At 68.1% G+C, this 229,624-nt stretch carries 208 protein-coding genes and 2 riboswitches (2 of these 210 cut by a window edge); of the genes, 118 read left to right on the forward strand and 90 right to left on the reverse strand.

Going from position 1 to position 229,624, the window contains the following annotated elements:
* Positions 1-91: the 5' end (the start) of a peptidylprolyl isomerase gene (locus ACQPYH_RS14980; protein WP_432891542.1), read on the reverse strand. Its footprint begins 482 nt before the window's first position; the window shows 91 of its 573 coding nt (coding positions 1-91); it begins with the start codon at positions 89-91; its stop codon lies off the left edge, out of view.
* Positions 92-136: 45 nt separating this feature from the next.
* Positions 137-631 (reverse strand): hypothetical protein, encoded by a 495-nt coding sequence (locus ACQPYH_RS14985; protein WP_432891544.1) that lies wholly within the window; start codon positions 629-631, stop codon positions 137-139.
* Between the two features lie 253 nt (positions 632-884).
* On the opposite strand from ACQPYH_RS14985, the gene ACQPYH_RS14990 reads away from it, so the two are divergent.
* Together ACQPYH_RS14990 and trmB are read left to right on the forward strand one after the other, a co-directional pair.
* Positions 885-3,806 (forward strand): bifunctional [glutamine synthetase] adenylyltransferase/[glutamine synthetase]-adenylyl-L-tyrosine phosphorylase, encoded by a 2,922-nt coding sequence (locus ACQPYH_RS14990; protein WP_432894404.1) that lies wholly within the window; start codon positions 885-887, stop codon positions 3,804-3,806.
* Between the two features lie 178 nt (positions 3,807-3,984).
* Positions 3,985-4,692: a tRNA (guanosine(46)-N7)-methyltransferase TrmB gene (trmB, locus tag ACQPYH_RS14995; protein ID WP_432891547.1), complete on the forward strand. Its 708-nt coding sequence runs from the start codon at positions 3,985-3,987 to the stop codon at positions 4,690-4,692.
* Here the strand turns inward: trmB and ACQPYH_RS15000 are convergent.
* Complete coding sequence (locus tag ACQPYH_RS15000; protein WP_432891550.1) at positions 4,676-7,261, reverse strand: family 78 glycoside hydrolase catalytic domain; 2,586 nt, start codon at positions 7,259-7,261, stop codon at positions 4,676-4,678. The two genes, trmB and ACQPYH_RS15000, sit on opposite strands and share 17 nt — an antisense overlap.
* A gap of 185 nt (positions 7,262-7,446) precedes the next feature.
* Between ACQPYH_RS15000 and ACQPYH_RS15005 the strand changes: the two genes are divergently transcribed.
* The 6 genes from ACQPYH_RS15005 to ACQPYH_RS15030 are packed head-to-tail and all read left to right on the forward strand — an operon-like array spanning position 7,447 to position 11,711.
* Entirely contained in the window at positions 7,447-7,533 is an 87-nt protein-coding gene (locus ACQPYH_RS15005; RefSeq protein WP_363867744.1) for a putative leader peptide, read from the forward strand.
* 52 nt (positions 7,534-7,585) lie between these two features.
* Positions 7,586-8,500, forward strand: a complete 915-nt coding sequence (locus ACQPYH_RS15010; RefSeq protein ID WP_432891553.1) for a sulfite exporter TauE/SafE family protein — start codon at positions 7,586-7,588, stop codon at positions 8,498-8,500.
* 33 nt (positions 8,501-8,533) lie between these two features.
* Complete coding sequence (locus tag ACQPYH_RS15015) at positions 8,534-9,604, forward strand: ABC transporter substrate-binding protein (RefSeq protein WP_432891556.1); 1,071 nt, start codon at positions 8,534-8,536, stop codon at positions 9,602-9,604.
* A gap of 25 nt (positions 9,605-9,629) precedes the next feature.
* Positions 9,630-10,397, forward strand: a complete 768-nt coding sequence (locus tag ACQPYH_RS15020; protein ID WP_432891558.1) for an ABC transporter ATP-binding protein — start codon at positions 9,630-9,632, stop codon at positions 10,395-10,397.
* Positions 10,387-11,259, forward strand: a complete 873-nt coding sequence (locus ACQPYH_RS15025) for an ABC transporter permease (RefSeq protein ID WP_432891561.1) — start codon at positions 10,387-10,389, stop codon at positions 11,257-11,259. The genes ACQPYH_RS15020 and ACQPYH_RS15025 overlap by 11 nt, the downstream gene beginning before the upstream one ends.
* A gap of 26 nt (positions 11,260-11,285) precedes the next feature.
* Complete coding sequence (locus tag ACQPYH_RS15030; RefSeq protein WP_432891564.1) at positions 11,286-11,711, forward strand: PLD nuclease N-terminal domain-containing protein; 426 nt, start codon at positions 11,286-11,288, stop codon at positions 11,709-11,711.
* Between the two features lie 10 nt (positions 11,712-11,721).
* Here the strand turns inward: ACQPYH_RS15030 and ACQPYH_RS15035 are convergent, their stop codons facing one another.
* From ACQPYH_RS15035 to ACQPYH_RS15060, 6 genes are all read right to left on the reverse strand, one after another.
* Complete coding sequence (locus ACQPYH_RS15035) at positions 11,722-12,009, reverse strand: WhiB family transcriptional regulator (protein WP_432891566.1); 288 nt, start codon at positions 12,007-12,009, stop codon at positions 11,722-11,724.
* Positions 12,010-12,208: 199 nt separating this feature from the next.
* On the reverse strand, positions 12,209-12,574 hold the full coding sequence (crcB, locus tag ACQPYH_RS15040; protein ID WP_432891569.1) for a fluoride efflux transporter CrcB: 366 nt from the start codon (positions 12,572-12,574) through the stop codon (positions 12,209-12,211).
* Positions 12,571-12,954: a fluoride efflux transporter FluC gene (locus ACQPYH_RS15045; protein WP_432891572.1), complete on the reverse strand. Its 384-nt coding sequence runs from the start codon at positions 12,952-12,954 to the stop codon at positions 12,571-12,573. Before ACQPYH_RS15045 ends, crcB begins: the two co-directional genes overlap by 4 nt.
* Positions 12,941-13,495 (reverse strand): histidine phosphatase family protein, encoded by a 555-nt coding sequence (locus ACQPYH_RS15050; protein ID WP_432891574.1) that lies wholly within the window; start codon positions 13,493-13,495, stop codon positions 12,941-12,943. Before ACQPYH_RS15050 ends, ACQPYH_RS15045 begins: the two co-directional genes overlap by 14 nt.
* Before the next feature lie 9 nt (positions 13,496-13,504).
* Entirely contained in the window at positions 13,505-13,795 is a 291-nt protein-coding gene (locus tag ACQPYH_RS15055; protein ID WP_432891577.1) for a hypothetical protein, read from the reverse strand.
* A gap of 131 nt (positions 13,796-13,926) precedes the next feature.
* Positions 13,927-14,442, reverse strand: a complete 516-nt coding sequence (locus ACQPYH_RS15060) for a GNAT family N-acetyltransferase (protein WP_432891579.1) — start codon at positions 14,440-14,442, stop codon at positions 13,927-13,929.
* A gap of 207 nt (positions 14,443-14,649) precedes the next feature.
* Between ACQPYH_RS15060 and ACQPYH_RS15065 the strand changes: the two genes are divergently transcribed.
* Genes ACQPYH_RS15065 through ACQPYH_RS15075 form a run of 3 tightly spaced genes read left to right on the forward strand, consistent with a single transcriptional unit; the run spans position 14,650 to position 19,216 of the window.
* Complete coding sequence (locus tag ACQPYH_RS15065) at positions 14,650-15,741, forward strand: 3-deoxy-7-phosphoheptulonate synthase (protein WP_432891582.1); 1,092 nt, start codon at positions 14,650-14,652, stop codon at positions 15,739-15,741.
* 53 nt (positions 15,742-15,794) lie between these two features.
* Complete coding sequence (locus ACQPYH_RS15070) at positions 15,795-17,897, forward strand: phosphocholine-specific phospholipase C (protein WP_432891584.1); 2,103 nt, start codon at positions 15,795-15,797, stop codon at positions 17,895-17,897.
* A 26-nt stretch (positions 17,898-17,923) separates the two neighbouring features.
* Positions 17,924-19,216: a glycoside hydrolase family 32 protein gene (locus ACQPYH_RS15075; RefSeq protein ID WP_432891586.1), complete on the forward strand. Its 1,293-nt coding sequence runs from the start codon at positions 17,924-17,926 to the stop codon at positions 19,214-19,216.
* Here ACQPYH_RS15075 and ybaK read toward each other — a convergent pair.
* Positions 19,203-19,691, reverse strand: coding sequence for a Cys-tRNA(Pro) deacylase (gene ybaK / locus ACQPYH_RS15080; RefSeq protein ID WP_432891589.1), 489 nt, complete (start codon positions 19,689-19,691; stop codon positions 19,203-19,205). The genes ACQPYH_RS15075 and ybaK overlap by 14 nt on opposite strands.
* On the reverse strand, positions 19,678-20,364 hold the full coding sequence (locus tag ACQPYH_RS15085) for a helix-turn-helix transcriptional regulator (protein ID WP_432891592.1): 687 nt from the start codon (positions 20,362-20,364) through the stop codon (positions 19,678-19,680). The genes ybaK and ACQPYH_RS15085 overlap by 14 nt, the downstream gene beginning before the upstream one ends.
* 76 nt (positions 20,365-20,440) lie before the next feature.
* On the opposite strand from ACQPYH_RS15085, the gene folE reads away from it, so the two are divergent.
* Positions 20,441-21,052 carry a GTP cyclohydrolase I FolE gene (folE, locus tag ACQPYH_RS15090; RefSeq protein ID WP_130446910.1) on the forward strand — a complete coding sequence of 204 codons (612 nt, stop codon included), beginning with the start codon at positions 20,441-20,443 and terminating at the stop codon, positions 21,050-21,052.
* Positions 21,053-21,079: 27 nt separating this feature from the next.
* On the opposite strand, the gene ACQPYH_RS15095 is transcribed toward folE, so the two are convergent.
* Positions 21,080-21,403: a hypothetical protein gene (locus tag ACQPYH_RS15095; RefSeq protein ID WP_137254287.1), complete on the reverse strand. Its 324-nt coding sequence runs from the start codon at positions 21,401-21,403 to the stop codon at positions 21,080-21,082.
* A 217-nt stretch (positions 21,404-21,620) separates the two neighbouring features.
* Here ACQPYH_RS15095 and ACQPYH_RS15100 point away from each other — a divergent pair, with 217 nt between their 5' ends.
* The 10 genes from ACQPYH_RS15100 to ACQPYH_RS15145 all read left to right on the forward strand — a co-directional run bounded on the left by ACQPYH_RS15100 (position 21,621) and on the right by ACQPYH_RS15145 (position 34,841).
* Positions 21,621-23,021 (forward strand): 3' terminal RNA ribose 2'-O-methyltransferase Hen1, encoded by a 1,401-nt coding sequence (locus tag ACQPYH_RS15100; protein WP_432891596.1) that lies wholly within the window; start codon positions 21,621-21,623, stop codon positions 23,019-23,021.
* A complete protein-coding gene (locus tag ACQPYH_RS15105; protein WP_432891599.1) occupies positions 23,018-25,540 on the forward strand; it encodes a polynucleotide kinase-phosphatase in 2,523 nt (840 codons plus the stop codon). Before ACQPYH_RS15100 ends, ACQPYH_RS15105 begins: the two co-directional genes overlap by 4 nt.
* A gap of 208 nt (positions 25,541-25,748) precedes the next feature.
* Positions 25,749-27,599, forward strand: a complete 1,851-nt coding sequence (locus ACQPYH_RS15110) for a glycoside hydrolase family 127 protein (protein WP_432891602.1) — start codon at positions 25,749-25,751, stop codon at positions 27,597-27,599.
* Positions 27,599-29,296 (forward strand): ABC transporter substrate-binding protein, encoded by a 1,698-nt coding sequence (locus ACQPYH_RS15115; protein WP_432891604.1) that lies wholly within the window; start codon positions 27,599-27,601, stop codon positions 29,294-29,296. Before ACQPYH_RS15110 ends, ACQPYH_RS15115 begins: the two co-directional genes overlap by 1 nt.
* Positions 29,293-30,246 (forward strand): ABC transporter permease, encoded by a 954-nt coding sequence (locus ACQPYH_RS15120; protein ID WP_432891607.1) that lies wholly within the window; start codon positions 29,293-29,295, stop codon positions 30,244-30,246. Before ACQPYH_RS15115 ends, ACQPYH_RS15120 begins: the two co-directional genes overlap by 4 nt.
* Complete coding sequence (locus ACQPYH_RS15125; protein ID WP_432891609.1) at positions 30,243-31,226, forward strand: ABC transporter permease; 984 nt, start codon at positions 30,243-30,245, stop codon at positions 31,224-31,226. Before ACQPYH_RS15120 ends, ACQPYH_RS15125 begins: the two co-directional genes overlap by 4 nt.
* Positions 31,223-32,023 carry an ABC transporter ATP-binding protein gene (locus ACQPYH_RS15130; RefSeq protein WP_432891612.1) on the forward strand — a complete coding sequence of 267 codons (801 nt, stop codon included), beginning with the start codon at positions 31,223-31,225 and terminating at the stop codon, positions 32,021-32,023. The genes ACQPYH_RS15125 and ACQPYH_RS15130 overlap by 4 nt, the downstream gene beginning before the upstream one ends.
* Positions 32,020-32,841 (forward strand): ABC transporter ATP-binding protein, encoded by an 822-nt coding sequence (locus ACQPYH_RS15135; protein ID WP_432891614.1) that lies wholly within the window; start codon positions 32,020-32,022, stop codon positions 32,839-32,841. Before ACQPYH_RS15130 ends, ACQPYH_RS15135 begins: the two co-directional genes overlap by 4 nt.
* Entirely contained in the window at positions 32,834-34,111 is a 1,278-nt protein-coding gene (locus ACQPYH_RS15140; protein ID WP_432891616.1) for an alpha/beta fold hydrolase, read from the forward strand. The genes ACQPYH_RS15135 and ACQPYH_RS15140 overlap by 8 nt, the downstream gene beginning before the upstream one ends.
* A 43-nt stretch (positions 34,112-34,154) precedes the next feature.
* A complete protein-coding gene (locus ACQPYH_RS15145; protein ID WP_432891618.1) occupies positions 34,155-34,841 on the forward strand; it encodes a GntR family transcriptional regulator in 687 nt (228 codons plus the stop codon).
* On the opposite strand, the gene ACQPYH_RS15150 is transcribed toward ACQPYH_RS15145, so the two are convergent.
* Positions 34,829-35,422: a TetR/AcrR family transcriptional regulator gene (locus ACQPYH_RS15150; protein WP_432891621.1), complete on the reverse strand. Its 594-nt coding sequence runs from the start codon at positions 35,420-35,422 to the stop codon at positions 34,829-34,831. The genes ACQPYH_RS15145 and ACQPYH_RS15150 overlap by 13 nt on opposite strands.
* 79 nt (positions 35,423-35,501) lie before the next feature.
* Between ACQPYH_RS15150 and ACQPYH_RS15155 the strand changes: the two genes are divergently transcribed.
* Positions 35,502-35,924 carry an ester cyclase gene (locus tag ACQPYH_RS15155; RefSeq protein ID WP_432891624.1) on the forward strand — a complete coding sequence of 141 codons (423 nt, stop codon included), beginning with the start codon at positions 35,502-35,504 and terminating at the stop codon, positions 35,922-35,924.
* Between the two features lie 6 nt (positions 35,925-35,930).
* Here ACQPYH_RS15155 and ACQPYH_RS15160 read toward each other — a convergent pair whose 3' ends face one another.
* The gene (locus ACQPYH_RS15160) at positions 35,931-36,905 is read right to left on the reverse strand and encodes a carbohydrate kinase family protein (RefSeq protein WP_432891626.1); all 975 of its coding nucleotides are present in this window, start codon (positions 36,903-36,905) and stop codon (positions 35,931-35,933) included.
* A 105-nt stretch (positions 36,906-37,010) separates the two neighbouring features.
* Between ACQPYH_RS15160 and ACQPYH_RS15165 the strand changes: the two genes are divergently transcribed.
* From ACQPYH_RS15165 to ACQPYH_RS15185, 5 genes are read left to right on the forward strand one after another with little or no spacing between them, the layout of a single operon-like run.
* Positions 37,011-37,646: an O-methyltransferase gene (locus tag ACQPYH_RS15165; protein ID WP_432891629.1), complete on the forward strand. Its 636-nt coding sequence runs from the start codon at positions 37,011-37,013 to the stop codon at positions 37,644-37,646.
* A complete protein-coding gene (locus ACQPYH_RS15170) occupies positions 37,643-38,320 on the forward strand; it encodes an ABC transporter ATP-binding protein (protein WP_432891632.1) in 678 nt (225 codons plus the stop codon). The genes ACQPYH_RS15165 and ACQPYH_RS15170 overlap by 4 nt, the downstream gene beginning before the upstream one ends.
* A complete protein-coding gene (locus ACQPYH_RS15175) occupies positions 38,317-39,861 on the forward strand; it encodes a DUF6297 family protein (protein ID WP_432891635.1) in 1,545 nt (514 codons plus the stop codon). Before ACQPYH_RS15170 ends, ACQPYH_RS15175 begins: the two co-directional genes overlap by 4 nt.
* Positions 39,862-39,906: 45 nt before the next feature.
* Positions 39,907-40,248 carry a PadR family transcriptional regulator gene (locus ACQPYH_RS15180; RefSeq protein WP_432891638.1) on the forward strand — a complete coding sequence of 114 codons (342 nt, stop codon included), beginning with the start codon at positions 39,907-39,909 and terminating at the stop codon, positions 40,246-40,248.
* Positions 40,245-40,805 (forward strand): HAAS signaling domain-containing protein, encoded by a 561-nt coding sequence (locus tag ACQPYH_RS15185; protein ID WP_432891640.1) that lies wholly within the window; start codon positions 40,245-40,247, stop codon positions 40,803-40,805. Before ACQPYH_RS15180 ends, ACQPYH_RS15185 begins: the two co-directional genes overlap by 4 nt.
* Here the strand turns inward: ACQPYH_RS15185 and ACQPYH_RS15190 are convergent.
* From ACQPYH_RS15190 to ACQPYH_RS15200, 3 genes are all read right to left on the reverse strand, one after another.
* Positions 40,793-41,098: a pyrophosphatase gene (locus ACQPYH_RS15190; protein WP_432891642.1), complete on the reverse strand. Its 306-nt coding sequence runs from the start codon at positions 41,096-41,098 to the stop codon at positions 40,793-40,795. The genes ACQPYH_RS15185 and ACQPYH_RS15190 overlap by 13 nt on opposite strands.
* Positions 41,099-41,155: 57 nt before the next feature.
* Entirely contained in the window at positions 41,156-42,025 is an 870-nt protein-coding gene (locus ACQPYH_RS15195; RefSeq protein WP_432891644.1) for a hypothetical protein, read from the reverse strand.
* Between the two features lie 109 nt (positions 42,026-42,134).
* Positions 42,135-43,187, reverse strand: coding sequence for an LLM class flavin-dependent oxidoreductase (locus ACQPYH_RS15200; protein WP_432891646.1), 1,053 nt, complete (start codon positions 43,185-43,187; stop codon positions 42,135-42,137).
* Positions 43,188-43,270: 83 nt separating this feature from the next.
* On the opposite strand from ACQPYH_RS15200, the gene ACQPYH_RS15205 reads away from it, so the two are divergent.
* The 4 genes from ACQPYH_RS15205 to ACQPYH_RS15220 all read left to right on the forward strand — a co-directional run bounded on the left by ACQPYH_RS15205 (position 43,271) and on the right by ACQPYH_RS15220 (position 48,244).
* Positions 43,271-44,677, forward strand: a complete 1,407-nt coding sequence (locus ACQPYH_RS15205) for a DUF2252 domain-containing protein (protein ID WP_432891649.1) — start codon at positions 43,271-43,273, stop codon at positions 44,675-44,677.
* Positions 44,678-44,767: 90 nt separating this feature from the next.
* Positions 44,768-45,214 carry a DUF4234 domain-containing protein gene (locus ACQPYH_RS15210; protein WP_432891652.1) on the forward strand — a complete coding sequence of 149 codons (447 nt, stop codon included), beginning with the start codon at positions 44,768-44,770 and terminating at the stop codon, positions 45,212-45,214.
* 105 nt (positions 45,215-45,319) lie between these two features.
* Positions 45,320-46,288 carry an aldo/keto reductase gene (locus ACQPYH_RS15215; protein ID WP_432891655.1) on the forward strand — a complete coding sequence of 323 codons (969 nt, stop codon included), beginning with the start codon at positions 45,320-45,322 and terminating at the stop codon, positions 46,286-46,288.
* Between the two features lie 78 nt (positions 46,289-46,366).
* Entirely contained in the window at positions 46,367-48,244 is a 1,878-nt protein-coding gene (locus tag ACQPYH_RS15220; RefSeq protein ID WP_432891658.1) for a glycoside hydrolase family 76 protein, read from the forward strand.
* A 9-nt stretch (positions 48,245-48,253) separates the two neighbouring features.
* Here ACQPYH_RS15220 and ACQPYH_RS15225 read toward each other — a convergent pair whose 3' ends face one another.
* Positions 48,254-49,267, reverse strand: coding sequence for an aldo/keto reductase (locus tag ACQPYH_RS15225; protein ID WP_432891661.1), 1,014 nt, complete (start codon positions 49,265-49,267; stop codon positions 48,254-48,256).
* 121 nt (positions 49,268-49,388) lie between these two features.
* Between ACQPYH_RS15225 and ACQPYH_RS15230 the strand changes: the two genes are divergently transcribed.
* Both ACQPYH_RS15230 and ACQPYH_RS15235 read left to right on the forward strand, forming a co-directional pair.
* On the forward strand, positions 49,389-50,222 hold the full coding sequence (locus ACQPYH_RS15230) for a helix-turn-helix transcriptional regulator (RefSeq protein ID WP_432891664.1): 834 nt from the start codon (positions 49,389-49,391) through the stop codon (positions 50,220-50,222).
* Positions 50,223-50,323: 101 nt separating this feature from the next.
* The gene (locus ACQPYH_RS15235; protein ID WP_432891666.1) at positions 50,324-51,709 is read left to right on the forward strand and encodes a mercuric reductase; all 1,386 of its coding nucleotides are present in this window, start codon (positions 50,324-50,326) and stop codon (positions 51,707-51,709) included.
* Between the two features lie 26 nt (positions 51,710-51,735).
* Here the strand turns inward: ACQPYH_RS15235 and ACQPYH_RS15240 are convergent, their stop codons facing one another.
* The gene (locus ACQPYH_RS15240) at positions 51,736-52,305 is read right to left on the reverse strand and encodes a TetR/AcrR family transcriptional regulator (RefSeq protein ID WP_432891668.1); all 570 of its coding nucleotides are present in this window, start codon (positions 52,303-52,305) and stop codon (positions 51,736-51,738) included.
* A 72-nt stretch (positions 52,306-52,377) separates the two neighbouring features.
* Here ACQPYH_RS15240 and ACQPYH_RS15245 point away from each other — a divergent pair, with 72 nt between their 5' ends.
* Positions 52,378-53,256 (forward strand): aldo/keto reductase, encoded by an 879-nt coding sequence (locus ACQPYH_RS15245; protein ID WP_432891670.1) that lies wholly within the window; start codon positions 52,378-52,380, stop codon positions 53,254-53,256.
* On the opposite strand, the gene ACQPYH_RS15250 is transcribed toward ACQPYH_RS15245, so the two are convergent.
* From ACQPYH_RS15250 to ACQPYH_RS15260, 3 genes are all read right to left on the reverse strand, one after another.
* Positions 53,246-54,934, reverse strand: coding sequence for a sialidase family protein (locus ACQPYH_RS15250; RefSeq protein WP_432891673.1), 1,689 nt, complete (start codon positions 54,932-54,934; stop codon positions 53,246-53,248). The two genes, ACQPYH_RS15245 and ACQPYH_RS15250, sit on opposite strands and share 11 nt — an antisense overlap.
* A 320-nt stretch (positions 54,935-55,254) precedes the next feature.
* The gene (locus ACQPYH_RS15255) at positions 55,255-55,806 is read right to left on the reverse strand and encodes a hypothetical protein (RefSeq protein WP_432891676.1); all 552 of its coding nucleotides are present in this window, start codon (positions 55,804-55,806) and stop codon (positions 55,255-55,257) included.
* Between the two features lie 102 nt (positions 55,807-55,908).
* Positions 55,909-57,087 (reverse strand): helix-turn-helix domain-containing protein, encoded by a 1,179-nt coding sequence (locus ACQPYH_RS15260; protein ID WP_432891679.1) that lies wholly within the window; start codon positions 57,085-57,087, stop codon positions 55,909-55,911.
* An 81-nt stretch (positions 57,088-57,168) separates the two neighbouring features.
* Between ACQPYH_RS15260 and ACQPYH_RS15265 the strand changes: the two genes are divergently transcribed.
* Positions 57,169-57,348 carry a hypothetical protein gene (locus ACQPYH_RS15265; RefSeq protein ID WP_432891682.1) on the forward strand — a complete coding sequence of 60 codons (180 nt, stop codon included), beginning with the start codon at positions 57,169-57,171 and terminating at the stop codon, positions 57,346-57,348.
* A 4-nt stretch (positions 57,349-57,352) separates the two neighbouring features.
* Positions 57,353-57,628 (forward strand): hypothetical protein, encoded by a 276-nt coding sequence (locus ACQPYH_RS15270; RefSeq protein WP_432891685.1) that lies wholly within the window; start codon positions 57,353-57,355, stop codon positions 57,626-57,628.
* 786 nt (positions 57,629-58,414) lie between these two features.
* Here ACQPYH_RS15270 and glnA read toward each other — a convergent pair.
* Positions 58,415-59,839: a type I glutamate--ammonia ligase gene (gene glnA / locus ACQPYH_RS15275; protein ID WP_432891688.1), complete on the reverse strand. Its 1,425-nt coding sequence runs from the start codon at positions 59,837-59,839 to the stop codon at positions 58,415-58,417.
* Between the two features lie 190 nt (positions 59,840-60,029).
* Here glnA and ACQPYH_RS15280 point away from each other — a divergent pair, with 190 nt between their 5' ends.
* Positions 60,030-60,485 carry an RDD family protein gene (locus ACQPYH_RS15280; protein ID WP_432891691.1) on the forward strand — a complete coding sequence of 152 codons (456 nt, stop codon included), beginning with the start codon at positions 60,030-60,032 and terminating at the stop codon, positions 60,483-60,485.
* A gap of 12 nt (positions 60,486-60,497) precedes the next feature.
* On the opposite strand, the gene ACQPYH_RS15285 is transcribed toward ACQPYH_RS15280, so the two are convergent.
* The 3 genes from ACQPYH_RS15285 to lipA form a co-directional block, all read right to left on the reverse strand.
* On the reverse strand, positions 60,498-61,790 hold the full coding sequence (locus ACQPYH_RS15285) for a class I SAM-dependent methyltransferase (protein ID WP_432891694.1): 1,293 nt from the start codon (positions 61,788-61,790) through the stop codon (positions 60,498-60,500).
* A 101-nt stretch (positions 61,791-61,891) separates the two neighbouring features.
* The gene (locus ACQPYH_RS15290; protein ID WP_130446879.1) at positions 61,892-62,587 is read right to left on the reverse strand and encodes a DUF4191 domain-containing protein; all 696 of its coding nucleotides are present in this window, start codon (positions 62,585-62,587) and stop codon (positions 61,892-61,894) included.
* Between the two features lie 2 nt (positions 62,588-62,589).
* A complete protein-coding gene (gene lipA, locus ACQPYH_RS15295) occupies positions 62,590-63,528 on the reverse strand; it encodes a lipoyl synthase (protein ID WP_130446878.1) in 939 nt (312 codons plus the stop codon).
* Positions 63,529-63,584: 56 nt separating this feature from the next.
* On the opposite strand from lipA, the gene ACQPYH_RS15300 reads away from it, so the two are divergent.
* Positions 63,585-64,895: a sensor histidine kinase gene (locus tag ACQPYH_RS15300; RefSeq protein WP_432891698.1), complete on the forward strand. Its 1,311-nt coding sequence runs from the start codon at positions 63,585-63,587 to the stop codon at positions 64,893-64,895.
* Positions 64,888-65,562 (forward strand): response regulator, encoded by a 675-nt coding sequence (locus tag ACQPYH_RS15305; RefSeq protein ID WP_432891700.1) that lies wholly within the window; start codon positions 64,888-64,890, stop codon positions 65,560-65,562. Before ACQPYH_RS15300 ends, ACQPYH_RS15305 begins: the two co-directional genes overlap by 8 nt.
* On the opposite strand, the gene ACQPYH_RS15310 is transcribed toward ACQPYH_RS15305, so the two are convergent.
* Positions 65,559-66,860, reverse strand: coding sequence for a hypothetical protein (locus ACQPYH_RS15310; protein WP_432891703.1), 1,302 nt, complete (start codon positions 66,858-66,860; stop codon positions 65,559-65,561). The genes ACQPYH_RS15305 and ACQPYH_RS15310 overlap by 4 nt on opposite strands.
* Before the next feature lie 197 nt (positions 66,861-67,057).
* Between ACQPYH_RS15310 and ACQPYH_RS15315 the strand changes: the two genes are divergently transcribed.
* The 3 genes from ACQPYH_RS15315 (at position 67,058) to ACQPYH_RS15325 (ending at position 70,189) form a co-directional block, all read left to right on the forward strand.
* Positions 67,058-67,939, forward strand: coding sequence for an ABC transporter ATP-binding protein (locus tag ACQPYH_RS15315; RefSeq protein WP_432891705.1), 882 nt, complete (start codon positions 67,058-67,060; stop codon positions 67,937-67,939).
* Positions 67,936-69,114: an ABC transporter permease gene (locus ACQPYH_RS15320; RefSeq protein WP_432891708.1), complete on the forward strand. Its 1,179-nt coding sequence runs from the start codon at positions 67,936-67,938 to the stop codon at positions 69,112-69,114. The genes ACQPYH_RS15315 and ACQPYH_RS15320 overlap by 4 nt, the downstream gene beginning before the upstream one ends.
* A 109-nt stretch (positions 69,115-69,223) precedes the next feature.
* A complete protein-coding gene (locus tag ACQPYH_RS15325) occupies positions 69,224-70,189 on the forward strand; it encodes a LysR family transcriptional regulator (protein WP_432891710.1) in 966 nt (321 codons plus the stop codon).
* Between the two features lie 3 nt (positions 70,190-70,192).
* On the opposite strand, the gene ACQPYH_RS15330 is transcribed toward ACQPYH_RS15325, so the two are convergent.
* A complete protein-coding gene (locus ACQPYH_RS15330) occupies positions 70,193-71,653 on the reverse strand; it encodes a hypothetical protein (RefSeq protein WP_432891713.1) in 1,461 nt (486 codons plus the stop codon).
* A 109-nt stretch (positions 71,654-71,762) separates the two neighbouring features.
* Here ACQPYH_RS15330 and ACQPYH_RS15335 point away from each other — a divergent pair, with 109 nt between their 5' ends.
* Positions 71,763-73,079, forward strand: coding sequence for a sulfatase-like hydrolase/transferase (locus ACQPYH_RS15335; RefSeq protein ID WP_432891716.1), 1,317 nt, complete (start codon positions 71,763-71,765; stop codon positions 73,077-73,079).
* Positions 73,080-73,084: 5 nt separating this feature from the next.
* On the forward strand, positions 73,085-74,464 hold the full coding sequence (locus tag ACQPYH_RS15340; RefSeq protein WP_432891719.1) for a sulfatase family protein: 1,380 nt from the start codon (positions 73,085-73,087) through the stop codon (positions 74,462-74,464).
* Here ACQPYH_RS15340 and lipB read toward each other — a convergent pair.
* The gene (lipB, locus tag ACQPYH_RS15345; RefSeq protein WP_432891721.1) at positions 74,453-75,169 is read right to left on the reverse strand and encodes a lipoyl(octanoyl) transferase LipB; all 717 of its coding nucleotides are present in this window, start codon (positions 75,167-75,169) and stop codon (positions 74,453-74,455) included. The two genes, ACQPYH_RS15340 and lipB, sit on opposite strands and share 12 nt — an antisense overlap.
* 102 nt (positions 75,170-75,271) lie before the next feature.
* On the opposite strand from lipB, the gene ACQPYH_RS15350 reads away from it, so the two are divergent.
* Entirely contained in the window at positions 75,272-77,161 is a 1,890-nt protein-coding gene (locus ACQPYH_RS15350) for a protein kinase domain-containing protein (RefSeq protein ID WP_432891724.1), read from the forward strand.
* Between the two features lie 45 nt (positions 77,162-77,206).
* Here the strand turns inward: ACQPYH_RS15350 and ACQPYH_RS15355 are convergent, their stop codons facing one another.
* The 3 genes from ACQPYH_RS15355 to lpdA form a co-directional block, all read right to left on the reverse strand.
* A complete protein-coding gene (locus ACQPYH_RS15355) occupies positions 77,207-78,094 on the reverse strand; it encodes a TIGR01777 family oxidoreductase (protein ID WP_432891727.1) in 888 nt (295 codons plus the stop codon).
* Positions 78,095-78,216: 122 nt separating this feature from the next.
* On the reverse strand, positions 78,217-80,169 hold the full coding sequence (gene sucB, locus ACQPYH_RS15360) for a 2-oxoglutarate dehydrogenase, E2 component, dihydrolipoamide succinyltransferase (protein WP_432891729.1): 1,953 nt from the start codon (positions 80,167-80,169) through the stop codon (positions 78,217-78,219).
* Between the two features lie 126 nt (positions 80,170-80,295).
* Entirely contained in the window at positions 80,296-81,711 is a 1,416-nt protein-coding gene (gene lpdA, locus ACQPYH_RS15365) for a dihydrolipoyl dehydrogenase (protein ID WP_432891732.1), read from the reverse strand.
* Positions 81,712-81,896: 185 nt separating this feature from the next.
* Here lpdA and ACQPYH_RS15370 point away from each other — a divergent pair, with 185 nt between their 5' ends.
* Positions 81,897-82,214, forward strand: a complete 318-nt coding sequence (locus tag ACQPYH_RS15370; protein ID WP_432891735.1) for a hypothetical protein — start codon at positions 81,897-81,899, stop codon at positions 82,212-82,214.
* Here the strand turns inward: ACQPYH_RS15370 and ACQPYH_RS15375 are convergent.
* Complete coding sequence (locus tag ACQPYH_RS15375) at positions 82,211-83,026, reverse strand: carbon-nitrogen hydrolase family protein (protein ID WP_432891737.1); 816 nt, start codon at positions 83,024-83,026, stop codon at positions 82,211-82,213. The two genes, ACQPYH_RS15370 and ACQPYH_RS15375, sit on opposite strands and share 4 nt — an antisense overlap.
* Positions 83,027-83,055: 29 nt before the next feature.
* On the opposite strand from ACQPYH_RS15375, the gene ACQPYH_RS15380 reads away from it, so the two are divergent.
* The 3 genes from ACQPYH_RS15380 (at position 83,056) to ACQPYH_RS15390 (ending at position 84,830) form a co-directional block, all read left to right on the forward strand.
* Positions 83,056-83,694 carry a GntR family transcriptional regulator gene (locus tag ACQPYH_RS15380; RefSeq protein WP_432891739.1) on the forward strand — a complete coding sequence of 213 codons (639 nt, stop codon included), beginning with the start codon at positions 83,056-83,058 and terminating at the stop codon, positions 83,692-83,694.
* 125 nt (positions 83,695-83,819) lie between these two features.
* Positions 83,820-84,497, forward strand: coding sequence for a DUF2848 family protein (locus ACQPYH_RS15385; RefSeq protein ID WP_432891742.1), 678 nt, complete (start codon positions 83,820-83,822; stop codon positions 84,495-84,497).
* Between the two features lie 3 nt (positions 84,498-84,500).
* The gene (locus ACQPYH_RS15390) at positions 84,501-84,830 is read left to right on the forward strand and encodes a cupin domain-containing protein (protein WP_432891745.1); all 330 of its coding nucleotides are present in this window, start codon (positions 84,501-84,503) and stop codon (positions 84,828-84,830) included.
* On the opposite strand, the gene ACQPYH_RS15395 is transcribed toward ACQPYH_RS15390, so the two are convergent.
* Positions 84,819-86,312 carry a leucyl aminopeptidase gene (locus ACQPYH_RS15395; protein ID WP_432891748.1) on the reverse strand — a complete coding sequence of 498 codons (1,494 nt, stop codon included), beginning with the start codon at positions 86,310-86,312 and terminating at the stop codon, positions 84,819-84,821. The genes ACQPYH_RS15390 and ACQPYH_RS15395 overlap by 12 nt on opposite strands.
* A 97-nt stretch (positions 86,313-86,409) precedes the next feature.
* Here ACQPYH_RS15395 and gcvT point away from each other — a divergent pair, with 97 nt between their 5' ends.
* The 6 genes from gcvT (at position 86,410) to ACQPYH_RS15425 (ending at position 93,963) form a co-directional block, all read left to right on the forward strand.
* A complete protein-coding gene (gcvT, locus tag ACQPYH_RS15400) occupies positions 86,410-87,510 on the forward strand; it encodes a glycine cleavage system aminomethyltransferase GcvT (RefSeq protein WP_432891750.1) in 1,101 nt (366 codons plus the stop codon).
* A gap of 332 nt (positions 87,511-87,842) precedes the next feature.
* Positions 87,843-88,850 carry an ABC transporter permease gene (locus tag ACQPYH_RS15405; protein WP_432891753.1) on the forward strand — a complete coding sequence of 336 codons (1,008 nt, stop codon included), beginning with the start codon at positions 87,843-87,845 and terminating at the stop codon, positions 88,848-88,850.
* 41 nt (positions 88,851-88,891) lie between these two features.
* Positions 88,892-90,649 (forward strand): ABC transporter substrate-binding protein, encoded by a 1,758-nt coding sequence (locus tag ACQPYH_RS15410; RefSeq protein ID WP_432891756.1) that lies wholly within the window; start codon positions 88,892-88,894, stop codon positions 90,647-90,649.
* Positions 90,650-90,746: 97 nt separating this feature from the next.
* Positions 90,747-91,739 carry an ABC transporter permease gene (locus ACQPYH_RS15415; protein WP_432891759.1) on the forward strand — a complete coding sequence of 331 codons (993 nt, stop codon included), beginning with the start codon at positions 90,747-90,749 and terminating at the stop codon, positions 91,737-91,739.
* Between the two features lie 47 nt (positions 91,740-91,786).
* Complete coding sequence (locus ACQPYH_RS15420) at positions 91,787-92,914, forward strand: ABC transporter ATP-binding protein (protein WP_432891762.1); 1,128 nt, start codon at positions 91,787-91,789, stop codon at positions 92,912-92,914.
* Positions 92,915-92,943: 29 nt separating this feature from the next.
* Positions 92,944-93,963 carry an ABC transporter ATP-binding protein gene (locus ACQPYH_RS15425; protein ID WP_432891765.1) on the forward strand — a complete coding sequence of 340 codons (1,020 nt, stop codon included), beginning with the start codon at positions 92,944-92,946 and terminating at the stop codon, positions 93,961-93,963.
* A 64-nt stretch (positions 93,964-94,027) separates the two neighbouring features.
* On the opposite strand, the gene ACQPYH_RS15430 is transcribed toward ACQPYH_RS15425, so the two are convergent.
* Positions 94,028-94,588, reverse strand: a complete 561-nt coding sequence (locus ACQPYH_RS15430; protein WP_432891768.1) for a hypothetical protein — start codon at positions 94,586-94,588, stop codon at positions 94,028-94,030.
* 141 nt (positions 94,589-94,729) lie between these two features.
* Here ACQPYH_RS15430 and ACQPYH_RS15435 point away from each other — a divergent pair, with 141 nt between their 5' ends.
* On the forward strand, positions 94,730-96,742 hold the full coding sequence (locus tag ACQPYH_RS15435; protein WP_432891770.1) for a sensor histidine kinase: 2,013 nt from the start codon (positions 94,730-94,732) through the stop codon (positions 96,740-96,742).
* Positions 96,739-97,422 carry a response regulator gene (locus ACQPYH_RS15440; RefSeq protein WP_432891772.1) on the forward strand — a complete coding sequence of 228 codons (684 nt, stop codon included), beginning with the start codon at positions 96,739-96,741 and terminating at the stop codon, positions 97,420-97,422. The genes ACQPYH_RS15435 and ACQPYH_RS15440 overlap by 4 nt, the downstream gene beginning before the upstream one ends.
* On the opposite strand, the gene ACQPYH_RS15445 is transcribed toward ACQPYH_RS15440, so the two are convergent.
* The 13 genes from ACQPYH_RS15445 to ACQPYH_RS15505 form a co-directional block, all read right to left on the reverse strand.
* Positions 97,385-98,689, reverse strand: a complete 1,305-nt coding sequence (locus tag ACQPYH_RS15445; RefSeq protein WP_432891775.1) for a sugar ABC transporter permease — start codon at positions 98,687-98,689, stop codon at positions 97,385-97,387. The two genes, ACQPYH_RS15440 and ACQPYH_RS15445, sit on opposite strands and share 38 nt — an antisense overlap.
* The gene (locus tag ACQPYH_RS15450; protein ID WP_432891778.1) at positions 98,686-99,510 is read right to left on the reverse strand and encodes an ATP-binding cassette domain-containing protein; all 825 of its coding nucleotides are present in this window, start codon (positions 99,508-99,510) and stop codon (positions 98,686-98,688) included. Before ACQPYH_RS15450 ends, ACQPYH_RS15445 begins: the two co-directional genes overlap by 4 nt.
* Before the next feature lie 124 nt (positions 99,511-99,634).
* Positions 99,635-100,711 carry an ABC transporter substrate-binding protein gene (locus tag ACQPYH_RS15455; protein ID WP_432891781.1) on the reverse strand — a complete coding sequence of 359 codons (1,077 nt, stop codon included), beginning with the start codon at positions 100,709-100,711 and terminating at the stop codon, positions 99,635-99,637.
* Between the two features lie 79 nt (positions 100,712-100,790).
* Complete coding sequence (locus tag ACQPYH_RS15460; protein WP_432891784.1) at positions 100,791-101,966, reverse strand: ROK family transcriptional regulator; 1,176 nt, start codon at positions 101,964-101,966, stop codon at positions 100,791-100,793.
* Positions 101,967-102,115: 149 nt separating this feature from the next.
* Positions 102,116-102,817 carry an adenosylcobinamide-GDP ribazoletransferase gene (gene cobS, locus ACQPYH_RS15465; RefSeq protein WP_432891787.1) on the reverse strand — a complete coding sequence of 234 codons (702 nt, stop codon included), beginning with the start codon at positions 102,815-102,817 and terminating at the stop codon, positions 102,116-102,118.
* Between the two features lie 128 nt (positions 102,818-102,945).
* Positions 102,946-103,473 carry a bifunctional adenosylcobinamide kinase/adenosylcobinamide-phosphate guanylyltransferase gene (locus tag ACQPYH_RS15470; protein WP_432891790.1) on the reverse strand — a complete coding sequence of 176 codons (528 nt, stop codon included), beginning with the start codon at positions 103,471-103,473 and terminating at the stop codon, positions 102,946-102,948.
* A complete protein-coding gene (locus tag ACQPYH_RS15475; RefSeq protein WP_432891793.1) occupies positions 103,466-104,272 on the reverse strand; it encodes an ECF transporter S component in 807 nt (268 codons plus the stop codon). The genes ACQPYH_RS15470 and ACQPYH_RS15475 overlap by 8 nt, the downstream gene beginning before the upstream one ends.
* On the reverse strand, positions 104,269-105,879 hold the full coding sequence (locus ACQPYH_RS15480; protein ID WP_432891795.1) for an ABC transporter ATP-binding protein: 1,611 nt from the start codon (positions 105,877-105,879) through the stop codon (positions 104,269-104,271). Before ACQPYH_RS15480 ends, ACQPYH_RS15475 begins: the two co-directional genes overlap by 4 nt.
* Positions 105,876-106,889 (reverse strand): energy-coupling factor transporter transmembrane protein EcfT, encoded by a 1,014-nt coding sequence (locus tag ACQPYH_RS15485; RefSeq protein ID WP_432891797.1) that lies wholly within the window; start codon positions 106,887-106,889, stop codon positions 105,876-105,878. The genes ACQPYH_RS15480 and ACQPYH_RS15485 overlap by 4 nt, the downstream gene beginning before the upstream one ends.
* 74 nt (positions 106,890-106,963) lie before the next feature.
* Positions 106,964-107,683, reverse strand: coding sequence for an SCO2322 family protein (locus ACQPYH_RS15490; RefSeq protein ID WP_432891798.1), 720 nt, complete (start codon positions 107,681-107,683; stop codon positions 106,964-106,966).
* A 105-nt stretch (positions 107,684-107,788) separates the two neighbouring features.
* Positions 107,789-107,923: riboswitch (cobalamin riboswitch) on the reverse strand.
* On the reverse strand, positions 107,923-108,132 hold the full coding sequence (locus ACQPYH_RS15495) for a hypothetical protein (protein WP_130446846.1): 210 nt from the start codon (positions 108,130-108,132) through the stop codon (positions 107,923-107,925). (Overlaps the previous riboswitch by 1 nt.)
* Positions 108,132-109,142 carry an aldo/keto reductase family protein gene (locus tag ACQPYH_RS15500; protein WP_130446845.1) on the reverse strand — a complete coding sequence of 337 codons (1,011 nt, stop codon included), beginning with the start codon at positions 109,140-109,142 and terminating at the stop codon, positions 108,132-108,134. The genes ACQPYH_RS15495 and ACQPYH_RS15500 overlap by 1 nt, the downstream gene beginning before the upstream one ends.
* 21 nt (positions 109,143-109,163) lie before the next feature.
* The gene (locus tag ACQPYH_RS15505) at positions 109,164-109,751 is read right to left on the reverse strand and encodes a DUF3043 domain-containing protein (protein WP_432891801.1); all 588 of its coding nucleotides are present in this window, start codon (positions 109,749-109,751) and stop codon (positions 109,164-109,166) included.
* A gap of 166 nt (positions 109,752-109,917) precedes the next feature.
* Between ACQPYH_RS15505 and ACQPYH_RS15510 the strand changes: the two genes are divergently transcribed.
* The 4 genes from ACQPYH_RS15510 (at position 109,918) to ACQPYH_RS15525 (ending at position 113,400) form a co-directional block, all read left to right on the forward strand.
* Entirely contained in the window at positions 109,918-110,742 is an 825-nt protein-coding gene (locus ACQPYH_RS15510; protein WP_432891803.1) for a PspA/IM30 family protein, read from the forward strand.
* Positions 110,739-111,014 (forward strand): PspA-associated protein PspAA, encoded by a 276-nt coding sequence (gene pspAA / locus ACQPYH_RS15515; protein ID WP_328998620.1) that lies wholly within the window; start codon positions 110,739-110,741, stop codon positions 111,012-111,014. The genes ACQPYH_RS15510 and pspAA overlap by 4 nt, the downstream gene beginning before the upstream one ends.
* Before the next feature lie 380 nt (positions 111,015-111,394).
* Positions 111,395-112,771, forward strand: coding sequence for a sugar transferase (locus ACQPYH_RS15520; RefSeq protein ID WP_432891807.1), 1,377 nt, complete (start codon positions 111,395-111,397; stop codon positions 112,769-112,771).
* Between the two features lie 86 nt (positions 112,772-112,857).
* The gene (locus ACQPYH_RS15525) at positions 112,858-113,400 is read left to right on the forward strand and encodes an RNA polymerase sigma factor (RefSeq protein WP_432891809.1); all 543 of its coding nucleotides are present in this window, start codon (positions 112,858-112,860) and stop codon (positions 113,398-113,400) included.
* Positions 113,401-113,439: 39 nt separating this feature from the next.
* On the opposite strand, the gene ACQPYH_RS15530 is transcribed toward ACQPYH_RS15525, so the two are convergent.
* From ACQPYH_RS15530 to ACQPYH_RS15580, 11 genes are all read right to left on the reverse strand, one after another.
* Entirely contained in the window at positions 113,440-113,817 is a 378-nt protein-coding gene (locus tag ACQPYH_RS15530; RefSeq protein WP_432891812.1) for a hypothetical protein, read from the reverse strand.
* Positions 113,817-115,451: a right-handed parallel beta-helix repeat-containing protein gene (locus ACQPYH_RS15535; protein ID WP_432891814.1), complete on the reverse strand. Its 1,635-nt coding sequence runs from the start codon at positions 115,449-115,451 to the stop codon at positions 113,817-113,819. Before ACQPYH_RS15535 ends, ACQPYH_RS15530 begins: the two co-directional genes overlap by 1 nt.
* A gap of 13 nt (positions 115,452-115,464) precedes the next feature.
* Positions 115,465-116,667, reverse strand: coding sequence for a glycosyltransferase (locus ACQPYH_RS15540; RefSeq protein ID WP_432891816.1), 1,203 nt, complete (start codon positions 116,665-116,667; stop codon positions 115,465-115,467).
* Positions 116,664-117,911 carry an O-antigen ligase family protein gene (locus tag ACQPYH_RS15545; protein ID WP_432891819.1) on the reverse strand — a complete coding sequence of 416 codons (1,248 nt, stop codon included), beginning with the start codon at positions 117,909-117,911 and terminating at the stop codon, positions 116,664-116,666. The genes ACQPYH_RS15540 and ACQPYH_RS15545 overlap by 4 nt, the downstream gene beginning before the upstream one ends.
* Complete coding sequence (locus tag ACQPYH_RS15550; RefSeq protein WP_432891822.1) at positions 117,908-119,545, reverse strand: YveK family protein; 1,638 nt, start codon at positions 119,543-119,545, stop codon at positions 117,908-117,910. The genes ACQPYH_RS15545 and ACQPYH_RS15550 overlap by 4 nt, the downstream gene beginning before the upstream one ends.
* Positions 119,542-120,756 carry a Wzz/FepE/Etk N-terminal domain-containing protein gene (locus ACQPYH_RS15555; protein ID WP_432891825.1) on the reverse strand — a complete coding sequence of 405 codons (1,215 nt, stop codon included), beginning with the start codon at positions 120,754-120,756 and terminating at the stop codon, positions 119,542-119,544. Before ACQPYH_RS15555 ends, ACQPYH_RS15550 begins: the two co-directional genes overlap by 4 nt.
* 88 nt (positions 120,757-120,844) lie before the next feature.
* A complete protein-coding gene (locus tag ACQPYH_RS15560) occupies positions 120,845-122,794 on the reverse strand; it encodes an alginate lyase family protein (RefSeq protein ID WP_432891828.1) in 1,950 nt (649 codons plus the stop codon).
* Positions 122,791-125,241, reverse strand: a complete 2,451-nt coding sequence (locus ACQPYH_RS15565; RefSeq protein ID WP_432891831.1) for a bi-domain-containing oxidoreductase — start codon at positions 125,239-125,241, stop codon at positions 122,791-122,793. Before ACQPYH_RS15565 ends, ACQPYH_RS15560 begins: the two co-directional genes overlap by 4 nt.
* A gap of 19 nt (positions 125,242-125,260) precedes the next feature.
* Complete coding sequence (gene asnB, locus ACQPYH_RS15570) at positions 125,261-127,180, reverse strand: asparagine synthase (glutamine-hydrolyzing) (protein ID WP_432891834.1); 1,920 nt, start codon at positions 127,178-127,180, stop codon at positions 125,261-125,263.
* 1 nt (position 127,181) lies between these two features.
* Complete coding sequence (locus ACQPYH_RS15575; RefSeq protein WP_432891837.1) at positions 127,182-128,417, reverse strand: glycosyltransferase family 4 protein; 1,236 nt, start codon at positions 128,415-128,417, stop codon at positions 127,182-127,184.
* Complete coding sequence (locus tag ACQPYH_RS15580; protein ID WP_432891840.1) at positions 128,414-129,736, reverse strand: UDP-glucose dehydrogenase family protein; 1,323 nt, start codon at positions 129,734-129,736, stop codon at positions 128,414-128,416. The genes ACQPYH_RS15575 and ACQPYH_RS15580 overlap by 4 nt, the downstream gene beginning before the upstream one ends.
* A gap of 200 nt (positions 129,737-129,936) precedes the next feature.
* Here ACQPYH_RS15580 and ACQPYH_RS15585 point away from each other — a divergent pair, with 200 nt between their 5' ends.
* The 18 genes from ACQPYH_RS15585 to ACQPYH_RS15670 all read left to right on the forward strand — a co-directional run bounded on the left by ACQPYH_RS15585 (position 129,937) and on the right by ACQPYH_RS15670 (position 148,320).
* Positions 129,937-130,998, forward strand: a complete 1,062-nt coding sequence (locus tag ACQPYH_RS15585; protein ID WP_432891842.1) for an NAD-dependent epimerase/dehydratase family protein — start codon at positions 129,937-129,939, stop codon at positions 130,996-130,998.
* Entirely contained in the window at positions 130,998-132,233 is a 1,236-nt protein-coding gene (locus ACQPYH_RS15590) for a class I SAM-dependent methyltransferase (protein ID WP_432891845.1), read from the forward strand. Before ACQPYH_RS15585 ends, ACQPYH_RS15590 begins: the two co-directional genes overlap by 1 nt.
* Positions 132,234-132,258: 25 nt before the next feature.
* Complete coding sequence (locus tag ACQPYH_RS15595; RefSeq protein ID WP_432891847.1) at positions 132,259-133,113, forward strand: glucose-1-phosphate cytidylyltransferase; 855 nt, start codon at positions 132,259-132,261, stop codon at positions 133,111-133,113.
* Positions 133,113-133,763 (forward strand): PIG-L deacetylase family protein, encoded by a 651-nt coding sequence (locus ACQPYH_RS15600; RefSeq protein ID WP_432891850.1) that lies wholly within the window; start codon positions 133,113-133,115, stop codon positions 133,761-133,763. Before ACQPYH_RS15595 ends, ACQPYH_RS15600 begins: the two co-directional genes overlap by 1 nt.
* Before the next feature lie 14 nt (positions 133,764-133,777).
* Positions 133,778-134,917, forward strand: a complete 1,140-nt coding sequence (locus ACQPYH_RS15605; RefSeq protein ID WP_432891853.1) for a methyltransferase C-terminal domain-containing protein — start codon at positions 133,778-133,780, stop codon at positions 134,915-134,917.
* A gap of 19 nt (positions 134,918-134,936) precedes the next feature.
* On the forward strand, positions 134,937-135,671 hold the full coding sequence (locus ACQPYH_RS15610) for a class I SAM-dependent methyltransferase (protein ID WP_432891855.1): 735 nt from the start codon (positions 134,937-134,939) through the stop codon (positions 135,669-135,671).
* 18 nt (positions 135,672-135,689) lie between these two features.
* Positions 135,690-136,970, forward strand: coding sequence for a hypothetical protein (locus ACQPYH_RS15615; RefSeq protein ID WP_432891858.1), 1,281 nt, complete (start codon positions 135,690-135,692; stop codon positions 136,968-136,970).
* On the forward strand, positions 136,967-137,890 hold the full coding sequence (locus ACQPYH_RS15620; RefSeq protein WP_432891860.1) for a glycosyltransferase family 2 protein: 924 nt from the start codon (positions 136,967-136,969) through the stop codon (positions 137,888-137,890). Before ACQPYH_RS15615 ends, ACQPYH_RS15620 begins: the two co-directional genes overlap by 4 nt.
* Positions 137,887-138,822 carry a glycosyltransferase family 2 protein gene (locus tag ACQPYH_RS15625; protein ID WP_432891863.1) on the forward strand — a complete coding sequence of 312 codons (936 nt, stop codon included), beginning with the start codon at positions 137,887-137,889 and terminating at the stop codon, positions 138,820-138,822. Before ACQPYH_RS15620 ends, ACQPYH_RS15625 begins: the two co-directional genes overlap by 4 nt.
* Positions 138,819-140,063, forward strand: coding sequence for a polysaccharide pyruvyl transferase family protein (locus ACQPYH_RS15630; RefSeq protein ID WP_432891865.1), 1,245 nt, complete (start codon positions 138,819-138,821; stop codon positions 140,061-140,063). Before ACQPYH_RS15625 ends, ACQPYH_RS15630 begins: the two co-directional genes overlap by 4 nt.
* Positions 140,060-140,617 (forward strand): dTDP-4-dehydrorhamnose 3,5-epimerase family protein, encoded by a 558-nt coding sequence (locus ACQPYH_RS15635; protein WP_432891868.1) that lies wholly within the window; start codon positions 140,060-140,062, stop codon positions 140,615-140,617. Before ACQPYH_RS15630 ends, ACQPYH_RS15635 begins: the two co-directional genes overlap by 4 nt.
* A 29-nt stretch (positions 140,618-140,646) precedes the next feature.
* The gene (locus ACQPYH_RS15640; RefSeq protein ID WP_432891871.1) at positions 140,647-141,618 is read left to right on the forward strand and encodes an aminotransferase class IV; all 972 of its coding nucleotides are present in this window, start codon (positions 140,647-140,649) and stop codon (positions 141,616-141,618) included.
* 56 nt (positions 141,619-141,674) lie between these two features.
* Positions 141,675-142,568 carry a hypothetical protein gene (locus ACQPYH_RS15645; RefSeq protein WP_432891874.1) on the forward strand — a complete coding sequence of 298 codons (894 nt, stop codon included), beginning with the start codon at positions 141,675-141,677 and terminating at the stop codon, positions 142,566-142,568.
* A gap of 286 nt (positions 142,569-142,854) precedes the next feature.
* Positions 142,855-144,339, forward strand: a complete 1,485-nt coding sequence (locus ACQPYH_RS15650; RefSeq protein ID WP_432891877.1) for a sugar transferase — start codon at positions 142,855-142,857, stop codon at positions 144,337-144,339.
* A gap of 1 nt (position 144,340) precedes the next feature.
* Complete coding sequence (locus ACQPYH_RS15655; RefSeq protein WP_432891880.1) at positions 144,341-145,270, forward strand: GDP-L-fucose synthase family protein; 930 nt, start codon at positions 144,341-144,343, stop codon at positions 145,268-145,270.
* A complete protein-coding gene (gene gmd, locus ACQPYH_RS15660) occupies positions 145,267-146,250 on the forward strand; it encodes a GDP-mannose 4,6-dehydratase (RefSeq protein WP_432891883.1) in 984 nt (327 codons plus the stop codon). The genes ACQPYH_RS15655 and gmd overlap by 4 nt, the downstream gene beginning before the upstream one ends.
* A 3-nt stretch (positions 146,251-146,253) precedes the next feature.
* Entirely contained in the window at positions 146,254-147,042 is a 789-nt protein-coding gene (locus tag ACQPYH_RS15665) for a WecB/TagA/CpsF family glycosyltransferase (protein WP_432891886.1), read from the forward strand.
* 9 nt (positions 147,043-147,051) lie between these two features.
* Positions 147,052-148,320: a hypothetical protein gene (locus ACQPYH_RS15670; protein WP_432891889.1), complete on the forward strand. Its 1,269-nt coding sequence runs from the start codon at positions 147,052-147,054 to the stop codon at positions 148,318-148,320.
* Between the two features lie 235 nt (positions 148,321-148,555).
* On the opposite strand, the gene ACQPYH_RS15675 is transcribed toward ACQPYH_RS15670, so the two are convergent.
* The 3 genes from ACQPYH_RS15675 to ACQPYH_RS15685 form a co-directional block, all read right to left on the reverse strand.
* Positions 148,556-149,488 (reverse strand): type IV toxin-antitoxin system AbiEi family antitoxin domain-containing protein, encoded by a 933-nt coding sequence (locus ACQPYH_RS15675; protein ID WP_432891892.1) that lies wholly within the window; start codon positions 149,486-149,488, stop codon positions 148,556-148,558.
* A gap of 250 nt (positions 149,489-149,738) precedes the next feature.
* Positions 149,739-151,268, reverse strand: a complete 1,530-nt coding sequence (locus ACQPYH_RS15680) for a fibronectin type III domain-containing protein (RefSeq protein ID WP_432891895.1) — start codon at positions 151,266-151,268, stop codon at positions 149,739-149,741.
* A gap of 144 nt (positions 151,269-151,412) precedes the next feature.
* A complete protein-coding gene (locus tag ACQPYH_RS15685) occupies positions 151,413-153,629 on the reverse strand; it encodes a LamG-like jellyroll fold domain-containing protein (protein ID WP_432891898.1) in 2,217 nt (738 codons plus the stop codon).
* A 139-nt stretch (positions 153,630-153,768) separates the two neighbouring features.
* On the opposite strand from ACQPYH_RS15685, the gene ACQPYH_RS15690 reads away from it, so the two are divergent.
* Both ACQPYH_RS15690 and ACQPYH_RS15695 read left to right on the forward strand, forming a co-directional pair.
* Positions 153,769-155,391 (forward strand): Wzz/FepE/Etk N-terminal domain-containing protein, encoded by a 1,623-nt coding sequence (locus ACQPYH_RS15690; RefSeq protein ID WP_432891901.1) that lies wholly within the window; start codon positions 153,769-153,771, stop codon positions 155,389-155,391.
* Positions 155,391-156,692, forward strand: a complete 1,302-nt coding sequence (locus tag ACQPYH_RS15695) for an O-antigen ligase family protein (RefSeq protein ID WP_432891904.1) — start codon at positions 155,391-155,393, stop codon at positions 156,690-156,692. The genes ACQPYH_RS15690 and ACQPYH_RS15695 overlap by 1 nt, the downstream gene beginning before the upstream one ends.
* Here ACQPYH_RS15695 and ACQPYH_RS15700 read toward each other — a convergent pair.
* Both ACQPYH_RS15700 and uxaC read right to left on the reverse strand, forming a co-directional pair.
* On the reverse strand, positions 156,678-158,177 hold the full coding sequence (locus ACQPYH_RS15700) for a right-handed parallel beta-helix repeat-containing protein (RefSeq protein WP_432891906.1): 1,500 nt from the start codon (positions 158,175-158,177) through the stop codon (positions 156,678-156,680). The two genes, ACQPYH_RS15695 and ACQPYH_RS15700, sit on opposite strands and share 15 nt — an antisense overlap.
* A 70-nt stretch (positions 158,178-158,247) precedes the next feature.
* On the reverse strand, positions 158,248-159,651 hold the full coding sequence (uxaC, locus tag ACQPYH_RS15705) for a glucuronate isomerase (RefSeq protein WP_432891909.1): 1,404 nt from the start codon (positions 159,649-159,651) through the stop codon (positions 158,248-158,250).
* Between the two features lie 247 nt (positions 159,652-159,898).
* Between uxaC and ACQPYH_RS15710 the strand changes: the two genes are divergently transcribed.
* From ACQPYH_RS15710 to ACQPYH_RS15735, 6 genes are all read left to right on the forward strand, one after another.
* Positions 159,899-160,897: a LacI family DNA-binding transcriptional regulator gene (locus ACQPYH_RS15710; protein ID WP_432891912.1), complete on the forward strand. Its 999-nt coding sequence runs from the start codon at positions 159,899-159,901 to the stop codon at positions 160,895-160,897.
* 91 nt (positions 160,898-160,988) lie between these two features.
* Positions 160,989-162,197: an ABC transporter substrate-binding protein gene (locus ACQPYH_RS15715; protein WP_432891914.1), complete on the forward strand. Its 1,209-nt coding sequence runs from the start codon at positions 160,989-160,991 to the stop codon at positions 162,195-162,197.
* Positions 162,194-163,240, forward strand: coding sequence for an ABC transporter ATP-binding protein (locus ACQPYH_RS15720; protein ID WP_432891917.1), 1,047 nt, complete (start codon positions 162,194-162,196; stop codon positions 163,238-163,240). The genes ACQPYH_RS15715 and ACQPYH_RS15720 overlap by 4 nt, the downstream gene beginning before the upstream one ends.
* Positions 163,237-164,154 (forward strand): ABC transporter permease, encoded by a 918-nt coding sequence (locus ACQPYH_RS15725; RefSeq protein WP_432891920.1) that lies wholly within the window; start codon positions 163,237-163,239, stop codon positions 164,152-164,154. The genes ACQPYH_RS15720 and ACQPYH_RS15725 overlap by 4 nt, the downstream gene beginning before the upstream one ends.
* Positions 164,151-164,993: an ABC transporter permease gene (locus ACQPYH_RS15730; RefSeq protein WP_432891923.1), complete on the forward strand. Its 843-nt coding sequence runs from the start codon at positions 164,151-164,153 to the stop codon at positions 164,991-164,993. Before ACQPYH_RS15725 ends, ACQPYH_RS15730 begins: the two co-directional genes overlap by 4 nt.
* Complete coding sequence (locus tag ACQPYH_RS15735; RefSeq protein ID WP_432891926.1) at positions 164,990-166,378, forward strand: mannitol dehydrogenase family protein; 1,389 nt, start codon at positions 164,990-164,992, stop codon at positions 166,376-166,378. Before ACQPYH_RS15730 ends, ACQPYH_RS15735 begins: the two co-directional genes overlap by 4 nt.
* Here ACQPYH_RS15735 and ACQPYH_RS15740 read toward each other — a convergent pair.
* Positions 166,353-167,903 (reverse strand): right-handed parallel beta-helix repeat-containing protein, encoded by a 1,551-nt coding sequence (locus ACQPYH_RS15740; RefSeq protein ID WP_432891929.1) that lies wholly within the window; start codon positions 167,901-167,903, stop codon positions 166,353-166,355. The genes ACQPYH_RS15735 and ACQPYH_RS15740 overlap by 26 nt on opposite strands.
* Before the next feature lie 150 nt (positions 167,904-168,053).
* Complete coding sequence (locus tag ACQPYH_RS15745; RefSeq protein WP_432891932.1) at positions 168,054-169,760, reverse strand: right-handed parallel beta-helix repeat-containing protein; 1,707 nt, start codon at positions 169,758-169,760, stop codon at positions 168,054-168,056.
* A 70-nt stretch (positions 169,761-169,830) separates the two neighbouring features.
* On the opposite strand from ACQPYH_RS15745, the gene ACQPYH_RS15750 reads away from it, so the two are divergent.
* From ACQPYH_RS15750 to ACQPYH_RS15775, 6 genes are all read left to right on the forward strand, one after another.
* Complete coding sequence (locus ACQPYH_RS15750; RefSeq protein ID WP_432891935.1) at positions 169,831-171,054, forward strand: glycosyltransferase family 4 protein; 1,224 nt, start codon at positions 169,831-169,833, stop codon at positions 171,052-171,054.
* A 79-nt stretch (positions 171,055-171,133) separates the two neighbouring features.
* A complete protein-coding gene (locus ACQPYH_RS15755) occupies positions 171,134-171,559 on the forward strand; it encodes an adenylyltransferase/cytidyltransferase family protein (protein WP_432891938.1) in 426 nt (141 codons plus the stop codon).
* A 5-nt stretch (positions 171,560-171,564) separates the two neighbouring features.
* On the forward strand, positions 171,565-172,281 hold the full coding sequence (locus tag ACQPYH_RS15760; RefSeq protein ID WP_432891941.1) for a CDP-alcohol phosphatidyltransferase family protein: 717 nt from the start codon (positions 171,565-171,567) through the stop codon (positions 172,279-172,281).
* Positions 172,281-172,697, forward strand: coding sequence for an adenylyltransferase/cytidyltransferase family protein (locus tag ACQPYH_RS15765; protein ID WP_432891944.1), 417 nt, complete (start codon positions 172,281-172,283; stop codon positions 172,695-172,697). The genes ACQPYH_RS15760 and ACQPYH_RS15765 overlap by 1 nt, the downstream gene beginning before the upstream one ends.
* Complete coding sequence (locus tag ACQPYH_RS15770) at positions 172,697-173,884, forward strand: glycosyltransferase (RefSeq protein WP_432891946.1); 1,188 nt, start codon at positions 172,697-172,699, stop codon at positions 173,882-173,884. Before ACQPYH_RS15765 ends, ACQPYH_RS15770 begins: the two co-directional genes overlap by 1 nt.
* A gap of 97 nt (positions 173,885-173,981) precedes the next feature.
* On the forward strand, positions 173,982-174,839 hold the full coding sequence (locus tag ACQPYH_RS15775) for an SCO6745 family protein (RefSeq protein WP_432891949.1): 858 nt from the start codon (positions 173,982-173,984) through the stop codon (positions 174,837-174,839).
* Here ACQPYH_RS15775 and nadA read toward each other — a convergent pair.
* Positions 174,836-176,026, reverse strand: coding sequence for a quinolinate synthase NadA (gene nadA / locus ACQPYH_RS15780; RefSeq protein ID WP_206751455.1), 1,191 nt, complete (start codon positions 176,024-176,026; stop codon positions 174,836-174,838). The two genes, ACQPYH_RS15775 and nadA, sit on opposite strands and share 4 nt — an antisense overlap.
* Before the next feature lie 73 nt (positions 176,027-176,099).
* On the opposite strand from nadA, the gene ACQPYH_RS15785 reads away from it, so the two are divergent.
* From ACQPYH_RS15785 to ACQPYH_RS15820, 8 genes are all read left to right on the forward strand, one after another.
* Positions 176,100-176,723, forward strand: coding sequence for a nucleotidyltransferase family protein (locus tag ACQPYH_RS15785; RefSeq protein ID WP_432891952.1), 624 nt, complete (start codon positions 176,100-176,102; stop codon positions 176,721-176,723).
* Between the two features lie 38 nt (positions 176,724-176,761).
* Complete coding sequence (locus tag ACQPYH_RS15790; RefSeq protein WP_432891955.1) at positions 176,762-177,637, forward strand: AAA family ATPase; 876 nt, start codon at positions 176,762-176,764, stop codon at positions 177,635-177,637.
* Between the two features lie 5 nt (positions 177,638-177,642).
* Positions 177,643-178,752, forward strand: a complete 1,110-nt coding sequence (locus ACQPYH_RS15795; protein ID WP_432891958.1) for a vWA domain-containing protein — start codon at positions 177,643-177,645, stop codon at positions 178,750-178,752.
* Complete coding sequence (locus ACQPYH_RS15800; protein ID WP_432891961.1) at positions 178,745-180,103, forward strand: XdhC family protein; 1,359 nt, start codon at positions 178,745-178,747, stop codon at positions 180,101-180,103. The genes ACQPYH_RS15795 and ACQPYH_RS15800 overlap by 8 nt, the downstream gene beginning before the upstream one ends.
* 74 nt (positions 180,104-180,177) lie before the next feature.
* Complete coding sequence (locus tag ACQPYH_RS15805) at positions 180,178-180,648, forward strand: (2Fe-2S)-binding protein (protein ID WP_432891963.1); 471 nt, start codon at positions 180,178-180,180, stop codon at positions 180,646-180,648.
* Positions 180,645-183,029 carry a xanthine dehydrogenase family protein molybdopterin-binding subunit gene (locus tag ACQPYH_RS15810; protein ID WP_432891966.1) on the forward strand — a complete coding sequence of 795 codons (2,385 nt, stop codon included), beginning with the start codon at positions 180,645-180,647 and terminating at the stop codon, positions 183,027-183,029. Before ACQPYH_RS15805 ends, ACQPYH_RS15810 begins: the two co-directional genes overlap by 4 nt.
* Positions 183,026-183,880, forward strand: a complete 855-nt coding sequence (locus ACQPYH_RS15815; RefSeq protein WP_432891969.1) for an FAD binding domain-containing protein — start codon at positions 183,026-183,028, stop codon at positions 183,878-183,880. The genes ACQPYH_RS15810 and ACQPYH_RS15815 overlap by 4 nt, the downstream gene beginning before the upstream one ends.
* The gene (locus ACQPYH_RS15820; protein ID WP_432891971.1) at positions 183,877-184,569 is read left to right on the forward strand and encodes an SRPBCC family protein; all 693 of its coding nucleotides are present in this window, start codon (positions 183,877-183,879) and stop codon (positions 184,567-184,569) included. Before ACQPYH_RS15815 ends, ACQPYH_RS15820 begins: the two co-directional genes overlap by 4 nt.
* On the opposite strand, the gene ACQPYH_RS15825 is transcribed toward ACQPYH_RS15820, so the two are convergent.
* From ACQPYH_RS15825 to ACQPYH_RS15835, 3 genes are read right to left on the reverse strand one after another with little or no spacing between them, the layout of a single operon-like run.
* Entirely contained in the window at positions 184,540-185,055 is a 516-nt protein-coding gene (locus tag ACQPYH_RS15825) for an NUDIX domain-containing protein (RefSeq protein WP_432891974.1), read from the reverse strand. The genes ACQPYH_RS15820 and ACQPYH_RS15825 overlap by 30 nt on opposite strands.
* On the reverse strand, positions 185,045-185,704 hold the full coding sequence (gene nfi / locus ACQPYH_RS15830; RefSeq protein ID WP_432891977.1) for a deoxyribonuclease V: 660 nt from the start codon (positions 185,702-185,704) through the stop codon (positions 185,045-185,047). Before nfi ends, ACQPYH_RS15825 begins: the two co-directional genes overlap by 11 nt.
* Positions 185,701-186,096, reverse strand: coding sequence for a VOC family protein (locus ACQPYH_RS15835; protein ID WP_432891980.1), 396 nt, complete (start codon positions 186,094-186,096; stop codon positions 185,701-185,703). The genes nfi and ACQPYH_RS15835 overlap by 4 nt, the downstream gene beginning before the upstream one ends.
* Before the next feature lie 194 nt (positions 186,097-186,290).
* Here ACQPYH_RS15835 and ACQPYH_RS15840 point away from each other — a divergent pair, with 194 nt between their 5' ends.
* The 6 genes from ACQPYH_RS15840 (at position 186,291) to ACQPYH_RS15865 (ending at position 191,599) form a co-directional block, all read left to right on the forward strand.
* The gene (locus ACQPYH_RS15840; protein WP_432891983.1) at positions 186,291-187,385 is read left to right on the forward strand and encodes a glycerate kinase family protein; all 1,095 of its coding nucleotides are present in this window, start codon (positions 186,291-186,293) and stop codon (positions 187,383-187,385) included.
* 158 nt (positions 187,386-187,543) lie between these two features.
* Positions 187,544-187,900, forward strand: coding sequence for an iron-sulfur cluster insertion protein ErpA (gene erpA, locus ACQPYH_RS15845; RefSeq protein WP_184833982.1), 357 nt, complete (start codon positions 187,544-187,546; stop codon positions 187,898-187,900).
* Positions 187,901-187,997: 97 nt separating this feature from the next.
* Positions 187,998-188,657, forward strand: a complete 660-nt coding sequence (locus tag ACQPYH_RS15850; protein ID WP_432891987.1) for an ABC transporter permease — start codon at positions 187,998-188,000, stop codon at positions 188,655-188,657.
* The gene (locus ACQPYH_RS15855) at positions 188,650-189,819 is read left to right on the forward strand and encodes an ABC transporter ATP-binding protein (protein ID WP_432891990.1); all 1,170 of its coding nucleotides are present in this window, start codon (positions 188,650-188,652) and stop codon (positions 189,817-189,819) included. Before ACQPYH_RS15850 ends, ACQPYH_RS15855 begins: the two co-directional genes overlap by 8 nt.
* Entirely contained in the window at positions 189,816-190,631 is an 816-nt protein-coding gene (locus ACQPYH_RS15860; RefSeq protein ID WP_432891993.1) for an ABC transporter permease, read from the forward strand. Before ACQPYH_RS15855 ends, ACQPYH_RS15860 begins: the two co-directional genes overlap by 4 nt.
* Positions 190,628-191,599 carry a glycine betaine ABC transporter substrate-binding protein gene (locus ACQPYH_RS15865; RefSeq protein WP_432891996.1) on the forward strand — a complete coding sequence of 324 codons (972 nt, stop codon included), beginning with the start codon at positions 190,628-190,630 and terminating at the stop codon, positions 191,597-191,599. The genes ACQPYH_RS15860 and ACQPYH_RS15865 overlap by 4 nt, the downstream gene beginning before the upstream one ends.
* Here ACQPYH_RS15865 and ACQPYH_RS15870 read toward each other — a convergent pair.
* Positions 191,586-193,085 (reverse strand): MFS transporter, encoded by a 1,500-nt coding sequence (locus ACQPYH_RS15870; protein ID WP_432891999.1) that lies wholly within the window; start codon positions 193,083-193,085, stop codon positions 191,586-191,588. The genes ACQPYH_RS15865 and ACQPYH_RS15870 overlap by 14 nt on opposite strands.
* A gap of 86 nt (positions 193,086-193,171) precedes the next feature.
* On the opposite strand from ACQPYH_RS15870, the gene ACQPYH_RS15875 reads away from it, so the two are divergent.
* Together ACQPYH_RS15875 and ACQPYH_RS15880 are read left to right on the forward strand one after the other, a co-directional pair.
* Positions 193,172-193,882 (forward strand): TetR/AcrR family transcriptional regulator, encoded by a 711-nt coding sequence (locus ACQPYH_RS15875; protein ID WP_432892002.1) that lies wholly within the window; start codon positions 193,172-193,174, stop codon positions 193,880-193,882.
* 147 nt (positions 193,883-194,029) lie between these two features.
* Complete coding sequence (locus ACQPYH_RS15880) at positions 194,030-195,430, forward strand: MFS transporter (protein WP_432892005.1); 1,401 nt, start codon at positions 194,030-194,032, stop codon at positions 195,428-195,430.
* A 160-nt stretch (positions 195,431-195,590) separates the two neighbouring features.
* Here ACQPYH_RS15880 and ACQPYH_RS15885 read toward each other — a convergent pair whose 3' ends face one another.
* The gene (locus tag ACQPYH_RS15885) at positions 195,591-196,844 is read right to left on the reverse strand and encodes an aspartate aminotransferase family protein (protein ID WP_432892008.1); all 1,254 of its coding nucleotides are present in this window, start codon (positions 196,842-196,844) and stop codon (positions 195,591-195,593) included.
* A gap of 95 nt (positions 196,845-196,939) precedes the next feature.
* Between ACQPYH_RS15885 and ACQPYH_RS15890 the strand changes: the two genes are divergently transcribed.
* A complete protein-coding gene (locus ACQPYH_RS15890) occupies positions 196,940-198,400 on the forward strand; it encodes an NAD-dependent succinate-semialdehyde dehydrogenase (RefSeq protein WP_432892011.1) in 1,461 nt (486 codons plus the stop codon).
* Positions 198,401-198,448: 48 nt separating this feature from the next.
* Here ACQPYH_RS15890 and ACQPYH_RS15895 read toward each other — a convergent pair whose 3' ends face one another.
* Positions 198,449-199,096 carry a GntR family transcriptional regulator gene (locus ACQPYH_RS15895; RefSeq protein WP_432892014.1) on the reverse strand — a complete coding sequence of 216 codons (648 nt, stop codon included), beginning with the start codon at positions 199,094-199,096 and terminating at the stop codon, positions 198,449-198,451.
* A complete protein-coding gene (locus ACQPYH_RS15900) occupies positions 199,093-199,827 on the reverse strand; it encodes a maleate cis-trans isomerase family protein (protein WP_432892017.1) in 735 nt (244 codons plus the stop codon). Before ACQPYH_RS15900 ends, ACQPYH_RS15895 begins: the two co-directional genes overlap by 4 nt.
* Positions 199,828-199,872: 45 nt before the next feature.
* Here ACQPYH_RS15900 and ACQPYH_RS15905 point away from each other — a divergent pair, with 45 nt between their 5' ends.
* Positions 199,873-202,725 (forward strand): FAD-binding and (Fe-S)-binding domain-containing protein, encoded by a 2,853-nt coding sequence (locus ACQPYH_RS15905; RefSeq protein ID WP_432892020.1) that lies wholly within the window; start codon positions 199,873-199,875, stop codon positions 202,723-202,725.
* On the opposite strand, the gene ACQPYH_RS15910 is transcribed toward ACQPYH_RS15905, so the two are convergent.
* The 3 genes from ACQPYH_RS15910 to ACQPYH_RS15920 are packed head-to-tail and all read right to left on the reverse strand — an operon-like array spanning position 202,714 to position 205,812.
* Entirely contained in the window at positions 202,714-203,901 is a 1,188-nt protein-coding gene (locus ACQPYH_RS15910) for a PLP-dependent aminotransferase family protein (protein WP_432892023.1), read from the reverse strand. The genes ACQPYH_RS15905 and ACQPYH_RS15910 overlap by 12 nt on opposite strands.
* 4 nt (positions 203,902-203,905) lie before the next feature.
* On the reverse strand, positions 203,906-205,060 hold the full coding sequence (locus ACQPYH_RS15915) for a M24 family metallopeptidase (RefSeq protein ID WP_432892025.1): 1,155 nt from the start codon (positions 205,058-205,060) through the stop codon (positions 203,906-203,908).
* Complete coding sequence (locus tag ACQPYH_RS15920) at positions 205,057-205,812, reverse strand: maleate cis-trans isomerase family protein (protein ID WP_432892028.1); 756 nt, start codon at positions 205,810-205,812, stop codon at positions 205,057-205,059. Before ACQPYH_RS15920 ends, ACQPYH_RS15915 begins: the two co-directional genes overlap by 4 nt.
* A 66-nt stretch (positions 205,813-205,878) precedes the next feature.
* Here ACQPYH_RS15920 and ACQPYH_RS15925 point away from each other — a divergent pair, with 66 nt between their 5' ends.
* From ACQPYH_RS15925 to ACQPYH_RS15935, 3 genes are read left to right on the forward strand one after another with little or no spacing between them, the layout of a single operon-like run.
* Complete coding sequence (locus tag ACQPYH_RS15925) at positions 205,879-207,003, forward strand: D-2-hydroxyacid dehydrogenase (RefSeq protein ID WP_432892031.1); 1,125 nt, start codon at positions 205,879-205,881, stop codon at positions 207,001-207,003.
* Complete coding sequence (locus ACQPYH_RS15930; protein ID WP_432892034.1) at positions 207,000-208,385, forward strand: amidase; 1,386 nt, start codon at positions 207,000-207,002, stop codon at positions 208,383-208,385. Before ACQPYH_RS15925 ends, ACQPYH_RS15930 begins: the two co-directional genes overlap by 4 nt.
* Positions 208,382-208,879, forward strand: coding sequence for a DUF3830 family protein (locus tag ACQPYH_RS15935; protein ID WP_432892037.1), 498 nt, complete (start codon positions 208,382-208,384; stop codon positions 208,877-208,879). Before ACQPYH_RS15930 ends, ACQPYH_RS15935 begins: the two co-directional genes overlap by 4 nt.
* Positions 208,880-208,944: 65 nt before the next feature.
* Here the strand turns inward: ACQPYH_RS15935 and ACQPYH_RS15940 are convergent, their stop codons facing one another.
* The 11 genes from ACQPYH_RS15940 to ACQPYH_RS15990 all read right to left on the reverse strand — a co-directional run bounded on the left by ACQPYH_RS15940 (position 208,945) and on the right by ACQPYH_RS15990 (position 223,002).
* The gene (locus ACQPYH_RS15940) at positions 208,945-209,757 is read right to left on the reverse strand and encodes a MerR family transcriptional regulator (RefSeq protein WP_432892039.1); all 813 of its coding nucleotides are present in this window, start codon (positions 209,755-209,757) and stop codon (positions 208,945-208,947) included.
* A 9-nt stretch (positions 209,758-209,766) separates the two neighbouring features.
* On the reverse strand, positions 209,767-211,050 hold the full coding sequence (locus ACQPYH_RS15945) for an amidase family protein (protein ID WP_432892042.1): 1,284 nt from the start codon (positions 211,048-211,050) through the stop codon (positions 209,767-209,769).
* 346 nt (positions 211,051-211,396) lie between these two features.
* Positions 211,397-212,560 (reverse strand): amidohydrolase family protein, encoded by a 1,164-nt coding sequence (locus ACQPYH_RS15950; protein ID WP_432892045.1) that lies wholly within the window; start codon positions 212,558-212,560, stop codon positions 211,397-211,399.
* A 45-nt stretch (positions 212,561-212,605) separates the two neighbouring features.
* Positions 212,606-213,901, reverse strand: coding sequence for a M20 family metallopeptidase (locus ACQPYH_RS15955; protein WP_432892046.1), 1,296 nt, complete (start codon positions 213,899-213,901; stop codon positions 212,606-212,608).
* A 17-nt stretch (positions 213,902-213,918) separates the two neighbouring features.
* Entirely contained in the window at positions 213,919-215,496 is a 1,578-nt protein-coding gene (gene atzF, locus ACQPYH_RS15960; protein ID WP_432892049.1) for an allophanate hydrolase, read from the reverse strand.
* Complete coding sequence (locus ACQPYH_RS15965) at positions 215,493-217,454, reverse strand: 5-oxoprolinase/urea amidolyase family protein (protein WP_432892052.1); 1,962 nt, start codon at positions 217,452-217,454, stop codon at positions 215,493-215,495. Before ACQPYH_RS15965 ends, atzF begins: the two co-directional genes overlap by 4 nt.
* On the reverse strand, positions 217,448-218,065 hold the full coding sequence (locus ACQPYH_RS15970) for an urea amidolyase associated protein UAAP2 (RefSeq protein WP_432892055.1): 618 nt from the start codon (positions 218,063-218,065) through the stop codon (positions 217,448-217,450). The genes ACQPYH_RS15965 and ACQPYH_RS15970 overlap by 7 nt, the downstream gene beginning before the upstream one ends.
* Entirely contained in the window at positions 218,062-218,715 is a 654-nt protein-coding gene (locus ACQPYH_RS15975; RefSeq protein WP_432892058.1) for a DUF1989 domain-containing protein, read from the reverse strand. Before ACQPYH_RS15975 ends, ACQPYH_RS15970 begins: the two co-directional genes overlap by 4 nt.
* Positions 218,712-220,283, reverse strand: a complete 1,572-nt coding sequence (locus ACQPYH_RS15980; protein ID WP_432892060.1) for an amino acid permease — start codon at positions 220,281-220,283, stop codon at positions 218,712-218,714. Before ACQPYH_RS15980 ends, ACQPYH_RS15975 begins: the two co-directional genes overlap by 4 nt.
* A 56-nt stretch (positions 220,284-220,339) precedes the next feature.
* Positions 220,340-220,454: riboswitch (guanidine-I (ykkC/yxkD leader) on the reverse strand.
* A gap of 137 nt (positions 220,455-220,591) precedes the next feature.
* Positions 220,592-221,530 carry an NAD-dependent epimerase/dehydratase family protein gene (locus ACQPYH_RS15985; RefSeq protein ID WP_432892063.1) on the reverse strand — a complete coding sequence of 313 codons (939 nt, stop codon included), beginning with the start codon at positions 221,528-221,530 and terminating at the stop codon, positions 220,592-220,594.
* A 71-nt stretch (positions 221,531-221,601) separates the two neighbouring features.
* Positions 221,602-223,002 carry a serine hydrolase domain-containing protein gene (locus ACQPYH_RS15990; RefSeq protein WP_432892065.1) on the reverse strand — a complete coding sequence of 467 codons (1,401 nt, stop codon included), beginning with the start codon at positions 223,000-223,002 and terminating at the stop codon, positions 221,602-221,604.
* Positions 223,003-223,038: 36 nt separating this feature from the next.
* On the opposite strand from ACQPYH_RS15990, the gene ACQPYH_RS15995 reads away from it, so the two are divergent.
* A complete protein-coding gene (locus ACQPYH_RS15995; RefSeq protein WP_432892067.1) occupies positions 223,039-223,935 on the forward strand; it encodes a diacylglycerol/lipid kinase family protein in 897 nt (298 codons plus the stop codon).
* On the opposite strand, the gene sigJ is transcribed toward ACQPYH_RS15995, so the two are convergent.
* Complete coding sequence (gene sigJ, locus ACQPYH_RS16000; RefSeq protein WP_432892068.1) at positions 223,909-224,790, reverse strand: RNA polymerase sigma factor SigJ; 882 nt, start codon at positions 224,788-224,790, stop codon at positions 223,909-223,911. The genes ACQPYH_RS15995 and sigJ overlap by 27 nt on opposite strands.
* A gap of 87 nt (positions 224,791-224,877) precedes the next feature.
* On the opposite strand from sigJ, the gene ACQPYH_RS16005 reads away from it, so the two are divergent.
* Positions 224,878-225,249, forward strand: a complete 372-nt coding sequence (locus ACQPYH_RS16005) for a DoxX family protein (protein ID WP_432892071.1) — start codon at positions 224,878-224,880, stop codon at positions 225,247-225,249.
* A 12-nt stretch (positions 225,250-225,261) separates the two neighbouring features.
* Positions 225,262-226,239, forward strand: a complete 978-nt coding sequence (locus ACQPYH_RS16010) for a serine hydrolase domain-containing protein (RefSeq protein ID WP_432892073.1) — start codon at positions 225,262-225,264, stop codon at positions 226,237-226,239.
* Here the strand turns inward: ACQPYH_RS16010 and pulA are convergent, their stop codons facing one another.
* Positions 226,240-229,624, reverse strand: partial view of a pullulanase-type alpha-1,6-glucosidase gene (pulA, locus tag ACQPYH_RS16015; protein WP_432892076.1) — the 3' portion only. It continues 2,267 nt past the right edge of the window; the window shows 3,385 of its 5,652 coding nt (coding positions 2,268-5,652); the start codon falls outside the window, past its right edge — the gene reads right to left on this strand; it ends in the stop codon at positions 226,240-226,242.

The following is a 229,624-nucleotide window of genomic DNA, read 5'->3' on the forward strand; positions in this document are numbered from 1 at the left end:
ATGCGGCCTGGGCGCGGGCTGCCCAGCCTTCGACGACGAGCGCGATGGCGGCGACCAGCAGGACGGCGACGACCCGTTTCCAGTGACGCATAGTTCCGAAGGTAACACTGAGTGCAGTTAATGCAACAGAGCGTGTTCAGACTCCGGCGGTCTGCGGTGGTGCGTCGTCCGAGGCGTGCTTCGAGGTCCAGCGCGATGCCGCCGTCGAGTGCCGGTACGGCGGTTCGGTCGGCGCCACCTCAGCCGTCAGAGCATCGACAACCGGCTCGACCACGGGAACGATCGGCGTACCGTCCGGAGCGAGCGCGTACACCTCTTCGACCGTGAGCAGCCCGACCGGGCGGACGCCTTCGGTGACGATCACGATGCAGCCGGGGATCACCTGCTGGGCGCGATTCCCCTTGGCCGGAACGAGAATCCCCTCGGCCGGCGTACGCCAGGCGCCCGGCGCGAACCGGCGCAGCGCGATCCCGGCCTGACCGTCCTCGGGCGTTCGCGGTGGGAGGTACGCCGTCGCGGTGTAGTCGTAGTCGTAATCCGGCTCCGGCGGACCCGACACTCGCCCGCCCTGCTGGGGTGTCAGCCAGAGCACCGTTCCGCGCACGGCGAGCGACCCCGTCATCATGACCATGAGAAGCCATCATGCCGACTACTGAGCGAATCCGCTACACGACACCGTGTATTCCCCGCGATCTTCCCGCGATCCAGCTGAGACTTTGTGAACACGCCAACCATTGTGCGCCTCCCGCAGTGGTTGATGGGTGCCCAAGGAGCCTTCGTGACGCGAGGTTGGATAGGTTGTGGGGGTGGCTGAGGGTCGGAGAGGGTCGTGGGAGGGACGGCTGGTCCGGCTCGGGTTCGAGGACCCGCAGCGGGCGGCGGGGATGCTCGAGGAGTTGGACGCGCTCGACTCGCACAGCCCGATGGCCACCGAGCAGCTGATCACGACGCTGGGGGAGTCGGCCGATCCGGATCTCGCGCTGCACGGGCTCTGCGGGATGGCGGAGGCGCTGCACCGGCACGGGTACGACGTGGCCGCGTTCGCGCGCACGCTCGAGATGGACGAGGGCTTCCGCCGCCGGCTCGTGTACGTGCTCGGCGCCAGCGAAGCGCTCGGCCGGCATCTCGCCGTACATCCGCGCCATTGGTACGACCTCGCCGACCCGGCGTTGGCCGGTTCCCGCCCGTCGGTCGAGGATGTCGCCGCCAAGCTCGCCACGGCGGTCGACGCCGAGAATCCGATCGACGCACTGCGGGTCGAGTACCGTCGCCTGCTGCTCCGGCTGGCCGCGCGTGATCTCGCCGAGGGCCTGCTCGTCGACGAGGTCGCCGCCGTACTCGCGGATCTGGCCGGCGGAGCGCTCGAGACCGCGCTGCACCTCGCTCGCAACGAGTACTTCGCCGCGCACCCCGGCGCCGCCGACTGCCGGCTCGCGATCATTGCCATGGGCAAGTGTGGCGGCCGGGAGCTCAACTACGTCAGCGATGTCGACGTGCTGTTCGTCGCCGAGCCGCACGACGGCGAGCCCGAACTGCCCGCGCTGAAGACCGCGACCCAACTCGCCGCCGCCACGATGCGGATCTGTTCGGCGCACACCGGCGAGGGCACGCTCTGGCCGGTCGATGCCGCGCTCCGCCCGGAGGGCAAGTCCGGTCCGCTCGTCCGCACCCTCGACAGCCACCTCGCGTACTACCAGCGCTGGGCCAAGACCTGGGAGTTCCAGGCGCTCCTCAAGGCCCGTCCGGTCGCGGGCGATGCGGCACTCGGCCGGGAGTACTCCGAGAGGATCGGCGACCTCGCCTGGTCCGCAGCCGACCGCGAGGGCTTCGTGGACGACGTGCAGGCGATGCGCCGTCGCGTCGTCGACCACATCCCGGCCGCGGACGTCGATCGCCAACTGAAGCTCGGCCCCGGCGGGCTGCGGGACGTCGAGTTCGCAGTACAGCTGCTGCAGCTCGTGCACGGGCGCAGCGACGAGTCCGTCCGCAGCGGTACGACGCTCGTCGCGCTCGAGTCCCTCACCACCAGCGGGTACGTCGGACGCACCGACGGCGCCGTACTGGCGGATGCGTACCGCTTCCTGCGCTCCATGGAGCACCGCATCCAGCTGTATCGCCTGCGCCGTACCCATCAGGTCCCCGACGACGAAGCCGACCTGCGCCGCCTCGGCCGCTCGCTCGGCTTCACGAAGAACCCGGTCAAGGACCTGACCGCAGCCTGGAAGAAGCACGCGCTCGAGGTACGGCGGCTGCACGAGAAGCTCTTCTACCGGCCGTTGCTGGCCGCGGTCGCGCGCATCCCTGGCGACGAGGTACGCCTGACGCCGGAGGCAGCCAAGCAGCGGCTCACCGCGCTCGGGTACGCCGATCCCGCGTCGGCGCTGCGGCACATCGAGGCGCTGTCCGAGGGAGTGTCACGGCGTTCGTCGATCCAGAAGGCGTTGCTGCCCGCGATGCTCGGCTGGTTCGCCGAATCACCGGATCCTGACGCCGGCCTGCTCGCGTTCCGCACGATCTCCGACGCGCTCGGCTCGACACCGTGGTACTTGCGCCAGCTCCGCGACGAGGGCGCATCCGCCGAACGCCTCGCGCACCTGCTGGCCAGCGGCCGGTACGCCGTCGACCTGCTGCAACGCGCGCCCGAAGCAACCGCGATGCTCGCCGACGAACGCGAACTCACACCGCGGACCCAGGACGCTCTGCTGGCCGAGATGTCCGCCGCCGCCCGTCGGCAGGACACGCCCGAGGCTGCGGTGCAGGCGATCCGAGCAGTACGCCGACGGGAACTGTTCCGCATTGCCGCAGCCGATCTGTCGGGCCTTGTCGATGTGGAGACCGTAGGCCGAGCGCTGACTGTCATCTCGGTCGGAACGCTGACCACCGCGCTCGAGGTCGCGCGGCGAGCCGTCGCACAGCGTCTGATTCCTGAGGGCGAGCCCGAGCCGACACGGATGTCGATCGTCGCGATGGGCCGCTTCGGCGGGCACGAGCTCGGTTACGGCAGCGACGCCGACGTGATGTTCGTCCACGACCCGAAGCCCGGCGCGGACGAGAAGGCGGCAACCGACTTCGCGACGCAGGCCGCGACCGAACTGCGCCGCCTGCTGGCGTTGCCGGGCACCGATCCTGCGGTCGCGGTTGACGCGGACCTGCGGCCGGAGGGTCGGCAGGGACCGCTGGTCCGGACGCTCGCGTCGTACGCCTCGTACTACGCGAGATGGTCGGCGGTCTGGGAAGCGCAGGCCCTGCTGCGGGCCGACCCGTTGTGCGGCGACGCCGACCTGTGCCAGTCGTTCCGCGAACTGATCGATCCGCTGCGCTATCCGGAGAACGGGATCAGCGAGCGCGACGTGATGGAGATCCGCCGGATCAAGGCCCGCGTCGACGCCGAACGGCTCCCGCGAGGCGCCGACCCGGCCACCCACACGAAGCTCGGGCGAGGCGGTCTCGCCGACATCGAGTGGACCGTCCAGCTCCTCCAACTCCGCGAGGCGCATCGCGTTCCCACTCTCCGTACGACGCGCACGCTCGGCGCGCTGTACGCCGGCGTCGACGCCAACCTCGTCGACCCGACCGAGGCCGACACGCTCCGCGCCGCGTGGGAAATGGCGACCCGCATCCGCAACGCGATCATGCTCGTCCGCGGCCGCCCGAGCGACTCGCTGCCGCGCGATCCCCGCGACCTCGCCGCCGTGGCCCAGATCTGCGGTTACCCGCCGGGCGAATCCAGCCGCTTCTCCGACGACTACCTCCGCACCACCCGCCGCGCCCACAACACCGTCGCCCACCTGTTCTGGGACGACTGAGGTCCTGTCTGGTGATCCAGCGCCTACTGCGGGGCACTCGGCACGGCACCTCGCCGCACGGGTGCAAAGGGAACGATGCTCCGCATCGACCCCTTCGCCCCCGCGCGCCGATGCACCGCACCGAGCACCTCCTCGCTACGGCGCTGGATCACCAGACAGGACCTATACACTCCTGGCGGTGGAAACAGTGGATCACGTCAGGCAACCGGGAGTCTTCAGCACGGTCCGGCGCAGTGTTCGGATGACGGCTGGGCAGACGCGGGTCTGGCAGACACACTGGTCGGAGCTCGGCCGTACGGAGGAGGACCTGCCGTCGGGTGAGCTGGATCTCACCAAGTGGTTCGGCCGGGAAGCGCCTACCGTGCTGGAGATCGGTTCCGGCATGGGCGAGGCGACGGCGCAGCTCGCCGTCGCCGCGCCCGAGGTCAACCATCTCGCCGCCGAGGTGTACCCGGCCGGCCTGGGACAGCTGATGCTGTGGGTGGAGAAGTACGACCTGGACAACGTCCGGCTGCTCAAGGGCGACGCGCTCGACTTCCTCCGCGATCACGTCGCGCCGGGCACGCTGGCCGGCGTACGCATCTATTTCCCCGACCCGTGGCCGAAGAAGCGCCACCACAAGCGCCGCCTGGTCAGCCCGCCGTTCGTCAAACTGGTTGCCTCCCGCCTCCAATCCGACGGAACGTTGCACCTGGCAACGGACTGGCAGGACTACGCCGATCGCATGCTCGCCGCCTGCGAAGCCGAGCCGTCGCTGCGCAACCAGTACGACGGCTGGGCCCCGCGTCCCGAATGGCGCCCGGTCACCAAGTTCGAGTCCCGCGCCCAGGCCGAGGGCCGCGACGTGCGCGACCTCATCTATACCAAGGTCACGCAGACCGACTAGTGAAGTGCCACTGCCCGGCCGGCACGGTGAAGATCGTGTACCCGTCGTCGTACGTCGCGTCGCCCGCAAACGACTGCGGTACGGCGGCAACGTCCGCGGCAGCCGCTGACGGCACATGGACCTCTGCCGTCGTACCGACCGGCACCTGCACCTCCAACGACAGCACCCGACCGGTCCGCTGCCAGGAGACTGATACCCGCCCGCGGATCGTCTCGGTCCGGATGCTCGCCGAGTTCACCTCGTCGCGCGCGTCCGGCCGGACCACGATCCGCTCGCAGCCCGCATCGACCACGCGCAACCCGGCGACGTTCTCGAAGATCCACTGCACGACCGTGCCCTGGAAGTAGTGGTTGCGCGACCGCGAGTCGTCCTCCCACTTCTCCCACATCGTGTCCGCGCCGAGATCGAACCAGTAACCCCAGCTCGGATAACTCCGCTGCAGCGCGACCTTCGTTGCCACATCGCCGTACCCGTGCGCAGTCAGCACGGGCAGCAGTACGCCGACGCCCAGGCATCCCGTGTTGAGATGGAATCCGCGCGCCTCGACGTCAGCGGCCAACCCGGCCGCCACCTGCGCAACCATGTCGTCCGGCACCATCCCGAACGCGAGCGGCACGGCATTCGACGTCTGCCGATAGTCCGGATCCTCAGCCGACCGGTACCATCCCGCCGATCGATCCAGGAAGGCCGCGTTCAACCCGTCGGCGAGCTCGCCGGCTGCCTTCCGATAGTCGTTGGGCTGCCCAATCAAGTCGCCGATCTCCGCCGCGACCACGACCGCCCGATACAGGTACGCCGTACCCGTCAGCCGCCGGTCTTCCGGTGCCGGACCGCTCCCGTATCCCGGCGGCAGCCAGTCGCCGAGCACGCTCACCGACAACCCGTCCTCGACCCGGCCGAGCTCCCAGGACAGATAACGAGTCAGCGATTCCCAGTGCTCGCGCAGCAGCCGCTCGTCGCCGTACCAGCGGTACATCTCGCGGAGCAGGAACGGATACACGGTCGGCCACTCGGTCGCGGGGGAGAGGTCGATGAACCCCCACCCGCTCGTCGGCACGATCACCGGCAACTGCCCGGAGTCTGCCTGGCTGTCCCGGATGTCGCCCAGCCACTTAGTGAAGAACCGCGCCAGATCGAGCGTCGCCAGCATCGTCGGCGAACCCACCTGCGCATCGCCGGTCCACCCGTTCTTCTCGAAGAACGGCGTGTCCGTCGGGATCCCGTGCAAGTTGCTCAGGACCGTACGCCGCATCGCGTGCTCGAACTGTTCGTACGGCGCCTGCGACGAAGCGAACCGGGTCACACTGCTGACGTCCGAGTTCACCACCCGCATCTGCACCTCGGCTCGCGCACCTTCGAGTTGCACGTACCGAAAGCCCTTGTACGAGAACCGCGGCTCCCAGACCTCGACAGCACCGTTGCCGGCCGCAACATACTCGTCGCGCTGGATCCGATCGCCGTCGACGTGCCCGTTCTCCGCCACCACGTTGCCATCAGCAACCGTCTCGCCGTGCGTCAGGCTGATCATCGTACCGGCCGGCGCTGTCACGGAGAGCTTCGTCCAGCCTGCGACGGTCCGCCCGAAGTCCACGATCCACACACCCGGCCGGACCTCGGTGACGTCGACCGGGTCCACGGTCTCGACCACCCGGATCGGCTCGTGCGCCTGCGCGGTCACCTTCCCCTTCGGCGCCTCGACAACGGCGGCCGTCGTCCAGGACGAGTCGTCGAATCCGGGCGCGTCCCATCCCGGCAGCGCGCGACGGGCGTCGTACGTCTCGCCCAGATAGAGCGAGTCGGAGAGCGTCGGTCCGCCGGTGATGCGCCACGACTCGTCCGTGACGATCTCGTCCACGCGCCCGTCGTCGTACTCGACAACCAGCCGGGCGATCAGCCGTGGGTCCGCGGTCCATGGCGCCTGATGCCAACGCCAGACATTGACCGAGGTCAGGCCGAAGAACCCACGCCCGAGCTCAGCCCCGACCACGTTGTCGCCGGGCACGAGCAGCTCGGTCACATCGTGCGTACCATACAGTACGGTATGGTCGTAGGCCGTGAAGCCGGGATCGAGTACGGCGTCACTCACCGCCTGCCCGTTGAGCCGCAGGTCGGCATACCCGAGACCGCTCGCATACAACCGCGCCCGGCGCACGGTCCCGTCGACCGCGAATCCGCGCCGCAGCAGGGGAGCGCTGTCGGTCGCCCCTCCGATCCACTGCGCCGAGCCGAAACCCTCCTCACGCAGACCGGTCTCGAACCATTCCGGTGCTGCCCACTCACCGGCCTGCTCGTCCCACAACCGGACGGTCCAGTGGTACTGCGTCCGCGCCGCCGTCGGCCCGTCGTACTCGACGCCGAAGGTCCGCGCCGAGTCGACCTTCCCCGAGTCCCAGACATCCGCGGTGTCCGGAGTCAACAGCTCCGGCGCGGACGCGACGAGGATCTGGTACGCCGTCTGCGTCGCGCCGTACCCGGGAGCGGTGGCGACCCAGCTGAACCGCGGCCGGTTCACGTCGACACCGAGCGGTCGGACGGCGTACTCGGTCTTCAGAGAGCGGGGAGTCAGCACGCACAGGACCGTAGGCAGCAGGCCGCGCGGCATTCAACCGTATGACCAGATCTGGCCGATGATCGGCAGTGCACATTGATGACTCGCTGCGCTCGTCAGGTGATCGTTTGTCTCGATTAGTGATTCACCGTCCCAAATGCTGAAACCTGAGCATCTTGCTCGACTTTGTGCGCTTTCATGGATGTGTGCAGATCACCTCGAACGCTCCCGGCGATGCGCTGACGCGCCGTCGGCACGTTGATCTGCTCCGCGTGAACTCCTCGGGTTGTTGACCTTCGGCGTACCACTCCGCCTGTCTCCTCCCCGACCCGTAGGAGTAGTTCTGTGCGTCGTCTCATTCTGATCGCCTTGCTGGGCTCGATCGCCCAACTCGTCGACGGCACGCTCGGCATGGCATACGGCGTCACCGCCAGTACGGCCCTGCTGATGACCGGGATCTCCCCGGCCGTCGCTTCCGCCTCGGTGCACCTGTCCGAGGTCGGCACCACGCTCGCCTCGGGCCTGTCGCACTGGCGTTTCGGCAACGTCGACTGGCGCGTGGTCGCGCTGATCGGTGCGCCGGGCGCGGTCGGTGCGTTCGTCGGCGCGACGTTCCTGTCCAGCCTGTCGACCGAGTCGGCGTCGTTGTGGGTGGCCGGTCTGCTGCTCCTGCTCGGCGTCTACATCCTGGTCCGGTTCGGCACCGGGAAGGTCCGCGCCGTGATCGAGGGCCGTCCGGCCGGGAGGTTCCTCGGTCCGCTCGGTCTGGTGGCCGGCTTCATCGACGCCACCGGCGGTGGCGGCTGGGGACCGGTCGCGAACTCCGCGCTGCTGTCCAGCGGCAAGCTGGCACCGCGGCGCGCGGTCGGGTCGGTGAACGCGGCCGAGTTCCTGGTCTCGGTCGCCGCGAGCATCGGCTTCCTGTTCGGCCTCGGCCGCGACAACCTGCCGTACGGCATCGTGGCCGCACTGCTGATCGGCGGCGTCATCGCGGCCCCGATCGCCGCCTGGCTCGTGTCCCGGCTGGCGACCCGCTGGCTCGGGGTCGCGGTCGGCCTGGTGCTGATCCTGACCAACGCACGGACCCTGCTGAACGGCCTCGACGTCGCCACCGGCCCGCGGTACGCCGTCTACACGGCTCTCGTCGCCGCCTGGGCAGGGCTGGTCGTCTACGGCGTCCGGATCAGCGGCCGCCAGGCAGACACCCAAGCAGACACCGAGGCCGTCACGGTCGAGCGCGAGCTCGAGCCCGCTTCCTGAAGCTTCGCCTTCCTTCAAGACAAAGGTCTTCTCGTGAGCATCTCCGCCATCCGTCCGTTCCGCCTGCTCGCCGCCACTGTGGCCCTGACCCTCGCCGCTGCCGGCTGCTCGCGCGCCGGCGGCAGCGACGACACGGCCGCCGCGTCGAGCGACAAGGGTCCCGCCACCGAGCTGCGGCTCGGCTACTTCCCGAACGTCACCCATGCCGCCGCGCTCGTCGGTCTCGGCAAGGGTCTGTTCACCAAGGACCTCGGCAGCACGAAGCTGGTGCCGACCAAGTTCAACGCCGGTCCCGAGGAGGTCGGTGCGCTGCTCGGCGGTTCGCTCGACGCGGGCTTCATCGGCTCCGGTCCCGCCATCAACGCGTACGCGAAGTCCAACGGCGAGGCGGTCCGTCTGATCGCCGGCGCGACGTCCGGCGGCGCTCAGCTCGTGGTGAAGCCGACGATCACCAAGCCGGAGGACCTGATCGGCAAGACCGTGGTCACTCCGCAGCTCGGCAACACCCAAGACGTGTCGCTGAAGAAGTGGCTCGCCCAGAAGGGGCTGACCGGCAAGGTCAAGGTCACCAACCTGGAGAACGCGCAGACGCTCGACGCGTTCAAGAAGGGTGACGTGGACGCCGCCTGGCTCCCGGAGCCCTGGTCGTCGCGGCTGGTTCTCGACGCGGGCGCGAAGGTGCTGCTCGACGAGGCGTCGTTGTGGCCGGACGGGAAGTTCCCGACGACTGTTCTGATCGTCCGGACCCAGTTCCTGCAGGAGCACCCCGAGACCGTCAAGGCCCTGCTGACCGGGCTCCTCGCGGCGATCGACTACAGCAGCACGAACCCCGCCGACGCGAAGGCCATCGTGAACGACCAGCTGAAGGCAGCGACCGGTAAGGCCCTGAAGCCGGCCGTGATCGATCGGGCGTTCAAGAACATCCAGATCACCGCGGACCCGATCGCGAGCACGTTCCCGCAGTTGGCCAAGGACCAGGTCACGGCCGGGATCGCGAAACAAGCCCCGGCGGTGGCCGGCTTCGCGGACCTCGGCCCGCTGAACGACGTACTCAGCAAGGCAGGAAAGCCGACGGTGGACGCCGCCGGTCTGGACTCGAAGTAGCCGGACGAGTAGTAGGAGGCAGGCCATGACCGCGACCATCGAAACCTTGCCGGACGTGCTGAGCCCGGTGCGCTTTCATCAAGTAGGCAAGACGTTCGGGACCGGCCGGAAGTCGGTGGTCGCGCTGGACGGCGTCGATCTCGAGGTCGAGCCCGGCGAATTCGTCTGCCTGCTCGGGGCGTCCGGCTGCGGCAAGACCACGCTGCTCAATCTCGTCGCGGGCCTGGACCAGCCGACGGCGGGGCGGATCGAGCTGAACTCGTCGCGCCCGGCGGTCGTCTTCCAGGAGGCGGCGCTGATGCCGTGGCTGACGGCGGCCGGGAACGTCGAGCTGCCGTTGCGGATGGCCGGCGTACCGAAGGCACAGCGGCGCGCGAAGGCGGCCGAGCTGCTCGAGCTGGTGCGGTTGGCCGGCCTGGGGGACAAGCGCCCGCACGAGCTGTCCGGCGGCATGCGGCAACGCGTTGCTCTCGCACGGGCGCTTGCGTCGACCACGGACAGCACCGATGGGAAGCCGTCGTTGCTGCTGATGGACGAGCCGTTCTCCGCCCTCGACGCGATCACCCGCGACGTCCTGCAGGGCGAGCTCTTGAGGATCTGGCGAGCGACCGGTACGGCGATCCTGTTCGTCACCCACGACGTCCGCGAAGCGGTGCGACTCGGCCAACGCGTCGTACTGCTCTCGTCGCGACCGGGCCGCGTCGTACAGGAGTGGGATGTCGAGGACGCCCCCGAAGCAGTCGACGAGATCAACACCGCACTGCGCAAGGTGATCAGCAGTCATGCCGCTTGACGTTCAGGAAGGATCTGTCGAGGCCGGTCTCGACGCGCTCGACACTCCGGTCAGCACGACCGAGGGTTCCCAGGTATGGCGGATCGCCGCGCGCGTGCTGCCGCCGATCGGAGCGATCGTCGTCCTCGTCGCGATCTGGCAGGCGTTGTGGGCCGCGGCGTTCTGGCCCGAGTTCAAACTGCCGGCACCGGCGGCCGTCTGGAGTCAGATCTGGCAGCTCGTGACCAGCGGCGACATCGCCGAACTCTTCTGGGTATCGGTCCACCGCGCGGTGATCGGCTTTGCGATCTCGCTGGTGATCGCCGTACCGCTCGGGCTCGCGATCGCCAACATCACCGTCGTACGCCGAGGCATCGGGCCGCTCATCTCGGGCCTGCAGAGTCTGCCCTCGGTCGCGTGGGTGCCGGCCGCGATCCTGTGGTTCGGGCTCAACGACCGCGCCATCTACTGGGTCGTTCTGCTCGGCGCGGTGCCTTCGATCGCCAACGGGCTCGTCTCGGGTCTCGATCAGGTGCCGCCGATCCTGCCGCGGGTCGGCAAAGCCCTCGGTGCCGGTCGGCTCGGCGGCATCCGGTACATCCTGCTGCCGGCCGCGCTGCCCGGGTTCCTCGGCGGACTCAAGCAGGGCTGGGCGTTCTCGTGGCGCTCGCTGATGGCCGCCGAGCTGATCGCGACCTCCCCGGAGCTCGGTGAGGGCCTCGGGCAGTACCTGCACAACGGCATGTCGCTGTCGGACATCTCGATGGTGTTCGCCGGCATCGTGCTGATCTTCGTGGTCGGCGTCGGCATCGAACTACTCGTGTTCCGCCCGCTCGAGAATTCGGTTCTGCGCGCGCGGGGACTCACCACGTCCGCCCGCTGATCGGGTCCGAGCCGTACTGTTGGAGCGTGGTTCGATTCCTGCCGTTCCTGATCAGCCTGGTGCTCAGCGTGTATGCGCTGTTCTCCTGCATCCAGACACCCGACGAGGACGTGCCGCACCTGCCCAAGCTGGTGTGGATCGTCCTGATCGTGTTCGTCCCGTTCGTGGGGCCGATCGTCTGGCTGCTCATGTCGCGCACGCAGGGCGGTGGCGGCCGCGAGGCCGTCGTACGGCCGTCGCGGCCGGTCAGCCGCCCGTTGGCGCCCGATGACGATCCGGACTTCCTGAAGTCACTGGACCGCTACCGGGACCCGCGTACGACGATCAAGCCGCCGGAGCCCGAAGACCCCACGAACAAGGCCCCGAAGAACCCGAAGAGCCCGAAGAGCCCGAAGAGCAAGGACGACGATTCCCCGTCCGAGAACGACGAGGGAACTGCCACAGGTTTGTAGCGGGCAGCTCCTACGCCGATTTCCGCTCGGGGAGGTCGTTGTCGCGCTCGGACTCCGTGGTGCCGCCCCAGACGCCGTACGGCTCTCCGACGGAGAGCGCGTGCTGCCGGCACTCGGGCTGGACCGGGCAGGTACCGCACAGCGACTTGGCCACCATCTCGCGGGCGCGTTTGCGAACGCCACGCTCCGATTCGGGTGAGAAGAAGAGCTCCGGGTTGACGTCCCGGCATGCGGCTTGTGACTGCCAGTCCCACAGATCCATGAGCGGGCGGGGCAGGCGAGGCATCCCTCTCGACATGGCAACCTCCTTGACTCACCGTGAGCGCGGACGGGCGCTCGGTGAAAACTATGCTCATCTCTTACGTAGTTCAACCCTTGTTGTCTCGAAGTTCGGGCCATTCGTTATCACCACGTGCCGTTGCGGCCCGTGATCGGGGCTCAATCAGGCGCACAACAGGCGGTGTAGGTGTTCACGTCATCACGTCGTGTGACATGAGTCACTTGCTCAGCCACGCTCCGAGAACGGCCGCGACCAGTCCGGTACCCAGGTTCAGCACCACGTTGAGCAACGCCTTACGGCGATGTCCGGAAGCGGCCAGCGCCGTCGTCTCGGCCGCGAACGTGCTGTACGTCGTGAACGCGCCGCAGAACCCGACGCCGACGAGCAAAGCGATCGTGTGATTGCCGACGCCGGTCAGCAACCCGAGCAGAAAACTGCCGAGGATGTTGACGGCGAAGGTTCCCAACGGCAACGGGGTCTCGATCCGGGCACCGAGCAACAACCGGGCCACCATGTGCTTGTCCACCAGGAACCTGAGCGGTGCACCGACCGCGGCGCCGAGTGCGACCAGCAGGATGTTCATCGCGTCCGACCGCCGACGTGCTCGCCGATCGTTGCCGCTGCCAACGCCGCAGCGATCGTGCCGAAGAAGTAGACGAATGCAACAACCATCTGCACGTGCAGCAGCTTCTCGGTGTCGACCGCGAACGTCGAGAACGTCGTGAAGCCACCGAGGATGCCGGTGCCGAGGAAGGGTCTCAGCAGCGGATGATGTCGCGGGGTCAAACGCGCCAGCAGAACGCCGATCGCGAAGCATCCCAGCACGTTGGTGACGAACGTCGCCCAGGGGAAACCGGTCGCTCCGTGCGGCACCGCTTCGGCCAGTCCGTAGCGGGCCAGTGACCCGATCACACCACCGAGAGCGACGACGCCCAGGATGCGCGGGAGCTCAGACTCCGGCATCGGAAGCCGGATCGTAGTGGTAGTACTCGTGGGCGCCGTGGGCCGTGTCCTTCTCGCCGGTCAGCGCCCGGATCACCGTTGCGTGGGTGATCGCGAGGACCGGTCCGTCGGTGCTGGCGGTGTGCCGGGCGAGGGCGGCGCGGGCACGCTCGCGGACCTGGGACAGCGGCTCCCACGGTCGTTGGACGCCTTCCGGCCACTCCCCGTCGTACTCCTCGAACTCCGCCTGTGCGGCGTGGACGTCGGCGATGCTGCGCCACAGGCCGGTCTGGTCCGGCAGCCAGTCGCGCAGGTCGTAGTCGACCCGTACGCCGAGCGCGAGCCGGTGGCCGATGATCGCGGCGCTGTGCAGGGCGCGGGTGAGCGGCGAGCTGACCAGGTACGTCGCGCGGATGCCGCCGAGCAGGTCGGCAAGCTCCTCGGCCTGCTTCATCCCGACGGCACTGAGCGGGGCGGAGTCGGCCGCCATCCCGGGCAGCCCCCGGGAATCGATCGGCTCGTAGTCCGGCTCACCGTGCCGGACGAGGTAGATCTGTGTCACGGCCACGTTCTACCTCAGATGCCTGGCCCCTGCCCATCCACGGGCGTGGCCGGGCGGCGGCGGAAGCGGATCGGTCAGTGACGACGGCGGCTTGACCTGGTGCAGTTCGTCGAACAGGTTGTCGAGGCCGGCGCGGGGCGCCGACGGGCTCTGACCCTCGACCCAGCGGACCTCGGTCGCCCCTTGGTGCCCGTGCACAGCGAGCACCGAATCGAGGTTGGGCCAGACGGCGGTGGCCGGGTTGTCACCCCGCCATCGCAAGGCCACCGAGCCGTCGCTGAACTCACATCCCTCAGCCACCACTCCGGTCCCCGAAACCCCACTCGGATCCCGATACCGAACCAACTCAAAGGTCCGTGGCCTCACCACCTGCAGCACTCCCCGTCGTCTAGCCGGTCTTGCAGCCATCAACGAGCCCACACCGCATCCGGTTACTGACCGGCAACCGCCCGCCGCATGAAGATCCGCTCCGCCGGGTCCAGTCCGAACGCCGTTTCCGCGGCCTGGATCCGCACCAATCCCGGCGTCAACTCGTCGCCGGCCAACTCCGAGAATCCGAGCCGCGCGTAGTACGGCCCGTTCCACGGCACACTGCGGAACGTGCTGAGCGTCAACGCTGCAAGCCCTTCGCCGGCCGCCCATTGGTCGACGTACGCGATCAGTTCCCGTCCGATCCCGCGACCCTGGTGTTCGGGATGCACGCTGACCTGCTCGATGTGCGCGGCCCCGTCGACGAGCTCGACCAGGACGAACCCGGTCACCCGGTCCGCCTCGTCGGCCGAGACCCAGAGCCGGCCGTCCCGGCGGTACTCCTCGAAGGCCTCCAGCGCGGGCGGCGGGTGGTCCGCGACGTCGGTCATGCCGATGTCGCGGAAGAGGACGCCGGCGGCTGTCTCCAGGTCCTGGAGAGCGGGGAGTTCGTCTCGATGGGCGGTACGGATGTTCACGGGTGCTATTGTCGTCGACGTGAAGCGCAGCTATTGGCGATTTTTTGAGTGGCCGGCTCTGGTGCCGGGCAGCTCAGCCGATCGCTGACGCCCAACCGCAGACACCGCAGCCGGCCCGAAGCCAAGGACATCCGTCCTTGGCTTTTCTCGTCCCACCAGCCGGCTGCCTGCGCTGCAACGCGAGCGGACCGGCGGAAAGGTCCCCCGATGAACACCCTCCCCAGACCGACCGAACAGACGACCGAACAGGCGCGTGTCGTCGATCGGCGGATCGAGAAGACCGTCCCGCTGATCACCCCGCAGGCGTTGCACGACGAGTTCCCGCTCAACGACGAGCTCGCCGGGCGCGTGGCCGACGGACGGCAGGCGGTGGCCGACGTACTCAACGGCGTCGACGACCGGCTGCTCGTGGTCGTCGGCCCGTGCTCGGTCCACGACGCGAAGGCGGCCCTCGAGTACGCCGAACGACTGCGACCGGTCGCGGAGCGCCTCTCCGACGGCCTGCTGATCGCGATGCGCGTGTACTTCGAGAAGCCGCGCTCCACCCTCGGCTGGAAGGGCCTGATCAACGACCCGGGCCTCGACGGCTCCGGCGACGTCAACCGCGGTCTGCGCATCGCCCGCCAGCTCCTCGTCCAGGTGACCGAGCTCGGCCTGCCCGCCGGCTGCGAGTTCCTCGACCCGATCACCCCGCAGTACATCGCTGACACCGTCGGCTGGGGTGCGATCGGCGCACGCACCGTCGAGAGCCAGGTGCACCGGCAGCTGTCGTCCGGCCTGTCGATGCCGATCGGGATGAAGAACCGCCCCGACGGCTCGATCGCCACGGCCGTCGACGCGATCAAGGCCGCCGCCGTACCGCACGTCTTCACCGGTATCGACCACGACGGCGCGCCCGCGATCCTGCACACCCGCGGCAACCCGGACTGCCACCTCGTACTGCGTGGCTCCGACAGCGGCCCGAACTACGATGCGGAGTCCGTCGCCGGCGCCGTCGAGCTCCTCCGTAAGGCAGGACTGCCGGAGCGGGTCGTCATCGACGCGAGTCACGGCAACAGCCGCAAGGACCACCGCCGCCAGCCGGTCGTGGCCGAGGAGATCGGCGCGCAGGTCGCGGCCGGCGACAAGTCGATCGTCGGCGTGATGCTCGAGTCGTTCCTGCAGGAGGGTCGCCAGGACCTCGACCCGACCCGGGAGCTGACCTACGGGCAGTCGATCACCGACGCCTGCATGGGCTGGGAGACGACCGAGCAGACGCTGCAAGATCTGCGGGATGCAGCAATCGTTCGACGGGGATAGGTGTTCATCTGGAGGTCTCCGAGCGGTCAAAGGGCGAACCTAACGTCCGGACCATGACTGAGATCTCCCGGCGCCTGGTGCTCGGTTCGGTGGCGGGTGGGGTAGCGGTCTCGCTGCTCCCACCGTCGCTGCACACCGCGATGGCCCAACCTGTGCGACGTGGTGGTCTGCGCGCGATCGAGCACGTGATCGTGCTGATGCAGGAGAACCGATCGTTCGACCACTACTACGGGACGCTGAGCGGGATCCGCGGGTACGGGGACCGCCAGCCGCTGCGGCTGCGCAACGGCAAGAGCATCTTCCACCAGCCGAAGACGGGCGGCGGCGAGGTATTGCCGTTCTCGCTGAGCAAGGCCGCCGCCGACGAGGGCCGCAACCTCGACGACATCCAGTACCTCGGCGCGCTGGCCCACGGCTTCAGCGACGCGACGCAGGCCTGGGCCGACGGCTGGAACGACGCGTGGGTGCAGGCCAAGACGGCCGCCACCATGACCCACTACGAGCGCGGCGACCTCCCGCTGCAGTACGAGCTCGCCGAGACGTTCACGATCTGCGACGCGTACCACTGCTCGGTCAACGGATCGACCAACCCGAACCGCAACTACCTGTGGTCCGGAACGACCGGCTACGAGCCCGGTACGACGCAGCGCGCGGTCACCAACGCGGCGTACGACTACAACCACGTCGGCTACGACTGGACGGCGTACCCGGAACGGTTGGAGAAGGCCGGCGTCTCCTGGCAGATCTACCAGGAGTGGGACAACTTCACCGACAACGCGGTCGAGTACTTCAAGACGTTCAAGGACATCGGCCACCGGATCCTGGCCAACGTGCCGGGCTACCGGACGACCGAGGAGTTCTACGACAAGCTGTTCGCGAAGACCGACGCCGAGCGCGCGGACGCGCTGAAGCTGCTCGACGCGGCCGTCGAGAAGCTGCCGATCAAGGACCAGAAGCTGTTCCGCAACGCGATGTACCGGTCCGAGCCGGAGTCGCTCGTTCCGCGGCTGCGCGCCGATATCAAGGCCGGCACGCTGCCGAAGGTGAGCTGGCTCGTCCCGTCCGCGGTCGACTCCGAGCACCCCGGCTCGTCGACGCCGATCGGCAGCGCGAACCTGATCTACGACGTCCTCGACGCGATCGCCTCCGACCCCGACACCTGGTCGAAGACCGTGCTGCTGATCAACTTCGACGAGAACGACGGGTACTTCGACCACGTGCCGCCGCCGGTCGCCCCGCAGCCCGCCTCTGGTGAAGGCGACGACTGGTACGCCGGTCAGCCGATCGGTCTCGGCCCGCGTGTCCCGATGACCGTGGTCTCGCCGTGGTCCGTCGGCGGTCACGTGAACTCGCAGGTCTTCGACCACACCTCGGTACTGCGCTTCCTCGAGCAATGGACCGGCGTCCGCGAGCCGAACATCAGCACCTGGCGCCGGACCGCGTGCGGCGACCTGCTGTCGACGTTCGACTTCGACCGCACGTACCGGCAGCCGTCGGTCGACCAGCCGGGTCCGGTGCCCGCGCCGATCACCCGCTGGCACCCCGCGCCGCCCGCCGATCAGGCGATCCCGGTACAGGAGCCCGGCCGCCGTCCGGCCCGCGCATTGCCTTACGGGCCGTCGGTTTCCGGGTCAGTTGCCAACGGCAAGCTGATGCTGGCCCTGAGCAACCATGGCTCGCAGTCGGCCCACTTCGCCATCTACCCGTACGGCGGGGAGCTTCCGGCGCCGACCCACCTCGACGTACATCACAGCCACGCCGACAAGAGCCCGAGTCAATCGCCGACCGCTGTCGCGATCCCGGTCGACGGCCCGTTCGAAGTCGCAGTCCAGGGGCCGAACCGTTTCTGGGCGGAGGTGGCCGGTTCGTCGGACGGCGCCGCGGCAGCCCTCGACGTACGCATCGAGAACCGCGCCGGCGCACTCCAGCTCCACCTCGTCAACGGCTCGCGGAAGTCGCTGACCGTGAAGCTCAAGTCCCGCGGGTACGGCAGCAAGACTACGACGATCGAGCTGCGCGGTAAGCAGACCAGTCCGATCTTCTGGCCGACCGACCACGGCTGGTACGACGTCGAGGTCACGTCGCCGGACGATACGACGTACCGCCGTCGCCTGTCGGGTCACCTGGAAACGGGGAAGCCCGGCATCACTGGCTGAGGTGCAGATGGGGTAGGTGTGGAGCCATGACCTACCCCTATCCAGCGACGAACTACCAAGAAGACAACCGCGGGCAGTTCCACTTCAGCACGCGCGCCGGCTGGATGAACGACGTGAACGCGCCGCTGTACTACCGCGGCGTGTATCACCTCTACTACCAGCACGCGCCGAGCAGCCTGGTCTGGGACACCATGCACTGGGGTCACGCGACCAGCACCGACCTCGTGCACTGGACGCAACAACCGATCGCCCTCGACCCACAGCTCCACCCCGGTGACTTGTGGTCCGGTGGCGGGGTCGTCGACCTCGAGAACGTCAGCGGTCTGAAGGCCGGCGAGGACGACCCGATCCTCGTGTCCTCCGGCACGAACGGCGTGACCGTCTTCTACAGCCTGGACGGCGGCAACACGTTCCTGACGTACGCCGACGGCAAGAAGGTCGTCACCCCCGGCGGCACGAGCCGCGACCCGAAGGTGTTCCGGGACCCGGTCTCAGAGACCTGGGGGATGGTCGTGTGGTCGGACGAGGGCGGGAACGGCGTCGACTTCTACACCTCGATCAACCTGCTCGACTGGACGTTCACGTCGCGCTACTCGGCCGACTGGCTGTTCGAGTGCCCGAACCTGATCCGGATGCCGATCGACGACGGCTACCGCTGGCTCCTGCACGGCGGCAGCGGCAAGTACGTCGTCGGCGAGTGGGACGGTACGACGTACCACTCGGACTGGACCGAGCCACAGAAGCTCAACCAGACCGAGACGTTCGCCGGAGCTGGGTACTACGCGGGCCTGACCTTCGAGAACGTGCCGGACGGGCGCATCGTGTCGATGGCCTGGCAAGGCGAGAACAAGGGCTCGATCTGGACCGGCAACGCGTCGTTCCCGGTCGATCTCACCCTGCACCACACCGACGACGGCCTCCGCGTCTTCAGTACCCCGATCCCGGAGCTTGCGTCGCTCCGCGAAAGCACGCAGACCTGGGAGAACCTGACGGTCGCCGACAGCTGGCAATTCCCGGCAGGCAGTACCTACGAGCTGGAAGCGACTGTCGACGTCAGCCAAGTCACGAGCTTCACGCTGAAGGTCGGCCGCGACGTGACGTACCAGGACCAGAAGCTCGACGGCGCCAAGCTCGAACCGGTCAACGGCCGGATCAAGCTCCACCTACTGGTCGACCGGGATCAGCTGGACGTGTTCGGGAACGACGGTGCGGTCTACCAGAGCTACAACGTTCGTCCGGCCGAGCTCGAGCTGGTGGCCGAGGGGCGGGCGATCGTGGAGCAGCTGACGATCCACGAGCTCGGGTCTATCTGGCGATAGCCGCCGTACGAGCCTTGGTCACGGTAATCAGGTCGGCGGGGGACAGGCCGATGTCGAAACCGCGCCGGCCGCCCGACACGTAGACCGTTGGGTGGTCGGCAGCGGTGCTGTCGACGACCGTGGGCAGTGCGCGCTTCTGGCCGATCGGGCTGATGCCGCCGACGACGTACCCGGTCGTGCGCTCGGCGGCGGCCGGGTCGGCCATCACCGCCTTCTTGCCGCCGGCCGCGGCCGCGATCGCCTTCAGATCAAGCTGCTTCCCGACCGGTACGACGCCGACCGCGAGCTTGCCGTCGACCTCGACGAGCAGCGTCTTGAACACCTGCTCCGGGTCCAGGCCGAGCGCCTCGGCGGCCTCCAGCCCGTACGACTTCGCCGCCGGGTCGTGCTCGTACGCGTGCGCCGTGAACTCGACCTTCGCCTTCGTCAGCGCAACCGTCGCCGGAGTGCCCTGACTCTGCTTACTCTTCGCCACCCGGTGAGCTTAATCCCGCAGGCACGAGCCGAACGCAGCAGTGACCTGGAGACGGGTCCAAGCGGGCCTCGTACGGGAGGTCGAGTGCGTCGACGATGCCGGCCAGCAGGTGCAGGTTCATCCCGCAGACCAGCTTGGGTTGCTCCTGGGCGATGCGCTGGAAGGGGCAGTTGACCAGCGCGATGCCGTCCTTGTCCGCGCGCGGTTCGAAGCCGTGCGACGCCAGGATCTCGATCACCGGGCCGTCCCCGGCATCGCGGCCGATCGCTTCGCCGTACTCGCGGGCGCGGTGATTGACCGCCGCGCGAGGCGACGTACCGCTGGCTTCGGCGTCTTCGATGGCGGCGGCGAGCAGGCGGCCGGCAACGGCGTACTGACGCTCGGGGAGGGTGATCTCGATCTCGCGGTTGGAGCGCAGGTACAGCTTCGCGGGTCGTCCGGCGCCCGGGCCGGTGCGTCCGCTCCGGCGCTCGAAGCAGGTGTCGAGCAGGCCCTCTTCGGTGAGCCGGTCCAGATGGAACGCGACCGTCGTCCGGGGGATGCCGAGCTCGGCCGCGGCCTCGTCCCGGCTCACCGGGTCGGCCGAGCCGACGACGTACTCGTAGAGCCGGCGGCGGGTCGGCTCCTCCAATGCGGCGACTGCCTGAACCTCTGTGTCCCACGACGTGTCCACGGGATGATTCTATCGACAACTTGGGTTGATGTAACAGTTATAGTGGCAGTTCGTTGAGACCTCAGGGAGTGTGCAGATGGCGATCTCGGCCGACCTCGAGTCCGTCCCCCTCCATATCGTCGCGCGGCGGGCGGAGATTGACCTTCCGGCCGCGCAGCGCGCGGTGGCGGATCTGCTGACCGCGCTCGGGCGGGACCCGGAGAGCGCACACCTGGCGGACACCCCGCGCCGGGTCGCGAACGCGTACGCGGAGATGCTCACGCCGCGGGAGTTCGAGCTGACGACGTTCCCGAACGACGAGGGGTACGACGAGCTCGTCCTGGCCAAGGACATCCCGGTGCAGTCGTTGTGTGAGCACCACCTGCTGCCGTTCCAGGGCGTCGCCCACGTCGGGTATCTGCCGGGGGACCGCATCCTCGGGCTGTCGAAGCTGGCCCGGGTGGTGGAGCTGTTCGCGCGTGACTTCCAGGTGCAGGAGCGGCTGACGAAGCAAGTCGCCGACTGGCTGCAGGACCACCTCGACCCGAAGGGCGTCGGCGTGGTGATCGAGGCCGAGCATCAGTGCATGTCGCTGCGCGGCGTACGGGCGGCCGGCTCGAAGACGGTCACGTCGTCGCTGCAGGGGATCCTGCGCGACAACCCCAGTTCACGGCAGGAGTTCTTCGCGCTGACCGGCCTCACCCCGTAGGCTGGGCGGTCAGTCCCGAAGGTCCGGTCAGGCCGACGCTACGGCCGGCGGGTGGTGGTGGGTGCGGCGTCCGGTGGCGAGGATGTGCGTGAGCTCGCCCGGCAGCAGGTCGGTGCCCGGCACCGGCTCCATCTCCGAGACGTCCAGCCAGCGCACCACGGTCGCGCCGCAGTGGCCGTGAACGGCGAGGATGGAATCCAGGTCCGGCCAGACGGCCGTGGAGGGGTTCGCGCCGTGCCAGCGGAGCGCGACCGAGCCGTCGGTGAAGACACAGCCTTCGGCGACGACGCCGGTACCGGAAACCCCGCTGATGTCGGTGTACCGGACGAGTTCGAATGTCTGGGGTTTCACCGGCTACACCCCGGGAGGCGACAGATTGGTGCCATGATCCTTTCCCCGTAGTCACGTGCTTGGGCTCTCGCCACAAACCGGGGACATTTACCGACTGTCAGCGGGGAAGGACGGTCTGTAGCGACTCATCTTCTCAACACAAGCTAGATCCAAAGGGCCGAACACGCCAGCCCTCAATCCGCGTGTCTCATTCCTCGACCCGTGATCGAATAGCGCGGTGTTCCTGACGCTTGGTACCGACCTGACCGGAATAGACGCGCCTGCGAGTGATTTCGGGTTCCTGTTGCACAAGAACCCGGCCCGGCCGCAGCTGATCGAGGTCACCGGCGGATCGGCCCATGTCTTCTACCCCGAGGCGACCGACGCGCGGTGTACGGCGGCGGTCCTGCTGGAGATCGACCCGATCGCGCTGGTCCGGTCCGGCCGCGGCAAGGCGGCCGAAGGATTCACGCTCGGGCAGTACGTGAACGATCGCCCGTACGCCGCCTCGAGCCTGCTCGCCGTGGCCTTGGCGAAGCTGTTCCGGACGGCGATGAACGGTCGCTGTGACGCGCGTCCGGAGTTGGCGGCGCGCGCGATTCCGCTCGAGATCCACGTGCCTGCGTTGCCGTGCCGGGGCGGGTCCGATCTGGCCGAGCGGTTGTTCGCGCCGCTTGGGTGGACCGTCGACGCGCGCCCGGTGCCGCTCGATCCGGAGATCCCAGCCTGGGGTGATTCGCGGTACGTCGACCTGCGGCTGACCGGCGTACTGCGGCTGGCCGATGCGCTCAACCACTTGTATGTGATGCTGCCCGTGCTGGACGACGCCAAGCACTATTGGGTCGGCTCGGACGAGGTCGACAAGCTGGTGCGTGCCGGCGAGGGGTGGCTGGGTGCGCATCCCGAGAAGGAGTTGATCTCGCGTCGCTATCTCGCGCACCGGCGGTATCTGGCCGATGCGGCGCTCGAGCGGCTCGCCGAGGTCGACGGCGTGGAGCTGGCTGACGAGTCGTCCGACGAGGGCTCGGTGTCGCTCGCGGTCGAGCGTCGCGGCGTGGCGGCCGGCGTACTGCGTGAGCTCGGCGCGCGACGTATCGCGGACATCGGCTGTGGCGAGGGCGCGCTCGTCGGCGAGCTGTTGAAGGACCCGATGATCGGTGAGCTGATCGCGACGGACGTGTCGGCGCGAGCGCTGATCGGTGCCAAACGACGCCTGCACTACGACGACCTGCCCGATCGACAACGCGACCGGTTGCGTTTCCTGCAGTCATCAGTCACGTACTCCGACGAGCGCCTCGCCGGCCTGGACGCCGTCGTCCTCATGGAGGTCATCGAACACGTCGACCCACCACGCCTACCCGCCCTGGCCCATTCCGTCTTCCACGCCGCCCGCCCAGCAGCCGTCGTAGTCACCACCCCGAACAGCGAGTACAACGCCCTCTTCTCCTCCCTCCCCGCCGGCAACTACCGCCACCCCGACCACCGCTTCGAATGGACCCGCCCCGAATTCGAATCCTGGTCCCACGAAGTCGCCACCCGCTACAACTACTCAGTCGAATTCCGCCCCGTAGGCCCACCCGACCCCGAGGTAGGCCCACCAACCCAGCTAGCACTGTTCCGACGGGAGGACGCACGATGAAGATCGACGTACCAGCGCTCTCCCTGGTGGTTCTGGTGGGAGCGAGCGGCTCCGGGAAGTCGACGTTTGCGCGGGAGCACTTTCTGGCGACTGAGGTGATTTCGAGTGACTTTTGTCGTGGGTTGGTGTCGGACGATGAGAATGATCAGGCTGCGACCAAGGACGCCTTCGAGGTGTTGAACTTCATCGCGGGGAAGCGGCTTGCTGCCGGGCGGTTGACGGTGATCGACGCGACCAACGTGCAGCCCGACGCGCGCAAGGAGCTGGTGAATCTCGCGCGGGAGTACGACGTACTGCCGGTCGCGATCGTGCTCGACCCGCCGGAGCGGGTGTGTATCGAGCGCACCGAGCAGCGTGCGGACCGGCAGTTCGGCGCGAAGGTGATCACCCGGCAGCGCTCACAACTGAAGCGCGGCCTACGAAGCCTCAAGCACGAAGGCTTCCGGACCGTTCACGTGCTGAACAGCGTCGACGAAATCGATGCCGTCAGCATCGAACGCACGCGACTGTTCAACGACCTGAAGGACCAGACCGGCCCGTTCGACGTCATCGGCGACGTCCACGGCTGCCGTCCCGAGCTCGAGCAGCTGCTCACGGACCTCGGCTACACGATCACCCGCGACGACGCCGGCCGCCCGACCGACGCCGCACACCCGGACCGCCGCGCCGTATTCGTCGGTGACCTCGTAGACCGCGGCCCCGACAGCCCCGGCGTACTGCGTCTCGTTATGGGCATGGTTGCCAACGGCAACGCGTACTGCGTACCCGGCAACCACGAGGACAAGCTGCTCCGGGCGCTCCGCGGCAAGAACGTGAAGATCAGCCACGGCCTCGAAACCACGCTCGAGCAGCTCGCGCTGGAGCCGCAGGAGTTCCGCGGCGAGGTCGAAACCTTCATCGACGGGCTGATCTCGCACTACGTGTTCGACGGCGGCAAGCTGGTCGTCTCGCACGCCGGCCTGGTCGAGCGCATGCACGGTCGTGCGTCCGGGCGCGTCCGCTCCTTCTGCCTGTACGGCGAGACGACGGGGGAGACGGACGAGTTCGGCCTGCCCGTGCGCTACCCGTGGGCGAACGACTACCGCGGTCGTGCGATGGTCGTCTACGGCCACACGCCGACGCCCGAGCCGGAGTGGATCAACAACACGATCTGTCTCGACACCGGCTGTGTCTTCGGTGGCTCGCTGACCGCGCTGCGTTATCCCGAGCGCGAGCTGGTGTCGGTGAAGGCCGCCGAGGAGTACTACGCGCCGGCCAAACCGTTGCATGTGGCAACCGCCCCGTCGCGCGAACCCGACGTACTCGAGTTCACCGACGTGACCGGACGCCGCGTGATCGAGACCGCGACGCACGGGCGACTGAGCGTCCGCGCCGAGCAGGCCGGTGCGGCGCTCGAGGTGATGAGCCGGTTCGCGATCGATCCGCGGTTCCTGCTGTACCTGCCGCCGACGATGAGCCCGGTCGCGACGTCGCCCGAGCCGGGGCTGCTGGAGCACCCGCGGCAGGCGTTCGAGACGTACCGCGCGCAAGGCGTCACCGAGCTGGTGTGCGAGGAGAAGCACATGGGTTCGCGCGCGGTCGTGCTGCTGACGCGGGACGATGACGTCGCGGAGAAACGCTTCGGCCTTGCCGGCCGGGGTGCGATCCACACTCGCACCGGGCGGTCGTTCTTCGACGCGGACCTGACCGACGAGCTGCTGCTCCGGCTGCGCCGCGTCGCCGCCGATGCCGGCATCTTCGAGGAGCTCGACACGTCGTGGCTCTTGCTCGACGCGGAGCTGCTCCCGTGGAGCGCGAAGGCCGAGGACCTGCTCCGCAACCAGTACGCCGCAGTCGGCGCGGCCGCACGTACGTCGTTGCCCGCAGCAACCGCCGCGCTACGGTCCGCGGTCAATGCCGGGCTGGACGTGGGGGAGCTGCTGGCCTCGATGGAGCGCCGTACGACGAACGCCGCAAAGTTCACCGAGGCGTACCGCCGCTACTGCTGGCCGACCGACGGGCTCGACGGAGTACGGCTGGCGCCGTTCCAGGTGCTGGCGTCCGAGGGGGCGACGTACCAGGACCGGCCGCACGCGTGGCACCTCGATGTCGCCGACCGGATGGTGGCCAAGGGTCCGGAGCTGATCACGCAGACGCGCCGGCTGTTCGTCGACGCGGACAACTGGGACGCCGGAATCGCCTGGTGGGAAGAGCTCACCGGGGCCGGCGGGGAGGGCATGGTCGTCAAGCCGGCCGCGAACCTGACCCGCACCGGGAAGGGCCTCGCCCAGCCCGGTCTGAAGGTCCGCGGGCAGGAGTACCTGCGCCTCATCTACGGCCCCGACTACACAGACCCCGCCAACTTCACCCGCCTCCGGGACCGCAACCTGGGCCACAAGCGCTCACTAGCCCTGCGCGAGTACGCCCTAGGCCTCGAGTCCCTCGACCGAGCCGCCCGCGGCGAGCCCCTCTGGCGCATCCACGAATGCGTCTTCGCCGTCCTAGCCCTCGAATCAGAACCGATCGACCCGCGCCTGTGATCGGCGACGGTCGGGCAGCTCGACAGGACGTATACGCCCACTACCCGGCAATCCACGCGCGGCTCAGGCGTGAGCGGGCCGGCTGTGGACATATACGTCCTGTCGAGCTGCCGCTCCTGAAGGTTTCCAGCGTGTAAACGTCCTCGGGAATCTCTTGGCAAGGTGTGACATTGCACTTAAGGTCAGTGCAATGTCACACGGTACTGAGGTGAGGGTAGAGCTGACCGGTGGGCTGCTGGGGAGTTGGCAGCGGCGGAACCGGGTCGCGACGATCCCGCATGTCATCGGGGAACTGCGGAAGGCCGGGAACCTGGAGAACCTGCGCCGGCTCGCCGATCCGTCGGTCGGGCCGTACCGCGGACGGTACCCGTTCCTGGACACGGATCTGTACAAGACGCTCGAAGGGCTCGCGTACGAGGTGGGCCGCGAGGACGCGCCGGCCGGCGCGCGGGAGTTCTTCGACGAGGTCGTCGTACTGCTGGAAGAGGCGCAGGCCGAGGACGGCTACCTGAACTCGTACTTCCAGGACCCGGACCAGCCCAAGCAGCCGTGGTCCGATCTCGGCTGGGGGCACGAGCTGTACAACCTCGGCCACCTCATCCAGGCCGCCGTCGCCGCGAACCGCCGGCTCGGCGACGACCGGCTGCTGACGATCGCCTGCAAGTTCACCGACCTCGTGGTGAGCAAGTACGGCGAGCACGGCGAGGAGGTCGTCGACGGGCATCCCGAGGTGGAGATGGCGCTCGTCGAGCTTTATCGAGAAACCGGCAACCAGGACTACCTGACCCAGGCGCAGCTGTTCGTCGATCGGCGCGGGCACGGGAAGCTCAAGCACACGATCTTCCCGGGCGAGTACTTCCAGGATCACGTCCCGTTCCGCGAGCTGCCGTCGGTCATCGGGCACGCCGTCCGGATGGCTTATCTGGCGGCCGGCGCGACGGACGTCTACCTGGAGACGGGCGATCAGACGCTGCTGGCCGCGCTCGAGCGGCTCTGGGACGACATGGTCGCGACCAAGCTCTACCTCACCGGCGGGCTCGGCAGCCGGCACTCCGACGAGGCGATCGGCGATCGGTACGAGTTGCCGTCCGAGCGTGCGTACGCCGAGACGTGCGCCGCGATCGCGACGATGCAGTGGGCGTGGCGGATGTTCGTTGCCACCGGCAAGGCGTCGTACCTCGATGTCTACGAGACTGTGCTCTACAACGCTTATGCCGTTGGGCTTTCGGCGGACGGTACGGCGTTCTTCTACGACAACCCGCTGCAGCGGCGACCGGATCACGAGCAACGATCCGGCGCCGAAGACGGCGGTGAACTGCTGCGGCGCGCATGGTTCGGGTGCCCATGCTGCCCGCCGAACATCGTCCGCTGGATGTCCGAGCTGCAGGACCAGGTGGCAGTCGCCCGCGACGACGTGCTGTACGTCGGGGTGTACGCCGACGCTCACATCACCGCCGGTGACCTGGCAATCAGCGTCTCCACCAACTACCCGTGGGACGGCGAGATCACCCTCACGGTCGAGAACGCGCCGGCCGAGGAACGCACGATCGCGCTCCGGATCCCCGTGTGGGCGACCGAGGCGACGCTCGCCCTGCCCGGCGCCGAGGTCGAGGCTCCGGCGCCGGTCGACGACGGATGGGTCGTCGTCCGCCGCACCTTCGTCCCCGGCGACATCGTGCGACTGACGTTGCCGATGGCACCGAGAGCGCACGGGTCGCACCCGTACCTGGATGCGACCCGGGATGCGATCGCGGTGGCTCGTGGTCCGCTGGTTTATTGCGTCGAGCAACAAGATGTGGACGCGCCGGTCGACGACCTGTTGCTGACGCCGAGCGCTGTCAGTACGGCGATTGCGCGGCAGCGCGAAGACCATCTCGTCCTCGAGCTGACAGCCGGGGTCGCACCCGAGCCGCCGGCCGAGCTCTATCCCGTCCTCACCGAAGCAAGCAAACAATCCGCCGTCCAAGAAGTGCCGGCGACATTCGTCCCGTACTTCCTGTGGGGAAACCGTCAGGCCTTGGCCATGCGTGTGTGGCTGCGAACTGAAAGAGAAGGCTAATGAAGAGAACTTCAATGCTCGTCGGGCTGGTGGCAACCGCCGCGCTCACCCTCAGCGCGTGCGGTGGCGGCACGTCCGGTACCAGCGGCCAAACGGCCGCCGGTCCGGGTGCCAAGGCGGAACAGGGCGGCACCTTGCAGGTGCTCGCGAACGCGGCCTTCTCGCACCTCGACCCGGCCCGCGGCTTCGACGGCGGCGTCAACAACTTCTACCGGTTGATCTACCGGACGCTCACCACCCAGGGCGCCGCACCAGGTGCCGAAGGCACCAAGATCGTCCCGGACCTCGCCACCGACACCGGCAAGCCCAGCGACGGCGGCAAGACCTGGACGTTCACGCTGAAGGACGGAGTGTTCTTCGAGACCGGCGCGCCGATCACCAGCGCCGACGTGAAGTGGGGTGTCGAGCGCGCCTGGGATCCCGAGCTCGGCATCGGCTCGCCGTACGCGAAGCAGCTGATCGAGGCGCCGGCGTCGTACCAGGGCCCCTACAAGTCGGGTGACCTGGCAACGATCGCGACGCCGGACGCGAAGACGATCGTGTTCCACCTGAAGAAGCCGTTCGCGGACTTCGGCAGCGTGGTCGCGCAGAACACCTTCACCCCGGTGCCGAAGGGCCAGGGCGCGGGCAACCAGCTGGACAGCAAGCCGATCTCGTCCGGTCCGTACAAGCTCGCCGACTACAAGCCGGGCGCGTCGCTCAAGCTCGTCCGCAACGACAAGTGGGACAAGAAGACCGACAACGTCCGGACGGCGAACCCGGACGCGTTCCAGTGGACGTTCGGCCTCGACCCGGCCACGATCGACGAGCGCATGCTCGCCGGCCAGGGCACGGACGCCGATGCGATCGCCGGTACGGTCCAGGCCGCGACCGTCGCCCGGATGCAGACGCCGCAGCTCAAGCAGCGCACGATGACCGGCATCAACGGCTGTACGACGTACATGGGTCTCAACACCACGAAGAAGCCGCTGGACAACGTCAAGGTGCGGCAGGCGATCAACCTCGCGATCAACAAGCAGACCGTGCGCGACGCGGACGGCGGATCGGCCCTCGCCGAGATAGGGAACACGATCCAGCCGCCGACGATCCTCGGCCGGGTGGACTACGACCCGTATCCGAGTCCGGACAACAAAGGCGATGTCGACGGCGCCCGCAAGCTGCTGACCGAGGCCGGTCTGGCGAACGGTTTCACGATGACGCTGGACACCCGGGCGCAGCCGAAGATGCAGGCGATGGCGGTCGCGATCCAGCAGGCGCTGGAGCCGCTGAAGATCACCGTGAAGATCAACACGATCGACACCGCGACGTACTACGAGGTGATCGGTACGACGTCGCAGCAGCACGACGCGGCGATCACCGGCTGGTGCCCGGACTGGGCGTCCGGTGCGACGTTCCTGCCGCCGCTGTTCGACGGCCGCAACATCACCCCGAAGGGCAACACGAACCTGTCGCAGCTGAACGACCCGGGCGTCAACGCGAAGATCGACGAGATCGCCAAGCTCACCGACGTCAACGCGGCGAACGCGGCGTACGGCGAGCTGGACAAGCAGATCATGGCCCTCGCGCCGGTCGTCCCGCTGCTGTACGAGAAGGTGCTGATGCTTGTCGGTAGCAACATTGGCGGCGCCTACCTGCACGACGGCTTCTCCGGCGGGATCGACCTGGTCTCGGTCGGCCTCAAGGACGCAGGGAAGTGACAACCAGCCCGACGCTTGTCGAGGTCGAGGAGGCGGTGCCATCAGGGCCGTTGGCACCGCCCACCTCGGGCAAGCGGGTGCTCACCACGATCACCCGGGACAAGGGCGCGCTGGCGTGCCTGGTGTTCCTGGCGATCGTGGTGCTGATGGCGGTCGCCGCTCCGCTGATCACGAAAATCAGCGGGTGGGGGCCGTACCAGTTCGACTCGGCGGCGATCAACTCCGACCTCGGCGGCGTACCGCATGGCTCGCTCGGCGGGATCAGCGGCTCGCACTGGTTCGGCGTCGAACCGCAGAACGGCCGCGACCTGTTCGCCCGGATCGTGTACGGCGCCCGCGTGTCGATCACGATCTCGTTGTCTGCAACGTTGCTCACCGGGATCCTCGGCGTCGTACTCGGCATGCTGGCCGGGTTCTACCGCGGCTGGGTCGACCAGGTGATCTCGCGGCTGATGGACTTCCTGATGGCGTTCCCGGCGCTGATCTTCATGATCGCGATCCTGTCGTCGCTGCCGTCGGGCAACCGGCCGGTGCTGCTGGTCGTGGTGATCAGCGTGTTCGGCTGGCCCTACCTGGCCCGGGTGATCCGCGGGCAGACGATGACGCTGGCCAACCGGGAGTTCGTCGAGGCGGCGCGGGCGTCCGGGGCCAAGGACACCCAGGTGGTGTTCCGGGAGATCCTGCCGAACCTGCGCGGCTCGATCGTGGTGATGACGACACTGGCGATCCCCGGCTTCATCGGCACCGAGGCCGGCCTGTCGTTCCTCGGCGTCGGTGTCTCGCCGCCGACCGCGTCGTGGGGCCAGATGATCGCGAGCTCGGTCAGTTGGTACTCCGTCGACCCGATGTTCTTCGCGATCCCCGGCGCGTTCCTGTTCCTCACCGTGCTCTCGCTGACGGTGCTCGGCGACAAGATCCGCACGCTGATCGACCAAGGAGAGGCGGCATGACGCGCTATGTCCTGGGCCGGCTCGGCAGCGTCGTACTGATCCTGCTGGCCGTGTGCCTGTTCACGTATCTGATCTTCTTCAAGCTGTCGCCGGATCCCGCGGTGATGATCTGCGGCAAGACGTGCACGCCGGACCGGATCAACTCGATCCGCGACGTACTCGGGCTGAACCAGCCGATCCTGACCCAGTTCTGGGAGTTCCTGCACGGCATCTTCGCGGGCCGTCAGTACGGCTCGGTGCACTGCCCGGCGCCGTGTCTGGGCTACAGCTTCCAGACCAACGAGTCGGTCTGGAGCATGATCACCGCGCGGCTGCCCGTCAGCATCACGGTCGCGGTCGGCGCCGCCGTACTGTGGCTGCTCGTCGGCGTCATCGGCGGTCTCGTCAGCGCCGTGAAGCAAGGTACCTGGTGGGACCGTACGGCGATGGCGCTCGCGCTCGGCGGCGTGAGTATCCCGAACTACGTGCTCGCGCTGCTGCTGCAGTACGTGCTCGTCGTGAAGCTGCAGGTGCTGCCGTTCCCGTCGGCGGTGCCGTTCGCGGACAACCCGGTGTTGTGGTTCGAGTCGTACCTGATGCCGTGGGTCGTCCTGGCCGTCGGCTACGCCTGCCTGTACGCACGCCTGACGCGGAGCAATGTCATCGACACGTTGTCGGAGAACTACTTCCGTACTGCGCGCGCAAAGGGACTGAGCGGTTCGCTGATCATGCGCCGGCATGCACTGCGGCCGGCGTTGACGCCGATCACGACGATCTTCGGGATGGACTTCGCCGGGCTGCTCGGCGGCGCGCTGATCACCGAGACCGTGTTCGGGCTGAACGGGATCGGCAAGATGGCGGCCGACTCGATCGCCAAGAACGACCAGCCGGTGATCATGGCGGTGACCCTGCTGGCTGCGTTCTTCGTTGTCATCGGCAACGTCGTGGTGGACCTGCTGTACACGGCACTGGATCCGCGGGTGCGGGTGGTGTCGTCGTGAGCGATCTCTTCATTGTCGACAATCTGACTGTCACCTTGCCGACAAGTCGTGGTCCGGTGGAGGTGGTGAAGAATCTGTCGTTCACGGTCGGTCGCGACGACACGCTCGGGATCGTCGGCGAGTCCGGATCGGGCAAGTCGATGACCGCGCTCGCCGTCCTCGGCTTGTTGCCGCGTGGTGCGCAGACGTCCGGGAGTGTCCGGCTGGACGGCACGGAGTTGCTCGGCAAGTCGGAGCGAGACCTGAGAGCCGTTCGCGGCAACGCGATCTCGATGGTGTTCCAGGACCCGCTGTCGTCACTGAATCCCTACTACACCGTGGGTCTGCAGATCTCGGAGATGTACCAGACGCACCAGGGCGGATCGCGACGCGCGGCCAAGCAGGTCGCGATCGAGGCGCTCGAGCGGGTCGGGATTCCTGATCCTGGGCGGCGGGTCGATCACTACCCGCACCAGTTCTCCGGTGGCCAACGGCAACGAGTCATGATCGCGATGGCGTTGTGCTGCTCGCCCTCGTTGCTGATCGCGGACGAGCCGACGACGGCGCTCGACGTGACCGTGCAGGCACAGATCCTGGAGTTGCTGGCCGAACTGCAGTCGACGACCGGGACCGGGATGATCTTCATCACCCACGACCTGGCTGTGATCAGTTCGATCGCGCAGCGAGTGCTCGTGATGCGCGAGGGTGATCCGGTCGAGTACGGGACGGCTGAGCAGGTGTTCTCAGACCCCCAGCACGACTACACGCGGATGCTGCTGGACGCCGTACCCAGGATCGATGACGAGGTGTCAGCATGACGTTGCTGCAGGTCCGCGGTGTGACGAAGCAGTTCGTCACGCGGGGCGAAGGCGCGATGGCGAAGAAGTCCACGTTCACTGCGGTGGACGACGTGAGCTTCGAGGTCGAGCTGGGCGAGACGCTCGCGATCGTGGGGGAGTCGGGCAGCGGGAAGTCGACCACGGCGCGGATCGCGGCCCGGTTGCTGGAGCCGACGAACGGGTCGGTCGTGTTCGACGGGCAGGACGTGACACGGGCCAAGGGCAAGGAGTTGGCGACGTTCCGGAACAACGTGCAAGTGGTGTTCCAGGACCCGTTCTCGTCGCTGAACCCGCGGTACACGGTCGAGCGGATCATCACCGCGCCGCTCAGCTACCAGGGGATCGCGCCGGCCGGCGGGCGTCGCGCGTTCACGCAGGAGCTGATGGAGCGCGTCGGGCTGAACCCGGATCACTACCGGCGGTACCCGGCGCAGTTCTCCGGCGGGCAGGCGCAGCGGATCGGGATCGCTCGTGCGCTCGCGGTGAACCCGAAGCTGGTGATCTGCGACGAGGCGGTGTCGGCGCTCGACGTGTCGATCCAGGCGCAGGTGCTGCAGTTGCTGATGCGGTTGCAGCGGGAGAGCGGGTTCAGCTATATCTTCATCGCGCACGACCTGGCCGTGGTGCGGCAGATCTCCCAGCGCGTGGCCGTGATGAACAAAGGCCGCATCGTCGAGGTTGGGTCGCGGGACCGGGTGTTCGGCGATCCGCAGGACGAGTACACGAAGACGCTGCTGGCCGCCGTACCCCGGATCAACCCGGAGTGGGACGCCAGACGGAGGAGGCGCAATGGTTGAGTACACGATCCCTGGGATGCATGTCCGCGAGCACACGCTGGAGGTGCCGCTGGACTGGTCGGCTCCTTCCGAGCGGATCACGGTGTTCGCCCGTGAGCTCGTCGACCCGGTCCGCAAGGACGAGGATCTGCCGTGCCTGCTGTTCCTGCAGGGCGGGCCCGGTGGCAAGGGTCCGCGGCCGACCGGACCGGCCGGATGGGTCGGGCAGGCGCTGAAGAAGTACCGGGTCGTGCTGATGGATCAGCGCGGCACAGGGCGCAGTACGCCGGTCACCGGGCGGCGGATTGCGGCGATGTCGGCCGAGGACGGCGCCGACTACCTCGCGTGCTTCCGGGCGGACTCGATCATCGCGGATGCCGAGCACCTGCGGAAGACGGTCTTCGGCGACAAGCCGTGGTCGACGCTGGGGCAGAGCTACGGCGGCTTCCTCACGCTCACCTATTTGTCCAAGGCGCCTGAGGGTCTGACCGCCTGCTACGTGACCGGCGGGCTGGCGTCGATCGATCCGTCGGCGGCTGAGGTGTACCGGCGTACCTATCCCCGCGTCGAGGCGAAGAACCGCGAGTTCTACCGGCGCTACCCGCACAACGTGGAGCAGGTCGCCGCGATCGCGGACCGGCTGGCGGCGGACGACGTACGGCTGCCGGACGGTGATCGGCTGACGGTACGGCGGTTCCAGTCGCTCGGGATCGACTTCGGGATGAAGCCCGGGTACGAGCGGATCCACTGGCTGATCGACGAGGCGTTCGACGGTGACGAGCTGTCGAGCACGTTCCTCGGACAGGTGCTGGGATCGTCGTCGTACCTCGGGAATCCGCTGTTCGCGGCGCTGCAGGAGAGCATCTACGGATCCGGCGAGGGCGCGACGGGGTGGGCGGCTGAGGCCGAGCGGGCGCGGCGGCCGGAGTTCGCCGAGGACGCACGGCCGCTGCTGTTCACCGGCGAGATGATGTACCCCTGGATGTTCGAGGAGATCGGCGGGCTGCGGCCGTTCCAGGGCGCGGTCGAGCTGATGGCGCAGCGGCCGCGGTGGCCCGAGCTGTACGACCTCGAGCGGCTCGCGGCGAACGACGTACCGGTCGCTGCAGCGGTCTACTTCGACGACATGTACGTCGACTCCGGGCTGCAGCTCGACACCGCCGGGCGGGTCGGGAACCTGCAGGCCTGGGTGACGAACGAGTACGAGCACGACGGCCTCGGGTCGGACCGCGTGTTCGAGCGGCTCACCGACTTGGTGGCGTCCGTCGGGGGTGGCATCCCGGCGCGGTGAGGGATGGTGCTTCACAATAGGCGGCGACCCTGGGAGGTGAATGATGACTGCCGATTCGACCGAGCCGATGCCGAGCGTACGGCGGCTCGCACAACGCGAGAACCTGCGTGACAGCGTTGCCAACGCACTGCGCGCGGCGGTGATCTCCGGTGAGCTGAAACCGGGGGAGGTGTACTCCGCGCCGACGCTCGGGGCGCGGTTCGGCGTCTCCGCGACACCGGTGCGCGAGGCGATGCTGGACCTCGTCCGCGAGGGCCTGGTGATCTCCTTGCGGAACAAGGGCTTCCGGGTCACCGAGGTGTCCGACGAGGACCTCGATAACGTGGCCGCGGTCCGGCAGCTGATCGAGCCGCCGACGATCCGTGACGTCGTACCGGTGATTCCGACGGCGGACTACCCGCGGCTGCGCCGGCTGGCCGAGGACATCGTGGTGGCGGCGCAGGCGGGCGACCTGATCGCGTACATCGAGGCGGATCGGGTCTTCCACGTCACCCTGCTCGCGTACTCCGGCAACCAGAAGCTCGTCGACGTCGTCTCGGACCTGCGTTCCCAGACCCGCCTGCTCGGTCTCACGCCGCTGGTCGAGAGCGGGCGGCTGCTTCCGTCGGCCACCGAGCACCACGAGCTGATGGACATGGTCGAGGCCGGAGACGGCAAGGGGGCCGAGCAGCTGATGCGTCAGCACATCGGCCACGTCCGCGGATTGTGGGCCCGATCTCAGAGCAGCTGACGATGGAGTGAGTCGGCGACAAACGCCTTGAACTCGTCCGGAGTCCAACCGGACTCGTCGACCAGCTCCTGATAGACCCCGGGCGCGGCGAGCGCGCGATAGATGGCCTGCGCCTGCTTGAGCGGGATCTGCAACTGGTCTTCCAGCGAGGCGATCATCGCGTCCATCACTTGGTTGCGTCCGGCAAGCTTCGAGCGCAGCAAGGCCTTTGTTTCCGGGCTTTCGTCGGTCGCGGCCTCGAAGATCAGTACGACGTCGAAGCCGGCGGCGTACAGGTTGGTGAGCCAGCCGGCCGCGCCGCGGAGTCGCTGGGCGGGGTCCTCGATCGCCAACACCTGCTGGGCTCGCTCGATGGCGCCGGCCTCGCTCAGCCATTGGTCGCAGATCAGCGAGAGGATCTCCCGCTTGGTGCCGAACGCCGAGTAGACGGTCCGGGTCGCGACGCCGGCCTCCTTGGCGATCGCGTCGATGCTGGTGGCGCCGTACCCCTGCGCGGCGAAGAGCGCACGGGCCGCACGGGCGATCCGCAGGCGGGTCTCTTCGGCCTGCACCTGGCGATAGGACTTGACAGCCTCGGGCATGTCGGCACACTATCACTGTGTTGAGTGCAGTGACACTGCATCGAGTGCACTACTAGTGCAATAACTCCGAGGGGGAGTCATGGAAGGACCACGTGAGGTGCTGGAGCGGATCCTGCACGAGGGATTCGCGACCGGGAACGAGGCGATCGTCGACGAGCTCTGCGCGCCGGATCTGATCGAGCACCAGTTCCGCCTGGCCGGGACGGGTCAGCAGGCCCGCGACCTGGTCAAGGCCGCGATCCGGCAGGTGCACGAGCTGATGCCGGACATCGTGTACACGCTGGAGGAGTCGGTCGTCGTCGGCGACGTCGTCTGGGCCCACGGAAGGGCGCGGGGAACAGCTACCGGATCGTTCTTCGGCCCACCGAGCAATGCCGCCGTCGATATCGCGCTGTTCGAGGTGGCGCGCGTCGTCGACGGCCGGATCATCGAGCACTGGGGCTGCCCGGACCGCTTCGCTCTCCTCGAGCAGACGGGCGCACTGGCCCGCCTGGCCGCCTGACAGCTACTACTTGAGCGCCTGCTTTGCGGTGGTGGCGGCGTCGGCGCCGTATGCGGTGGTGAGGCGGTCGAGGAAGACGGCGTGGTCGAGCGTGTACTCCTGTGTCCCGACCGTTTCGAGGACCGTGGTGGCGAGCGTGCAGCCGAGGTGGGCGGCCGCTTCGTGGTCGAGTCCCGAGGCGCGGCCGGTGAGGTAGCCGGCGCGGAACGCGTCGCCGCCGCCGGTCGGGTCCACGAGGCCCGGAGCGGGCACGGCCGGGACCTTGACCAGTACGCCGGTCGTGTCCTCGATCACCACGCCGTCGCCGCCGCGAGTGGTGACGCGCACGCCGACCCGCTCGAGGATCTCGTTGTGGCTCCAGCCGGTCTTCTGCACCATCAGGCCCGCCTCGTACTCGTTGCTGAACAGGTACGCCGCTCCCTCGATCAGCCGGCGGATGTCCGCACCCTCCATCCGCGCCAGCTGCTGTGACGGGTCCGCCGCGACGGCGATCCCGTGCTGCTTGGCCAGCTCGGTGTGCTTGATCATCGCGTCCGGATCGTCGGCGCCGATCAGCACCAGGTCGACGCCGCCGGTGGCCTGGTGGATCGCGCCCAGGTCGAGCTCCCGCGCCTCGGCCATCGCACCGGTGTAGAACGAGGCGATCTGGTTCGCGTCCTGGTCCGTCGTACAGGTGAACCGCGCGGTGTGTACGTTCTCGCAGACGCGGACATGCGACACGTCCACGCCGGCCGCCGTCAGCGCCTCGCCGTACTCGGCGAAGTCGGCGCCGACCGACCCGACGAGCAGCGACCCGAACCCGAGCTGGGCCATGCCGTAGCAGATGTTCGCGCCGACACCGCCGCGGTGCACCACCAGCTCGTCGACCAGGAACGACAAGGAGACCTTGTGCATCTGCTCCTCGAGGAACTGGTCCTTGAACTTGCCCGGGAACGTCATCAGGATGTCGGTCGCGATCGATCCGGCGACAGCGATGCGCATGCGGGGTGCTCCCTCAGAGTCGGTAGAGCTGGGGTGGGTGTGCGGCGTGACGACAGCCAATAGAGACTACAGGCGACCGAACAAATACACGGAGGGCGGGAATTCATGGGCCATCAGGTACCGGTGACCGAGGAACTGCACGACTACATGGTCGCCCACGGCATGCCGCTGGACGAGATCGCGACCGAGCTGCGCGCCGAGACCGAGAAGCTCGGCAACCCCGCGGGGATGCTGACCACCGCGGACCAGGCCGGTCTGCTGACCACCCTGACCCGGCTGATCGGCGCCCGCCGTGCGGTCGAGATCGGCACCTTCACCGGCTTCTCCGCGCTGGCGATCTCGCGCGGGCTGCCGGACGACGGCGAACTGATCTGCCTGGACGTCAGCGACGAGTGGACCTCGATCGGCCGCAAGTACTGGGAGCGGGCCGGCGTCGCGGACAAGATCGACCTGCGGATCGGTGACGCGCACGACTCCGCGGCGAAGCTCGACGGCGAGTTCGACCTGGCGTTCGTCGACGCCGACAAGGACTGGTACATCAAGTACTTCGAGACCGTCCTGCCGCTGATCCGCCCGAACGGGCTGATGCTGTTCGACAACACGCTGGCCGGCGGACGGGTGATCGAGGCGGACGGCCCGGCCGACCGCAAGGAGTTCAACGCGCATGTCGCGCAGGACGATCGCGTCGACGTGGTCATGCTCGGCATCGGCGACGGGCTGACTCTGGTCCGCAAGAAGTGAGCAAGTCGGGGAGCAGGTCAGGGAGCAAGCCGGGCAGCAAGCCGGTGCCGCGGCTGGCGGTGCAGGGTCTGCAGCACAAGTACGGCGACCGGCCGGTGATCGAGGGGCTGACCTTCACGCTGGCCGCCGGGCAGGCGATCGCGCTGGTCGGGCCGAACGGCGCCGGCAAGACGACCGTACTCAAGTGCATCGTGGGTTCGGCCGAGCCGGCCGCCGGCAAGATCCTGCTCGACGGGGTGCCGATCGACGAGCGGGTCGAGGTCGTCCGTCGTGATGTCGCGACGCTGCTCGACGACCTGGACTTCTTCCCGGATCTGACCGCGGCCGAGCATCTCGACCTGCTCGCCCGCGCGCACGGCAACGCGTCGCCGGAGGATCTCGTCGACACCACGCTCGACGACATCGGGCTGCTGACGGCCGCCGACCAGCTGCCCGGCTCGCTGTCGTCGGGTCAGCGCCGTCGCCTCGCACTGGCGACGGCGCTGGTCCGGCCGCGCAAGCTGATGGTGCTCGACGAGCCGGAGGCGCGGCTGGACACCGACGGTGTGCAGTGGCTGTCGAACCGGCTGCTCGAGGAGAAGAAGTCCGGCACTTCGATCCTGTTCGCGAGCCACGATCCCGCGCTGGTCGAGACGGTCGCCGACTCCATCGTCACGTTGACTCCGCTGCCATGACGGACGGGCCCGTTGTCTTCGATCCCAGCGACTTCGGCGCGATCCCGACGTCGCGGTCGTTGCGGCAGTGGATGCGCACGACCCGCCGACGGCATGCGGATCGGTCGTTCTGGCAGATCTTCGAGGACGTGTACCTGGTCCTGTTCACGTTGGCGATGGTCGGCGCGACGGCCGGCAACGTCGTACGGCACCTGAACTCGGACGCGGCCCGCTGCTCGTCGTACACCTGCGGGCAGCTCACCGAGTGGATGCCGTGGATCATGGTGCCGTTGCTGTTGGCAATCACCGTGCGGATGCTGCTCGCGGTCGGGCCGGTGTCGGCGTCGCGGGCCAGCGGGTTCTGGCTGCTCGCTACGCCGGTCAACCGAGCCGCGCTACTGCGCCCGGCGTACCGGCTGGTGACGGCTGCGGTCGCGGTCGCCGGGCTCGTCGCGGCGGCGGTCGTCTGGGCTCTGATCGGGTCGAGCTTCGGGGTTGTGCTCGAGGCGGCGGTCCTGATCAGCGCACTGCTGGTGTGCGCGGCGATCGGCACGGTCTGGGCACAACAGTCGACCCGACGCTCCCGGTGGACGCTTCGGGTGGCCGACCTGCTGCTGATCGCCGCCCTGGTCCCCGCCGCGATCCTGGCCTTCCGGCACGACCCGACGCGAAATGTGCAGACCGCCAACGTCATCCTGACGTTTGCGGAGGCGGAGCAGGTGTCCGCCTTCGACCCAGGTGGGCTGTATCTGGTGGTGATCTGCGTGGTCGTCGTCGTGCTTTGCCTCGGCCTGACGACGATCACCTCGCGGACGCTCGACAGGCTCGGGCGGTCGAGTGTGATCGCGGGCGGCGAGCTGCTGGCCGGCCTCGCGGGTGCGGCGAGCAGTCTGGACATCAGCATGCTCGGCGACGTGATCTCCGGGCGGCACTGGCGGTTGAAGGGGCGGGTGCGTTCGCGGCGCGGCATGGGTTCGCGCGGCGGTGCGATCGTGCAGCGCGAGTTCTGGCGGATCCTGCGCTGGCCGCGGCGGCTCATCATCGCGGGCGCGTTGCTCGTTGTCCCGTACGCCGTCGCGGGCGCGGGGTTCGACGTACTTGTCCCGATCGCGGCCGCGTTCGCCGGGTTCATCGCCGTACGGCCGATGCTCGACGGACTGCGGTCGGTTTGCCGCTCGACCGGCCTGGTGCGCGCGATGGGGATGGATCTGCGCGACTTGCGCGTGGTGATGGCGGTGGTTCCGGGGCTGTTCGCGGTGCTCTGGGCGGGGCTCGCGTTCCCCGCGATCGGCAGTCTCTCGGCGACGTTCGCGGTCGCGGGCGGCGTGATCTCCGGGGCGGTGCGGCAGGCGTCCGCGCGGCCTCCGACGTATGCCGGTCCGCTGGTCGCCTCGCCGATGGGGGCGATCCCGCCCGGACTGTTCTCCCAGCCGGCCCGCGGGTTCGACCTGCTGCTCCTGTGTCTGGCGCCGGTGCTGCTCAACCTGCCGCCGCTGTGGGTCGTGGCCATTCCGGCCTTCGTCCTGACCGTGATGTTCTCGGTGCGCCCGAAAACTGACTGATCCTCGACTTGGCTTATCTTGGCGTGAACAGGTACCTTGTCTCGCATGGTAGCCGAGAAGGTCTTCACGCAGTTGCGCCGCGGGACGCTGGAGTACTGCGTCCTGGCGCTGTTGCAGGGAGAGCCTCGTTACGGTTTCGAGTTGGTCAAGGCGCTGAGTGACGTCGACGGAATGGTCACGACCGAGGGCACGATCTACCCACTGCTGGCCCGGCTGCGTCGTGAAGGCCTGGTCGAGACGAGCTGGCAGGAGTCCGGATCGGGCCCGCCGCGGCGGTATTACACCTCGACACCCGAGGGCAGCCAGGCGCTGGCCGCGTTCACCGCGGACTGGCAACGGTTCTGCACCTCGGTCGACAAGATCTTGCAGAGTGGGAGACGGGGATGAACATGGAACTGGACAGCAATCGGCTGGTCGACGCGTACCTGGACGAGCTGGCCACAGAGGCCGCGGTGCTGCCGGCCGGACGGCGCGACGAGCTCCTCGACGACATGAAGACGCACATCGCCGAGGCACGCGCGGCAGGTGCCACCTCCGAGGACGAGATCCGCGAGGTCCTGCAGCGGCTCGGCCGGCCGAGCGAGATCGTCGCCGCCGCCACCGACGGCCTGGTGCAGGTCGAGGTAGGGCCGCGCCTGCGTCCGCAGGACTTCGTCGCGGTCGGACTGCTGCTGGTCGCGCCGTACCTGCTGTCGCTCAGCTTGATCGTGGCCGTTGTTGGCTGGGGGATCGGCCTCGGGCTGCTCTGGACGTCGAACCGCTGGACCACGATCTGGAAGCTGATCGGCACCCTGAGCTGGCCGCTCGGGTACGCCGTGGCGCTGGCGCTCGACATGTTCGTCCAGCCCCCGATCGGGATCATCCTGGCGGCCGACACAGTGGTCTCGGTCGGCCTGATCGCCGCCCTCGTGCTGAACGCCCGCGCGCCGCGTCAGACTTCGTAGACCAGCCACTTGCGTTCGATCTCGGTCGGTAGGTCGACGTCGTGCCGGCGTGCGAACAGCAGGAGCTGGCAGAAGACGTCGGCGAACTCCTGGTGGAAGGTGTCGCGGATCTGGTCGGGGGTTGCGCCTTTGGAGCGGGCACGGCCGGTGTGTTGGAGGTAGGCCTGCGTCAGCTCGCCGACTTCCTCTTGCAGCTTGAGCAGGAACCAGTCCGGGTCCCGCTCGAACCCGAGGCGCTCGCCGTACCGCACGGACAACTTCTCCAACCGCTCCGAGAGCGTCTCAAGATCCACCGCAACACCTAAACAGGCCCCACCGACAATCGCGGTGGGGCCTGCGGTGGGGGCGTGCTAGGCCGGCTTGTCGCCGTTCGGGGTCGCGTCGACCGTGGGGAACGGGTCCAGGTCGGGGAGGCTCGGCTCGGGGTCGGTGGTGGGGTCGGGGCTGACCGGTTCCTGCGCCGGGTCGCCGTCGACCTGGATGCTCTTGGGCGCGGTGGCCCAGACGGCGGCGGCTGCGCGGGCGGCGTCGGCCGCGTCGGTCTGGCGTTCGTAGTTCTTGATGTCGAGTGCGTACGCCTTCACCACCGCGGTGAGGTCGCGGCGCAGCTGCTTGTGCACCCAGAGGGCGTAGGCCTGCGAGCGGGCCTCGATGAAGTTCTTGAGTTCCTGCATCTGGGCGGGGGTCATGTCGTCGTCCTCCGAATGGCCGGGGGTGAATTCGCCGCGGGCGATCGCGGCACGGGCTGGATCGCCGGGGCAGTCGGTCGGCTCCGGACGGACCGCGGAGTGCGGCCGGATCGCCGTACCGCGGGGGTAGAGCTTGCGGAAGTCGGCGATCACCGCGCGGGTGGTCGCCTTCATCGCGGCGGACGGCTGCTCGCCGGTGACCAGCACCAGCAGGATCGCGCCGTACCGTTCGTTCACGTCGTTGTCGCCGTTCGCACCGGACTGGGTCCGCAGCCCGCGCAGCGTCCAGGCCCGCCCGGACTGGTCGACCGCGATCTGGTACGCGATGTCGGACCAGCCGCGGCTGTCCATGTGGTAGTCCTGCCACCCGCGCAACGCGGACGCGACCGCCGCCTGGGTGTGGATCACCTTCGTCGACCCGGTGCCCGGCCAGTGGATCACCGCGCCCTCGACCCGGGACACGGTCAGGTTCCCCGGCCCGTCCTTCGGCGGTCGCGCATTCCACGCAGACCGGGGCAGATAGTTGACCATCGATACTCCTCACGTGCCTCACAGCGCCACATACCCACCGCTGGCGCTCGGTAATCAACCGATCACACTGGGCACGCAGCAGTCAAGCGGTGAGGAGCATCCTTTCAGCTCACTGGCGCAAGAGGGGAAGGAGTCGGTCGCCGATGCGGATGGTTTCTTCGCCGTACGGCGTGTCGGAGAGGATGAAGTGGGTGATGCCGAGGTCGCGGTATCTGTGCAGGGACTTGGCGACGTCGTCGGGGGAGCCGACCAGCCAGGTGGTGCCGGCGCCGCCTCCGCCGTACTTGCCGGGAGCGGTGTAGAGGTTGTCGTCGAGGACCTCGCCGCGTTCGGCGAGGTCGAGGAGGCGTTGCTGGCCGACGGCCTTGAACCAGCGGCGGTCGCGGTTGCCCCGGGCCTCGGCCATCGTCGCGACCTTCGCCTCGGCGTCGGCCCACGCCTCCTCGGCGGTGTCCCGAACCAGCGTCGTGATCCGCAGCCCGAACTCCAGCGGCGCATGCTCGCGACCGAGCTCGAGCTCCAGGTCCCGCAGGTGTGAGATCCGCTCGGCGATCCCGTCCAGCGGCTCGCCCCAGAACAGTTGTACGTCGGCATCCGTCGCGGCCACCCGTTGCGCCGCGTCCGACGCGCCACCGAAGTACAGCCGCGGATGCAACCGGCCTTCCCGTACGACGGGCCGTGTCGCGACCGTCGACCCGGTGACCGAGAAGTACTCGCCCGCGAACGTCACGTCCTCCTCGGTCCACAACCGCCGTACCAGCTGGAGGAACTCCTTCGTCCGGGCGTAGCGCTGCGGCTGATCGCCCTCGCTGTCGCCGTACGCCTCGAGGTTGTCCTGGCCGGAGACGATGTTGATCAGCAACCGTCCGCCGCTGAGCTGGTCGAGCGTGCTCGCCGCGGACGCGAAGTGTGCCGGATGCCAGTACCCGGGCCGGATCGCGGCCAGCGGCTGGAACGTCGTCGTACGCGCGGCGAGTGCGGTCGCGACCGTGAATGTGTCCGGCCGGCCCCACCCGGTGCCGAGCAGCGCGCCGGACCAGCCGTGGTCCTCGGTGAGCCGGGCGAGCTCGGTCAACCGCTCGAGGCTGTTGTGTCCCTGGACGGTGTCGTCGCCGCGGTGACCGGGGTCGACCTGGTTCGGGATGTACCAGAGGAAAGTCATGCAAATCAGCTTAAGTTCACTCGATTAGTCGACTTAGGATGTCTTGCTGGTCAAGATGGCACCGTCGGGGCGACCCTGGAGAGATGGACGAGCACCTTGGCAAGCAACTGACTGCGAAGGAACGGGCGACGCGGGGCAAGGCGGTGCGGGAGGAGGTGCCGCTCGAGTCGCACGCCGAGGTCAGGGTGAGCGCCACGCGCGATCCGGTCGGGCTGCTGCTCACCCAGGCCGAGGGACGCGTGCCGGAGCTGGTGCCGATCCGGCACGGCCGCATGCTCGTCTCGCCGTTCACGTTCTACCGCGGCGCCGCTTTGGTGATGGCGGCCGATCTCGCGGAGACGCCGGCGACCGGGCTCGAGGTGCAGCTGTGCGGAGACGCTCACCTGTCGAACTTCGGTGCGTACGCGTCGCCCGATCGGCGGCTCGTGTTCGACGTGAACGACTTCGACGAGACGCAGCCGGGGCCGTTCGAGTGGGACGTGAAGCGGCTCGCGACGAGCTTCATGGTGGCCGGAGAGGACAACGGATTCCATCCGAAGAAGTGCCGCGAGGCCGTGTTCACCGTCGTACGCACGTATCGCGAGACGATGCACGAGTTCGCCGGGCAGCCGATCCTTGCTGTCTGGTACGCACGGCTGGACATCGAGGATGTGGCCAAGCGGTTCAAGGCGTCGCTCCCGTCGGGTCAGCGGAAGGGGCTGAAGGCGGCGCGCGGGAAGCTCGCGAAGGCGTACACCCGCGACAGCATGCAGGCGATCGGCAAGCTCACCACGACCGTCGACGGCCACCGGCGGATCGTCTCGAACCCGCCGCTCGTCATCCCGATGAACGACCTGGTCGACATCGACGGCGCGCTGGTGCTCTCCAGGCTGCAGAAGCTGATGACCGGCTACCGCGGCACCCTCGAGCAGGACCGCCGCCATCTCCTGGATCATTTCCGGCTGACCGACGTCGCGCACAAGGTCGTCGGCGTCGGGAGCGTCGGCACCCGCGCGTGGATCATGCTGCTGGAATCCACGATCGCCGACGAGGCCTTGGTCCTCCAGGCGAAGCAGGCGGGCCCGTCGGTGTTGTCGTCGTACGCCGGATCGTCCGAGCGGATGACCCAAGGCGAGCGCGTGGTCGTCGGCCAGCGGATGATGCAGGCCACCAGCGACATCTTCCTCGGCTGGCTGCGCGCCGATACCGCCGACGGCGAGCAGGACTACTACGTCCGCCAGCTCCGCGACTGGAAGATGTCGGCCGACATCGAGAGCCTCACCCCCGAGGCGATGGTCCTGTACGCCCGTCTCTGCGGCTGGACCCTCGCCCGGGCCCACGCCCGCTCCGGCGACCGCTTCGCCCTCGCCGCCTACCTGGGCAAGTCCGACCGCTTCGACCACGCGGTCACCGACTTCGCCCACACCTACGCCGAGCAGAACACCCAGGACCACGAAACCTTCGCCAAGGCCGTGGCCGACGGCCGCGTCGAAGCCCGAACCGGAGTTTGATCAGGTCCCGTTGTAACGCATCGTGACGAGAACACGATGTAGCGGCCGACAGGGTCGCGCTCTGTGACCCGATCGTAGGGGGGAACACTCGTGGGACAGCACATCGTCCTGCCGAGCCGAGCGGGTACGCCGGTCGCGCAGGGAATGCAGATGAAGCTGCGGCACCCGGTCGGTGTCTGGCTCGGTCTGCCGTTGATCACGCTCGGGATCTACCACCTGGTCTGGTACTACAAGATCCACAAGGAGCTCGCGCACTTCGACCGTCGGCGCGTGGTTCCGGTGGCCGGCCCGATGCTGGTGCTGCTCTTCCTGAGCTGGACCTTGATCGCGCCGATGATCTCGTACTTCCGCACCGGGCAGCGGATCGCGGAGGGTCAGCGGGCCGCCGGCCTGCCGGTCACGTGCAGTGCCGGTCTCGGGCTGCTGCTGATGTTCGTGCTCGGTCTGGGGACGCTGTACTACCAGCTCGAGCTCAACAAGGTGGTCAACTCGTACGGCGATGCCCCGGTGGGTGCGCCGATCTCGTTGTACGTCTGACTCATCGCTGGGGCTTGTCGGGGTCATGAGTAACACCTGTTGGACTCCTGTGCGGGAGCGTGATCTGGTGGCTGGAAACGTTCCCGCTCTAGGTCGGAGGGTGTTATGGCGCAGGCAGCGCAGCGTTCGTTGGGTGCAGGGGGAACGGCGGTCAGTGCGCTGGGCATGGGGTGTTGGGCGATCGGGGGACCGCATGCCCGGCAGGGGAGTCCGGTCGGTTGGGGTGTCATCGACGACGGCGAGTCGAAGCGGGCGTTGCGGCGCGCGTACGAACTGGGGGTGACGTTCTTCGACACCGCCGACGTGTACGGCTGTGGGCACAGCGAGAAGCTGATCGCGGACGCGCTCGGGGACGTCCGCGACGACATCGTGATCGCCTCCAAGGCCGGCTACACGTACGTCGAGGAGACCCGCGAGGCGCCGGGTGAGAACGGCAACCCGGACTACATCCGCTGGGCCTGCGACGAGTCGCTCCGGCGCCTCGGTACCGACCGGATCGACCTGTACCAGTTCCACCTCGGCGGATACGACCTCGCGAAGGCAGACGACGTACTCGCGGTGTTCGAGGAACTGGTTGCCGCGGGCAAGGTCCGTGCGATCGGGTGGAGCACGGACGATCCGGAGCGGGCCGCACTGTTCGCGAAAAGCTCGCACTGCAAGGCGATCCAGCAGCACTTCAATGTGTTCGGCGGGAACGCCCACGTACTGGCGTTGTGCGAGGACAAGGGTCTCGCGAGCATCGTTCGCGGTCCGCTCGGGATGGGCCTGCTGACCGGGAAGTTCGACCAGGACAGCAGCCTGCCCGAGGACGACGTACGGCACGGCTGGAACTTCCGGACCGGCGACCAGGCCGAGTCGCTGCGCCGCCTGGACGCGATCCGTGACGTACTCACGTCCGACGGCCGGACGCTCGCGCAGGGTGCGCTCGGCTGGCTGTGGGCGCGCAGCGAGGCGTTCGTTCCGATCCCGGGCTTCAAGACGGTCGCGCAGGTCGAGGAGAACGCCGGTGCGCTGCAACACGGTCCGCTGGCCCCGGCGCAACTGGATGAGATTGCCACGATCCTGGGCCATTGACATCGTTGTCTGGTACGACGACGATGTCTCCTCGGAAGCTCGGTGAAACGTTTCCAAGCCGCTCGAGGAGATCCGCCCATGGTCTTGCACCGTCGTACCTTCCGTCTGCTCGTGGCCGGGGCGGTGACACTGGCGATCGGGCTGGTGTCGCCGCCGGCCGGAGCCACTCCGCCGCACGCCGACGGCCCGACCGCCACCGCGCGGGCCCGGGTCGCGGCCGACGAACTGATGAGCTCCTACGAGCCGAACAAGGCGTGGTTCCCCTCCAGTTGGTGGAACTCCGCGGTCGCGTTGCAGACCATCGGCGACTACATGCAACGCACCGGCGACCGCCGCTACCTGGCGCAGCTGGACAACACGTTCGAGAAGGACAAGGGCAAGTTCCCGGCCGGGTACCTGTCCGGTGACGAGCTGCTGGGCAACTTCACCAGCCGCGCGATCGACGACTCCGAGTGGTGGGGTCTGACCTGGATCCAGGCGTACGACCTGACGAAGAACCGCAAGTACCTCGACATGGCGGTCAAGATCGCGGAGTACGTCGAGGGGTACTGGGACCCGAGCTCGTGCGGCGGCGGAGTCTGGTGGAACGGCGAACGCACGTACAAGAACGCGGTCACCAACGGCCTCTGGATCCGCATGACCGCCGAGTTGCACAACCGCATGCCGCACGACACGCGCTGGCTCGGCCGCGCGCAGGAGGGCTGGAACTGGTTCACCGCGAGCGGCATGATCAACTCCGCCGGCCTGGTCAACGACGGCCTGAAGGACGACTGCACGAGCAACGGCGACACGGTCTGGAGCTACAACCAGGGCCTCGCGATCGGCGCCGGCCTCGAGCTCTACCGAGCCACCCACGACGCCAAGATCCTCCCGACAGTACGGCGGTTGGCGGACGCGGCGATCGCTCCGGGCGGACTCGTCACCGACGGCGTCCTGACGGAGTACTGCGATGCGCCGGGACGCACGTGCGACGACAACGGCAAACAGTTCAAGGGCATCTTCATGCGCTACTGGATGGACCTCGCCGACACCACGCACGACCCGCGCTACACGGCCTTCGTCGCGCAGCAGGCCGCCACGGTCTGGGACAACGACCGCGACGCGTCCGACCGGCTGGGGGAACGGTGGTCCGGCGCCGAGCCGAACGTCTTCGACTGGCGTACTCAGGCCAGTGCGCTGAGCGCCCTGATCGCCGCCGTACCCACCGTGCCGCCGACTCGATCGTTGTCAGCGACAACCAACCCGGCGTTGCCCGTGGTGATGCCCGCGACCGGTAGCGCGACGCACGTGAAGGTCCAGGTCGACGTCCAGGCAACCGGCGCCGATCCTCTGCAGGTCGTAGTGCGGCCGGCCGCCCCTTCCGGGTGGACGGTGACCCCAGCGAAGGCGACTGTGACACTGCGCCCGCACGGCAACGCTTTGCCTGTGCATACCTCCGTTCCCCTCGACGTCACGATCCCGGCCGGGACCGCGGACGGCCTCCACTCGGTCACCGCGACCGCGACGTCCGGGTCCCTGTCGTTCAGTACGCGGTCGGACATCCTGGTCGCGCACAACGTCGACTTCGACACCGGTACGGCGGCCGAGACCCCGTGGCTGTTCGACGCGGACGGTTCGCAGAGCAACGGCGTACAGAACCGGTTCGCCGACGGGCATTCGTACTTCGTGTACCGCTTCCCGTTCCCGGCCGACACCACCAGCGCGTCCGCGACGTTGACGATCGACAACGAGTTCGTCGTACAGGTCAGCGGCGACGGGCAGACCTGGACGACGGTCGCCACCGAGACCAACCCGTACCACGACGGCGAGAACAAGGCCGCCCGCACGTTCGACCTCACGCCGTACCTCGGCCCGGCCGCCGGATCGAGCAGGGCCGGGTACGTGCGCGTGTCGGACTCCTTCCCCGACGACGGCTGGGGCGGCCGCGTCTACCACGTGACTGCGACGTACAACTAAGGCTTACAGCTAGGCCGCGGCGCGATCGGTGATCGATCGGCGGCGCAACGATGCGTCGAGGATTGCCGGGGTGTCGTAGTCCATGTCGAGCCGGCCGACATCGGTGCCCGGCGGGACGATCTTGTCGATCTGGTCGAGGATGGCGTCATCGAGGGTGACGTCCATCCCGGCCAGGGCGTCGTCGAGGTGCTCCATGGTCCGCGGGCCGATGATGGCTGACGTGACGCCCGGGTGGGCGATCGCGAAGGCCATGGCCAGGTGGGTCAGCTTGAGTCCAGCCGCGTCGGCGACCGGGATGAGCTGCTCCGCCACCTCGAGCCGCCGCGCGTCGCTCATGTGCTTGAAGATCGCCGTACGCCGAAGATCCGCCGGCGCCCGCCCGGTCAGCTGCCCCTGAGCGAGCGGGCTCCAGACCAGCGCGCCCATCCCGTACTTCTGCACCATCGGCAGTACCTCGCGCTCGATCCCGCGATTGAGGATCGAGTACGGCGGCTGCTCGGTCCGGAACCGCTCCAGGCCGCGACGTTCCGCGACCCACTGCGCCTCGACGATCTCGCTCGCGGGTGTGGCCGATGAGCCGATAGCGCGGACCTTCCCGCTCCGGATCAGATCGGTCAAAGCGGACAGGGTCTCCTCGATATCGGTGTCCGCATCGGGCCGGTGCATCTGGAACACGTCGATGTAGTCGGTCTGCAGACGACGCAGCGAGTCCTCGACCGCGGTGATGATCCACCGCCGCGAGTTGCCCCGCTGGTTGGGGTCGTCGCCCATCGGCAGGTGCGATTTGGTGGCGAGTACGACGTGCTCGCGGCGGCCCTTGAGCGCCGCGCCGACGATCTCCTCGGACTCGCCGTGGGAGTAGAAGTCCGCCGTATCGACGAAGTTGATCCCGGCGTCGAGTGCCTTGTCGATCATCCGGAGCGACAGGTCGCGGTCGTTGTTGCCGACGGCACCGAACATCATCGCGCCGAGGGCGTAGGGGCTGACCTTCATACCGGTCCGGCCGAGCGTGCGGTAGTGCATGGGTGTTCCTCCTTGGGTTCTCCTTCACCCTCTGCCGGCCGCGGGCGGCGGAGAAGGCCCACTTCATCCACGGACAGGTTGTCCCTGGATAGGCCTTGGGCCGTCGCGGATGATGGACGGTGTGATCGATCGTGACGGCCTGGCCGACTTCCTCCGCCGACGCCGGGAGGTGCTGCACCCGGCCGACGTAGGACTTCCCGACGGCGCCCGACGCCGTACGCCGGGACTGCGGCGTGAGGAGGTAGCTCAACTGGCAGGCATGTCCACGGACTACTACTCGCGGCTGGAGCAGTCCCGCGGCGCGAACCCGTCCGAACCGATCATCGCCGGCCTCGCCCGCGCCCTTCGCTGCGACCTGAACGAGCGCGACCACCTGTACCACCTGGCCGGCCTCACGCCGCCACTACGCCGAGCCGGCCGCCACATCCCACCCGGCCTGCTCGCGCTGGTCACCCGCCTCACCGACGTTCCGGTCGTGATCTGCACGGACCTCGACGAGGTCCTCTGGCAGAACGCGCTCGCCGATGTCGTCATCGGTCCCAGCGTGGGGCGAAACCTGACCTGGCTCTGGTTCACCGACCCGACGATCCGGCAGATCTTCCCTGCGGAGGACTGGGACGCCCATTCGGCCTTCCACGTCGCTGACCTACGCGCGACGTACTCCCGCCGGATGGGTGACCGCGACGTCACCGAGCTGGTCGACGCCCTCACCGCGGACAGCGAAGAGTTCCGCACGCTGTGGTCCCGCCACGACGTCGCCGTCCACCTACCGCGCAAACGCTTCGTGAGCACCGAGGTCGGCAACCTCGACCTGACCTGCGAAACCCTGCTCACCCCGGCCGCAGACCTTCGCGTGCGCGCCTTCCTCCCGATCGAAGGCACCGACGCCCGCGAAAAACTCGACCTCCTCCGCGTGATCGGCACGCAGTCCTTCGAGACCACGCCACACGACTAGCGCGTTCGGCAGGCCAGTGCACAGTCCGGTGCACCAGCCTGCCGTGAGACCGTTCGCGCAGAGCGCAGGTGAGCCGCTTGTGCGTGACCGGAGGAGTCGCAATGCCTGGTGAGTACTACGACGCGATCGTGATCGGGACCAGCCAGGGCGGCCGGTTCCTCCCGGTCGAGCTGGCGAAGGCAGGCCGGAGAGTGGCGCTCATCGAGCGCGGCCAGCTCGGTGGCGTGTGCGTCAACACCGGATGCACCCCGACCAAGACGATGGTCGCGAGTGCGCGGCTCGCCTACCAGGCGCGTCGTAGCGCGGAGTACGGCGTACGCACCGGCCCGGTCTCGGTGGACCTGGCCGCCGTGCGTGAGCGCAAACGGGCCATGGTCGCGGGAGCGCGGGAGAACTACGCGAGCCGGCTGGCGCAGGACGGCCTCGACCTGATCGAGGGCGAGGCCCACTTCACCGGGCCGAACTCGGTCGAGATCGCGCTGTCGGACGGCGCGACCCGGCAGCTGGATGCGCCGGTGATCGTCATCGACGCAGGCACTCGGTCGAAGCCGCTCGACATCCCAGGCGCGGACGTCGTGCCTGTGCTCGACTCGACCTCGATCATGGAGCTCGATGAGTTGCCGGATCATCTGATCGTGCTCGGTGGCGGTTACATCGGGCTGGAGTTCGGCCAGATGTTCCACCGGTTCGGCAGCAGAGTCACGATCGTCCAGAGCAACGCACGCCTGCTGATGCTGGAGGACGACGACGTCTCGGACGAGGTCGCTACCCTCTTGCGTGACGAGGGAATCACGGTGCTGACGTCGTCATCGCCGTTGCGGGTCGAACCGGTCGACGGTGGCGGAGTCCGGCTGATCATCCGCACGGAGGACGGCGAGGAGCAGATCGAAGGGTCGCACCTGCTGTCGGCCATCGGCCGGATCCCGAACACGGAGGCGCTGACGCCCGGGGCGGCCGGCATCCAGCTTGACGGCCGCGGCTTCGTCGAGGTCGACGAGTACCTCGAAACCAGTGTCCCCGGCGTGTACGCGATGGGGGACATCAAGGGCGGGCCCGCCTTCACCCATCTGTCCAACGACGACTACCGCATCCTGCACGCGAACCTGATCGGTCACGAGAAGCGGAGTACCCGGGAGCGGACCGTTCCGTACGCGGTGTTCATCGACCCGCAACTCGGCCGCGTCGGCATCACCGAGCGCGAGGCCAGGGCGCAGGGACGCGCGATCAAGGTGGCCAGACTCCCGATGAGCATGGTGATCCGGGCCCTCGAAACCGGTGAGACACGCGGCTTCATGAAGGCGGTCGTCGACGCGGACAGCGGTCAGATCCTCGGCTGCGCAGTCCTCGGCACCGAGGGCGGCGAGATCATGACGATGATCCAGGTCGCCATGCTGGGCAAGCTCACCTACACCGCGATGGCCGACGCGGTCTTCACCCACCCGCTCCTGGCCGAAGGCCTCAACACTCTGTTCTCGACGTTCGACTGAACGCACCGAGGCACCCAGAGCTTCGCCTAACGGACCCGGAGACCGTCCACCAGCAGCTTCAGCAGGCGTTGCGTCTGCTCGCGTTGCTGCTGTGGGTCGGCCGCGATCACGGCACCGGCCATCGCCGCGACCACATCCTCCGGCGGTACGTCGGCCCGCAGGACGCCGTCCTTAGTGCCGGCGCTGAGGAAATAGGCGGCCGCCTCGGTGAGCCGGGCACGGGTGTCCGACTGAGTGACGGCCCCCGAGGCAACCATGGAGCGCAGGCTGACGCCCATCGCCCGCTTGGAGTCGACAAAGTCGAGGTAGCGGTGCATCCAGGTGAGCAGCCTCTCATCCGCCGACCCCTCGGCGGCCAACCCTGGAGCAGCGTCGCACAACCGTGTGAGATCCTGGTGGTAGACCGCCTCCAGCAGCGCCTCCCGGGTCGGGAAGTGCCGGTAGAGCGTCGCCACGCCGACCCCTGCCCGGGCCGCGATCTGGTCCAACGAGAGCCGGACCGAGTCGCCCTTGCGCGCGGCCACGGCGAGCTCGGCCAGCTCGTCCACGGCCGCCTCGACCACCTGCTCACGCTTCCGCGTCGCGTCAGCCCGCATAAGTGGAGAAACCTCCAGTTAGTGTTACGGTAATTGGAGAAACCTCCACTTACTCTACCTGAGGACACCGCTATGACCTCCGAACGACCAGGCGGCACCGTCACGCTCGGCCAGTACGAGATCGCCCGGATCGGGTACGGGGCGATGCAGCTCGAGAAGCTGGACACGACGGCGGCGGGTGCCGTCCTCCGGCGCGCCGTCGAGCTCGGCGTCAACCATCTCGACACCGCCTCGTTCTACGGCCACACGACAGTCAACCAACACATCCGGGCCGCCCTGCACCCGTACGCCGACGACCTCGTGATCGTCAGCAAGGTCGGCGCCCGCCGCGTCGACGCACCGGTGCGCCTGGCCCTGGCCCAGCATCCTTCGCAGCTGCGCGAGCAGGTTCAGCTCGACCTCACGTCCCTCGGTCTCGACCAGGTCCCGGTGGTGAACCTGCGGCGCGCCGACCAAGGCCCGGGACTCATCGCCGAAGGAGACCAAGTCGTCCCGCTCGACGACCAGCTCGCCGAACTGATTGCCCTACGCAACGAAGGCCTGATCGGCGCGATCGGTCTCAGCAACATCAGCACCGAGCAGCTGAAGCAGGCCCTGCCGGCCGGCATTGTCTGCGTCCAGAACGCCTACAGCTTGATCAACCGCTCCTCCGAAGAGCAGCTCCAACTCTGCGCGACCAACCACATCGCCTGGATCCCGTACTTCCCCCTCGGCTCTGCCTTCGACCAGATCCCGTCACCCGCCGAGCACCCCGTCGTACTGCAGATTGCCGCCCGGCTCGGCGCCACGCCCGCCGCGATCTGCCTCGCCTGGATCCTTGCGCACAACAACCACACCGCCCTGATCCCGGGCACTCGCAGCATCGCCCACCTCGAGGACAACCTCCGCACCGCGGACGTCGAGCTCGACGAGGACGCCCTCGCCGAGCTCGACGCTGTCGTCAGTGCCTGAGCTGGATGCTCTGCGTGTAGGCGTCCTGGTTCGGCGTATTCACGCCGGGCCGGCCGCGGAAGTCGGTCCAGCACGGGTGGATCCGGAGGTCATTGCCGATGGCAACTGCTGAGTAGTCGCCGATGAACACTCCCTGTACCTCGGTGCCGTCCGGGTCGACGGCGAGGAACTGGACCTGCGGGTTCTGTGAGGCGGTGGTGATCCGCTGGGTGGCGGCCCGGCTGAGCGACTGGGTGCCGGAAGCGGCCCAGTACGCGTAGTCGAGGTTGATCCCGTTGCGGTCGTAGTGCCTCGTGTACGACGCGATCGCGACCTTGCCGTCGCGCGCGGCGACCGCGCTGAAGAACTCGTCCTGCGGCGTACCGATCACCAACGGCCGCGACCAGCTCTTGCCGTTGCCGGACGAGGACACGACGTTGTCACCGTTGGTCTTGACCGATGCGCCGGTGGTCGCGTCGTACAGACCGTTGCGGTCGTCGGACCACACCACGGTCAGCTTCTCGTTCACCCGGTCGTAGGCCAGTTGCGGATAGCTGTTGAGCCGGAAGTTCTCGCCGGTCAGCGTGTCCGGGAAGTCGTAGTTCGTGTCGACGATCGCGTGCCGGAACGTGCGTCCGTGGTCGGTCGAGGTCGCCACCACCGTGGCGTCCCGGTCGCCCGCGGCGTCACACGCGGCGGTCGCGCAGACCGAGGCCTCGTAAGCGACGTACAGCTGCCCGTCGTTGCCGACCTGCGGGTTCGAGCCCTGGTCGTACGGCGTGATGCCGCCGTGGAACCCGTTCAACGACGGCGGGATCCGGACCGGTGTCCCGAAGTGCGCGCCGAAGTCGACGCTGGCCGACAGCATGATCGGCGACTCGAGGTAGTTGTCATCGGTGTCGTAGGTGAACTTGGTCCAGCTCACGTACACCCTGCCGCTGGACGGATCGGCGGCCATCCACGGCTTGTCGTTGAAGATGTGCGTCACGGCCGGCGTGCCGTCAGGGTTCACGCCGTCCATCGCGATGACGTGAGGACCGCCCCAGTGCAGCCCGCCGTCGTGCGACACGTTGACGACGATCGCGGTCGCGTCCTGTCCGCCGAGCGGTGCCGAGCGACTGAACACGATGCTGGCGAAGTAGACGGTGTTGTTCGGACCGAACGCGACCACCGGGTCGCCGGATCCGTCGAACCAGCTGAAGGCGCCGGTACCGCCCGCGGCGATGGTCAGCCCGGGGATCTCCACGTTCGTCCAGGTCCGGCCGCCGTTGAACGACGTGTACGCGAAGCTCGAACTGTCGTTGCGGTTCTCCCGGGCGTTGAACAGCCGGTAGTCGTTCGCGCCGGCGACGATGTTGTTCGGATTGCGCGGGTTGACCGCGATCGTGGTCTCGTTCTGCGCGGAACTGCACCCGGCTTGCGAGCCCACCGTGACCACGGTGTCGCCGACGATCTGGTCGACGTTCGGCGCGGGGTTCGCGTACGGGTTCGGATGGCCGAGATACGACTGGCACAGCGCCGACTGCGCCGGGTCGTCCGTACCTTCCTCTTCCTCCTCCGCCAGCGCTTGTTTCAGCAACGGATTGTGTACGGCGACGGCGCTCGGCGCCGCGGTGGCGGGCGTGGCGACCAGTGCGAGCGACCCCACCAGGGCGATCGCCCCGAGCATCGCGGACCGGCGCATGGTTGACGGCCTCACTTGTTCCCCCTTCCCAGCCCCCGAGGGATATCAAGCGCATTGTGCGCCTCACCCCGAAGCCGGTCCAGAGCACAAGGAAGCCCCACCCGAACTGGCCGAATGGGGCTTCCTCAGCTACGTCTCAGACAAACTCAGACGTCGTGGTACAGCCAGAACTCCTCCCACGGTGGTGGTTGTCGTTGGTTGTGCATGGCTTTGAACGTCTGACCTGGGCACTTACGGTTGGCAGTCGTTGACATGCGTCGGTGCCAGATGGCTGTCTAACGGAACAAAGACGGAACAGCGAAGGTGGCTCGGCAGACCTGATCGGTCGAACAGCCTTAGCCTTCGCCTTCGTTGTGCTTCGATCTGGCGGCGCGGATCCCCCTGCGCCGACCGCCGCCCACGACATACCAGCTGGACCGGACCTGCGACCACGCCTGGGTCCATAGGGGCACGCCCGGCACACCGAGGTCGCGCCTCATCAGCTCCGCCAGCTCCGCAATCCTGGACTCGATCGCGTGCAGGTGCAGCATGGTGACTTCCAGTTGCCCCTCTGCCTGGTCGATTTCGACAGTAGTGAGCTGGCTGTGGACTTTGTCCCAGGACGCCGTGATCGGGCCACTGGCATACAGGCGGATGCGCGCTCGCGTCACTTGGTACGTCGACGGATCTCGTGCCGGAAGTGCGTAGGCCTCGCCGAGCCCCGCGCGCTCTCTGACCTCGTTGAATCGATGCTGGAGCGTGTCGAGCATGTCCTGGTACAGGGTCTCGACCCGCGCATGATGACGGGCCTCACGACCGGGTTGGCGGGAGTTGGCGTACGCGACGAATAGACCACCGAGCCCGATCGCGATCGGGCCGACATCCTTGACGAACTCACCGACACTCATCAGCCGCGTTCCTCCTCGGGGTTCCGTGGAGCATCCCACCACAGCGCCGCCAGTGCGCGCGAGATTCTGAGGTACGACTGCGCGGACTGAGCCCGAAAGTGCTCAGACGGCGTGCAGCGTGTCTTCGAATTCGGTCACGAGCCCTTCGCCGGGGAAGCGGTCCCTGAGTTCCCGGTCGAGTTCCCCGGCGATCATGAGGAGATGGACCTTGCTCTGTCGGCCGTTCTTGAGTCCGGTCTTGCCGAGTTCCACGGCCTGTTCCAGTTCGCCTTCCCGACCCGCCATGATGCCGAGGGTGATCCGGCACTCAGACACCCGCATCGGGCTTAGTTCGTTGCCGTCCGGCGAGGTGTTGTCCCGGATGACGGTCCTCGCGTACTCCGTGGCCAACTCGTCGTCACCGGCGATCCGGTGCACGTCCATCACGTAGTAATCCCATTTAGCCGGGTCGACCTTGAAGTGGTTCTCCGGACGGTCTGGGTAGGGCAACCGGTCGAGCATTTCTTTGCCCGAGGCAAGCAATGCACTCAGGCCGGCTTCACCGAGTCGGGCTTTCGCCTTGGCTTCCTGGGCGATCAGTTGGACGTGGACGCTGGCGGTCTGCGCGACTGCCTGACCGCGTTGGGCAGCTTCGACGGCCTGCCTGTACCGGCCTTGGGTGAGGGCGAACCACGCGGTCATTTCGTGGCCCCATCCGGTGATCTCGGGGTGTCCGGCCTCTAGGCCGAGTTGCAGTGCCGCCGTCCGGGTGGACTCGGCCGCCGACCGCATGCCGAGGTCGTACTCCACGCACCCGGCCAGCAGGGCGAGCCAGCCCCCGGCCACCAAGAGTTCCTGATGGGCCTTCAGGCCAACTGGACGCCGCAACAGCCCGCCGACGTGCTGCAGCCAGTCATGAGCCTCTCGGCGCAGTTCCAGGGCGTCGCGGTAGCTGTACTGGCAGCACAGTTCCTCGATGGTCGATTGCAGGGCCTCCAACGTGTGCCCGGTCGTGTCGCTGGCCTGCATCCGCTGCACCAGTTCGGCGGTCTGCCACGGGGTGCGATCCAGCCGCGCTGCGACCTCCTCGCGGGCAGCGGCGATCAGCTCACCCTTCGCTCTCAGCGCCTCATCGCACAGCCGGGCCAGGTCGTCGGTTGGGGCCTTGCGGCCGTTCTCGATGTTGCTCAGGTACGACCGGCTGTAGTGCGTGGCTTTGCAGAGGTCAGCAAGGGACCAACCACGGTGGTCCCGGTACTCGCGTAGACGGCTCCCGAACGACACGCCACCAGTGTCGCCCATGCCCTTGTATCCCTGCATCCCGAACCAGCGGGATACGCGGGAATCATCGTCCAGGACAGCGGACTAGGCCAAGCTGACGGCATGAACACCGAGACACCCACCAGCGCCACGGGGACGGACGACCGCAGTTGGCCGGTGCTCAAAGCCGCGCTGACCGAGCCGTGCGACGGGTGCAACCCGATCACGGGGCGGCCGTGCACGCTCGGCCACCACTCGGGCTATCACCGGGATTCGTCCGGTACCGAGTGGCTGGACGAGTGACGCGGTGCGGAGCGAAGTGAAGGACTGGTCATGCAGCGTGGAGTTCACCCTCACGAGGGCCAACCTCAGCCGGGAAGCTGACGCCCATCTGACCCGAACAGGCGTGCGCGCCGACCCACAGAAGACGGGCCACTACGTGTTCAACAACACCGACTCGCACGAGGACTACCTCCAGGCACTCATGAGCACGGTCGGAGAGCTGGACGCGATCCTGAAGCCGTACGGCATCGCGCGTCAGATCTACGCGTGCCAAGTGATCGAGCTGAACTACCACCACTAGACCGCAGGGGCGTGCGTGCTGAGCCCTGACCTCCGCGCACGTCCCTGCCGCCACTATTCGAGCGGCCACGACCGTCACGGGCTGGTCGCTGGAGTTCCCTAGCGGCCGCAACCTGATCATGACTCGTCAGATGCCCGGGGGCATCGTCGCTCCCGCACCGTCTCGACTCGCACTCCGAGGCCGCTTGGTTCGTCGAGACCGACGAGGTCAAGCACCAGTGCGCGCAGCGTGGCGTTCACTACCGCGACGTGCGCGCCGTCGTGAGCCTTGCATCCGGCAAGAAAGTCAAGGCAAAGCGTCGCGGCATCGGTCTGGAGTAGCCGCACCCACCTACCGCTTCGTTGACGCGACTCAGAACGCTCGGGGAGAGAAGGCGACTGGCGCGGGGGTCGCCGGGGGTCCAGATTTTGTCGCCCTTAGCAACTACTTCGTTGAGTTGGCGTACGCCGAGTTCGGGCACGGACCATTGACCTACCCGCCTGACACCCATGGCCCGCTGAACTCGGCGTACGCCGCTCTGTTGGCCTAGCCGAACAACCGTCCGTAGTCGTCGTCCGGTGGCCCTTCACCGACCGCATCGAGAGCGCCGGTGTAGCCGATCGGTCCGGGCACGCGTCTGCGAAGACGACGCTCGATACCTATTCGCACCTCTGGCCGGACGCAGATGAGCCGACCCGTGCCGCCGTTGGTGCTGTGCTGGCGGCACGGGTCGGGGGTCTCACGGAACAGCCACGGAACGCGGGGGAGTCATGACGACGTTCCCGCAGGTCAGCGGCCTATCGCCGATCAGACGTCGTAGTACAGCTCGAACTCGTGTGGGTGGGGGCGGAGCTGGATCGGGGCGATTTCCTGCTCGCGCTTGAGGTCGATCCAGGTCTCGATCAGGTCGGACGTGAAGACGTCGCCCTCGAGGAGGAAGGCGTGGTCGGCCTCGAGGGAATCGATCACGGCCGGCAGCGAGGTCGGGACCTGCGGGATGCCCGCGTGCTCCTCCGGCGGCAGCTCGTACAGGTCCTTGTCGACCGGGTCGGCCGGCTCGATCTTGTTGCGGATGCCGTCCAGGCCGGCCAGCAGCTGGGCCGAGAAGGCCAGGTACGGGTTCGCCGACGGGTCGGGGCAGCGGAACTCGATCCGCTTCGCCTTCGGGTTCGATCCGGTGATCGGGATCCGGATGCAGGCCGAGCGGTTGCGCTGCGAGTAGACCAGGTTGACCGGCGCCTCGAAGCCCGGCACCAGGCGGTGGTACGAGTTCACCGTCGGGTTGGTGAAGGCCAGCAGCGACGGGGCGTGCTTGAGCAGGCCGCCGATGTACCAGCGGGCGATGTCGGACAGGCCGCCGTACCCGGACTCGTCGTAGAACAGCGCGTCACCGTTGGAGAACAGCGACTGGTGGACGTGCATGCCCGAGCCGTTGTCGCCGAAGATCGGCTTCGGCATGAAGGTCGCGGTCTTGCCGGCCGCCCACGCGGTGTTCTTGACGATGTACTTGAACTTCATCAGGTTGTCCGCGGTCTTCAGCAGCTCGTCGAAGCGGAAGTTGATCTCCGCCTGACCCGCGGTGCCGACCTCGTGGTGCGCCCGCTCGACGACCAGACCGGCCTTCTCCAGCGCGATCGTGATGTCGTCCCGCAGCTCGCCGAAGTGGTCGGTCGGCGCGACCGGGAAGTAGCCGCCCTTGTAGCGGACCTTGTAGCCGCGGTTGCCGCCGTCCTCGACCCGGCCGGTGTTCCAGGCGCCGGCGACGGAGTCGATCGAGTAGTGGGCCGCGTTCGCCTTGGTCTCGAACCGGACGTCGTCGAAGACGTAGAACTCGGCCTCGGGCGCGAAGAACGCGGTGTCCGCGATACCGGTCGACTTCAGGTACTCCTGCGCCTTCCGCGCGATGTTGCGCGGGTCACGCGAGTACGCCTCGCCGGTCAGCGGGTCGTGCACGAAGAAGTTGATGGCCAGCGTCTTCGCCCCGCGGAACGTGTCGAGGAAGGCCGTGGTGGGGTCGGGCAGCAGCTTCATGTCCGATTCGTGGATCTGCTGGAACCCGCGCACCGACGAACCGTCGAACATCAGGCCCTCTTCGAAGACCTCGGGCCCGAACGACGACACCGGGACGGTGAAGTGCTGCATGATGCCCGGCAGGTCGGAGAACCGGACATCGATGATCTCGATGCCCTCGTCCTTGACGTAGGCGAGCAGCTCCTCAGCGCTGGAAAACATACGTACTCCTAGGGTGGCTCAGAGATTGCATCTGAACGTAGGGCCCGCCGGTTTCTCCGTCGTGACCCCGATGTTTCGCGGATGTTACGCCCAGCGTGTCCGCGCTGACCCACTGGTGTACGGCGCTTACGCCCTGAGATCTTACGGTCCGCCTGAAGCGGCCCAGGGGCTGGTCCGTAGGCTAGTCATCATGGCATCGTCGGCGCAGCCGGGCACAGGACCCACCGAAGAATACCGTTTTCCGGGGAGCCGGCTGGGTCTGCCCGAGGAGGGTGCGGGCTCGGTGGCGGGCTGGGGCCGCCGGCTGCTGGCCCTGCTGGTGGACTGGCTGATCGCCGGTCTGATCGCGTCGGTCGTGGTCGGCAAGCCGATGTGGGGAGGCGGCAATGACTACAACACGTCACACCTGGCGATCTTCTTCCTGGTGACGGCGATCCTGACCGGCCTGGCCGGCGGCACCATCGGTCACCGGCTGTGCGGCCTGCGCGTGCTCAACCTGAAGAACAAGGACGTCCAGCAGGTCGGGCTGCTCGGGGGAGTGACCAGGTCGTTCCTGATCTGCCTGCTGATCCCGGCGGTGATCTTCGACCGTGACCACCGCGGCCTGCACGACCTCGCCGCGAAGACGGTCGTCGTACGGCGCTGATCAGGCGGCGAGTCAGCGGCGCGTGAGCCGCAGTTGTACGTCGTCGAGGTACCCGGTGCGGAAGCCGGCCTCGGAGTACGCGAGGTAGAACTCCCACATCCGCCCGAACGTGTCGTCGAACCCGAGCGCGGAGATCTCCGGCCAGCGCTCGATGAAGCGGTTCCGCCAGACTCGCAGCGTGCGCGCGTAGTCCGCGCCGAGGTGCCGTACGACGTCCGCCCGCAGCCCGGTGTGCTGTGCGGTGACGTCCTCGATCACCTTGATCGAAGGGATCAGGCCGCCCGGGAAGATGTATTTCTGCACCCAGGTGAACGTGTTCCGGGTCGCGAGCATGCGCTCGTGCGGCATCACGATCGCCTGTACGACGCCGACGCCGCCCGGCGCGAGCCGCCGCTCGATCGCCTCGAAGTACACCGGCCAGTACTTCTCGCCGACCGCCTCGATCATCTCCACACTCAGCACGGCGTCGAACTCGCCGATCTGGTCGCGGTAGTCCCGCAATGCGACCTGCACCCGGTCGCCGACACCCGCATCCGCGATCCTGCGCTGCGCCAGCAACGCTTGCTGCGAAGCGATCGTGATCGCCGTCACCCACGCGCCCCGCTGAGCTGCCCGGATCGCGAGACTCGCCCAGCCGCACCCGATGTCGAGCACGCGCGACCCGGACTGAATCCCGGCCGCGTCGAGGATCGAGTCGAGCTTGCGCAGCTGGGCCGCGGTCAGCTCGTCGTACGACGCTGTGGCCAGGTCGCTGTGAGCAGCGTCACCGAAGTACGCCGCGGAGTACGTCAGGGTCGGATCGAGGAACTCGCCGAACATCGCGTTGCTCAGGTCGTAGTGGCGGCTGATGTTCTCGCGCGCGCCGGCCCGGTCGTTCTCCTGGTCACCCGGCTGGGAGCGGGTGACCAGCCAGCGCAGTGACTGCGCCCACTTCGGCAGCAGGTGCCGGGTCTCATCATTGCTGAACCGCTCCGCGAACGGGACCAGCAGATCGGCCAGGTCGGTGCCCGGCTCCGGGTCCCAGTCGCCGGCCAGGAACGCCTCGCCGAACCCTGACCCGGCGTCGTGCCCGAGCCGGTCCAGGAACGGCAACGTCCGGTGCACCCGCATCGCGGGGCCGCCGAGACCGTACGAGCGGTTGCTGTCGAGGTGGATGGTGGCGGGCAGGTCCTTGGCGATCAGCTTGATCGCGGTCGCCGCGCCGTACCTCCGGACCGGATTCGAGCGTGGTCGCGCCAAGGTCGGCCACGTCTCGGCCACCGGTTGGTGCACACGTCGGCGCACTGGCGGCATCAGATCCGTCATGTCAGCTGTTCCCCTGTAATCCGTCCTGGTCGCACCCTAAGGGCTCCCAGCCTCCCCACGGCGCATGTCTGAACAGATCAACTGTCGAGCATGCCGCTTGGTTACCGTCCCCGCATCGCCTGGCGGGCGCCCTTCAGGCTGCTCGGCACCGGCCCCTTCGGCATCGGCACCTGCGGCCGGACCGCGTCCAGCGCCTTCAGCCGCTGCAGCAGGTCGGTGATCTCCGACGGCTGCATCACCGCCGGCAGCTTCATGACGTACTTGGTCAGCTTGCGGATGTCGATCTCGCCCTCGCCCTGACCGGCGATGACCTGCGTCACCGGCGCGCCGCCGGCGACCCGGTTGTGCTTCTTGGCCTCGGCCGTCAGCAGGTTCTTCACCCGGCTCGCCTGACCCTCGCCGACCAGGACGATGCCCGGCCGTCCGACCACACGGTGGACGATGTCGGCGTTCTTGGTGACCGCGATCGCGGGCGTCACGTTCCAGCCGCGGCGCAGCGTCTGCAGCGCAGAGGCGGCCGCACCGGCCTGCCCCTCGATCTGGCTGTACGCCGCCTTCTCGACCTTGCGGCCGAACACGAGCGTCGCGGCCAGGAAGCCGAGCGCGACACCGAGCGGGATCCAGATCAGCAGCGGGCCGACCAGGAAACCGCCCAGCACGGCCAGCCCGACGATGCCGAGGAAGATCCCGGCGAGCACCAGCCCGACCGTCGGGTCGGACTTCTGGGTCAGCTTGTACGCCGAGACGATCTGCTTGAGCCGGCTGGTCTTCTCTTCGGGCGCGTCGTTCTTGGCCATGTCTACCTGTCCTGGTTCTTCATACGTGACTCAACGGCCTGACGGTACAGCCGACCGGCCCGGTACGACGAACGCACAAGCGGCCCGGACATGACTCCGGCGAAACCGATCTCCTGCGCCTCGGCGTCCAGCTCGACGAACTCCTCGGGCTTGACCCAGCGTTCGACCGGGTGGTGCCGCACCGAGGGACGCAGGTACTGCGTGATCGTGATGATCTCGCAGCCCGCCGCGTGCAGGTCCTTCAGTGCCTGGCTGACCTCGTCGCGGGTCTCGCCCATGCCGAGGATCAGGTTCGACTTGGTGACCAGGCCGTAGTCGCGGGCCTGGGTGATGACGTCCAGCGACCGCTCGTAGCGGAAGCCGGGCCGGATCCGGCGGAAGATCCGCGGCACGGTCTCGACGTTGTGCGCGAACACCTCGGGCCGGGAGGAGAACACCTCGGCCAGCTGCTCGGGTACGGCGTTGAAGTCGGGCGCGAGCATCTCGACACCGGTGCCCGGGTTGAGCTCGTGGATCTGGCGGATCGTCTCGGCGTACAGCCAGGCGCCGCCGTCGTCCAGGTCGTCGCGGGCGACGCCGGTCACGGTCGCGTAGCGCAGGCCCATGGTCCGGACCGACTCGGCCACGCGGCGCGGCTCGTCGCGGTCCAGCTCCTCCGGCTTGCCGGTGTCGATCTGGCAGAAGTCACAGCGCCGCGTGCACTGGTCACCGCCGATGAGGAAGGTCGCCTCGCGGTCCTCCCAGCACTCGAAGATGTTCGGGCAGCCGGCTTCCTGGCACACCGTGTGCAGTCCCTCGGATTTCACGAGCTTCTGCAGCGCCTGGTACTCCGGGCCCATCTTGGCGCGGGTCTTGATCCACTCGGGTTTGCGCTCGATCGGGGTCTCCGCGTTGCGCACCTCGAGCCTGAGCAGTTTCCGTCCTTCTGGGGCGATGGTCACGTCCCCAAGGGTACGCGTCCCCGCTCACCAGCGTTTCACCCGTACGCTCATGAGCTATGTCATGGACGAGGCCGGCGCCAACACCCCGGGAGCAGCGGTACGACGTACTCCTGGGACTCGGGATGGCGCTGGCGTCCCTGCTCGGCACCGAGCTTGCCCGCGGCGGCTCGCCGACGCACGTCAACCTCGGTATCGGCGGAGTTGAGCCGTACGTGCTGAGCGCGGCGATCGCCCTGCCGATGTGCTTCCGGCGCCGGTGGCCGATCCCGGTGGTCCTGGTGGTCGCGGTGCTGTTCGTGGTCAACGGTGAGCGGGCGCTGTTCGCCTTCGGCGGCAACCTGGTGACCCAGGCGACGATGTTCATGGCGATCTACGCGGCGGTGGCCTGGTCCCGCGACCGGCGGCTGATGAAGGCGGCGGTCGCGGTCGTTTTCCTGGCGATGTTCGGCTGGCTGACGATCAACTTCGTCAAGGCGCTGCAGAACAACGCGATCGAAGGGCCGAACCACGCGCTGTTCTCGCCGTACGTCTCGAATGTGGTGCTCGCCGTCGCGTTGAACGTCCTCTACTTCTTCGGCGCGTACTTCTGGGGCCGTACGGCGTGGGGGACCGCCCGGCAGCGGGCCGAGCTGGAGCAGCAGGCGACCGAGCTGGCCGCACAGCAGGAGGCGAACTCGCGGCGTGCGGTGATCGACGAGCGGCTGCGCATCTCACGGGAGCTGCACGACGTCGTCGCGCATCACATCAGCAGCATCGGCGTCCAGGCCGGGGGAGCCCGGCGGGTGATGGACGCCGACCCGGACGCCGCGAAGAACGCGCTGAACGTGATCGAGGAGTCCAGCCGGAGCGCCGTGAACGAGATGCGCCAACTGCTCGGCATGCTCCGCGCGGCGGATCCCGACGTCGATGTCACCGCGCCGGACCCGAAGGCGCCGCAAGCCGGGGCCGACCGGCTGCCCGCGCTGATCTCGGAGGTGAACGGCCAGGGTCTCGAGGTCGGTTTCCACCAGATCGGTGCGCCGGCCGAGCTGCCGAAGACCGTGTCCGTGTCGGTGTACCGGATCGCCCAGGAGGCGCTGGCGAACGTCCGGAAGCACTCGACGGCGCGGAGTGCACATCTCACGCTGCGTTATCTCGGTGACACGGTCGAGCTCGAAGTACTCGACGACGGCCGCCCGAAGCACGCGCCGGTCGGCAGCCGGCTCGGCCATGTCGGGATCCGGGAACGGGTCGGCCTGCTCGGCGGCGAGAGCGAGATCGGCCCTCGGCCCGTGGGAGGATTCCGGGTCCGGGTCCGCATCCCGCTGGATCACCCGATGCTGGACCAACCCGTGCTGGATCGACCGTCTGGAGGGCTCGATGGCTGACGACCCGATGCGGGTCCTGCTGGTGGACGACCAGGATCTGGTCCGCGCCGGGTTCCGGATGATCCTGTCGGTCGAGCCGGACATCAAGGTCGTCGGGGAGGCGGCCGACGGCGAGAAGGCGATCGAGCTGGCGCTGGCGTTGCGGCCCGACGTCGTACTGATGGATGTCCAGATGCCCGGCATGGACGGGATCACAGCGACCCAGCGGATCGTGTCGGAGGACGCCGGGAAGGTGGTCATCCTCACGACCTTCGACCGCGACGACTACCTCTTCGAGTCGCTCGGGGCCGGAGCGAGCGGCTTCCTGCTCAAGAACACTGCGCCCGAGGACCTGGTCGAGGCGATCCAGATCGTCCACTCGGGGCACGCGCTGCTCGCACCCGAGGTGACCCGCCGCGTCATCAAGCGATTCACCGGTGGCGGCGAGCGCGTGTACCGGCCGGACCTCCTCGCCGAGCTCACCGAGCGCGAACGCGAGGTCCTCGGCCTGATCGCCCGCGGCCTCACCAACACCGAGATCGCCACCCAGCTCTTCGTCGGCGAGGCCACCGTCAAGACCCACGTCTCCCGCGTCCTCCTCAAGCTCGGCCTACGCGACCGCGTCCAGGCCGTCGTCTTCGCCTACGAGTGCGGCCTGGTCACCCCGGGGGACGACACCTCCGCCTAGGCACCGTCGTGCAACGAGGTGGCGGTTTCCCAGAGTCGCTCAGCTTCGCCACGGAACTGGTCGAATCCGATGTCGCCCGCCTGGAGCACAAATTTCGGCTCGCCGGGCTCCTGATACGTGTAGTACTCAACAAACAGCACGCCGGGGTCGTCGGCGCCATCCGGGTGCAAATTCACGCCGACGACCCCGGCCGCCATCGGATGCGATGTCAGCCTGACCTGTAGTTGTCCTTTGGTTGACGCCGCCAGCGCCTCGAGGAGGCGGACCGAGTGCTCGATACGACCCGCGGCCGACCTTGTCTCGCGCCCGGCGTAGTACCGTTCGGCGGCGATGTCGAGGGTGCGCGCATCCGGCGCCATCAGCAGCACCCGGATCCGGCACCCCGCGTTGAGTCGTTCCTCGAACATCCCGTAGTTGGCGGTCAGCAGCGTATTTCGAATGATTCCGGTGATGAAGAGGTCGTCGGCGGACCTCATCGCGTCTAGGAACTCTGGCCCGAACTGCTCGGTGAACTGAGGCCGGATCGATGATCTGAGGCGGTGCTCGAGGGACGGCGGCCATGGCGTTCCGGTCGTCCACATCCGCTCTGCCTGCTGCTCGTACCGCGTGAACCAAGGACCGTCGGCTGGACTCAGATGCAGGATCGGACCAGGCTCGCCGCTTGGCTTGAACTCCGCATGCTGCACCGCCAATGTGGCCGAACCGGACCCACGGAGTAGGTTCACACCGATTGCGGGAACGAACTGTGCCACTCGGATTTCGAGGTTGCCGCCCGTGCTTTGCTTCAGCTCTACCAACTCGTCGAGAGTGCCCCGAACTCGCTGTGCAAGCAGAGCAGAGCGGCCCGGTGACCGGTGCTTTGCAGCCTCGGCGACGATGCGCTCGTCGGTCGGGTCGATCAGGAGAACTCTCAACCGGGCGCCGCGGACGAGTGAACGGTAGAACTCGTCTCGGGAGCCCTGAATCGTGCGAGCCATCGCCATGCCGATCAGCAGTACGTCGTTGGCCTCTGTCCTGGCATGCGCCAACTCGGGGCGGAAGGTCGTCTCCAGCTGAACCGAGGAGCCGTTTCGTTGAGCCTTTGCGATCTCGTCGACGAGCTTCCGAGAGCGGATCTGGGAGAACGCCAGTGCGGCCAGCAGCGCCAGGATGGCTGCGCTCAGCACGCTGATGCTGACCACGCTCACGATTCCGAGAACCGTGAACACCCCAGCCGTGGCGGTCAGCAGCCACAGATCGACGTTCTCGTCCGAAAGTACCGCGCGAATACTGCGAAGCCACCCACGGAGAAGTCTCACGGTGGTCATGCTACGGATTCGGGCGGTGCGCTCGGCAATCTGAACGTCGCTGATCGTGTGCGGTCCGCCCGGGTCCATCGCGCGGATGACGGCGGCGATCACCCTCGCGGGCGACGTACCGGGAGGCATGTCCTCACTAGGTTTGTCAGTGTCGGGTGCACGCCCGGCGGGGGCTGACCTGTAGGAGACGGTGACACATGCTGAGGGTGGCTGGGCTCACCCGGCGGTTCGGTGATCATCTGGCGCTGGACGACGTGACCTTCGACGTCGTACCTGGACGGATGACCGGATTCGTCGGGGCCAACGGTGCCGGTAAGACGACGACGATGCGGATCATTCTCGGCGTCCTGGCCGCGAACGCCGGCGAGGTGCGCTGGAACGGCGAGCTGCTGACCCAGGAGGTACGGCGCGACGTCGGGTACATGCCCGAGGAACGCGGGCTGTACCCGAAGATGAAGATCCGCGACCAGCTGGTGTTCTTCGGCCGGCTGCACGGGCTCTCGCCGGACAAGGCCTTGGAACGGACCGACAAGCTGCTCGAACGGCTCGGGCTCGCTGAGCGGGCGACTGACGCGCTGGAGACGCTGTCGCTGGGCAACCAGCAGCGGGTCCAGATCGCGGCCGCGCTGGTGCACGAACCGATCGCACTGGTGCTCGACGAGCCGTTCAGCGGGCTCGACCCGCTCGCGGTCGACGCGATGGTGGACCTGCTCCGCGAGGAGGTTACGGCCGACGTGCCGGTGCTGTTCTCGAGTCATCAGCTCGACCTGGTCGAGCGGCTGTGCGACGACCTCGTCGTACTGTCCCGCGGCAAGGTAGTCGCCGCCGGTTCGGTCGCGGATCTCTCGGCTGGCTCGACGACGACGTACCGGCTGGTGGTTGACGGGGACGCGGGCTGGTTGCGCGACGTGCGGGGCATCGAGGTACGGGATGTGGCCGGCGGTACGGCGCTCTTCGACGTACTGGACGGTGCCGTCGAGCAAAAGATCCTTCAAGAGGCGCTCAGCCGCGGGCCGGTCCGGCAGTTCGGGCCGGAGCGGGTGGCGCTCAGCGACGTCTTCCGGGAGGCGACTCGATGAACGTGCCGACGAACCCCATGGACAGGCCTTGGGCGCTGATTGCCGAGCGCGAGATCAGCACCAAGCTGCGGGACAAGACCTTCATCGGCTCGACCCTGGTGATGCTGTTCATCGTGATGGTCGCGGTGATCCTGCCGGCGATCCTCGCGGGCCGGGGCGGCGCGGACAAGATCGCGGTCGTCGACGACGCGGCCGCGAAGGTGGTCCAGCAGGCGTCGACCACTGCGGGCGGCGATGGGTACGAGGTGGTCCGGGTTGCCGACCGCCCGGCGGCCGAGAAGCAGGTAACTGATGGCGACGTCAAAGCCGCGCTGCTGCCCGGCGACAACGGGTACGTCGTCCTCGGCAAGGATCGCGTCGACACGGGGATCGAGAGCGCGCTGCGCGAGGCGGCCGCGAGTGTCGGCATGGAGACGAACGCCTCGAAGGCAGGGTTGACTCCTTCGGAGTTGCGCGCGGGTACGAAGGTCGACGTACAGCTGCTGAAGCCGGGGCCGTTGCCGGAGCTCGTGTCGGATTTCGTCAACATCGGGCTCGCGCTGGTGTTCTACATGACCGCGCTCGGCTTCGGCATGATGATCGCGCAGAGCGTCGTACAGGAGAAGGAGAGCCGGGTCGTCGAGATCCTGGCCGCGGCGGTGCCGATCCGGTCTCTGCTGTGGGGCAAGGTGCTCGGCAACACCGTGCTGGCGCTGTCGCAGATCGTGGTGATCGCGGCCGCGTCGCTGATCGGGCTGCTGGCCACTGATCAGGCCGACATCCTCGAGGTGGTCGCGCCGGTGGCCGGATGGTTCGTGGTGTTCTTCGTGCTCGGATTCGTTGCGCTGGCCGGGCTGTGGGCGGTCGCGGGTTCGCTGGCCACGCGGCAGGAGGACCTCGGGTCGACCACGCTGCCGGGACAGATGATCCTGATGATCCCGTTCTTCTTCTCGGTGTTCGCGGGGTCGTCGGCCAAGACGGTGGCGTCGTTCGTGCCGATCGCGTCGTCGATGTCGATGCCGGGCCGGATGCTGACCGAGGACGTGCCGATCTGGCAGCCGCTGGTCGCGATCGCGCTGCTGCTCGGCGCGACCGTGCTGATCGTCCGGCTGGGCGCGCGGCTGTACGAGCGGACGTTGCTGCAGACGGGCCGCCGGCTCGGTTACCGCGAAGCCCTGGCCCTCGAAACTTCGTAGCACATCGTTACAGCCAGGCCTGGCGTTACAGCTCCGGGCCTGGCTGTGACGAAACCGCAATGTTGGGTACCTGTGTGCTGTGCCTACACCTGGACTACGGTCACAACGCATGAACGTCGAGCTGCGCCACCTGCGGGTGGTGGTCCTGGTGGCAGAAGCGGGGTCCGTCGGTCGGGCCGCCCGCTGGCTCAAGGTCAGCCAACCGAGCCTGACCGCGCAGCTGAAGCGGATCGAGGCCGCGTTCGGCGGGGAGCTGTTCGAACGCTCCCGCACCGGGGTCACCCCGACACCTCTTGGCCGGTACGCCGTGGATCGCGCGCGAGCGATTCTGGTCGACGTCGACCACCTGTCCGCGACGGTGTCCGCGATGACCGCGGTCGAGTCGTCCGCGGTACGGCTCGGTGGATTCCCGACCGCGCCGATGTCCGGGATCGCGTCCCGGCTGCGCTCGCACGGCGAGATCGAGCAAGTCAGCATCGAGGTCGAGTGGTCCACCAGTGTGCTGCTGCAGCAGCTGGAGAGCGGGCGGCTGGATTTTGCCCTGCTCCGTGAGTTCCCGGGGTTCGAGCTGCGGCTGCCGACGGGGGTCGAGTCCACCACGGTCGTCGAGTCGGAGTCGGCGTACGTCGCACTCTCGGCCGATCACCCGGTCGCGGAGTCGACCCGGACGCGCGGCGAGATCGAGCTGGGTTTGTTGTCGGAGGAGGAATGGATCGGGGAGCCGCCGGACGACAGCGGGTTCCATGTGCTGTTCCGCGCGGCCTGCGAGGCGGCCGGCTTCCAGCCGAAGGTCGAGCACCACTCGGTCGACACGTCGGTGCTGATGGGCTTCGTGACGAGCGGTCAGGGCGTGGCGCTGATCTCGCCCACGTCGTACCGGATGTTGTCGTCGGATGTCACGACGCGCACGTTGGTGGGCGATCCGATCCACAGGAAGCTGGTGCTCGCGTGGAGCACGGAGTCACCGCGCGCCCAGATGTCCGGCGACGTCCTCGGCATGGCCAGCGCCGCTTACGACGAGGCGATCACCGAACACGCCCGCCGAGGCGCCCACCAACGCATGCATGTCGCCTGAGCACTAGGCGGGCTTGACCACCGGATTCTCGAACGCCAGGTGAAACTCCCCGGTGTCCTCGGGGTCCTCCATCCGCTCCCGGTACTGCGACCCCACCTGCTCCTTAGGAGCCACCCGCCTCTCCGCCTTGGGCTGCTGGGCCTGCGGCTCGGGCTGCTCGACCTGGGCCTGCGGCTTGGGCTGCTCGACCGGCTTGGCCTCTTCCGCCTTCGGCTCCACCGACTTCGCCTCGGCGGGCTTGGGCTGCGCCACCGGCACCGCCTGCGTCTCCGCTACGGGCATCGCCTGCGTCTCCTCGACCGGCTCGGCGTCCTTGGCCTCAGGCGCGCTCGCCTCGGCGGGCTTGGGCTGCGCCACCGGCACCGCCTGCGTCTCCGCTACGGGCATCGCCTGCGTCTCCTCGACCGGCTCGGCGTCCTTGGCCTCAGGCGCGCTCGCCTCGGCGGGCTTGGGCTGCGCCGCCGGCACCGGCTGCGTCTCCTCGACGGGCTTGGTCTCTGCGACCGGCGTTGCCTCTTCGGCCTTGGTCTCCGGCGCCTTCGGCTCGTCCGGCTCGGACGGCGGGACCGGCACCGGCTGCGTCTCCTCGACGGGCTTGGTCTCCGCGACCGGAGTTGCCTCTTCGGCCTTGGCCTCCGGCGTCTCGACCTCATCCGACTCGGACTGCGAGACCGGCATCGCCTGAGTCTCCTCCGCTACGGGCTCTTCCTGCGCGGGGGCTTCCTGCTCTTCAACCTGCGCCTCGGCGGCGGCTGATTCGTCCTCCTGCATCGGGGCGGCCACCGTCTCGTCACCGACGTAGTTGCCCCGAGCATCAGCCTCCGGGAACTGCCGCGTCTGCTCGAACTCAGCACCGACCGGGAACTGCCGCGTCTGGTCATCCGCCTGGTTCCGCGGCTGCACCGGCTCGGGCTCGTCGAACAGGTCGTCGTACCGCGAGTGGCTCTCGTACGCGATCGGCTCGGCATAGGTGCTCCCGGCAACCGGGTACACGGCCGCGACGTCCGCCTCCTGCTGCGCCTGCGCCGCCTCCTGCTCGCGCTGCAGCCGCTCGTCCTCGGCGCGCTCGCGCCGACGCCGCTGCACACTGCGGACGATCAGCTGGATCGCGTACACCAGAGAGATCACCGCGAGGATCGGTACGACGCCGTTCAGCGTGTACTGCTTCGACCCGTCGATCATCCCGTTGGTGACGCCGGGGACGTCGTTCAGGAAGTTCGTGGTCCGGTTCGGGATCCAGAGCCAGCAGTAGATCATCGCGCCGAAGGCGAGGAACGCCCCCAGCGCGCCGGCGCCGGAGAAGTACGACACCACGGCCCAGAAGACCAGCGCGCCGATGCCGAAGGCAAGCGCCAGCTCCTTCGCATTCAGCTCGATACCACCCGGGGCCGCGAGTACTCCGAAAACGGCCGGTCCGGCCAGAGCAACGGCTACGCCGAGCAAGAACCCAAGAAATTTGGCCACAACCCCAAGGTAGCGACGATCGGCCGTCACGCCGTGCAGACACTTCGGTACGCCACACCAGACACATCCGCCCCAAGCGCACCGGCAATCGCTTGCCTAGGCTGTCCCCGTGGACCGTCCTCCGAACATCCTCGTAGTCCTGTCCGACGAGCACACCGCGGCCGCAGCCGGGTGGGCCGGCCATCCGCACGTACAGACGCCGCATCTGGACCGCCTGGCCGCACAGGGCGTTTCGTTCGACCGCGCGTACACGAACAGCCCGATGTGCGTCCCCTCCCGGCTCTCGCTGATGTCAGGGCAGTACGTGCATCAGATCGGGGCCTGGGACAACGGCGTGATCCCCGGCCCGGCGTACCGCACCTGGGGTCACCATCTGCGCGAGGCCGGTTACACCTCGCTCATCGCAGGACGCACGCACTTCAACGGACCAGACCGCTTGCTGGGCTTCGACAAGCGCCTCACAGACGACCTGGACTTCTGGCTGGACCACACTGGCCGCCCACCCCGTCGTACGCCGGACTGGCGGCGCCCGTCCAACTCACACGTCACCGAACAAGGCGCAGGCGACCACGTCCACACGCAGCACGACATAGCCGCAACCGACGCAGCAGTGGACTTCCTGCGTGCTCCCGGCGAGAACCCGTTCCTGCTGTACGTCGGCTACATGCACCCGCACTTCCCGTTGGTCGCCCCACCGGAGTTCCGTGCGCTGTACGACGCCGCCGATGTCGAACTGCCCTCTGTTGCCGACGAGCAGCACCCGGTGATCTCGTTGCTGCGCCACGGTTTCCGCAACGACGAACCGCTGACAGAGGAGCAGATCCGGGAGGCAACGGTCTGCTACTGGGCACTGATCAGTCACCTGGACCACCAGATCGGCCGACTGCTCGATGCGGTCCCGGACGACACAGTGGTCATCTACACCAGTGACCACGGCGAGATGGCCGGTCATCACGGCATCTGGCAGAAACAGTGCTTCTACGAGCCCGCAGTACACATTCCTCTCCTGCTACACCACCCAGCGCAGTCGCCTGCCCGCACTGATGCCAACGTCAGCCTCATCGACCTACTGCCAACCCTCAGAGACATTGCTGGGCTAGCGTCTGATCCTGCTCTGCCAGGCCATTCGTTGCTCGACCCAATGGATCGGCCAGTGCTCTCGGAGTACCACGCCCAAGGCATGCTCGACGGCGGCTTCATGCTCAAGTCCGGCCCCTGGAAGTACTGCTACTACGGCCCCGCCAACCCTCCGCAGGTCTTCAACCTCGACGCCGACCCGCTCGAGCAGAACGACCTGTCCGCCGACACAGCTCTGGCGCAACGCCTGGACGCCGAGCTGAGATTGCTGCTGGACCCCGATGCGACCGATCTACGTGCGAAGACAGATCAGACCGAGCGCCTGGCTGCTTCGACCTCGAGAGGATGAGTGTGGTGCCTGCTCCGAACATTCTGCTGATCGTTTCCGACGACCACGGGTACGCCGACCGCGGTGGCCTCGGACTGCACTCCGACGTACACACCCCTTCCCTGGACCGACTCGCCGCGGAGGGCGTGACCTGCACAGACGCATACGTGACAGCGCCGATCTGCAGCCCGTCCCGCGCCGCGATCATCTCGGGGCTGTATCAGCAGCGGTGGGGCGGCCAATGGTTCGACTCGGCCGCCTTCCCGCCGGACGACGTACCGAGCCTGGCGGAGATCCTGCAGAACCAGGGGTACCGCACGGGGTACTTCGGCAAGGTGCATTACGGCAAGGAAGACGTGGGGGACAGGGCCTGCCCACCGCACCACGGCTTCGAGGAGACGCTCTACGGCTTGGCAGGGCAGTCCTCCGGGCGCCTGAACTACCTGCACCACTCAGAGGACGCGATGACGTCGTACGGGCAGCCGGCGGCGCACCACATGGCTGTGCAACCGCTGCTGTCGGGTGACACCCCGGTTGAACACGAGGGCTTCCTGACGGCCGAGTTCGGCCGACGGGCAGCCGATTTCATCAGTACTGCGGACGAGCGCCCGTACTTCTGCATGGTCGCGTTCAACGCAGTACACAACTTCTGCTGGCAACTGCCTGAGTCCGAGCTGGAGGCGCGCGGCCTGCCTGCTTTCCGGGACTGGTCGCCAGACACGGACGGCGCGTTCATGGAGTGGTACGACGACGTGATCGTGCCGAACCTCCCGCACGGACGCGAGTACTACCTCGCTCAGCTCGAGCTGATGGACGCGGAGATCGGTCGCCTCCTCGACGCGGCCGACGAGAACACCATCGTCGTTTACCTCACCGACAACGGCGGATCGACCTGCAACTTCGGCGACAACGCCCCGCTCCGCGGCACGAAGTACACGCTCTGGGACGGCGGCATCCGCATCCCGATGATCTGGCGCTGGCCGGCTCAGCTGCCCGCGGGCCGCAGTACCGACGCCTTGGTCAGCAGCATGGACCTGGTGCCCACGCTGGCCGGCGCAGCCGGCGCGACCGTCACCGAAACGGACGGCCTGGACATTCTCCCTGCCCTGGCCGGTACGTCAGCCACGGCCCACGACACCCTCCACTGGGACTGCGGCTTCCAATGGGCTGTCCGGTCAGGCTCCTGGAAACTCAGCTGGGTCGCCGACGACACCAACACCCAGCACCTGAAGAGCTACGAACACGCACCCATGGGCAACGGCTGGTCCCTGACGGACCTGTCCACCGACATAGCCGAACAAACCAACCAGTACGCCGAGCATCCGGACGTCGTCGCCCGCCTCCAGGACCTGCACACCACCTGGCGCGCTGAAGTGGGTCTAGCTAACGGCCACTCAGACGGTTAGCCCGTAGGTGATCGCTGTCGGACCCTCGTCTGCGTGCTCGATGTCCGGGCTGCGCTCGTACTCTTCCCAGGCGAGGAGTTCGTCGAGATGCCGACGTACCGAATCCAGCACCTCGGTCACCGCCACCTCGCGGCCGAGCTCGTTGGACAGCGTCGTCACGTCGGCGTCCGAGATCCCGCACGGCACGATCCGGTCGAACCAGGCCAGGTCGTTGTTGCAGTTCAGCGCGAACCCGTGCATCGTCACGCCCTGCGCGACCCGGATCCCGATCGCGGCGATCTTCCGCTCCCGACCACGCTCGTCGGCCGCGACCCAGACACCGCTACGCCCCTTGACCCGCCCGGTCCTCACCCCGAAGTCTGCGCAGACTGCGATCAGCGCTTCCTCGAGCCGCCGCACGTAGTCCACGACGTACACATGTGAGGCGAGCTTCACGATCGGGTACCCCACGAGCTGTCCCGGTCCGTGCCACGTGATCTTCCCGCCGCGGTCCACGTCGACGACCGGCGTACCGTCGAACGGCCGCTCCTGAGGCTCGGTCCGCTTGCCGGCCGTGTAGACCGGCGGGTGCTCGAGCAGGATCACCGTGTCCGATCCGGTGCCCTCGGCAACCTCCGCATGCAGCCGCCGCTGCTCCGCCCACGCAGTCTCGTACTCCACCGCGTCGGCTCCGAAGCCCGCTTCCACATACTTGATAGCCCTCACCCGATCGAGTGTAAGCGCCCCCGACCGCGCGCTCCGCCGAGCCCCGGTAGCACCTGTGGATAACTTCGACGGCGGATGTCGCGATCGGTGCATCCTCTTGGCATGGACCTCGCCGACTTCACCGGGTACAGCCTGCGCCGGCAGCTCGGGTCCGGACCGGCCGGCACCGTCTGGCAGGTGCGGGACCGTACGTCGGGCCGCAACGCCGTACTCAAACAGATCCCGCTCACCGCCGTGCCCGACCTGAGGAGACTCCGTGAAGACCTGAGCCTGCTGACCGGCATCCGCCACCCGCACATCGCACGCCTGATGGAGTTCCGCGAGACCGAAACACACCTGATCGTCATCAGCCAGTACGTCCCCGCCGGCAGCCTCGCCACGCTCCTGTCCCGCCGCGGCTCCCTATCTCGTGGCGAGCTGGTGACCCTCCTCACACCTCTCGCCGAGGCCGTCAACTACCTCCACCGCTCCCACCTCACCCACGGCGCCATCACCCCCCACAACGTCCTCTTAGATGCCGATGGCCGCCCCGTCCTCACCGACGCAACCCTCCACCCCGCGCCACCAGCCACCGACCTAACCGCGCTACTCACCCTGTCCCACCAGGCAGGCGCAGACCCCACCGTCTTCACCCCAGCCCTCTTCGCCAAAACCCCACTACCCCGCCACCTCCTATCCCTAGCCGCCCCCACCCCCATCGACCTATCAATCCCCGACCCCCCAACTGCATCTGCCGCGTCCACTGGCGATCTGCCCGCGATGCCTACTGGCACTCCGGATGACCCGGCCGTCACGCCTCCCGCCCCGCCCACCGCCCCGGATCTCTCCGCCCTCCTCAGCGCCCCCCGCCCCAAAACCTCCGACGAGACCCCCGGCGACGACGATCCCATCGCCCTTTCCCGAGGCCCACTAGCCGCCCCTCAACCCAAGCCGCCCACACCACCCCCCACCCCGCCCGCGCGCCCCGAACAGTCCTCAACCCCAACAGGAGGCCCAAAGCGCACCCGCCCAAACCGCCGCACCAAATCCCGCCGCGACCGCGCACTCCGCCGCCTCCCACACCCGCCCCACAACACCCTCCTCGCGACCATCCGACACCTCATCCGACGCCCGCTGCCCGACCCCCTCGCCGTACCCGCCAGCCGCGTCCACCAGCGCTCGCCACGTAGCCGCCTCGCGGCAGCCGTCGGCCGAGTACCGCGACGCCCGCCGTACGGCACGCTCGCCGCAGTTGGGCTAGGTGCTGTCGTCGTGCTCGCCATCGGCACAGTCACGTTCCGGACCCTGGACGCACCCGCGACCGCCCAAGCAGATCCCGCCCATCCCCAGTCCACGCACCCACAGGGCACGCAGCCAACCTGCACCGAGTCGCAACCCGCCGAGCCAACCTGCGCCGTTCCGCCGTCGAACCAGCCCAGCCCCACGCGGCCGCAGCCCATGGAGCCGACCACAGCGCCGTCTCAACCCACCCGCTCGCAACCGACCGGCGCGCAAGCTACCAGCGTGCGACCGACCGGCGTGCCGTCGAACGGCCTGCAGTCGGCGGCCCCCGAGCGGACGGCGGGGCCTGCGCGGTCTGCGGCTGCGGAGCGGACTTCTTCCACGCAATCGGTTGCCTGGACGAGGACTCTTCAAGCGCTCGACGCCCAGCGGGCTCAAGCGTTCTGGACGCTCGACTTAGAAGCCCTCGACCGCATCTATGTGCCCGGCAGCTCGCCTTGGCGGTCCGACCATGCGCTTCTGTCCAGCTACCGCGAACAGCAGATCCGAGTGGAAGGTCTCCGGGTTCAGATCGACAGCTCCACAATCACCCGCCGCACCCCAACCACCGTCACCCTCAAGACAACCGACCACCTAGCCGCCGGCCAAGCGGTCGATCAGACCGGCGCCAAGACCCCACTTCCGCCCGGATCCCCGACAACCAAACTCATCACGCTGACAACCAACCCAACCACCAAGGCCTGGCGAATCACGGCCATCACCCAAGCCTGACCCACACCAAGCAACAGAACCGAGCAACAGAACCGAGGGAGGTTGTCAGGCCAGCGCAGCGGAGAGGGCGGTGGTGACGGTCGGGTGGTGGAAGGGGAAGCCGGCCGATTGGAGACGAGTTGGCAAGGCTCGCTTGCTTCCGAGGAGTTCCCACGCGAACTCGCCCAAGGCGACCTTCATCAGGAAGGCCGGGACCGGCACGAACGCCGGTCGGTTGAGCGCCGTAGCGAGCGCCTCGGTGAATTCCGTGTTGGTGGCCGGGGTAGGGAGAGCGACGTTCACCGGACCGCTGACTGCGTCGTTCTCGGCGACGAAGCGGACGGCTCGGATCCAGTCGGTCAGCGAGACGACGGGGAAGTACTGGCTGCCGGACCCCAGGCGCCCGCCGAGGCCGACACGAAAAGGAAGGGAGAGGAGCTGGAACGCAGGAGCCTTGCGATCGAGTACGACGCCGGTACGGAGTGCGGCGACCCGGCTGCCTGCGGCACGGGCGGGCTCGAGCGCGCCTTCCCACAGGCGAACGACGTCGGAGAGGAAGCCCTCGCCGAGTTCGGAGTCCTCGGTCAGGATGCGGTCGCCGAGATCCGTCCCGTAGCCGCCGACTCCGCTCTGCGTGATCAGTACCGGACGCCGGTCGAGCTGCGACGCAGCCGTCGCCAGCGTTGACGTCGTACTGACGCGGCTCTCGCGGATCGTGTTGCGGTACGTCGGGGTCCACGGGCGGCCGATGTTCGCGCCGGCCAGGTTGACCAGGACGTCGGGGTCGCCGAGGGAGGCGGGGTCGAGTTCACCGCCGGCCGGGTTCCAGCGGATCTCGTCGGGCGTGGACGGCGTCCGGCGTACCAGGCGGAGGACCTGGTGGCCGCCGGCAACCAAGTCGCGGGTCAGGGCCTTGCCGAGGAAGCCGGATGCCCCGGCCAGCACGTACTTCATCCCGCTTTGCTCCTTGTCTGGTTCGAACACAGTCGAGTTCGCTGAACACAAAAGCGCCGGTGCCCGTCTCCGGGGAGACAATGCACCGGCGCCTCAGCTGATTGGATCAGAAGCCGATCGGATCAGACGTCGAACTGGGCCTCTTCGAGGCGCTTCTTGACCGCGGTCAGGTAGCGGGCCGCGTCGGCGCCGTCGACCAGACGGTGGTCGTAGGTCAGCGCCAGGTACACCATCTGCCGGATCGCGATCGTCTCGCCGAGCTCCGGGTGGGTGATGACGACCGGCCGCTTCACCACGGCACCGGTCCCGAGCATGCCGACCTGCGGCTGGTTCAGGATCGGGGTGTCGAACAGCGCGCCCCGGCTACCGGTGTTGGTGATCGTGAACGTGCCGCCTGCCATCTCGTCCGGCAGCACCTTGTTGTTGCGGGTGCGGTCGGCGAGGTCGGCGATCTTCTTCGCCAGGCCGGCGATGTTCAGGTCACCGGCGTTGTGTACGACGGGGACCATCAGGCCGCGCTCGACATCCACCGCGATGCCCAGGTGCTCGGCAGCGTGGTAGGTGATCTCGCCCTTCTCCTCGTCGATCGAGGCGTTGAGCTTCGGGTACTGCTTCAGGGCGTCGACCGTGGCGAGCGCGAAGAACGGCAGGAACGACAGCTTCGTGCCCTCGCGGGCCTCGAACTCGGCCTTCTTCGCGTTGCGCAGCTTGGCGATCTCGGTGACGTCGACCTCGACCACGGTGGTCAGCTGGGCCGAGACCTTCAGCGAGTTGACCATGTGGGCCGCGATCGCCTTGCGGATCCGGCTCATCTTCTCGGTCGTGCCACGCAGCGGGCTGATCGTCGCAGCCTGCGCCGGCGCCGCGGCCGGAGCAGCAGCCGGAGCGGCCGGCGCTGCGGCGGCAGCCTTCTTGGCCTCGGCGGCAGCGATCACGTCCTGCTTGCGGATCCGGCCACCGACGCCAGTTCCCTGTACGGCGTTGAGGTCCACCTGGTGCTCCGCGGCGAGCTTGCGGACCAGCGGAGTGACGTAGTTCGGACCGTCAGTCGCAGCACCGTTCGGCGACGGAGCAGCTGCTGCCGGAGCTGCCGCAGGTGCCGGCGCCGGGGCGGCCGGAGCCTGCGCCGGGGCGGACTGCGGAGCGGGAGCGGCAGCAGCCGGAGCCTGCGGCGCGGGGGCTGCGGCCGGCGCCGGGGCAGGAGCGGGAGCAGCCGCCGGAGCCGGGGCCTGCGCGGGTGCGGCCTGCGGGGCCGGAGCGGCAGGAGCCTGCGCGGCGGGGGCGGCAGCCGGGGCTGCAGCCGGAGCCGGGGCGGCAGCGGGAGCGGCCTGGGCAGGAGCTGCGTCGCCGGAGCCGACGATCGCCAGCTCTGCGCCGACCTCGACGGTCTCGTCCTCGGCGACCTTGATCTCGAGGAGCTTGCCGGCGATCGGCGACGGGATCTCGGTGTCGACCTTGTCGGTGGAGACCTCGAGCAGGGGCTCGTCGACGGCGACGTCGTCGCCGACCTGCTTGAGCCAGCGGGTGACCGTACCCTCGGTGACGCTTTCGCCGAGCGCGGGCAGCGTCACCGACGTACCGGAAGCGGCACCGGAACCACCCGACGGGGCAGCAGCCGGAGCTTCCTGCGCGGCGGCAGGCTGCTCCTGCGCGGGAGCGGGCGCGGGGGCGGCCGGTGCGGGGGCAGCCTGCGCCGGAGCGGCCGGCTGCTCAGCGGCAGGTGCAGCTTCGGCAGGTGCAGCCTCGGCAGGCGCGGCCTCGGCCGGAGCGGATTCGGCGGGGGCGGATTCGGCGGGGGCGGATTCGGCGGGGGCGGCCGGAGCGGAGGTGGCTTCGCCCGCGTCGCCGATGACGGCCAGTTCGGCGCCGACCTCGACGGTCTCGTCCTCGGCGGCCTTGATCTCGAGCAGCGTGCCGGCCACCGGCGACGGGATCTCGGTGTCGACCTTGTCGGTCGAGACCTCCAGCAGGGGCTCATCGACGGCAACGGTGTCGCCGACCTGCTTGAGCCAGCGGGTGACGGTTCCTTCGGTGACGCTCTCCCCGAGGGCCGGCAGGGATACAGAGGTCGGCATGACGGTCGTTGCTCCTTCGTCTGATCGGTCGAGTGTCAGCCTACGGTGCCGCCGGAGCGGGCGAGATCCGGGTCACGGGCCCGTCACGCTCCAGCAGCTCAAACCTACTGGGACCAACCAGCAGGGTCAGTCATGGAAGTGCAAAGGTTTCCCCGCGAGCGCCAGGTGCGCTTCGCCGAGGGCCTCGTTCTGGGTCGGGTGGGCGTGGACCAGCGGCGCGACATCGGCCGGGTACGCCTCCCAGTTGTAGATCAGCTGCGCCTCGCCGATCAGCTCACCGACACGCGAGCCGACCATGTGCAGCCCCACGACCGCGCCGTCCCGAGCGCGGACCAGCTTCACGAAGCCGGACGTCTTCAGGATCTGCGACTTGCCGTTGCCGCCGAGGTTGTAGTTGAGGATCTCCACGTCGCCGTACTGCGCGCGGGCCTGCTCCTCGGTCAGTCCGACCGACGCGACCTCCGGCTCGGAGTACGTCACCCGCGGGATACCGGCCTCGTCGATCGGCGTCGGCGCGAGACCCGCGAGGTGCTCGACGACGAAGATGCCCTGCTGGAACCCGCGGTGTGCGAGCTGCAGCCCCGGCACGATGTCGCCGACCGCGTACACGCCCGGCACGCTCGTCTGCAGTGTCGAGTCGACAGTTACGAACCCGCGATCCAGCGCGACCCCGACCTCTTCGTACCCCATGCCCGCGGTGTTCGGTGCGCGGCCGACGGCGACGAGCAGTACTTCGGCCTCGATCACCTCACCGCCCGCGACCGTCACCTGCACGCCGGAATCCGTTACCGCGACGGACTCGAACGGCGTACCCGTCTTGAAGGCGATCTTCCGCTTCCGGAACGCCCGCTCGAGCGTCTTCGAGCAGTCCGCGTCCTCGGCCGGGACGAGCCGCGGCAGTGCCTCGACGATCGTCACGCGAGTGCCGAACGACGTCCACGCCGAAGCGAACTCGACCCCGATCACGCCACCGCCCAGTACGACGGCCGACTCCGGGACCCGGTCGAGCGTCAGCGCGTGCTCGCTCGCGATCACCCGGTGCCCGTCGATCTCCAGCCCCGGCAACGAACGAGAGTAGGAGCCAGAGGCAAGGATCACGTTGCGACCGGTGTACGTCGTGTCGCCGACCTGGACCGTGGTGGGGGAGGTGAGCCGCCCCTCGCCCTCGACGACCGTGATCCCGCGCGCCTTCAACTGCCCCTGCAGGCCCTTGAAGAGCCGGTCGACCACGCTGTCCTTGTACTTGTTCACGCCGCCCATGTCGACGCCCTCGAGCGTCGTCCGGACACCGAACTGCTCACCCTCACGGGCCGAGTCGGCGATCTCAGCGGCGTGCAGCAGTGCCTTGGTCGGGATACATCCGCGATGCAGACAGGTCCCGCCGACCTTGTCCTTCTCCACCAGCGCCACCGACATACCGAGCGTCGCGGCACGCAGTCCGGCGGCGTAGCCACCGCTGCCGCCGCCCAGAATCACCAGGTCGAACGTCGTACCAGTGCCAGTCGAGGTGCCAGTCGAGGTGCCGGTCGGGGTATCAGTCACAGGTTCCTCCGTGAGTCAGGTCCAAGGCAGGCGGTCCCGGATCGCGGTTCCGGCCCGGCGCAATCTTGTCACCGATCCGGCCCCGATCCACGCCGGGGCCACACCGGCGCGGGCAGATCGCTACTGCCCGCAACCGTTATCCAGGATTTCGGCCACGACTTGCACACATAGTGGACACTTACCTCATGAAGTGGTTCGGTCGCCGGCAGAAGGCCGGAACGATGCGCCGGGCGGAAACTCCGGACCAGGCGCACCTGAAGGAGTTCGTCCAGACCCGCCAGGGAGTCGAGGGATTCGTCGAGCCGCGCACGGCGGTCACGGAGTACACCCTGCTCCTGGTCGCGATCGACGGTGAATGGACCCGCCGCCGGGTCCCGTCGGTGCAGTGGGCCCACAACTTCCTCAACAAGCTCGGCATCCCGTCGTACGACGCGGCCGTGGTCGGCTATCCGCCCCGGATGCGCGAGTACAACGCCCGGATGAAGAAGAACGGTCTGCCTTAAAGGATTGGCACAGCAAGGATCGGCACAGCAAGGATCGGCACAGCAAGGATCGGCACAGCGGAGCGGACGGCAGCGACTACCTCGGTATCGACCGCTCCCAGCAGCAGGTCAGCAGAAGCGGACAGGCGGGCCACCGCGTGGCCGGTCGGTGTGATCAGCGCGCTGCGCCCGATGCCCAACGGGTCGGTGCCGGACGGCGGCGCGTACGCCTGGCCGCAGGCCAGCAGCCACGCCTGCGCGTCCGCGGCGCGCGCCCGCGTCAGCAGATCCCACTGGTCCTCCTTGCCAGGCCCCGCACCCCACGACGCCGGTACGACGACCAGCTCCGCGCCGGCCCGTCCGAGCGCGCTGAACTGATCCGCGAACCGCAGGTCGTAGCAGGTCGACAGCCCGATCACGGCGCCGCCGAAATCGAACGGGACAATCTCGTTGCCCGGGGCAACAAGATCCGATTCGCGCGACCCGAACGCGTCGTACAGATGGATCTTCCGGTACGAGGCCTCGACCCCCGGCCCCGTCGCGAGCAAAGTGTTGTGGACCCGCCCGTCAGCTGCCGGCTCGAACAGACCCGCGACGACCACGACGCCGAGGTCGGCGGCCACCTTCCGCAGCCCGGTGGCGAACGGCCCGTCGAGCGGTTCGGCGACCGCGCGGAGATCGGAACCGAAGCAGGCCAAAGTGGCTTCGGGGAGTGCGATCAGCTCGGCTCCGGCGTCCGCCGCCCGGCGTACGGCATCGGTGGCGAGCCGCAGATTGGCGACCGGATCCCGGCCGGTGCCGAGCTGGGCGGCGGCAACCCGTAGAACTGTCATCGAGCCCTCCTAGGCTGTATACATTCGGTATGCGACTGAGTGGGGATTCCGGCCGGGATCGCGCCTATCAATACCTCCGCGGGACCGTGCTGAGCGATCCGGCGGTGTCCGGCACGTTCATCAACGAACAGGCGGTCGCAACCGAGGTCGGGATCTCGCGTACGCCGGTCCGTGAGGCATTGCTGATGCTGGCCGCCGAGGACCTGGTGCAGCTCGTCCCGCACCGTGGCGCATTCGTCGCGCCTGTGCCTGGCCGGGAGATCGCGGAGATGATGCAGGCGCGTGGCGTAATCGAATGCTGGGCTGCAACCACCTCGCTCGCGTCCGGTCACCCACCGGTCGAGGCGATGTCCGACGTACTCGGGCAGCAGCGGGCGATCGTCGACAACAGCGACCCCAAGGAGTTCATCGAACTGGACAGCCAGTTCCACGCGCTGCTCGTCGAAGCAGGCGGGAACTCGGTGCTCGGTCGTCTGTACGAGAGCCTCCGCGCCCGCCATGTCCTGCTCGGCGTGGTCGCGCTGCAGCGCAGTACTACCCGTCGGCAAGACGTGCTCGCCGAGCATCAGGCGATCGTGGACGGTCTGGCGGCGGGCAAGCCGGCCGCGGCCGAGAAGGCGATCCGGCGCCATCTGGACACCACCGGATCGATCCTCATGCAGGGCTGACACCAGCTCGCCCTGCATCGCAATGACCGTCACCGGGTGGACCTCCTACCGTCGATGCTTCATACTCGTTGTATACGACGTGTTCACGCAAGTGCCGACGGAAGATTGCATGGGAGGACTTCGCGATGACCCTGACCTTCGTGCTGCCGAACGGCCAAGAGCGCGAGATCGCCGTCCGCTACGCCCTGAACGCGGGGTACGCCGGTCGCGACGCCGATCAGGTCAGGCGGCATGTGGACGAGTTGGCCGAGCACGGTGTGCCGGCCCCGAACCGGATCCCGACGCTCTACCCGCTGTCCTCGTCGCTGGTCAGCCGGCCGGCCGCCGTCCAGGTCGCGCATGGCAAGACATCCGGGGAAGCGGAATGGGCCCTGATCGTCGGTGCAGACCTGGACGATCTGTTGCTGACCGTTGCCTGCGATCACACCGACCGGGCGCTCGAGGCGCATGGTGTTGCCTGGAGCAAGCAATCCGCGCCGGACGTGGTCGGCGACGTGGCCTGGCCGCTCCAAGCGATCGAGCACGAGCTGGATCAGTTCACCTTGAAGGCATGGGTGAGGCATGGTGATACCGACACGTTGATCCAGGACGGGACGCTCGAGCAGTTGTTGCCCCCGTCGTACTGGATCAAGGAGCTCGGTGAGCGGCTGGTCCCGGGGACTGTGTTGTTGGGCGGGACGATTCCGATGGTGGCGGGCGTCGACCAGTTCGGTGAAGGGTGGCGGGTGGAGATGACAGATCCGCGGGGTGTCACGAGCCGGATCGCCTACCAGGTCGAACTGCTCGAGCCGGCCTGGGACTGAGGGATGAAGGACGAGAAGGAGTTCTTCGCCACCGGCGAGCTTGCGTGGGTTGACACAACAAACGGGATCTCGGAGCGCGTGCTCAGCGAGGGCCCCGACGGGATGCTGACCAGGCTGGCACGCTGGGCGCCCGGCACGTTGTCAGGCGAGGAAATCATCCGCCATGAGTATGTCGAAGAGGTCTACTTGCTCGAGGGTGAGCTGACCGATCTCACCCTCGAGCAGACGTTCCGGCCCGGCGACTACGCCTGCCGGCCGCCGGGCATGCCGCACGGTCCCTACCGAACAGAGACCGGCTGCACCATGCTGGAGATTCGTTACTCAGCTCGCTGACGCGGCCAGCTCGACCAGTGTGCGGACCGCGTAACCGGTGCCGCCGTTCGGGATGTAGCCGGACGCGCCGCCGTCGTTGAAGGCCGGGCCGGCGACGTCCAGGTGCACCCAGTCGATGCCCTCAGCAACGAAGTCGCCGAGGAAGGCGGCCGCGGCGAGGGCGCCGCCCCAGGCCTCGCCGGTGATGTTGGCCAGGTCCGCGACCTTCGAGTGCGACTTCAGCTTGTCGAGCATCTCGGCCGGGATCGGCAGCGGCCACATCGACTCACCGGCAGCGATCGCGGCGTCGACGACGCGGTCGCGCGCGGTGTCGGTGTTCGCGAACGCGCCGGCCACCTTGGTGCCCAGGGCAACGACACACGCGCCGGTCAGGGTCGCCACGTCGACGATCAGGTCGGGCTGGTCTTCCGACGCCCGTACCAGCGCGTCGCCGAGCACGAGCCGGCCTTCGGCGTCAGTGTTCAGCACCTCGACGGTCTTGCCGCCGTACATCGTCAGTACGTCGGACGGCCGCGCCGCCGAGCCGGACGGCATGTTCTCGGCCATCGCGGCGTACGTCGTCACCTGCACCGGCAGGCCGAGCCGCGCGATGGCGAGCGTCGCGCCGATGACCGCGGCGGCACCGGCCATGTCGGACTTCATGCTGACCATGCCGGTCGAGGTCTTCAGCGACAGACCGCCCGAGTCGAACGTGATGCCCTTGCCGACGAACGCGAGATGCGTGACCGGCTTCTTCGGCGTGTAGGTCAGCCGGACCAGCCGCGGCGGGTTGGTCGAGCCCTGGCCGACACCGAGGATGCCGCCGTACCCGCCCTTGGCGAGCGCCTTCTCGTCGAGCACCTCGACCTTGACGCCGTACTCCTTGCCGAGCTTGACCGCGTCGGCGGCGAACTCGACCGGGTGCAGGTCCGACGGCGGGGTGTTGACCCAGTCGCGCACCTGCGCGACGGCGTCCGCGGTCACCTCGGCGCGCTCGAGCGCGGCCTTCGCGTCCTTGTTGCGGGCCAGGTCGGTGAGCAGCGTCAGGTTGCCCGGCGCTTCAGAGCTGTCCGAGGACTTGTACGCAGTGAAGGCGTAGCGCCCCATCAAGGCGCCCTCGGCCACCGCGCGGACGCAATCCGCATCCGGGGTCGGCAGCGCGAGCGCGACCGACTGCGAGATCTTCACCGCGCGCACGCCGGTGCCGGCCGCGGTGCGGAGGTCCTCGGTCTTCAGCGCGCCGTCGGGGGCCGCGCCGAGGCCCACCGCGATCAGCGTGGCCGACTTGCCCGGCTTCGGCCCGGGCACCTTGGTCACCTCCCCGGCCTTGCCGGTGGCGCCGAGTCCGGACAGCACCTCCACCAGCTTCCCGCCGTACGCGGCGTTCAGCGACTCGGTGCCGGCCGGCAGAGTGACGCCGCCGTCGAGTTTGACCACGCCGATGACCACGGCGTCGGTCTTGACGCCGGCGGCATCTGACTTGCTCAGGGTGATGGTGGTCACGAAATCCTCAGTCCTCCTTGACCGGCTGGCAGATGGCCGGTCGTCACGGTACGTGCAAGCTGCCTGAGCATGCTACGCGTCCGGTAGTTTCCCCTCCATGACCGAGTCGACCGATTTGAAGAAGTCCCCGATGCACGAGCGCCACGTCGCGCTCGGTGCCAAGTTCGCCGAGTTCGGCGGCTGGGAGATGCCCCTGGAGTACAGCGGGGTGGTAGCCGAACATACTGCGGTCCGTACGTCGGTCGGCGTCTTCGACGTGAGCCACCTGGGCAAGGCGACCGTGAAGGGCCCGGGCGCCTCGGCGTACGTGAACGCGTGCCTGACCAACGATCTGGGCAAGATCGTGCCGGGCCAGGCGCAGTACACACTGTGCTGCAACGAGCGCGGGGGAGTGGTCGACGACCTGATCGCGTACCTGCACGCCGACGACGACGTGTTCCTGATCCCGAACGCGGCCAACACCGCCGAGGTCGTCCGTCTGCTGCAGGCCGATGCCCCCGACGGCGTCGAGGTGACGAACGTCCACGACGACTACGCGATCCTCGCCGTCCAGGGCGCGAACAGCGACGAGGTCGTCGCCGCGATCGGCCTTCCGACCGGACACGACTACATGGCGTTCGCAACAGCCGACTTCGGCGGTACGCCGGTTGTCGTGTGCCGCACTGGTTATACGGGCGAGCGCGGGTACGAGCTCGTCGTACCGAACGCTGCCGCCGTTGCGGTGTTCGACGCGCTGCTGGAGGCCGGGAAGCCGCACAACATCGTGCCGGCCGGCCTCGGCGCGCGCGACACGCTGCGGACCGAGATGGGGTACCCGCTGCACGGCCAGGACATCACGCCGGACATCACGCCCGTCCAGGCACGCTCCGGATGGGCTGTCGGCTGGAAGAAGGAGCACTTCTGGGGCGATCAGGCCCTGCGCGCAGAGAAGGAGGCCGGACCGGCGAAGATCCTGCGTGGTCTCCGGGCGGCCGGCAGGGGTATTCCGCGGCCGCATATGACCGTTCTGGACCAATCCGGAACGGCGCTCGGTGAAGTCACCTCCGGGACGTTCTCGCCGACCTTGAAGAAAGGCGTCGCGCTGGCACTGCTGGACGCGACGGTAAAGGAAGGCGACCAGGTATCGGTCGACATCCGGGGACGCCAGGAGTTGTTCGACGTCGTCAAACCGCCGTTCGTCACCGTCCACGTCCGCTAAGGCCATTTTGGTCACGTTCTGTAATATCGTGGCACAAATTGGCCACTGTCGGTACTGTGCCGACGCGTTTTGCGAAGAATTGACTGCGAACAGTGACGATTCGGGGCAAATGTTCCGTTCCAGTACCCGTTCCGGTAACGATTTGTGCACTGGTGCCGGGCACCGCTGGTTTGGTGTCACAGTGTCAGGCAGGCTAGCCCGCGGTTGTGGGGGATCGGCTCTGTCAAGGGGATTTGACGCGAGCCTCCACAGAGCAAAGGCTCGGCACGCTATCCACCGATAAGTGCCGGATCTGCGGACCGAAATCCGGCCGACTGACTGACGGAGTGCGAATGAGTATTGGGTCGCCCGACTCGACCGTAGGGATCGAGGACCACCCGGCGTCGGCAGAGCCGGTGCGCACCGCGGCCACCCCGCACGGGAAGTCGCCGAGCCGGATCGCGTTCGACCGGTTGCGCAAGGACCGGGTTGCGGTGATCTGCGCGTCGATCGTGCTGTTCTTCATTCTGATCGCGATCTTCGCGCCGCTGCTGGCCAAGCTCGAGGGCCAGGACTACAGCACCTTCCACACCGACCTGATCGACGAGTACGGGTACCCGACGATCGGGATCAACGGCTCGCACTGGTTCGGCGTCGAGCCGAAGACCGGCCGGGACAACTTCGCCCGCTGGGTGTTCGGCGCCCGCCCGTCGCTGATCATCGCGTTCCTGGCGACTGTTGTCGGCACCGTGATCGGCGTCGTGATGGGTCTGCTGGCCGGCTTCCTCGGCGGCTGGGTCGACCGCGTGATCTCCTGGCTGATCGACTTCGTGCTGAGCCTGCCGTACCTGCTCTTCGCGATCGCGCTGGTGCCGATCGTCGAGTCGATGCGCGGCGGTTCGTTCAACCTGACGCCGCAGGAACAGGCGTCGATCCGCTTCTATGTCTTGATTTTCGTCCTCTCGTTCTTCGGCTGGGCCGGCTTGGCCCGGATCATCCGGGGCGAGGTGCTTTCGCTGCGCGAGCGTGAGTTCGTGCTCGCCGCCAAGGCGATCGGCGTACCGACCCGGCAGGTCCTGTTCAAGGAACTGCTGCCCAACCTGGTCGCTCCGATCGTCATCTCGGCCTCGCTGGCGCTGCCCGCCTATGTGACCGCGGAGGCTGGACTTTCCTTCCTCGGTGTCGGACTGGTCGAACCGATCCCCTCGTGGGGTCAGACGATCTCCGTCGCCACAAACTGGTTCAAGGCCGACCCGATGTACCTCTGGCTGCCCGTGATCGGGATCACCGCTCTGGTGCTCGCCCTCGCGCTGCTCGGAGACGCCATCCGGGACGCCTTCGACCCCAAGACTCGCCGGTAGTTCGGCGATTGCCCCAGCGGCAGAAAAGGAGAAACCCGACCATGCAGTGGAAACGGATAACCGCGGTTGCGGCGACGGTCATGCTGGCCGCCGTGGCCTGTGGCAGCCCGTCCTCGAACAGCGGCAACAAAGGTGACACCAACAGTGTGGGGGGCGCTCAGGTCAAGGCTACGGACCCCACTGCGAAGGGCCCTGCCGCTGACGTTGACGGCGCGAAGAAGGGCGGCACGATCACCGTCCTCAGTGATGTGACGCCGGACACCTTCGACCCGACGAACATCTACTACGTCGATGGCAACCAGATCGGCAAGCTGTTCTACCGCGCGCTGACCCAGTACCGCCTGGACGGCCCGGACCACAAGCCGGTCCTGGTTCCGGACCTGGCGGAGGACCTCGGCACGAAGTCCGCGGACGGCCTCACCTGGACGTTCAAGCTGAAGCAGGGCATCAAGTACCAGGACGGCACGCCGGTCAAGGCTGCCGACTACGCGTACGCGATCAAGCGCTCCTTCGCGCACGACCTGTACGACGCCGGACCGACGTACCAGCTGCAGTTCTTCCTGGACGGCGACAAGTACAAGGGCCCGTACGGCCCGAACGGCGCCGACTACAAGGGTGTCGAGACGCCGGACGACAACACGCTGGTCATCCACCTGGCGAAGAAGTTCGACGACCTGCCGTACTACGTCGCGTTCCCGATGTTCGCGCCGATCCCGCAGGCCAAGGACACCCAGAAGAACTACGAGCAGCACCCGATGGTGACCGGTCCGTACCAGGTCCAGTCGTACACCCCGGGTACCGAGCTCAAGCTCACGAAGAACCCGAGCTGGGACCCGAACACCGACCCGGTGCGGCACCAGTACGTCGACGGCTGGGACTTCAAGTTCAGCCAGGACCTGATCAAGGCCCAGCGTCAGGTGCTGGCCAGCTCCGGTCCGGACGCCGACGCGCTGAACTACTCGAACCTCGACGTCTCGCTGCTGCCTGAGGTCAAGGACCAGTCGCAGCTCGTCAAGGGCCAGTCGCCGTGCACGATCATGTACACCATGGACACCCGGAAGATTCCGCTGGAGGTCCGCAAGCTGATCGCCAAGGCGCACCCGTACGACGCGTGGCGCAAGGTTGCCGGTCTGAACCCGACCGACGACCCGCCGGCCTCGACCATCCTGCCGCCGGCTGTCCCGGGCTTCGACAAGTACGAGCTCCCGGGTCTGACCGGTACCGGTAAGGGTGCCGAGGACGACGCGGTGGCCGCCGAGGTCAAGTCCGAGCTGGCGAAGATCGGCAAGTCGAACTTCGAGCTCAGCTGGTACTACTCGATCGACGACAAGATCTCGACCCAGACGACGCAGCTGCGCAAGCAGATGTTCGAGAAGGCCGGCTTCAAGGTCCGCGCCATCGGCGTCCCGAAGGCCAAGATCCGTACCTTCACCGGTGACCAGAACGCTCCGGTGAACATCGGCAAGACCCCGACCGGTTGGTGCTCCGACTGGCCGAGCGGCACCAGCTGGTTCCCGGTGCTGTTCAAGTCCGACGCGATCCCGCTGGGCAACAGCGTCGGTCAGCTGCAGGACAAGGCCCTCGACGCCGAGATCGACGCCGTGACGGCGAAGAGCCCGGACGAGCAGCTGACGGAGTGGAAGAACATCGACAAGGAGATCCTGGAGAAGTACCTCCCGGTCCTGCCGCTGTACTACAGCTCTACGAACTCGCCGGTCGGTAAGAACATCGGGCACGCGATCAACGACCCGACACAGGGCATGCCCGAGTTCACCTCGATGTTCCTGAAGCAGCCCTGATCCAAGTCCGTTCTGAAGTAGTAGTCAGTCATTGAACGGTGATGTGGTGCCCGGACCACCGTCCGGGCACCACATCGATCGGTGAGGAGACAACCCCGTGCTCTATTTCGTGGCGCGCCGAATGGTCAGCGCGCTCAGTGTCGTGTTGGCGACGCTCATCGCCACCTTCGCGTTGTTCTTCGTCGCGCCGACCGATCCGGCCGGTGCGATCTGCGGCGAGCGCCAGTGCACCCAGCAGCGCTACAACGAGATCAGGCAGAACCTGCATCTCGACCGGCCGAAGGTGCAGCAGTTCGCGGAGTACACGGCGGGAATCTTCACCGGCCGCGACTTCACCACATCGGGCGTGACGCAGCACTGCGCTGCGCCGTGTCTCGGCTTCTCGTTCAAGAACGACCGCCCGGTCACGGAGATGATCAAGACCCGGTTCCCGGTGACGGTCTCACTCGTGCTCGGGTACGCCGTCCTGGTGCTGACGATAGGCGTGTTCGTCGGATCCATGGCGGCGAAGAGACGCGGGACCCTGGGCGACCGGGCACTGATGACCAGCACGCTGGTGGTCAGTTCCGTGCCGTACTACATCGTCGCCCTGATGGTCGCCCTCTACCTGACCGTGCTCTATCCGATTCTTCCACGGGGTGAATGGACACCACTCTCGGAGAATCCGGCGAAATGGGCAGCCGGTCTGCTGACACCCTGGCTGGTGCTCGGCGTCTACAACTGCACCGCGTACGCGCGGTACTCACGCGGCTCCATGGTCGAGACGCTGAGCGAAGACTTCATCCGAACCGCGCGGGCCAAGGGCCTGTCCGACCGCGTGGTCACCTACAAGCACGCGCTGCGCTCCGGGTTGATCCCGGTCGTGACGATCTTCGGTCTGGATGTCGCCGGCAGCCTCGGCGGCGCGATCTTCACCGAACGGATCTTCGACCTCCCCGGTCTCGGCGTCCTCGTGCTCGACAGTTTGAACAGCTACGACCTGCCGGTGATCATGGGCACTGTGCTGGTCGCCTCCGTCATCATCGTTGTGATGAACCTGCTGGTGGACATCGGCTACAGCCTGATCGACCCGCGGGTGAGGCTTTCGTGAGCAACCCAGCGCCCCAGGACAGGGGTCCCGAAGACCGGAAGGACAGCATGGCCGAGAGTGCAGCCACTCCGGCGGACGCCACAGCGGCCGCCAAGCGTGGCCCGTCGGTCGCCACCCGTGAGCGTCGCGACGGTTCGATCAACCCCAGCGGCGAGACGCCGTACTTGGTGGTTGAGGACCTGAGTGTGAAGTTCCCGACCGCGGACGGTCTGGTCAGCGCGGTGAACGGGCTGAGCTACTCGGTCCCGCTCGGCCGCACGCTGGCGATCGTCGGCGAGTCCGGCTCCGGTAAGTCGGTGTCGAGTATGGCCGTGATGGGCCTGCACGACCGCAAGCGCACCCGTATCAGCGGGTCGATCCGGCTCGGCGGTGACGAACTCATCGGCCTGTCCGAGAACGACCTGATGAAGATCCGCGGCGACGCGGTGTCGATGGTGTTCCAGGACCCGCAGTCCTCGCTGCACCCGCTGTACACGATCGGCAACCAGCTGGTCGAGGGGTACCGCGTGCACCACAAGGTCTCCAAGGACGTCGCGAAGAAGCGGGCGCTGGAGATGCTCGAACTCGTCGGCATCCCGAACCCGCCGCGGCGCTTCGCGCAGTACCCGCACGAGTTCTCCGGCGGTATGCGGCAGCGCGCGATGATCGCGATGAGCCTGATCAACGACCCGAAGCTGGTGATCGCCGACGAGCCGACCACCGCGCTGGACGTGACCGTGCAGGCGCAGATCCTGGATCTGCTGAACAACCTGCAGAAGGAGTTCGGCTCCGCGATCGTGCTGATCACGCACGACCTCGGCGTGGTGGCCGAGATGGCCGACGACGTCCTGGTGATGTACGCCGGGCGCTGCGTCGAGTACGGCACCGCGGCCGACGTACTGGCGAACCCGCGGATGCCGTACACCTGGGGTCTGCTCGAGTCGATCCCGACCGTCTCCGCGGCGAACGAGCGGCTGCGCCCGATCAAGGGTCTGCCGCCGTCCCTGTTGAACCTGCCGGACGGCTGTTCGTTCAGCGCCCGGTGCCCGTATGTCGAGCGGGTGAAGGGTGAGCTCTGCACCACCCAACTGCCGGACCTGCTGCCGGTGGACGGCGCCGGTGCCCATACGTCCCGTTGTCACCTGCACGACAAGGCCTCGATCTACGAGGCCGAGGTCGCGCCGCGACTGGGCTGACGGCAGAGACTGACAGGGACTGAGGAGATATGAGCGAAACTCTGTTGCAGGTCCGCGACCTGAAGATGCACTTCCCGATCAAGGAAGCGGCGGGTCTGGGCCGGACCAAGAAGGTCGTGCAGGCCGTCGACGGCGTGAACTTCGAGCTGAAGGCGGGCGCGAGCCTGGGCCTGGTCGGCGAGTCCGGCTGCGGCAAGTCGACCACCGGCCGGATGATCACCCGGCTGCTGACCCCGACGGCCGGCGAGATCGTGTTCAAGGGCACCGACATCGCGCAGCTGAAGGAGCGGGAACTGCGCCCGTTCCGCCGGCAGCTGCAGATCGTGTTCCAGGACCCGTACAGCTCGCTGAACCCGCGCCAGACGGTCAGCAACATCATCAGTACGCCGCTGCGCGTGCACAACCTGGTCAAGAAGGGCAAGGAACTCGCCCGGGTCCAGGAGCTGCTGGAGCGGGTCGGGCTGAACCCGGAGCACCACAACCGGTACCCGAACGAGTTCTCCGGCGGTCAGCGGCAGCGCATCGGTATCGCCCGGGCGCTCGCGGTCGAGCCCGAGGTGATCATCGCCGACGAACCGGTGTCCGCACTGGACGTGTCGATCCAGGCCCAGGTGATGAACCTGCTCGAGGACCTGCGGCGCGATCTCGGGATCGCGTTCGTGTTCATCGCGCACGACCTCGGCGTGGTCCGGCACTTCTGTGACGAGGTCGCGGTGATGTACCTCGGCAAGATCGTCGAGCAGGGCTCGCGGGACCAGATCTACAACGCCCCGCAGCACCCGTACACGCAGGCTCTGCTGTCGGCGGCGCCGGACCTCGGCACGATCCGCGGGGTTCCGCCGAAGGAGCGGATCCGCCTGGTCGGCGACGTACCTTCGCCGATCGACCCGCCGAGCGGCTGCCGGTTCCGGACCCGCTGCTGGAAGGCCGAGGACATCTGCGCCACCCAGGAGCCCCTGCTGGAGATCAAGCCGCAGTCGACCCCGGGCCACACGGCCGCCTGCCACTTCGCGGAGCCCAAGGTCGACCTGACCGCCGCCACCGCGTAACCAACGGAGAAAGCCCCCGTCAACGACGACGGGGGCTTTCTCGTGCGCTGACTTACTTATGGGCCTACTTGTGGGTCCAGGCAACAGGATCGCTCAGGTGGAGCAGGAGTCGGCCGAGGAGAGTCCAGCAGACGCCCCATAGCGCGATGGCCACGAAGTGGGGTACGTCGCCGAGGGCCAGGCCGATCGGGATGGTGAGGGGCCAGAGTCCTGTGAGCAGCGGCAGTGCACGGGCCGGACCGGTCCACAGGCGGGCTCGGAGGATCGCGATGCCGGCGACGATCAGGCCCAGGGCGGAGAGCATCATGAACGCGCTGAAGAACGGGATGGCGCGGTCCTGGTCTGCGACCGCGTAGAAGTGGGCCAGCGCGAAGAGCGTCATCGTTACAGAGACGACGGTCAGGGTCTTGCGGGCAAGCGGTACGGCGGCGCTACGCAGGCCGAGTACGCCGGCGGTGGCCAGCAGCGCGCTGGCGCCGGCGAACCCGAACCAGGCGCTGTCGGCGATGTTCGCGTCGATCGCGGCGACGGTACCGGCCGCGACGATGCCCAGTCCGCCGACGATGGTCGTCCAGCCGAGCGGACGCAGTGCGGGGCGGGCGGCGGTTGTTGTGATGGTGCTCATCGGAAGTTCCCCCTCAAGAAGCGGCTTGTGATGTCTCCAGGCTCGGTGCGGGTCGACCGAGGTCGACAGGGGAGGGAACCCGGGTCGGCCGGGACATTTGCCTAGAGACAGCGGGTATCCCGGCACCGCACCATGGGCACTGTGAGCATCGATCGCAGAACCTGGGTGGGGATTCTGCTCGGCCTCGTCCTGGTGGAGGCCGTGGCTGCGGTCGGCGGTGCGGTCGCGACCGGGCTCAGTTTCGCGTCGGCGCGGGACAGCTTCATGATTCCCAACCTCGCTGTCGGGCTCAGCAGCGCGGTGTCGGGCGGTCTGATCGCATGGCACCGGCCGCGGAACTGGCTGGGCTGGCTGCTGCTGGGTGCGGGGATCGCGCAGACCGGTACGCCGGCCGTGACGCCGTGGCTGATCCACGCGCTCGAAGGCCCTGGTTCGGCACAGTTGCCTGCGACCCTGTATTCCGCGCTGTGGCCGTGGTCGGTCAGTCTGTTCGTCCCGCTCGCGTTGCTCGTCTTCCCGGACGGCAGGCTCCCGGGTCCTGCCTGGCGTCCTGTGCTGGTTGTTGCCCTCGTCAACGCTCCGTTGCAGATCCTGCTGTTCAGTGCAGACCGCAATCCGCTGGCCGCGGTGCAGGTGCTCGGTCCGGCGGCGCGGGACCGAACTGTGTCGTGGTTCCGGATCCCGGCGCTCGACGGGCTGATTCCTCTGCAGACAATCTCGGACGTGTTGCTGGCCGGGACGTTGCTGGCGGCAATCGCGGGACTTGTGGCGCGCTACCGGCGTGGTGACGAGCGGGTCCGTCGGCAACTCCTCTGGCTGTTGCTGGCAGCAACGATTGCGGCGGTGCTGATCGCGTCGTTGCGGTTCGCCGGGCCGATCGACACCACCGGGTTCCCGATCATCTTGCTGATACTGGTCGCGCTGATCCCGGCCTCGATGACGGTCGCCGTACTGCGGTACCAGTTGCTCGACATCCGGCTGGTCTGGTCCCGGACGGTGACGTATGTGCTGCTGACGGCCGCGGTCGCGGCGACGTACCTCGGGCTCGTGGAATTGGCCGACCGTTTGCTCCGTCCGCGGATCAGCGCGAGTGGAGCCGTGCTGGCGACGTTGCTGGTGGCGATCGGGTTCAATCCGGTGCGCCTCCGGCTGCAGCGCCTCGTGGATCGCCTGTTTTATGGGGATCGGGGCAACCCGGTGCGCGCGGCATCGTCGGTTGCGGCCCAGTTGGCGGGGGCGTCGGAGCCGGCCGACGTACTGCCGGCTGTGTGTCAGGCCTTGCGCCTTCCGTACGCCGCGTTGACGGATGAGGCCGGCGTGATTCGCGGGGAGCATGGGAGTCGGACTTCGTTGCTGGTGGCAATTCCTCTGCTGCACGCAGGTAAACGGGTCGGTGAGCTTCAGGTCGGCGTGCGTCCGGGGGAGAGCCGGTTGTCCGCGGCTGATCGGGTCGTGCTCGAGTTGATGGCGGCGCCGCTCGGTGTCGCGTTGCGGGCGCAGGCGTTGTCGGACGCCGTACAGCAGTCGCGGCGGGAGCTCGTCGCAGGGCGCGAGGAGGAGCGACGTCGGTTGCGGCGGGATCTGCATGACGGGCTGGGTCCGGCGCTGACCGGGATCGGGTTCCGCGCCGACGCGGTGATGAACCTCGCCGACGATCCGGTGCGACCGCTTGCCGCTGAGATTCGTGCGATTGTTGACAATGCGATTGCCGACGTACGACGGCTGATCAATCAGCTACATCCGTCCGCGCTGGACGACGTCGGATTGGTGGAAGCGGTACGACGGCATGCGGCGCTCGTCGACCGTCGGGGCGATGGATCGCCTTTGCGGGTGACCGTCGAGGCCGATGACGTGCCTGATGCCTTGCCGGCGGCTGTTGAGGTCACGGCGTACCGGATCGTCACGGAGGCGCTGACGAATGTCGCGCGGCATTCGCGGGCGGGGGAGGCCGAGGTTCGGATCAGTGGCGATGCGCAGACGCTCAGATTGTCGATTGTCGACGATGGACCTGCAGTCAATGGTCGGTGGGTGCCGGGCGTGGGGCTGACGTCGATGCGCGAACGGGTGGCCGAGTTGGGTGGCACGCTGGTGGCGGAAGGTACTGCGACCGGTGGCCGGGTTCAGACCTGTCTGCCGTTGGAGGTTTCGCGATGACGGTCCGGGTGGTGCTGGCCGACGATCATCCGGTCGTACGGGACGGGTTGCAGGTGCTGCTCGCCTCGGTGGACGGGATCTCCGTGGTGGGCGTGGCGGAGAACGGGCCGGAGGCTGTCCGCGCTGCGGTGACGCTGCAGCCCGACGTACTCGTGATGGATATCCACATGCCCGGCGGAGACGGTGTCGCGGCGACGAAGGAGGTCGCTCGCGTGGCGCCGGCGGTCGGCGTACTCATGTTGACAATGCTGGACGACGACGAGACCGTCCGGGCCGCAGTACGGGCGGGTGCGGCCGGCTATGTGTTGAAAGGGTCGTCGCAGCAACAAATCGTGCGGGCGATCCAAGCGGTTGCCGCGGGCGACTCGATCCTCGGGTCCGGGGTCGCCCGACACGTCCTCGACGCGGCCGCGGGGCGGGTGAGCGCACCGCCGGATCCCTTGCAGGCATTGACGCCACGCGAACGTCAGATCCTCGGATTGTTGGCCGGCGGATTGTCGACAACCGCCATGGCGGCCCGGCTCGCCCTCACGCCGAAGACCGTCAACAACAACCTGTCGACGATCTTCGGCAAACTCGGCGTAGCCAACCGAACCGAAGCAGCCCTTTTCGCGCGCGGCGCCCTCAGGCCCGACTCTGCGCTCAGGCCCGCCCGTGCGCCTGACGACTCCGCCGACTGAGCGAGTCGATAGTGACGGCGATCAACAGAACGCCGGCGGTCACCATGTAGCGGACGCTCGAGTCCAGGCTCAGCAGTGCGAGGCCGTTGGAGATCGACATGATCACCAGCGCCCCGAGGAGCGCGGAGTACGCCGAGCCGCGGCCGCCGAACAGACTGGTGCCGCCGATGACGGCTGCCGCGATCGCGTTCAGGTTGGTGTCCGCGCCACCGCTGCTCTGGTTCACCGCGACCAGCCTGGCCGCGGCGAGCAGACCGCCGACGGCGGCGAACGTCGAGCAGGCCGCGAACACGGACAGGTAGATCATCCGCACGTTGATACCGGCCCTCCGGGCGGCCTCCACGTTGCCGCCGACGGCGACGACGGAGCGGCCCCACCGGGTACGCCGTACCGTCAGATCGGTCGCGACCACGAGCGCGAGGAAGAGCAGGAACATCGACGAGACACCGCGGTCACCGTTCAGGATCAGCACGGGGATCAGCAGCACGAGCGCCAGCGCGCCGGCCTTGATCGCGATCATCGAGGTCGGCGCCGTCGAGAGACCGGCCGTGGCCCGGGCGCCCCGGGTGCGGAGCCGCGTCAGCACGTAGAGCGCGACGACGACCGCGATCAGGGCGTAGGCGAGCGCGGGGGAGAGGAAGCTTCTCGTCGCGAAGCCGACCAGCGCAGAGTCGTACGGAAGGTTGAGCGAGCCTTCCTTGCCGAGCACCAGCAACTGCAGGCCCAAGAATCCCAGCAGACCGGCAAGCGTGATCACGAAGCTCGGCACGCCGAAGCGTGTGTAGAGCGCGCCGTAGAACATGCCGATCACCAGGCCGAGCGCCACACCGGCCACCAGCGAGAGCACGAGCGGCCAACCCTTGTTGACGAAAGTGACTCCGAGCACCGCGGCCGACAGGCCGCTGACGGAACCTACCGAGAGGTCTATCTCGCCGAGGAGCAGGACCAGGACGATGCCTAGGGCAATTACTCCGACGGAGGTGGTTTGCAGGGTCAGGTTGACCAGGTTGCGGCTGGAGAGGAAGGAGCCGTTAGCGATCTGGAACACCGCCCAGATGATGATCAGACCGACGACCACCGGTACCGAACCCAGGTCGCCGGAGCGCAGCCGGGCGGTGAAGGCGGAGACGGCGCCGCTGAGGCCGCTGCTCGCGATCAGCCGTTCGTCCTGCAGGTCGGCGGGTAGCTGTTCGATCCCGTTCGCTTCGGGTGTGGCCGGCGTGCTGGTGACGTCCTGGGGACGGGTGCCCGATCCGTGCAGGCTCATGATGCGGGACCCTCCTCCCGGCTTCGGCGCGCTGCACGCTCCGAGACCGCGTTGTCGGTGGCGCCGGTGATGGCGGCGATGATGTCTTGCGTCCTGGTCTCGCTGACCACGAAGACGCCGTTGTTGCGGCCGAGACGCAGTACGGCGACCCGGTCGGCGACCGCCATCACGTCGGCCATGTTGTGGCTGATCAGGATCACGGCCAGGCCGCGTTCGCGCAGCCGCTCGACCAGGTTGAGGACCTCGGCGGTCTGAGCGACGCCGAGGGCCGCGGTCGGTTCGTCCAGCATCACGACCTTGGGCCGGCCGAGCAGACTGCGGGCGATCGCGACGGTCTGCCGCTGGCCGCCGGACAGGCTGGCGACCGGGATCCGGACCGACGGGATCTTCGCGGACAGCTGCCGGAGCAGCTCCCACGACTGGCGTTCCATCTCGACCTCGTCGAGGACGCGGCCCTTGCGGAGCTCGCGGCCCAGGTACAGGTTCGCGACGACGTCGAGGTTGTCGCACAGCGCCAGGTCCTGGAACACGGTGGCGATCCCGAGCTGCTGCGCCTCGGCCGGGCTGCCGACGCGGACGGCGCGGCCGTCGAACACCATCGTCCCGTCGTCGGCGGTGTAGACGCCGGCGATGGTCTTCACCAGCGTCGACTTGCCGGCGCCGTTGTCTCCGACCAGCGCCAGGACTTCGCCGGCCCGGACCTCCAGCTCGATGTTCTTCAGGGCCTGTACGGCGCCGAACCGCTTGGAGATGCCCTGCAGCGTCAGCACGGTACCGGCGCCGATGTCGGGAGGAGCCGGGGTAGCCGAGGGAAGTGTCACGAGATCAGCCTCCAGGACTTATTTCACGCCATGATCCTCGCCGGGGGCGCGGTTGGGGAGAGGGCCCGGCGTAGCCCCCCGCACCTCACTGCGGGGGGCTACGCCGAGGGCGGGCCGGTTTCGGCTAGTTGCTGGACAGTCCGGCCGCGGCGCAGGCGGCGGCGAACGACGCGGTGCAGATGTCGCTGACCTTGTAGATGTTGTCCTTGATCACGGTGTCCTTGATGTTGGCCTTGGTCACCGCGACCGGGTCGAGGATCGTCGACGGAACGCCGCTCTTGTCGGTGGTCGACTCGGGCTTGCCGCCGTTCGCCAGCGCCACCGCACCCTTCGCGGCGGCCTCGGCCTGCGGCTTGACCGCCTTGTAGATCGTCATCGCCTGGTCGCCGGCGACGATCCGCTGGATCGCGGCCAGCTCCGAGTCCTGACCGGTGACCGGCGGCAGCGGCGTCACGCCACCGCCCTTGAGTGCTGCGATCGCACCGCCGGCGGTGCCGTCGTTGGCGGCGTACACGCCGACCAGGCCGTTCTTGATCGCGCTCAACTGACCTTCCATCCAGGCCTGCGCCTTGTCCGGGCTCCAGTCCGGGGTGTCGAACTCGGCGGCGATCTTGAACCCGCTCGAGTCGAGCACGCTGTGCGCGCCCTTCTTGAAGTCGGCCGCGTTCGGGTCGGTCGGCGAGCCGTTGATCATCGCGATGTTGCCGGACGTCTTACCGGCCGCCTTCAGATCGTCGACCAGAGTCTGGGCCTGGAGCTTGCCGACTGCCTCGTTCTCGAACGAGACGTAGTAGTTGGCGTTCTCGATGAACCGGTCGTACGCGACCACCGGGACGTTCTGCCCCTTGGCGGAGCTGACCACGGCGGCGGCCGCCTTGCCGTCGACCGGGTCGAGGACGAGCACGTTCGCACCTTGGGTCAGCGCGGCCTCGGCCTGCTGTTGCTGCTTCGACGCGTCCTGGTCGGCGTTGCTGTAGATCAGCTCGCAGTCGGCGCAGGCAGCCTTGAGGGCCTCGGTGAACAGCGGGCGGTCGAGCGCCTCGTAGCGGGTGGTCTTGGACTCGGGCAGCAACAGCGCGATCTTCTTCGCGCCGCCTGAGCCGCTGCCGGAGTCGTTGTCGGAGCCGCAGGCCACCAGGGAGACGGCCAGGGCCGAGACGGCGATGCCGAGCCCGACGAGACGAGTTGCTGAGAAGGACATATGGCGGCTCCTTGACGAGACGGCCCGATTGGCCTGCCCGAAGTCAAGCTCCCCTGAGTCTTGGCGTCAAGACTTGAATTCAAGAAATGGAGATATTGATGTGACTCAGCACCGACGCTCGGTGGATGGCGCCGACGATATCGGCCTCGTCGCCGAGTTCGGCCGGGCGGAGTTCGACCGTCGCGGCGGCGCTCGGGATCGCGCAACGGTCCAGCGCTTCACGGAGCGGGGCCAGGATGAGTTCGCCGGCCTCGGCCATCAGGCCGCCGACGACGACAACTTCCGGGTTGAGCAGGTTCACCACGCCGGCCACCGCCACGCCGACCCGGCGGCCGGCGTCCTCGATCACGCGACGGCAGCCGACGTCGCCGCCGAGCGCGCGGATCACGATGTCCTTCAATCGCAGCGGTCCGTGCGAGGCGGCCAGGCTGTTGATCAGTGCTCGCGAGCCGACGAACGTGTCCAGGCAGCCGCGGTTGCCACACCGGCAGATCGGCCCGTTCTCGTCGATCGTGACGTGCCCGATCTCGCCCGCCGTACCGGCCGAGCCGCGGAACACGTCGCCGTTGATCACGATCCCCGCGCCGACGCCGTACGAGAACTTCAGATAGCAGCCGTTCCGTACGCCGCGGAGCGCGCCGGCCCGCAATTCGCCCAGCGCAGCAAGGTTTGCGGTGTTGTCGAGGGCGACCGGGGCGCGCAGGTGACCGGCCATCGCCTCGGTCACATTGACGCCGCGCCAGCCGGGCAGTACGGCGTCGGAGCCGGCCTCGCCGCTGATGGAATCGACCGGCATCGGCAGCCCGAACCCGATCGCGGAGATGTTCTCGACGCCGGAGCTGACCGTCTCGGCCAGGTCGGCGAGCAGCCGGGCGGCGCGCTCCATGCCGTCGTCGGCGACGTGGTCGGCCTGCAGCGGCATCAGCTGCTGGGCGAGGATCTCGCGGGACTCGTCGGCGATCGCGACCCGGACGTCCCGCTCGCCGAACGCGACGCCGGCGAGTAGACCGCCGCCGGACGCGAGCGAGACGAGTACGGCGCGGCGGCCGTTGCGGATGCTGCGGGAGAGGCCGACCATGCCGGCCTGGTCCAGCTCCTTGACCATGTTCGACACGGTGGCCGCGGACAGGCCGGACGCGGCGGCGATCTCGACCTGGGTGAGCGGGCCGTGCTGCCGGACGACCCCGAGAACGCGCGCACGGTTGGCTTCGCGGAGCGAAGCCTGCGATCCCGGCGCCGGGCGGGTTGCGTTCATTACATAAAGATAACGGATCGCGGGCCGAGCGCGGTCGCTCCGCGCTCGTGAACCAGGAACATCGTCTGCAACCTCGCTGTCACTACCCCACTAGAACGTTCAACGGCGACAGTAGACCACTTCGGTTTGAGGGTGGTGGAGGCAGGCTTTCAGACCGTCAGAGCGAGGGTCAGCAGGGCCAGCGGGAGGGCCAGTTCGATGGTCGCGCCGAGGACGTCGCCGGTGGTGCCGCCGAGGGCTGTGCGGGCGCGGCGGGTGGTGGCGAGGCTCGTTGCGACGGCCAGGAGGACCGCGGCGGCGGAGCCCGCGAGGCGGTTCGGGGACGGCCAGGTCACGGCGAGGGCGGCGGCGAGTACGACGGCCGCGGCAACGCCGGCTGTGAGCGGGCGGACTGTGCCGGCGACGAACGTACCCAGGCCGTCGGGGCGGGCTGCGGGGACCGACGTACGGCAGGACCAGGGGAGGGTGAGGCGGCTCGCGGTGGTGGCGATCAGGACGGCTTGCCAACCGAAGCCGGACTGGATGCAGGCGGTGAGGGCGGCGACGTCGAGGAGCAGTACGCCGACGATCGCGACGACACCGAACGGGCCGATGTCGCTCTGCTTCATGATCCGCAACATGGTCTCGCGATCCCGCCGGGACCCGAGCGCATCCGAGAAGTCAGCCAGGCCGTCAAGATGCAATCCACCGGACAGCCCAGCAATCACCAGCACTCCCAGCACAGCCGCCAGCAGGTCCGCCTCCGGCTTCACCAGCTGAGCCACCGCGATCACACCCGCCGCAACCCCGCCAATCACCACCCCCACAACCGGCGCCAGCACCATCGCCCGCCCGCCAACCACCCGATCCACCCGCGAGGGAACCCCCGCCGGAAGCACCGTGAGCGTCCCGAACGCGAGGCGCCCACCATCAAGCCACCCGCTCGAGGCCGGCCGGGGGTCGTCTGGTGCGGCCGGGGGTGGGTCTTGGGGTGGCGGCGTCATGTGAGGGGGATTGTTCGGCCGGCGATGGTCCAGAGGACCTGGTCGGAGGCGAGGGAGATGGTGGTGTTGAGGCGGCCCATCAGGTCTCGGAAGAGGCGGGTGCCGGGGTCGGCGGGGACTATGCCGGAGCCGACGTCGTTGCTGACGGCAACCACTCGCCGGGGAGTGGCGGACCAGGCGTCGGCCAGTTCCGCGATCTGTTGTTCGACGGCGTCGGCGCGGTGCAGGTTGGTCCAGACGTCGGCCGCGTCCATGGTCCGGGAGAGCCAGAGAGTCAGGCAGTCGATCAGGACGGGCGGGCCGGGAGTGGCCAGGAGTGGGACCAGGTCGATCGTCTCGGCCAGACCCCAGGACGCCGGGCGGCGGGACTGATGCTTGGCGACGCGAGCGGCCCACTCTGAGTTGCCGGAGTCGTCCCCGCCGGTGGCGACGTACAGGACGTCAGACTCCAAGGACAGCAGGCGTTCGGCGGCGATGGACTTGCCGGATCGGGCTCCGCCGAGGATCAGCGTTCGGTCAGGCATCGGTCCTCCGCTCGAAAACCACAGGCGCCTCGAAGGCCGCCTTCCGCGCCGTACGGCGGAACGCGTTCAGGATGGGCCGCCCCAGCAGCAGGACGAGTACGGCGGACAGGATGCCGCGCGGGATGTCCCAGCCCAACGAGGTCGCCACCACGAACAGCAAGTACCGGTGCAGGTTCGCCGCCAGCTCGTCACCGGGCACGAATGAGAAGTCGCTGCCGAACGTCGCGTACGGCCAGAACCACAGGTTCATCATCACGCCGTACAGCACCCCCGACACCATCGAGTACGCCGCCAGCAGCAGCAACTCCAACCGCCCGCCGACCCGCGGCAACAGCCCCGCCAGACACCCCACCCACGCGCACGCGAACATCTGGAACGGCATCCACGGCCCGACCCCGCCGCTGATCAACGCCCCGCCCAGCAGCGACACCGCCCCGAGCACGAACCCGAACCCGGCGCCGAAGGCCCGCCCCGCCAGCACCAGCACGAAGAACCCGGGCTCGAGCCCCGCCGTACCCGGACCCAACGCCCGCAAGGCCGCACCGACCGCCGCGAGCATGCCGACCAGCGAGATCACCTTCGCGTCGATCCCGGACTCGGACAGCTCCGCGAGTACGACGGCCACCAGCAACGGCAGCAGCAACACGAACAACCACGGGGCGTCGGTCGTGTGACCGATCGCGGATGCACCCGTCTGCGATGTCCGGAAGAACAGCGGCCATGCGAACGCGAGTACGCCAACGAGCGACGCGACCAGCAACGTCGCCGTACTCCGCGGCTTGAGCCGGATCAGCCTCACGACGCCCGGTCCAATGCTTCGGCGACCTCTCCGACGGTCAGGAACGGCAACGGAGCAAGGATCTTCGCCACCTGTGGCGCGAACGCCGGCGACCCGGCAATCACCTCTGCCGTCTCGCCGTCGCTGACCAACTCGCCCTCGGCGAGCACCATCACCCGAGTGGCGACCTCAGCGACCATCTCGACGTCATGCGTCGACAACACGACCGCATGCCCGGCCGCGGCCAGCTCGCGCAGAATCGCCACCAGGCGGCGCTTGGCGCCGTAGTCCAGCCCGCGTGTCGGCTCGTCCAGCAACAACAACGGCGGAGCGCCGCACAGTACGACGGCCAGCGCCAGGCAGAGCCGCTGTCCCTCGGACAGGTCCCGCGGATGCTGGTCCAAAGCCACATCTGGTGCCAGCCGCTCGAGGAGCGCCCGGCAACTACCCGCGGGCACCTTGAAGTCGGAGTCCGCGGCAGAACACTCGTCGGCGACCGTCGCGGCATAGAGGAGGTCTGCAGGCTCTTGTGGGACCAGTCCGACCGCCTTCACCAGTTGCGCGGGCTTCATCTGGTGCGGGTCAGTCCCGGCCGCGACTGCAGTGCCCGACCGAGCCGGCAGGATGCCGACGAGCGCATTGAGCAGCGTCGACTTGCCCGCGCCGTTGCGGCCCATCAGCGCGACGACCTCACCGGCCTTCACACTGAGCGACACGCCACGCAGCGCCATCACGTTGCCGTAGCCAACGACCAGATCACTACACCGAGCCAGCTCAGCACCTAGCGCAGCAGCCGACCGCACCGGTGCAGCACTGTCCAGCTGGCGCCGTAGCGCGACGGCAGCCCGCCGAGCGTCCCGCACGGACAGGGGGAGTGGCGACCAACCGGCCAACCGTCCCAGCTCGACTACAGGCGGCGCGACCGGTGCGGTGACCATGCGCTCACCGGGCAGCCCTGTCGACACAGCAGCCGCACCACCCGGTACTTCGATCACGCGGTCGGCGTACTGGATCACACGCTCGAGCCGATGCTCAGCCAGCACCACTGTGACGCCCAGGTCGTGCACCAGCCGCTGCAGCGCAGCCAGCACCTCTTCGGCTGCCTGTGGGTCGAGTGCAGACGTCGGCTCATCCAGCACGAGTACCGCCGGATGCGACGTCAGCGCTGCTCCGATAGCGGTCCGCTGCCGCTGGCCACCCGACAACGACGTCAGTGCACGGTCCCGTACGTCGGCCAGCCCCAGCAGGTCGAGCGTCTCCTCGACGCGTCGCCGCATCACGTCCGGAGCCATGCCCAGCGACTCCATGCTGTAAGCCAGCTCGTCTTCGACCGTGTCGGTGACGAACCCCGCCATCGGGTCCTGACCGACCATCCCCACCACGTCCGCGAGGTCCCGCGGCCGGTACTCCCGGGTGTCCCGTCCGTCGACGAGCACCCGACCGGACAGCGTGCCGCCGGTGAAGTGCGGCACCAGTCCGTTGATTGCCCGCAGCAACGTGGACTTGCCGGACCCGGTCCGCCCGATCACCAGCGCCAGCTCGCCCTCCGGCACGATGAGACTCACGTCGCGGAGCGCCGGCTCACTGGCCCCGTGGTACCTCACAGATACGCGGTCGAACTCGATCATGCGACCGCCTTCTTCAACGGCGGTGCGGCCAGCGCAGGCACCAGTCCGATCAGTACACCGACAACCGGCAGCAGGGGAACCGGTGGTACGACCAACGGACCGTCCAGCAACAGCCCGTGCACACCACGTGCTGCGGCGGTCACCATCGCACCCGCAGCCACCGCACCGGCCGCCACGACCAGCCACTCAGGCAAAGCCCACGGATCGGGCCGGTACCTCGTCCTGGCCACCCGCTGACGTCCGATGGCCATCGCTCCGACCGCGAGCAGTACGCCGACGGCCAGTGCGCCCGCGGCGAGCGGGAACGACATGGAGTCGGTCAGCAGCGCGTAGACGCCGAGCAGGATGCCCAGCAGTCCGAGTAGCACGCTCAGCGCTGTGAGCCGACGCTGAGCGCGCGGGGCATGCGCCGTACGGCCGTAGCCGCGGGAGTCCATCGCGGCAGCGAGCTCCACCGACCGGTCCAGGGCGCCTTCCAACACGGGCATGGCCGTCGTACGGAAGGAGGCGCGGGTGCGGCCGCGCAAACGGCGTGCGGCGCGGATGCGGCGACCGTCGGTCACCAGTTGAGGTGCGAAGGTCAGTGCGACTACACAGGCCACGCCCATCTCGTAGAGCGCTCCGGGCAACGACTTCAGCAGGCGCCGTGGACTGGCCAGTGCGTTAGCAGCACCTATGCAGCACAGCATGACGGCCAGTTGCGCACCGTCGTACAGGGCGGTCACCAGAGCCTCTGCCGTCACCTCTCCGCCGAGCTTGACGCCCGCAGCCCAGGCAGGCAAAGGGATCTGCGGCAGCGTGAACAGCACGGTGTTCCCCTGCGAGCGGGTCGACAAGAGCGCCTGCAGCACCACGCGGACGCCGATGACCACCAGACCGAGCTTCAGGAACGCAGTGAAGCTGTGTGCCCACGGCGCATCGCTCCGGCGCGCTGCCACGACGAATCCGGTGACCGCGAGGATCAGGGCCAGCAGGACCGGGTTGCGGGTCCTGCTGGCCGCCACAGCCATACAGAGCGCCCACAACCACCAGGCCCCCGGGTGGAGCGCCCGGGGGAGTGTGAGGTGGTGGACGGCGCGCACGACTACTTAGCCGCAGTACGACGGCGGTTGAGAACGAACCCGCCTCCGCCCAGAAGGACCACGACGATTGCCGCGATGATGATGCCGGTCCAGGGCGCTCCGCTGTCGTCCTTCGAGGACGCGGCCGGTGTCGGCTGGACGGCAGTCGATCCCACTGCCGGGCCGACCTGCAGCGTGACAGGGGCGTCGGTAGCTGGGACGTTGATGCTCTTCACCTGGTCGCCGCAGCCCTTGGACGGGTAGCCGGCGACGCCGCAGGTGAGGCCCTTCTCGATCCGGACCGGCGCGACGGCGGCCAGGACCTGCGCGCCGTTCGACTTCGGATCCGTGACCACACAGGTGCCGGTCGGCTGGGCCGGCGTGTCACCGGTGACCGCGTCCTCCGGCGTACCGGGGTCGACGACCAGCGCCACCCGCTTCTTGCCGGTCTCCGCCGGGGTCTTGCCGCAGATCGCGTCGAAGTCGCCCGCTGCGCGCGGCACCCGCGGCTTCGCGCCGCCGACGGCGAACCGCCAGCCCTCGACGCCGCCGTCCGCCGGGACGTAGGCGTCCGCGCCCTTCTGGGAGAAGGCCCAGGTGCCGTTGGTCCACTGGTAGTAGCCCCAGAACCGGTAGCCGTCCTCGGCCTGGGCTGCGCTTGTTGTAACGGTTGCGACAGTCCCAGCCAGCAGGAGACCCGCCAGCAGGCTGAAGACCAGTCGTACGGTCCGATGTGCAGTCATTCTCGTGTCCTCGTTCGGGCCGCAGCCCGGTGGAGGAGATCCCGCCTGCACCGGCAGGGTAGGGGCTCCACCCGCGGACCACGGCGGGTAGGTGAGCCTGTCTGCCTGCGTCACAGTGGTCCGGCTCGCCACCCGGCTCCAGTTGGAGACGGGTGGCCTACGGTTGCGGGTCAGCGCCGGACTTCGACCGGCTTCCCTGTGACGCAGACGTGTGGTTCGACCGGAACTCTACTCTGTGACTATTCGGCCGACGACAGACTCATCGGCCCGTAGACCTCACGGTTGTCCTCGAGCAGGTAGACCTGGCTGACGCCGCGGTCGGCCAGATCGCGCCAGACCTCGCCCAGCCAGCTCTCCGCGTCACCCTGGGCCGAGAACTCCGCCCCGCCGACCTCACCCGGGTCGACCAGGGCGCCGGAAGCGGTCTCGAACCGCCAGTTCCAGCTCATCACGCCACCCGCGCTTGCGGCGAGTTCTGCGCGGTCTTGGCCGGGTCACGCTCGACGATGCCGCCGAGTACCTCGTCGATCCGCTTGAGCAGACCGTCGTCCAGCTTCACGCCGGATGCCTTCACGTTCTCGGTGACCTGCTCGGGCCGGGAGGCGCCGACGATCGCGGAGGAGACGTTCGGGTTCTGCAGCACCCAGGCGACCGCCAGCTGGGACAGGGACAGGTCGACCTCGGCCGCGATCGGCTTCAGCTCCTGGACCCGGGTCAGCACGTCGTCGGTCAGGAAGCGCTTGATGAACGTCGCGCCGCCCTTCTCGTCGGTGGCCCGGGAGCCCTCCGGCGGCTGCTGACCGGGCAGGTACTTGCCGGTGAGCACACCCTGTGCGATCGGCGAGAACACCACCTGGCCGATGCCGAGCTCCTCCGAGGCCGGGACCACCTCGGCCTCGATCACCCGCCAGAGCATGCTGTACTGCGGCTGGTTGGAGACGAACGGGATCCGCAGCTCGCGGGCCAGCCGGTGGCCCTCCTGCAGCTGCTCCGCGGTCCACTCCGAGACACCGATGTACAGCGCCTTGCCCTGCCGGACGACGTCGGCGAACGCCTCCATCGTCTCCTCCAGCGGCGTCTCGGTGTCGTACCGGTGCGCCTGGTAGAGGTCGACGTACTCCGTGCCGAGCCGCTTCAGCGAGCCGTTGATCGACTCGTGGATGTGCTTGCGGGACAGGCCGGTGTCGTTCGGGCCCTTCGGGCCGGTCGGCCAGTACACCTTGGTGAAGATCTCCAGCGACTCGCGTCGCTCACCGGCCAGCGCCTCGCCGAGCACCGACTCGGCCGCCGTGTTGGCGTAGGTGTCCGCGGTGTCGAACGTCGTGATGCCGGCGTCCAGCGCCGCCCGCACGCAGGCCTTCGCCTGCTCGTTCTCCACCTGCGACCCGTGCGTGAGCCAGTTCCCGTACGAGATCTCGCTGACCTTCAAACCGCTGTTGCCGAGAAAGCGAAAGTCCATACGCCTGACCCTACAGTCAGGTCAGGACGGCTTCTCGCCGCGTTTCACCATCGGCTTCGGCAGCCGCCAGCGACGCATCTGCATGGTCCGGCGAACGGCGTAGAACCCGAGGCCCTTGGTCGACTCCTTCGGGAACTTCACCCCGACCGACTTCTTCAGGCCGGCCGTCAGCAGGAACCAGTCCGCCGCGATCAGCAGGATCATCGCCAGGAACAGCAGGTTGACCATCCCGGCCAGCCACGGGAACTGCGGCGAGAACACCACGCCGACCAGCGACACCACCAGCAGGATCGGCAGCGCGAACTCCATCACGGAGTACCGGGCGTCGACGTAGTCCCGGGCGAAGCGGCGCACCGGGCCCTTGTCGGCAGCGGGCAGGTACCGGTCGTCGCCGGTCTGCATGGCCGACTGCATCTTGCCCCGCTCGGTCCGCACCTTCTCCCGGCGGATCGCCGAGGCCTCTTTGCGGTTGCGTGGCTTTTTGAACGCCGCCTTGCGCGCCGCCTCGGCGTCGCGGCGGCTCGGGGTCGGGCGACCCTTGCCTCCCGCCTTGCCCTGGGGCTCGGCGGGTACGGTGGTATCTGTTTCAGACTTGGAACGACGGAACACGGGGTCAGAACCTCATTCGCAGGGCAGGTCGCGACTCGGGGTGGTCCCCGGACCTCCTTACCACTTTATCGGGGCCGGTCCTGATGGTGTGGTGACCCATAGGGACATAGGGTGGATGACACGCACGCCGGGTCGTCAGTCCGGCACAGAAGGGGTACGGATATCGATGAGCATCTTCAAGCGGATGTCGACGATCTTCAAGGCCAAGGCGAACTCCGCCCTGGACAAGGCCGAGGATCCTCGCGAAACCCTTGACTACTCGTATCAGAAGCAGCTCGAGCTGCTCCAGAAGGTACGGCGGGGCGTGGCCGACGTGGCCACCAGTCGCAAGCGGGTGGAGTTGCAGGCCTCCCAGCTGCAGTCCCAGTCGGCGAAGCTGCAGGAGCAGGCCCAGAAGGCGCTCTCGATGGGCCGTGAGGACCTGGCCCGGGAGGCTCTGACCCGCAAGTCCGGGCTGCAGGGCCAGATCGACGACCTGACCACGCAGCACGCCCAGCTGCAGGGTGAGGAGGAGAAGCTGACGCTCGCCTCCCAGCGGCTGCAGGCCAAGGTCGAGTCGTTCCGGACCCGCAAGGAGACCATCAAGGCCACCTACACCGCGGCCGAGGCGCAGACCCGGATCAACGAGGCCTTCTCCGGCATCTCCGAGGAGATGAGCGACGTCGGTCTCGCGGTCCAGCGGGCCGAGGACAAGACCCAGCAGATGCAGGCCCGGGCCGGTGCGATCGACGAGCTGCTCGCCTCCGGCGCGCTCGACGACGCCAGCGGCACGGTCAAGGACAACATCACCCTGGAGCTGGACCGGATGTCGTCCGGCTCCGACGTGGAGAACGAGCTGGCCGCGATGAAGGCCCAGCTCTCCGGCGGCAGCGCGCCGAAGGAGATCTCCGGTGAGGCACCGGGCGCGGCCCAGCAGTCCGCCCAGACCGCCCAGCAGCCAGTGCAGCCGGCCGCCGAGCCGGTGAGACCTCAGGACGGAGATGTTCGGTGATCGTTCGCATCATGGGTGAGGGTCAGTGGCGACTGGCCGACGAGAAGCTCGACGCGCTCAACACCGTCGACGGCGACCTGGAGAAGGCCGTGTCGTCGGGTGACGAGACCGCGTACCAGTCCGCCTTCGGCGCGTTGCTGGACTTCGTCCGGTCCGGCGAGAAGGTGCCGGACGACGAGCTGCACGACTCCGACGCCATCCTGCCCCCGTCGGACAGCTCGCTCGCCGAGATGCGTGAACTGATCAGCGGCGACGGCTTGATCGCCGGCTGATCACTTGAAGTAATCATTTGAGACCCCTGGGGCCCCGAAAACGGGTCCCAGGGGTCTTTTGCTGTGAGCGGGGTGGCGCGCCGGTAAACACTGGTGATCAGTGCTTTTGTCCGCCGCGTTCCCGTAGTACTGTCTGGGTCACGCCGTTGTGGGGGCGGCGTTGGGCGAAGTCCGTGACGGGGAGTGGGTTGGTCACGGGTTTCGGTATCACCTGTGGGGGGTGACTGTGCGTGACTGAGTTTGTCATGTCCGAAGGGCTCGCTGAACCGGCTGATCTAAGGCCGGCGCCGTCAGGGGAGCGTCGTCGGCCGGTCTGGGTTGTTCCGGACGAAGTGCCGGCAGTGTTGCCGCGCTCGGCCCGGTTCACCGAGGCACGCTGGGTGGCGAAGTACCGTCGGGCATCGTTCGCGGCTGATCTCGGCGCCGGGGTGATCGGTGCCGCGCTGGCGCTGGTGGCCCGGTTCGGGGCCTCGATCAACCTCGGCTACTTCGTGCTGGGCGCATTGCTGCCGATCGCGTGGATCGCGTGTGTGGCTTTGCAACGCGGCTACGAGACCAGGTACTTCGGCACCGGACCGGAGGAATTCCGCTCGATCATCCGGGCCGCGGTCGCATTGACCGCGGTGGTCGCGATCACGTCGTACGCGACCAAGAGTGAGGTGGCCCGAGGGTTCGTGATCCTCGCGGTGCCGACGACCTGTATCGCGGCGATGGTCGGCCGGTGGTTCCTGCACCGGCAGATCTCCTGGCGGCGGTTCGCCGGCCGGTGCATGCGCCGAGTACTCGTTGTCGGACGCAACGACCAGGTGATGACGCTGACGCGGCACCTGGAGGAGCGGCCGGCCGACGGGTACGTCGTGGTGGCGAGCTGTCTGCCACGCGGCGACGTGTTCGAGGACGCCGAGTTCGAACGGCTGGGCCGGACCGAGATGGACATCCTGGCCGGCGTCGACCAGTTCGACGTCGAAGTGGTCGCTGTAGCTGCCGATCCGGAGCTGGCCGGGCACTCGCTGCGCAAGCTGTCCTGGGCGCTCGAGCAGCGCGGGGTCGAGCTGATCGTCTCGCCGGGCATCGTCGAGGTAGCCGGTCCGCGGATCTCGATCCGGCCGGTCGCCGGCCTGTCGTTACTGCACCTGGAGCGGCCGTCGGTGAGCGGCGGACCGCACATGCTGAAGACCATCTTCGACCGCGTGGTCGGATGCCTGCTGCTGCTCGGGATCTCGCCGATCCTGCTGGTCACCGCGCTGCTGGTGAAGCTCACCAGTCGTGGGCCGGTGCTGTTCCGGCAGATCCGGGTGGGCCGCGGCGGGGAGCAGTTCCAGATGCTGAAGTTCCGCACGATGGTGGCCGACGCCGAGGCCCGCAAGGCCGAGCTGCACGCGTTGAACCAGGGCAACGGGATCCTGTTCAAGATGCGTGACGACCCGCGGATCACGAAGGTCGGCAAGTACCTGCGGCGGTTCTCGATCGACGAGCTGCCACAGCTGGTGAACGTGCTCCGGGGGGACATGTCACTGGTCGGACCGCGGCCGCCGCTACCGGCCGAGGTCGCGCAGTACGCGATCGACGACGCACGCCGGATGCTCGTCAAGCCGGGCCTGACCGGCCTGTGGCAGGTCAGCGGTCGCAGCGACCTGACCTGGGAGGAGTCCATGCGGCTCGACCTGCGGTACGCCGACAACTGGTCGATCGCGCTGGACCTGCTCATTTTGTGGAAGACCGCTCGTGCCGTGCTGGGGAGCGACGGCGCGTACTGAGGCAACGCATTTCATGGCTGTGCATTTTTTATGGAAGTGCATTCCCGAGGGGGGAATTCGTGACTGCTGTACTGGAAGGATCAGCCGTGGCTCGATCCGAAGCCGCGACCTTGGTGATCGAGGCCGCGGCGGGGGACCAAGGGGCCTGGAGCCGGCTGGTCGACCACTATGCACGGCTCGTCTGGGCCGTAACCCGCAGTTTCCGGCTGAGCGACAGCGACGCCGCTGACGTCTCGCAGATGGTCTGGCTGCGGTTGCTCGAACACATCAACCGGGTCGACCCCGAGCGGGTCGGCGCCTGGCTGGTCGTCACCACCCGGCGCGAATGCCTGCGGGTGCTGGCGTTCCGCAAGCGGGTGCTGCTGACCTACGAGGCGACGGCGTTCGAGGACGTGGCCGGTGACCTGCCCGAGCTGGACGCCGACCTGCTGGCCGGCGAACGGGCCGACGACGTACGACGCGCGCTGGAAAGCCTGCCGGACCGCTGGCAACAGCTGCTCGGCATGCTGATGTCCGACCCGCCGGCGCCGTACGCCGAAATCTCCGCGACGATCGGGATCCCGATCGGCAGCATCGGCCCGATCCGCGGCCGCTGCCTGGAGAAACTCAGACTGCTGCTTGCCTCCTGAGGCAGCAGAGCCCGGTCCGGGTCGCAGATCATGTTCTGTTCAGAGCATGATCCACGCGGTCCGGACCGGGCGTTGTGCTGTGCCCGGCCAGCGGAGCAGGAAGCTGACCAGCCGGGCGCCGTTCGGTCCCTCGGCGTCGCCGCCGCGGGACTCGACCACGACCGGACCGGACGGCGAGACCCGCAGCTCGATGGTCAGACCGGTCCGGCCGCTCTCGTGGATGTCCACGTCGAGCGTGGTGCCGTGACCGGAGAACCGCAACCGGCGTACGTCGCCGGAGCCGGGGGCGTCGAGGATGCTGTCGAAGATCAGGTCGAGTACGTCGAGATCCCGCTCGTGCCGCCCGAACGCGGCGTAGCCGACCGAGCGGAGCAGGGCGATCTGCTCACCGACCGCACGCTCCGGCGGCCCGATCATCACCGCTCACCGCTGACTTTGATCACGCTGTCGGTGTCCTGCCCGTACGGCGCACCCTGCCAGCTGGCCCAGTTCACCCCGTTGCCCTGCTCGTGCACGATGAAGTTCCACGGGCCGGCATACGTGTTGTTGAAGAACCGGTTGCCCTGGTGGAACGTGATCGCGTCCTGGATCGTGGCCTTCTGGTACGGCGACCAGGTCGGGAACGTGCCCCAGTTCGAGAACAGCCCGTTGTAGCCGCAGCCGGTGCGGACCGCGCAGGTCTTCCCGATGTTGTCCGGGTCGAGCGCGAAGACGTTGTCGTGCACCCGCACGTTCTGTGTCTTCCACCGGCAGTCGCTGATGTACGGCGGGTTCTTGATCGTGGTCGCGTTGCAAGTCTTGGCCGTGACGACCGACGGGTTCACCAGGGTGCCCGAACCGGTGCTGGTGTTCGCGGCCGACCCGGCGAATCGGTCGGCGTTCTCCCAGAGCACGACGCCGGCCCAGTTGTCGGTGAAGGCGTTGCCGCTGATCTCGAAGGTCTGGTTGAACACCCCGGGCGCCCGCGGGTCGCTGCCGGACTCGGAGATGTACAGCGCCGGCGTCGGGAAGCCGGCGTTCTCCGGACCCTTGCCGAGGCCGTTGCGGACGAAGGCGTTGCCGCGGATCCCGGCGTTGTAGCTGGTCTCGTAGATCAGGCCCTCGGCCGCGTTGCCGGAGATGTAGTTGCCCTCGATCACGAAGCCGCTGTTGTTGGTGTCGGCCCACAACCCCGCGCTGTGGTTGTCGTGCACCCAGTTCGCGCGCACGACCGCGCCGGTGACCTCCCAGAACTTGCCCCCGCCGGTGCAGCCGCAGCCGCCCTTGAGCCGCTCCCAGTCGTCGGTGTTGTTACCGGCGATCTCGTTGTGGTCGATCGTGATGCCGGCCACCTTGCCCGGGTTGTAGGCGTTGAAGCCGTACTGGCCGTTCTCGGAAAGACAGTTGCTGCGGACAACGTTGTGGTCGCCGATCATCAGCCCGGCGCCGGCGTTGTGCTGGATCGTGTTCGCCTGCACCGTCCAGCGGGCGGCCGCGTCGTGGTTGACGACGCCCTCGTCGTTGTTGGTCCGCGGCGCCCCGAAGTTCTGGATGGTCAGGTTCCTGATCGTGACGCCGGTCGCGTACCCGGTGAACGCGTACCGGTTCTTCTTGCCGCCGTCGAGGATCGCTCCGGGCGCCCCGAGGTACACGTTGCCGTCCTTCGGGATGACCTGGGCGAACTGTGCGGTGCCGAGCCGGTGCGTGCCCGGTGCCAGCCAGAACGTGGTACCGGCCGGGTTCTGGGTGGTGAGGTCGTTCACGTTCTGAGTGGTGCTGACCACGACCGCACCGGCCGGAGCCGTGGCCGGGCCGTCAAGTACCTTCGTGTTCCCGCAGATCCTCGCCGGTGGTGCCGTCGGCGCGGGCGGGGCGGGCGACGTGGTGGAGCCGGGCGCGGACGGGACGGCGTCGGCCTTGTCGGACGAGCCGTTGTTGAGAACGGTCAGTCCGGCAGCGACCAGGGCGGCCGCTACAACAAGCCCCCCGGTCGCCAGGACGGGCGGACGGCGGTACCACGCGCGAGCTGTGGGCGGCTCGCGGCGTTGGGTGCTGTTTCCTTCGGGGGGCATGGCGTCCTCGACCTCAACGGTGGGCGGTGACAGGGTGTTCGATCGCGTACCGGTAGATCTCGAGCAATTGCTCGATGCTCCGCTCCGGCCGGTGTTTCGTCTCGTACGTCGTGCGCGCCTGCCGGCCGAGCTCGTCGTACCGCGCGGGGGACGCGTCGACGTCCAGCAGCAGCTTGGCGAGCGCATCCGGACGGCCCGGCTCGAACAGCGCGCCGTCGACTCCGTCGGTGATCAGTTCCGGGAACGACCCGTGCGCCGAGGCCAGCGGCGGTACTCCGACCGCCATCGCCTCGATCACCACCAGGCCGAACGTTTCCTCCCACTCCGAGGGCAGCACGACCCCGCGCGACTGCCCGATCAGCTCGAACACCTGCTCCTTGCTCATCAGCCCGCGGAGGTCCACCGACGGCCGGGTGGCCGCCCAGGCGGTCACCTCGTCGAGCATCGGCCCGCCGCCGGCGATCACGAGCTTGAGCGCGTCGTCACCGGCGACAGCGCGGTACGCGTCCCAGCCCTTCATCAGCAGCGGAGCGCCCTTGGCCGCGTCCAGCCGGCCGACGTACGTCACCTGGCGTTGCCGCGGTCCGCCGACGGGCCCGTCGTACGGCACGGCGTTGGGCTTGATGAACGACCGCTCCGGATCGAAGTTCATTGCCCCCAGCAACCGACGCTGCGACTCGGAGATGAAGATGTACGCCGACACGAGGTTGCGCCAGCTGCGGCGGTGACCGCGGGCGTTGAGCACCGTGGTCGACGTCGCGAGCGCGGATCCCCGGTAGCAGCGATGGACGACCGCGGGGGTCGGGTTGCCGCCGGCGCAGTCGTGGCACACCTCGCCGTTGCGGAAGAAGTCACCGCTGGCGCACAGCAGTTTGTAGTTGTGCAGCGTGATGACCACGGGTACGCCGGCCGAGCGGCACGCGTACAGCACCGACGGGCTGAGCAGCGGGAACGTGTTGTGGACGTGGACGACGTCGGGCCGGTGTTCGGCCAGCGCCGTCGCGAGATCGCGCCGGCTGGTCGGGTTCCAGACCACCCGGCCGGGCAGCGTCGCCTTCTGTAAGGCGGACCAGTTCTCGATGTCGTCGCTGTGCCGTTCGAAGTGCCGGACGTCGTGCCCGAGTGCGGTCAGCGCCGCGCTCTCCTGATCGACGACCCGGTTCTCGCCGCTCGGTGCGGTCGACCGGTATCTGTTGTGTACCAGCAGGATCTTCATCGTGGTCCCTCGCGGGTCGACGTGTTGTAGACGAGTGAAGCGGCCAGCGTCAGGTCGAGCAGGTACGACGACGCCTCGCTCAGCCCGCTCTCGGTGAACGAGGCGATCACGCAGTACGTGACCAGGAAGAGTGCGAGCGCCCGGTGCGGGCCCTGCGGGCGGAACCAGGCGGCGATCAGCACGAACAGCACGAGCATGATCGTGATCGCGACACCGACCAGCCCGACGTCGTAGTAGGTGCCGAGCCAGTTGCTGTCGATCGGCAGGCCGTTGAACGATTTGTTGGACAACCCGAAGCCGAACAGGGTCTCGAAGGTCGAGCGTGGCTGGGCCAGGATCGCGTCCCACACCGCCTTGCGTCCGGTCAGTGCGCCGAGCTCCTGGGCATCCTGTCCGCGGGCGAGCCAGGTTGTGACGACCGAGCTGAGCGTGAGCGCGCCGACCGAGAAGACGACGATGCCGATCGTGAAGGCCTTGCGTACCCGCGAGCGTCCGGTGAACAGACTCAGCCCGGCGATCAGTACGCCGACCACCAACGCGAGCAACGCGGTCCGGGTATGCGTGAGCAGCAGAATCGGGAAGCACACCACCACGCTGGTGAGCGCGATCCAGCGGCGGAGGTGGCCGGACATCCAGAGCACGATCGACAGGCCGGCGGCGCCCGCGGTGTAGTGCCCGACCTGGGTCGGCGGGATCGGCCAGAGGACGCCGGCGAGGCGGTTCTCGGTCATCGCCAGACCCGGTGCGACGAGCAGGCCGACGACCACCGAGCCGACGATCGCCCACAGGACCATCAGGTGGGTCCGCACCAGCAACATGTCGCGGCGGGGCCACCACGGCGTCAGCAGCCACAGCACCACAGCGAATCCGCACAGCCGTCCGGCCCGGAACAACGCACCGAACAGGAACTCGGCCCGGATGCTGGCCAGCAGCGCTTCGGCGGCCAGGACCATCACCAGGAAGACGAAGACGCTCGGCCGGATCCGGACCGGCCGGTTCACCGACAACGCCACCATCAACGCGCCGACCAGCGCCCCCTGGGCGATCAGCTTGCCGACCGATCCGGGGATCGGCAGGATGTGCGGCGCACCCGGGAAGAACGTCATCACGTTCAGCACCAGCAGCGCCCACGCCAGCTGCACGCGGTGCCGCCGCCGTACCTCCGGTGCGACGACCCGCCGGGTGGGGCGGTGGCCGATCCGGGTGGTCAGCTGGGTACCGAGGCGGGTGGTGATCGTCGTCATCGGCGGAACATCTCGACATCCACGCTCAGCGGACGTCCGGACTCGGCCTCGGTCACGCCGACACCCTCGTCGGTGCGGTCCGGACGCAGTACGACGGCACTGTTGATCTCGAGCCCGGCCAGCCGCAGCATCTCGCCGGTGGCCTGGATCTTGGTCGTGGTCGACTGACCCGCGGTCACCACGACGGTGGCGTTGGACGCCCACGTGGCCAGGTGATCGGCGCCGAGCTCCGGCGTCAACGTGGCAAGAGTCAGGACGACGTCGGCGACCTCCCAGGCCGAGTCGAGCGCGATGTCACCCGAACCCGACGGCCGGTTGCTGTCGCTCAGGTGCAGGTAGCAGCCCTGGGCCGGGCCGCGGGTCTGGTCGGGCCGGTGGACGTCGACACGCTGCCCGGGCGCGCTGAAGCGCGACTCGTGCGTTCCCGGCGTCTTGACTCCGAGGACCCCGGCCAGCCGGCCGGTCTCGGTCAGGTCGGCAACCAGCACATGCTTGCCGTCCTCGGCCAGTGCCACCGCCAGCGACGCCACCACGAGCGCACAGGTGTTCACGTCGTCGACGCTGACCACGGCCATCGCCGGTGTGGGGTGCTCACCCCAGAAGATGCGCTGATCGAGGTGCTGCATCATCAGCTGCACTTCCGGCGCGGTCCGCTGCGAGGGACGCAGGTACCGCGGCCGGGGGAGCAGCTGCAGACGCGAGGGTCGCGGGCTGCTCAGCCGGATCCGGGCGCCCAGCGCCTGCGAGATGTCCTGTCGCTTCCACAGCCGGTCCGAGATCAGCGCGCGTACGACGACGAACGCCAGGCCGATGAACAGACCGGCGATCAGGCCGGTGCCGGCGTTGATCACCAGCGTCTTCTTGAGCGAGACCGGTACCGGTGCGGCTAGGTCGAGCACCCGGCTGCTGTTCATCCGCAACGCCTCGACCTGCGAGTCGAGCAGCTGCTGCCGGACGTACACGTACTGGTCGCGGGCGGCGCCGAGCCGGACCCCCTCCGGGCTGTTCGGGTGCTTCAGCTCGTTCGCGGTCGGGTCGTCGCCGGTTGCGCGGACTGCCTGCTCGGCCACGGCCAGGTCGTTCTTGGCCTGGGCCTCGTCACGCACGAGCGGGGCGTCCTGCAACGCGATCTGCTCTTTGCGGTAGATCAGGAAGACCTGCGCGATCACGCCGGCCAGCTTGGTCGCGTCGTCGCTGGTCTTCCCCGCCGCGTTGATCTGGAGCACCCGGTCGGTGTTGGCGACAACGGTGTACTCCTTCAGCAGGTCGTCCTGGCTGATCGGCAGCTTGAGCAGGTCGATCACCCGCTGCGCCACGGTGTGCGTGGTCGCCAGGCTGACGTCGGTCGCCATCGCCTTGGTCGGGTCCTCACCGTCGCGATGGGTGATCAGCAACCGGGTGGCGGACACGCTCGGAGCGGGCAGCGCGAAGGTGGATCCGAGTCCGACGAGAAAGCCCACCATCGCGAGCACGACCCAGACCCGCAGGTGGCGGCGGATCGCGTCGCGGAGGAACCGCAGCGTGACCAGTGCGTCCGGCGGGTGCGCGTTCGTCGGCTGGTCGTCGAACAGCCCGTCGTCGTCCGCCCAGGCTGGATCGCTCACCACTGGTTCCGTGTACGGCTGGTTGCTCATTTGGTCCTCCTCGCGGTGCCGGTGAGGAGGGTGGGCAGCCGCGAGCTCGACCGGCGCATCGACTGGGAGACGCGCCCGATGGTGCGGTCCGTCGGGTCCGGATCGGTGACGACGATGCCGTCGATGGAACGGTCGTCGGCCGCCGCGGCAACCGCGAGCCGGGCGAGTTCCTCGGCGGTGACGGTGCCGGCCGACAAGGCGATGATCGTGTTGGTCGTCGGCTCGGAGCCGACCACGATCGGGTCCTCCCGGTCGACGACGATCAGATGGATGCTCAGCGTCGGGTCACCCGACGGTTCCTGGTGCGAGTCGACCACGATCGAGGTGGTGATGCCGATGGAGTTGGCCAGCGTGGCCAGCTGCGGGCCGAGCGGCAACGCCTTGTCGTCGCCGGCGAACGAGAGGACGGCCAGCGAGACCGGTGCCTGGCCCTTCACGTCCAGGCCGAGGTGGTGCAGCGTCTTGCGCAGCCCCCATGCCTCGACCGCTGTCGGTGAGTAATGCTCGAGAAGATAGGCCCAGTCGGACACGTCGTTGGCCTGGTACGACGAGACCGACGCCAGCACCGGCAGCCCGACCGCGTCGGCGATCTCGTCCCGCAGCCGCAGCCGGCGGTCGCCGCGCTCCTTGGCCAGGACGCCGATCGATCCGACCACCGCGCCGATGAGGGCGCCGAGAAGTCCGTAGATGCCGAGATGAATCGGCACGTTTCCACCACGTGCGGTTGTCGCCTGCTCCAACACCCGTGCCCCCGTTTTCTTCCCCAGATCGCCGGGCAGGTTCTGGTCTGTGGTGACGAAGACCAGGTAAACCCCGGCAACAGCGTTCGCCAGTGCCATCGACTGGCTGGCCGTCGTACCCTTGGCGTCGATCTTGATGACGTCCTCGGTGACGGCGGTGACCTTGACCCGGCTGCGGACGACCTCGGTCGTCAGCGGCGGGTTCAGGTTCTGCCCGGCGCTTTTCAGCACCGGCTCGCTCTCCGCGATGAACACCTGCGTGTCGGTGCTCTGCGTACCGGCGGCCTTCTCCGCGTCGGTCGTCGGCGCCGGCGGCAACACCACCAGCGAGGTGGCGGTGTGCAGCGGCGGCACGAAGAACCCGATCGCGACCCCGGCGAACAGGCCGGCTGCCGCCACGGCCGCAACGATCCAGCGATGCCTGCGAATTGCCCGCCAGGACTTCTTGACGTCGAGCTGCTGTGCGCTCACAGTCCCCTCCAGTCGAACGCCACGTTCGGTCTTGTTAATAGAGGGCGGCGAACGGAGGGTGATACAGCCTGATCGGGCCGAATGGCGGTCAGGACCGGAATCGGAAGATGCTTACCGCCGGCTGCTCCGGCAGCAGGGTTCCGGTACCGACGAGTGTCGTGATCGGGACCTTGCGGCCGAATCGCGGTGAGTACCAGCCCAGCAACGGATCGTCGCCACCGCGGTGTGCTGTCCAGGTCAGTCCGGCCGGCAGTTCGACGATCGCCGACCCGGTGGACCACTCCAGCCGTCCGGTCGACCGGTCCAGCTCGACGGACACCTCTGGCCCCAGATGCCAGGCAATACGTACGTCGGACCCCGCATCCAGCCGGTCCTCGACCCGCAGTACGCCGTGGTCGAGTACTGCGGTACGCCGGTGCGTGACAGGTGAATCGCCGACGCGGTAGCCGTCGTGTTCGGCTTCCCAGGTGTTGGGCGCGTGCCGGCGTACCTTGCCTGTCGCGCCGCGCAGCCAGAGGAACGCTCCGCCCAGGGTGGACTGTTCGGCGCCTCCGACCTCGACGGTGTTGTGGGCGATCGTGGAGCGGAAGTAGTTCCGCCACTCCTCTTCACCGTGGTAGCAGTACGTGCCGGGGTCGGCCAGGATGTCGACGCCGTCGACGCGGACCTCGAGCGAGAGGGCGTCGGAGTGCGCGTGCGCGGCGATAGAGAGGAAACCGTGCGGACCGGCGTCGGCGCGGCACCAGATCTCCGGGCCGTCGTCGTCGCTGCGCAGAATCGTCAGACCGGCGTCCTCGAAGTGATCCGGTCGTACGGCGGGGCGGTCCGGCTGCTGGGCTTTGACCAGCGAGCTGATGATGTACGACGTCGCAGTGGGCGGGCTGTCCGGCCACCACGGCGCTGCACCGACGGCAGCCGCGCCGAGCGACAGGAACGCCGACCAGTGGTGGATGTCCGGCGGATCAAGGACCAGGACCATGCCCTCGTCGTCATCGCCCTGGCGTGGTGGCCGGAGCGAGGTGTCGACGATTGCTGCGGCCACGTCGATCGTGCGGGTGAGCAGCGCCCACGTGTGCTGGCTGAGCGGGTGACCGGACCAGTCTGCCTCCAGAGCGGCGTACAGGCCGAGCTCGGAGACGAAGCGGTGGTAGTCGGTGGCCAGCTCGCGGTTCACGCCGGAGGGGAACGTGTTGGCGTCTAGTTCCTTCTCCAGCAGCGCTGCCGCGTCCTGGCGCCAGCGGTTGCTCTTGGTGAACCAGGGGAACGCGCAGGCGGCGACAAGCTGACCTGCGGCCTCGGCGATCACATGGTTGTTGGCCGAGGACCCGTGACTCTGGAACGCGGCCAGGTAGCGCTGGTGCCAGTAGATCTGCTGGTGCGCCAGCTCGTTGTGCTCGAACAGGTCGGTGATCTCCGGCCAGTCGTTCAGCAGCCGGCGGATCCACGTCCAGCTGATCAGGCGGATGCCGATCTCGATACCGCTGGCCCAGTGCACTCCGGACAGGAACGGGTTCGTCCGCCACCAGTCGTTGAGGTGGTCGGCCACACGTTCGGCGTACCGGTCGTCGTGGGTCAGGAACCAGGCGGCGGCCAGCTGGGTCAGGTGGTGGTGGCGGGACAGCTCCCACACCTGCTTGATGTTGCCGACCGCTTCCTCGTTGCGGTGGTTCAGCTTGAAGACGTACTGCGCCGGGTCCGACCGGCGGCCCGTGATCGGGTCGCGGAACCAGTCCGGTTTCGTCAGGTCGGTCCGGTCGACGCCGAGTACTTCGAGATTGCCGGCCATGATCGCGTCGGCCGTCTGGATGACGGCCTTGCGGGCGTCCTCCGGTACTGCGCAGGCGGTGTGCGCTGGCAGCGTCGTACTGAACGTCAGCTCTTTGCGGAGCGGAAGGTGAACGGCCGTGTTCTGCCCGGGCCTGACCTGTTGGTAGGCCCAGGCAGTACGGCGTCCGGTATCGCGAGCGCGCAGGATGAGTTCGGTGGGGGACATCCGGCGCAGGCGGCGGACGTACCAGCCCAAGGGCTGGCGGCTCACACCTTCCCCTGACCGGGGCGGTGGGGTGGGGACAGAATTGACTCAGCTTTGCCTGAGGCCAGGCTCCGGTCTACTGCGATGGTGGCGCGGGTGGTGGCGACGAGCTCGTCGAAGGAGATCGGCATCGGGCCGCCGGACTTCACCGCGGCGACGAACTGTGCCAGCTCGGTCTGCTGGCCCTTGTCGGTGCTGCGGGACTTCTTCGTCGACGGTTTGCGGCCGGCCCACACCGAGGCGCTCTGGAAGTTGTCCAGGCGCCCGTTGCGGCCGCCGCCGGTGATGTCGAGCGTCTCCTTCGGGGAGCGCGAGTTGCCGCCGGCGACGTAGTTGATCGTGCCGACCGAGCCGTTCGCGAACCGGAGTGTGACGATCACGTCGCCGGTGTCGGGTCCGGGTACGGCGTACACCTCGGTCGGGAGGCTGTTCAGCCACCAGGTCAGGGTGTCGATGAAGTGCCCGCCCTCACCGGCGAACCGGGTGCCTTCCTTGCCGGCGTCGAGGTACCAGCTGGTGGAGTCGAGCTTGCCGGCGTTGACCAGGTAGCGCAGCGAGAAGGCGCCGCCCGGGTCGCCGAAGCGGCCCTTCAGGTCGGTCAGCAGCGGGGCGAACCGGCGGTTGAACCCGACCATCAGCCGATCGTTGCCGGTGGCATCAACCGTGGCGACGATCCGGTCCAGCTCCTCGTCGGTCAACGCCAACGGCTTCTCGACGAAGACCGCCTTCCCGGTCTCGAGCGCCCGGCACGCCAGCTCGGCGTGCGTACTGTGCCGCGTCACGACGAAGATCGCGTCCAGGCTGTCGTCGGACAGGACCTCCTGCGCATCCGTAGAAATCTGCTCAAACCCGAACCGCCGCTGAGCATTAGCCGCCGACAACGACTTGTTGGTAGCAACCCGAGCCAAGACGGCGTCTTCGTCCTTCTGCAAATGCGGCAGAAGCATGCTCGACGCATAGTTCCCCGCCCCCACAAACCCCAACCGGGCGGCGCCGGCGGGAGCCGGTCGCCCGGCCGGCTCCCGCCGGCGGTTGTCATCAAGCCCCGAGCCACTCCTGCTACCGGCCAGCGTGCCCGCCCCGGCGCTACCCGCCGCGCCGCCTACCGATCCGGCGCCGTGCGCCGCGCCGTTCGCGCCGGCGACCGTGCCGGCTGCGGCGCTATGCGGCGCGCCGTTCGCGCCTGCTACGGCTCCGTTGGCACCGGCCAGCGTGCTCGCTCCGGCGCCACCTGCCGTGCCTGCTGCACTACCGGATGCTGCCTCTTCGGTCTCTGTCTTTTCCGGGCCGGCTTCGGCGCGGAGCGCCGGAGCCGGCACGTCGTTTGGGTATTCGAAGAGGAAGCCAACGCCTGGGAGGGCGCCGGAGCTGAGTTGTTGGTAGACGTTTGTGGCGTCGGTGATGGGGAACTGGCCGGCGATGAGGCTGGCTACGTCGATTTGTTCGCGGGCGATCAGGTCGATGAAGCATTCGAGGTTGCGGCGTTCGGTCCAGCGGACGTAGCCGGCCGGGTAGTCGATGCCCTGGAGTTCGTAGCGGTCGTCGTAGCGGCCGGGGCCGTAGGAGCGCGAGAACCGGACATCCAGTTCCTTGTCGTAGTACGCGTTCCAGGGCAGATCCAGCTTGGTCTTGCCGATGTCGACGACCCGGGCCCGGTCGCGCGCCAGCCGCGCAGCCGTCTCGACCGGACCGTTGGAGTGACCGCCCGCGGCCAGCAGGATCCGGTCGGCACCCAAGCCGTTCGATGCCTCAAGCAACGACCGTTCCAGCGAAGCGATACCTGCCTCGTCGGGGGAGGAGCACGCGAGCGCACCTGCCTTCTCCGCCATCCGGCAGCGGTCCGCGACCGTGTCGATGCCGAACACCCGCACCCCGGCCGCGACCAGCAGCCGCACCACGAGCTGCCCGACCAGACCGAGCCCGATCACCACAGCCGTCTCGCCGAGCTGCACCTCAGCCTGCCGCACACCCTGCATCGCGATCGCACCAACGGTCGAGAACGCCGCCTGCTCAGCCGGCACGCCGTCCGGCACCGGCACGCACAGGTTCAACGGCACCCAGTTGTACTCCGCATGCAACGCGAACTCGTTCCCCGCCGCGGCCACCAGTTGCCCGACACTGAACTCCTCCGCGCCGGCGCCCACCTCGACGACCACACCGCACAGCGAGTACCCGAGCGGCGTGTACGAGTCGAGCTTGTTCATCACCTTCTTGTAGGTGTTCAACGCGCCCTGCTGCGCAACGGAGTCCAGCACCTTCCGCACCTGGTCCGGCCGCGCCTTCGCCTTGCCGACCAGCGACAGCTTCGCCTCGCCGACCTTCATCAGCTCGGTACCGGTCGAGATCAGCGAATACAGCGAACGGATCAGCACGCCACCGGGCGCACAGGTGGGCGGAGGCACGTCCAGCACAGCCAGCTCACCGGACTTGTAGTTCTGTGCAACCTGCTTCATGTCCGTCCTTGCCAAATTGTCAGAGGGAAGTGATGGTGACGCCCAGCGACCGCATGTGGCGGGTCCAGGTCTCCAAGGTCAGCAACTGCCAGATCTGCTTCGAGTAGTCCTCGCGCCCGGCCCGCTCGTCGTCGACGAGCTTCTGTACGGCGGCCCGCTGCAGGAACCCGCTGCCGACCAGCTCACCGCGCAGCAGCGTGTCGTCGACGAGCTCGCGCAGGTCGTTCCGCACCCACGCGCGCAGCGGCGCACTGAACGACGCCTTCGGCCGGTAGATGATCTCCTTCGGCAGCCACGCCTCGGCCGCCTTCTTCAACGCCAGCTTGCTGACCCGGCGGTGGATCTTCTCGCTGCCCGGGATCGAGAACGCGGCACGCGCCACGATCGGGTCGACGAACGGCGTCCGTACCTCGGTCGACGCCGCCATGCTGGACCGGTCCGTGTAGGCGAGGTTCAGCCCCGGCAGGAACATCCGCGAGTCCGCGAGGCACATCCGGTTGACGTGATCGTCGAGCGTGGTGTCGTGGTAGATGTCGGCGTGCTCGGACAGCAGCTTCCCGACGTACGGCTCCAGGTCAGGGCTTAGCAGTCCGGCCAGCTGGTCCCCGTCGTACATCGTGTAGCTGCGCCGGAACGCCGTCTCCTCGGACAGGTTCGCGAACGTCTCGAACCGCTTGGCCCACCGCGCGTACCGCAATCCGCGCCCGTTCACGGTCACCGGCAACCGTCGTACGGTCGGGCCGATCACACCGTTCCGCAGTACGCCGGGAAGCCGCTGGTACTGCGCTCCCATCACGCACGCGAGGTGCTTGCGGTAACCGCCGAACAGCTCGTCGGCGCCCATCCCGGACAGCAGAACCTTCACGCCGGCGTCCCGCGCGGTGTCGCACATCAGCAGCGTGTTGATCGCGGCCGGGTCACCGATCGGCTCATCGAGGATGTCGACGATCCGCGGAAGCAACTCGACGACATCCGGAGCGATCTCGATCTCGTGCAGGTCGATCCCGAACTGCTGCGCCACCTTGCGTGCGTAGATCGCGTCGTCGGGCATCGCCTCGAGCTTCTGGTCCTGCGCCCGGAACGTGATCGTGTACGAGTCGACGCTCGGATCCATGCGCTTGGCCAGCACGGTCACCAGACTGGAGTCCAGCCCGCCGCTGAGGAACGTGGAGACCGGTACGTCGGCGACCATGTGCGCGGCGACCGACTCCTCGATGACCGTGCGCAGGTCGGCGCGCGGACCGGCCGCGGCCTCGGTCGCGACGTCGGTCACCCGCCAGTACAGCTCGTGCCGGCTGCTGCCGTCCGGCCGGAACTCGGCCCACGAACCCGGCGGAAGCTTCTCGACACCGTCGATCGCGCAACGCTGCTCGGGCAGCCAGTAATAGAGCATCGACGCGATCAGCGCGCCTGGCTCGGTCCGCAGCTCGGACCCGACGGCCGTGACGAGTGCCTTCAGCTCGGACGCGAAGACGACTCCGCCCTGTCGGCGGAGGAAGTACAGCGGCTTGATGCCGAGCGGGTCGCGGGCGAGGTACATGCTGCCGCTGTCCTCGTCGAGCATCGCGAACGCGAACATGCCCCGGAACCGCTTCAGCGCGTCCGGACCCCAGCGGCGCCACGCTTCCAGCACCACCTCGGTGTCGCCGTTGGTGCGGAAGCCGACGCCGGCCTTGGACAGCTCGGCACGCAACTCCTTGTAGTTGTAGAGCTCGCCGTTGTAACAGATGGTCAGACCGCGCTTGCTGAACGGCTGGTCGGCTTCCGACGACAGATCGATGATCGACAACCGGCGATGCGCGAGGAACGCCCGTACGTCGCCCTCGTCGAACGCATAGACCCGGTCGGCGTCCGGACCGCGGTGGGCGATCCGGTCGCTCATCGCCTCGGCGAGCGCAAAACCGTCGTGCTGCTGGTAGCAGCCGGCGATGCCGCACACGTCAGGACCCCGTCGCGCGTGCGACGTCACCGATGTGGCTGACGTGACCGGTCAACGCGTCGTACACCTGCAGGTACGCCTTCTGCTGGTGTTTCCACGCCAGCACCTGCTCGACCCGTTCGCGGCCGAGCTTGCCCATCCGCCGCCGCCGTACCTCGTCGTCGAGCAGCTCGACGATCGCTTCGCCGTACTGCGCGACGTCGTTCGGCTCGACGTACACCGCCGCGTCCGCGGCGGAGACCTTGGTCTCGATCAGGTCGAAGGCGACGACGGGCAGCTCGAACGCCATGTACTCCATGGTCTTGTTCATCGTCGACACGTCGTTGAGCGGATTCTTCGGGTCGGGGGACAGGCCGATGTCCGCGGTCGACATCACCGCGCGCACGGTCTCGTCCGGCACCCGGCCGGTGAACTCGATGTAGTCCCTCAGACCGAGGTCGTCCCGCAACGCGACCACCTCGTCGAACGAGTCGCCGCCGCCCATCAGCGTGAACGCGATGTCCTTGCGGCCAAGATTGTTGACAATGTGATCCGCGGCGCGGATGACGATGTCGACCCCGTCCTGCGGGCCCATCACGCCGATGTACGTGACCAGGTAGCGGTGGCCGCGGCGAAGCGTCTCGTCGGCGGCGGCCGGGTCACGCTGCAGCTTGTCCGGGTCCGGCCCGGTGCGGACCACGGTCACGTCGTGGTTCGCCTTGCCGCTGCGGGTGATCGCGATCCGGCGGTACGAGTCGTTCGTCGAGGTGACGTGGTCGGCCGTGCGGTGCGTCGTCCGCTCGAGGAACCGCAGTCCCTTGTACGGCAGGCTCGTCGTACCGCCGAAGCGGGACTGGAACAGCTCCGGGCACAGGTCGTGGTGGTCGAAGACGAACTTCGTCCCGTCCAGGCGGCGCAGCAGCATCGCGATCGGCCAGAAGATGTCCGGCGGGTTGCAGGCCTGCATCACCTTGAACTTGCCGGCCTTGCGGGCGCGGAAGACCAGCCGCAGCGTCAGCAGGAACGAGTACGCGTACTCCCAGACGAAGCTGACCTTGCTGCCGCCCGGTGCGTAGGCCTTGTACTTGTGCACGGTCACGCCGTCGATGACCTGGTACGCCGGGTCGCCCGGCCCCTTCGGGCAGACCACCGTCACGTCGTACCCGGACCCCACCAGCGCCTGGCACTCCAGCCAGACGCGGCGGTCGAACGGCACCCAGAGGTTCTGGATGATGATGAGGACCCGCGGACCGCTCACCAGCCCACTCCTTCGTATCCGGGCAGCGCCTCCACGTCGGTGCCGAGCCGGCCGATCAGGTCGATCGTCCGTGCGGGCGGCGCTTCGAGCAGGGCGTTGATCGCGGCAGTATCGGTGGCCGAGACGATGGCCAGGTCGGCACCGGCGAGGGCCGCCGTCGGGTCGTCGGTGAGGACGCGCTGGAGGTGCGGCAGCTTCGACTGCACGTGGCGCAGGTTCGCGCCCACCAGCCGGGTCGGGTTCACGATCGCGTCGTAGATGCGCAGGTTGTAGCCCTTGCCGATCAGGCGCTCGGCCAGCTCGACGTTCGGGCTCTCGCGCAGATCGTCCGTCGCGTGCTTGAAGCTCAGGCCGAGCAGCGCGATCTCACGGCCGGGGCCGGCGATCACGCGGTCGACGACGTCACGGACGCTCCGCTCGTTGGTGGCGAGCGTGCCGGCCAGCAGCGGGAGCTCGGTGTCGTTCATCCGCGCCAGGTGCAGGACCGAGCGCAGGTCCTTCGGCAGGCACGAGCCGCCGAACGCGAAGCCGGGCTTCAGGTAGTACGGCGAGATGTTCAGGCTCTTGTCCTGGACGAAGATCTTCATCACCTCGCGCGAATCCACCCCGAAGTGCCGGAAGATCCGGCCCATCTCGTTCGCGAACGAGACCTTGGTGGCGTGGAACGCGTTGCAGGCGTACTTGAGCGCCTCCGCCGTCCGGACGTCGACGACCTCCACGTCCGTGCCGAGGAAGCTGAACAGGTCGGTCAGAGCGGTACCGACCTTCGGGTTACGGGTGCCGACGACAACGAACGGCGGCGCGTAGAAGTCGGCCAGGCCGGATCCTTCGCGCAGGAACTCCGGGCACATCGCCGTACCGAAGGTCAGACCCTCCGGCGGCGGTACGTCGGCCAGCACCTTCTCGACCACCTCGTCGACCGTCCCCGGCGGAACCGTCGAGCGGACCACGATGCTGTGGAACCCCGACGTCGGCCGGACGACGGTCTGCGCGGCCTCCGCGATATCGCGGACCGCGCGTTTGATGTACGTCAGATCGGTACTACCCGCCGGAGTCGACGGTGTACCGACACAGATCAGCGAGACATCTGCCCGCTCGAGCGCGACCCGTGGATCGGTGGTCGCGTGCAGGCGACCCGAGGTCGCACCGTCCGCCACCAGCTCGTCCAGACCCGGCTCGACCACCGGGCTGTGTCCCTGAGTGATCGGATCGACCTTCGCAGTATCGACATCGACCCCCCAGACGTCGTGGCCGGCGGCAGCCAGGCACGCGGCCGTAACAGATCCGACGTACCCCAGGCCGAACACGGCAACCTTCATAACGCCCCCCACAGGCTCATGACGCGGCATCCCCACGTCCGCAGCGCCCATGAGAGCACCGTGGCGGACCCCCTGATACACGCCCGCCGAAATCAGGCCGGAGAAATTTGAATCGGCCGGTAAAGAAATTGCGTGTATCAGGCGCTTGTCCGGGGGTTCTGTATTGGGCGACAGGGCTGCACTGGGGTGAGGGGAAACAGATGAGGGTTCTGGTCACCGGGGATCGGGGTTATATCGGGGCCGTCATGGTGCCGTTCCTGCGGGCTGCCGGGCATCAGGTGGACGGTCTGGATACGGGCCTGTACGAAGGGTGTGACCTGCTCGGCGGGCCGGACCCGATCGGGGACAGGGCGCCGCGGGACATGCGGGACGTGACCGCGCGCGAGCTCGAGGGGTACGACGCCGTGGTCTGTCTGGCCGCGCTGTCGAACGATCCACTCGGCAACCTGGACAAGGCGGCGACGTACTCGGTCAACCTGGACGGCACGCTGAACGTCGCGCAGGCGGCCAAGGACGCGGGCGTCGAGCGCTTCCTGTTCGCGTCGTCGTGCAGCTTGTACGGCGCGGCCGGCTCCGAGGCGGTCGGCGAGGACGCCGAGATGTTCCCGGTCACGGCGTACGGCGAGACCAAGGCGCTGGCCGAGCAGGAGCTGTCGAAGCTTGCCGACGACACCTTCAGCCCGACCTACCTGCGCAACGCGACCGCGTACGGCGCGTCGACCCGGCTGCGGCTGGACATCGTCGTCAACAATCTGACCGCGATTGCGCTGACGTCCGGCCAGGTCCGGCTGGAGAGCGACGGTACGCCGTGGCGCCCGCTGGTCCACATCGAGGACATCAGCCGCGCGTTCCTGACCGTGCTCGAGTCGCCGCGGGAGACGATCCACGACGAGGCGTTCAACGTCGGCCGGTCCGAGGACGTCGTCCAGGTCCGCGACATCGCCGAGATGGTCCGCGAGGCGGTGCCCGGCTCGACGCTGTCGATCGCCGAGGGCGCCGGCCCCGACCTGCGCAACTACAAGGTCGACTTCAGCAAGCTCAACGACACGTTCCCGGAGCTGCAGCTGCAGTGGACGGTCCGCAAGGGCGTCGAGGAGATGTACGACGCCTACCAGCGGCACGGCCTCACGCTGGACGACTTCAACTCCGCCCAGTTCGTCCGCCTGCGCCGGATCCAGCAGCTGCTCAGCGCCGGACTCGTCGACGGCCAGCTGCGGCGCCAGACCGACGGGCAGTTCCCGGGACCGAAGGAGATGCAGTGATGAACACCCGGATGAACAGCTGCCGGATCTGCGGCGCGGAGCTCACGCGCACGTTCGTCGACCTCGGCATGTCGCCGCCGTGCGAGAGCTACCTGCGCGCGGACCAGATCGACAGCGGTGAGACGTTCTACCCGCTGAACGTGCGGATCTGCGACAACTGCCTGCTCGTCCAGCTCCCTGCGTACGTCGCCGCGGACGACGTGTTCAGCGACTACCTGTACTTCTCGTCGTACTCGACCAGCTGGGTGGAGCACGCCCGCCGGTTCGTCGTCGACATGCAGGAGCGGCTGGACCTCGGCGCGGAGAGCCTGATCGTCGAGGCCGCCAGCAACGACGGGTATCTGCTGCAGCACGCGACCGCCCTCGGCATCCCGGTGCTCGGCATCGAGCCGGCCGCGAACATCGCCAAGATCGCCAACGAGAACGGCATCCGCACCGAGAGCTACTTCCTCGGTGAGGAGACCGGCAAGGACGCGGCGGCCCGGCACGGGCAGGCGGACCTTGTCGTCGGCAACAACGTGTTCGCGCACGTGCCGGACATCGTCGACTTCGCCAAGGGCCTGCGCGCGCTGGTGAAGGACGACGGCCTGGTGTCGCTGGAGTTCCCGCACCTGCTGCGGCTGATCGAGCGTCGCCAGTACGACACGATCTACCACGAGCACTACCAGTACCTGACGCTGAAGACCGCCGCGCTGGCACTGGAGAAGGCCGGCCTCAAGGTCGTCGACGTACAGGAGCTGGCCAGCCACGGCGGGTCACTGCGGTTGTTCAGTACGCCGATCGAAACCGCCGGCGAGCCGACCGAGCTGGTCGGCAAGGTGCTGCAGGACGAGGCGGACGCCGGGCTGCACACGGTCGAGGGCCACCTCGGGTTCGCCGACGAGGTGTTCGCGATCAAGTCCGACCTGCTCGAGTTCCTGATCCAGGCCCGCCGCGAAGGCAAGACGGTGGCCGGGTACGGCGCTCCCGGCAAGGGGAACACGCTGCTCAACCACTGCGGCATCCGCGAGGACCTGCTGCCGTACACGGTCGATCGCAGCCCGCACAAGCACGGGATGTACCTACCCGGTACGCACATCCCGATCTTCGCCCCGGAGCGCCTGGCCGAGACGCGCCCCGACTACATCGTGATCCTGCCGTGGAACCTGCGCGCGGAGATCGTCCAACAGCTCGGCTACGCACGGGAATGGGGCGCGAAGTTCGTCGTACCCATCCCGCAGCTCGAAGTGATCTGAAAGCCGTGGGGGGAAGGAAAGTCAGATGAAGGTCGTGATCTTCTGCGGGGGGCTCGGGCTGCGGATGCGCAGCGGCGTCGACTCCGCACCGAAACCGATGATGACGATCGGCGACCGGCCGGTCCTGTGGCACATCATGCGGTACTACGCGCACTTCGGCCACACCGAGTTCATCCTGTGCCTGGGCTTCGGGGGGTCCGCGGTCAAGAACTACTTCCTGAACTACGAGGAGACCGTCTCCAACGACTTCGTCATGACGAAGGGCGGCGAGCACATCGAGCTGCTCGACTCCGACATCAGCGAGTGGAAGATCACCTTCGTCGACACCGGCATCGACACCTCGATCGGTGAGCGGCTGCGCCGGGTCCGGCCGTTCCTCGAGGACGACGACGCCTTCCTGGCCAACTACGGTGACGTGCTCACCGACGCGCCGATGGACAAGATCGTCGATCACGTGATGACCAGCGACATCACCGCCAGCCTGCTCGCGGTGCCACCGCAGGCCTCGTTCCACACGGTCGAGTTCGGCACCGACTCCCGGGTCACCGGGCTGCGTTCGGCGGTCGACCTGAACGTCTGGATCAACGGGGGGTTCTTCGTCATCAAGAAGGAGATCTTCGACGTCCTGAACGAGGGTGAGGATCTGGTCGGCGACGCTTTCCCGCGGCTGGCCGCGATGCGCAAGCTCGAGGCCATCCCGCACCACGGGTTCTGGGCGCCGATGGACACGCTCAAAGAGCGCAGCCAGCTCGAGGAGCTGTACCGGTCCGGCAAGAAGCCATGGGCGCTGTGGAGCCACCAGGTCCGCCAGCAGCAGGCACAGGTGCTGGACAAGGAACCCGCGGTGTCGGTGGATGCGCCGGTAGTGGTGGCGCTCTGATGCTTCCGTTCCAGCTCGGCCTGATCGACGGGCCGGTCCACCTGGTTGCCCTCGGCGCCCATCCGGACGACATCGAGATCGGCTGCGGCGGCACGCTGCTGAAGCTGGCCGAGTCGGTGCCGGAGCTGACCGCCGAGTTCGTGATCGCGACCGGTACGCCGTTGCGCCTGGAGGAGGCCCGCCGCGCGGCGGAGCTGTTCCTGCCGGACTGCGAGGTCAGCGTCACGTCGGCCGAGCTGCCGGACGGCCGGCTGCCGGCGTACTGGAACCAGACCAAAGAGTTGCTAGAGGCAACGGCTCGGGGGAGCCGTCGTCCCGACCTGGTGTTTGCCCCGAGCAAGCATGACGCGCACCAGGACCACCGGCTGATCGCGGAGCTGGCGCCGACGGTGTGGCGCAGCCACCTGGTGCTGCATTACGAGATCCCGAAGTGGGACGGCGACATCAGCCGGCCGTGGCTGTACGTCGAGCTCACCGAGGAGCAGATGCAGGAGAAGATCGCGCTGCTGCACAAGGCGTACCCGTCCCAGGTCCCGCACGACTGGTTCGACGGAGAGGTCTTCTCCGGGCTGGCCCGGTTGCGCGGGATGGAGTGCCGGGCGACGTACGCCGAAGCCTTCACGACGGCCAAGGGCATGTTGACATGGTGACTGAGGGAGATGCGGTGAGCCTCAAGTGTCGCGGGTGCGCGTCGGAGAACGTCGTACTCGTGGTGGACATCGGCGACCAGCCGCTCGCCGACTACTTCCCGCCGGCTGACAACCCCGGTCCCGATCCGCGCTGGCCGCTGTCGCTCTGGCTCTGCCGGGAGTGCACGTTGGTGCAGCTCGGTCCGGTGCAGGCACAGCTGGCCGAGGAGCCGCTGGCGGTCGAATCCGCGACCAGCCGCGCGCACGCGGAGGCTTCCGTCAAGGAGATCCTGCGGGACTACCCGGAGCTTCTCGGGACCGTGGTGTTCGAGTTCGGCAGTCCGCACGGCGGGTCGTGGCTCGATCACCTGTTCGCGGCGGGTTCGCGGCTGGCGGGTGAGGACGAGAAGGCCGGCCTGGTGATCGACGTTCACGGGATCGTGCACGAGCCGCAGTACGGCGACTCGCTGAAGCTGCGGGCGGACCGGCTCGCACCGGGCGGCCTGCTGGTGATGGAGTTCCACCACCTGCTGCCGTTGTTCATCGGCAACCAGTTCGACACGATCCGGCACGGCCACTGGGCCTACGTCTCGCTGCGTGCGCTGCAGAACATCGCCGCGCTGCACGGTCTGACCATCGAGTCGGTGCAGCAGGCCGAGATGTACGGCGGCAGCCTGATGGTGATGCTGCGGCACACCGCGGACGCCAAGCCGGACGCATCGGTCGACGTGGTCCTGGACGACGAGGAAGCGGCCGGGATCGCGGACGAGGTCCAGCTCGGCAGCCTGCACGAGGCTGCCCGGCACGCGGCCGGCGCACTGCACGAAGAGCTGACCCGCCACAAGGCTGCGGGCCGCACGGTCCTGGGGTACGGCGCGCCGTCGAAGGCGCCGGTGCTCCTGGACCTGAGCAAGGTGACGACGGACCTGCTGCCGTTCACCGTCGATCTGGCGCCGGGCAAACACGGCCGCCGGATCCCCGGTGCCTGCATGGTGCCGATCCGCCCGATCGAGGAGCTGAAGGCCGCGCGGCCGGATGTCGTCCTCGTGCTGACCTGGGATATCGCCGACGAGATCGTCGCGCAACTGGAAGCCGACGGCGGCTGGGGTGCCACCTACCTGGTCCCGTTGCCGGAGCCGCACGAGATGGGGACTCGTCGTCAAGACGCAAGGTGAACTGGGGAGAGGAACCGGAATGACATCCGTTGTGAGCAGCCTGCGCAGTTCGGGGCTGGATATCGTCAAGCGCGTACTCCGCGGGCCGATGGCCCGATTGACAGCGATCCACCGGCTGCGGTGGCGGGTGACGTCCCGAGAGGCGCTGTTCACGCAGGTCTACGAGTCGTCGGGATGGGACAGCACCGAGTCCGGGTCCGGCACGGGATCCGAGCTGCGGGCCACCGTCGACATCCGCGAACGCCTGCCGGAGATGCTGACCCGGCTCGACGTGAAGACGATGCTCGACGCCCCGTGCGGCGACCTGAACTGGATGCGCCACATTCCGCTCCCGGTGGAGAAGTACCACGGTGTCGACATCGTCGCGAGCGTGATCGAGAAGAACCGGGAGGAGTACGGCAACGAGCAGCGGGACTTCGCGGTCGCCGACCTGACCAAGGACAAGCTGCCTGAGGTCGACCTGATCCTGTGCCGGGACTGCCTGGTGCACGTCTCGTTCCAGGACGCGGCGGACATTCTGGAGAACTTCCGCGCCACCGGTGCGAAGTGGCTGGTGATCAACACCTACGCGAACGTCGAGCGGAACCACAACCAGTTCACCGGCCGCAACTGGCGGCAGCTGAACATGTCGCTCCCGCCGTTCAACTTCCCCGCGCCGCTCGAGTCCTTCCCGGACGGCGGCGAGGTCGACCCGAACCGGCTCGGACTGTGGCGCCTCCAGGACCTGCCGGCCGTCCAGCGAAGCGCCCTGTGAGCCGACTGTGAGCCGACCATGAAAGCTGTCCTGCGCCGCCTCACCTGGGGTCTCGCCGACCAGGCTGTGACCAGCCTGGTCAGCTTCCTGGTGGGCGTTGTCGTCGCCCGGCAGCTGGGCGCGCTGGAGTTCGGCGCGTTCAGTCTGGCCTGGGTGACGTACGGCGTGGTCCTGAACATCTCCCGCGGCCTGGGGACCGATCCGCTCGCGGTCCGGTTCAGCGGCCTGGAGCGGCCGGTGTGGCGGACCGCGGTCGCGAAGTCGTCCGGGATGGCCATCGTCGTCGGTCTCGGCACCGGTGCGATCTGCGCGCTCGTCGGGCTGCTCCTCGGCGGGCACGCCGGCCAGGCATTCATTGCCCTGGGCATCGTGTTGCCCGGCCTGATGCTGCAGGACAGCTGGCGGTTCGCGTTCTTCGCCTCGGGACAGGGCGGCAAGGCTTTCATCAGCGACATCACCTGGGCGCTCGGCCTGGTGCCGCTGCTCTATCTGGCGTCCCAGCACGCCAGCGTGACCCGGTTCGTGCTGGCGTGGGGTGGGGCCGGCGTGTTCGCGGCGCTCGTGAGCGGGCTGCAGGCGGGCATCCTGCCGCGGCCGGCGCTGGCTCGCCGCTGGCTGTCCGAACACCGCGATCTCAGCCTGCGCTACCTGACCGAGAACGTCACGCTCAGCGGCGCCTACCAGCTCCGGATGTACGGACTGGGCGCGTTCGCAGGCGTCGCGGCCGTCGGTACGGTGCGCGGCGCGGAGATGCTGCTCGGACCGTTCTTCATCGTGCTGTCGGGCATCGGGCTGGTCGCCGTACCGGAGGCCGCGAGGGTTCTGCGAAGGTCTGTCCGGGCGTTGCCGTGGTTCTGTCTGGCACTCGGAGGTGCGCAGGCGCTCGCCGCGCTGGCCTGGGGTCTGCTCCTGCTGTTCGCGCTGCCGGACAAGTGGGGCCACGCACTACTCGGCGAGGTCTGGCTGACCGCGTCCGTATTGGTGCTGCCGGCAACTTTGTCGGTGGCGTGCGCCGGTTTCAACACCGGGGCCGCGGCGGGTCTGCGTGCGCTCGGTATTGCCCGCCGCAGTCTGAAGGCTCAGCTATGTGCGTCGGCGTTCTACCTCGTCGGCGGGGTCGTGGGCGGTGCGCTCGACGGTGCGCGCGGGTCGGCCTGGGGCGCTGCGTGTGCGACGTTCGCAGCGGCTTTCGTGTGGTGGTACACGCTGCGCGTCGGCGTCCGGGAGCGCAAGCAGCTCGAGTCGGCGGTGGATTCCGAGGAGTCCCAGCCGGCCGTTCCCGAAGTGAGAAGCACATGAACGCCGTACCGCGGCTGACCGTCGGGCTGCCGGTCTACAACGGCGAGAAGTATCTCGCCGAGTCCCTCGACGCCCTGCTGGGACAGTCGTACGGCGAGTTCGAGCTGATCATCTCCGACAACGCCTCGACCGACGCGACCGAGGCGATCTGCCGCGAGTACGCCGCCAAGGACCCGCGGATCACGTACCTGCGCCAGCCGGCCAACATCGGCGCCACGCCGAACCACAACTTCGTCTTCGAGCAGTCGCACAGCGAGCTGTTCAAGTGGGCCTCGTACGACGACCTGTACGGACGCGAGTTGCTGGCGCGCTGCATCGATGCGCTCGACAACGATCGCGAACTCGTGCTCGCCCACTCCTGGGAGGCGTTCATCGACGCGGCCGGCGAGATCCTCCTCACGGTCGACTATCCGCTCGCGACGGCCTCGCCGGATCCGGTCGAGCGGTTCCGGAGCATGCTGTTCGCCGTCGGCGGCGACGACTTCTACGGCGTGATGCGCTCGGAGACGCTGCGCCGTACGCCGCTGCACGGCAGCTACCACCACGCGGACCGCACGTTGATGGCCGAGATCGCGCTGTCCGGGCGGTTCTACCAGGTGCCCGAGGTGCTGTTCTTCCGCCGCGACCACCCCGACCGCGCCGAGCGGGCGAAGCCGACGATCCGCAGCCGCAGCGCAAACATGGAGCCGCGGCGCGCGCGCCGGCTGAGCAACCCGACCGCGCGGTTGCTCGCCGAGTACGTCGGCGGCTTCGTCGGCGCGATCCGGCGGGCGCCGCTCTCGTCGGCCGAGCGCCGTCGTTGCTACACGCACCTGCTGCGCTGGCTGGCGAGCCGGGCGGCGCACAGATCGTCGGCCCGGATCGAAGACACGGTTCCCGCCAGGCACCCGCAGGCTCTCGCAGAGATGAGGAGAAGATGAACGCAGTACCGCGGCTGAGCATCGGCCTGCCGGTGTACAACGGCGAGAAGTACCTCGCCGAGGCGCTCGACGCGCTGCTCGGGCAGACGTACGCCGACTTCGAGCTGATCATCTCCGACAACGCCTCGACCGACGGCACGGAGCGGATCTGCCGGGAGTACCTGGCCCGCGACCCGCGCATCCGCTACATCCGCCAGCCGGTGAACGTCGGTGCGTCGCCGAACCACAACGTCGTCTTCACCGAGTCCCGCGGCGAGCTGTTCAAGTGGGCGTCGTACGACGACCTGTACGCGCGGGATCTGCTGGAGCGTTGCATCGAGGCGCTCGACGAGCACCCGGACGCGGTGCTGTGTCACTCGTGGAGCGCGATCATCGACGAGGCCGGCGACATCGTGGCGAAGGTCGGCTACCCGTTGACCACCGACTCGCCGGACCCGGTCGAGCGGTTCCGGAGCCTGCTGTTCGACGTCGGCGGTGATGACGACTACGGCGTGGTCCGGGCCGACGTACTGCGGCGGACCGCGCTGAACGAGAGCTTCTACCACGCCGACCGGACGATCGTGGCCGAGATCGCGCTGCACGGCCGGTTCCTCCACGTGCCGGCGTCGTTGTTCTTCCGCCGCGATCACCCGGACAGTGCGCTGCGGTCGAACCGCACGGTCCGTTCCTGGTGCGGCAACCTCGACCCGCGCCGCCGGAAGCACTCGACTGTCCGGCTGCTCGCGGAGTACCCGCTGGGTTACGTCCGGATGCTGTTCCGCGCGCCGCTGACCGGCGGCCGGCGAGTGCGTTGCCTCTGGCAACTTGTTCGCTGGATGACCAGCCGGGCCGTGCCACCGTCCATGCGACGGCAGGACACCCCGGTCGAGCAGGTCAGCGAGGTCGTGTCGGTATCCATGGTGGTCGCAGGCCAGAGCGGACGAATCGCATGAACGACAAAGGATTGCGGATCGGGTTCTTCGGCCTGCTGGGCCACGGGAACCTCGGCAACGACGGGTCGCTGGAGGCGTTCCTCGCCTACCTGGCCAAGTCGTACCCGGACGCGGAGATCGACTTCCTCTGCTCCGGTCCCGAGGTGGTGGAGAAGCGCTACGGCCTGGCCGCGACCCGGATGAACTGGAACCGCGACGAGTACAACACGGCCAGCAGCCTGCGGTCGGTCGCGCTCAAGGGGATCGGCAAGATCGTCGACTTCTTCTGGACCGCGTCCTGGGTCCGGCGCCACGACGTCGTGGTCGTGCCCGGAATGGGCGTGCTGGAAGGCGGTCTGCCGCTGCGCTGGTGGGGCTTCCCGTACTCGCTGCTCCTGCTGACCGCAGCCGGTCGCCTGACCGGTACGAAGGTCGCGCTGGTCAGCGTCGGCGCCAACACGTCGGGACGGCGGATGACCCGTCGTGTCTTCACGCTGGCGGCCCGCCTGGCGTACTACCGCTCGTTCCGCGACCAGCTGTCGAAGGACGCGATGCGCGCCACCGGCCTGGGGATCGCGGACGACCCGGTCTACCCGGACCTGGCGTTCTCGCTGCCGATTCCCGCCGTACGGTCGGCGACTCCGCCGGGAGAGCCCACGACCGTCGGCGTCGGCGTGATGACCTACCGGGGCACCGACGACGACCGCGACCGCGCCGAGGAGGTCTTCGACGAGTACGTCGCGAAGATGACTCGCTTCGTGCACTGGCTGGTCGACCACGGGCACCGGGTCCGGCTGCTCACCGGCGATCACGAGGACGAGCTGGTCTCGGCCGCGATCCTCGCCGACGTACGCGAGAACCGGCCCGACCTCGATCCGTCCTGGGTCGTCGAGGACCCGCCGAAGTCGCTGGACGACCTGATGGCGCAGATGGCAGCGCTCGACACGGTCGTCGCCACCCGGTTCCACAACGTCGTGTGCGCACTGATGCTGTCCAAGCCGACCGTGTCGATCGGGTACGCCGCGAAGAACGACGTACTAATGGCCGACATGGGCCTCGCGGAGTTCTGCCAGAACATCCGCTCACTCGATGTGGATCGGCTGATCGCCCAGTACACCGCGCTCGAGTCCCGTCGCGACGTGGTCGGACCGGCGATGGACGAGCGGAACGCCGTCAACCGCAGCCGGCTCGAGGACCAGTACGACGTCCTGTCGTCGAAGGTCTTCCCGGCGCAGGCGGAAACTTTGGAGGGACGCTCATGAAGGTGACGCAGGTACCCGAGATCGCCGGGGTCTATCTGTTCGAGCCCACACCGCACGTCGACGACCGCGGCTTCTTCAGCCGGACCTTCGACGCCGAGATCGCCCGGTCGGTGGGGATCGACCCGGACGGGTTCGCGCAGGACAGCCTGTCGCGGTCCCGCAAAGGCGTGCTGCGCGGGATGCATCTGCGCTCCGGACAGGGCGAGGCGAAGCTGGTCCGCTGCTCGGCGGGTGAGGTGTTCGACGTCGTGGTCGACCTCCGGCCGGACTCCCCGACGTACCTGGGGCAGGCGCACTTCACGCTGTCGGGGGACACCCAGGCTTCGGTGTACATCCCGGCCGGATGCGGGCACGGTTTCCAGGCGCTCACCGAACCCGCGGACATCGCGTACCGGATCGACCGGCCGCACGATCCGTCCGAGGACGTCGTGATCGCGTACGACGACGCCGATCTCGCCATCCCGTGGCCGTTGCCGGTCACGCTGATGTCGGCCCGCGACCAACGGGCCGTATCTGTTGCGGACCTCGCCGCGGGCGTCCTGAGCGCCCGCTGATCGATCACCAACTCCGGAAGGGGGCCCTCATGGCTCACACCGCATCGATATCGCAGCTCCAGACGCCGCCCTGGGCGCTCGTCAACGGCGAGCTCGTGCCGTACACCGACGTCAAGATCCACATCGGCGCCGAGGCGCTGACCCGCGCGCTGAGCGTCTTCGAAGGCGTGAAGGGCTACTGGAACTCGGCCGGCGAACTCTTCTCGATCCGGACTCCGCGCCGTCACTACGACCGGCTCCGCCGTTCCGCGACGCTGTTCCACATCCCGGTCCGATTCAGCTATGAGGAGTTCGTCGCCGGGCTCGAGAAGCTGGCCGGCGAGCTGCTGGTGCCGGACAAGGACCTGTGGTTCCGGCCGACGATGTACGTGACCCACGGGCACTGGGGTGAAGCGACCGAGGCCGACCTGGTGGTCACCGCCTTCAGCCAGCGCAAGCTCGACCCGGACCCGATGCGGCTCGGCGTGACGAGTTGGCGGCGGGCCGGCGACCTGGTCCTGCCGACGCGGGTGAAGAGCAGCGCGAACTATGTCGGCGCCCGGATGGCCCGCATCGAAGTACGCCGCCTCGGCTACGACGACGCGATCATGCTCAACGACGCCGGCCGGGTCGCGGAGGCGACCGGTGCCTGCGTGCTGATCGTCCAGCGCGGACGGATCGTGACGCCGCCGACCAGCGAGTCGTGCCTGGACAGCATCACGGTCGACATCCTCGAAGAGGTGGCCAAGGACCTGGGGATGCCGTTCGACCGGCGCCCGATCGAGCGGACCGAGTTGCTCGCCGCCGACGAGTGCGGCCTGGCCGGCACCATCTCGGAGCTGACGCTGGTCTCCGAGCTCGACGGTGTCGAGTACGACCAGTCCGGACTGCTGGCGCAGCTCCGGCAGCGTTACCTGGAACTCATGCGTGGCGACCTGGCCCTGCCGGGTGTCGAGCTGATGCCGTTGCCCGGCGCGTCACGTGAACTTCAGGCGGCGGATGCGGGCGCATCGGCCGACTGAGTCCGGCAGCTACCGGACGGGGGAAATCTCGCAGTACGACCAGGAGGGGGACTCCATTGCATTCCATTTATGTCGACGCCGAATTCAGTGATGACGAGCGTAGGCAGAAGCTGTACGAGGGCGACCTGTTCGTCTACTCGCCGCGCCCGTCGACCCTGGCACTGACCGAGTTCGCCGGTGAGATGGCCAAGCAGGCCTTCGCTCCGCTGGACCCGGAGACGGCTCAGTTCGACATGCCTGTGGAGGAGTACGCGGCGCTGCTCGCCGAGCTGAAGCCGCGCTTCATCCACCACCCGGAGTCGAAGCGGCTGATCCAGGAGATGCTGGTCGACTTCGGTTGCGACCAGGATCAGGTGTACTTCGACGTGCCGCGGATGCGCAGCTCGACCTCGGACGACTACCTGACGACGGGGATCGCGTTCGCGTTCCATCCGCACCGCGACACCTGGTACTCCGCGCCGTACACCCAGCTGAACTGGTGGCTGCCGATCTTCCCGATCAGCCACGACAACGGGCTGGCCTTCCACCGGCGGTACTGGGAGACGCCGGTGAAGAACAGCTCGCGGGTGTACAACTACGCCGAGTGGAACGCGACCAGCCGGAAGATCGCGGCGACCCAGATCGGCGTCGACACCCGCGTGCAGCCGGTGCCGGAGGAGGAGGTCGAGCTGGTGCCGCAGATCCGGCCGATCTGCAAGCCGGGCGGGATCATCCTGTTCTCCGGGGCGCAGCTGCACTCGAGCGTGCCGAACACCTCGGGGCGGACCCGGTTCAGCATCGATCTGCGCACCGTGCACCTCGGTGACACGATCGCGGGCCGGATGGCTCCGAACATCGACTCCGAGTGCACGGGGACGACGATGGGCGACTACCTGCGGGTGAGCGATCTCGAGCACATGCCGGCCGAGCTGATCGCGGAGTTCGACACACCGAGTCGCGAGGCTGTCTGAGAAATCTCTGGCCAGTCGTCAAGCTTTTGGTCCGGCCGGCGTCAGCGCGACGCCGGCCGGACTGCCTTGTTTTCTTGATCATTTCGTGATGAAGCAACCGGTTCGCGGCTCACAATGCAAGTTCTCCACAAGGAAGGCGGCCTGGTGGTCGCCGAGGCCCGTGGTGCGTAGTAATCTTCGGTGACTCGTCGCCGACGCGCGGGTGAATTCTGGGGATGGACAGCTGCGGGAAGCCCTGGGCACGGAGCGTGTCCGAGTGGCCGCAACGTGAGACCGAAGGACTGGTGTGAGCGGAGCCGAGGCGCCCGGCCGGATGGACGGGCACGGACCGCTCTGGGTCGTGCCGCATGAGGTCCCGGCGATCGTCCCGCTGTCGTCGCGCTCGACCGAGCCCCGCTGGGTCGGTGTGTACCGCTGGGCCGCTGTCGGCGGTGACCTGCTGGCCGCGATGCTCGGCGTCTCGATCGCGCTGCTGACCAGGTTCGGATACCACGTCGGTCCCAGCTATCTCGTCGTGAGCAGTCTGCTGCCGCCGGCGTGGGTCGGTGTCGTCGCGCTGTCAAAGGGCTACGACCCTCGGTACTTCGGCGCCGGGCCGGACGAGTTCCGGTCGCTGATGCGTTCCGGCGTCGGCCTCACGGCCGCCGTCGCGATGACGTCGTACGTGACGAAGACCGAGATCGCCAGGGGCTTCGTGGTGCTGGCGATCCCGGTGATGGTGATCTCCGCCCTGCTGCTGCGGTATGCGTTGCGGAAGGACCTGCATCGCCACCGCGTCAGAGGTCGCTGCATGCACAGGGTTCTCGTGGTCGGGCGAAGTGGCCCGGCCGCGACGCTTTGTGAGCACCTGGAGAAGCGTCCGACCGACGGCTACCGGGTGGTGGCGACGTGCCGGCCGCGCGGCGACGGTCACGGACACCTGCAACCTGACGAGCTGGACGAGCCGGACATCCTCGCCGCCGCGGATCGTCACGCGGTCGACGTGGTTGCCGTCTCGACCGATCCGGAGCTGGTCGGCCAGTCGCTGCGCCGCCTGTCGTGGGCGTTGGAGCAGCGCGGCATCGAACTGATCGTGTCGCCCGGCATCATCGAGGTGGCCGGTCCGCGGATCTCGGTCCGCCCGGTCGCCGGTCTGTCCTTGCTGCACCTGGAGCGGCCGTCGGTCAGCGGCGGGCCGCACCTGATGAAGGCCATCTTCGACCGAACCGTTGCCCTCGGCTTCATCGCCGTACTGTCCCCGTTGCTGATCGGCCTCGCGCTCGCGGTCAAGGTGTCCAGCCCGGGGCCGGTGCTCTTCCGGCAGCAGCGGATCGGCCGCGGCGGCGTCGAGTTCACCATGCTGAAGTTCCGGAGCATGTACTCCGACGCCGAGCAGCGGCTCGGTGATCTGTACGCGTTGAGCGACGGCAACGGCGTGATCTTCAAGATGCGCGACGACCCGCGGATGACACCGCTCGGCCGGTGGATCCGGCGGTTCTCGCTCGACGAGTTGCCTCAGCTGTTCAACGTGCTGCGCGGCGACATGTCGCTGGTCGGTCCGCGGCCGCCGCTGGCCGAGGAGGTCGCGCTGTACGCCGCCGACGACTCGCGGCGGATGCTCGTGAAGCCCGGCATGACCGGCCTGTGGCAGGTCAGCGGCCGCAGCGACCTGTCCTGGGACGAGTCGGTCCGCCTCGACCTGCGCTACGTCGACAACTGGTCGATGACCCTGGATCTGCTGATCCTCTGGAAGACCGTGCGCGCGGTGGCCTACGGCGCGGGGGCGTACTGACATGGACCTTCACGCACCCGTGTACGTCGCGGGACACCGCGGCCTCGTCGGCTCCGCGATCTGGCGGCGTCTGGAAGCTGCCGGGTTCACGCAGCTGATCGGCGCGACCTCGTCGGAGCTCGACCTGCGCGACCGTGATGCCACGTTCGCGTTCCTGGCCGAGCACAAGCCCGCCGTGGTCGTCGACGCAGCGGCTCGGGTCGGCGGGATCCTCGCGAACCGCGACCACCCGACCGAGTTCCTCAGTGACAACCTGCGGATCCAGGTGAACCTGATGGACGCGGCCCTCGAAGTACGGACGCCGCGGCTGTTGTTCCTCGGGTCGTCGTGCATCTACCCGAAGTACGCCGAGCAGCCGATCCGCGAGTCGAGCCTGCTGACCGGCGAGCTCGAGCCGACCAACGACGCGTACGCGATCGCGAAGATCGCCGGCATCATGCAGGTCCAGGCGGTCCGCCGGCAGTACGGTCTGCGCTGGATCTCGGCGATGCCGACCAATCTCTACGGGCCGAACGACAACTTCGATCCGGCCACGTCGCATGTGCTGCCGGCTCTGATCCGCCGCTTCCACGAGGCGCATGAGTCGGATGCTCCCGAGGTTGTGCTGTGGGGGAGCGGTACGCCGCGACGCGAGTTCCTGCACGTGGACGACCTGGCCGACGCGTGCCTGCACCTGCTCGAGCAGTACGACGCACCGGAGCCGATCAACGTCGGCGTCGGCGCGGACATCTCGATCCGTGAGCTCGCCGAGCTGGTCGCCCGCGTCGTCGGGTACACGGGTGCCTTGAGCAACGATCTGTCCAAGCCGGACGGCACCCCGCGCAAGCTGCTCGACGTGAGCAAGCTGCTGGCGCTGGGCTGGAAGCCGTCCGTCGACCTCGAAGACGGTGTGGCCGCCACCTACCGCTGGTATGTGGAGAACCACTCATGAAGAAAGCCTTCGTTACCGGGATCACCGGCCAGGACGGTTCGTACCTGGCCGAGCTGCTGCTGGCCAAGGGCTACGAAGTACACGGCCTGATCCGGCGCGCGTCGACGTTCAACACCAAGCGGATCGACCACCTGTACGAGGATCCGCACGCGAAGGACAAGCGGCTGTTCCTGCACTACGGCGATCTGACCGACGGCTCGCGGCTCGTCACGCTGCTGGCATCGATCCAGCCGGCCGAGGTGTATCACCTGGCCGCGCAGTCGCATGTGCGGGTGAGCTTCGACGAGCCGGAGTACACCGGTGACACCACCGGGATGGGGACGACGCGGCTGCTCGAGGCGATCCGGATGATCGGGCTGGACTGCCGGTTCTACCAGGCGTCCTCGTCGGAGATGTTCGGCGCGACGCCTCCGCCGCAGAACGAGGACACCCCGTTCTACCCGCGGTCGCCGTACGGCGCCGCGAAGCTCTACGGCTACTGGATGACCCGGAACTACCGCGAGGCGTACGACATGTTCGCGGTGAACGGGATCCTGTTCAACCATGAGTCGCCGCGCCGGGGCGAGACGTTCGTGACCCGGAAGATCACCCGTGCGGTCGCCGCGATCAAGACCGGACGGCAGGATCGCCTGTACCTGGGCAATCTCGATGCCAGCCGGGATTGGGGCTACGCCCCGGAGTACGTCGAGGGCATGTGGCGGATGCTGCAGCACGACACCCCGGCCGACTACGTGATCGCGACCGGTACGTCGTACTCGGTCAAGGATTTCGTCTCGCGCGCCTTCGACCATGTAGGGCTGGACTGGGAGGAGTATGTCGACTACGACGCGCGCTACGTGCGCCCGACCGAGGTCGACTCGCTGATCGGGGACGCGTCCAAAGCCATGACCGAGCTGGGCTGGAAGGCCCAGGTGCACGTGCCGGAGCTGGTTCAGATCATGGTCGACGCGGATCTCGCCGCGCTGAACCCGGAGGACTGACTGATGACCGATATGCAGACCGCGGCGACAACCGGTTCGGCTGTGGCCGAGCGGGTCGATGTCCTGGGCATCCATGTCAGCATCACCAATCCGGACCACACGGTTGCCACGTTCGCCCGCTGGATCGACGACGAAGCGCGCGAGCTGGTCTGCGTCACGGACATGAACGCACTGCTGCACGCGCGCGCCGACGAGCGGCTGACCGAGGTCTACAACACCGCCGGGCTGACGGTGCCGGACGGTATGCCGCTGGTCTGGGCGGGCCACAAGGCCGGCTTCGAGCAGATGGACCGGGTCGCCGGGCCGGACCTGCTCGAGCGCGTGATGGCCGAGGCGGCCGAGCGCGGCTGGACGCAGTACTTCTACGGCGGCGCCGAGGGTGTCGCCGAGGAGCTGCGGGAGGTCTTCCAGGAGCGCCACCCGGCGTTGAAGGTCGTCGGCACCGAGTGCCCGCCGTACCGGCCGCTGACAGAGGCCGAGGACGCGGCCGTGGTCGCCCGGATGAACGAGGCGCGGCCGGACATCATCTGGGTCGGGCTCGGCGCCCCGAAGCAGGAGCGCTGGATGGCCGACCACCGCGACCGGCTGAACGCGACGATCCTGATCGGCGTCGGCGCTGCGTTCGACTTCCACACCGGCCGGCTGGAGCGCGCACCGCTGTGGATGCAGCGCGCCGGGCTGGAGTGGAGCTACCGGCTGTACAAGGAGCCGCGCCGGCTCTGGAAGCGCTACGTGCTGGGCATCCCGCGGTTCCTCGTGGGCGTCCTCCGTCATCCGCCGCGTCCGCTCTAGAGTGAGCCGGTGAAGTTCCGGCGGCCGAAGTTGCGTCGGCTGGCCGGACCGGCCAGCCGTGCCAGTTGGGGTCTGGCAGACCAGGCGCTGTCGAGTCTCAGCAACCTGGCGGTCGGGGTCGTCGTCGCGCGTTCGAGCACGGTCGCTGACTTCGGTATCTACGCGCTGGCCTTCGGCGGCTACACGATCGCCCTCAACGTGTCCCGGGCGGTCTCCACCGAACCCCTCGCCGTCCGCCACTCCGGCGATCGCACGCCTGAATGGCAGCGTGCGGTCCGGGCCAGTACGGCAACCGCCTTGCTGACAGGCCTTCTGGCGATGGTGGTCGGCCTGGCGATCGCGGCGTTCCCGGGCGTCCCGTCCAGGGGAGTGCTGCTCGCCTTCGCGGTGACGATGCCGGGCCTGCTACTGCAGGATGCCTGGCGCTGGGCCTTCTTCGTCGTAGGCGAGGGCACGAAGGCGTTCGTCAACGACCTGATCTGGTTGCTGGCGATGCTCGCGATCTTCGGCGGCCTCTACCTGACCGGTACGACGTCGGCGTTCAGCCTCACGTTCGGCTGGGGGCTCGGTGCGGTCATCGCCGCGATAGCCGGCCGTTTCCAGGCCGGGGTGGCGCCACGGCGGCAGCTGATTCGTGAATGGGTGAAGCGGAACTGGGACCTGAGCCCGAAGTACGTCGGGGAGATGCTCGCCGTCTCGGGCACGATCCAGGTCTACATGCTCGGCATCACCGCGGCCGCCGGCCTGGTGGCCACTGCGGGCATCCGCGGCGCGCAGGTCCTGCTCGGCCCGGTCAACGTGCTGAACCAGGGCATCCGGATGATCTCCGTGCCCGAAGCTGCCCGTGCCCTGCGGCATTCGTACCGCCGGCTGTGGCTCGTGGGCCTGGCCATCTCGTTCGGCGTCGGAGCCGGCGCGCTGGCCTGGGGCGCTGTCTTTCTCTTGCTACCGGCCGTTGTCGGCCGCGAACTGCTCGGTCCGGGCGTGTGGACGCAGGCTCACAGCGTCCTGATCCCGGTCATCCTGCTGCAGGCCCTCGGCGCTTCGAACGCCGGTGCCTTCGCCATCATGCGAGCCCTGACTGCTGCCACTCGCGGCCTGCGCGTCCGTCTGATCTCGTCGGTCATCCTGATCACCTGCGGCGTCGGCGGCGCCTTCCTCTGGGGCCCGAAGGGCGCGGCGTGGGGGCTGGCCGGCGCCTCGTTCACCACGTTGCTGCTGTGGTGGAACGAGGCGCACCGAGCCATCGCCGCCCATCGCCGCGCCACCACCCCCTGACCCCGCCCGACCCGGTCCCGCTCCGCGTGGGTCTGCCCCCGGCCCGGTCCCGCCCGCCCCCAGGCTGGTCCGATCGCGCACGGGCAGTGCCGTGTTCGTCTGAGAGGTCAACCCCCAAGCAGGTCGGTTGGCCCCTCGGATTCAGGTGGGCCAACCGACCACCTCAGGGGTTGACCCCTCAGACGAACCGGAGCCGGCCCCCGGCGCACGCGCGAATGGGCCGGGGATGGGGCGGTCAGGCGGTACGGCGGGATCGGGCGAAGGCTGCCCGGATAGCAGCGGCGGTTCGGGCCGGACGGTCCAGGTCTGGCCACATGATGCGCACGACCCCACGTCCGGCCGCGCGCAGTCGGTCCTCGCGGATCTTCTCCTCGACGAGCACGTCGCCCGATGCGTCGGCGTACTTCAGTCTGCCGTCGAACTCGACGACCGTGTTGTATTCGGAGAAGTCGAAATCGACACGTCCGATGATCCCGTCCCGATCGCGGTAGACGACCTGGAGTTCCGGCGCCGGCAGCCCCTGGTTATGCATCAGGACCCGCAGCCGAGACTCTCCGACCGACTCCGACCGGCCGTTCGCGAAGCTGAGAGCGGCTCGGGCCGTGGCGCTTCCCGGCCAGAACTCGGTGAGTCGAAGCAGTCGGCCCAGGTCATCCTGGTCGATTCCGCCATCGCGAAGCGCCGCATCAGCGAAGATCACGCCGGACTCGAACGACGCGACGCAGGCGGATTCGACGACAGCCCTGGGCAAAGCCGTCGCGGTCAGATCTCCGACCGTTACGAGGTCGTCCGGTGTCAGAACGCCGCGGTGATATCGGACCCCGGCGACGGGGCCGGTGTGCCTGCGTTCGTCCAGGCGACTGAGGTGCACCTCTGACAGGTCGACGCCCCACAAGGGCAGTCCGTGCAGCAGGAGGGACGATTGGTGGCTGATGGCAACCGCTCCGGACCGCATCGCGTTCATCACGGCGTAGACCAGGAGTCGATGTCGAGCCAACTCCCGCTCCCAGGGAGGCAATCGGCTCAGGTCGGCGGCTTCGGCGTACTGGCCGTAGCGCACCCGCAACCAGCGTCCATCTCGGACCCGGTCCCTGATCCCGCGCGGCGTGTACCCGCACGCGAACGCTTGCGCCCGGCTGAACACGCGACCCTGGCTTGCGGTAATCATGGCGAGCATCGGATTCATCCCGCAAGGATCGGCGGTCGACGACGTCCGGCGCATCCCCCAACCCGGGACCTGTGGACAACCCGAGCCCAGCTCCAAGACCCCTCCCACGTACGTCTCAGGGGTCAACCCCGCAGCTTGACGGTTGGACGGGAAGATTCTTCCTCCGCAACCGACAGCCCGCGGGGTTGACCCCTGAGACGTACCACGATGACGGCGCGGCTGATGGTGCAGGCCGCGCCGCTGCTGCGAGTTAAGGAATCTTCACGCTCGCGGTCGCGCCCTTCATGATGTTCCGTCCGTCGTGCACCTCGATGTGGTACGCGTACGTCGAGCCGCGCTTCAGGCCGCGATCCACCACCTGGTAGGACTTCCGCGCCTGCCAGAAGTACGACGTGTGGGCGGTCGACCCGACGTTCAGCGAACCGCGGAACACGTTGTACGTCAGCGTCAGGTTGTCCAGGTCGTACACGTCGGGGTACGTCACGTAGACCCGGCCGGACGTCGTCGCACTCAGCGTCGGCGCCTTCGGTACGGCGGGAGCCGCGCCGCCCGGCGTGTTCGTGAACCGGGTGATGCCGACCTGGATCTGGCCGTTCACGTGCAGGAAGTCACCGCCGACCCACAAGTCGGTCGCGGTGCCGGCCATCGCCAGCGGGCCGACCTTCGTGGTGCTCTTCAGGTTCGCGTCGGTGTTCGGGAACCACGGTCCGAGGTTGCCGTTGACCGCGCTCTCGACCAGCAGGTAGTGCGTCCCGCTGCCGTTGGCGAAGCCGTTCGGCGACGACGAGCAGTCGTGGGCGTGGGAGCCCTTGTAGAGCCAGTTGCCGATCGCCTTGATCGCCTCGGTCGCGCCCAGGCACTTGTTCTGCCACAGCAGCTTGCCGGTCGAGACCTGCGCCGCGAGGACGCCGTCGTAGCAGCCGCCGCCGTCACCGCCGTTGGAGACGTACACGTTGTCGCCGAGCGTGTCGATGTCCTTCACGCGCGTGGTGCAGGTCGCGGTCGGCTTCGGGATCGCAGCCGCCGCCGGGAAGTCGAAGGCCGCGCCGGTGGTGTTGTTCAGCATCGCCAGCGAGTAGTGGTCCTTGCCGTTGATCGTGCTGAACGGGCCGCCCGCGAAGACCCGGGTGCCGTTGTCGGACACGTCGAGCGCGTACACGTCGTTGTTCGCGTTCGGGTTCCACGGCAGCAGGTCGCCCTGGATCAGCCGGACCGCGCCGAGCCGGTTGCGGACCGCGCCGTCGATCTTGCCGAACGCGCCACCGATGAACACGCTGTTGCCGTAGATCGCCAGTGCCTTCACGCGGGCCGCGACCACCGGGTCCCAGGCCTGCACGATCTTGCCGGTGGCGACGCTGAACATCGCGATCTTGCTGCGGCGCAGGCCGTTCACCATCGTGAAGTCGCCGCCGATCACGACCCACTTGCCGTCCGGGCTGGTGGCGATGGAGTAGACCGGACCGTTCACGGTCGGCGCGAACGCGGTCGGCTTCCCGGTGGTCCGGTCGAAGGCGGCGACGTAGCTGCGGAGAGTCTCAGGCGCCTGACCCGACGCCATGCCCGGCTGCCGGAGCCTGGTGAACAGACCGCCGGCGTACACGGTGTTCCCGGCGATGGCCAGGGCGTTCACGCTGTTGTTGGTCTGCCACGAAGGCTGCTTGATCGCGGATACGGCGGATGCGAAGCCCGGAGTCGCCGCCTCCACCGGCGGTCCCGAGGGAATCAACGCTGCGGCCACGACAGCCGCTGCGGTGACAAGGGCCAGCACTAACTTCTTCATTTATGTCCTTCGACAGGCGGGGGCCGTACAGCGCGTGCCTCATCACGCACCAGCGGCGGACATTACCGCTGTGGGAGGCCCACCGGAAGCAGGCCTCCCAATCGCGTTACAGGTTTGTGCCAAACCTTGCAGTAAGCGATCTTTTCACTTTGCTGCAAAGTGGTTTTGGACCTGTACCGGTGTGAGTGCGTACGGGTACACGGCCGCCTCGTCGATACCCATTCCGGTCTGGGTCGCCCCACCGCCGGACCACGAGTTCGTGGAGTCGTAGCCGACCCGCCACCAGCCGTAGTACAACGACGCCTGGCCCACGAGCGCGCTGCCGCTGAGGACGCCGTCGACGTACAGCTTCATCATCCCGTTGTCGAACGTGCCGACCACGTGGTGCCACTGGCCGTCGTTCTTGCCGGACGGGCTGGTCAGCGTGCGCTGGCTGCCGTCGTTGACGCCGAAGACGATCGAGCCGTTGGTCCGCATGTACAGCATCCGGTCGTTGATCGGGCTGCTCTGGGTCTTCCCGTTGCCGAAGCCGATGATGCGGCCGCCGCGGCCGACACCGCTCTGCTTCACCCAAGCCTCGACCGTGAACTGCTGCGGGAAGCTGTACCCCTTCTCGCCGACCATCCGGCCGGTGGTGGTGCTGGTCGTCATCGCCGTGTTGCCGGCGATCGCGCCCACTCCGCCCAGCGTCACGCCCGTGAACGTGCCGTTGTTGCTCTGACCGGAGGAGTCGACCGACGTCGTCGTACCGGCCGCCTCACCGAGGCGCCAGTAGGCCTGCGGCCCGTCGGCGTTGACGATCTGGTCGTACGCCGTCGATGCAGCCGAAGCGACCGTGATCGGGTCGGAGTAGTTGCCGCGAACCGCCGTCACGCCGTCGGTGACCTCGACACGGTAGTTCGTGGACTCACCGGGCGCCGAGGATGTGTCGGTGTAGCTCAGCCACGGCCGGTCCCACGGCGTGGACTTGGCCGTCCAGGTCGCGATCGTGGTGTTGCTGAACCCCTTCAGCAGCCGGTAGGTCAGCGTGCTGTCGTCGTTGTCGACCACGGTCGGGAAGTAGATCTGTACGACGCCCGGCTGGACGCTGTACGGGAGCAGCTTGGCCGGCTTGGCCGGTGCCGCACCCGGGGCAGCGTTGGTGAAGTGCGTCAGACCCTGCTGTGCGACCCCGTTGACGTGCAGGAAGTCGCCGCCGGCCCAGAGGTCGTTGCCACTGGTCGCGAACGCCAGCGGGCCGACGTTGGTCACGCTGTTCGGGTCCGCGTCGGTGTTCGGGTACCACGGGCCGAGCGAGCCGTCGGTCAGCTTCTCGCTCAGCAGGAAGCGGTAGTCGAAGCCCTGCGGGAAACCGCCGGCGCCCTGGTTGGCGCAGTCGTGGGCGTGCGATCCCTTGTACAGCCAGCCGTTGACCACCTTGACCGCTTCGGTCGCGCCGAGGCACTGGTTCTTCCACTTCAGCGTGTTGGTCGCGATGTCGACGGCCCAGGTGCCGTCGAAGCAGCCGCCGCCGTCACCGCCGTTCCCGAAGTACACGGTGTCGCCGCTGGCGTCGATCGACTTGACCCGGGTCGTGCACGACCCGTTCGGCGGCGGTACGGCGGAGGAGCCGGGGAAGGGCAGTACTGCGCCGCTCACCGGGTCGAGGCTCGTCACGGTGTTCTGGTTGGTGCCGTTGACGGTGCTGAACTGACCGCCGGCGTACACCTTGGACGCGTCATCGGCAGCGTCGACGGCGTACACGTCGCCGTTCACGTCCGGCGCCCACGGCAGCAGCGTGCCGGTGTCGGTGGTGACCGCTGCGAGCCGGTTGCGGGTCAGGCCGTTGACCAGGCCGAACGAGCCGCCGAAGTACACCGTCGTACCGGAGACGGCGATCGTCTTGACCCGGTAGGACACGGATGGCTTCCAGTTCGCGACCAGTGCGCCGGTGGCGGTGTCGAAGGCGGCGATCCGGTTCCGGGTCTGCCCGTTGACCGTGGTGAAGTCGCCCCCGACGAAGATCCGCGAGCCGTCCGCGGAGGCGGCCACGGCGTAGACCTGCCCGTTCAGCACCGGATTGAACGCGGTGACCAGTGCGCCGGTGGTCGCGTCGAACGCGGCCAGGTACGCCTGTCCGACCTCGCCGGTCCCGGCGGCGGCGCCCGGCGGACGGACGCTGGTGAAACGGCCTCCGGCGTACGCCTTGCCGGCGGCGACGGTGATGCCCTGGACGCTGGCGTTGGTCTGCCAGGTCGAGCTGTTGACCGCCGAGAGCGAGGCCTCGATGCTCTGCGCGGGCGGCGCGAACGCCACCACCAGCGCAGCGGCGAGCAGAGTGCCCACGACCCCCAGCCGCGTGAACAGACGTCTCTTCGTCATGCTGCGATGTCCCCCCTTGGACATAAAAGTGAAAACCCCAGATTCCCCCGAGAAGAGAGTAGGGCACCGGAGGAGATGCTGTGATCACATTCCGGTGCCTATATCCTGGGGCGCTGGCGTCAACGGAGTGAGGTAGGCAATGGAACCCGGCACCGTGGTCTGGCGGGAAACCGCTCAGTCTCTGCTGCGGCAGAAGTGGCTGATCATGGGCTGCATCGTGCTCGGATTGCTCGGCGCTTCCGTGTTCGCCCTCTCCCAGACGATCCGCTGGACCGCCTCGAGCCAGCTGGTGATCGGCCCGGCCGTGCCGCCGGCGCTGGTCGGGAAGCTGTCCGACGGCGCCGACAAGACCGGCCCGCTCGGGATGGACCTGCCGGCCGAGACCCAGGCCCGCGTGATGGCCAGCCCGACGCTCCTGGCCGCCGTGGTGAAGCAGCTCGGCATGCCGACCGACGACAAGACGATCCAGGACCTGGCGTCGGTGACCCGGGTGAAGGCGGTCACCGACAACGCCTACCTGGTCACGACCGACGGGCCGACGGCGCAGAAGGCGGTCGATCGGGCGAACGCGATCGCAAGCATCTACCTGGCGCAGCGCAACACCGAAGCCAAGGCGCTGCTCACCAACCTGGCGGAGCAGGCGCAGGCCCGGTCGAAGACGGCCACCCAGCAGTCCCGCAGCCTGGTCAGCCAGATCGACGAGGCGGTCGGTCGCGGCGACAACCAGACCGCGGCGGCGCTGCGCGACCAGCGGGTCGGCCTCGCGACAGAGGCCCGGCAGGCCGCGGACGACGCGGCGGCGATGCTCAAGGCGCTCGCCACGGTCGGCGCGGGGAGCCAATTGGTGACACCGGCAACGACCGACACCGCGAGCTCGTCGCCGATCGTTGCCCGCGACATCCTCGTCGGCGGGATCCTCGGTCTGGTGCTCGGCTTCGGTCTCGCACTGCTGCGGTCCCACCTGACGCCGTACATCCTGACCCGGGACCAGGCGGCGCGGGCGACGAGCTCGCCCGTGATCGCGGCCTCCGAGGGGCATCGGCGCCGGTTCTGGCAGCGGTCGGCTCCGGAGCTCCCGCAGTACGAGATCACTGCGCTGGGGGCCGAGGCGAGTGGTGCGCTGGCGCGTCGCGAGCTGAGCCCGCGCGCGTTCGCGGGCGGCGGTCCGGGAGCGCTGCTGGTGGTCTCTGCGTCACCCACGCCCAACTCGGCCGGCATCGCGCTCGCGATGGCTGAGGCGAATGCTCGCGACGGCCGGGAGACCCTGCTGGTCCTCGCCGACATCGAAGGTACGCCGGTGTTGCCGCACCTCACCGGGCATGAAGGACTCACCGACCTGGTGATGGAGCCGGCCGCGACCCGGGCGATCCGGGCCCGCAAGCTGTTCCGCCCGGGCACGGTCGCGGACCTGTACGTCCTGCCGCCCGGCCTGAACCACGAGGAGACCGCCGAGGCGGTCGGCCCGTCGCTCGTCCCGGGCATCGTCGCGGACCTGCCGCCGGGGTATTCCGTCGTGATCCACGGCCCGGCCTCGGTCGGACGGCACGGCATCACGCCGCTGGCCGCCGCGGTCGACGCGTCCGTGCTGGTGGTCCAGGTCGGTCTCGACAAGGAGATGGACGTCGCCCGGCTGACCGGTGCGCTGCAGTTCGCGGGCGCGCCGGTGCTGGGCGTCGTACTGATCGGGGCGGCGTCACAGGACGAGACGCTCGGGATCCCGCTGAACTACAAGCCGCTGGACTCGGCTCCGCCGATGCGCTGATGCAGAGCACCTACTCGCGCGCGAATCGATTGGCCCCGGCGGTGCCGGGGACGGTCGAGGGCGAGATCGAACGGCCGGCCTGGTTCTGGCTCATGCTGTGGTGCCTGTTCGTGCTCGGCGTCCAGCCCTGGTCGTCGCGGGTCGCGGCGCCACAGGGCACGACCGGGTCGACGAACAGCATCGCGAAGGGCGTGCTGCTCGGGGTTGTCTTCCTGGTTGCTCTCGCGGCGACCAAGCCCGGGTTCCGGACCCGGGTGAATCCGGCGAGCTGGCTGTACGTCATGTATGTGCTGTTCGCGTGTGCGACCGCGTTCTTGCTGGCCCAACCGATGGGGCCGTTGACCAGGTTGGCCCGGTTCCTGATCGGGCTGGTGTTCGTCTTCCTGCTGTGGCGGCCGTTGGTGCAGGTGCCGGAGCGATTGGTCCGGGCCCATCTGTGGGCCCACCTGTTGCTGGCGGCAACCGTCGTACTGAGCCTTGTCTACGACCCGGGCCAGGCCTGGCGGCCGCTGAGCTCGCTGGGCACGGGGTCCCGGCTGCAGGGTGTCATCATCCCGATGCTGCCGCCGCGCGTCGGCGAGGTCGGGGCGATCCTATGCGGGCTGGCGTTGATCGGGCTGGTCTGCCGGAAGCTGTCGGCCCTGCCGGCCATCGCGCTGATCGGATTGGGCGGCGTCCTGATCGCGGCCAGTCGCACCCGAACGTCGGCGGCCGCGCTCGCATTTGGGCTGGTGGTGGCGCTGATCATCACTCGCAAGACCTGGCTCGGCCGGATCGCGTGCCTCGTGGTGCCTGCGCTGCTCGGGTTGGCGTTCTTGACCATCGGGTCGCTGCACACCTGGCTGCTGCGCGGTCAGGGCACGCGGCAGATCACCTCGTTGAGCGGCCGTACGACGAGTTGGCAGGCGGTCGTGGACGAGAAGGTGTCGACGCAGACCGCGATCATCGGCCACGGCCTCGGCAACAAACGGGTCCTGCTGACCCGCGGCGAGGGCGACGTCGACGTGATGGCGATCGACAACAGCTGGCTCGGGCTTTATTGGGAGACCGGTCTGCTGGCGGTCGCGATCGTCGCGGTGGCGCTGATCGTCGCGTGGGTCTCGGTCCTCCGCGCGCCCACGCCGTACATCAAGGCCAGTGGCGCGCTGTTGCTGGCCTATGTCACCGCCGCCTCGCTCAACGAGAGCGGTCTGTCCGACCTGTCGTCGATGACCGTGCACCTGCTGGTCGCCGCCGCCATCTGCGACGCCGATCGGATCCGGCATCGAAGACGGTCGTTGGCGGGCTCAGCTGCTCACTGAGTCCTGGTCGAAGCCGGACTGCTGCCACTCGGACCAGGTCATGGTCTTGCCCCGGTACGCGAAGTGGTCGGCGCCCTGGTAGCTGTTGCGGCGGAACGTGATCGCGCCGGGCTGCGTTGGGGAGCGCTTGTTCTCCACCACGCCGAGGGACGACGCCGCGTCGCTCATCACGACCAGGTTGCCCTCGACGAGGACATTGCGCAGTACGTAGGTGCCGCGCGGACCGTCGCCCCGCGTCCGCGACTGGATCGACAGGGCGTTGCGGTTGTCCTTGATCAGGTTGCCGCGGACCTGTACGTCGGAGGACGTGTTGACGTTGATACCGCCGCCGTCCCAGAGCGTGCCGCCCGAGCCGCGGCCGGTGCCGAACCCGTTGTGCTCGACAACGTTCTGGTCGATCACGGCCGAGTAGCTGATCTCGTACCGGATGCCGTCGGCCGCGTTGTCCCGGATCCGGTTCCCGGTGATCCGGCGGTCGTACTCCGCGATGTCGCTCCACATCCCGATGCCGCGGTTCGCGATGATGTCGTTGCCGCTGACCTCGCCGGACGAGCGGGTGGACTTGATCCCGCCGGACTCCCAGTCCGCGATCCAGAAGCCGTCGGTGTTGTTGCGGGTGACCAGGTTCGCGGTGATCTTCACGCCGGCCGACTTGTACTGCCCGATGCCGAGCTGGCCGTTGTCGGCGACGGTGTTGCGGCTGACCACGGTGTTGTCGCCTTCGATCACCATGATGCCGACGGCGTGGTTCCAGCGGACCTCGTTCGCAGTCACCTTCCAGCCGGCGCCGGCCTGCAGCGCGCCGGCCTGCGGGCGGCTCGCGAACTGCTGGATGGTCAGGCCGGTCACGGTGACGTTGTCCGCGGACTTGTCGATCGCGGTCTGGGTCTTGGCCATCTCGATGACGTGGCCGGTCGGGTCGTCGCCCAGGTAAACGGCGTTGGCCTTGTAGTCACCGAAGAACGTGCCTGGCTTGAGCTGGCTCAGGCTCATCACGCGGGTCAGGTGGTTGCCGTCCTGGAACACTTGCTCGCCGAGCTGGCAGGGCTTGGTCTTGTTGTCCTCGCACTGCCCCTTCAGCGGGTACGCCGCGGGCAGAGCGCCTTGGACTGTCCAGCCGCTGCCTGCTCGCTTCCATCCGGTGAGCCGGACGGAGCCGCTGAGTACTGCGCCGATGTTGCCGGCCAGGGTGTCATTGCTGCGTGGCTGGATCGGACGCGTGAGCCGATGTACGCCCTTGGCGAAGCAGAAGGTCGTGCCTTGCGCTGCCGCGTCGATGATCGGCTGTGGGTCGGTGCCTACCGGGATGTTCGTACCGTCGCAGGGTTTCGCCGTACTCGGGCCGGTTGGTCCGAGGACGGCGGCCGCCGCGGTCGGGGGAGCGGTGGGGACGGTGACCGTGGTGGTCGCGGACGGCGCTGACTTGGGCGGCTCGGTTTTGCCCGAGCAGCCCGACACCATCAGCAGCGTGGCACCAACTGCCACGACAACCCCACGCCTCATCCAGGTCCCTTCACCCGCCCCCGGCGAACAGATCTGCGTGAGACTACCTGCTCTAGAGGTACGTGTCCTTCGCCAGGTCGTAGGCGAGTGCCTTCGCGACCGTCAACGCGTCGTCCTCGTCGAGACGGTGCTGTACGACGAGGTTGGCGAGGTAGCCGGCGTCGATCCGGCGAGCCAGGTCGTGGCGGGCCGGAATCGACAAGTACGCACGGGTGTCGTCCACGAACCCGGACATGTTGTAGAAGCCCGCCGTCTCGGTCACGAGCTCACGGAACCGCCGCATGCCGTCGGGGCTGTCGAGGAACCACCACGGCGCGCCCAACCGGACGGCAGGGTAGACGCCGGCCAGCGGCGCGAGCTCCCGGGAGTAGACGGTCTCGTCGACTGTGAACAGCACGATCCGGAAGCCGTCTGCGTGCCCGAACCGCTCGAGCAGCGGCCGCAACGATCGCGTGAACTCGGTCGCGACCGGGATGTCGTGCCCCTGATCTGGTCCGTACGTCGCGAAGATCGCCGGATCGTGATCGCGCAGTACGCCGGGGTGCAGCTGCATGACCAGCCCGTCCTCGGCCGACATCACTGCCGACTGGTAGAGCATGTGTCCGGCGAACGCGGCCGCGTCGTTGGCGGTCACGTCCCCCTTCAACGCACCGGTGTAGATCCGGCTTGCTTCTGCATCCGACAGCGGTACGGCGGCTGCGCTCAGGTGACCGTGGTCGGTGGCCCGCGCGCCGGCCGCGACGAACGCCTGCCTTCTTTGCCGGATCGCTGCCAGGAATCCGTCGTACGTCGTGGTGTCGACGTCGGCCAATGTGCCGAGCTGGGCGATGAGTTCTGGCCAGCCGGCGCGGTCGGGGTGTGCGACGGCGTCGGGGCGGAACGTCGGGACGACCCGGCCGGGGAGGTCCGCGGCGAGCTTCGCGTGCTGCGCGAGGTCGTCGGTGGCCGCGTCGGTGGTGGAGATCAGCTCGATGTTGAAGCGGTCGAGCAGGGCCCGTGGGCGGAACTCGGGCTCGGCGAGGCGTGCGGTGATCTGGTCGTACAGCTCGTCGGCGTTGTCGGCGGACGGGTGCACGGTGATGCCGAGGACCTCGGCGAACTCGTGCTCAAGCCAGTAGCGGCTAGGGGTGCCGAGGAACAGGTGCCAGTTCGCGCAGAACTCGCGCCAGATCTCGCGCGGTTCGGCGGTCTTCTTGCCGTCGCGGCGGGGGAGGCCGAGCTTGTCGGGGGAGACGCCCTGGGAGACCAGCATCCGGGTCACGTAGTGGTCCGGGACGACCAGCAGCTCGGCGGGGTCGCCGAACGGCGCGTCGGTGGCGAACAGCCCGATGTCGACGTGCCCGTGCAGGCAGAGCAGCGGCAGGTCCTTCGTCGAAGCGTGAATCCGCCGGGCGACATCACGCGCCTCCCCGGCCGGGAAAGCACGATCCGGATGAGGCTGCAGGGCCTTCGACATGGGTCCTCCGATGCGATGGGCTGAAACGTATCCTGCAAAGGATTGCAGCCGTACCTTGTCAGCACAAGAGAGCGTCCACGAGCCGACCGCTTGACACAGCCTGCAACCGATTGCAAACTCAACCCGAACCAACTCCCCGCGCCTCGCTTCGCTCGGGGCGGGGAGGAAATGGAAGCAACCAGCTGTGACCGGCCCGAGCTGGGCTCGGGCTGGGGTTCGGTTGGGTCGGTGGGTGATGGAGGTGGGCGTGGCGGCGACTATTCGGGATGTGGCTCGGTTGGCGGGTGTGTCGCCGTCGACCGTTTCTCGGGCGTTGTCGTTGCCTGGGATGGTGAATGCGGCGACGAGGGCGCGGGTTGCTGCTGCGGTCGAGCAGTTGGGGTACGAGCCCAATCGGGCGGCTCGCGGGCTGATCACCGGGCGGACCGGGACCATCGGTCTGGTCGTGCCGGATCTGGCCAACCCGTTCTTCGCGAGCGTCACCAAAGGCGTGCAGGCACGCGCCCGCCGCCACGACGTCGCCGTCTTCGTCGCGGACACCGACGAGGACCCGGCCGCCGAGGCCGGACTCGTGCGCGCGCTGTCCAAGCAGGTCGACGGCGTCATCCTGTGCTCGCCCCGCGCGAGCAACGACGAACTCGCGGCCATCGCCGAGGACACCACCGTCGTCCTCGTCAACCGTGCCGCCGAGGGGATTCCGGGCGTCACCTACGACAACGAGGGCGGCATGCGCCAGGCCGTCGCCCATCTTGTTGCCCTCGGCCACCACCGGATCGCCTGGGTCGGCGGACCGGCAACCTCCTGGTCGACCCAGCACCGCGGCCTCGGCCTGCGCAACGCGGTCGAGGAACTGCGCGCGAAGCTCGCCCCGGTAGGCAACTTCGCCCCGACGTACGAAGGTGGCATGGCCGCCGCCGACCAGGTGATCGCGACCGGCGCCACCGCCGTCGTCGCCTACAACGACCTCGTCGCGATCGGCCTGCTGGCCCGCCTGCACGCCCGCGGACTCTCGGTCCCGGGCGACCTGAGCGTGGTCGGCGTCGACGACATCGCGATGGCATCCATGGCCCGACCGGCGCTGACCACGGTCCGCCTGCCCAAGCAGGAGGCCGGCCGGATCGCCGTGGAGCTGCTGCTGACGATGCTCGACGACCCGGAGGGCGCGGCCGCCTCGGCCGGCACCCACGGGGAACTGCACGGGGAACTGATCGTCCGGGACAGCACCGGACCAGCACCGCCCAACTAGAAACCTCACGGTGATCAACCCGGAAGGTCTCGCACGACGCTCAGACGATGCAGACCAGACCGGGCCCGCCTTGATCCAGAGGAGAAACCCGATGCACCTGCAACGGAGAATGATCGCGACCGCCGGCCTGTTCGCCGTACTGGTCGCCTGTGGCGCTCCGGCGCCGAACAAACCCGCCACCGGCAGTAGTGGTGACGTGCCGGACAAGCCGTCCAAAGCGGTGACGCTGAACATCCTGGACGTCGCCGGCAACCTGCAACTGACACAAGGCATGATCGACGACTTCGTCCAGCAGCACCACGACGTGATCTCGAAGGTCACGTACTCGAAGGCGCCGGCGCCTGAGCTGGCCGGCAAGATCAAGGCCCAGCAGAACGCGAACCGGGTCGACATCGACCTGGTCCTGACCGGCACCGACGGTCTCGCGGCCGGCCGCGAACAGGGCCTGTGGACCGATCTGCTGACGAAGTACTCCGATCGGCTGCCCGGTATGAAGGACTACCTCGCGCCCGCGGCCAAGATGCAGGAGCTCGCCGGCAAGGAAGGCGTCACGGTCACCTACTACCCGTCCGGTCCGCTGCTCGAGTACATGCCGTCGAAGGTCCCGTCGGCGCCGAAGACCGCCGACGACCTGCTCGCCTACGCGAAGGCCAACAAGGGCAAGGTCATGTACGCGCGGCCCGCCAACTCCGGCCCCGGCCGCACGTTCCTGATGGGCCTGCCGTACATCCTCGGTGACAAGGACCCGAAGGACCCGGTGAACGGCTGGGACAAGACCTGGGCCTACCTCAAGGAGCTCAACCAGTACGTCGACTTCTACCCGTCCGGCACCGCGGACACGATGAAGGCGCTGGCCAACGGCTCGGCGAACATCATCGCGAGTACGACGGGCTGGGACATCAACCCGCGCGTCCTCGGCACCGTGCCGAAGGAGGCCGCGATCACCCCGATCACGGGGTTCCACTGGGTGACCGACGCGCACTACGCCGTCGTACCGAAGGGTGTGTCGACCGACAAGCAGGCCGCGATCCTGCAGTTGCTGCAGTTCATGCTGACGCCGGAGCAGCAGGCCAAGGCGTACGACAAGGGCTACTTCTACCCGGGGCCGGCGATCAAGGGTGTCGAGCTGTCGCAGGCGCCGCAGGAGAGCAAGGACGCGATCACGGAGTACGGCCGTCCGGAGTACGACAAGCTGATTGCCGACAATCCGACCGAGGTACCGCTGGACGCGAAGGCTCTGGTGGCCGCCTTCGACAAGTGGGACCGCGAGGTCGGCGGTAGCAAGGTGAAGGGCCAGTGAGCGGGTTCGACCAGCTCCGGCTCGAGGGCGTCACCCGCCGGTTCGGGACCGCGGACGCCCTGTCCGGGCTCGACCTGACGATCGAGCGGGGCGAGTTCATCGCCCTGCTCGGCCCGTCCGGCTGCGGCAAGTCGACCGCGCTGAACTGCCTGGCCGGCCTGCTCCCGCTGACCGCCGGCGCGATCTGGCAGGACGACAAGCAGATCGACACGCTGCCGCCGGAGAAGCGCGGCTTCGGCATGGTGTTCCAGAACTACGCGCTGTTCCCGCACCTGACCGTCCGGGACAACATCGCTTTCGGCCTGCGCATGCGCCGCCTGCCGAAGGACGAGGTACGGCGGCGGACCGCCGAGGCGATCGAGACGGTCCAGCTGACCGAGCACGCGAGCAAGCTGCCCGGGCAATTGTCCGGCGGGCAGCAGCAGCGGGTGGCGATCGCTCGCGCGACCGTGCTCGAGCCGTCGCTGGTGCTGATGGATGAACCGCTGAGCAACCTCGACGCCAAACTCCGGCTGGAGATGCGGACCGAGATCCGTCGGCTGCACCAGTCGCTCGGCCTCACCACCGTGTACGTGACGCACGACCAGGAGGAGGCGCTCAGCATGGCCGACCGCCTGGTCGTCATGCGGCAGGGCAAGGTGCAGCAGCTCGGCACGCCCGAGGAGGTGCACACCAAACCGTCGACCTGGCACGTCGCCGACTTCATGGGCTACCGCAACCTGTTGCCATTGAAGGTTTCTCAGCTGGCCGGCGACCAGGTGACGGTCGACCTCGGCGGTACGGCGATCCGCGGCGCCGCGCAGAGCCCTGTCGCACCGGGGGACGACGTGATCGCGGCCGTCCGACCCGAGGACGTCAAGCTGGGCGACGACGGCGTGAAGGGACTCGTCGAGGTCGTCGAGTACCAAGGCCGTGAACGCGCGGTCGAGGTGGTGATCGCGGGCGATCTCAGGCTGCATGTGCGGACCGAGCAGCGGGTCGAGCCGGGGGAGCAGGTCGCCCTGACGGTCACGCCCGGGCGGCTCCTGGTGTATCCGTCATGAGCGCAACCACGAAAGCCCAGATGCCTTCCACCCGCTCAGCCTCGACCTGGCAGCACCGGCTGGCCGAGCGGGGTGTCGATCGGCGGCTGTGGTTGTTGCTTCCGGCCACGATCTTCGTCCTGCTGCTGTTCGTGTACCCGTTCCTCTACGGGTTGAGCCTGTCGTTCCAGCCGATGAACGGCGGCGGAGTCCTTGCCAACTACAACAAGTTCTTCGGCGACGCGTACCAGCGCGACACGATCGCGACCACGCTGAAGATCGCCCTCCCGGCCGCACTGCTGAACGTGCTCGCGGCGGTACCGATTGCCTTCCGCCTGCGCGGCCGGTTCCGCGGCAAGCGGCTGCTGACGACGATCCTCGTCGTACCGATCACGCTCGGGACGGTGCTGACGGCGCAGGGGCTGCTGAACTACCTCGGCCCGACCGGCTGGTTCAACCGCGTCTTGCTCGATCTGCACATTGTTGACAATCCTATCCGGCTGACGAACAACTACTGGGGCGTGTTCTTCTCGCTCGTCATCACCGGCTTCCCGTTCGCGTTCCTGCTGGTGCTGTCGTACCTGAGCGGCATCGATCCCACCCTCGAGCGGGCCGCCGCGACGCTCGGCGCCTCCAAGGCGCAACGGTTCCGCCGGATCACGCTGCCGTTGCTGGCACCCGGATTGGCGACAACCTTTTTGTTGACATTCGTACTCGCGTTCTCGGTCTTCCCGTCGGCGGTGCTGGTCGGCAACCCGGCCGGGTCCACGCGGGTGATCTCGCTGGCGGCGTACCAGGCGGCGTACGAGCAGTACGACTACTCGTACGCGTCGGCGATCGCGATGGTGATGGGCGTCGTGGAGCTGGTCGTGGTGGCTGTCGTGCTGCTGTGGCGGTCGCGGCTCTACACCGGATCGACGGGAGGCAAGGGATGAGCCAGCGGATCAGAAAGGGGACAACCCCGCTCGGATGGGTCATCTGGGCCGTCGTCGCGTTCTTCTTCGTCAACCTGGCCGGTGTGGTCCTGTCGGTGTTGGTCAGCTCGTTCGGCCGACGCTGGTTCGACACGTGGTTCCCGAGCGGTTTCACCACCCAGTGGTACGGCGAGGCGTGGCGCGAGTTCACGTTGTTCCACGTCATCGTGGTGACGCTGCTCGTGTCGGCGCTGGTCGTCGTACTGTCGGTCCTCGTCGGAGCGCCGGCGGCGTACGTGCTGGCCCGGAAGAACTTCCCGGGCAAGCGGTTGGTCTACCTGACCTTCCTGCTGCCGATCCTGATGCCGCCGATCACCTACGGCATCCCGCTCGCGACCGTGCTCTACAAGTTCGGGTTCGCCGGTCACCTGTCCGGGGTCGTGCTTGCGAACCTGGTGCCGTCGGTGCCGTTCGTGATCCTGACCATGACGCCGTTCATCGAGCAGGTCGATCCGCGGATCGAGGACGCGGCCCGGATGCTCGGCGCCGGGACCCGGGCGGTGTTCCTGAAGATCCTCGCGCCGCTGCTCGTCCCGGGCCTGCTGGCGTCGGCGATCCTGGTGCTGGTCCGTACGGTCGGCATGTTCGAGCTGACGTTCCTGACGGCCGGACCGGATTCGCAGACGCTGGTCGTCGCTCTCTACTACTCAATGTCCGCGGCCGGGATCCGCGCTCAGCAGTCCGTGGACGCGATGGCTGTCATCTACACGGCGATGATGCTGGTACTCCTGGTAGTAGCGCTTCGCTTCGTCAATCCGACGCAATTGGTCGCCCGAGTGAAGGAAGAACCCTCCGAATGAATTCGAGCAGGCTCAGTCTCGCCAATCTGCCCGTCGCCCCCGAGGTCGACCCGCACTCGCTGTCGGTCGGCATCGTCCACCTCGGCCTCGGCGCCTTCCACCGGGCCCACCAGGCGGTGGTGACCGAGCGAGCGGCGGTTGCCACCGGCGAGACACGCTGGGGGATCGCAGGCGTCAGCCAGCGCTCCGCCACCGTCCGCGACCAGTTGGCACCGCAGGACGGCCTGTACTCCGTCCTGGAGCGCGGGCTCGGTGATCCGACCGTCCAGGTCATCGGCAGCATCCGCGACGTACTCACGGCGCCGGAGGACCCGGACGCGGTGGTCGCGCGGATCGCGGACCCGGCGGTCACCGTGGTGACGCTGACCGTCACGGAGAAGGGCTACCGCGCGACCGGCACCGGGCTGAACCTGGACGACCCGGAGATCCAGGCCGACCTGACCGGCCGCCCGCCGCGGACGGTCGTCGGCCAGCTCGCCGCCGGGATCGCGCGGCGCGACGAACCGCTGACGATCGTGTCCTGCGACAACCTGGTTGCCAACGGCCCGTTCCTGCGCAAGCTGGTGACCGACTATTTCGATGCCCTGGGCAAGATCCCGGAGACGTTCGAGGCGACGCGGTTCCCGGCCAGCATGGTCGACCGGATCGTGCCCGCCACGACCGAGGACGACCGTGCGGAGGCGGCCCGGCTGCTCGGCGTACGGGACGAGGCCGTGGTGGTCGCAGAGCCCTTCCTGCAATGGGTGATCGAGAACGACTTCGCCGGCGACCGTCCGGCGTGGGAGCGCGGCGGCGCCGTCCTTACCGCAGACGTCGCGCCGTGGGAGCAGGCCAAGCTGCGGATGCTCAACGCCACCCACTCGATGCTCGCGTACCTCGGCGCGCTGCGCGGCTACGAGACGATCGCCGAGGCAGTCCGCGACGAGGAGCTGTCCCGGTTGTCGCAGGCGCTGATGACCGACGACGTCGTACCGACGCTGACGCCGCCGGACGGGCTCGACCTCGCGGCGTACGGCGCGAGCGTGCTGGAGCGGTTCGCGAACCCGGCGCTCAAGCACCGGACCCGCCAGGTCGCGATGGACGGCTCGGTCAAGCTGCCCGTCCGCATGCTCGGCACCGTCCGAGACCGCCTGGCCGCCGGCGCCGAGCCGCGCACGATCTCGCTCGCCGTCGCCGCCTGGATGGTCTACGTCCTGCGGACGCCGGATCTCGACGACCCGCAGGCCGACAAGCTGAAGGCTGCGATCGCGGCCGTGTCCGAGCCGGCCAAGGTGGTCGATGCGTTGCTCGCCGTGGACTCCGTGTTCACTCCCGACCTGCGTGACTCAGCCGTGTTCCGCGACTTGCTGGTCGAGCACGTCAGCTCGCTGCTGGCAGGATCGTGAGTACGCCGGTCGCGTCCAGGATCGCCCTGCCGATGGTGAACGCGCTCGCTGCGTCCTGACCGGTCGCGCGCCACTCCTGCGCGGTGTACCACTGACCGGTCTTCTGGAACCGTTCGGCGCCGAGGCTGTCGAGGATGTACACGTTGTCGTCCAGGCTGACCTCGCCCGCCGGGATCGCCGCACCGGAGTTCTGCACCATGCCGGTCGCGGTGGTTCCGCCGCGCATCGTCACCTGGTTGCCGGAGACAACGATATCGCGGAGCACGTTGGTGCCCCACGGGCCGGAGCCGCGGGTGCGGGACTGGATCGAGATCCCGTTGACGTTGTTCGCGACCACGTTGTCACGCACCTGGACGTTCGACGAGGTGTTGACGTTGATCCCGCCGCCGTCCCACAACGACGTCCCCGAACCGCGGCCGGTGCCGAAGCCGTTGCCGCTGATCGAGTTGCCCACGATCACGCCGTTGCGGCCGATCTCGTAGCGGATCCCGTCGGCGGCGTTGTCGATGATCTGGTTGTTGCTGAACGTGCGACTGTCGTCGTACGCGTCGCTCCACAACCCGATGCCGCGGTTGTCCTGGATCAGGTTTCCGGTCACCGAACCGCCGCTCGACCAGGTCGTCTTCACGCCGCCGGACTCCCAGTCGGCGATCCAGAAGCCGTCGGTGTTGTTGTCGCTGATGTCGTTGGCCGCGATCGTGCCCTTCAGCGTGCTGTACTGCCCGACGCCGAGCTGCCCGTTGTCGTGGATCCAGTTCTTCTCGAGTACTGCGCTGTCCGCGTTCTGCAGCATCGCGCCGATCGCGTGGTTCCAGCGGAGCTCGTTCGCGAACACGTGCCAGCCAAGGCCCAGCACGACCGCGCCGCTCTGCGGGGGAGTGGCGAAGTGCTCGACGGTCAAACCGCGCACGGTGACGTTGTTCCCGCCGGGCGCGATCGCGGTCGGGGTACTGGACATCTCCACGGCATGGCCGGCCGGGATGTCACCCAGGTAGATCGCGTTCGCGGCGTAGTCGGCGTAGAAGGTGCCGCGGGCAACTTTGTCGCGAGAGGCCACCCGGGTCAGGTGTTTGCCGTCGTAGAACACCTGCTCGGCCAGATAGCAGATGTTGGTCTTGTTGTCCTCGCACTGCCCGGTCTGCGGGTACGCCGACGGCAGCACGCCCGTGGTCACCCAGGCGGCGTTGGACAGGGTCCACTTCGTCAGCCGCACGGATCCCGTGAGGACGGCGCCGTCGTCGCTCGCCAGCACCTGGTTCGCCTTGGGACGGATCGTTTCGGAGATCCGGTGCAGGCCGGACGCGAAGCAGAACGTCGTACCGGCGGGCCAGTCGTCGACGACCTGGGCGGCGTTGTCGGTGGTCTTGATCGGCACCCCGGCGCAGGCGGGCGCCAGCGCGGGTCCGCTGCGGAACGTGCCGTCCGCGGGCGGTGTGGCGAGTGTCGTGGCCGCCTGCGCGGGCAGGGGGCCAGGGGCAACCAGACTGGTGCCGATTGCAACTATTGCCAGAACTGCTCTCTTCATTGCGGAGCCTCCGGTGGCACAGGTGAGCCCTGAGCGCACCCCCCATGGCGCGGCTTCGCTTTGCAGATTACCCCTACATCACGTAGTCATGGCAATACGTAGCGCACAAATATGTTGCGGTGAGCAAGCGATCGGTTCGCGAGGCTGTGCTCAATTGGCAAGGAAGGTGCCGATGGCATCCAACCCGGCCGACTGCCACCCGGCGGCCGTGAGCTTCGTGCCGAACCGGCTGAACCGCTGCGTGCCGAGGTCGTCCAGCACGTACTTGTTGCCGCTGAAGACGACTTCACCGGCCGGTACGGCGGCGCCTGCGTTCTGGACCATGCCGGTCGCCTGCGTGCCGGCGGTCATCTCGATCGTGTTCCCGGTGACCTGTACGTCGCGGAGCAGGTACGTTCCCCACGGGCCGGTGCCACGGGTCCGGGACTGGATCGCAATGCCGTTGACGTTGCCCGAGACCTTGTTGCCCTTGATCGTGATGCCGGACGAGGTGTTGATGTTGATCCCGCCGCCGTCCCACAGCGACGTACCCGAGCCGCGCCCGGTGCCGAAGCCGTTGCCGGTCACGGTGTTGCCGGAGATCGTGCCGTTGCGGCTGATCTCGTAGCGGATGCCGTCCGCGGCGTTGCCGACGATCTGGTTGCCGCTGATCACCCGGCCGTCGTCGGCGACGTCGGCCCACATCCCGACGCCCTTGTTGGACTTGATCATGTTGCCGCTGACCGTGCCGGACGACCGGGTGGACTTGATGCCGCCGGACTCCCAGTCGGCGATCCAGAAGCCGTCGGTGTTGTTCGAGGTGATGATGTTGCCGGTGACGGCCGCCGCGGCCGAGCTGTACTGGCCGAGACCGAGCTGGCCGTTGTACTGGATCAGGTTCTTGTCGACCTTGGTGCTGTTGGCCTTCACCAGCATGACGCCGACCGCGTGGTTCCAGCGGACGTCGTTGGCGGTGACCTTCCAGCCCGGCCCAGAGACGAGCGCGCCGGCCTGCGGTGCGCTGGCGAAGTGCACGATGGTCAAGCCGCGTACGACGACCCCGGTCGCGTTCGACTCGATCGCGGTCGCCGTCTTCGACATCTCCACCGCGTGCCCGACCGGGTTGCTGCCGAGATAGATCGCGTTTGCCGCGTAGTCCGCGTAGAACGTGCCGGCCTTGACCGCCGAGACGCTCGCGACCCGGGTCAGGTGGACGTCGTCGAGGAACAGTTGCTCCCGCAGGTAGCAGATGTTCGACTTGTTGTCCTCGCACTCACCGCTCTTGCCGTACGCCGCCGGCAGCGCGCCGCGCACCACCCATGCGGAGCCGGATTTCGCCCAGCCGGTCAGCGGGACCGACCCGGTCAGGACGGCGCGCTTGGCGCTCGCGAGCACCTGGTTCGCCTTCGGGCGGATGGTCGAGCTGATCCGGTGCAGGCCGGCCGCGAAGCAGAACGTCGTACCGGCGGGCTTGGAGTTCACGATCGACTGTGCGTTGTCGCCGGGCTCGATCACCGTGCCGACACAAGGACCTGCAACAGCCGGGCCGGCCTCGTCCGAGTCCACGGTGGGGGTCGTGGGGAGCTTGGGCTCGACCGGCTTGGTCGGGGTGGCGGTCGGCTTCTTGGTCGGCGTCGTCGACGCGCCGGGCTTCTTCGAGGGCGCGGCCGTCGAGCGAGTGGCCTTCGGCTGCGACTTGCCGGGAGTCGAGGTCGTCTTTCCTGGCCGGTGCGATGGCAGCACCCGGGACGCGGCCTGCTCCGCCGTCACGGACTTGGCGGCGGTCGTCGCCTTGTTCTCGTTGGCGATCACGGGCATCGCGATCGTAACGACTGCCAGCGCCGCAGCGATAAGCGCTGCGAACCACAACTTCCTCAATGCACTCTCCTGGGAGCGGGAAACCAGGTGTAGCCGTCTGCGTGACGAGGGCGGGACTTAAGGTAGTGCCATGCGGGTCGCCATGTTGCACAACCGTTACCGGACCGGTCAACCCAGTGGCGAGAACACCGTTGTCGCGCAAACGGTTGATTTATTGCGCAACTCAGGACATGAGATCGACCTCTACGCCCGAAACAGCGACGACATCGCGCAGTTGAGCCGGAAAGATCGCGCGCTGTTACCGTTTCGCTCCGTTTGGTCATTTTCGGCGGAACGCGATTTAACACTTCTATTGCAAGCGCAGCGGCCCGATCTGGTGCACGTTCACAACACTTTTCCGTTGTTCAGCGCCTCGGTGCTGCGGGCGGCGTACCGCTTGAACCTTCCGGTGGTCGCGACCTTGCACAACTTCCGGCTGCTCTGTGCGAACGCGGTGCTGCAGCGCGACGGGGCGCCGTGCGAGTCGTGCGTCGGCAAGCTTCCGTTGGCCGCGGTGCGGCACAGCTGCTACCGCGAATCCCGCGTGCAGACGTTGCCGCTGGCGGCGAGCATCGGCGTTCACAACACGCTGCACACCTGGCAGCGGTACGTCGACACATTCGTCGTACCGTCCGGGTTCGTCCGCGATCGGTACGCCGCGGCCGGCTTCGACCCGGAGCGGTTCGAGGTGAAGCCCCACGCCGTGCCGCACTCGGGCGAGGTGCGCAGCGGTGCGGGCGACGGCGTGGTGTTCCTCGGGCGGCTGAGCGAGGACAAGGGGTTCGCGGATCTGCTGCAGGCGTGGGACTCCTCGCTCGGGAAGCTGATCGTGGTCGGCGACGGTCCGCTGCGGGCCGCGGCCGAGGAACGGGCCCGAAAAGACCTGTCTGTTCAGGTGCTTGGTCAACGACCCTGGGCAGAGTGCATGGAACTGCTGCGCTCCGCGCGCGTCGCCGTCGTACCGGCACGTTCGTATGAGAGCTTCGGACTCGTGGTGGTAGAGGCTTTCGCGCACGGCGTTCCGGTGGTCGCTTCCCGGCTCGGGGCGCTCGCGGAGCTTGTTGACGACGGAGAAACCGGTGCATTGACCGTCCCCGGTGATCCGGAGGGATTGCGGAAGGCGATCGGGTTGGTGGCTGATCCCGAGACTTCGATAGCCTTCGGCGAACGAGCCCGACAGGTTTATCTGGACCGCTTCACTCCGGAGCGTGATCTGGTGGCCACGGAGAGGATCTACACCGATGCGATCGCCCGGCACGCCGACAGCGGCCGGACGCGTCGGGGATCCTGGGCGCGCCGTGCCGGACAGGTATAAAGTTCCGCGGGACGCAGGGGGCAGCGTCGCGCCAGAGGGATCGCAGGAATTCGTGTTGGGGGATGGCAGTTTGGCCAGGGTGCCGGGGGTCGGATGTGTGGCCGGGGTCTTCGACCTGTTCCACGTCGGGCATGTCGACGTGCTCGAACGGGCGCGCCGGCACAGCGACCGGTTGGTGGTCGCCGTGTTGTCCGACGAGTGGGCGCTGGACGCCTGGGGCGCGCGGCCGTTCGTGCCGCTGCTCGAGCGGGCGCAGATCGTCGAGCACCTGCGGTGCGTCGACGAAGTGGTTGCCGTGGACGACGTGCGGTCCGAGTGGCTGACCGGCGTACTGGGGGTACAGACCGTGTTCGCTGCCACTGGCACCGACGGTGTGCTGGGCGTTGACGAGCTGGACGGGATTCCGCCCGCCCTCATCACCGTCCTGCCTGCCGGCCGGGACTCCCGCAGCCCGATCCTGCGCGCCGCGATCGACCAGCGGCAGTCGCGGTCCTCCGTCGCATGAGCTCAATGCGCGAGACCGTCGCGCAGCTTTCCCGGGCGCAGAAGCCGTCCGCCGGTACTCCGGCGTACTCGCGGTTCGTGAATCGGCGGATCGGGCGCGTGTTCGCGGCGGCCGCGTTCCTCGGGCGGCGGACCCCGAACCAGGTCAGCCTGGCTTCGGGTTTCTGTTCGCTGGTGGGAATCGTGCTGGTGGCAACGGTCCGGCCGTCGTTCCTGCTGGCGCTGGTCGTGACGCTGCTGCTCGTGCTCGGCTACGGGCTGGACTCTGCGGACGGGCAGCTGGCCCGGTTGCGCGGCGGCGGCTCGCCGCTGGGCGAGTGGCTCGACCACATGATCGACGCCGTCAAGATCGTGCTGCTGCACAGCGCCGTACTGATCTCGTTCTACCGATTCGATGCCTTTGACAACGAGTTGGTACTGCTCGTCCCGCTCGCCTACGTCTGTATGTCGTCGGTGCTGTTCTTCGGGCTGATCCTGATCGACCAGCTGCGCCGCCGCCACGGCGGAGCGGCGACACCCAACCAGCGCGGCGATTCGGTGATCAAGTCGTTGCTCATCGCACCGACCGACTACGGCGTGCTGTGCCTGGTGTTCCTGGCCTTCGGTACGCCGTCGCTGTTCCTCGTGCTGTACGGCGCTCTGCTCGTGCTGAACCTGCTCTTCCTCGCGGGCGCGGTCGCGAAGTGGTACCGGGAGATGGCGGTCCTGGGGGTGCAGGCCTGATGGCGCTCATCGGGTACGCGCCTGGTGTCTACGACATGTTCCACATCGGGCATCTGAACATCCTGCGTCGCGCCCGCGAGCACTGTGATCACCTGATCGCCGGTGTGGTGGAGGACGACGTGGTGTCGCGGATCAAGGGCCGTCCGCCGGTGGTCCCGCACCAGGAGCGGATGGATGTCATTCGAGCGCTCGACCTCGTCGACGAGGTGGTCAGCGACTGGTCGAGCGACAAGTTCGAGATGTGGAAACAACTGCGCTACGACGTTCTCTTCAAGGGTGATGACTGGAAGGGAACGGAAAAGGGGACGAGACTGGAGAGGCTGCTGGGTGAGGTCGGCGCACAGGTGCACTATTTCCCGTACACCGCCTCCACCTCGAGCACCGATCTGCGCAGGCTTCTGGAGGGGATGAGCTGATGCCTGGCCGGCCGAAGGTACTGCTCAGCGCGTACGCCTGCCGGCCGACCGGCGGGTCCGAGCCCGGCGCGGGATGGGCCTGGGCGAAGGCGGCCGCGCGGGACCACGACGTGTGGCTGCTGACCCGCGGCAAGTTCCTCCACGAGATCGACGCCGAGCTGGCGGTCCGGCCGGTGCCCGGGCTGACCGTCGTACCGCTGGAGATGCCGCGCTGGATCCTCCGGCTGCGGCGCCGGCCTTCGGACGTGTACTGGTACTACCCGTTGTGGCAGGGCCTGGCCCGGCGTACGGCGCGACGCCTGCACGCCGAGCAGTCGTTCGATGTGATCCATCATCTGACCTTCGCCGTGGACTGGATGGGCGCCGGCGTGGTCGAGGAGTCGTCGGCGAAGGTGATCTGGGGACCGGTCGGCGGATCGACCACCGCGCCGCTCGCGATGTCGCACTGGCTCGGTCCGCGCGGCGTCGTCGGAGAGCTGGTACGCCGTGCGTACACCGGACTCCGCCGTCGGCTGACCGGGCGGCGGATGGCGCAGACCGCCGACCTGATGGTTGCCCAGAACAACGATGTGGCGGAGGCGTTCCGGCCGTACGCGAAGGAGATCGTCGTCCAGCCGAATGTGGCGATCCGGCGTTTCACCGCCTCCGGTCCGTACGAGCCGTTCGGTGCCCCCGGCATCAAAACCGCGCTCTTCGTCGGCCGGTTGATCCCGTGGAAGGGCGTACTGCTCGCGATCAGTGCGCTGGCCCGCACCGAGGCGTCCAACTGGGAGCTCCGCATCATCGGCGACGGTCCCGACTGGGGACGCGCCGAGGGGCTGGCGTGGCAGCTCGGGGTGCGCGACCGGGTCGAGTTCATGGGTGCGCTGCCGCGTGAGGACGTGCTGGCGGCGATGTTCCGCGCTGACGCACTCATCGCCCCTGCGCTCCGGGAGGCTGCCGGCTGGGCGGTCACGGAGGCGCTGGCTTCCGGCTGTCCCGTGGTCTGCGTCGATCGCGGCGGGCCGGCTGTCATCGTCGGCCCCGACGAGGGCGTGAGTGTCCCGTGGCAGGGCGACGTGGTCGGCGGGCTGGCCAAGGGTCTGGCGTCGCTCCGCGGCCGGATCACGCCGGTCGATCGCTGGGGCCCGGATCGGCTCCCGGAGATCCTCGCCGAGTGGTACGCACCGGCCCGCGTGTCGCACTGAAAATACTTTCCGGCCCGATGTCGAACGGCGTCGAGCGGGTTCGTAGCGAAGGTGAGAGACCGGCAACGGGCCGATCGACCACCGGAGGACCACCATCATGACGACCAGCACCAAGGACGCCGTGGCCAACCGTTTGACGCGGCAACTGCTGGAACCGATCCATCTCGTCGCCTACATGGCCGACGACGCGATGCACGCACTTCAGGCACTCGGCTACGAGGGCTACTGGCCGGGGTACTTCGCCTCGCGGTCCGCTCCGCTGGGCCGGGTCCCGGCCGAGGTCGTGGATGCGCTCTTCTACAACTTCGCCCCGGGCGAGGTCGCCGCTTGCATTCCGAGCTGCTGGGACGTCGCCACCCCCGAGGCCGCCCTCGCCGCCAACCGGGAGGGCTGTGTCGCGGCGCTCCGCCGCATCCTGGGCGATCTGGCCGACAGCCCTGAGTTCGCCCGGGCCGCCGACCTCGCCATCCGGGCCGCGCTCAGCGCACCGATCGAGGGCCGGATGCTGTACGCCGGGCTGCGGTCGCTTCCCGTCCCGGACGAGCCGGTCGCCAAGCTGTGGCACGCGGCGACGCTGCTGCGCGAACACCGCGGCGACGGCCACACCATCGCACTGGTGGCCGCCGGCATCGACGGCCAGGAGGCTCATGTACTCGCGGCGATCGACGGAGGCCAGACGCCGCGCGAGTACGGCCGGCTAGGCCCGCTCAACGACGAGCAGCTGGCCGCTGTGGTGGACGGTCTGCGCGATCGCGGCCTCGTGAACGAATCGGACAAGTTCACCGATGCGGGGCGTGAGCTCAAGGACCACATCGAGGCGGTCACGGACAGGCTCGCCGCCCCGGCGTACGACTGCCTGGAGCCGCACGAGATCGACGAGCTGATCGCCGACCTCGAGCCGCTGGTCGCCCGGATCGATGCCGTCGGCTACGAGGGCGCGGCTCCCGGGCTCTAGTCCCGGGCGGTCTTGCCGGGCAGCGCGAGCATCCGGTCCAGGGCCAGCTTCGCGTACTTCTCGGTGTCGGCGTCGACCTTGATCGGGTTGACCACATGGCCGGCGACCAGGTTCTCGAGCGCCCAGACGAAGTGCGGCAGATCGATGCGGTTCATCGTCGCGCAGTAGCAGACCGTCTTGTCGAGGAACACGATGTTCTTGTCGGTGTGCTGCTTCGCGAGGCGCTGCACCAGGTTGAGCTCGGTGCCCACGGCCCACGACGTACCGGGCTCGGCGGTCTCGAGGGCCTGGATGATGTACTCCGTCGACCCGACCAGATCGGCCTTCGTGACGACCTCGTGGCGGCACTCCGGGTGGACGATCACGTTCACGCCGGGGACCCGCGAACGGACATCGTCGACGGACTCGGGGGTGAAGCGGCCGTGCACCGAGCAGTGCCCGCGCCACAGGATCATCTTCGCCGCGGCCAGCTGCTCACGGGTCAGCCCACCGCCGGGCTTGTGCGGGTCGTAGACCACGCAGTCGTCGAGGCTCAGGCCCATCTGCTGTACGGCGGTGTTGCGGCCGAGGTGCTGGTCCGGCAGGAAGAGCACCTTCTCGCCCTTCTCGAACGCCCAGCCGAGCGCGGTCTCCGCGTTGCTCGACGTACACACGACGCCGCCGTTGCGACCGCAGAACGCCTTGATGTCCGCGGACGAGTTCATGTAGGTGACGGGCACGGTCACGTCTGCGACACCGGCATCGGCGAGCGCATCCCAGGCTGCCTCGACCTGCTGGATGCGCGCCATGTCGGCCATCGAGCAGCCGGCTGCGAGGTCCGGCAGAATCACGGTCTGGTCGTCGTTGGTGAGGATGTCAGCGGACTCGGCCATGAAGTGCACACCGCAGAACACGATGTACGGCGCGTCCGGCCGGTTGGCGGCGTCCCGCGCGAGCTTGAACGAGTCACCGGTGACGTCCGCGAACTGGATCACCTCGTCGCGCTGGTAGTGGTGCCCGAGCACGAACACCTGGTCACCCAGCGCCGCCTTCGCCTTCAACGCCCGCTCGACCAGATCCGGGTCGGACGCCGGCGGAAGCGCCCCCGGGCACTCGACCCCACGCTCGGAGTGCGGGTCGGTGTTCTGCCCCAGAAACAGCAACGGAAGCGCCTTCGAACCGTTCGCGATCGTCGTCACGTCAGACATCGTGCCACGCCTGCCACCGCGGTCCGCGTGGGGCGCGTCACTGCTCAGAGTGTGAAATCAGTACTCTCCCAGTGTGAAGAGCGCTGACTCGCAGCAGGTGCCGGTCGCGGGTCTGGTACTCGCCGCCGGTGCCGGCCGCCGAATGGGCACCCCGAAGGCGCTCGTCCGCGACCCGGCCGGCGTCCCCTGGGTCGTCCGCGCGGCCCGCATCCTGACAGCCTCCGGCTGCTCCCCGGTCGTAGTAGTCGTCGGGGCTGCCGCAGCCGAGGTCCGCGCTGAGCTGACCACCAAACCGGCCCAAGTGGTCGAGGCAACGAACTGGACGGAAGGCATGGGCGCCTCCCTCCGAGCAGGCCTGACGGCCCTCGGCGATCTCCCCGCATCCGCGTCCGGCGCGGCGCCGCAAGCGGTTGTTGTGGTGCCGGTGGATGTGCCTGGGTTGGCGGTTGAGGTTGTGCGACGGGTTGCTGCTGAGGCGCAGGTGGATGCGTTGGTTCGGGCGGCGTACGGCGGAGTGCCTGGGCATCCGGTGGTGATCGGGCGAGACCACTGGGCCGGGGTGATTGAGATGGCTCGCGGGGATGAAGGGGCTCGTCCGTATTTGCGGCGGAATAGGCCTTTGTTTGTTGAATGTGCGGACCTGGCCGATGGTCGCGACGTCGACACCGTAGAAGACTTGCCGCCGGGGCATCGCTGAGGGTTGGCAGTCACCGCGACTAGGTGAATCCTGAACTGATGAGTGGTGTCGGCTCGGCGGGTGAGCTTGCCCAGCGATTGCGGGCGACCGGATACCTCGCCGGAGAGGGCTTGGCAACGGTCGGCTATCTCGCGCTCGCGCTCCACCGGCCGTTGCTGCTGGAAGGCGAGCCCGGCACCGGCAAGACCTCGCTGGCCGCCGCGATCGCCGAAGCGCTCGACCTCGACCTGATCCGGCTGCAGTGCTACGAGGGCATCGACGCGTCCCAGGCGCTGTACGACTGGGACTTCCCGCGCCAGATCCTGCACCTGCGGACCGTCGAGGCGACCAGCTCCGACGCCGTCGTCGAAGAGGTGGAGAAGAGCCTGTTCGACGAGCGTTTCCTGCTGTCCCGCCCGGTACTGCGTGCGCTCCGCGAGAGCCCCGCCGTACTGCTCGTCGACGAGATCGACCGCGCCGACGACGAGTTCGAGGCGTTCCTGCTCGAGGTGCTGTCGACGTACGAAGTGACGATCCCGGAGCTCGGGACGATCACCGCCGAGGTCCCGCCGATCGTCGTACTCACCTCGAACCGGACCCGCGAGGTGCACGACGCGCTCAAGCGCCGCTGCCTGTACCACTGGATCGACCATCCCGGCCTGGCTCGCGAGGTCGAGATCGTCCGCACCCGGCTGCCAGAGGTCTCAGCCCGGCTCGCGGAGCAGGTTGCCCGGTCGGTGCATCGGATCCGCGAGCTCGACCTGCTCAAACCGCCCGGTGTCGCGGAGACCCTCGACTGGGCCCGGGCCCTCGAAGCGCTCGGCGCCGACGTTCTCGACGTCGAGTCCGCGGCCGCGACCCTCGGTGCCGTGCTCAAGTACCGCGAGGACACCGACCGCGTCCGCGAATCACTCGACCGACTCCTGGCGAGCTGACGATGATGACGGAGCCGACCGAGCCGACGAGCGCAGAGCCGGATCTCGCGTTGGCCGGCTTCGCCTCCGCGCTCCGCCATGCCGGCCTCGCCGTGACCGCCGACCGGGTCCACCTGTTCCTCCGCGCGGTGGCCGCCCTCGACGCGACGATGACCGCCGACGTCTACTGGGCCGGCCGCGCCGCGCTCTGCAGCGGGCCTGACGACACAGCCCGGTACGACGAGGTGTTCGCCGCCTGGTTCTCCGGACAGCGATCGCGCGGCGTCGTCCGCCGTACTCCGCAGGCGTCCGTCCAGGCCGCCCTCGGCGACGACGGCGAGAGGCAGGACGGCAAGCGCACGCTCAATGTCGCGGCCAGTGCGACGGAGGTTCTCCGGCATCGCGATGTCGCCGACCTGTCCGCTACGGATCGCGCCGAACTGGCCCGCCTCTTCGGCGCGCTCCGACCACGAGCCCCGGTACGCCGGGCCACCCGCCGCCGTCCGTCACATCGCGGCGACGTCGACCCGCGGCGAACGCTGCGCGCACAACTCCGGCAGGTCGGCGAACCGGGCCGCGTGCACTACCGCCGCCGCGGCGTCCGGCCCCGACGGGTCGTCGTACTGATCGACGTGTCCGGATCGATGCGCCCGTACGCCGACAGTCTGCTCCGGCTCGCGCACACGATGGTTCAGCAGGCGCCGCGTGCGGTGGAGGTTTTCACGATCGGCACGCGGTTGACGCGCGTCACCACTGCGCTGCGGAGGCGCGACGCGGACTTTGCGTTGCGGTCGGCAGGGGACGTCGTACCGGACTGGTCTGGTGGGACTCGGCTGGGTGAGGTGCTGAAGGTGTTCCTGGACCGTTGGGGTCAGCGCGGTACGGCGCGGCGTGCGGTCGTAGTCGTGTGCAGCGACGGGTGGGAGCGCGGCGACGCGACGTTGCTCGGGGCGCAGATGCAACGGCTGGCCGGTCTCGCGCACCGCGTGGTGTGGCTCAATCCGCACCGGGGCAAGCCGGGGTACGAACCCGTGCAGGCGGGGATCGTCGCCGTACTGCCGCACCTGGACGACCTGGTCGCCGGACACAGCCTGACCAGCTTCGCCGAGCTTCTGGAGGTGGTCGCCGATGCGTGATGTTCTCGACCGATTGCTGAGCTGGTGGAACGCCGGCGAATCGGTTGCCGTCGGCACCGTTGTCGCGACCTTCGAGTCCGCACCGCGGCCGCCCGGCGCGGTGATGCTCGTCGGCCCCGGCCTGGAGGCAGTCGGCAGCGTCTCCGGCGGCTGCGTCGAGGGCGCGGTCTACCAACTCGGCGAGGAGGTCCTCGAGTCAGGCGACCCCGTCCTCCAGCGCTACGGCGTAAGCGACGAGTCAGCCTTCGCCGTAGGCCTGACCTGCGGCGGCATCCTCGACATCTTCGTCGAAAAGATCAACCGCACAACGTTCCCAGAACTGGGCGCAGTAGCCGAGGACATAGCCGCCGGCCGCCCGGTCGCAGTCGCCACGGTGGTCGCGCATCCCGACCCGTCGATGCTCGGCCGCCGCCTCATCGTCCGCCCCGACACTGCCTCCGGCCGGGCGCCCGACACTGCCTCCGGCCGGGCGCCCGACACTGCCTCCGGCCGGGCGCCCGACACTGCCTCCGGCCGGGTGTCCGAGACTGCGTCCGGCCGGGTGTCCGAGACTGCGTCCGGCCGGGTGTCCGAGACTGCCTCCGGCCGGGCGCCCGGCCCGGCCCTCGGGCTATCCCCGCCAGGGGCGGCGCCCCCTTCCCTTCCCCGCCCCGAGCGGAGCGAGGGGCGGGTTGGTTTGAAGGGGAGCTTGGGCTCGGAGCGAGCCGACGACGCTGTGTTGGATGACGCGCGGGGGCTGTTGGCCAACGGGCGGACGGAGACGCTGGAGTACGGGCCGGACGGGCAGCGGCGTGGGGAAGGGATGCGTGTGTTCGTCTCGTCGTATGCGCCGGTGCCGCGTTTGCTGGTGTTTGGCGCGATCGACTTCGCAGCTGCGGTTGCGCGACTCGGTTCGTTCCTCGGGTACCGCGTAACCGTGTGCGATGCGCGTGCCGTCTTCGCGACCGCGTCCCGGTTCCCGTCGGCCGACGAGGTGATCGTGGACTGGCCGCACCGGTATCTGTCGGGGGAGTCCGCGGCGGGCCGCATCGACGATCGGACGGTGATCTGCGTGCTGACGCATGACCCGAAGTTCGACGTACCGCTGCTGGAAGTCGCATTGCGCTTGCCGCAGGTCGCATACATCGGCGCGATGGGTTCGCGGCGGACGCACGACGATCGGCTGAAGCGGTTGCGGGAGGCCGGACTGACCGAGGCGGAGGTAGCGCGGCTGGCCAGTCCGATCGGTCTCGACCTCGGCGCGCGGACACCGGAGGAGACCGCGGTGAGCATCGCGGCCGAGATCATCGCCCAGCGCTGGGGCGGCGCCGGGCAACGACTCTCGGGCGTGGCGGGACCGATTCACCACTGATCGGCCCTTGTGGGCAACATCACACGGGGAGCAGGATCGAACGTACGGCGGTGCTGACATCTGGAGGCGGGGCAATGACCCGGATCACAGTGAAGGTCGACGGAAGCAGTTTCACCGACGAGGTGGAACCGCGCACGCTGCTCGTGCATTACCTGCGCGAGCAGCTGGGAAAGACAGGCACCGTGGTCGGTTGTGACACCGGGAACTGCGGTTCGTGCACGGTCCACCTGGACGGGCGGAGCGTGAAGTCCTGTTCGCTGCTCGCGGTCCAGGTCGACGGGCACGAGGTGACCACGATCGAAGGGCTGTCGAGCAACGGTCAGCTGCACCCGATGCAGCAGGCGTTCCACGAGAACCACGCGCTGCAGTGCGGCTACTGCACGCCCGGCATGATCATGCAGTCGATCGATCTGCTGGCCGATAACCCGGACCCGAGCGAAGACGACGTGCGGCTCGGCATCGAAGGCAATCTCTGCCGCTGCACCGGTTACCAGAACATCGTCAAGGCCGTCCGCGCCGCTGCCGCCGCGGGAGGTGCGCAATGACCACCACCGAGGACCGCCCGGCCACCGAGATCGGCAACCCGCGCCGCCGCAAGGAGGACGCCCGGCTGCTCACCGGCCGGACCCGTTGGACCGACAACATCGTGCTGCCGGGGATGCAGCACATCGCGATGGTGCGCAGCCCGTTCGCGCACGCGCGGATCACCTCGATCGACACCGAGGCGGCGCGCGCGTCGACCGGGGTCGTTGCCGTGATCACCGGTGCGGACATCGCCGACGAGCAAGGAGCGTTGCCGAACGCCTGGGCCGTCGTCTCTGACCAGCAGGCCCCGGTGCATCCGTCGATGGCGGTCGACCACGTCGCCTTCGCCGGCGAGATCGTTGCCATGGTCGTCGCCCGCACGACGACCGAGGCGAACGACGCCGCCGAGCTGGTCGACATCGACTACGAGGAACTCACGCCGGCCCTCGAGCTCCGCGCCGCGGCTCGCGACGAGGTCATCGCCCATCCGGACCTCGGGACGAACGTGTCCGCGGTGTGGGCGTACGACTCGGCCGAGTCCGGCACCGGCGGTGACGTCGAGGCGGCGATCGCGGCCGCTCGCGACGGCGGCATCGTGATCGAGAAGGAGTTCCGGCAGCAGCGGTTGATCCCGGCGTTCATGGAGCCGCGGGCGATCGTCGTCGACCCGACCACCGAACAGATGACGGTGTGGTCGTCGACGCAGGTGCCGCACTTCGTGAAGATCTTCATCGCCCTCGTGCTCGGCATCCCGGAGAACAAGATCCGCGTGATCGCGCCGGATGTCGGCGGCGGGTTCGGCGGCAAGCTCCAGTTCACTCCGGAGGAAGTCCTCACGGTCATCGCGGCCCGCCGTACCGGAAAGCCCTGTAAGTACTGCGAAACCAGGTCCGAGTCGTTGATGGCCGCCCACCACGGGCGGGACCAGTGGCAGCAGGTCACGCTGGCGGCGAATGCCGACGGCACCGTGACCGGGCTCAAGGTCGAGCTGACCGCCGACATGGGCGCGTACCTCGGCCTGGTGACGTCGGCGATCCCGTTGCTGGGAGCCTTTATGTACAACGGGATCTACAAGTTCCCGTCGTACCACCTCGGCATCACGAACGTGTTCACGAACAAGACCTGGACCGACGCGTACCGCGGGGCGGGCCGGCCGGAGGCGACGTACGCGATCGAGCGGGTGATGGACGAGCTCGCCGCCCGCGTCGGCGTCGACCCGCTGGAGATCCGCGAGCGGAACTGGATCAAGCACGAGGAGTTCCCGTTCTCGACGGTGTCCGGGTTGCAGTACGACTCCGGCAACTACGAGGCCGCGACGGCGAAGGCGCGCGACCTCTTCAGGTACGACGACCTGCGCAAGGAGCAGGCGGAGCGCCGCGAGTCCGGCGACCCGGTCCAGCTCGGCATCGGCATCTCGACGTACACCGAGATGTGCGGGCTGGCGCCGTCGCGCTGGCTCGGCTCGATGGGGTACGTCGGCGGCGGCTGGGAGCACGCGGCCGTCCGGATGCTGCCGACCGGGAAGGTCGAGGTGGTCACCGGGACGAGTCCGCACGGGCAGGGCCACGAGACCGCGTGGAGCCAGCTGGTTGCGGATCGCCTCGGCGTCGCGTTCGAGGATGTCGAAGTACTGCACGGTGACACGCAGGTCGCCGTACGCGGCCTGGACACCTACGGCTCGCGCTCGCTGGCCGTCGGCGGGATGGCGGTCCTGGCGGCCGCCGACAAGGTGATCGAGAAGGCGAAGCCGATCGCGGCCCAGCTGCTGGAGGCGAACGCGGACGACCTCGAGTTCTCGGCCGGCCGGTACGGCGTTCGCGGTACCGACGCGGGGATGACGCTGGCGGAGCTGGCGTTCGCGGTCTTCCAGGGACACAAGCTCGACGGGTCCGCGGAAGGGTGTCTCGACGCGGACGCGACGCTCGATCCGGACGACTTCTCGTTCCCGCACGGCACGCATCTGTGCGCGGTCGAGGTTGATACCGAAACAGGATTGTCGACAATCCGATCGTATGTGAGCGTCGACGACGTCGGGGTTGTCGTCAATCCACTCATCGTCGAGGGCCAGGTGCACGGCGGTCTCGCCCAGGGCATCGCGCAGGCGCTCTACGAGGAGGCTGTGCACGACGACGCCGGGACGCTGATCACCGGGTCGTTCGACCAGTATTTGTTGCCAGGGGCACCCGATCTGCCGCGGTTCGAGACGGCGCGGACCGAGACGCCGGCGACGACGAACCAGCTCGGTGTGAAGGGCGTCGGCGAGGCCGGCACGATCGCGTCCACGCCGGCGGTCGTCAATGCGATCGTCGACGCGCTCCGGCCGCTCGGCGTCACGGACGTGACGATGCCGTGTACGCCGTACCGCGTATGGAAGGCGATCCAGGAAGGAGCGCAGTCATGATCCCGGCGCCGTTCGAGTACTTCGCTCCGGCAACGATCGACGAGGCGTTGGGGTTGCTGCGTGAGCACTCCGACGCGAAGGTGCTGGCCGGTGGGCAGAGCCTGATGCCGGCGCTGCGGTTGCGGCTGGCGGCGCCGGACACAATCGTCGACCTCGGCAAGATCGACGAGCTGCGCGGCGTCCGCGACGACGGCGACGTGCTGGTGATCGGCGCGATGACGCCGCACAGCGTCGTACAGTCCTCAGCGGTGGTCAATGAGCATGCCCGGTTGATTTCGTTGGCGACGGCAACGGTCGGGGATCCGCAGATCCGGCATCGCGGCACGTTCGGCGGTTCGCTGGCCCATGCGGATCCGGCCGCCGATCTGCCGGCCGTCGCGGTGGCGCTGGACGCGTCGTTCGTGATCGCCGGCGCGGCCGGTCGTCGTACCGTGTCCGCGGCGGACTTCTTCCAGGGCGTGTTCAGTACGGCGCTCGGCGAGGACGAGCTGCTGATCGAGGTGCGGGTGCCGAAGTACACCGGGTGGGGCGCGCACTACGAGAAGTTCAACCGGGTCGCGCAGGCGTGGTCGATCGTCTCCGTTGCGGCGGCGGTCCGGCTCGACGGCGACTCGATCGCGGAGGCGCGGGTTGCCCTCGGCAACATGGGTTCGACACCGGTCCGGGCGACCGCGGTCGAGGAAGCGCTGGTCGGCCGGCCCGCGACGGCGGACGCTGTACGGGAAGCCGCGGCGCGGGCGGCGGACGGGACGTCACCGGTGACGGATCTCAACGGTGACGCGGACTATCGGCGGCATCTGGCCACGGTGCTCACTCGGCGTGCGGTCCTGGCGGCGGCAGGTACGGCGTGAAGCTCGAGCACACGTTCGTCGTACCGGCTCCGGTCGAGCAGACCTGGGCCGCGTTCAACGATCTCGAACGGGTGGTGCCGTGTTTCCCCGGCGCCACCCTGACGACGTACGACGGGGACGAGTTCACCGGCTCGTGCAAGGTCAAGCTCGGGCCGGTGTCGCTGCAGTACTCCGGCAACGGCACCTTCCTCGAACGTGATGAGGCCGACCATCACGCGGTGATCGAGGCCAAGGGCAAGGACCGGCGCGGCAACGGTACGGCGACAGCCCGCGTCACGGCCCGCCTGGCCGAGGCCGATCCGGGGTCCACCGAGGTCACCGTCGACACCGACCTGACGATCACTGGCCGCCCCGCCCAGTTCGGCCGCGGCCTGATCCAGGACGTGTCGAACAAACTCCTCGACCAGTTCACCACCTGCCTGAAAACCAAGCTCGACACCACTCCAACTGACAACACCCCGCCGCCCCGCGACGCACCTGCGACCCACGACGCTCCTGCGACCGACGACGCTCCACCGGCCAGCACGCCTCCGCCGCCCGACGCTCCACCTCCGCCGGCTTCGTCGGAACCTGTGGAAGTCTCCCTCGACCTGGGCACCACCCTCCTCCCCGTCCTCGCCCGCCGCGCAGCGCCGTACCTGATCGGCGCCGTCCTCGCCCTACTCCTCCGCCGCCTGATCCGCCGCTGACCTGTCGTAGTACACCGCGCCCGCGAACACCGCCGGCAATACGGGCCGATGCCCGGCGATGACCGTCAACTGTGCGGCCTCCTCCGCCGTGAACCACCCGGACTCGCTCACCTCCACCGAGGTCCCGGCCTCGCCACCGACCGCCTCCGCGCGGAACACCACACCGACGATCTGCACCCGGTTGCCGTCCGGGTACACCACGACGACGTCCGGATTCGAGTACACGCCGATCAACCCGGTCACCCGGACGGACAACCCCGTTTCCTCCAGCGTCTCCCGCTCGGCCGCCTCCGCCGGACGTTCGCCCGGCTCAACAGCGCCGCCCGGCATGCACCACTCGTTGTTGTCGGTCCGCTTGGTCAATAGCAGCCGATCGCCATCCATCACCGCCGCTGCAGCGCCGATCCGCAACAGCGCCGTCGCTCCGATTCGGTCGCCGAACTCGTGTCGTGTGTAGCCCGGTACGCGTGGCGTGTCATCGCTCATCTCGTAGTCCCTCCCGGCACAGGTGGTCGGCCGCTCTGGTTGTCTCCGGCAACCGATACCGCGGTGCCAGGTGCAGAACGTGCTCAACGGCGGTCGGCAGGCTCACGCGATGCCCGACCGACACATAGACCGGCTTGACCCCGTCCTGTGTCCGGACCGCAGCGCCAACCACCTCGCCACCGTCGATCAGCTCCGCGGTCGCGCCGCGTTCCCGCCCCAGCTCCACGTGCGTCCCGACGAAGGTGGTCTTGGCGGCGCCGATCGCCGGGATCCCCGTCAGCACGCCGAGATGGCAGGCGAGCCCGAACCGCCGCGGATGTGCGAGCCCCTGCCCGTCACACACCAACAGATCCGGCGTGATCGTGAGCCGCTCGAGCGCGGCGAGTAACGCCGGCACCTCCCGGAACGCGAACAATCCCGGCACATACGGAAACGTCGTCTCCCCACGCACGACCGCGCGCTCCACCTCGCCGAGCGTCTCCCGATCGAGTACGACGACCGCGGCCGCCAACCGATCGCCGTCGTACGCGACGTCCAGCCCCGCCACATACCGCGCTACAGGCCCCACATCCACAACCTCGACCAGCCCGCGCATCTTCTCTTGCACAGCGATCGCCTCGGCTGCGGTGGTCGGCCACGTCGAGCTCATTCGACCGTGGGCGGCCCGCTCGGAGGCCATTCGACGAGCTCTATCCGGTAGCCGTCCGGATCAACCAACCACGACGTCTTCGGACCTTCCGTACCGCCGGGCAGCTCAGGCTCGCCGGGTCGCAGGCCGGCCGCGATCAACCGTTCGAGAGTCTCCGCGAGCGACTCGACCTCGATCGCGAAGTGCTGGAAGCCGCCGACCTCGACCGGGCCGTCGGCGGGACGGTGGACGAGTTCGAGCGACACCGACTTCTCGGCCGGCAGTCGGAGCCACACCAGGCTGGACCCGTCGTCGAACGGCACCGTGCCGAGGTCGACGTACCCGACCGTCCGATAGAAGGCGAGCGAACGGTCCAGATCACTCACGCGCAGCGCGAACAGGACTGTCTTCATGCCATCGCATCCAACTGTCACCGTCTCCACCCGTCAACGGCACTAACGACAGGAGGTGTCGGGCGATCGGGCAGGTTCGCGGTGTGTTCAGGCGGGCGATGTCGCATACGCATATGACTACGTCCTGTCGTTATGTCCGGATCCGCTCGGTGGGCGGGCGGAGGGTGGCGCTGCGGGTGGGAGAGGATGTGGGCATGCGGATTCTGATTGCGCCGGACAAGTTCGCGGGGACGTTGACGGCCGTGGAGGCGGCTGCGGCCATCGAGGAAGGCTGGCGGCGGCGCGACCCCGAGGCTGAGGTGCTGGTTGCGCCCATGGCCGACGGCGGGCCTGGCTTCATCGACGTACTGTCCGCGGTCGTCGACGGGACCCTGCTCTCGGTCACGGTCCGTGGCCCGCTCGGCGACGAGACCCCGGCGACGGTGCTGATGGCAGGCGAGACGGCGTACGTCGAGACCGCGCAGGCGTGCGGCCTGCATCTCGTGGAGCCGAAGGACCGTCGGCCTGAGGACGCGACGACGTACGGCGTCGGGCAACTGATCGCAGCAGCGGTCGACGCCGGAGCGAAGCGGATCATCCTCGGCCTTGGCGGCTCGGGGACGAACGATGCCGGCGCCGGCATGCTCGCTGCTCTGGGAGCGACGGGTGAGTCAGGTCACTTGGACGGTGGAGCTAGCGGCCTTGCTGAGCTGACCGAAGTTGACCTCCAGCCGGCGCGTGACCGTGTTGCGGGCGTCGAGTTCGTCGCGGCCAGTGACGTCGAGAATCCGATGCTTGGGCTGCGGGGCGCGACCAACATCTTCGGCTCGCAGAAGGGTCTTGCGGACGAGCGGAAGCCGGCGGTCGATGGGTGGCTGACGCACTTCGCGGAGCTCGCCGATCGGAAGACGGCTGACAAGAAGGGCGCGGGCGCCGCGGGCGGGCTCGGGTATGCGTTGCTGCTGCTCGGCGCCGAGCGTGTGTCCGGGATCGACCTGGTGGCAGAGCTCACGGGGCTGAAGCAGAAGGCCGCGCGGGTCGACCTGGTGCTGAGTGGCGAGGGCGCGTTCGACTTCCAGTCCCGGGACGGGAAGGTGATCGCCGGCGTCGCGAAGGTCGCGAACGACGCGATGCGGCCCTGCGTCGTACTCGCCGGGAAGGTGCTGATCGGGTCGCGGGAGATGCGTACGATGGGTGTCGAATCGGCGTACGCGCTGGTCGACGTGGTCGGCGAGGAGCAGGCTTTCGCAGACCCGCACGGCTCGCTCGCGACGGTCGCGGAGCGTGTCGCCCGGACCTGGGCGCGCTGATCAGGGATTGACCATTCGATGATGTGGTAGTTGATCCGTGAAATTGGTGTGCGACCATGGGAATGAGCGCGGACCGGCCGGTGTTGGTGCGTGTTGACAAGAGACTTCCGTGCTGACGAGCTGTGTGTCGGCACTTGAGCAGATGACTGGAGTCAGGGATGACTGAAGCGCAGACCGAGCAGGCCGTCGCCACTGGTGTTCTCCTCACCGACGGGGCCGCCGCCAAGGTGAAGGCGCTGCTCGACCAGGAAGGCCGCGACGACCTCGCGCTGCGGGTCGCCGTGCAGCCGGGCGGGTGCTCCGGGCTGCGGTACCAGCTGTTCTTCGACGAGCGTCAGCTCGACGGTGACGTGGTGGCCGACTTCGATGGCGTGAGCGTTGTCACCGACCGGATGAGCGCGCCGTACCTCAAGGGTGCGTCGATCGACTTCGTGGACACGATCGAGAAGCAGGGCTTCACGATCGACAACCCGAACGCGACCGGCTCCTGCGCCTGCGGCGACTCGTTCAACTGATCTACCCCTGAAGCCCCTGGACGCCGAGCGGCGGCCAGGGGCTTCGGCATGTCCGGACTTCGGTATGACATGTACCACCGTGTGAAACCAACGCTTGTTGGGCACTGGCTACCGCGTGTGGGACTACATAACTGAGCGTCATTCACAACTGCTCTACCAGAGCTACCAGCACCTGAGCCTGGTCATCCAATGCGTACTGCTGGCCACCGTGATCGCGGTCGGCCTGGCAGTCGTCGTGCATCGCAATCCACGGATCGCGTCGCTGGCCGGCGCGATCAGCGCGGTCGGCCTGACCATCCCGTCGTTCGCGCTGCTCGGCCTGATGATCCCGCTGGCCGGCATCGGCACCGCCACCTCCGTGATCGCGGTCACCTTCTACGCCTGCCTGCCGATCCTGCGGAACGCCGTCGTCGGGCTGTCCGGCGTCGACGCGACGCTGATCGAATCGGCGCGCGGGATGGGCATGGGTGCGATCCGGACGCTGCTGCGGATCGAGCTGCCGCTGGCCTGGCCGGTGATCCTGGCCGGCGTCCGGGTCTCGGCCCAGATGTCGATGGGTATCGCGGCCATCGCGGCGTACGTGCTCGGTCCCGGCCTGGGCAGCTTCATCTTCACCGGGCTGACCCAGATCGGTGGCAAGAACGCTCTGAACTCCGCGCTGGTCGGCACGATCGGCGTTGTCCTGCTCGCTCTGATCCTGGACGCCATGCTGCTGCTCGTCGGCCGCCTGACCACCTCGAGGGGTATCCGTGCCTGAAACCGAACCTGCCATCAGCGGCGTCGACATCGAGCTGACCGACGTCGTGAAGCGGTACCCGGGCCAGCGCAAACCCGCCGTCGAGGGCCTGTCCCTGCACATCCCGGCCGGCGAGATCGTGATGTTCGTCGGCCCGTCCGGCTGCGGCAAGACCACCTCGCTGAAGATGATCAACCGGCTGATCGAGCCGACCTCCGGCAGCATCCGGATCGGCGGCGAGGACATCGGCAAGCAGGACGACGACGATCTGCGCCGCCGGATCGGGTACGTGATCCAGGGCGGCAGCCTGTTCCCACACATGACCGTCACCCAGAACATCGCGCTGGTCCCGGGCCTGCTCGGCTGGGACAGAGCCCGTACGGCGGAACGCGTCGGCGAGCTGCTCGAGCTCGTCGGCCTCGACCCCGACCGGTACCGCAACCGCTACCCGCGCGAGTTGTCCGGCGGTCAGCAGCAACGCGTCGGTGTGGCCCGCGGGCTCGCGGCCGACCCGCCGGTGATCCTGATGGACGAGCCGTTCGGCGCGGTCGACCCGATCACCCGGCAGCGGTTGCAGGACGAACTGCTCAGCATCCAGGAGGAGTTGCGGAAGACGATCGTCTGCGTGACGCACGACTTCGACGAGGCCGTGAAGCTCGGCGACCGGATCCTGATCCTCACCGAGGGCGCGAAGATCGCGCAGTACGACACCCCCGAAGCGATCCTCGCGAACCCGGCCGACCGGTTCGTCGCGGACTTCGTCGGCGCGGGCGCGGCACTCAAGCAGCTCACGTTGAGCCGGGTCAGCGAGATCGAGTTGGGTCAGCCGACGGTCGCGGAGATCGGCGACCTGGCGCCCGACGTACTGCGGGCGGCCACGGAGGCGGGCGACGAGTCGGTCGTCGTACTCGATCGACGGCGACGGCCGGTGGACTGGATGTGGACGACCGACCTGTCCGACGTCGACCGGGTGCCGGCGCCGCACGAGGACACCGACATGGTCACCATCGACCGGCGCGCGACGCTCAACGACGCGCTCGACACGATGTTGATGTCGAGCCACGGCAGCGCGGTCGTCACCGGCCGCCGGGACGAGTACCTGGGCGTCGTCGACTTCCAGACGGTGCTGGCCCGGATCCAGGACGGCAACGGTTCCGCGGAGCCGGAGGAGGTCGCGCGGTGACAGTGACCGAAGAGCATCCGCCGCCCCAGGAAAACCTGGCTGATGCGAAGGCTGCGGCCGCGGGCCTCGCGGCTACTCGGGCCCGTCGCCCGTCGTGGGGGCTGCTGATCGGGCAGCCGTTGTTCGTCGCGATCGTGGTCGGGGTATGGGCGATCTGGCGGTCGCGGGCCGAGCTCGATTCGATCGAGCAACGACAGCTCGACTGGAAGCTGGTCGGCCAGTTGACGCTCGAACACCTCGAGCTCACGGCTGTCGCCACGATCATCGTGCTGCTGATCGCCGTACCGCTCGGCATCGCGCTGACCCGGCCTCGGTCTCGCCGCTTGGCACCGCTGGTCGTCGCTGTGGCGAACGCCGGTCAGGCGGCGCCGGTGATCGGGCTGATCGTGCTGCTGGCGATCTGGCTCGGTTTCGGTTTCTGGACCGCGATCCTCGCGCTGTGCCTGTACGCGATTCTGCCGGTACTGCGGAACACGATCGTCGGCCTGCAAGGTGTCGACGCGACGCTGGTCGAGGCCGGTCGGGGGATGGGGATGTCGACCGTCGCCGTGCTCGGCCGGATCGAGCTGCCGCTCGCCGTACCGGTCATCATGGCCGGCATCCGTACGGCGCTGGTCCTGGTTGTCGGCACTGCAACTCTCGCGACGTTCATCGACGCCGGGGGATTGGGGAGTCTGATCACGACCGGCATCCGGCTGCTCAGGTATCCGGTGCTGATCAGCGGCGCCGTACTCGTTGCTGCGTTGGCGTTGCTGATCGACTGGGCGGGCCGAGTGCTCGAAGAGGTCACTCGGCCGAGGGGGCTCGGATGAAGCGGCTTGTTGCGGCTGTGTCCGCCTTGCTTCTGGTTTTGTCCGGCTGCGGGCTCGGCACCAGCGGAGGTTTCGTGCCGACCGGTGCGCTGCAAGGTCAGCTGCGGTCGGTGAAGAGTCTGGACGGGCTGACGATCGCGATCGGGTCGAAGAACTTCCAGGAGCAGCTGATCCTGGGCAAGATCGCGGCGATCTTGATGCAGTCGGCGGGCGCGCATGTGCAGGACCTGACCAACATGCCGGGCAGCGACACGTCCCGGCAGGCGATGATCGGCGGCCAGATCCAGATGGCCTGGGAGTACACCGGTACCGCGTGGATCTCGTACCTCGGTCACGACACCGGCATCCCCGACAAGCAGAAGCAGTACGACGCAGTGCGCAAGGAGGATGCGGAGAAGTACGGGCTGATCTGGCTGAAGCCGGCGCCGATGAACAACAGCTACGGTTTCGCGGTGACCCGCAAGGAGTCCGAGCGGCTGCATCTGACCAGGCTGTCCCAGATCGGTTCGCTGCCGGTGAAGGAGCGGACGTTCTGTGTCGAGTCCGAGTTCGCGAATCGGAACGACGGGTTCGAGCCGATGCTCAAGCATTACGGGGTTCCGTTGGGCTCGGCCGTGCCGCGGAACAACGTGCGGACGCTGGACACGGGCGCTGTCTACGCCGCGACGAGTCATGGGGACTGCTTGTTCGGCGAGATCTACACGACTGATGGGCGGATCAAGTCGCTCGATCTGGTGGTGTTGCAGGACGACAAGAAGTACTTCCCGGCGTACAACGTGGCGCCGGTGATCAGTCAGAAGGTTCTGGACGAGTACCCGCAGCTGCGGGACCTGCTGCAGCCGGTGTCGGACAAGCTGACCGACCCAGTGCTGATCGACCTCAACGCACAGGTCGACGTCGACGGACGTGAGCCCGCCGACGTCGCCATGGATTGGTTGGTGAAGGAGGGTTTTGTCAGCCGTGACTGACCTCTCCTTCGCGCGCCCGCTTCGGGAGTAGGAAGGTGACGGCGAGGCTGACCAGGAACAGGCCGATCGCGACCAGGACGGATGTCTTGGTGGCGCCGAGGAAGGCGTGCTCCGGGAGCAGTTGGAAGAACACGGTGCCGATCACGGCGACGCCGATTGCCCCGCCGTACTGCTGCATGGCGGTCAGTACGCCGGACGCCGAACCGGCGGCCTGGTCGTCGATCGAGGCCAGGATGATGTCGAACAGCGGAGCGAACACCAGGCCGGCGCCGATCCCGGTGGCGAGCGTCGCCGGTACCAGATTCCAGATCGTTGTCGCATCGCCGTAGGTGTGGAGCGTGAACCAGACGCCGGCCATCGCCACGGTCATCACCGCGACGCCGAGCTGCAGCGCCTTGCGGCCGAGCTTCGGGGCGAGCAGGCCGCCGGACAGCGGGGCGCCGATCGCGATGCCGAGCGAGAACGGCACCATCGCGAGGCCTGCCTTCAGCGGGCTGTAGTGCAGTCCGAGCTGGGTGAACAGGTTGAACACGAGCATGAAGCCGTTCATCGCGAGGAAGAACGTGGTGATCACGCCGAGGCCGGCGACGTACCCGCGGTTGCGGAACAGCGACGGGTCGATGACCGGGTTGCCGGATCGGCGCTCGCGCCAGCCGAACAGCGCAAAGACGACAATCGAACTGGCCAACATTAGGATTGTCCACAATGGCCAGCCGAGCTCGCGTCCCTGGACGAGCGGGTAGATCAGCAGACCTGAGGCGAGGCTGACCAGCAGGACTCCGGCGATGTCGAGGCGGGAGGCGCCGGGCGTCTTCACCTCGGGCATGAACTTCAGCGCGCCGACGAGGGCTGCGATACCGATCGGCACGTTGATGAAGAAGATGGTCCGCCAGCCGGCGTCGAACCAGTTCGCGTCGATGAGCACACCGGCGATGATCGGGCCGGCGACTGCCGACAATCCCATCACCGGACCGAACATCGCGAACGCCTTGCCGAGCTCGTCGGACGGGAAGATCGACTTCAGGATCGCGAAGCCCTGCGGGATCATCACCGCGCCGAGCAGACCCTGCGCGACCCGGCTGCCGATCAACAGCTCGGGGCTGGTTGCGAATCCGCAGACCGCGGAAGCGACGGTGAACCCGAGGGCGCCGATCACGAACATCCGCCGGCGGCCGACCAGGTCGCCGAGCCGGCCGAAGGTGATCAGCCCGATGGCGAAGGCGAGCGTGTAGCCGGCCAACATCCACTGCATGGCGGACTCGGAGCCGCCGAGGTCGGCGCGGATCGAGGGGGCGGCGATGTTGACGATCGTCGCGTCGACCAGGTCCATGATCTCGGCGATCAGGATCGTCGCGAGCACGATCCAGCGCCAGCGGTACGGCGTACTCGAGGTGGTGGCGGCTGTGGCTGTGCCGCCTGTGCCGTGTGTGCCGTCTGTGGTGGCTGTGGCGTCAGGCGGATTGTCTACAACTGTCGTGGTGCTCATCGTGGGCCCCTCAGGATTTCGAACGGTGTTCGTTGACGAACACTGTTCTACTACCGAACGGTGTTCGCGTCAAGTACAGTGTTCGTATGACCCAACCCCCGTGGCAGCCGATCACCCCCGCGAAGCCCACCCGGACGCCGAAGGAGCCGCTCAACCGGGAGCGGATCGTCGACGCCGCGATGCGGGTGCTCGTGGAGTCGGGGTACGACGCGGTCTCGATGCGGAAGGTCGCCCAGGCGCTCGGCACCGGACCGGCGTCGCTCTACGCGCATGTCGCGAACAAGCGCGAGCTGGATCAGCTCCTGGTCGAGCGCGCCGCCGCGCAGATGAGGTTCGACGAGCCGGTGGATCCGGCCCGCTGGCAGGAGCAGCTCAAGGCGATGATGCGCGAGATGCTGCGCGCGATGCGGGCCAATCCGGGCGTGGCTCGGGCCGCGATCGGCGCCGTACCGCTGGGGGAGCGGGCGTTGATGAGCACCGAGCGGATGCTGACGTTGTTGAAGGCGGGCAACCTCCCGGACCAGGCGGCGGCCTGGGCGGTCGACCTGATTCCGCTCTACGTGACGGCGGTCGCGTTCGAGGAGACGGTGCAGAGCGCGACGGACTGGACGCCCGAGGATGTCGAGCGATTCGTCAGCGGGCTCAGGTCATACTTCGAGTCGCTGCCGGCCGACCGCTTCCCGCTGACCTTGGCGCTGTCGGGCGCGCTGACGTCCGGCGCCGCTGGTGACGAGCGGTTCGAATTCGGCATCGCGGTCATCGTTGCCGGTCTGGCGTCACTCGCCGAGAAGAACTGATCAACTGCGAGTCACCGCTTGTGGTTCACGAATGCACATGGTTAACCTTCGGATTGTCAACAAAACTACGATCTTGCCCGTGAGGCGTGTCGAATAACGTGAGGTGGGCACACGGGGTGAGGCCGTAAGACGACAGGAGGAGACCCCGTGGACGCCGAGACACAGCCCTCGAAGGGCGCCCAGCCGCCCCGAACTGTCGAGAAGGAGCAGTCGCCCGCCGTACTCAGGAAGGCGATCGCTGCCTCGGCGATCGGCAACGCGACCGAATGGTTCGACTACGGCATCTACGCCTACGGCGTCACGTACATCTCGGCGGCGATCTTCCCGGGCGACACCGAGAGCGCGACGCTGCTCGCTCTGATGACGTTCGCCGTCTCGTTCCTGGTCCGCCCGCTCGGCGGTCTGGTCTGGGGACCGCTCGGCGACCGGCTCGGCCGCAAGCACGTGCTGGCGATCACGATCCTGATGATGTCCGGCGCGACCCTGTGTGCGGGCCTCGTCCCGTCGTTCCACACGATCGGCTACTGGGCGCCGGCGCTGCTCGTCGTACTCCGGATGATCCAGGGCTTCTCGACCGGCGGCGAGTACGGCGGTGCCGCGACCTTCATGGCCGAGTACGCGCCGAGCCGCAAGCGCGGGTTCCTCGGCAGCTTCCTGGAGTTCGGCACGCTGGCCGGCTTCTCCGCCGGTGCGCTGCTGATGCTGTTCTTCTCGCTGGTGCTCGGCGACGACGCGATGCATGCGTGGGGCTGGCGACTGCCGTTCCTCGTCGCCGCGCCGCTCGGCCTGGTCGGCGTCTACCTCCGGTCGCGGCTCGAGGACACCCCCGTCTTCCGCGAACTCGAGGCGAAGGGGCAGAAGGAAGAGCAGACCGCCCACCAGTTCAAGGACCTGCTGGCCGGCTACTGGGCTCCGATCCTGCGCCTCGGCGGCATGGTCATCGCGCTGAACGTCGTCAACTACACGTTGCTGACCTACATGCCGACGTACCTGGAGAAGGAGATCGGCCTGAGCTCGGACCAGTCGCTGATCGTGCCGATCATCGGCATGCTGATGATGATGGTGTTCGTGCCGTTCGCCGGCCGCATGTCGGATCGGGTCGGCCGCAAGCCGCTCTGGTGGGCGTCGCTGGCCGGACTGTTCGTCTTCGGCGTGCCGATGTTCCTGCTGATGGGGACCAACCTGGCCGGCGCGATCATCGGTTTCGCCGTACTGGGGCTCCTCTACGTGCCGCAGCTGGCGACGATCTCCGCGACCTTCCCGGCGATGTTCCCGACCCACGTCCGGTACGCCGGCTTCGCGATCGCATACAACGTGTCGACCTCGCTGTTCGGCGGCACGGCACCTGCGGTCAACGACTGGCTCACCCAGAAGCTCGGCGACTCGCTGGTCCCGGCGTACTACATGATGGCCGCCTGCGTGGTTGGCGCAATCGCCCTAGCCCGAGTCCCCGAAACCTCCCGCTGCCCCATCAACGGCACCGAAATCCCCGGCACCCAAGCCGCCCCACCCCCCGTAGCCCTAAACCCAACCCCCGCCAAGGCCTAACCCCTCGGCCAGCCCCGCCCCCTCCGCGTGCCCCAGACCCAGCCCGGCCCAGACCAACCCGCCGGGCTGGGCCCCGCCATCGCCCACTCCCACGCACCCACGCACGCCCGTCGCCGACGGCCGCCGGCGGGGCGGCTCGGTTCGGCGGGTGAGGTTCGCGTCAGTTGAGGACGGCGGAGACGGCGTCGGACCAGAGGGATGCGGCTTCGTCGGTTTCCTCGGGGGAGACGACGAGGGCCGGGATGAAGCGGACGACCTGGCCCCAGGCGCCGCAGGTGAGCAGCAGGAGACCCCTCCTTGCCGCCTCCTGCTGCACCGCGGCCGCCGTCACCGGGTCGGGCTTGCCGTCCGCGTCCCGGAACTCGTTGCCGATCATCAGACCGAGCCCGCGAACGTCGGTGATCCGCTCGTGCTTGTCGGCCACCAACTGCAGCGCCTGCTTGAGCTGCGCCCCGCGGTCGGCCGAGTTCTGCACCAGCCCTTCGTCCTCGATCACGTCGAGCGTCGCGAGTGCAGCGGCGCAGGCAACAGCGTTCGCACCGTACGTGCCGCCCTGCGAACCCGGCCACGCCTTCTCCATCAGCTCGGACGACGCCGCAATCGCGGACAGCGGGAAGCCGGAGGCCAGCCCCTTCGCAGTGACGAGCACATCCGGATGTGAGCCGAAGTGATCTCCACCCCAAAACTTCCCCGTCCGCCCGAAGCCGGTCTGCACCTCGTCGACCACCAGCAAGATCCCGTGCGCGTCGGCGCGCTCTCGCAGCCCGGCGAAGAACCGCTCGCTGGCCGGCACATACCCGCCTTCGCCAAGCACCGGCTCGACAAAAAACGCCGCGGTATCGGCCGGCGTGCTCAACGTCTGCAGCACGTAGTCGAGCTGGCTGAGCGCGAAGTCCGTCGCCTGCTCGACCGGCCAGCCGAAGTGGCCCGGATCCGGGAACGGAGACACGTGTACGCCGGCCATCAGCGGGCTGAACCCGGAGCGGAACTTGGTCCCGGACGTCGTCATCGAGGCCGCGGCCACGGTGCGACCGTGGAATCCGCCGTGGAACACGATCACGTTCGGCCGACCGGTCGCCTGGCGGGTGAGTCGGAGCGCCGCCTCGATCGCCTCGCTGCCGGAGTTCGCGAAGAACATCCGGTCGAGGTGGCGGGGGAGTACCTCGCCGAGCCGGTCGACGAGCGTGAGCAGCGGCCGGTGCATGACAGTCGTGTACTGCGCGTGGATGATCTTGCCGACCTGCTCCTGAGCCGCTGCAACGACGCGTGGGTGGCAGTGCCCGGTCGAGGTGACGCCGATGCCGGCAGTGAAATCCAGGTACCTGCGATCGTCCTCGTCGAACAGTTGCACGCCCATACCGCGGGCGGCGACGACGCCGGTCGCCTGCTTCAGGATCTGCGAGAGCTCGGCCACGGACTTCCCCTCACGTGTCGGATCGTTGACAAACAGAATGGTAGATTGTCGACAATCAGCGTATCTCAGTGGTTCACGCCGGTGAAGGGGTGCAGATGGACGAGTCCCAGGTGGTCGAGGCGGTCGAGAAGCGGCTGTTCATCGGCGGGAATTGGATCGAGGCGACCCGCGGAGCGACGTTCGATGTCGTCGATCCGTCCACCGGCGAGGTGCTGTGTGCGGTGGCGGATGCGTCTCCGGCCGACGGACGCGCCGCGCTCGAGGCAGCGGTCGCCGCACAGGCGGACTTCGCCCGGACGTCGCCTCGTGAACGGGCCGACATGCTGACTGCGGCGTACGAACTGCTGATGGAGCGGGCCGACGAGTTGGCGCTGCTGATGACGCTGGAGATGGGGAAACCGCTGCCTGAGGCACGCGGTGAGATCGCGTACGCGGCCGAGTTCTTCCGGCACTTCGCCGGCGAGGCGGTACGGATCGACGGTGGGTACCAGACCGCGCCGGCCGGCAATGCTCGCTTCCTGATCGCGAAGCAGCCGGTCGGTCCGTGCCTGCTGATCACCCCATGGAACTTCCCGATGGCGATGGGAACGCGCAAGCTCGGCCCCGCGATCGCGGCGGGCTGCACGAGCGTCATCAAGCCCGCCCACCAGACCCCGCTGTCGATGCTCGCGTTGATGGGGATCCTGGCCGAGGCCGGCGTACCGGCGGGCGCGGTCAACTGCGTGACTGCAATGGACGCGGGCGGCGTGATGGAGCCGCTGATTCGATCCGGCCTGGCGCGCAAGCTGTCCTTCACCGGCTCGACCCGGGTCGGCCGGGTCCTGCTCGAACAGTGTGCGGAGAAGGTACTGCGGACCTCGCTCGAGCTTGGCGGCAATGCGCCGTTCATCGTGTTCGAGGACGCCGACCTGGACGAGGCGGTGACGGGTGCGATCGCGGCGAAGATGCGGAACATGGGCGAGGCGTGTACCGCGGCGAATCGTATTTTTGTTCACAATTCGGTGATCGACGAGTTCGGCCGGCAGCTTGCGGAGCGGATGGGTGCGCTGACGGTCGGGCGCGGGACCGAGCCGGACGTGCAGGTCGGGCCGCTGATCGACGAGGCCGGGCTGGAGAAGGTGCGGTCGCTGGTCGCGGACGCGGTCGAGCGCGGGGCGACCGTACTGACCGGGGGAGAGGTTGCTGCGGGCAACGGATACTTCTATCCGCCGACGGTGCTGACCGGCGTACCGCGGGAGGCCGCGATGGCGGATCAGGAGATCTTCGGGCCGGTTGCGCCGTTGACTGCGTTCAGCACCGAGGACGAGGTTGTGCGTGCGGCCAACGACACGGAGTACGGGCTGGTCGCTTACGTGTTCACGAACGACCTCCGGCGTGCGCTGCGCGTGGCGGAGTCGATCGAGACGGGGATGGTCGGGCTGAACCAGGGCGTGGTGTCGAACCCGGCGGCGCCGTTCGGCGGGGTCAAGCAGTCCGGGCTCGGCCGTGAGGGCGGTGCCGTCGGGATCGACGAGTTCCTGGAGACGAAGTACATCGGGATCGCAGTCAACAGCTGAGCCGGCAGCTCACCCAGCAGCCGAGTCCCCGGCTGGGGCTGTGCGGGGTTAGCGGTTGATGAGGCGGGCGATTGCGTCGTCCATGTGTGCGATGAGCAGTTTGTCGGCGAAGTCGGCGTGGCCGACGCGGATCGCCTCGGCGAGTGCGTAGTGCTCGCGGACGCGGACGTCGGCGGCGGAGTAGGTCTCCTCCAGTGCGTGGATGCACATCCGGGTCTCGGTGAGGAACGTCTGGTGCATCCGCGACAACCGAGGGCTGCCGGCCAGCCGCACGAGTTGCTCGTGGAACAGGATGTCGAGCTCGCCGACCGCGGCCGGATCACCCTCGGCGACGGACATCTTGTCGACGATCTCGAGCAGGACCGTGCCGGGGCCTTCGGTGTCGCCCATGAGGATCTTGCGGGCCGCGGCGCGCTCGATCGCCTCACGGGCCAGGTACATGTCGCGGACGTCGTCGGGCGTCATGTCGACGACGAACAGGCCGCGGTTGCGGATCGAGACCAGCAGCCCCTCCTGGGTCAGCCGCTGCATGCCTTCGCGGAGCGGTCCGCGGCTGACGCCGAGCTTGCGGGCCAGGTCGGCCTCGCCCAGCTGCGCGCCGGGCTTGAGCTCGCCGTGGCCGATGGCCATCCGGAGCTTGTCGGCGATGATGCTCGGCGTCGACTCCTGCGCCAGCGGCTCGATGTAACTGCTCACTCCAACGTCCCCCTTGTGTTCCTGCTGAACAGAGTCCCCAAATGTGGCAGATACGGTACCGGGCCGACCAATTCGAGCCCCTTCCAGACCGTCACCTGGTTCGCCGTCAGCACGGGCTTGCCGACCGCGGCCTCCAGATCGTCGACAATCTCCAGCGTGTGCATCGCTGTATCCGGCACCAGGATCGCCTCGGCGTCCGGGTGGTCGGCAGCCTTCACCATCTCCACGACCTGCTCCGGCCGGAGCGTCCCGACCTCTGCGGCGGTGATGATGCCGTGGCTGCCCATCGACACCACCTCGACACCGCCACCGGTCAGGAATCGGACGAAGTGCTGCGCGACATCCTCCGGGTACGACGCTGCTATGGCGACCCGCTGGATCCCAAGCCTGCGGCACGCGTCGACGAATGCGATCGAGGTCGACGACGCGGGTACGCCGAGCGCCTGCGCCACGCCCGACGCCTGGTTGCGTGCGCCCTCCGGCCCGAACACGAAGCTGCCCGACGTACAGGCCCACATCACCGCGTCGGGCTGGGCGGATGCGAGCTCGGAGGCGCCCTCGGCGAGCCGCTCGGCCCGGCCGAGGTCGAGCAGCGCGTCGACCCGATGCGCGTCCTCCCCGACTGAGGTGATGACCACCGGCAGTTTCACCGACCCGTCGAGCCTGGCCTCGAGCGCTGGGTAGTCGTCCTCAGCGCTGTGTCCGGGATAGAGCAGGCCTACCGTGACCATCCGACCTCCTGGCTGCCGCGCGACGAAATGAGTAGATTGTTGACAATGCTAAACCCTGAGTACGACGTCACGCGGTTGCTGGACGGCTTGCGACGGGAGGTCCGCGGGGTGGTCGCGGACGACCGGCGCACGCGGGCGCTGTACGCAGCGGACGGGTCGAACTACCGCGCAGTCCCGGACCTGGTCGTCGTACCGGCCGATGCCGATGAGCTCGCGGCAGCCGTCACGCTGACGGCAGCAGCCGGCGCGCCGGTCGTCGTCCGAGGCGGCGGTACGTCGATGGCCGGCAACGCGATCGGCGGCGTGGTGATCGACGCGTCGAGGCACGTGAACCGCATCGTCGACATCGATCCCACGAGCCGGACCGCGGTCGTCGAGCCAGGCGTCGTACTCACCGATCTGCTGGCCGCCGCAAAGCCGCACGGCCTGGCCTTCGGCGCCGACCCTTCCTCCGGCAGCCGCGCCACCCTCGGCGGCATGATCGCCAACAACGCCTGCGGCGCCCACTCAGTCGCCTGGGGTACGACCGCCGACAACCTCCTATCCCTCGATCTGATCCTTGCCGACGGCACCCACCTGACTGTCGCCTCCGCCGCGGATCGCGCCGCCTCGGCTGCTCGGGCTGGGCGGGAGGGTGAGCTGCATCGGGCTCTTCAGGCATTTGTCGATCGGCATGAGTTGTTGATCCGGCGTCGGTTCGGGCAGTTCACGCGGCAGATCTCGGGATATGCGTTGCATCGGCTGCTCCCGGAGTACGGCTACAACGTTGCTGGTCTGCTCTCAGGTAGTGAAGGTGGGTTGGCGGCGACGCTGCGTGCGACCGTGCGACTGACTGAGTTGCCTAAGGCAAAGGTCCTTTGTGTGCTGGGGTTTCCCGACTCGATCGCCTCGGCGGACTGCGTGCCCGTCGTACTGCGCCACAGCCCGCTCACGATGGAGTCCATCAACAGCGACCTGGTCGAACGGCTCCCGGCCGAGGTCCGCGATGCCGCGATCCACGCCGGATTGCCAGCCGGCAACGCCTGGCTACTCGTCGAGATCGGCGGTGAGGACGAGACCGCCGCCGCACAAGCTGCTCGCACGATGCTCGACGACCTGCGCGACGGCGGATCACCCGCCACTGCATCCCTCGTCAGCGATCCGAAAGCACAAGCCGTGCTCTGGCGCTGCCGTACGGACGCGGCTGGTCTTGCGACGCGGCGCGCGGACGGTGCCGAGGCGTGGGGCGGTTGGGAGGACGCCGCAGTGCCGCCGGAGCGGTTGGGCGCATACCTTCGCGGACTCGACGAAATACTCGGACGGCATGGGCTGTCCGGTGCGTCGTACGGGCACTTCGGCGAGGGCTGCATGCACATGCGGATCGACTTCGACCTGCTCAGTACGCGCGGCATCGCGACGTACCGCGACTTCGTCGAGCAGGCGACCGACCTGGTCGTCGAGCTCGGCGGTTCAGTGTCCGGCGAGCACGGCGACGGGCGTGCGCGTGGTGAGTTGCTCAGCCGGATGTACGGCGCCGACGGCGTCGCGCTGTTCGGTGAACTGAAGAAGATCTGGGATCCGCGCGGCGTGATGAATCCGGGGATGATTGTCGACCCGCCGCGGCTCGATCTCGCGATCCGGCACGACGGTCCGGCGAAGGATCGGCACGTGGCGACGCTGTTCGACTACCCGGACGACGGGCACGATTTCGCGCAGGCGCAGCGGCGGTGCGTGGGGATCGGGAAGTGCCGGCAGAGTTCGGGCGGCGTGATGTGCCCGAGTTATCAGGTCACGCGGGACGAGTTGCATTCGACGCGCGGGCGGGCGCATCTGCTGTGGGAGATGCTGCAGGGGGACGTGATCAAGGACGGTTGGCGGTCGACCGAAGTACGCGACGGGCTCGATTTGTGCTTGTCCTGCAAGGGGTGTCTGTCGGATTGTCCGGTGAATGTGGACATGGCGACGTACAAGGCCGAGTTCACTCAGCACTTCTACGAGCGGCGGCCGTGGAAGCGTCCGATGTCGCACTGGTCGATGGGGTGGCTGCCGCTGTGGTCGCGGCTCGCGTCGCGGGCGCCGGGGATCGCGAACCGGTTCGCCGGGTTGCAGTTGACGAAGCGGCTTGGCGGGATTGCTGCGGAGCGGGACGTTCCGGCGTTTGCCGGCGAGACCTTCACGGCCTGGTTCGCTCGGCGCGGCAGTTCGACCGGCGGGCAGAAGGTTGTGCTGTGGCCGGACACGTTCACCAACTACCTCGCGCCGGAGATCGGTCGGGCGGCGGTGGCCGTGCTGGAGGCCGCGGGGTTCGAGGTCGTACTGCCCGCGAAGCCGGTCTGCTGCGGCCTCACCTGGATCTCGACCGGCCAGCTGTCGAAGGCTCGCCGCGTCCTCGACCGTTCCTTGCGCATCCTCGAGCCGCACCTCACGGCCGGTACGCCGATCGTCGGCCTCGAACCCAGCTGTACTGCGGCTCTCCGCCACGATGCACCTGATCTGATTGTTGACAATCCGCTCGTAGGCGCGGCGGCCGCGAACACGCGGACGTTGTCCGAGCTGCTTGTCGACGCAGGGTGGAAGCCGCCCCAGGTCGGGGGAGAGGCGCTCGTGCAGACGCATTGCCACCAGCACGCCATACTCGGGTTCGACGCCGACCGCGCGCTGATGGACGCGGCCGGCATCGACGCGACGGTGCCGGACTCGGGCTGCTGCGGTCTGGCCGGCAACTTCGGCTTCGAACGTTCGCACTACGACCTCTCGAAGGCTGTCGGCGAACGCGTCCTGCTGCCCGCGGTCCGGTCGTTGCCCGAAGCAACCGCCGTACTGGCGGACGGCTTCAGCTGCCGCACCCAGATCGCCCAGGGAACAACGCGACGAGCCCGCCACCTCGCCGAACTACTCGCCGACGCCCTACCCGACTAGCTTGTCGGCGGCGCGGCGTAGCCGGGCGACGCCTTCGTGGATCCGATCCGGCGGCGTCGACGCGAAGCACAGCCGGAACGCGTCGGTGAATCGACCACTGGGGGAGAAGGCCGGACCCGGGATGAACGCGACGCCCTCCGCCAGCGCGATCTCGAACAGTTCCTCGCTGTTGACGCCGTTCTCCAGCGTGACCCAGAGAAAGAAGCCGCCCTCCGGATCGGTCCATCGCGCGATATCGCCGAAGTGCTCGGTCAGCGCGTCGTGCATCGCTTCCTTGCGCCGCTTGTACTGCGCTCGTTGCGTGACCAGGTGATCCTCAAGATGACCGCCCTCCAGGAACCCGGCGAGCAGCCGCTGAGCGGGCAGATTGGTGCAGGTATCCATCGCCTGCTTGGCGTTGATGAGCAACTGCTGCAACTCGGGATCGGCGTCGACCCAACCGACCCGCAGCCCCGGAGCGACGATCTTCGAGAACGTTCGTACGGCGAACACCAGCGGATCGCCCGCTGCCAACTCATGCAACGTCGGCAGCGGCTCGCCCGCGAATCGGAGCAGACCGTACGGGTCGTCGTCGATGACCATCGAGCCCCACGATCGGGCGAGGTCGAGCAAGTGGTGTCGTCGTTCGAGCGAGAGCGTTGCACCGGACGGGTTCTGGAACGTCGGGATCGTGTAGATCGCCTTCGGCGTCCGCCCGTTCAGTAGGCGTGGTAGATCGTCGACAATCATGCCATCGTCATCGACCGGCACCTCGAGCAGTTCAGCGCCATACGAGAGCGCCGTCGCGCTGCCGTTCGTGTACGTCGGTGACTCGACGACCACGAGATCGCCCGGGTCGACGAAGATCTTGCAGAACAGGTCGAGGCCCTGCATCCCGCCGGCAGTGATGGTGAGCCGGTCGGCCGTGGTCTCGTCGCTGGTCCCACGCAGCATCTCGAGCAGGGCCGCGTGCAGCGGGGGATCGCCTTCGGTGGCTGCGTAGTCGTACGCGTCCGGGCGAGCGAGCTGTTCGGCGGCGATTGTTGACAATACTTTTGCAGGCACAGCTTCCGCGGCCGGTGATCCCATCGCGAAGCGCACGATGTCGTGGGTCTGCTTGTGCAGCAGCGACGTACTCGAGTCGATCACCGAACCCACCAGTCCGGTGGCGCGTGCGGCGTACGGGAGTGCTGTCACAGGGTTACCTCCTGATCGTCAGTTCGTGGGACAGGCCGGTCAGTCGTTCCACTCCGTCCGCGGTGACCACCACCGGCTCGGACAGTTCGTATCCCCAGCCGTCCATCCACATCCCGAGGATCACGTGGAACGCCATCCCCGCGGTCAGCACGGTGGTCTCGCCGGGGCGCAGGCTGACGGTGCGTTCACCCCAGTCCGGCGGGTATCCGATCCCGATCGAGTACCCGATTCGCGAGTCTTTGATCAGACCCTGTGCGGCGATCACGTCGTTGAACGCGGCGTGTACGGCGCCGCCGGTGACGCCGGCGCGGATTGTCGACAACGTCGCCTGCATGCCGTCGGCAACGACCTTGGCGGTCTCGCGTAGCCGTTGCGGCGGGTCGCCGAGCATGACCGTGCGCGCGAGCGGAGCGTGGTAGCGGTCGTAGACGCCGGCCAGTTCGATGGTGGTCGCTTCGCCGGCCTGGAACGGGCGATCGGTCCAGGTCAGGTGCGGCGTACCGGCCGCATCTCCGGTCGGCAGCATCGGCACGATCGCCGGGTAGCCGCCGCCGTGCTCGGGTGTGCCGATTGTCTGCGCGGCGAGGATCTCGGCGACGAGGTCGCACTGCCGCAGACCCGGGCGGAGTCGTTCGAGTGCGACCCGCATCGCCTGCTCGGCGATCGATCCGGCGATGCGCAGCCGGTCCAGCTCGTACGGCGACTTGACCAGCCGGACCCAGTTCACCAGCTCGGCCGAGTCGAGCAGGCGGTGCCCGGGCAGACCGTTGCTCAGGGCAAGGTAACCGCGGGCGGTGAAGTAGTGCGCGTCGCCCTCGATCGCAACGTCCGCACCGGCCGGGATCAGGTCCCGGCACAGCCCGGCGATCCAGTCGTACGGATGGACATCAGGCCGATGCACGAGATCCTCGGGATAGCCGTGAACCTGGTCCGCGCGCAGGTTGCAGGTGTACGACGCCCCGGCCGCATCCATCGCCCGCGCGAACAGCTGGACCTCGCCGTCAGCCGGGATCAGCAGGCACTGCGGTGTGTAGAACGACCAGGCGTCGTACCCGGTCAGGTAGAAGAGGTTTGCAGGATCGTTGACAATCAGCGCGCCGAGACCGCGGTCGGCCATGACACCGCGAACCCGGGCCAGCCGGTCGGCGTACTCGCTCATGCTGCACCCATCAAGCTCTGTCCCGGCCCGACGCCTTGGTGCCCGGCGAGTTCCAGTGCGGACCACATCGTGACCTGGTTCGCGGTCAGCACCGGCTTGCCCAGCGCGGCCTCGAGACCTGCGATCACGTCGTACGTCGGGAGGTTCGTGCAGCTGATGAACACCGCTTCGGCCGCATCGCTGTCGATGCTGCGGACCAGTTCGACAGTCGTCTCGTACGGCACGGCCCAGATCTGACCGATCAGCCCGAGCCCGGCGGTCGCGACCACCTCGATCTCTGCCTCGGCGAGGAACCTCGTCAGCCCGGCCGTGAGGTCGTTCGTGTACGGCGTGACCGTCGCGACCCGGCTGATCCCGAGCCGATGCAGCGCGAGGAGCAGCGCGCCGCTCGTGGTCGTCGCCGCGGGCGCTCCCGCCGCGATCATCGCCTCGACCAGGGCCGCCTCACCGGTCAGGCCGCCGACGAAGCTGCCGAATGTGCATGCGTACGCGACCGCCAACGGACCGACCGGAAGAACGTTCATCGTGGTCCGGGCGACCATCTCCGGGTCCGAAACCTGGACGGCCATCTCCATGGTCGCCGCGATCGGGGCGTAGGGCGTCCGGGTGAGATGCAGGGTGACGTTGTCGGGGACCCAACGCCACAGTTCGCGGTCGAGCGCGAAGTCATAAGGGGCGACCACTCCGATGCCGGTCTGCAGCAGTGTGGGCACCGGTGCCGGCAGCGGGTGGGTCGACGGGCGCGTGCTCATGCGAGTCAGTGTGAGGCCCCAGCAGATTGTTGACAATCCTACCATTGGATTCCTAGCCTCATTGGCGTGCCAGCCTCCTCCCCGCGCCCCGTGATCGCCGTGCTGTGCGAGGGCGCGACCGACCGCCCACCCGGTCTCGACGACCTGCCAGTCGACTTCCGGTACTGCGCTGCCGACGGACTCGGCGCGGCGGTGCGAGGAGCCCAGGCGCTGATGCTCTGGGACTTCTTCTCGACCGCGGTCCGGGATGTCTGGGCGGGCGCGGACAGTCTCGAGTGGATCCATGTCACCGCGGCGGGCGTCGACACGCTGCTCTTCGACGAACTGCGCGACTCGCCGGTCGTCGTCACCAACGCACACGGCGTCTTCGACCGGCCGATCGCGGAGTACGTCCTCGGCGCAGTGATCGCCCACGCGAAGGACAGCCGCCGCAGCTTCGACCTGCAACGCCGTCACGATTGGCAACACCGCGAAACCCGGAGCATCCAAGGCGCCAAGGCCCTGATCGTCGGCACCGGCGCCATCGGCCGGGCAACAGCCCGCCTCCTCCACGCCGCCGGCCTAGAAGTCCGCGCCGCCGGCCGCCTAGCCCGCGGAGCCACCGAGACCGACCGCAGCGCCGGCGAGGTGGACCGGAGCGCTGACGAGGTGGACCGCAGTGCCGCCGAGACGGACCGCGGCGCTGGCGAGACGGACCGCAGTGCCGGTGAGGTGGCTGGTGCTGCCGGCGGGGCGAGCCGGGGTGATCCGGACTTCGGGGAGATTGTTGCTAGTAGCAACTTGGTGGCTGAGGTGGGGTGGGCCGACCATGTTGTGCTGGCGGCGCCCTTGACGGATGCGACCCGAGGGTTGGTGGACGCCGATGTGCTTGCCGCGATGCGGCCGGGGGCGCATCTTGTCAACGTTGCTCGTGGTCCGATTGTCGACGAAACCGCACTGTTGGCCGCCCTCGAGAGCGGACGGATCGCGGCGACCCTGGACGTCTTCGACCAGGAGCCGCTGCCCGCTGATCATCCGCTCTGGGACGCGCCGAACGTGACGATCACCGCCCATATGTCCGGTGACGTGATCGGCTGGCGCGACACCCTGGTCGCCCAGTTCGCCGCCAACGTCCGGCGCTGGCTGGCCGGCGAACCGCTCCTGAACATTGTTGACAAAAAGCTCGGCTACATCCCGACAGGAGATCGATGACGCAGGCAACCGAACTGGTCGAGGGTTATCGGAGCAAGCAGATCTCGCCGGTCGAGGCCACGCAGGAGGCGTTGGACGCGATCGAGCGGTACGACGGTCAGGTGAACGCCTTCGTCCTGGTGGATGCCGAGGGCGCGCTGGCTGCCGCGAAGGAGTCGGAGGCCCGGTGGCACGCAGGGGAGCCACTGGGCCCCGGCGACGGCGTACCCACCTCGATCAAAGACGCATTGTGGACAAAAGGATGGCCGACAATGCGCGGCAGCACGCTGATCGATCCAGCCGGACCGTGGGACGAGGACGCGCCGTCGGTCGCACGCCTGCGAGAGACCGGCGCGGTGATCCTCGGCAAGACGACCACCCCGGAGTACTCATGGAAGGGCGTGACCGACTCGTTCACGTACGGCGCGACCGGCAACCCGTGGGATCCGACGAAGACGTCCGGCGGTTCGAGTGGCGGCTCCGCGACCGCAGTCGGTCTCGGCATGGGCGTGTGGTCGCTGGGCACTGACGGCGGCGGGTCCGTTCGGATCCCGGCCGCGTTCACCGGGACGGTCGCGCTGAAGCCGACGTACGGACTGATCCCGCTGTTCCCGCCGAGTGCGTTCGGGACGCTGTCGCACGCCGGGCCGATGACGCGGACGGTACGGGACGCCGCGGCGTTGCTCGACGTCGTCACCGGGTACGACCCACGCGACTGGTCGGCGATGCCGACGCCGGCGGCGTCCTTCCTTGCCGGGATCGACGACGGGGTTGCCGGGCTGCGGATCGGGTTTTCGGCCGATCTTGGTTTTGTCCACAATGATCCCGAGGTCGAGGCCCTCGTCCGGACCGCGGTCGACGTACTCGCCGATGCCGGGGCGATCGTGACCGAGGTGGATCCCGGCTTCAGCGATCCGCTCGACGCGTTCAATGTGTTGTGGTGGTCGGGCGCCGCGAAGGTGCTCTCGGCGTACGACGTGGACGACCGGGTCGATCCCGGACTGCGCCGCGTCGGCGAGCTCGGTTCGGCGTACTCGGCGTCGGACTTCCTCGACGCGACCGCGGTGCGGATGGAGCTCGGGACGCTGATGGGATGCTTCCATCAGCAGTACGACGTACTCATCACGCCGACGCTGCCGATCACCGCGTTTCCGATCGGACAGGACGTCCCGGATGGTTCCGCGTCACCGGATTGGACCGACTGGACGCCGTACACGTATCCGTTCAACCTCACGCAGCAACCTGCGCTCAGCGTGCCGTGCGGATTCACGAAGGCCGGACTGCCGGTCGGTCTGCAGGTGGTCGCGGCGCGGCACGCCGATGCGCTGACGTTGCGGGTCGGGCAGGCGTACCAGGCGGCGACGAATTGGCATCAGCGCACACCTACCTTGGAGGCGAAGTGAGCAAGTACATCACCGTCAGCCTGGACAAGCGCGGCGTGAGTTGTGTGGCGAAGCTGCTCGACGACGCGGCGCCGCGGACGTGCGCGGCGGTGTGGGACGCGCTGCCGCTGTCGGCGCCGGTGTTCCACGGAAAGTACGCGCGGAACGAGATCTACACGCTGCTGCCTGCGTTCGCTCCAGCCGATCCGGGCAAGGAGAACACCACTGTCACGCCGATCCCGGGTGACTTGTGCTGGTTCTCGTTCGACTCGGACGATCTTGGCAATCCGGCGTACGGGTACGAGAACACGACCGGCACCGGGACGACCGGCGCGATTGTCGACCTTGCTGTGTTCTACGGGCGCAACAATCTGCTGATCAACGGCGACCAGGGGTGGGTGCCGGGCAATGTGTTCGGCGCGGTGACCGAGAACCTCGACGAGTTCGCCGCGGCCTGTCAGGACCTGTGGATGGGCGGCGCCCGCGGCGAGACCCTGTCGTTCAACCGGCTCTAGTCGATCGGGCCTAGACGATCGGCGTAGTCAGCCGGGCCTAGTCGGTCCGGTCTGGCTGATCGGGGCTAGTTGATAGGTTCCTGCAGTTCGGTGACCCAGTCGGCCGGGTTCTCCGGCGTATCGAGGTAGAGCTCGCGCGCCGGTTCGCCCGCGCGATGGTTGTTCTGGTCGATCCAGCGGGCCAACGCCTGCCAGGCCGGCAAGACCTGATCGATCGGCCCGCGATGCACCAGCGTCGCGGCTCGCATCGCAGGCAGGTCGATCACGTCGAGTCCGTTGAGGTTGCCCCCGGCATCGACCGCAGCCGGAACCGTTGCCCGTACGACGACCTCGTCCTCGGAATCGTGATTGCGTTCGTACAGACAGGTCAACCTGCCGGACGGATGTACGTCGGCATCGGGCAACCGCCGGCCGAGCTCCGCGCACAACGGGTGCACCACCGGCGTGATGTCTTCTGGCGTGAAGCTCGCCGCAGTCGCCGTCAGAGCAACCAGCCGTACGGCGGGGAGCTCTTTGACGACGATGTCCGCGGCCGGCACCTCGGCCTCCAGACCGCGTAGCCGCGACTCGACCTGCGCGAGGCGTGCGTAGCTCTCGGCCACGGTTGTCTGCAATTCTGCTCGTCGCATTGTCAACAATGCGCGCATTTCCGTCGGACCGAGATTGTCGGCAATCAGCGCGCCGACCTGTTCGAGCGTGAAGCCGAGATCCTTCAGCGCGATGATCCGGTTGAGGTCGGCGAGCTGCCCGGCGGTGTAACTGCGGTAACCGGTCGAGGGGTCGACGTACGCGGGCCGCAGCAGGCCGAGGGCGTCGTAGTGCCGCAGCATCCGAATCGACACCCGCCCGTGCCGCGCGAACTCACCGATCGCGAACATGGGAAGCAGTCAACCAGCCAGCAGTTCCGCGAAGGTGATCGCGGTGTCGTCCTCGTGCCACGGCCCGATCACCTGAGCGCCGACAGGCAGACCGCCCTTGGTGCGTCCGATCGGCATGTTGAGCGCGGGATGGCCGATCGATGAAGCGTGGGAGATCCAGAACACCTGCGCTTCGTACGGCTGCCCGTCGATTGTCGTCGAGCCGTGTGGGAAGGCGACCGTGAAGCTGGTCGGACAGAGGAAGACGTCGACGTTCTCGAAGTACCGCTGCCACTTGGCCCGCGCGATCATCCGCGCGCGTTCGGTCGCGAGCAGTTCGTTGACGGTCATCCCCGTCGGTTCGCCTCCGTGCAGTGCGAAGAACAGGCCGACCTGCTGACCGAACTCCTCAGCCTGTTCACCCGGCTCCACCTCGTCCGGCCAGCCTTCGACGATCTTCGCCCCGCTCCGCGCGAGCCGGTCGATCGTCTCAGCCATCGCGTCGCCGACCTCGCCGGAGACCGGCGCTGCCGGGTGATCGGTCACGACGCCGACGCGGAAGTCCTCCAGTCGCTGGTGCCGCGGCGGCGTCAGCGACCACGAGTACGGCGCTTCGGGGCCGGCGGTCGCACGGAGAGCGATACGCAGGTCGGCGGCGGAGCGGGCGAGTGGTCCGATTGTCGACGAGTTCGGCAGTTCGCTCGGCAGGTACGGCGTACCGGGGACTTGGAAGCCGCATTGCGGGACGAGGCCGGTGGTTGGCTTGAGTCCGTACACCCCGCAGTACGCCGCTGGGAGCCGGATCGAGCCGACGAGGTCGGAGCCGTACTCGAGGTACGTGAGGTCCGCGGCGAGTGCGGCCGCCCCGCCGCCGCTCGAGCCTCCAGGCGTTCGGCTGAGGTCGGCTGGGTTGCTTGTCCGCCCGTAGATCTCGTTCACGGTCTGCCCGAAGTCGGCGAGCATCGTGTGCACATTGCTCTTCCCGACGATGATCGCGCCGGCCCGCTCCAGCCGCTCCACGACGGTCGCGTCCTGATCGGCGACGTACTCCGCGAACGCCGGGTTGCCCCAGGTCGTGCGCATGCCTGCGACGTTCAGGCAGTCCTTCACCGTCATCGGTACGCCGTGCAGCGGACCCACAGGCGGTGTCGCATCCGCTGCATCCGCCGCAGCCAGCGCGTACTCAGGCCGGACCTCGACTACTGCGTTCACGTCGGTGTCTGCGGCGATCCTGGCCAGCAGTTCCTCGGTCACCTCACGCGACGTGACCTGCCCGGTGCGAATCCGCTCGGCAATCTCTCCAGCTGTCATCATGCCGCCGGTCTACGGCCTGACACAGTGTCAGAGTCAATTGGCGTACCTAACGACAGGTAGTCCTCGCGACCGAGTAGTACACCTGAGCGTGAACGGGCCGGTGCGTACGGCGTACAGCGGGTGTACTACCTGTCGTTAGGTACACCGCTGACGCTGCCCAGACCGGTGCCGCGCTCCACCCCGAGCCAGGACCGGCGATCGTCTCGCACCAATCCGATCAGCAGGACCGTGCACTGTGGGCTTTTGTTACGGCTGGCGTCCTGCAACATGCCAGCGCCCAAATAACCAGCCAGCGGACGCCACTGGCCGTCTGCCAGGGCGGCGTGCGCGCGACGGGTTGGAGGAATCAGCGTGGGACTTCGGCGCCGTTGTGAATGACCCGTCGGATCCGGTCCTGGAGTGACGTGCAGTCCAGCGATGTCCCGTCCAGCAGTACGAGATCGGCCCGCTTGCCGACTGCGATCTCGCCGCGATCATCGGCGAGGTCTAGCAACCGGGCTGCATCGATCGTTGCCGCCCGCAACGCTCCGGCGTCACCCAGCCCTGCAGCCGCCAGATGCCTCAGCTCCCACAGCGCTTCGGTGTGCGGCCGAACAGGATTGTCGGTGCCCATCGCGATCCTCAGGCCGGCGTCGATCGCCAGCCGCATCGACTCCCGATGCGCCTCGGCCGCACCCTCAGGTGCATGCTCGGGATCGGACTGCGTGACGGACAGCGTCGGCACGTACCACGTCCCCGCCGCAGCCATCGCCGCGACAGCCGCCTCGTCCAAGTAGGTTCCGTGCTCGATACTCGCCGCCCCGGCACGCGCGGCCAGCTCGACGGCTCGCGCTCCGTGCGCGTGCACCATCACCTTCCGGCCGCCGCGCCGCCGGGCTTCTTCCACCAGCGCGCTCATCTCGTCGGCGGTGAGCTCGACGTCGTGCACACCCTTCCCGATCGCCATCGACCCGGTCGCGGTCACCTTGATCCAGTCCGCCCCGGCACGCACCATCCGCCGTACGACGGCTCGCGCCCCGTCAACCCCGTCGAAGATCGGATCCGGCAGCGAGGGATCCTCGAAGAAGTCGATCGCTCCGGTCCGAGGAGCCCACAGGTCCCCGATGCCACCCGTCGTACCCACCTGCCGCAAGCTGATCAGCAACTCGGGGCCGTCGATCCAGCCCTTCTCCACAGCCATCCGCACACCGGCATCAGCGCCCCACGCGTCCCGCACGGTCGTCACACCCAGCCGCAGCAGCGTCCGCAACACCGGCACCGCGGACAACGGCCGCACAGACCGCGGCGACCCGAACGGATCGAGCCGTGTCTGCGCGATACACACATGCGTATGACAGTCGATGAACCCAGGCACGATCAGCCCGCCGCCACAGTCGATCGCCTCGTTGCCGTCCAACCCGACCCCAACGTCGACAATCCGATCGCCGACAAGCACAACATCCGCCGTACGCACCTCGCCCGAGTCAACGTCGAGAACTGAACCGGACTGCAGGAGAAGTCGACGTGTCATCCGGGCATCCTGCCAACCACCCGGCTCACGACAGCGGGCAGTCGGCTACGAGAGAAGGCGGAGAGCTGCCAGGGCGTACGTGCGGGCCGCGGTGACGAGTTCGGTGACGGGGACCGACTCGTCGGCGCGGTGGGCCTGGGTGGTGACGGAGCCGGGGCCCAGGACGACGACGGGTACGCCGAGGTCGCGGGCGATGTAGCCGCCGTCGCAGGCTGCAGTCCAGCCGGCGAGTGGCATCGGCTGGCCGCCGCCGTCGAGGCGGGCGGCTTCGGTGATGCGGACCAGGTCGGAGTTGTCGGCGGTCTCGAAGGCGGGCATTTCCATGGGCATGGCGAGTTCGACGGTCAGGCCGCGGTCCTCGAGGTGGAGGGCGGCTACGCGGCGGCCGAGGTCGGCCAGGACCTCGGCGGGGGACTCACCGGGCAGGAGGCGGCGGTCGGCGACGACCACGCATTCGGCGGGGACGATCGAGCCGCCGGTACCGCCGTTGATCTGGCCGACGCTCCAGGTCGCCGGGCCGAGGAGGGGATGGGGCGCGGTCGCGAGCTCCGCGTGCAGGCGTTCGATCTCGGCGACGACGACGGCCGCGCCGTAGATCGCGTTGGCGCCGCCGTCCGGGTTTCCGGCATGCGAGGCGCGACCGTGTACGGAGACCTGGAGATACGAGTCACCACGGGCGGCGATGATTGTCTGCAGGTCGGTCGGCTCGGCGGTGATGCAGCCGACGTACCACCGCGACGGGCTGCTGACGGACGGGCTGCTGACGGGCTGCCTGGCTGAGCCGTGCCTCGCCCCTGACCCTTCCGCTTCAAGTCTATCGGTGGGCACCCCCGTGGAACCGGGGTTATCCACAGCGGCTGCGATGTACGCGCGGATGCCCTTGCCGGTTTCTTCTTCGTCTACTACTGCGGCTAGTTCGACCGGGCCGGCCAGGGGAGTGTCGCGGAGGGCGGCCAAGGCAATGAGGGCTGCGGCGAGGCCGCCTTTCATGTCGGAGGCACCGCGGCCGTAGATGCGGCCGTCGCGGAGGAGGAGGCCGCTGTACGGGTCGACCGTCCAGCCGTCGCCGACGGGTACGACGTCGGTGTGGCCGAGCAGCAGGAGGCCGGGATTGTTGCCTCCGGCAAGCGTGATCGTGATGTTGTCGCGGCCGGGTTCGACCGGTGACAGCTGTACGTCGAGCCCGAGCTCACGGGCCGCCGCGGCGAGGACGACCGCGGTGGCGGCCTCCTCGCCGGGCGGATTCTGCCCGTGGGCGCGGACCAGGTCCTGCGTGACCCGGACCAGCAGGTCCTCGTCGATCCGGTCCAGCACCTTCTGTTCGGCGGGTGTCAGGCTCATGCCCACCAACCTTAGGCTCAGCGCCCCGACAGGTATGCGCGCCAGCCTCCCGTTGACGTGATGTCACGCGTCGGGTCCGCTGCGTCCGCCGTGCACACGAAGCCGAGGACCTGTTGTCCGTCAGACAGTTCCAGCGGCCCGATCGCCAGCGGCGGATCGATGGTCGCGGCGAATCCGCCCAGCTCAGCCGCCGGCAGCCGCCACACCTCAACCTCGATCCCCGGACCGTCAGCACCCGTCAACGTCCGAGTCAGCCCCGGCCGAGGCCCGTCGACCAGATACATCCGGTACGACGACGCGGTGCGCGCATCGAAAGCGAGCCGTGCACCACGCCGTACCAGCTGGTCATTGAGAGGCTGCCCGGTCAGATGCGCGCCTGCGACCGCCAGCAGGACGTCCGTCTCTACAGCCGTCGTCGGCACAGGTTCACCGCACCAGAGCGCCGCCAGATCAATCAGCGCATGATCATGACCAGCCGGCGCCAGCAGTTGGATACCGAACGGCAAACCGTCGGCACGATCCGGCCCCGGGAACGCGACCGCGCACAGATCCAGCAGGTTGACCATGTTCGTGAACCGACCGAGCCGACTGTTCACACCGATCGGATCCGCCGCGACCTCCGCCAACGTGGGATGCCCGGGCGTAACGGGCAGCAGCAGGGCGTCGAGCTGCGTCCAAAGATGCTCACTCGCCCGGGCGAGTGTGGCGAGCCGATCGAAGCCTGCGAACGCCGCTGACGCCGTCAAAGCCGCACCGCCTCGCACGATCGCCCGCACAGTCGGGTCGATTGCTGGATTGTCGACAAGCTTGTCCCCGAACGCCAGCCAGCGCTCCGCCAGCCAAGGCCCGGAGTACAGCAGATCAGCCGCCTCCAACAGCGGCCGCACATCCACCTTCACAACCTCACCAAGCCGATGAGCCTCGGCGAGCGTCTCCTGCCACGCCGCCTCATGCAGCGGATCCAGGTCCAACCCCACATCCGGTACGCCGATCACGCGACCACCGCGAGCGCGGGGTAGATCATCAGCACGTCGCGACCAGGCATCATCGGGGTCATAGGCAACCATCACGTCGTACGCCGCCCGCGCAGTCGCCACGCTGCCGGCCATCACGGTCACGCAGTCGAGCGATCGGCAAGCAGGTACGACGCCGCGCGCCGACACGAGCCCGCGACTCGGCTTGATCCCGACGAGCCGATTGAACGCCGCAGGTACGCGCCCGCTGCCGGCCGTGTCCGTGCCGAGCGCGAAATCGACCTGCCCGCTCGCGACGGCGACTGCGCTGCCCGAGCTGGATCCGCCCGACACATGTCGCTCGGAGAAGACCGAGTGGCACGCGCCGTACGGCGACCGCGTGCCGACCAGGCCGGTCGCGTACTGATCGAGGTTCGTCTTCCCCAGCGGTACGGCGCCGGCCGCGATCAGCCGATCGACGACAATCGCATTGTCTACAACAGGCTGCGAGTTGCGTGGGTCCCCGGCCGTCGTCGGAACCCCGCCGAGATCGATGTTGTCCTTGAGCGCCATCGTCAGCCCCCGCAGCGGTCCGTACGCAGGCTCGACCGGGTCGACCCTGGTGATCCACTCGTTGTTCATGCGCCCCACCGAGCCCGCTCGGCCTCGAACGCGGCGCGGCGTCTGGCCCGCACGGTCGCAATGTCCACAGGTGCCTCCTGCTCGATCCGGCGTACGTCGGCGATCGAGAACGTCGCCGGTGTGGTCTTCAGGTCTGCCCGCCCGGCGGCGATCTCGGCCCGCTCGTGGGCGAGTTGCTCCGCGCTGACCGGCGTGAATCTGATCAGGTCGAACTGCCTCAACAACCAAGGCTGCTCGTCGGTGGGGGAGAGCCGCCAGACCGGGACGGTACGTCCCACCAACTGGTACCCACCGGGACCCTCCATCCCGTACACGCACAGGTAGATCCCGCCGATCCCGACCGCGTTCTGCGGCGTCCAGGTCCGGGCCGGGTTGTACTTCGTGGTGACGAGTCGGTGCCGCGGATCGACCGGTACCGCGACCGGCGCACCGAGATAGACATCGCCGAGACCGACCACCAGGTACGTCGCGGCCTGCACGATCTCGAAGACCTCGTCCCGCGTGTCGAGATCGTTGACCCGCCGGATGAACTCGACGTTGTCCGGGCACCACGGGGCGTCCGGTCGGACCGAGGTCGCGTACCGGCGCATCGCCTCGTGCGCCTCTGGGTGGTCGAACGCGATAGGCAGCACCACCTCGCGGGCCGGCAGCACCACAGTCTCGGGATCGTCCAGACCCGCGGCGAGGAACACGAGCCGTTCCGCGAGCGTCGTCAAAGCGAGCCTGGACGAGTCGACCGCGACGAGCACGGACCGCACGCCTTCGACGATCTCCGCGACGCCGTCCGGCTGGTCCTGCCGCAGGGCTTGGGCCAGCAGGTGGATCCAGACGCGGACGGTGAGGTCGAGCTCGGCCGGTCCGGCTTCGACCAGCAGGTGTCGTTCGCCGGCGCACCTGATCGTGTACGACGGTGCCGTCGCGGAACGCTCGCCGTGGTGCAGGATCTCCGGGCGGCTCGGCGTACCGGTTGAAACGGCGATGGGGGTTGGCTCCTGGCGTAGATCCGTCAGCCAACGGCGACGGTGCTCGATCGCCTCGGTCGCTGCAACTAGTGTCACTGGGACTAGTTGCACTGAGTCGCCGGCGCGCAGTTGGCCGAGCATCCAGCGGTCGGCTTCGATCACGACGGCGGGTACGACGAACCCGCCGAGGGACGGTCCGTCCTTGCCGACGATGACCGGGGTGTCGCCGGACAGCATGATGCCGCCGACCGGGTACGCCGAGTCGTGCACGTTCGACGGATGCAGACCGGCCTCGCCGCCGTCGGTCCGCGCCCAGCCGGGAGTCGGCCCGACCAGCCGGACGCCGGTGCGATCGGACCGATGGTCGACAATCCAACTGTTGGCAAAGAACGCATCGACACCTTCGGCAGTCAGATGCTCCGGCGCTCCGTGAGGTCCAGGGATCACGCGTAGCTGCCAGGAGTCCGACATCGTCGGCAGCTCCACCGACACAGGGGACAGCAAGTTCTCCTGCCTACCGAGTGCAATCTGGTCGCCGGCCCCGAGCGGCTTGCCGCCGTGACCGCCGAAGCCGCCGAGAATGAACGTCGACCGGCTCCCGAGCACGCGCGGCACATCGAGCCCGCCCTGGATCGCCACGTACCCGCGCATCCCGGGACCGTCGAGCGGTCCGATGTCCAGCACCGAGCCGGCCGGCCATCGGATGACCAACCCGGGTCGGATGCGCAGATTGTCGACAGTCGCATTGCGGACAGCGCCGCCGACGCAGACCAGCCGATCCTCGTCGCAGGTGAGCACCGGTCCGTTGAGCACACACTCGAGTCCGGCCGCGGCCTCCGGATTGCCGACCGCAGCGTTGAGCAGGGCGAAGGTCAGTTCGTCGGCGGCTCCGGACGGCGGTACGCCGACATCCCACAGGCCGGGCCGGCCGGCGAGATCCTGCACTGTGGTTTGGGTGCCTGGGGCAACAACTGTGACGACGGCCAACGTCACCACCAGCCCAGCAGCTGGACCGGCGTCGGATCCCAGCCGTTACAAGGATTGTTGACCTGCGGACAATTGCTGATCAGCACGAACAGGTCGCGGCTGGCGGTGACCTCGACGTACTTGCCCGGTGCGGACAGCCCGTCCTCGAACGTCAGGCCGCCGGTCGACGTCACCGGTACGTTCATGAAGAAGTTGATGTTGTGGGTGAGCTGACGCTGACCGATGCCGGCGTCCGCGCCGTACCGCAGGAACGTCTGCCGGCAGGCGTGCTGATGGCGGGTGAACTCGCCGTACCGGATGACGTTGCTCTCCTGCGAGCACGCGCCGCCGACGGTGTCATGCCGGCCGCAGGTGTCGTCGGTGATCACGGCGAGCTCGTCGAGTCTGGTCGACATCAGCCGGGATCCGGTGGTCAGGAAGACGGCGCGCTGCTCGCGGATCGTGTCGAAGGCGGAGTACCGGTTGTCGATGTCGTGGGCGTCGTAGAAGAGCGTGTCGACGGCTTGGTTCCCGTGCAGGTCGACGATCCGCAGGCGCCCACCAGTTGGCACGCTGACGAGCGCGCCGTCGCCGGCTTCGACCACGGAGTCGAGGGCGACGGTCGTCGCGGTGATGGTCATGCGATCAGCTCCCGGGTCAGGCGCAATGCGCGGACCGCTTCCTCGCGCAGGTCGGGGTCCTCCACGTGTGCAGGCGATTCGAGCTGTACGGCGACGCCTGCCGCGGGGCCTTCCGACAAGGCGTGGGGTGCGGTCGAGACGAAGATCAGGAGGTCCTGGTCGGCGCGGAGGGTGACGGTGTCGCCTGCGTGGGCATGGTCGGAGATGTAGGCGAGTGAGGCTCGCGGTTCGTCCGCGACGGCGACCTTGCTGAAGAAGTTGATGCAGCCGTGCAGGTCCGCTTCGCCGAGGCCGTGCTTGGTGAGTTCGAGCAGAAGGAGGCGGTCGGGAAGGGCGCCGGTGAGGCAGTCGTGCCAGTCGAGGGTTGAGGCGATGACGGTCGCCAGGGCGAGGCCTCGGTCCGACAGCAGGACCATGCCTGGCTTGATGCGTGCGGACATCTGGGACTTCAGCGTGTCGGGGATGTTGAGGCGGTCGAGGCGGTCAGCGCCGACGATCAGCACCGTGGCGTTTGCACCGTCGGCCAGAGCAGTCAGCGTGACGGTGCGTCCCGCACGAACAGGTGCAGACCAGGCGGCACCGCCGGGCAGCTCGTGCGCGTGGACGCTGGCGGGCGCGAGGTCAGGAGCAGAGTCAGGTGTGGGGCTCATGCGCTGGCTCCTTCGGTCTCCATCGACGGCGCGGTGCTTCGGAGCGGCATCCCGATCGAGGCGTAGTAAGCGGTGCGCTGGGTGCGGTATGCGAGGAGGCCGCCGGCCGCGACGACGGCGAGGGTGATCAGGGGGAGGTAGTGCAGGTACCAGCCGTCGCCGGCCGGGTCGTACACCGCGGCGCGCGGCCAGCCGAGGTTGATTGCCATCGTGAGTCCGTAGGCGACCGCGACGATGTTGACAATCAGACCGAAGCGCCCGAGAGAGAAGAGCGGCCGGCCGTTCTCGTCCACTCCGGCGGGCAGGCCGCCGCCGGTCAGGCGGCGTACCAGCAAAGGCACCGTCACCATGAGATACGCGACGTAGAGCAGCATGATGCAGACGCTCGCGAGACCGAGGAACAGGCCCGCGTTCCCCACGTTCACGACCAGGCAGACCGCAGCAAGCACACCAGGTACGACGGTCGCTGCCACCGGCGTATCGGTCCGCTTGGACACCTTGCGCAGTTCACGCGATCCCGGCAGGACGTTGTCGCGCGCCATCGAGAAAATCATCCGGGCCGCGGCAGTCTGGATCGCCAGCGTGCACACGCAGACCGCGAGAGCAACGTCGAGCAGCAGCAGCTTCCCGGGCGTCGTACCGAGCCTGCTGGTCAGTACGTAGGGGAGACCCTGGGTGGCCAGATCGCCATCGGTCAACGAAGGCGCGGCCATCAGCGCCGCGATGATCAGGAACGCACCACCGATGCCGGAGGCAACGACCGCGCGGATGATCGTCCGCGGTGTCGTAGCGCGCGGCTTGTGCGTCTCCTCCGAGAGTTCGCCGGCGCTGTCGAAGCCGACGAGCACGTACGCCGCCATCAACGCCGAGATCAGCAGCGGTACGACGTACCCGGTCGTGCTGTCCAGGTTTGTTGTGTGCAGTACGACCGACGGACCGCGCTCGGCGCGCATTGTCAACAATATGACGATCAGAACGACGCCAATCAGCTCACACGTCACGCCGACCGAGTTCACGATCGCCGTGACCCGCACACTGGTCGCGTTCAGGAGAGTGGTCGCGGCGAGCAGGATGCAGCCGAGGAGTACGGCGTTCGCGGCGCCGTCCTTCGAAGCGAGCGCGGAATCGCTGCCGACCAGCTGGAACCCGGGCCAGACCGCAGGCAGAACGACCTGCAGGGCGATCGCCGCAGTCGCCAGCGTGATGATCTGAGCGATCACCATCGTCCAGCCTGCGAACCAGCCGATCACGGCGCCGCCGAGGCGACGGGCCCACTGGTAGATCGCGCCCGACAACGGGTACCGCGCCGCGAGTTCGGCGAAGCACAACGCCACCATCAGCTGACCGGCGAGCACCGCGGGCCAGGTCCAGAAGAACGCCGTACCGCCGAAGCCGAAGCCGAGGCCGAAGAGCTGGAAGACGGTAGTGAGGATCGAGACGAACGAGAAGCCGGCCGCGAACGACGCGTAGCTTCCGACGCGGCGCGAGAGCTGCTGGGCGTAGCCGAAGTGGCCGAGGTCGCGCGCGCCGACTTGATCCGTGGTCAGTGTTTTGGGGGGTGCTGACATTCCGGCCTCCGCTGGGATTAGGCCCGGAATGCACACAGCAACCCGGGGCCTTCAAGGCCTCCCGGGCTTTTGTCCCGCCGTGGAACGGCGCTCTGCTGCGAGCGCCGTCTCCCCTCTCGGACCAGTCCTGCCGTCACCTCGACGAGCAGCGGAACCCTAGGGGCGCCCCGCCGTCCCGGCGGGTCTTCTCCAGTTCAGGACGCGCCGGTTTCAGCGGCCGTCCTCGCGTGTAACGCGGAAGTAAAGGAATCCTCTCACCCACCACGCCAACTGTGAGGGACCGGAGAGCCGGCCCCCCACGCAAGCCGTCACAGTCCCTCGCGGAACCCCTCACGCCAGGACGCGTACCCGGGCTGCCAGCCGAAGGTCTGCTTGGCGAGCGTGTTGTCGGCCCCCCGAATCTCGGTGAAGGCCGCGACCCCGACATCGCCGACCGCGAGCCGCCCGAGCCAGGCCGGCACGTGTCGCGGCGGCTTCGCGCCGAGGATGCGAGCGAACTCCGGCAACCACACCGCCGCCTGCGCCGGGTCGTCGTCCGCGACGTGGAACACCCCGGTCACGTCGCTCTCGACCGCCTTCACGGTCGCCGAGGCCGCGTCGTCGTAGTGGATGAACGACCAGACGCCGGTGCCGTCGCCGATCAGCGGCAGGCGGCGCTTCTGGATCATCTCCACCATCGAGCCGCCCTTGCCGATGTCGCCGGTCGGGCCGTAGAAGCTGCCGTACCGGAGGGCGACGCCCTCGATCCCGTCGGCGTTCAGGACCGCCGATTCGAGGTGCTTGATCCCGGCCATCGTCTGCTGTTGCGCAGGCACCGGGTTCGGGTCGAGCGGGTCCGCCTCGGTCTTGGTGGCGGATCCACCGTGCTGCAAGTTCCAGCCGGCGTACGACTGGACGACGAACCGTCGTACGCCGGCAGCCTGGGATGCGGCGAGCAGGTTGTCGGTGCCCTCGGTCCGCAGCCGGTTCGTCATCGCGAAGCTGTCGTCGAAGTGCTTGAAGTCGATCCCGCCCTTGAGCGCCGTCATCTGGTGTACGACGACTTCCGGGCGGACCTTCTCCACGGCCGCGCGGACGGCGGCGGTGTCGAGCCCGTCCGCGAGTACGACGTCCGCCCCGAACGAGCGCACGCTGCTCGCGCCGGACTCCGACCGGGTCATCCCGGTCACATCGTGCCCGGCCGCGATCAGCTGCGGCACCAACGACCGGCCCAATCCACCGGTCGCACCTGCTACCAAGACCTTCATGTCATCCTCCGTCGTCTGCAGTTACGACCCGGAGGACACGCGTCGGCCTCAGCTTTGTGACATGACCCGGATCACATCTCGGAAGTCAGCGTGAACTCGGTCGGCCCGAACGACACGTTGAGCTCGCCGTCGACGGTCATGGAATCACCGGTGACCCGACAGGTGAACTTGGCAACGAACGGCGTTTCGACCCAGCGGAGCGTGGCCACGAACGCGTCGCCGTCGCCGTACGCACTGGACAAGATCCGGTTGCGCGCTTCGAGGCTCGCGTCGTACAGGCTTCCCAGAGTCGACTGCTCCTGCCAGTCGCCGGGCGCGCAGACGATGTCGTGCGATCCGCCCCCGCCGAACTCTTCGAAGGTGAAGACTCCGGTGCCGTCCGGGTCGAGCCGTACGGCGGTCAGCCCGGCATCGTTGCGCTCGGTGAACCGGTACGTCCGCCCGTCTCCACCTGTTGGCGCCGAACCAGCTGGCGGAAGCAACTCCAGCTGCGAAGGGCGGGAGACCGACGGGACTTCCTTGCCCTCGAGCGCTGGGAGCAGGTACTCCCAGACCGTGTTCAGGATCGCCTGCATGTCTGTCGTTGCACTGGTAACGATCAGCGCAGCGTCGTACTCCGGGAAGACCAGACAGTACTGCCCGAAGGCGCCGTCGCCGCGGTACGTGTTGTGACGCCCGCGCCAGAACTGGAAGCCGTAGCCCTGCTTCCAGTCCGGGTTCTCCTGGTTGTCGTTGGGCACCTGCTTCGACGTGGCCGCCTCGTACCACTCGGCCGGGACGAGCTGCTCGCCCTTCCACTCGCCGTGCTGCAACAGGAGCTGCCCGAAGGAAGCCAGCGACTCGGTGTTGATGCTGAGACCCCAGCCGCCGGTCGTGACGCCTTCCCTCGACACCTGCCAGGTCGCCTCGGTCGCGCCGAGTGGCTCGAACAGCCGCGGCCGCAGGTAGTCGAGCAGCCGCTCGCCGGTCAGCCGCTGCACGATCGCGGACAGCATGTACGTCGCGCCGCTGTTGTAGACGAACAGCGTGCCGGGCTCGTGCGCCACCTCGAGGCCGAGGAAGATCTTCACCATCCGGCGGTCGCGGCTCAGCGCTTCGACGGTGTCCTGAGAGTGCCCGGTCGTCATCGTCAGCAGGTGCCGGACCTTCATCGCGGCCAGGTTGTCGCTGACCGTCTCCGGCAGCTCGTCGGCGTCGAAGAACGAGATCACCTGGTCGTCCAGCGACAGCAGCCCCGCGTCGATCGCCAGCCCGACGCCCGTCGACGTGAAGCTCTTCGACACCGAGAACAGCAGGTGCGGATCCTGCAGCCGGTACGGCGCCCAGGCCTCCTCGAGCACGACCTGCCCGTGCCGCAGCAGCATGATGGTCTGGATCTCCGGCTCGCCGGCGTCGAGCGCCCCGACAAAACTGTCGAGCGCCGCGGCGGACAACCCCTGGGCTTCTGGCGTACTCCGTGGAAGTCTGCTCACCCCGAGCACGCTATCTCTCCGAACGGACAAAAATAAGTGAGTCCTGCCAGGCGGGCAGCCGTCATCGTGAATCCGATCAAGGTCGACGACGAGGAGTTCCGTCGTACCGTCGAATCCGCGTTGGCCGAGCGGGGGTATGCCGACCCGCTGTGGCTGGAGACGACCGAGGACGACCCCGGGGTCGGGATGGCCCGGCAGGCTGTCGACGAGCGGGTCGATCTGGTGCTGGTCGCGGGTGGCGACGGCACCGTGCGCGTGGTGTGTGCCGAGCTGGCCGGGTCCGATATCCCGGCGGCCGTACTGCCGGGCGGGACCGGGAACCTGCTGGCCCGCAACCTCGGCATCTCGCTCGAGCTCGACGTCGCGCTGCAGGAGCTGCTCGACGGCTCGGAGCAGCGGATCGACAGCGTGCTGATCAAGGGTGACGAGCTACCCGACGACCGGTTCGTGGTGATGGCCGGGCTCGGCCTGGACGCCGCGATCATCGAGGACGCGCCCGACGACCTGAAGAAGCGGGTCGGCTGGGCGGCGTACGTCGTCTCGACGCTGAAGAACCTGAACCACCCGTTCGTCCACGTCGAGATCATCGTTGACGACAAGCCGCCCGTACGCCGTCGCGCGCGGACCGTGGTCATCGGGAACGTCGGCACGCTCCAGGCGAACATTCCGCTCTTCCCGGACGCGACGCCTGACGACGGCCAGATCGACGCGGTCGTGCTCGCGCCGCGCCGGATCAGCCAGTGGCCGCGGTTGGCGCTCGGTCTGGTGATCAAGTCCTGGCGTGAGCGTCACGTCGAACGCTTCATCGGTAAGCGGATCCAGGTGCGGGCCGAGCGCGCGGTACGCCGGCAGCTCGACGGCGACGCGATCGCCGAAGGTACGTCGCTTGTCGCGGAGGTGGATGCGTCAGCGCTCGTCGTGCGGGTGCCGTGACGGCTGACGCTCTGCCTTGTCTGACGGCTGAGCGTGGGTCAGTTTGTCGGGGTTGACGATGCCGTGGATCGCGGTGATCCGGCCCTCGTCGACCACGAACGACCAGATCGCGACCGTGCGGTCGCTGTGGTCGTGGATCCTCAGCGCCGGTTGACCGCCGACGTGGACCGGCTCGGTGGTCAGTTCGCGGAACTTGCCGAACGCGCCGATGAGTAGGCGGGCGACGTTGCCGGCGCCGTGCACCGGCCGGGGGAAGCCGCCCTTGCCGCCGCCGTCTCCGGTGAATGTGACGTCGGGCGCGAGGAGTTCGACCAGGCTGTCCAGCTCGCCTTCCTGGGCGGCCGCGGTGAAGCGGCGTACCAACTCGTCCCGCTCGTGCGGTGAGGCGTCGAAGCGCGGTCGATTGTCGGCAATCCGACGACGCGCACGGACGGCGAGCTGGCGGCAGTTGGCCGGCGTCTTGCCGAGGATGTCCGCGAGATCGTCGTACGAGTAGCCGAAGACGTCGCCGAGCAGGAAGACCGCGCGCTGGTCGGGGGAGAGGCGCTCGAGGACGACGAGGAAGGCGGTGGACAGCGAGTCCGAGAGCGCGGCGCGGTCGGCGAGATCGACGTACTCGTCGACGGCGGGTTCCGGCAGCCAGGGGCCGAAGTACTGCTCGCGCTTTCGCCGTGCCGAGCGCAGTTGGTCGATCGCGAGCCTGGTCGTCACGGTGGTGAGGAATGCCTTGGGTGATACGACTTCAGGCTCGCGGTGCAGGCGCAGGTACGCCTCCTGCACGACATCCTCCGCGTCACCGAACGTGCCTAGCATCCGGTACGCGATCGAGAGCAGCAGCGGTCTGAGTTCCTCCATCACACCTTCACAGACGATCGATCACTCTTCCCAGTGACAGTTTTGTCGATTGTCACAGGATCCGATTGTCGATCGTCTGCAATCGACATGAACACGATCACCTGGATCTTCACCGGCGCGCTTGCTGTCGTCTTCACGATCTCCGGCGTCCTGAAGGCCACGATGTCCCGCACCCGCCTCATCACCAGCGGCCAAACCGGCATCGCCCCATTCCCAATGCCACTCGTCCGCTGCGTCGCTCTCTGCGAACTCCTAGCCGTAGCCGGCCTCTTCGCCCCTTGGCTCACCGACACCGCTCGAGTCCTCACGCCACTAGCCGCCACAGGCCTAGTCATCGTGATGATCGGCGCCGCCACCTCCCACTCGTCCCTCCGCGAACCCAAGTCCACTGCGGCCAACACGGTCCTCTTGGCCCTGGCCGCGTTTGTAGCCGCAGCCCGGTTCGCGGCGCTCGCATGACAGAGTGAAGGGATGCAGGACTACCTGGACTCGCTGGTGGACAACGGTGCGGCCGGGGTGCTTCTGCACTACCGGTCCGGTGACCAGACCTGGATCGGGTCGAGCGGCCGAGCTGAGCTGGGTACAGACCGGGCTGTGGATCCGGACGGCTGGTTTCGCATCGGGAGTGTGACCAAGACGTTCACAGCTGTCGTGGTGCTGCAGTTGGCAGGCGAGGGGAAGCTGCAGCTGGACGAGCCTGTCAGCCGATGGGTGCCCGGGATGCCGGACGAGATCAGCCTTCGGCAGCTGCTCAACCACACCAGCGGCCTCTACAACTACACCGACGACCTGCCCGATCCAGCGGGGATCGTCCGGGATCGCTACCTGCACCACGAGCCGATGGACGTGCTGCGCAGCGGTCTGACGAAGCCGCGGCTGTTCGCGCCAGGCAGCTCATGGTCGTACTCGAACACCAACTACATCGCGCTCGGCGTACTGATCGAGGCCGTGACCGGCAACGCGTACCGCGACGAGGTGGCCGCGCGGATCCTGCAACCGCTCGGTCTGCAGCGGACCATGGTGCCCGATGCCGAGGTGGACCTGCCCGAACCGCATGCAAGCGCGTATCTGACCGTGGATGGCGAGCCGGTGAATCTCGCGCGGGTCGACGCGTCTCAGGCCTGGGCGGCGGGTGCGGTCGTGTCAACAGCGGCAGATCTCAACCGGTTCTATGCGGCACTGCTGTCCGGTGGGCTGCTTGATGAGGTTGGGCTCGAGGCCATGCTGACCGTCGTGCCGACCGGCAAGGACTATAGCTACGGCCTGGGGATTGGTCGGCGGTTGTTGCCGGACGGACAGGCGTGGTGGGGGCACGCCGGTGGGTTCTACGGTTACCTGACGCTCAGCTACATCTCCGAGGACCTGACCAGGCAGCTCACGCTCTCCTACACCGGCAAGGGCATGGAGCCGCCGGAGACCGGCCAGGTGTTGGCCGGTCTCCTCACGTAGCTACTTTTGGACGAGTACGGCGACTGTCCGGGGTGGGACTGTCGCTGTCCCGGTCGCGGATGACCAGGTGGTCTGTTTGACGACCGGGTCGGAGCCACCCGCTTGCACTGGTGAGAGCGACAGGTTGGCGCCGGTCAGGCCGGGCAGCTGCTGGGTCACCGAAGCGCCGGTGGAGTTGAAGACGACTACTACGCCCTTCAGGGCTGGGTCGACGTTCGGGCCTACTGTGTCGTCGATTCGCATGGTGATGACGCCTGGTGTGGCGCCGCTGAGGGGGAAGCTCAGCTTCTGGTTGATGAGGTCGGCGGTGCCGAGACGGAACAGTGGCGTCGAGAAGCGGAGCTTGAGTAGGTCGGCGGCCGCTGCGGACGCCGTGGCCACATCGGTGGACGACGGCTTCAGGGCCGGGTTGGCCAGGAGCGGCTTCATGTACGGCCACTTGGCTTCGTTGTCGGCCTTCGGTGGGAGGCCGTGGCCGAAGCCGTTGTCGGCACCGGTCCAGTCGAGGGTGTTGAACCAGTCGCCGGAGTCGTACGAGTTGCGGTCCAGCGACTTGCTTCGCAGCAGGTCCGCGCCCGCGTGCCAGAACGACGGCGTCTGTGCCAGCGCGGTCGTTGCCAGCGACAACGTGTTCATCCGGATCCGGTCCGGCATCGGCAGGTCGGTCGGCAGCTTGTACGTCAGCGTGTCCCACAACGTTTCGTTGTCATGGGCATCGACGTAGCTGATCACCTCGTCCGGCTGATCGGCGTACCCGGCGGGGGAGCCGTTGTAGTCGACCCCGTCGCCGCGCACCGTCGTACCCGACTCGACGGAGCGGAAGGTGAACGAGCGCAGGTTGCCGGCCAGGCCGAGTTGGACCAGGTCGGTGTCGTGCGCGAGTCGCTTGGCGCGCTCGTCCGGCGTGCCGTTGATCGGGTCGCCGTTCGGATCGCTCGCCTCGCCGGAGCCGAAGCCCTGGATCCGCGGATTGTCGTCAAATGGTCCACCACCTCGGACCGCGTCGCGCATGCGGTCCGAGAACGTGCCGATCCCGGTCCCGCCGAGGTTCCCCTGGCGGGCCTGGACGAACAGCGCGTCGTTCGCGACCTCGCCGAAGTTCCAGCCCTCGCCGTACAGATAGATCGACTTGCCGTCGACGCCGTCCTTGGCGAGCGTCAGTTTGTCCAGCGCGGCGCGGATCTTCAGCATGTTCGCCTTGGTGTGGTGTCCCATCAGGTCGTAGCGGAAGCCGTCGACGTGGTAGTTCTTCGCCCAGCTCACGGTGCCGTCGACCATGATCTTCTCGGCCATTGCGTGTTCGGTGGCGATGTTGCTGCAGCAGGTCGAGTTCTCGACCTTCCCGGTCGCGTTCAGCCGCTGGTAGTACCCGGGCACGATCTGGTCGAGCACCGACGTCGGCGCCTCACCGGCGGCCGGCGTGTGGTTGAAGACCTGATCGAGTACGACGCGCAGCCCGGACTTGTGCAGCCCGCCGACCATCGTGCGGAACTCCGAGACCCGAGCCAGCCCGTCCTTCTGGGTCGCATACGAACCCTCCGGCGTGAGCCAGTGGTACGGGTCGTAGCCCCAGTTGAACCCGTCCTTCGCGGCGACGGCCGTCACGCACGCCTGCTGCTGGTCCGAGTCCGGCGGCAAGGCCTTCAGATCACAGGCCGGAGTTTGCTGACCGGTCTCGGGGATTGATGCAATGTCGAATGTCGGCAAGAGGTGCACCGTGTTGAGCCCGGCCGCCGCAAGCGCCTTCAGGTGCTTGGTTCCGTCGCCGTCGTCCGCGAAGGCCAGATACGTACCGCGGTGCGCGGCGGGAACCGTGTTGTCGTTGATCGAGAAGTCGCGGACATGCAACTCGTAGATCGTCGAGTCGACACCCCGCGCGAGCTTCGGCGCCGGCGTCTTCGACCACAACGCCGGCTGACCCGCCGGATCATTCAGGTCGGCGGCGACGGAGTACGTCGAATCCGTCGTCAACGCAACCGAGTACGGATCCGTGACGACGTTCGTCTCCACCTTCCCGGTGCTGGGGGCGAAGACCGTCACCTCGAAGCGGTACGACGCGTTCTTCCACGAGCGTGATCCGCTGACGGCCCACGATCCGTCATCGCTGCGCTTCATCGGGACAGCCGTCGAGCCGACCAGCAATCGCACGTTCTGCGCGGTGGGCGCCCACAAGGTGAAGGTGGGTGCGCCGCCCTGCCACGTCACGCCGTACGAACGACCGGCCGCGCTCTTGTAGAGATCGTCGAGGACGCCCGGTATCTGCACCCCCGTCGCATCAAGCAGTCGGCCGGTGTCGTCGTACTGCGCCAGCCCGAGTTGCCCGGTGAGGATCTTGCGGGCGTCGGCGTTGTCCAGGCGGAGCGTCGTGTACCCCGGTTTCACAATCCGCGAGTCGTATCGTAGGGATGTCGACAATCCACCAATGTCGTCGGCGTCGACTTTCAACGAGCCCGTGTCGGACCAGTGCAGCCGCCACCGGTAGCGCTCCGGGTGGGCGACTGCCGGTACGGCGAGCGTGTTGCGGTCCAGCCAGTAGGCCTTCGCCTGGCTCAGGTCCGGCGTCGCACCGGGCTTGGACGTCGTCACCGTGAACTGGTGCGTCGCGAGCACGTACGAGAACGTGACCACGAGCCCGTCACTCGGCACCGAGACCGGCACGTTGTTCGCCGGATAGCTCTCGTCCCAGGACAGGTTGTGCGCGACCTTCGCCTCATAGTTGCCCGCTCCCAACTCGCTGGTGGACCAGGTGTACGTCCCGTCCCCGTCCTCGTCGGTCAACCAGGGTCGCATGCAGGACGGGTCCCAGTCGGCCGGACAGCCCAGCTCGGACTGGAACGAGCCAGGCACCGTGATGATCGGCCCCTGCGCACTGGACGTGACGTAGTGCCGCCCGTGTTCGTAGTAGAAGCTGACCGGTCCGGCCGGCGCTGTGTAGGAGATGTTCGCGCCGTTCAGCACCCCGCCGGCGCCGTAGTTCTCGTCCCAGGTCTTGTTGATCGCCGCCTTGTACGCGTGCTCACCGGCCGGGATCGTGTACGTGCCCTTCCACACCTTGTCCTTCGGGTCGAGCGTCAGCTGGGCCTGGTCGCAGTCCGGCGCCCAGTCCGCAGTACAGCCCATCTCGCTGTTGTGGTCACCCGGCACCGATACGTTGGCAGGTTGGACGACCGGACCGGTCCCGCCACCGCCCCCACCGGCTGCAGGTGCGTCGCCCACAACGCCGTACGACCCGGACACCGAGTAGTTGCCCGCGGCATCCCGAAGTACGGCGCGGTACTCGAGCAGGGTGCCCTTCGCCAGACCGGACACGTCCTGGAAGACCCGGTACGGCGCGTTGTCGTCCGCACCGAGCCGCGTCCACGCCGTCGTACCCACCGGCCGGTAG

Source organism: Kribbella sp. CA-245084 (assembly GCF_050942355.1).
Classification (GTDB): Bacteria; Actinomycetota; Actinomycetes; order Propionibacteriales; family Kribbellaceae; genus Kribbella.

Excerpts from the sequence above, each read along its gene's own strand:
- ACQPYH_RS14985 (WP_432891544.1), bottom strand. The coding sequence starts at position 631 with ATGGTCATGATGACGGGGTCGCTCGCCGTGCGCGGAACGGTGCTCTGG.
- ACQPYH_RS14990 (WP_432894404.1), top strand. The coding sequence starts at position 885 with ATGCTCGAGGAGTTGGACGCGCTCGACTCGCACAGCCCGATGGCCACC.
- ACQPYH_RS15020 (WP_432891558.1), top strand. The coding sequence starts at position 9,630 with ATGACCGCGACCATCGAAACCTTGCCGGACGTGCTGAGCCCGGTGCGC.
- ACQPYH_RS15025 (WP_432891561.1), top strand. The coding sequence starts at position 10,387 with ATGCCGCTTGACGTTCAGGAAGGATCTGTCGAGGCCGGTCTCGACGCG.
- ACQPYH_RS15035 (WP_432891566.1), bottom strand. The coding sequence starts at position 12,009 with ATGTCGAGAGGGATGCCTCGCCTGCCCCGCCCGCTCATGGATCTGTGG.
- crcB (WP_432891569.1), bottom strand. The coding sequence starts at position 12,574 with ATGAACATCCTGCTGGTCGCACTCGGCGCCGCGGTCGGTGCACCGCTC.
- ACQPYH_RS15045 (WP_432891572.1), bottom strand. The coding sequence starts at position 12,954 with ATGCCGGAGTCTGAGCTCCCGCGCATCCTGGGCGTCGTCGCTCTCGGT.
- ACQPYH_RS15065 (WP_432891582.1), top strand. The coding sequence starts at position 14,650 with ATGAACACCCTCCCCAGACCGACCGAACAGACGACCGAACAGGCGCGT.
- ACQPYH_RS15070 (WP_432891584.1), top strand. The coding sequence starts at position 15,795 with ATGACTGAGATCTCCCGGCGCCTGGTGCTCGGTTCGGTGGCGGGTGGG.
- ACQPYH_RS15075 (WP_432891586.1), top strand. The coding sequence starts at position 17,924 with ATGACCTACCCCTATCCAGCGACGAACTACCAAGAAGACAACCGCGGG.
- folE (WP_130446910.1), top strand. The coding sequence starts at position 20,441 with ATGGCGATCTCGGCCGACCTCGAGTCCGTCCCCCTCCATATCGTCGCG.
- ACQPYH_RS15105 (WP_432891599.1), top strand. The coding sequence starts at position 23,018 with ATGAAGATCGACGTACCAGCGCTCTCCCTGGTGGTTCTGGTGGGAGCG.
- ACQPYH_RS15115 (WP_432891604.1), top strand. The coding sequence starts at position 27,599 with ATGAAGAGAACTTCAATGCTCGTCGGGCTGGTGGCAACCGCCGCGCTC.
- ACQPYH_RS15125 (WP_432891609.1), top strand. The coding sequence starts at position 30,243 with ATGACGCGCTATGTCCTGGGCCGGCTCGGCAGCGTCGTACTGATCCTG.
- ACQPYH_RS15135 (WP_432891614.1), top strand. The coding sequence starts at position 32,020 with ATGACGTTGCTGCAGGTCCGCGGTGTGACGAAGCAGTTCGTCACGCGG.
- ACQPYH_RS15140 (WP_432891616.1), top strand. The coding sequence starts at position 32,834 with ATGGTTGAGTACACGATCCCTGGGATGCATGTCCGCGAGCACACGCTG.
- ACQPYH_RS15145 (WP_432891618.1), top strand. The coding sequence starts at position 34,155 with ATGACTGCCGATTCGACCGAGCCGATGCCGAGCGTACGGCGGCTCGCA.
- ACQPYH_RS15150 (WP_432891621.1), bottom strand. The coding sequence starts at position 35,422 with ATGCCCGAGGCTGTCAAGTCCTATCGCCAGGTGCAGGCCGAAGAGACC.
- ACQPYH_RS15155 (WP_432891624.1), top strand. The coding sequence starts at position 35,502 with ATGGAAGGACCACGTGAGGTGCTGGAGCGGATCCTGCACGAGGGATTC.
- ACQPYH_RS15160 (WP_432891626.1), bottom strand. The coding sequence starts at position 36,905 with ATGCGCATCGCTGTCGCCGGATCGATCGCGACCGACATCCTGATGACG.
- ACQPYH_RS15165 (WP_432891629.1), top strand. The coding sequence starts at position 37,011 with ATGGGCCATCAGGTACCGGTGACCGAGGAACTGCACGACTACATGGTC.
- ACQPYH_RS15175 (WP_432891635.1), top strand. The coding sequence starts at position 38,317 with ATGACGGACGGGCCCGTTGTCTTCGATCCCAGCGACTTCGGCGCGATC.
- ACQPYH_RS15180 (WP_432891638.1), top strand. The coding sequence starts at position 39,907 with ATGGTAGCCGAGAAGGTCTTCACGCAGTTGCGCCGCGGGACGCTGGAG.
- ACQPYH_RS15185 (WP_432891640.1), top strand. The coding sequence starts at position 40,245 with ATGAACATGGAACTGGACAGCAATCGGCTGGTCGACGCGTACCTGGAC.
- ACQPYH_RS15195 (WP_432891644.1), bottom strand. The coding sequence starts at position 42,025 with ATGGTCAACTATCTGCCCCGGTCTGCGTGGAATGCGCGACCGCCGAAG.
- ACQPYH_RS15200 (WP_432891646.1), bottom strand. The coding sequence starts at position 43,187 with ATGACTTTCCTCTGGTACATCCCGAACCAGGTCGACCCCGGTCACCGC.
- ACQPYH_RS15205 (WP_432891649.1), top strand. The coding sequence starts at position 43,271 with ATGGACGAGCACCTTGGCAAGCAACTGACTGCGAAGGAACGGGCGACG.
- ACQPYH_RS15215 (WP_432891655.1), top strand. The coding sequence starts at position 45,320 with ATGGCGCAGGCAGCGCAGCGTTCGTTGGGTGCAGGGGGAACGGCGGTC.
- ACQPYH_RS15220 (WP_432891658.1), top strand. The coding sequence starts at position 46,367 with ATGGTCTTGCACCGTCGTACCTTCCGTCTGCTCGTGGCCGGGGCGGTG.
- ACQPYH_RS15225 (WP_432891661.1), bottom strand. The coding sequence starts at position 49,267 with ATGCACTACCGCACGCTCGGCCGGACCGGTATGAAGGTCAGCCCCTAC.
- ACQPYH_RS15235 (WP_432891666.1), top strand. The coding sequence starts at position 50,324 with ATGCCTGGTGAGTACTACGACGCGATCGTGATCGGGACCAGCCAGGGC.
- ACQPYH_RS15240 (WP_432891668.1), bottom strand. The coding sequence starts at position 52,305 with ATGCGGGCTGACGCGACGCGGAAGCGTGAGCAGGTGGTCGAGGCGGCC.
- ACQPYH_RS15245 (WP_432891670.1), top strand. The coding sequence starts at position 52,378 with ATGACCTCCGAACGACCAGGCGGCACCGTCACGCTCGGCCAGTACGAG.
- ACQPYH_RS15255 (WP_432891676.1), bottom strand. The coding sequence starts at position 55,806 with ATGAGTGTCGGTGAGTTCGTCAAGGATGTCGGCCCGATCGCGATCGGG.
- ACQPYH_RS15260 (WP_432891679.1), bottom strand. The coding sequence starts at position 57,087 with ATGGGCGACACTGGTGGCGTGTCGTTCGGGAGCCGTCTACGCGAGTAC.
- ACQPYH_RS15265 (WP_432891682.1), top strand. The coding sequence starts at position 57,169 with ATGAACACCGAGACACCCACCAGCGCCACGGGGACGGACGACCGCAGT.
- glnA (WP_432891688.1), bottom strand. The coding sequence starts at position 59,839 with ATGTTTTCCAGCGCTGAGGAGCTGCTCGCCTACGTCAAGGACGAGGGC.
- ACQPYH_RS15280 (WP_432891691.1), top strand. The coding sequence starts at position 60,030 with ATGGCATCGTCGGCGCAGCCGGGCACAGGACCCACCGAAGAATACCGT.
- ACQPYH_RS15285 (WP_432891694.1), bottom strand. The coding sequence starts at position 61,790 with ATGACGGATCTGATGCCGCCAGTGCGCCGACGTGTGCACCAACCGGTG.
- ACQPYH_RS15290 (WP_130446879.1), bottom strand. The coding sequence starts at position 62,587 with ATGGCCAAGAACGACGCGCCCGAAGAGAAGACCAGCCGGCTCAAGCAG.
- ACQPYH_RS15300 (WP_432891698.1), top strand. The coding sequence starts at position 63,585 with ATGTCATGGACGAGGCCGGCGCCAACACCCCGGGAGCAGCGGTACGAC.
- ACQPYH_RS15305 (WP_432891700.1), top strand. The coding sequence starts at position 64,888 with ATGGCTGACGACCCGATGCGGGTCCTGCTGGTGGACGACCAGGATCTG.
- ACQPYH_RS15315 (WP_432891705.1), top strand. The coding sequence starts at position 67,058 with ATGCTGAGGGTGGCTGGGCTCACCCGGCGGTTCGGTGATCATCTGGCG.
- ACQPYH_RS15320 (WP_432891708.1), top strand. The coding sequence starts at position 67,936 with ATGAACGTGCCGACGAACCCCATGGACAGGCCTTGGGCGCTGATTGCC.
- ACQPYH_RS15325 (WP_432891710.1), top strand. The coding sequence starts at position 69,224 with ATGAACGTCGAGCTGCGCCACCTGCGGGTGGTGGTCCTGGTGGCAGAA.
- ACQPYH_RS15350 (WP_432891724.1), top strand. The coding sequence starts at position 75,272 with ATGGACCTCGCCGACTTCACCGGGTACAGCCTGCGCCGGCAGCTCGGG.
- ACQPYH_RS15355 (WP_432891727.1), bottom strand. The coding sequence starts at position 78,094 with ATGAAGTACGTGCTGGCCGGGGCATCCGGCTTCCTCGGCAAGGCCCTG.
- sucB (WP_432891729.1), bottom strand. The coding sequence starts at position 80,169 with ATGCCGACCTCTGTATCCCTGCCGGCCCTCGGGGAGAGCGTCACCGAA.
- ACQPYH_RS15370 (WP_432891735.1), top strand. The coding sequence starts at position 81,897 with ATGAAGTGGTTCGGTCGCCGGCAGAAGGCCGGAACGATGCGCCGGGCG.
- ACQPYH_RS15375 (WP_432891737.1), bottom strand. The coding sequence starts at position 83,026 with ATGACAGTTCTACGGGTTGCCGCCGCCCAGCTCGGCACCGGCCGGGAT.
- ACQPYH_RS15380 (WP_432891739.1), top strand. The coding sequence starts at position 83,056 with ATGCGACTGAGTGGGGATTCCGGCCGGGATCGCGCCTATCAATACCTC.
- ACQPYH_RS15385 (WP_432891742.1), top strand. The coding sequence starts at position 83,820 with ATGACCCTGACCTTCGTGCTGCCGAACGGCCAAGAGCGCGAGATCGCC.
- ACQPYH_RS15390 (WP_432891745.1), top strand. The coding sequence starts at position 84,501 with ATGAAGGACGAGAAGGAGTTCTTCGCCACCGGCGAGCTTGCGTGGGTT.
- gcvT (WP_432891750.1), top strand. The coding sequence starts at position 86,410 with ATGACCGAGTCGACCGATTTGAAGAAGTCCCCGATGCACGAGCGCCAC.
- ACQPYH_RS15405 (WP_432891753.1), top strand. The coding sequence starts at position 87,843 with ATGAGTATTGGGTCGCCCGACTCGACCGTAGGGATCGAGGACCACCCG.
- ACQPYH_RS15410 (WP_432891756.1), top strand. The coding sequence starts at position 88,892 with ATGCAGTGGAAACGGATAACCGCGGTTGCGGCGACGGTCATGCTGGCC.
- ACQPYH_RS15420 (WP_432891762.1), top strand. The coding sequence starts at position 91,787 with ATGGCCGAGAGTGCAGCCACTCCGGCGGACGCCACAGCGGCCGCCAAG.
- ACQPYH_RS15425 (WP_432891765.1), top strand. The coding sequence starts at position 92,944 with ATGAGCGAAACTCTGTTGCAGGTCCGCGACCTGAAGATGCACTTCCCG.
- ACQPYH_RS15430 (WP_432891768.1), bottom strand. The coding sequence starts at position 94,588 with ATGAGCACCATCACAACAACCGCCGCCCGCCCCGCACTGCGTCCGCTC.
- ACQPYH_RS15440 (WP_432891772.1), top strand. The coding sequence starts at position 96,739 with ATGACGGTCCGGGTGGTGCTGGCCGACGATCATCCGGTCGTACGGGAC.
- ACQPYH_RS15445 (WP_432891775.1), bottom strand. The coding sequence starts at position 98,689 with ATGAGCCTGCACGGATCGGGCACCCGTCCCCAGGACGTCACCAGCACG.
- ACQPYH_RS15455 (WP_432891781.1), bottom strand. The coding sequence starts at position 100,711 with ATGTCCTTCTCAGCAACTCGTCTCGTCGGGCTCGGCATCGCCGTCTCG.
- ACQPYH_RS15460 (WP_432891784.1), bottom strand. The coding sequence starts at position 101,966 with ATGAACGCAACCCGCCCGGCGCCGGGATCGCAGGCTTCGCTCCGCGAA.
- ACQPYH_RS15470 (WP_432891790.1), bottom strand. The coding sequence starts at position 103,473 with ATGCCTGACCGAACGCTGATCCTCGGCGGAGCCCGATCCGGCAAGTCC.
- ACQPYH_RS15480 (WP_432891795.1), bottom strand. The coding sequence starts at position 105,879 with ATGATCGAGTTCGACCGCGTATCTGTGAGGTACCACGGGGCCAGTGAG.
- ACQPYH_RS15485 (WP_432891797.1), bottom strand. The coding sequence starts at position 106,889 with ATGGCTGTGGCGGCCAGCAGGACCCGCAACCCGGTCCTGCTGGCCCTG.
- ACQPYH_RS15490 (WP_432891798.1), bottom strand. The coding sequence starts at position 107,683 with ATGACTGCACATCGGACCGTACGACTGGTCTTCAGCCTGCTGGCGGGT.
- ACQPYH_RS15495 (WP_130446846.1), bottom strand. The coding sequence starts at position 108,132 with ATGAGCTGGAACTGGCGGTTCGAGACCGCTTCCGGCGCCCTGGTCGAC.
- ACQPYH_RS15500 (WP_130446845.1), bottom strand. The coding sequence starts at position 109,142 with ATGGACTTTCGCTTTCTCGGCAACAGCGGTTTGAAGGTCAGCGAGATC.
- ACQPYH_RS15510 (WP_432891803.1), top strand. The coding sequence starts at position 109,918 with ATGAGCATCTTCAAGCGGATGTCGACGATCTTCAAGGCCAAGGCGAAC.
- ACQPYH_RS15530 (WP_432891812.1), bottom strand. The coding sequence starts at position 113,817 with ATGATCGGGCCGCCGGAGCGTGCGGTCGGTGAGCAGATCGCCCTGCTC.
- ACQPYH_RS15535 (WP_432891814.1), bottom strand. The coding sequence starts at position 115,451 with ATGCCCCCCGAAGGAAACAGCACCCAACGCCGCGAGCCGCCCACAGCT.
- ACQPYH_RS15540 (WP_432891816.1), bottom strand. The coding sequence starts at position 116,667 with ATGAAGATCCTGCTGGTACACAACAGATACCGGTCGACCGCACCGAGC.
- ACQPYH_RS15545 (WP_432891819.1), bottom strand. The coding sequence starts at position 117,911 with ATGACGACGATCACCACCCGCCTCGGTACCCAGCTGACCACCCGGATC.
- ACQPYH_RS15550 (WP_432891822.1), bottom strand. The coding sequence starts at position 119,545 with ATGAGCAACCAGCCGTACACGGAACCAGTGGTGAGCGATCCAGCCTGG.
- ACQPYH_RS15565 (WP_432891831.1), bottom strand. The coding sequence starts at position 125,241 with ATGAAGCAGGTTGCACAGAACTACAAGTCCGGTGAGCTGGCTGTGCTG.
- ACQPYH_RS15580 (WP_432891840.1), bottom strand. The coding sequence starts at position 129,736 with ATGAAGGTTGCCGTGTTCGGCCTGGGGTACGTCGGATCTGTTACGGCC.
- ACQPYH_RS15585 (WP_432891842.1), top strand. The coding sequence starts at position 129,937 with ATGAGGGTTCTGGTCACCGGGGATCGGGGTTATATCGGGGCCGTCATG.
- ACQPYH_RS15590 (WP_432891845.1), top strand. The coding sequence starts at position 130,998 with ATGAACACCCGGATGAACAGCTGCCGGATCTGCGGCGCGGAGCTCACG.
- ACQPYH_RS15595 (WP_432891847.1), top strand. The coding sequence starts at position 132,259 with ATGAAGGTCGTGATCTTCTGCGGGGGGCTCGGGCTGCGGATGCGCAGC.
- ACQPYH_RS15600 (WP_432891850.1), top strand. The coding sequence starts at position 133,113 with ATGCTTCCGTTCCAGCTCGGCCTGATCGACGGGCCGGTCCACCTGGTT.
- ACQPYH_RS15610 (WP_432891855.1), top strand. The coding sequence starts at position 134,937 with ATGACATCCGTTGTGAGCAGCCTGCGCAGTTCGGGGCTGGATATCGTC.
- ACQPYH_RS15615 (WP_432891858.1), top strand. The coding sequence starts at position 135,690 with ATGAAAGCTGTCCTGCGCCGCCTCACCTGGGGTCTCGCCGACCAGGCT.
- ACQPYH_RS15620 (WP_432891860.1), top strand. The coding sequence starts at position 136,967 with ATGAACGCCGTACCGCGGCTGACCGTCGGGCTGCCGGTCTACAACGGC.
- ACQPYH_RS15625 (WP_432891863.1), top strand. The coding sequence starts at position 137,887 with ATGAACGCAGTACCGCGGCTGAGCATCGGCCTGCCGGTGTACAACGGC.
- ACQPYH_RS15630 (WP_432891865.1), top strand. The coding sequence starts at position 138,819 with ATGAACGACAAAGGATTGCGGATCGGGTTCTTCGGCCTGCTGGGCCAC.
- ACQPYH_RS15635 (WP_432891868.1), top strand. The coding sequence starts at position 140,060 with ATGAAGGTGACGCAGGTACCCGAGATCGCCGGGGTCTATCTGTTCGAG.
- ACQPYH_RS15640 (WP_432891871.1), top strand. The coding sequence starts at position 140,647 with ATGGCTCACACCGCATCGATATCGCAGCTCCAGACGCCGCCCTGGGCG.
- ACQPYH_RS15655 (WP_432891880.1), top strand. The coding sequence starts at position 144,341 with ATGGACCTTCACGCACCCGTGTACGTCGCGGGACACCGCGGCCTCGTC.
- gmd (WP_432891883.1), top strand. The coding sequence starts at position 145,267 with ATGAAGAAAGCCTTCGTTACCGGGATCACCGGCCAGGACGGTTCGTAC.
- ACQPYH_RS15665 (WP_432891886.1), top strand. The coding sequence starts at position 146,254 with ATGACCGATATGCAGACCGCGGCGACAACCGGTTCGGCTGTGGCCGAG.
- ACQPYH_RS15675 (WP_432891892.1), bottom strand. The coding sequence starts at position 149,488 with ATGATTACCGCAAGCCAGGGTCGCGTGTTCAGCCGGGCGCAAGCGTTC.
- ACQPYH_RS15680 (WP_432891895.1), bottom strand. The coding sequence starts at position 151,268 with ATGAAGAAGTTAGTGCTGGCCCTTGTCACCGCAGCGGCTGTCGTGGCC.
- ACQPYH_RS15685 (WP_432891898.1), bottom strand. The coding sequence starts at position 153,629 with ATGACGAAGAGACGTCTGTTCACGCGGCTGGGGGTCGTGGGCACTCTG.
- ACQPYH_RS15690 (WP_432891901.1), top strand. The coding sequence starts at position 153,769 with ATGGAACCCGGCACCGTGGTCTGGCGGGAAACCGCTCAGTCTCTGCTG.
- ACQPYH_RS15695 (WP_432891904.1), top strand. The coding sequence starts at position 155,391 with ATGCAGAGCACCTACTCGCGCGCGAATCGATTGGCCCCGGCGGTGCCG.
- uxaC (WP_432891909.1), bottom strand. The coding sequence starts at position 159,651 with ATGTCGAAGGCCCTGCAGCCTCATCCGGATCGTGCTTTCCCGGCCGGG.
- ACQPYH_RS15715 (WP_432891914.1), top strand. The coding sequence starts at position 160,989 with ATGCACCTGCAACGGAGAATGATCGCGACCGCCGGCCTGTTCGCCGTA.
- ACQPYH_RS15725 (WP_432891920.1), top strand. The coding sequence starts at position 163,237 with ATGAGCGCAACCACGAAAGCCCAGATGCCTTCCACCCGCTCAGCCTCG.
- ACQPYH_RS15730 (WP_432891923.1), top strand. The coding sequence starts at position 164,151 with ATGAGCCAGCGGATCAGAAAGGGGACAACCCCGCTCGGATGGGTCATC.
- ACQPYH_RS15735 (WP_432891926.1), top strand. The coding sequence starts at position 164,990 with ATGAATTCGAGCAGGCTCAGTCTCGCCAATCTGCCCGTCGCCCCCGAG.
- ACQPYH_RS15740 (WP_432891929.1), bottom strand. The coding sequence starts at position 167,903 with ATGAAGAGAGCAGTTCTGGCAATAGTTGCAATCGGCACCAGTCTGGTT.
- ACQPYH_RS15750 (WP_432891935.1), top strand. The coding sequence starts at position 169,831 with ATGCGGGTCGCCATGTTGCACAACCGTTACCGGACCGGTCAACCCAGT.
- ACQPYH_RS15760 (WP_432891941.1), top strand. The coding sequence starts at position 171,565 with ATGCGCGAGACCGTCGCGCAGCTTTCCCGGGCGCAGAAGCCGTCCGCC.
- ACQPYH_RS15765 (WP_432891944.1), top strand. The coding sequence starts at position 172,281 with ATGGCGCTCATCGGGTACGCGCCTGGTGTCTACGACATGTTCCACATC.
- ACQPYH_RS15770 (WP_432891946.1), top strand. The coding sequence starts at position 172,697 with ATGCCTGGCCGGCCGAAGGTACTGCTCAGCGCGTACGCCTGCCGGCCG.
- ACQPYH_RS15775 (WP_432891949.1), top strand. The coding sequence starts at position 173,982 with ATGACGACCAGCACCAAGGACGCCGTGGCCAACCGTTTGACGCGGCAA.
- nadA (WP_206751455.1), bottom strand. The coding sequence starts at position 176,026 with ATGTCTGACGTGACGACGATCGCGAACGGTTCGAAGGCGCTTCCGTTG.
- ACQPYH_RS15790 (WP_432891955.1), top strand. The coding sequence starts at position 176,762 with ATGAGTGGTGTCGGCTCGGCGGGTGAGCTTGCCCAGCGATTGCGGGCG.
- ACQPYH_RS15795 (WP_432891958.1), top strand. The coding sequence starts at position 177,643 with ATGACGGAGCCGACCGAGCCGACGAGCGCAGAGCCGGATCTCGCGTTG.
- ACQPYH_RS15800 (WP_432891961.1), top strand. The coding sequence starts at position 178,745 with ATGCGTGATGTTCTCGACCGATTGCTGAGCTGGTGGAACGCCGGCGAA.
- ACQPYH_RS15805 (WP_432891963.1), top strand. The coding sequence starts at position 180,178 with ATGACCCGGATCACAGTGAAGGTCGACGGAAGCAGTTTCACCGACGAG.
- ACQPYH_RS15810 (WP_432891966.1), top strand. The coding sequence starts at position 180,645 with ATGACCACCACCGAGGACCGCCCGGCCACCGAGATCGGCAACCCGCGC.
- ACQPYH_RS15815 (WP_432891969.1), top strand. The coding sequence starts at position 183,026 with ATGATCCCGGCGCCGTTCGAGTACTTCGCTCCGGCAACGATCGACGAG.
- ACQPYH_RS15825 (WP_432891974.1), bottom strand. The coding sequence starts at position 185,055 with ATGAGCGATGACACGCCACGCGTACCGGGCTACACACGACACGAGTTC.
- nfi (WP_432891977.1), bottom strand. The coding sequence starts at position 185,704 with ATGAGCTCGACGTGGCCGACCACCGCAGCCGAGGCGATCGCTGTGCAA.
- ACQPYH_RS15835 (WP_432891980.1), bottom strand. The coding sequence starts at position 186,096 with ATGAAGACAGTCCTGTTCGCGCTGCGCGTGAGTGATCTGGACCGTTCG.
- ACQPYH_RS15840 (WP_432891983.1), top strand. The coding sequence starts at position 186,291 with ATGCGGATTCTGATTGCGCCGGACAAGTTCGCGGGGACGTTGACGGCC.
- erpA (WP_184833982.1), top strand. The coding sequence starts at position 187,544 with ATGACTGAAGCGCAGACCGAGCAGGCCGTCGCCACTGGTGTTCTCCTC.
- ACQPYH_RS15865 (WP_432891996.1), top strand. The coding sequence starts at position 190,628 with ATGAAGCGGCTTGTTGCGGCTGTGTCCGCCTTGCTTCTGGTTTTGTCC.
- ACQPYH_RS15870 (WP_432891999.1), bottom strand. The coding sequence starts at position 193,085 with ATGAGCACCACGACAGTTGTAGACAATCCGCCTGACGCCACAGCCACC.
- ACQPYH_RS15875 (WP_432892002.1), top strand. The coding sequence starts at position 193,172 with ATGACCCAACCCCCGTGGCAGCCGATCACCCCCGCGAAGCCCACCCGG.
- ACQPYH_RS15890 (WP_432892011.1), top strand. The coding sequence starts at position 196,940 with ATGGACGAGTCCCAGGTGGTCGAGGCGGTCGAGAAGCGGCTGTTCATC.
- ACQPYH_RS15900 (WP_432892017.1), bottom strand. The coding sequence starts at position 199,827 with ATGGTCACGGTAGGCCTGCTCTATCCCGGACACAGCGCTGAGGACGAC.
- ACQPYH_RS15905 (WP_432892020.1), top strand. The coding sequence starts at position 199,873 with ATGCTAAACCCTGAGTACGACGTCACGCGGTTGCTGGACGGCTTGCGA.
- ACQPYH_RS15915 (WP_432892025.1), bottom strand. The coding sequence starts at position 205,060 with ATGAGCGAGTACGCCGACCGGCTGGCCCGGGTTCGCGGTGTCATGGCC.
- ACQPYH_RS15920 (WP_432892028.1), bottom strand. The coding sequence starts at position 205,812 with ATGAGCACGCGCCCGTCGACCCACCCGCTGCCGGCACCGGTGCCCACA.
- ACQPYH_RS15930 (WP_432892034.1), top strand. The coding sequence starts at position 207,000 with ATGACGCAGGCAACCGAACTGGTCGAGGGTTATCGGAGCAAGCAGATC.
- ACQPYH_RS15940 (WP_432892039.1), bottom strand. The coding sequence starts at position 209,757 with ATGTTCGCGATCGGTGAGTTCGCGCGGCACGGGCGGGTGTCGATTCGG.
- ACQPYH_RS15945 (WP_432892042.1), bottom strand. The coding sequence starts at position 211,050 with ATGATGACAGCTGGAGAGATTGCCGAGCGGATTCGCACCGGGCAGGTC.
- ACQPYH_RS15950 (WP_432892045.1), bottom strand. The coding sequence starts at position 212,560 with ATGACACGTCGACTTCTCCTGCAGTCCGGTTCAGTTCTCGACGTTGAC.
- ACQPYH_RS15955 (WP_432892046.1), bottom strand. The coding sequence starts at position 213,901 with ATGAGCCTGACACCCGCCGAACAGAAGGTGCTGGACCGGATCGACGAG.
- atzF (WP_432892049.1), bottom strand. The coding sequence starts at position 215,496 with ATGAACAACGAGTGGATCACCAGGGTCGACCCGGTCGAGCCTGCGTAC.
- ACQPYH_RS15970 (WP_432892055.1), bottom strand. The coding sequence starts at position 218,065 with ATGACCATCACCGCGACGACCGTCGCCCTCGACTCCGTGGTCGAAGCC.
- ACQPYH_RS15975 (WP_432892058.1), bottom strand. The coding sequence starts at position 218,715 with ATGAGCCCCACACCTGACTCTGCTCCTGACCTCGCGCCCGCCAGCGTC.
- ACQPYH_RS15980 (WP_432892060.1), bottom strand. The coding sequence starts at position 220,283 with ATGTCAGCACCCCCCAAAACACTGACCACGGATCAAGTCGGCGCGCGC.
- ACQPYH_RS15985 (WP_432892063.1), bottom strand. The coding sequence starts at position 221,530 with ATGAAGGTCTTGGTAGCAGGTGCGACCGGTGGATTGGGCCGGTCGTTG.
- sigJ (WP_432892068.1), bottom strand. The coding sequence starts at position 224,790 with ATGGAGGAACTCAGACCGCTGCTGCTCTCGATCGCGTACCGGATGCTA.
- ACQPYH_RS16005 (WP_432892071.1), top strand. The coding sequence starts at position 224,878 with ATGAACACGATCACCTGGATCTTCACCGGCGCGCTTGCTGTCGTCTTC.
- ACQPYH_RS16010 (WP_432892073.1), top strand. The coding sequence starts at position 225,262 with ATGCAGGACTACCTGGACTCGCTGGTGGACAACGGTGCGGCCGGGGTG.